Consider the following 226,547-nt stretch of genomic DNA (forward strand, 5'->3'; position numbering starts at 1 on the left):
TGTCAATGGTCAGCAAGGGTTTGCCGCTGCCGTCGTCCGCCCGTGGCGTGACCTGCAGGCTGTCGGCCTTGACGTCGTTGCGTCCGGTGACGATGTTCAGTTGCTGGGCGTGCAACGTGGCGTTGAGCTTGGCGCTGCGGGTGATCAGGTCGAACTGTTCGACATTGCTGGCATTGAGCCCGGCGCCTTCGAGCGCGATGTCGCCGCCATCGACCTGAAAGCGGTCCAGGCGTTCGCCGTCCATGATCGGTTTGCCGGTGGTCAGCGTGGCGCGCGGGGTATTGATGAAGCCGCAACCGTTGCAGGTGATGCCGTGGGGGTTGGCCACGATCACCCGCGCAGCGGAGCCGGCCACTTCGGTGTAGCCCGCCAGGGTGCTGCGGTTGCCCCCGGTCACCTGGTTGAGGATGACCTTGGCCGCCTGGCCCTTGAGGTTGGGGTTGCCCACGATGATGCCGCCCAGCTGGGTGCTCTGGGTCTTGTTGGTGGCATTGTTGAGGATCAGCCCCTGCTTGCCGACGTTGTAGTCGCGAAAGGTGTTGCTCGACAGCCCGCTGCCGTTGGGGCGGGCGATGTTGACGATGGGCACCCCGTTGCCGGCTGCGCCCACGGTGGTGCCGGCCTTGGCCGCCGCATCCACGGTAACCTGCGCGGCGGTGGCGACGATCGGGTTGAGGAACATGACCCCGGCAACGATCAGGGCCAGGTACTGGTTCAACGGGCTGCGGGCGTCCATGTCAAAACTCCGGAAAATCGGTGCCCCTCCATCAGGGCACGTTAATCGGCTGGGGGGCCGGTCAGAAGAACGCGTCCATGCGCACGTAGATCGGGTGTTCACGACGTTCGAGGCTGTCGGGCCGCTGCAACGAGCGGGCAAAACTGACGCTGGCGGCGAAGTACTGCCCGCGCAGGTTCAGTTCCACGGCGTTGCCGCTCAGGCGGCCATGGGTGTCGGGGTTGTTGTGGTCGCCCTTTATCACGCCCACGTCGTAGGCCAGTGCCGCGCCGTACTCCTGCACGAAGGGCTGCAAGGGCGCCCAGCTCACCGGGCGACGCCAGCGCAACTGGTTGCGCCAGTAGCCGCCGCTGTTGCCGGTGAGGGTCTGCTGCTTGAACCCGCGTACCGAGTTGAGCCCGCCCACGCTGATGCGCTGCGGGCTGTAGAGCGGGTCTTCGCTGCGCTGGCCGGTGGTCAGGCTGTCGAAGCTGAAGGCTTCGCCCCACAGGGTGAACGGCTGCAGGTAGCTCAGGGTCAGGCTGTATTTGTTGTAGCGGGCAACCGGTTCGGTGCCGTGCGGGTCGCCCGCGCCCTGGGCGTCGAAGGCGCCGATGCCTTGCTGCCAGCCGGCGTCGAGGTTGAGGAAGGCGGTGCCGATGCGCCGCCCATGGTTCACGCCCAGCTGGCTTTCGCTCAGGCGCGTGCTCGACACGTCGATCAGGCTGTCGTCCAGGTAGTTGTTGGTACGCAGGTGGCTGATGCCGAAGTTGACCGCCGTCTTGCTCAGGGCATCGCGGTGTATCACGCGCTCGACGCGCAGTTGGTGCATCTGGCTGTCGCCATCGAGCTTGAAGGGAAAGCCGCTGGAATCGTCGCGGGTACGGTAGTAGCTCTGGTTATAGCTGTAGGTGAAGGTCCACCAGCCCCATGGCACGCTGTAGTTCAGGTACTGGCTGTCGGAGTGGCGCCAGTGGTCGCTGACCGCGTCCTGATTGGCCCTCAGGCTGAACTGATCGGCCAGGCCCAGTGGGCTGTCCCAGTCCAGGCCCAGGCCCATCTGCTGTTCACCGCTGCTGCGGTCGCCGTCATTGTTGCGCGTGGCCGACACGCGCCAGGGCTTGTCGCGCTGCCCCTGCAGCTGCACCCGGCTGCTGCCCACCTCGTCGCCCGGCACCAGTTCCAGTTGCGCCTGGCGCGAGGGCAGGCGGGTCAGCTGGTCGACCAGTTGTTCCAGTTCGCGCAGGTTCAGTACCTCGCCGGTGGTGCCGGGGAAGGCCATGGCCAGCTCGCGCGGGCTGGCCAGGCTGGAGCTGTCCAGGCTGTCCAGGCGCCCTTCGACGACAGTGATCTGCAGGGTGCCGGAGGACAGGTCCTGCTGGGGCAGGTAGGCGCGGGTTGTGATGTAGCCACGGTTGAGGTAGTGATCGGTGACCACCTTGAGCAGCGCATTGAGCTGGCCGACACCCAGGCACTGGCCTTCGTAGGGTTCGAGCAGACGGCGCTGCTCGCGCTCGCCCAGGTGCTCGGCGCCCTCGAGCACTATGTGACGGATGGTAAAGCAACGGGTGTCTTCAGGTGTGCTGGCTGGCACCTGGGGCGCAGCCCTGCCTGGGAGGCTTTGCAGCTCCTGCAGGCGTTTGCGCTGTTCCTGCAGCAGCCGCTCCTGGCGGTCGCGGATCAGGTCGCGGTCGCCTGGGGTTTGCAGCGGGTCGGCCGAGCCGAAAAACGGCAGCAGCGCCAGGCCGAAAGCCAGGCGACGGAAGAGGTAGAGCATGAGGGTGATCCATCACTCGTTATGCAAAAAGAACGTCTGTTTCCTACAAACGCGGCGCAGGATACTGCAAAAAAGCGTCGAGGTGATGGCTAATTGACGTCATTTTTGTAACGGGTGTAGGAGGTTTCCGGTTGCCGTGCATGGGCTGAACAGCGTCGAATTTGCAGGGCGCAGACGTGCACTCGGTTCTGACCGGTGCGCGTGATGAACATCCTGTTTGTTTGGGGGGCCGCCGGCTTCGCACTTTTCGGGTTTACCGTGGCAGCCAGTAGACTACAGTTTGTCCCGAGGGAATTTTTATCGCAGCTCGCGTTCCAAGCCTGGCAGGGAACCGCCGTCGGTCCGCTGCATACACGAATTCTGTAGGAGCTTGTCCATGTTCACCATGCGTCGTCTGATTATCGTCGCTACTGCTGCTGCCCTGATGACTGGCTGCGCCAGTCAGAACCCCTATGACAACCAGGGCCAGGCGCAAGGCTCCACCGGGATGAGCAAGACCGCCAAGTACGGCGGCCTGGGCGCATTGGCCGGTGCCGTTGCCGGTGCCGCCATCGACCACAACAACCGTGGCAAGGGTGCGTTGATCGGCGCCGCCGCGGTGGGCGCCGCCGCCGCCGGCTACGGCTACTACGCCGACCGCCAGGAAGCGGCACTGCGCGAGAGCATGGCCAACACCGGTGTCGAAGTGCAGCGTCAAGGCGACCAGATCAAGCTGATCATGCCGGGCAACATCACCTTCGCCACCGACTCGGCGAGCATTGCACCAAGCTTCTACGCGCCGCTGAACAACCTGGCCAACTCGTTCAAGCAGTTCAACCAGAACACCATCGAGGTGGTCGGTTTCACCGACAGCACCGGCAGTCGCCAGCACAACATGGACCTGTCGCAGCGTCGTGCACAGGCCGTGAGCACCTACCTGACCTCCCAGGGCGTCGACCCTTCGCGCGTGAGTGCGCGTGGCCTGGGCCCGGACCAGCCGATCGCGAGCAACGCCGATGCCAACGGGCGTGCGCAGAACCGTCGGGTGGAGGTGAACCTCAAGCCGATTCCTGGGCAGCAGTACCAGTAAATCTTTTCGCCAGCAATGCTGGCTCCTACAGGGGGCTCACGCCGTTGTAGGAGCCGGCCTTGCCGGCGAAGGGCTCACTGCTGGCGCATCCGCTCCAGCCGTTCATCCTTCTCTTCCCACAACCGGTTGATCCACTGCTGGAACGCCAGCCTGTAGGCTTCATCCTGGTCGTAGCTGCGTCCCAGGAATTCCTTGGGAATCGCCAGCGCCTCGAACGTCACCTCCACCCGCGCCACTCGCCCGCACAGCAGGTCCCAGAAGCCCGGTGTGCCCTGCGGGTAATGGATCGTCACGTTGATGATCGACTCCAGTTGCTCGCCCATCGCATCCAGCACGAAGGCAATGCCGCCCGCCTTGGGTTTGAGCAGGTGCCGGAACGGCGAACCCTGTTCGGCATGCTTGGCGGGGGTGAAACGCGTGCCTTCGGCAAAGTTGAAGATCGCCGTGGGCTTGCCACGGAACCTGGCGCAGGTACGGCGCGTGGTCTGCAGGTCCTTGCCCTGTTTTTCTGGGTGCTTGGCCAGGTAGGCCTTGCTGTAGCGCTTCATGAACGGAAAGCCCAGCGCCCACCAGGCCAGGCCGATCACCGGCACCCAGATCAGCACCTGCTTGAGGAAGAACTTGAGCGGTCGGATGCGTCGGTTGAGCACGTATTGCAGCACCATGATGTCCACCCAGCTCTGGTGGTTGCTGGTCACCAGGTAGCTGTGCTGGTAGTCCAGCCCGGCCAGCCCCTCGATGTCCCAGCGGGTGCGCCCGACCAGGTTCATCCAGCCCTTGTTGTTGCTGATCCAGGCTTCGTGGATGTGCCGCATCAGTTCGTCGGTGACGCGCTGCGCGGCGGCAAAGGGCAGGCACAGCTTGAACAGGCTGACGATGAACAGCGGTGTGCAGCACAGGATGGTGTTGGCGGCCAGCAGCAGCGAGCCGATGACTCCGCGCACGGGCGCGGGCAGAAAAGCGAGCATGGTCAGTTATCCAGCGAGCGGTTGGCCTGAATCGCGGTCAGGGCAATGGTGTAGACGATGTCGTCGACCTGGGCGCCACGCGGCAGGTCGTTGACCGGCTTGCGCAGGCCCTGCAGCATCGGCCCCAGGCTCACGCAATCGGCGCTGCGCTGCACGGCCTTGTGGGTGGTGTTGCCGGTGTTCAGGTCGGGGAACACGAACACCGTTGCGCGTCCGGCCACCTTGCTGTTGGGCGCCAGCTGGCGGGCGATGTCCTGGTTGGCGGCGGCGTCGTACTGCAACGGCCCATCGATCTGCAGGCCACGCTGGGTTTCCTGGGCCAGCAGGGTGGCCTCGCGCACCTTCTCGACCTCTTCGCCGCTGGCCGAATCGCCACTGGAATAGCTGATCATCGCCACCCGCGGGGTAATGCCGAAGGCTTCGGCCGAATCGGCGCTTTGCAGGGCAATTTCGGCCAGCTCGCCGGCAGTGGGGTGCGGGTTCATCACGCAGTCGCCATACACCAGCACCTGCTCGGGGAACAGCATGAAGAACACCGACGACACCAGGCTGCAGCCGGGGGCGGTCTTGATCAGTTGCAGGGCCGGGCGGATGGTGTTGGCGGTGGAGTGCACCAGGCCCGAGACCAGGCCGTCGACCTCGTCCAGGGCCAGCATCATGGTGCCGATCACCACCGGGTCTTCGAGCTGCTGCTCGGCCATCGGCGCGTTCAGGCTCTTGCTCTTGCGCAGGCTGACCATAGGCTCGACGTAGCGCTCGCGGATCAGGTCCGGGTCCAGAATCTCCAGCCCCTCGGGCAGGCTGATGCCCTGGGCGCGGGCCACTGCCTGTACGTCCTCGGGCCTGGCCAGCAGCACGCAGCGGGCGATGCCGCGGGCCTGGCAGATGGCGGCGGCCTGCACGGTCATCGGCTCGGCGCCTTCGGGCAGCACGATGCGCTTGTTGGCCTGCTGGGCTCGCTGGATCAGCTGGTAGCGGAACACCGCAGGCGACAGGCGCATCTCGCGCGGGGTGCCGCAGCGCTGGTTGAGCCAGTCGGCATCCAGGTGGCTGGCCACGAAGTCGGTGATGATCTCCGCACGCTCGCGGTCGTCCACCGGGATTTCCTTGTTCAACTGGTTCAGCTGGTTGGCGGTGTCGTAGGAGCCGGTACTCACCGACAGCACCGGCAGGCCGGCCAGCAGGGCGCCCTGGCACAGTTCGAGGATACGCGGGTCGGGCTTGCTGTCGCTGGTCAGCAGCAGGCCGGCCAGTGGCACACCGTTGATCGCCGCCAGGCTGACGGCCAGGATGATGTCGTCGCGATCACCCGGGGTCACCACCAGCGTGCCGGGCTTGAGCAGCGGCACGGTGTTGGCCACGGTGCGGGCGCAGATGATGATCTTGTTCATGCGCCGGGTTTCGTAGTCGCCGGCGTTGAGTACCTGGGCACCGAGCAGCTCGGCCACGTCGCGGGTGCGCGGGTCGTTGAGCCCGGCCTGGAACGGGATGCAGCCCAGCAGGCGGAACTCGCCGCTGCGCAGCAGGGGCGAATGCTCCTGCAGGCGGCTGGCGAAGGTGTCCATCGGTTCGTCGCTGCGCACCTTGTTGAGGATCACGCCCAGCACCTTGGGGTCGCGCGGGCCGCCGAACAGCTGGGCCTGCAGCTCGACACGGCCCGACAGCTCGGCCAGCACGTCGTTTTCCGGCGCCGACACCAGGATCACCTCGGCGTCCAGGCTCTTGGCCAGGTGCAGGTTGACCCGTGCCGCGTAGCTGGCATGGCGGGTCGGCACCATGCCCTCGACCACCAGCACGTCCTTGCCGATGCAGGCCTGCTGGTACAGGGTGATGATCTCTTCGAGCAGTTCGTCCAGCTGGCCATCGCCGAGCATGCGTTCCACATGCGCCAGGCTCAGCGGTTGCGGCGGCTTGAGGCCGTGGGTGCGGGCGACCAGTTCGGTGGAGCGTTCCGGGCCGGTGTCGCCGGGGTGGGGCTGGGCGATCGGCTTGAAGAAGCCGACCTTGAGTCCGGCGCGTTCCAGGGTGCGCACCAGGCCCAGGCTGATGGAGGTCAGGCCGACACCAAAGTCGGTCGGCGCGATGAAAAATGTCTGCATGCGAGCTTCTCGAAGTGAGCTGTTGCAAAAGAATCAATTGCCAAGGGTAGCGCTATCGACCCCCTGAGCGCACCAGCCGCAGGCAAATGGCTGGCCGATTCGTTGCTGGCGCAGGTCTGCGTCCAGCACCCAGCCACGCGACTGCCACGGCGGTTCGTGGCGCAGGTGCTGGGTATGCCCGCACGACAGTTCGACCACCCAGTGGCCATGCTCGTCCTGATGAAAACCCAGCACCCGGCTGGGAAAAGCGGCTTCCCGTTTGTCCGGGTTGCGTTCGCTTTCAGGCGATGCGTTGGTTACACTTGTTCGTTCTACATTCTTATGCAAAAGGTCTCGCCCCATGCCGATCGCCGCCAACAAGGCTGTCTCCATCGACTATACCCTGACCAACGACGCTGGTGAGGTCATCGATAGCTCCAACGGCGGCGCGCCGCTGGTTTACCTGCACGGTGCAGGCAACATCATTCCGGGCCTGGAAAAAGCCCTGGAAGGCAAGGATACCGGCGCCGAGCTGGACGTTGCCATCGAGCCGGAAGACGCCTATGGCGAATACCTGGCCGAACTGGTCAGCACCCTGAACCGCAGCATGTTCGAAGGTGTCGACGAGCTGGAAGTGGGCATGCAGTTCCACGCGTCCGCGCCTGATGGCCAGATGCAGATCGTGACCATCCGTGACCTGGACGGCGACGACGTGACCGTCGACGGCAACCACCCACTGGCTGGCCAGCGCCTGAACTTCAAGGTCAAGGTCGTTGCCGTGCGTGATGCCAGCGAAGAAGAAATCGCCCATGGTCACGTGCATGGCGAAGGTGGCCATCAGCACTGATTTCTGCGCTAAGCTCAGAAGGTCGCTAAGGCGCCCGGGCAAGTCTGTCGTGTTCTCCCAGGAGGCAGACGGCTTGGCCGGGCGCTTTTTTAGTGGGCAGCATTTGTTGCGCCAGCCGGGACCGATGCCGGTAACTGGCCGGGAACTGGAAAGGGGAGTACGTCATGAGTGCATTTCACGACCTGAAATTGCAGGCGCTGGATGGCCAGGAGTTGCCATTGGCGCCGTTCAAGGGGCAGGTGGTGCTGGTGGTCAATGTCGCCTCCAAATGTGGCCTGACCCCGCAATATGCGGCGCTGGAGAATCTCTACCAGCATTACAAGGACAAGGGCTTCAGCGTGCTGGGCCTGCCGTGCAACCAGTTTGCCGGGCAGGAGCCGGGCAGCGAGCAGGAGATCGCCCAGTTCTGCAGCCTGAACTACGGGGTGAGTTTCCCGCTGGGCAGCAAGCTGGAGGTCAACGGCCCGGAGCGGCATCAGCTGTACCGCCTGCTGGCCGGTGAAGGCGCCGAGTTCCCGGGGGATATCACCTGGAACTTCGAGAAGTTTCTGGTAGGCAAGGACGGCCGCGTGCTGGCGCGCTTTGCGCCGCGTACTGCGCCGGATGATGCCACGGTGGTGCAGGCTATCGAGAAAGCCTTGGCCTGACGTGCCCCTTCGCCGGCAAGGCCGGCTCCTGCAATGGATGCACCGTCGTATGCAGGAGCCGGCCTTGCCGGCGAAAAATCCACCCCGATCACCGCTATCAATAGTACTGGGGGCAGCGACAATCCCGCCCTATGCTCAGGCGCCATCCCTTTCCCAGGAGCGCCGAATGCCTGCTCAAGCCCTGTTCACCCCCTTCAAGCTGGGCGCCCTCGAGCTGCCGACCCGTGTGGTCATGGCACCGATGACCCGAACCTTCTGCCCCGGCGGTGTGCCTCATGCGCAGGTGGTCGAGTATTACCGCCGCCGCGCCGCTGCCGATGTCGGCCTGATCATCACCGAAGGCACTACCGTCGACCACCCGGCCGCCAACGGTTACCCCAACGTGCCGCGCTTTCATGGTGAAGATGCCCTGGCGGGCTGGAAGAAGGTCGTCGATGCCGTGCACGCCGAAGGCGGCAGGATCGTGCCGCAACTGTGGCACGTGGGCAGCGTGCGCCGCCTGGGTACCGAGCCGGACGCCAGCGTGCCGGGTTACGGCCCCAGCGAAAAACTCAAGGATGGCCAGGTGGTGGTGCACGGCATGAGTCATGCCGACATCCGCGACGTGATCGAGGCGTTCGCCCAGGCTGCCCGCGATGCCAAGGCCATCGGCATGGATGGCGTCGAGATCCACGGCGCACACGGCTACCTGATCGACCAGTTCTTCTGGGCCACGAGCAACCAGCGCAGCGATGAGTACGGCGGCGACCTGGCCGGCCGCTCGCGCTTTGCCATCGAGCTGGTGCAGGCGGTACGCGCCGCCGTAGGCCCGGACTTTCCGATCATCCTGCGCTTCTCGCAATGGAAGCAGCAGGACTACAGCGCCCGCCTGGTCGACAACGCCGAGGCGCTGGGCGAGTTCCTGCGCCCGCTGGCCGACGCCGGCGTGGATATCTTCCACTGCTCCACGCGCCGCTTCTGGGAGCCTGAGTTCGAAGGCTCGGACCTGAACCTGGCTGGCTGGACCCGCCTGCTCACCGGCAAGCCCACCATCACCGTGGGCAGCGTGGGCCTGGATGGGGAGTTTCTGCAGTTCATGGTCGACACCGACAAGGTGGCGCAACCGGCCAGCCTGGAGAAACTGCTGCAGCGCCTGGACGACCAGGAGTTCGACCTGGTGGCCGTAGGGCGTGCCTTGCTGGTGGATGCCCAGTGGGCAGCCAAGGTGCGTGAGGGGCGCGAGCAGGACATCCTGCCGTTCAGCCGCGAGGCGCTGACGAGCCTGGCTTGACCAGCAGCGCCGCATCGACGCGGCGCTGAGACGGTGCCGGAGCCTGTTCGCAGGCGCCGCGCAGGTGCGCCTCGAACTGTTCGACGATGGCCGGCCAGCCCTGGCGGCTGGCATGCTGGCGGGCATTGAGGCGCACCCGGCGCAAGGTCTCGCTGTCTTCCAGCAGCCAGCTGGCGGCATCGATGAAGGCCTCTGCATCCCCCGGCATGGCCAGTGCGCCACTGTGCCCATGACGAATGTGCTGGGCTGCTGCGGCCTCGTCGTAGGCCACCACCCCAAGGCCGGAGGCCAGCGCCTCCAGCACTACGTTGCCGAAGGTTTCGGTCAGGCTCGGGAACAGGAAGATATCCCCCGAGGCGTAGTGTTCGGCCAGGCATTCGCCGCGCTGTACCCCGCAGAACACGGCACCTGGCAACTGCTGCTCGAGTGCGCCGCGCTGCGGGCCGTCCCCCACCACGATCAGGCGCAGGTTGCGCAGGGGGTAGGCCTTGCGCAGGGCGTCCAGGCACTGGCCGAGCAGGCCCAGGTTCTTCTCGGTGGCCAGGCGCCCCACATGCAGCAGGGCGATGTCGTCGGGCCCAAGGCCCCACTGGTCGCGCAAGCTCTGGCGGCGCCGGGCCGGGTTGAACAGGCTGCTGTCGACCCCGCGCGACAGCAGGGTCAGGCGTTCGAAGCCGCGCCGCTGCAGCTCCAGGCGCTGGCTGACGCTGGGCACCAGGGTGCTGTGGCAGCGATGGTGGAAGCCGCGCAGGTAACGGGTGACCAGCCGCGTGAGCAGGCCGAAGCCGTACTGGCCGGAGTACTGCTGGAAGTTGGTGTGAAAGCCGCTGACCACCGCGATGCCCAGGCGCCGCGCCGCCCGCAGTGCACTCAGGCCCAGTGGCCCCTCGGTGGCGATGTACAGCACGTCCGGGCGGTCGCGGCGCCAGCGGCGCAGCAGCTTGTGCATCGACACCTGCCCCCACTGCAGGCCGGGGTAGCCGGGCAGGGGCCAGCCACGGCACAACAGCAGGTCGGCCTGCGCAGGGCCGGCGGCATCGCCGGCCTGGCGCGGGCGCACCAGCTCCACCCGGTGGCCGCGCAGGCGCAGGCCTTCGTGCAGGCGGCCAAGGGTGTTGGCCACGCCATTGATTTCGGGTGGGAAGGTTTCGCTGACAAGGGTTATGTGCAGGGCGGCGGGACTGGTCATGGGAGGATTTTCCGAGGTGCCGATTGCGCCCGGATGACAGCAAAATGACGGATACATGACGCCCGATCATTGGCGCTTTTGCGCTGTGAAAATAAGCTTGGCCAGCGCCTCAAGAATGCCGCATCGCCAGCCGATGAAGTTGCATTCGAATGAGACTTTCGCTCCAGGAGCGGTGATGTTCAACAGCAAACTGAAACAAGAAAATGCCAGGCTGCGCGAAGAGCTGATGACCATGGAGCAGGTCAAGTGCAGCCTGGACAGCGAGATGCTGGTGCTGCAACTGGACCCCCAGGGCCGCATCGAAGCGGTCAACGGCAACTTCGAGAAAGAGATGCGCTACAGCAGCCAGCAGCTGCTGGGCCGCAACATCGAAGAGATCGTGCCGGCGCATGTGAAGCCGCTGGATTTCTACCAGCGCATGAAACAGGCGATCAACCGCGGCGAGCACCTCAACGGCGCGTTTCGCCTGCTGCGCGGCAACGGCGAGGAAGCCTGGCTGCGCTCGATCCTGCAGCCGGTCAAGGGCAGTGACGGGCGCCTGCGCTACTTCACCCTGCACTCCAGCGACCTGACCCGCACCATCGAGACGTCACGCGAGCACGAGAGCCTGATCAAGGCCCTGATGCGCTCCACGGCAGTGATCGAGTTCAACCTCAATGGCGAGGTGCTGGCTGCCAACGACCGCTTCCTCAAGACCATGGGCTATTCCCTGGAGCAGGTGCGCGGCAAGCACCACCGCATGTTCTGCGAGCCGGAAGAGTACAACTCGGCGCATTACCAGCAGTTCTGGGAAAAACTGCGCCGTGGCGAGTTCGTGGCCGAGCGCTTCAAGCGCATCGATGCCCATGGCCGCGTGGTCTGGCTGGAGGCGTCGTACAACCCGATCATCGACGCCCATGACGTGCTGTACAAGGTGGTCAAGTTCGCCACCGTGATCACCGACCAGGTCAACCAGGAAGCGGCGGTGGCCCACGCCGCCGACATCGCCTACACCACGTCCCTGGACACCGACTCCAGTGCACGTCGCGCCACCGAGGTGGTGACTCAGACGGTCGAGGTCATGCGTGGCCTGGAGACGTACATGCAGCAGGCCGCCGACGGCATCGAGGCGCTGGACAAGCAGTCCCAGGTGATCGGTTCGATCATCAAGACCATCAGCGACATTGCCGGGCAGACCAACCTGCTGGCGCTCAATGCGGCCATCGAAGCCGCGCGTGCCGGCGAGCAGGGCCGGGGTTTTGCGGTGGTGGCCGACGAGGTGCGGCAACTGGCCTCGCGCACCAGCACCGCCACCGAGGAAATCGCCCGGGTGGTGCAGCAGAACGCCCAGTTGGCCAAGGCGGCGGTCGACATCATCGACAACAGCAAGCGCCAGGCCGAAGAGGGCCTGTCGCTGGCCGGGCAGACCGGTACGGTGATCGTCGAGATTCAGGACGGGGCGCAGAAGGTGGTGGACGCGGTCGGCCAGTTCTCCAACCAGCTGGCGCCCTGACGGCGCGGTGGCGGCGGCCTTGCACCGTCGCCACCGTCGCCCCGGCAACCGTCAGCCGCGTTCGCGTACCCAGAACAGCGTGGCACCGGCGATGGCGGCAGGCATCATCACGATGTTCACGAACGGGATCAGCAGCACCAGGTACACCGAGCCGCCAAAGCCCAGGCTCTGCCAGCGCTTGGCACGCAGCCAGGCGAGCATGTCCTGCCAGCTCATCTTGTTGTTGTCTGCCGGGTAGTCGATGTACTGGATGGCCATCATCCAGACACCGAACAGCAGCCACAGCGGTGCGGCCACGATGTTGACCACCGGGATCCACGACAGGATGAACAGCGCCAGGGCGCGCGGCACGAAGTAGCCCAGCTTGCGCAGTTCGCGGCTCAGGGTGCGCGGCACCATGGCCGCCAGTTCGCCCCAGCTGAAGGCCGGGAACGGGTCGGTGCCACGTACCACCACCTCGACCTTTTCGGCCAGAAAACCGTTGAACGGTGCCGCGATGATGTTGGCCAGCATGGTGAAGGTGAAGAACACCATCAGCACCACCAGCACCACGAACAGCGGCCACAGCACATAGTTGAGAAAGCTCAGCCAGCCCGGCAGGGTCGGGATCAGCGAGTCCACCCACAGGCTGAACTGGTGACCGGCAAAATAGATCAGGCCCACGAACAGCAGCAGGTTGACCGCCAGCGGCAGCAGTACGAACAGGCGCAGGCCCGGGCTCAGGACCAGTTTCAGGCCCTCGCGCAGGTATTGGGGGCCAGACAGGACAGGGGCTTGCATAAAAGGCTCCGAGCGGTGGTAAACGCGCCGACCTTACCGAGTTTGACGCCTGGGCGAAAGCGCGGCGAAATGCGCGCAACCCCCGGTAACAAAACCCTGTCGATCATTTAATAGGCAAAGCGGCCGGTGCTCGGCAGGTGAATAGAGGTCGTCTATAAGGTGGATTGTCTAAGGATATTTCCTTAATCTCTGCCTCCTCGTTACAGTCGCACCAATTTCACGGTTTCCAGAACCTGCGGCCAAAAGCCTTCCCCAAGTGCTTCGCGGGTTCTTTTTTATTCCAGCCGGTGCCCCCGGCGTCATGTGGCTGGCTCGCCAGCTCGACAGGAGCGTTTCATGTCTGAAGTTCGTCATTCGCGAGTGATCATTCTCGGTTCCGGCCCTGCCGGTTACAGCGCCGCCGTGTACGCGGCCCGTGCCAACCTCAAGCCGCTGCTGATCACCGGCATGCAGGCTGGCGGCCAGCTGACCACCACCACCGAAGTCGACAACTGGCCGGGCGATGCACATGGCCTGACCGGCCCTGCGCTGATGCAGCGCATGCAGGAGCATGCCGAGCGTTTCGAGACCGAAGTGGTATTCGACCACATCAACGCCGTGGACCTGGCCAACAAGCCGTTCACCCTCAAGGGCGACAGCGCCACTTACACCTGCGACGCACTGATCATCGCCACCGGCGCCAGCGCGCGCTACCTGGGCCTGCCGTCGGAAGAGGCGTTCATGGGCAAGGGCGTTTCGGCCTGCGCGACCTGTGACGGGTTCTTCTACCGCAACAAGCCGGTGGCCGTGGTCGGTGGTGGCAACACTGCCGTCGAGGAAGCCCTGTACCTGGCCAACATCGCCAGCAAGGTGACCCTGGTGCACCGCCGCGAGACCTTCCGCGCCGAGAAGATCCTGATCGACAAGCTGCACGCCCGCGTGGCCGAAGGCAAGATCGAGCTCAAGCTCAACGCCACCCTGGACGAAGTGCTGGGCGACAACATGGGTGTGACCGGTGCGCGCCTGAAGAACAACGACGGCAGCTTCGATGAAGTGAAGGTCGACGGCGTGTTCATCGCCATCGGTCACACCCCCAACACCTCGCTGTTCGAAGGCCAGCTGGCGCTCAAGGATGGCTACATGGTGGTCAACGGCGGGCGTGACGGCAATGCCACCGCCACCAGCATCGAGGGCGTATTCGCCGCCGGCGACGTGGCCGACCACGTGTATCGCCAGGCAATCACCTCGGCCGGTGCCGGCTGCATGGCGGCACTGGATGTCGAGCGTTACCTGGACGGCCTGCAGAACGCTTCGTTCTGAGGACTGTTGGGGCTGCTTCGCAGCCCTTCGCGGGTCAAGCCCGCTCCCACAGGGATCACTGCTGTCCTTGTGGGAGCGGGCTTGACCCGCGATGCTTTCAAAGGCTCAGGCGCATCGACAGGTCCACTGCCTTCACATCCTTGGTCATTGCCCCGATCGAGATGTAGTCCACCCCCGTCTCGGCAATTGCGCGCAACGTGCTTTCGCTGATCCCGCCGCTGGCTTCCAGCTTGGCCTTGCCGGCATTGAGGCGCACCGCCTCGCGCATTTCGTCCAGGTTCAGCTCGTCGAGCATGACGATGTCGGCCCCGGCCTCCAGCGCCTGCTGCAGTTCATCCAGGCTCTCCACCTCGATTTCCACCGGTTTGCCCGGCGCAATGCGGCGCGCCGCAGCGATCGCTTCGGCAATCCCGCCGCTGGCGGCAATGTGGTTTTCCTTGATCAGAAACGCGTCGTACAGGCCGATGCGATGATTGTGGCAGCCGCCGCAGGTCACTGCGTACTTCTGCGCCAGGCGCAGGCCCGGCAGGGTCTTGCGCGTATCCAGCAGCTTGACCTGGGTATCGGTCACCAGGTCTGCCAGGTGCCGCGCATGGGTGGCCACCCCCGACAGCAGCTGCAAAAAGTTCAGCGCGCTGCGCTCGCCGGTCAGCAGCGAGCGGGCCGGCCCTTCCAGGTGGAACAGTGCCTGATTGGCCGTGGCCCGGTCGCCGTCCTTGACCTGCCAGTGCACCGCCACCCGCGGGTCGAGCTGACGAAACACCGCGTCCACCCAGGCCGTGCCGCTGATCACGCAGTCGTCGCGGGTAATGATGGTGGCCTTGGCCAGGCGCTCGGCAGGAATCAGCTGGGCGGTGATGTCGCCGTTGCCGACATCCTCGAGCAACGCACGGCGCACGTTGGCTTCGATTTCGGCGGTCAGGTCGGCGAGGCGTAGATTCGGCATGGTGGGCTCCACAAGCTAGGTGGCCGCGATTATAGGGCAGCCCGGGGCGGGCGTGCAGCAATCCGCCTTTGGTCGCAGCAAATGAGCATTTGCGCCCCATGGCGGTCTATCCACAGGCTGGCCGAAACGTACTGCACAGTTCGCTGGCAGGCCGCGCGTTTTTGCCAGATAATGCGCGCCTTGTAATTGGCGTCATGACTTTGACAGCCATTCAATCCACTTCGTAGCCAACCCAGCAAGGAGACCGGGATGCCCAATGACGGGAAGGTGGTGCCGTTCAAGGCGGCCACCGATCAGGCGTCACGCACGCCGTTCGCTCGTCTGCCGGTCATCCTGCTGCAAGTGCGCGACAAGGCAGCGCAGCACCTGCGCCAGGCGCTGCAGGGGCTGTTCGACAACGCCGACGACACGCTCTTCGAAATGGCCGACACGGCCGCCGACAACCATGACCGCAGCCTGTTCTTCGAAGCGATGCGCGACCTTCGCCTCAAGCGCAAGAGCATCGAGCGTGCCTTCCTCGACCTGTTCTATGACGCCTTCATCGATATTGCCGGCAACGACCCGACCGCGCCGTTGGCGCGCCGTGGCTACGACAGGCAGGCGCTGATGGCCGACGATGCGCGTGAGCGGGCCCAGGCCGTGGAGACGATGGTGGCCCGCGTGGCCACGCGTGACGGCTTCGCCCTCGGCCAACTGACCCTGCGCATGAACAGCCTGATCAGCCAGCGCCTGGACGATCGCGCCAACCCGCTGGGGCCGGCGCTGCTGTGCGAGTACTTTCTGCAGGCCGGGCGCAGCCTGGGCGTGGGCATCAAGGTCAAGCTGATACTGCTCAAGCTGTTCGAGCGTTACGTGCTGTGCGACGTCGGCCAGTTGTACGGCGAAGCCAACCAGCTGTTGAGCGCCACCGGGATCCTGCCCGACCTCAAGAGCGCGCCGGGCTGGCGCACCCCGGCGGCCGAACCGGCGCACCCGGCCGGCGATCCGGAGGTCAAGCCAGCCCCGCTGATGGCCGATGCCGGGGCGCAGGCTGCCTTCGCCTCGCTGCAGGTGCTGTTGTCCCCGGTGCGCGGTCGGGTGGCCCCGCGCCTGGAGCCCTATGACCGGGTGCAGCCGATCAGCAGGCAGGATCTGCTGCGCCTGCTCTCGCACCTGCAGCAGTTCGTGCCGGCAGCGGGGGAGGTGCAGGACTTCGACCTGCGCCACCAGCTGGAGCAGCTGCTGACCCGGGCCAGCGTGCAAAGTGGCAAGTACCGCAGGGTCGAGGTGATCGATGAGGATGTGATCAACCTGATCGCCATGCTCTTCGACTTCATCCTCGGCGATCGCAACCTGCCGCATTCGCTGCGCCAGTTGATCGCACGCCTGCAGATCCCGATGCTCAAGGTGGCGCTGCTCGACAAGAGCTTCTTCAGCCGCGCCACCCACCCGGCGCGCCGTCTGCTCGACGAGATTGCCGCAGTGGCGATGGGCTGGGGCGCGCGTGATGACGTGCAGCGCGACGAGCTGTACCTGCGGGTCGAGGCCATCGTGCAGCGCCTGCTCACCGATTTTGCCGACGACCCGCAGATCTTCGCCGAGCTGCTGGCCGAGTTCCTTGCTTTCAGTGCCGATGAGCGCCGCCGTACCGAGTTGCTCGAACAGCGCACCCGCGATGCCGAAGAGGGCCGGGCACGCACCGTGCTGGCGCGCCAGCAGGTTGAAAGCGAACTCAACCTGCGCCTGCTCGGCAAGTGCCTGCCGCAAGGCGTGGTACGGGTGATCGAGCAGGCCTGGAGCCAGGTGCTGCTGCTGGCCTGCCTCAAGCATGGGCGGGGTTCGACCCAGTGGCAGGACGCGCTGGCCAACATGGACCTGTTGCTCTGGAGCGTCGAGTCACACACAGGCGACGACCGTGCACGGCTGCTGGAGCAGGTGCCGGGCCTGCTCAAGGCCCTGCGCGAGGGGTTGACCCGGGTTGCCTACGACCCCTTTGCCACCAGCGAGTTCTTCGCCCAGCTCGAAGCGCTGCACCTGCAGGCTGTGGAAGGGGCAGGGCACCCTGGCCAGGCGCGTATCGAGCGGGTGCTGGTGCGTGATCGCATCGTGCTGCTGGGGCCGGAGTCGGTGGCGGCGGGCGGGCTGTGCTCCAGCCTGCCCGACGACGACCCGGCGCTGCACCAGGTGCGCGACCTGCGCCCGGGGGCCTGGATCGAGCTGCGCGACGAGGATGACGAGCCGGTGCGCGGCAAGCTGATCGCGATCATCGACAGCACCCACACCTATGTGTTCGTCGACCGTACCGGGCGCAAGCTGCGCGAATGGTCGCAGCAGGGGCTTGCCGCGGCGTTGAGCCAGGGCCAGGTACGCCTGCTCGATGCCACCCAGCTGTTCGAACGTGCACTGGGTTCGGTGGTCAGCCAACTGCGCCAGCGTCAACCCTGAGCGCCCGCACTTTTTAACGATACAACCTTCGATTCCTCGGGGCATACTGCGCCAGAGCCCTCATGCTTCAGGATCTTCTATGCAACTTGACCACGCTACTGGCTGGGTCGCTGGCGTCACCCATTGCCCTTCCCCCAACTTCAACGCGCGCCCCGAGGGCGAAGCCATCAGCCTGCTGGTGATCCACAACATCAGCCTGCCGCCCGGGCAGTTCGGCACCGGCAAGGTGCAGGCGTTCTTCCAGAACCGCCTGCCCATCGCCGAGCATGCGTTTTTCGAGCAGATCAAGGACCTGCGTGTATCGGCGCACTTTCTGATCGAGCGTGACGGCAGGGTTACCCAGTTCGTCTCGTGCCTGGACCGGGCCTGGCATGCCGGGGTATCGCGCTTCGAGGGCCGCGAGGGCTGCAACGACTTTTCCGTGGGCATCGAACTCGAAGGCACCGATCAGACGCCGTTCACAGACGCCCAGTACACTGCCCTGCAACACTTGACCCTGCAACTGCAGGCTGCCTGGCCCATCGCGGGGCGAATCCGCGGCCACAGCGACATTGCGCCGGGGCGCAAGACCGACCCGGGGCCGGCGTTCGACTGGGAACGCTATCGCGCCAGCCTGCACGTCAACGAGGACAGATCATGAGTTTTCTGGTGTTACTGCTGGTGCTGTGGGTCGAGAAGTTCTCGGCGCTGCGCCAGCGCCTGCAACGCGACGGCTTTTTTCTCACCGAACTGGCCCGCCTGGAGCGCAGGCCCAAGGCCGACCCCTGGTGGGTGCTGGGCATTCTGGTGCTGTTGCCAGTAGTGGTACTGGCGCTGCTGCTGCACGTGCTCGACCCGGTCGCCTATGGCCTGCTGGCCCTGCCGGTGCACCTGCTGGTGCTGATCTACAGCCTGGGCCGGGGCGATGTGAAGGCGGCGCTGGGGCCGTTTCGCGATGCCTGGCGACGCGGCGATGAACAGGCGGCCGTGCACGTGGCCGAGCGCGACCTGGGGGTGACGGCCGACGACAGCCAGGGCCTGATCCAGAAGGTGCAGGGGCACCTGCTGTGGCAGGCTTACCAGAGCTTCTTTGCGGTGATCTTCTGGTATGTGCTGCTGGGCCCGGCTGCAGCGCTGGCTTACCGGCTGCTGGCGCTGACGGGCGAGCGGGCCGGCAACCCGGCGGTACAGGAACGCGCCCGGCAGTTGCGCCACGCCTTCGACTGGGCGCCGGTGCGGGTACTGGCCGCCAGTTTTGCACTGGTGGGCAACTTTGTGGCGGTCAGCCGCATGATGCTGCACGAACTGCTCAACTGGCACATCGGCGCGCCGCGCCTGGTGGAGCAGGCGGGCACGGCAGCGGCGGAGATTTCCGCCGACGTCGAGGCCGGCCCGCAAGGCCTGACCGGGCTCGACAGCCTGTGGGAACTGCTGCTGCGTGCCGCAGTGCTCTGGTACGCGGGCTTTGCCCTGTGGACCGTGCTCGGCTGACTCACAACGTGTAAACGGGCTGCCGCAACGGCGGCTCGTTCCTACAGGCCGCCGCGACTGGTGGTTAACCTTAAGTTACAAAACTTCCCTTCGATATGCGCTATACAGAGGCTGCTGACGATCGCCAGTGGCCTAGTGCTATTGCGCAGAAAACAATAAGAAATCGAAAGGAGACGACCCTTGAAGCGCCTCTTGTATCCGGCAATCGCATTGATGAACCGGCTGAGCTTCGGCATGAAGTTCAGCCTGATCAGCGTGCTGTTCTTTCTGCCCATGCTGGTCACCAATTTCTATCTGGTGCGCGACGCCTATGCCAAGTTCCACGCCACCCGTGTGGAGCTGCACAGCCTCGGCCTGCTGAGCGAGACTCTGGCCGTGCGCGGTGATCTGGAGAGCCTGGGCAACCTGGTGCAGATCAACGCGGTGCTGGGGCAGTCCGGCAAGGCCGACGACCTGGAGGCGCGCATCGATGCGCTGGAACAGCAGGTGGCAAAGCGCGTGGCCGCGCTGGCCCCGATGACCGAGGACCCGGCCCAGGTGCAGGCCTTCACCGCCCGGCGCGACGAGTTGCTGGCAGGGCTCGAGGCGGCGCGGGCCGACTCCTCGTTGCAGACCCGTGCAGCCCTGTACGACGCCCTGCTGGCGCAGGCGCAACTGCTTGGCAAGCTGGTGGTCAGCCAGTCGGGCCTTGGCCAGGACAGCGATGCCGGCGTGCGCCAGATGGGCGAGCTGCTGACCACGGTCACCGCCCAGGTCACCCAGACCCTGGGTGAAGGCCGGGCAATCGGGGCTTACTCGCTGGGCCAGGGGTTTCTCAACTCATCGGCCAGTACCCGTTTCGAAGAACTGCTCAAAAGCCTCGACAAGCTGTCGGCCGACTACGCCATTCGCCTGCAGGACGCCCTGGGCGACGAGCCGCGGCTGGCCAGCCAGGCCGCCAGCAGCCAGGCGTCGCTCAAGCAGGCCAGCGAGCTGCTCGAAGACCAGGTGGTGATGGCCGATACCCTCGATGCGCCGTGGCCGGCGTTCTACCAGCAGGTCAGCGGCCTGATCGAGCAGACCTACCTGCTCAATGGCGCCACCCTGCAGGTACTCGAACAGCAGTTGCAGGCGCGCCTGGGCGACTACCGCCAGCACATGGTGCTGCTGGTGCTGGCCCTGGCGGCAGTGTTCATGCTGATCGGCTACCTGTATGGCGGCTTCTATGCCTCCACCCGCAGCACCCTGCGTACCCTGGGCAAGGTGATGGACAAGGTGGCCGGGGGCGACATGACGGTGACCTTCCAGGCCCGCAGTCGCGACGAGCTGGGCGAGCTGGGCGAGGTGTTCAACACCACGGTGCGGCGCATCCATGACCTGATCGAGCGGGTCGGGCAGACGGTGGCCGAGGTGGAACACCAGGCCGAGCAGGTGCATGCGGTATCGGCGCGCAGCAACCAGGCGGTGAGCGGCCAGCGCGGGCAGATCGAGCAGGTGGCCACGGCCATGAACCAGATGTCGGCCACTGCCCAGGAAGTGGCGCGCAGCGCTGCGGCAGCCGTGAACAGCGCCCACGGGGTCAACCGCGAGACGGTCAGCGGGCGCGAGCTGGTGGAGTCGCAGCAGGGCAGCATTGCCGGGCTGGCGGCCGAAATCGACCAGTCGGTGGGGGTGATCAACCAGCTGGTCAGCGACAGCCAGCAGATCAGCCAGGTGCTGGAGGTGATCAAGAGCATCGCCGGGCAGACCAACCTGCTGGCGCTCAACGCCGCCATCGAGGCGGCGCGGGCCGGGGAGCAGGGGCGTGGCTTCGCGGTGGTGGCCGACGAGGTACGCACGCTGGCCAAGCGCACGCAGCAGTCGACCGAGGAAATCGACCAGATGATCTCACGCCTGCAGGGCGGGGTGGAGGCGGCGGTGCGGGCGATGGACAGCAGTCACCAGATGGCGGCGGGCACCGTGGGGCAGTCGCAGCAGGTGCAGCAGGCGCTGGTCAACATTCTGGGGGCGATGGGCAGCATCGTGGAGCAGAACCAGCAGATTGCGGCGGCGGTGGAGCAGCAGACGGCGGTGGCGCATGACATCGACCTGAACATCGTGCAGATCAACCGCGCGGCCGAGCACACCACCGAGGGCGCGCACCAGACCGAAGATGCGAGCCGGCAGCTGTCGGCGCAGGTGATGGAGTTGAAGCAGTTGATCGGGGCGTTCAGGGTCTGAGCGAGGGCTGGGCCCTTCGCCGGCAAGGCGCAGGGCCGGTATTACCAGCCAAACAGCTCGCAGGCATTGCGCGTGCTGGCTTCGGCCAGCACCTGGGGCGCAACCCCCATCACCTCAGCCAGTGCCACGGCAATCTGCGGCAGGTGCACAGGGCTGTTGCGCACCCCGGCGTACATCGCCGGGGCCATGTCCGGCGAGTCGGTCTCCAGCACCACGCCGTCCAGCCCCAGGCGCGGCAGCACCTTGCGCAGGCGCAGCGCCTGGGGCCAGGTGGCCGCCCCGCCCAGCCCCAGCCTGAACCCGAGGCGGCGGTACTCGCGGGCCTCCTCGTAGCTGCCGGCAAACGCATGCACGATGCCGCCACGCGCCAGCTTGAAGCGCTTGAGCCGGGCGATCACGTCGGCATGGCTGCGCCGTACATGCAGCAGCGCCGGCAGGTCGAAGTCCACCGCCAGCTGCAACTGGGCCTCGAACAGCGCCTGCTGGCGCTCGCGGTCCAGCTCGGCCACGTAGTAGTCCAGGCCGAACTCGCCCACCGCGCACAGCTGCCGGTCGCCACGCAGGCGGCTCAGCCAGTCGCCCAGCGCCAGCAGGTGTTCCGGGCGATGCTGTTCCAGGTACACCGGGTGCAGGCCGAACGCCGCATACAGCTGCGGATCGCTCTTGACCAGCTCCCATACCCGCTGCCAGTTGTCCTGGTACACCCCCAGCACCACCATGCGCTCGACCCCGGCGCGGCGCGCCTGCCCCAGCACTTCGCTGCGGTCGGCATCGAAGTCGGGGAAGTCCAGGTGGGTGTGGGTGTCTACCAGGCGCATGGTCAGGCCTTGAAGAGGCGTTGCTTGAAGGTGCGCGCCACTGCGTGCACACCCGGCGTGTAGTGCTGCTTCTCCACCGCCTCCAGCGCCAGGCGCAGGGCGGTTTCGGCCATCAGGCCGTGCTGCTGGGCCATGGCGTTGACCGGCAGGGGCAGGAAGTCCAGCAACTGGTTGTCACCGAAGGTGCCCAGGTGCAGGCTGCGCGATGCTGGCGGGCGGGTCTGCAGCACATCGAACACGCCTTGCAGCAGTACATAGGAGGTGGTCACCAGTGCGTCGGGCAGGCGCCCCAGGTCGGCCAGCAGCTCGCTCATCAGGCGGCGCCCGCACTCGCGGCTGAAGGCTTCGCCCTGGTGCTGGCTGGCCCGTCCGTCGAAGCCTTGCAGGGCCTGGTCGAAACCACGTGCGCGAGCGCGGCTGACGCTCAGCTCCGGGCGTGCGCCAATCAGTGCGATATGCGCCGGGGCGCTTTCGAGCAGGCTGCGGGTCAGGTGCAGGCAGGCATGCTCGTCGTCGCTGACCACCGAGCAGAACTGCGCCGGGTCCAGGCTGCGGTCGATGCCGATGATCGGCAGGCCGTTGGCCTGCAGCGTGCGGTAGCTGTCGTCGTCTTCGGGCAGGCAGCTGGCGACGAACAGAGCGTCGCAGCGCCGTGCGCGAAACAGCTGCTGCAACTGGCGCTCGCTGTCGGACTGGTCGTCGCTGCTGGCGATCAGCAACTGGTAGCCCTGGGCCCTTGCGCCTTGTTCCAGTTGCTTGGCGATGCGCGCATAGCTGGGGTTTTCCAGGTCTGGCAGGATGAAGCCAAGGGTGCGCGTGTGACGGCTGCGCAGCCCTGCCGCTTGCGGGTTGGGCGTGAAGCCATGGGCCTCGACCACCGCACGCACACGCTCTACCGTGCTGCTGCTGATGCGTTGCTGTTCGGCCTTGCCATTGATGACATAACTGGCAGTGGTAACGGACACACCGGCCAGACGGGCGATATCGCTGAGTTTCACCGAATTTTCCTTGTTATTACCGGGGTTGGCTGCAGAGCCTGACCGGGTATTGTCGCCGATTGCGAAGCATCGGCGCAGACGACCATTGTCGCAATTGTCCGACAAAATGGGGCTTTCATTGTTCGCAGGTTATCGAGTAACGTGCACGCTATTCTAGGTTAAACGATTCAGCAGGCGATTTTTCTGCCGTGGCCTTCGCCTGCGCCCGGCCCTGCGAAGTGTCGGGTGCTGCTAAATTCACAACAATACCTCGGCGCCGGCCCGGCGCTGCAAAGGAGAGGTTCATGCTCGAGCTCACCATAGAGCAGATTTCCATGGGCCAGTCGGCCGTGGACAAGACCGCCGCGCTGCAGCTGCTGGCCGAGCGCCTGGTGGCCGACGGGCTGGTGGCCGAGGGCTACCTGGCCGGGCTGCAGGCGCGTGAAGCGCAGGGCTCGACCTTTCTCGGCCAGGGCATCGCCATCCCCCACGGTACCCCGCAGACCCGCGAGCTGGTGCATGCCACCGGCGTGCGCCTGTTGCAGTTCCCCGAGGGCGTGGACTGGGGCGACGGGCAGATCGTGTACCTGGCCATCGGCATCGCCGCGCGCTCCGACGAGCACCTGCGCCTGCTGCAATTGCTCACCCGCGCGCTGGGCGAGACCGACCTGGCCCAGGCGCTGCGCCGGGCCGGCAGCGCCGAGGCGTTGCTCAAACTGCTGCAGGGGGCGCCGCAGGAGCTGGCACTGGATGCACAGATGATCGGCTTGGGTGTGCCCGCCGAGGATTTCGAAGAGCTGGTATGGCGTGGCGCCCGCCTGCTGCGCCGCGCCGATTGCGCCGGCAATGGCTTTGCCGCCGTGCTGCAGCAGGTCGAGGCGCTGCCCCTGGGCGATGGCCTGTGGTGGCTGCACAGCGAGCAGACCGTGCGCAAGCCGGGCCTGGCGTTCGTCACCCCGCAGCAGCCGCTGCGCTACCTGGGCCAGCCGCTCAACGGCCTGTTCTGCCTGGCCAGCCTGGGCGCGGCGCACCAGGCCCTGCTCGAACGCCTGTGTACCCTGCTGATCGAAGGTCGGGCGCAGGAGCTGTTTCGCGCTACCAGCAGCCGTGCGGTGCTGGAGGTGCTGGGCGGCGAGCTGCCGGCCGACTGGCCCAGCGTTCGCGTCGGCCTGGCCAATGCCCACGGCCTGCATGCGCGCCCGGCCAAGGAGCTGGCGCAACTTGCCAAGGCCTTCGAGGGCGAGGTGCGCGTGCGCGTGGTCGACAGCGGCGAGGCCGCCGTGTCGGTCAAGAGCCTGAGCAAGTTGTTGAGCCTGGGCGCACGCCGTGGCCAGGTACTGGAGTTCATCGCCGAGCCGAGCGTGGCCGACAGCGCGCTGCCGGCGTTGCTGGCGGCGGTGCAGGCCGGCCTGGGCGAAGCGGTCGAGGCGCTGGCACCGGTGAGCGAGGTAGCGGCGCCCCAGGTGCTCGAGCCGGTGCTGAGCGCGCCGCTGCCGGGCACGCAGGTCCAGGGCGTAGCCGCATCGCCGGGCATCGCCTGCGGCCCGGCGCATGTGCAGGTGCTGCGCCATTTCGACTACCCGCTGCGGGGCGAGTCGCCGGTGATCGAGCGCGACCGCCTGCAACGTGCCCTGGCCGCGGTGGCCAGTGAGCTCGAAGCGCTGATCCGGCGCAGCCCGGCCAAGGCCATCCGCGAGATCTTCGTCACTCACCAGGAAATGCTCAGCGACCCGGGGCTGGGCGATGAAGTCGAGCTGCGCCTGCTCCAGGGCGAAAGCGCCCCAGCGGCCTGGATGACCGTGATCGAGGCCGCAGCGCGGCAGCAGGAGGCCTTGCACGACGCCCTGCTGGCCGAACGCGCCGCCGACCTGCGCGACGTGGGCCGCCGTGTGCTGGCCACCCTGTGCGGGGCCGCCGAGGTGGCGGAGCCGCAACAGCCCTATGTGCTGGTGATGGACGAAGTCGGCCCGTCCGATGTGGCGCGCCTCGATCCGGCGCGGGTGGCCGGGATTCTCACCGCACGCGGTGGCGCCACCGCGCACAGCGCGATCGTGGCGCGGGCATTGGGCATCCCGGCGGTGGTGGGGGCCGGCGCGGCGGTGCTGCTGATCGCCGCCGGCACCGAGCTGTTGCTGGACGGCCAGCGTGGGCGCCTGACCGTGGCCCCGGCGGCGGACGAGCTGCAGCGCGCCCTGGCCGAGCGCGAGCAGCGCGAACAGCGCCTGCAGGCGGCCCGGGCGCGTCGCCTGGAACCTGCCGTGACCCGCGACGGGCATGCCGTGGAAGTGTTCGCCAACATCGGTGAAAGCGCGGGTATCGAACAGGTGATCGACCTGGGCGCGGAAGGCATCGGCCTGCTGCGCACCGAGCTGATCTTCATGGCCCATCCACAGGTGCCCGACGAGGCCACCCAGGAAGCCGAGTACCGCCGTGTGCTCGACGGCCTGCAGGGCCGGCCGCTGGTGGTGCGCACCCTGGATGTGGGCGGCGACAAGCCGTTGCCCTACTGGCCCATCGCCAAGGAGGAAAACCCGTTTCTGGGGGTACGCGGCATTCGCCTGACCCTGCAACGGCCGCAGGTCATGGAAAGCCAGTTGCGCGCCCTGTTGCGCGCGGCGGGCGAGCGACCGCTGCGCATCATGTTCCCGATGGTCGGGCAGGTGGAGGAGTGGCGCCAGGCCCGAGCAATGGTCGAGCGCCTGCGCCAGGAGATACCGGTCGGCGACCTGCAGGTGGGCATCATGATCGAGGTGCCTTCGGCCGCGCTGCTGGCACCGGTGCTGGCGCCGGAGGTGGACTTCTTCAGTGTCGGCACCAACGACCTGACCCAGTACACCCTGGCCATCGACCGCGGCCACCCGAGCCTGTCGGCCCAGGCCGATGGCCTGCACCCGGCGGTGCTGCAGCTTATCGACATCACCGTGCGCGCCGCGCATGCCCACGGCAAGTGGGTGGGCATCTGCGGGGAACTGGCCGCCGACCCTCAGGCGGTGGCGGTGCTGGTGGGGCTGGGCGTGGATGAACTGAGCGTGGCGGCGCGCAGCATTGCCGAGGTCAAGGCGGTGGTGCGCGAACTGAATTTTGAACAGGCCCGGCAACTGGCGCGTGATGCGCTGGTGCAGGGCAGTGCCGCCGATGTGCGCGCACGGGTGGAGATGCATTGATGGCACGGATACTCACACTGACCCTCAACCCGGCGCTGGACCTTACCGTCAGCCTCGCCACCCTGCAGCCCGGCGCGGTCAACCGCAGCCACGCGCAGCACAGCCACGCGGCGGGCAAGGGCCTGAACGTGGCGCAGGTGCTGGCCGACCTGGGGCATTCGGTGACGGTGGGCGGCTTCCTGGGCCAGGACAACCTGCAGCCCTTCGAGGCCCTGATGGCCCGTCGCGGCTTTGCCGATTGCTTCGTGCGGGTGCCCGGCGAAACCCGCAGCAACCTCAAGCTGGTGGAGGGCGATGGCCGGGTCACCGATATCAACGGCGTGGGCCCGCAGGTCGACGAACACGCCCAGGGCGAGCTGCTGGCGCGCCTGCAGCACCTGGCCAGCGGGCATGACGCGGTGGTGGTGGCCGGCAGCCTGCCGCCGGGTGTGAGCCCGCAGTGGCTGCAGATGCTGCTGGCGTGGTTCAAGTCGCTGGGCCTGAAGGTGATCCTGGACAGCAGTGGTGCGGCCTTGATCGCCGGGCTCAAGAGCGCACCGTGGCTGGTCAAGCCCAATACCGACGAACTGGCCGAAGCGCTGGGCCGCCCGCTGCACAGCATTGCCGAGCAGCAGGCCGCTGCCCGCCAGTTGATCGACCAGGGCGTCGAGCATGTGGTGGTGTCCCAGGGCGAGCAGGGGGTGATCTGGTTCCGGCGCGACGGCGCCCTGCAGGCGCTGCCGCCCCAGGTGGTGGTGGCCAGCACGGTGGGCGCGGGCGATTCGTTGCTGGCCGGCATGCTGCACGGCCTGCTCAATGCCGAGCCTGCCGCGCAGACCTTGCGCCGCGCCACCGCGATTGCCGCCCAGGCCGTGACCCAGATCGGCTTCGGCATCGGCGACCGCGTGCAACTGGCGCAGCTCGAAGATGCCGTCCGGGTGCAGATTCCCCACGCTCGACAAGAGGGTGAACAATGAAGATCGCCATCGTCACCGCCTGCCCCAACGGCCAGGTGTCCAGCCTGCTCAGCGCTCGCCTGCTGGATGCGGCCGCGCAGCGCCAGGGCTGGAGCACCAGTGTCGAGGTGCACGACCCCGACCATCCCGAGCGCCAGCTTTCGCCGGCAGTGATCGCCGCCGCCGACTGGGTGCTGGTGATCAGCACCGGCCCGTTAGACCTGCAGCGCTTTGCCGGCAAGCGCCTGTTCCAGAGCACCCCGGCCCAGGCCCTGCAGGATGTGGAGAGCTTTCTGCGCCTGGCCGCCGAACAGGCCCAGGTGCACCACCCCGAAGCCGTGGCGCCTGCGCCGGCCGCAGCGGGGGCGGTGAAGAAGATCGTTGCGGTCACTGCCTGCCCCACCGGGGTGGCGCACACCTTCATGGCCGCCGAAGCCTTGCAGCAGGCGGCGCGGCAACTGGGTTATCAACTGGCCGTCGAAACCCAGGGCTCGGTGGGGGCACGCACCCCGCTGAGCGCCGCGGCCATCGCCGAAGCCGACGTGGTACTGCTGGCCGCCGATATCGAAGTGCCCACCGAGCGCTTCGCCGGCAAGCGCATCTACCGCTGTGGCACCGGCGTGGCCCTCAAGCAGGCCCAGGCCACCTTGAACAAGGCGCTGGCCGAAGGTCGCGAAGAGCGTGCCGCCGGCAGCGCCGGCGCCGCACCTGCACGCAGTGAAAGGGCTGGGGTGTACAAGCACCTGCTGACCGGGGTGTCGTTCATGTTGCCGATGGTGGTGGCAGGCGGGTTGCTGATCGCCCTGGCATACATGTTCGGGCTCGATGCCTACAAGGAGCCGGGCACCCTGGCCGCCGCCCTGCGCCAGATCGGCGAAGACGCCGCATTCAAGCTGATGGTGCCGCTGCTGGCCGGCTACATCGCCTATTCGATTGCCGACCGCCCGGGCCTGGCGCCGGGCATGATCGGCGGGCTGCTCGCCAGTTCGCTGGGCGCCGGCTTCATCGGCGGCATCGTCGCAGGCTTCGTGGCCGGCTACGCGGCCAAGGCGATCAGCCACTGGGTCCGCCTGCCCAGCAGCCTGGAGAGTCTCAAGCCGATCCTGATCATCCCGCTGCTGGCCAGCCTGTTCACCGGCCTGGTGATGATCTACGTGGTGGGCAAGCCGGTGGCCGGCATGCTCGACGGCCTGACGCATTTTCTCGACAGCATGGGCACTGCCAACGCGGTGCTGCTGGGCATACTGCTCGGCGCCATGATGTGCGTGGACCTGGGCGGGCCGGTGAACAAGGCCGCCTATGCCTTCTCGGTGGGCCTGCTGGCCAACCAGAGCATGGCGCCGATGGCTGCGACCATGGCCGCCGGCATGGTGCCGCCGATCGGCCTGGGCATCGCCACCTTCCTGGCGCGACGCAAGTTCGCCCAGAGCGAGCGCGAGGCCGGCAAGGCGGCGCTGGTGCTGGGCATGTGCTTCATTTCGGAGGGGGCGATCCCGTTCGCGGCCAAGGACCCGCTGCGGGTGATCCCCGCCAGCGTGGTCGGCGGCGCACTGGCCGGCGCGCTGTCGATGTATTTCGGTTGCAAGCTGATGTCACCCCACGGCGGGCTGTTCGTGATGCTGATTCCGAACGCGATCAACCACGCCCTGCTGTACCTGCTGGCCATCGCCGCCGGCAGCCTGCTGACCGCTGTGGTGTACGCGGTGCTCAAGCGCAGGGACGTGGCCGAGCTGGCACTGGAGCCGGCCAAGGTCTGATCAGGGGCGTGGGCGCGGGTGCTTCTTACGCAGCGGTTCGAGCAGGTCGGCCAGGCCGTTGTGGTCGACCTCGTGCATCAGCGCCAGCAGCCCGCCCAGTTCGCCCTTGGGAAAGCCCTGGCGGGCGAACCAGTTGAGGTAGTGGCCGGGCAGGTCGGCGATCAGCCGGCCCTGGTACTTGCCATAGGGCATTTCGCGGGTGACCAGCAGTTCGAGTGTCTCGGGAGTCATGGGCTCGGCGCAGCAGTGCAGGAAAGGCCCCGACAATACATGCAATCTGCACGAGACCAAAGGTCCGTTCATGCAAAACGCTGCTTGGGGAAGGTTCAAAATTTTTATAAGTCGTTGATTTTAAAAGATTTAATTTTTACAGAAAAGCTGGCATGAACACTGCTCCTGTACTACGCAACCACCCTCATGCAAAGGAGCACTGTCATGACCAACGTGAACAAAGACGTTATTTCGGTTCTGAACAACCTCATCGAGTACAGCAAGGATGGCGAGAAGGGCTTCAAGACTTCTGCCGAGGATGCCAAGAACCCGGACCTGAAGGCGTTCTTCCTGCAGCGTGAAGGCGAATGCCGTAGCGCCGCCGCAGATCTTCAGCAGCACGTGCGTTCCCTGGGCGGCGACCCGGAAACCACCACCAGCCTCAGCGGTGACATGCACCGCGCCTGGGTCAACCTCAAGTCTTCGCTGACCAGCAACGACGACAAGGCGGTGCTGGAAGAAGTGGAGCGCGGTGAAGACCACGCCCTCAAAGCCTACAAGGATGCCCTGGAAAAACTGGCCAAGCTGAATGTACCGGCAGGTGACCCGGCATATGCCCTGGTCGAGCGCCAGTACCATGGCGTGCAGCGCAACCATGACCAGGTCAAGGTGCTGCGCGACGCGGCCCGCGCACGTTCCTAACCGGCGTACACCTCTACCCGGTTGCGCCCGTTGCGCTTGGCGCAATACAGCGCATCGTCCGCACAGCCCAGCAAGGTCGAAAGATCCTGCTGGGCTTCTGGCGTCTGCAGGCCCACGCCAATGCTGACGGTCACCGGGTGCTGGTCGTCGCCGAACGGCGGCAGTGCCTCGACGCTGCTGCGGATACGTTCGGCCAGGGTCAGCACGCCGTTGAGGTCGGTCTCGGGCACGATGACCAGAAACTCCTCCCCGCCATATCGCGCAGCCAGGTCCGCCGGGCGGCGGATGCTGTGCGCGATCGTCGTCGCCACCTGGCGTAGCGCTTCGTCCCCGCCCTGGTGACCGTGGCGTTCATTGAACGCCTTGAAGTGGTCCACATCCACCATCAGTACCGCCAGCGGCCGCTGGCTGCGCTGGGCACGTGCCCATTCGCGGCGCAGTACCTGGTCGAGCTGACGACGGTTGGCCAGCCCCGTGAGGCTGTCGGTGGCTGCCAGTTCGGCCAGGCCCTGCTCGGCGCTGTGGCGCCTGCGCAATTCGCGCCCCAGCAGCAACGACAGCCAGAGGATGCCGATGCACAACAGGCCGGTAGCGATACTGACCACCAGTGCGGTACGCCGCCACGAGCCATAGACCTCGTCGGTGGACAAGGCCACCACCACCAGCAGCGGCAGGTCGTCCACCCGTGAAAAGGTGTACAGGCGATGCTTGCCGTCCAGGCTCGAACGCGCGGTGAAGCTGCCGTTGCCCTGGGCCATTGCGCGCTTGAAGTTGGGTTGCTCGGACAGGTCGGCGCCGATCAGCGGGTCGCTGGGCAGCGAAGGGTGGCGGGCGAGCATCACGCCGTCGCTGTTGAACAGGTTGACGCTGCTGTCGCGGCCGATGTCCAGGCGCTGGAACAGCTCGCTGAAGTAGGCCAGGCGCAGGGCGCCTGACGCGATACCGGCGAAGGCCCCATCGGCATCGTTGATGCGCCGGCTGAAACTGATGCACCAGTCCAGCTCGCCCAGGCGTGCCTTGAATGGCGGGCTGATGACCAGGCCCAGGCCGGGGTTGTCGCGATGGGCCTGGAACACCCTGCTGTCGGCAAAGTTGGCGCTGCGTGGCACCACGCTGGTGGAGTCGGCCGCCACGTTGCCGTTGCGGTCCAGCCACAGGATGTCGCCGCGTAACGGCACGGTGAAGGCCTGGTTGAACAGCAGTTGCTGGCGCAGCGGCGCGGCCACGCTGGCCAGCTCAGGGCGCTGGATGGCCCAGATCAGTCCGTGCAGCGACAGGTCGTAGAGCTCGACGTTGCGCACGATGTCGGTGTCGATCAACTGCACGATATTACTGGCCGAGCGTGCGGCCGCCTGGCCCACGTTGGCTTTTTCGCGTACCAGCAGGAAGGTCACGATGGTGATGATGGCCAGAACCGCCAGGCAACTGCCCAGGTTAAGGATCAACTCCGGATGAGTCCCGTACAGGGTCGGGCGCTGGGGCGGAAGGCGCGAAGGCATGATGGAGGTGATTCGTACCGCTGTCGTTGAAAGGGCAGGTGCGAGGCGGCGGTATTCTAGGCGGGTGCAGATTGTCGGACAAGCTGTTGCTGGTGCCGATTGATGTACGGCATCTTGGGGCTATTTGCAGGAAAAGAGCCTGCATCCTGCAAGCTCTTTGGCGCATGGCGGTAGGATCAGAAGACGTTGAGCGGGTATTCGACGATCACGCGGTATTCGTCCACATCGTTGTCGACCTGGGCGTAGCCCTGGCTGCCACGGTGCGAGGCCCAGCGCAGCAGCACGCTGAGGTCCTTGAGGGAGCCTTGCTGGAACACGTAGGCCAGGTCCATGTCGCGTTCCCAGTGGCGCGCATTGTCGCCGTCGGCGCTGTACCAGTTGCTGTAGCCGGCGCTGGCCGGGTCGACCTTGCTCAGGTCCAGCTTGCCGCGCGAGTACGACACGGCGGTGGTCAGGCCGGGCATGCCGACGCCGGCGAAGTCATAGGCGTACTTGAGTTTCCACGAACGCTCGCCAGGCCCGTTGAAGTCCGAGTACATCTGCGAGTTGTCCAGGTACACGCTGTCGCCCAGGGTGATGTAGTCGAACGGCGTGTTGCCGTTGACCCGCTGGTACACCGCAGTGACGGTGTGGTTACCCACGCCGAGCGCCAGGTGCAGGCTGTAGGTGTTGTTGTCGATGCTGCCCAGCAGCGCATCGCCGGTGTCCTGGGTGTGGTAGTAGTGCAGGCCGGGGTTGAGGCTGACGCCGTCGGCGAGCTGCCAGGTGTAGTCCAGGTCCAGGTAGTACTGGTTCCACACGTCCTTGAGTTCGGCGGCGTACAGGCTGCTGGTAAAACCTTCGACCGGTGCCCAGGCTGCGCCGGCCCAGTTCAGGTGACGGCTTTCGCGGTCATCTGGCAGGTTGCCGTAGGTAGCGCCGATGCGTTTGTGGCCGCTCTGGTTGTAGAGCTTGGTGAAGCTGGCCTGGCCGCCTTCCAGTTGCAGCCCGTCGATGCTGTTGTTGGTCAGGCTGACGCCGCGGAAGGTCTGCGGCAGCATGCGCGTCTCGCCACCGGCGATCACCGGGTTGGTCAGGAACAGGTCGCCGGCACGCAGTACGGTGTCGAAGGCCTTGAGCTTGATGGCAGCGCCGGCATTGGAGAACGAATCCGGGGCCTTGCCCAGTTCGCCATCGTCCTTGTAGTGGTAGGGCAGGATGCTCGAACCCGCCGTACCGCCACCGCCGTCCAGCTTGAGGCCGAGCATGGCATGGGCATCCAGACCAAAGCCCACGGTGCCCTGGGTGAACCCGGACTCGAACTTGCCGATGAAGCCCTGGCCCCATTCCCGGTTGTCGTGGTTGCCGCGCTGCAGCTGGTTGCGGTTGAGGTAGTAGTTGCGGCTGAGCACGTCGAGGTGCGCACCTTCGACGAAGCCTTCGGCCTCGTCGGCCTGGGCGTGCAGGGGCATCGTTGCAGCCAGCGCAACGAACAGCGGGGTCAAGCGAAACGCGTGGATCACCGGTGTGGACTCCTTGAGGTGAGGGATGCAGCTTTTTATTGTGCGAAGCGGTGTTTTCTTGTGAGGACACATCTCTGGCCGTAGAAGCTTTTGTCCAGGCCAAAAAAAAGCCGCTGATAGCAGCGGCTTTGAAAGACGGCCACGCAGGCGAACACGTCGCCAGCGCAGCAGTCGAGGGAATAGGAGAGAGGCAGAGGCAGCGTATCAGCTGTCTTTGTCGGCACTCGCAGAACCTTTGGACGCGGTCTGCTCCAGGTTTTTGGCGTGGTCCTGCTGCTGGGCGAGGGCTTCGCGGCCTTGCTGCGCGGCAGCGGCGCGGGCGGCGTACTGCGCCACGAAAGCAGGGGACTCCTCGGCCATGGCCAGGGGCGAGAGCAATACGGACGACAGGACGAAAATACTGGCAATACCCATACTGTTGGACATTTGAAGCTACCTTCTTGCATAGCAAGCTATCTATTTGGTGTGGGTACGATAGTCCTCGGTGGGGGGTTGAAACAGAGGGGATTGGGCAATGCACTGTTGCATTTCGGGCAACAGTCGAGCGCAGCGTTTGGCCCATCGCGGGTCAAGCTCGCTCCCACAGGGTGTTCGCTGGCCCTTGTGGGAGCGGGCTGACCCGCGATGGGGGCTTCAGGCCGGCAACAGAATCCCGAAGGTATTGGCCCCCGCCTGGCTGCGCGCAAACACGCTGCCGCCATGCATCAGCGCAATCGCCTTGACGATCGCCAGCCCCAGCCCATGGTTGCCCACGGCGCTGTTGCTGCGCGCGGCATCCACCCGGTAGAAGCGCTCGAACAGGCGAGGCAGGTGCACGGCCTCGATGGCCGGGCCCGGGTTGCTCACGGCAATGCATACCTGCTCGCCCTGACGCTCGATATGCACCTGGATCACCTGCTGGCGGGCCGTGTGCTGCACCGCATTGTTGAGCAGGTTGATCAGCGCCCGGCGCAACTGCGCCTTCTCGATGCGCGCCCGTGCATCGCCGCTGACCTGCACCCGTACCTGGGCGTCCTCGAGGATGTAGTCCAGGTAGTCCAGGGTGGTCGCCACTTCCTCGGCCAGCGAGCTGCTGGTCAGCGCGGTGGCCTTGTTGCCCTGGTCGGCACTGGCCAGGAACAGCATGTCGTTGACGATGCTGCGCAGCCGCTCCAGTTCCTCCAGGTTCGACTGCAGTACCTCGAAGTAATGTTCGGCGCTGCGACCGCGGGTCAGCGCCACCTGGGTCTGGCCGATCAGGTTGGTCAGGGGCGAGCGCAGCTCATGGGCCACGTCGGCATTGAACCCCTCCAGGCGTGAATAGGCCTGCTCGACCCGCTCCAGGGTGGCATTGAAGGTGCCGGCGAACTGTTGCAGCTCTGGCGGCAGGTCGGCCGCATACAGGCGTGCGCTCAGGTGCGGTGGCGCCAGTTGCTGGGCCTCGGCCGAGAGCGCCCGCAGCGGGCGCAGGCCGATGCGCGCGGCCCAGTAGCCCAGGGCCGAGGCCAGCAGCACGCCGATCACCGCCAGGCTGATCAATGCCCCCAGCAGGGTGTGCTGGGTGTGCCAGAAGGTTTCGGTATCGATGCCGAGCAGAAAGCGAAGGGCAGGGCGCCGGTCCAGCGCCGGCAGCTCGCTCACCAGCACCTTGTACGGGTACGGCCGGCCCTCCAGCTGCAGGTCGCGCATGCCCAGCGGGCCGGCGGCAAAGTCGCGTATCGCGGCGTCGGGCTGGCCGTACTCGTAGTGCGCGTCGCCACTCACCACCCAGAAGCGGATACGCCGGTCTTCCTCGCCCAGCAGGTTGAGCTTGTTGGTGATCTTGGCCCAGTGCTCCCGGGTGCCATAGCGGGTCAGCGCCGATTCCAGCACGCTGTAGCGGGCGTCCAGCTCGGCCTCCGGCAGCAGGTCGAGGCTGCGGTCGACCTGTTTGTACAGGGCACCGCCGATCAGCAGGAACACGCCCAGCGCCACCAGGCTGAACAGCAGGCTCAGGCGCAGGGCGATGGAGTTAGTGCGCACGGCTTTCCAGTACATAGCCCATGCCTCGGATGGTGTGCAGCAGCTTGGTCTCGAACGGGCCGTCGAGCTTGGCGCGCAGGCGCTTGATGGCGACCTCCACCACGTTGGCGTCGCTGTCGAAGTTGATGTCCCACACCAGCTCGGCAATCGCGGTCTTGGACAGGATCTCGCCCTGGCGCCGCGCCAGCACGCTGAGCAGCGAGAACTCCTTGGCGGTCAGTTCCAGGCGCTGGCCGGCGCGGCTGGCCTTGCGGCTGATCAGGTCCACCCACAGGTCCGCGACCTGGATCTGCACCGGCTCGTGCCCGCCGCTGCGGCGGGTCAGCGCCTGCAGGCGCGCCACCAGTTCGAGGAACGAGAACGGCTTGCCCAGGTAGTCGTCGGCGCCTTCGCGCAGGCCGCGGATGCGGTCTTCGACGCGCTCGCGGGCGGTGAGCATGATCACCGGGGTCTGCTTGCGTGCACGCAGGGCGCGCAGTACGCCGTAGCCATCCAGGCCCGGCAGCATCACGTCGAGCACGATCACCGAGTAGTCGCCCTCGAGGGCCAGGTGCAGGCCCTCGATGCCGTCCGGGGCGAGGTCCACGGTAAAGCCTTGTTCGGTGAGGCCGCGATGCAGGTAGTCGGCGGTCTTCTGTTCGTCTTCGATAATCAGCACGCGCATGGTCGGCTCTCAGTTCTCGATCGGCCGGGCCGCCGGCAGGTCGTTGCGGCGGCGGTGGAACAGGCGCTCCAGGGCCAAGTATATGACCGGCGTGGTGAACAGTGTCAGCGCCTGGCTGACCAGCAGCCCGCCCACCACCGCGATGCCCAGCGGCTGGCGCAGCTCGGCCCCGGCCCCGGCGCCGAGCATCAGTGGCACCGCGCCCAGCAGGGCGGCCAGGGTGGTCATGATGATCGGACGAAAGCGCGTCAGGCACGCCTCGTGGATCGCCGCCTCTGGCGCAAGCCCGCGCTGGCGCTGGGCCTCCAGGGCAAAGTCGATGAGCAGGATGCCGTTCTTCTTGACGATGCCGATCAGCAGCACCACGCCGATCAGGCCCATGATGGTGAAGTCCTGGCCCATCAGCCACAGCAGCGCCAGTGCGCCAAGGCCCGCCGAGGGCAGGGTGGAGATGATGGTCAGCGGGTGCACGAAGCTCTCGTAGAGCACCCCCAGAATGATGTACACCGCCACCAGCGCGGCCAGGATCAACCACGGCTGGCTCGACAGCGAACTCTGGAAGGCCTGGGCCGCGCCCTGGAAGGTGCCGATGATCGAGGCCGGCATGCCCAGCTCGCGCTGGGTGCGTTCGAGGATGCTCACCGCATCGCCCAGGGCTACCCCCGGTGCCAGGTTGAACGACAGGTTGGCGGCCGGGAACAGCCCGTCGTGGCTGATCGACAGCGGCCCGGTGCTGGGCGCCGCGACCTTGGCCAGCGCCGCCAGCGGCACCATCTCGCCACTGAGGGGCGAGCGCAGGTAGAAGTAGGCCAGGCTCTCGGCCTTGCCACGCTGGCGTGCATCGATTTCCAGGATCACCTTGTACTGGTTGGTCTCGGTCTGGAACTCGCTGATCTGACGCTGGCCGAAGGCGTCGTACAGCGCCTGGTCGACGTCGGCGGTGGTCAGGCCGAAACGCGCGGCGGCCTGGCGGTCGATGTCGATGCGGGTCACGCTGGCGCCCAGCTGCAGGTCGTTGGACAGGTCGCGGAACGCCGGGTTGGCGTGCAGGCGTTCGGTCAGGCGCTGGGTCCACAGGTTGAGCGCCGGGCCGTCGTTGCTCTTGAGCACGTACTGGTACTGGCTGCGGCTGGGCCCGGAGCTGAGGTTGATGTCCTGCCCGGCCCGCAGGTACAGCACCAGGCCCGGCACCTGGGCGGCCTTGGGGCGCAGCCGGTCGATGAACTCGCTGGCCGACACGTCGCGCTGGGCAGGGTCCTTGAGGGCGATCCAGAAGCGCCCGTTGGCGATGGTCTGGTTGCTGCCGGTAACCCCCACCGAGTGCGAGAACGCGCGTACCGCAGGGTCGGCCTCGATGATCTTCGCCAGCGCCTGGTGCTTGCGCACCATGTCCGGGTACGATACGTCGGCCGCGGCCTCGGTGGTGCCGAGGATGAAGCCGGTGTCCTGCACCGGAAAGAAGCCCTTGGGAATGGCCACGTAGCCGCCGATGGCCAGGGCCAGGGTCACGAAGAACAGCCCGAGCATCAGCCTCTGGTGCGCCAGGGCCCTGACCAGCAGACGATCGTAACCGGCCACCAGGCGCTCGCCGAAGGTCGGTGCGGCGTGCTCGGGGTGTTGCGGGCGGCGCATGAACAGCGCGCACAGGGTCGGCGCCAGGGTCAGCGAGACCACCACCGAAATCAGGATGGTGGAGGTGGCGGTGAGGGCGAACTCCTTGAACAGCCGCCCCACCACGCCCCCCATGAACAGCAGCGGAATGAACGCGGCCACCAGCGAGAAGCTGATCGAGACAACGGTGAAGCCGATCTCGCCGGCGCCCTTGAGGGCAGCCGTGCGGCTGTCGTCGCCGGCCTCCAGGTGCCGGTGGATGTTTTCCACCACCACGATGGCATCGTCCACCACAAACCCCACGGCGATGACGATGGCCACCAGGGTCAGGTTGTTCAGGCTGAAGCCGAACAGGTACATCAGCGCGAAGCTGGCCACCAGCGATACCCCCAGCACGCTGGAGACGATCAGCGTGGCCGACCACTGGCGCAGGAACAGCGCCATGACCGCGATCACCAGCAGCACGGCGATCAGCAGGGTGATCTCCACCTCGTGCAGCGAGGCGCGGATGGTCTGGGTGCGGTCGCTGAGCACCGACACCTGCACCGATGCCGGGAGCATTTCTTCCAGGTGCGGCAGCGCCTGCATGACCCGGTCCACGGTGTCGACGATGTTGGCCCCGGGCTGGCGGAACACCACCAGGTTGAGGCCTTCCTGGTCGCCGGACCAGGCTTTGACATAGGCGTTTTCGGCGCCGTTGATGACCGTGGCCACGTCCTTGAGGTGTACCGGGGCGCCGTCGCGGTAGGCGACGATGAGCTGGGCGTATTCATCGGGGTGGAACAGCTGGTCGTTGGTGGCCAGGGTCGACACGCTGCTGTCGCCGTACAGCGCGCCCTTGGCCAGGTTGAGGCTGGTCTGCTGGATGGCCTGGCGCAGGTCGGCCAGGGTCAGGCCGATGGCGGCGAGTTTTTCCGGCTGGGCCTGCACGCGAATCGCCGGGCGCTGCTGGCCGGTGATGTTGACCAGCCCGACCCCGTCGATCTGGCTCAGCTGGCGTGCCAGCAGGGTTTCGGCGTAGTCGCTCAGTTCGTTGGCCGGCATCTGCGCGGAGCTGACGGTCATGATCAGCACCGGGCTGTCGGCCGGGTTGACCTTGCGCCAGGTGGGCAGGCTCGGCATGTCCTGGGGCAGGCGCGAGGAGGCGGTGTTGATCGCGGCCTGGACTTCCTGGGCGGCGGTGTCGATGTTCTTGTCGAGGGTGAACTGCAGGATCAGGCTGGTGGAGCCCAGTGCGCTGCTGGAGGTCATCTGGGTCATGCCGGGGATGGCGCTGAACTGCACCTCCAGCGGTGTGGCCACCGACGAGGCCATGGTCTCGGGGCTGGCGCCGGGCAGCTGCGCGCTGACCTGAATGGTGGGGAAGTCCGCTTCGGGCAGCGGTGCCACCGGCAACTGCGGGAACGCCACCACGCCCAGCAGCACCAGGGCGAAGGTCAGCAGCAGGGTGGCCACCGGGCGGTCGATGCACCACGCACTGATCGAGCTGCGCCCGCTCATGGCTGCACACCGCTGCCGGCAACATCGTCGCCGACGGGCGCGGCGGGCGGGGCTGCCAGCACCTCGACCCGGGCGCCGGGCCTGAGCCGCGACTGCCCGTCGGCCACCAGCGTGTCGTTGACCGCTACGCCGCTGATCACGTTGAGATTGCTGTCCTGGTACAGCACCTTGACCGGCACCACCGCAACCTTGTCGTCCTCGACGCGGTACACGAAGTGCTGGTCGATGCCCCGCTGCACCACGCCGGGGGGCACCACCAGCGCATCGCGCTGGATGCTGGTCTGGATCTTCAGGCTCACCAGTTGCCCCGGCCACAGGCGGGCCTGGGCATTGTCGAACGCGGCCTTGGCGCGCAGGGTGCCGGTGTTGGCGGCGATCTGGTTGTCGATCAGGCTCAGGTGCCCTTCACCCAGCAGCAGGCCGCCGCTGTCGCCGTTGCCTTCGAGGTAGGCACGGATCGGCGCCGGGGGTTCGGCGGCCACCAGCCTCTGCAGGGTCGGCAGCCATTGCTGCGGCACGGCGAACTCCACCGCAATGGGGTCGATCTGGGTCACGCTGAACAGGCCCTGGGCGTCGCTGGTGCGCACCAGGTTGCCTTCGTCGATGTTGCGAATGCCCACCCGTCCGGTGACCGGCGAGCGGATCTGGGTATACGACAACTGCACCTTGGCCGCAGCGATCGCTGCCTGGTTGCCGAGGATGCTTGCCTTGAGCTGGTTGACCAGCGCCTGCTGCTGGTCGAGGGTCTGGCGCGAGATGCCGTTGTCTTCGCTGAGCAGGCGGTAGCGCCTGAGGTCGACCTCGGCCACCTGCTGCTGGGCTTGGCTCTGGCCCAGTTGCGCCTGGGCCTGCTCGAGGCTGGCGCGGATGCTGCGGTCATCCAGGGTGGCCAGCAGGTCGCCGGCCTGCACCGACTGGCCCTCCTTGACCAGGATCCGGGTCAGCACGCCCTCCACCTGGGGGCGGATCTGCACGCTGTGCAGCGACTGCACCGCGCCGATGGCGCTGAGGTAGTGCGGCACATCCTGCTGCTGCACCTGGATCACACTGACCGGGGTGGCCACGGGCATGGCCGGTTGGCTGGCCGTGTGGCGACCGAAAGTCAGGTACAGCGCCAGGCCCAGCAGCAACGCTATCAGGCCGAAAAAAAACACTCGAGAGCTGGAAATTCGCATGCGTGCACGGCGCCAGGGCAGAAAAAGGAGGGCTGTCAGTAGGTTATAGCTGCTACTGGGGGTCAGCAGTGTGACGCCCACCTGTCAGCGCTGTCAGCTGGCAGATGGCCAAGTGCCAATAGTCTGCGCTGGATCAAGGTTTTACTAAATGTTGCCCCGTAGAGTCTCTCGCCCTGCCGCCCCTCCACCTATAAAAACGCGAGCGCTTTCGATGAAGAGCAATCTGCCTGTGACCGGCCGCAATGTAGATTACCCCGGTGACGCGAATATCCTTTCCACCACCGATCTGACCAGCGCCATTACCTATGCCAACGAGGATTTTCTCAAGGTCAGCGGGTTCGAGCGCGACGAGCTGATTGGCCAGTTGCACCATGTGGTACGCCATCCCGACATGCCTTCCCAGGCCTTTGCGCAGATGTGGCAGACCCTCAAGGCCGGCCGCTCGTGGATGGGGCTGGTGAAGAACCGCTGCAAGAATGGCGACCACTACTGGGTCAGCGCATTCGTGTCGCCGGTCACCAGCCAGGGCCAGACGGTGGAGTACCAGTCGGTGCGCACCAAGCCCACCCCGGCGCAGGTGGAGGCCGCCGAACGTTGCTATGCACGCTTGCGCCAGCAGCGCCCGTTGCCCTGGTGGCAACGCCTGCCGCGCCCTGGCCTGGCGTTGCAGCTGGGGCTGGGCACAGGCCTGGTGCTGGCAGTGGTGCTGGGCACCAGCCGCCTGCTGTTGCCGGCGCTGCCGTGGCAGTGGCTGCTGGAGCTGGTGGCCGCCGGTGGGCTCAGTGCGCTGCTGGTGTCGGTGCTGCTGCGCCCACTGGAACAACTACGGGTGCGGGCGCAGTCGATTGCCGACAACCCGTTGAGCCAGCAGTTGTATACCGGCAAGGCGGGCGCCGTGGGGCAGATCGAGTTCGCCCTGCTGATGCTCGAGGCGCAGATCGGGGCGGTGGTGGGGCGCATTGGCGACACCTCGCAGCGCCTGGCCGGCCACACCGCAGAGCTGGCCCAGCACCTGCAGCACAGCCACACCACCACCCTGGGCCAGCAGGGCGAGGCCGATCAGGTGGCGGCGGCAATCAACCAGATGACCACCAGCGTGGCCGAGGTGGCCAGCAATGCCCAGCAGGCTTCGGAGGCCGCCGAGCATGCCGAGGATGCCACCCAGAATGGTCACCAGCTGGTGGACCGCAGCCGCAGCAGCATCCTCGAGCTGGCCAGCGCGCTGAGCGCTGCCACCGAGGTTATCCACACCCTGGAAGGCCACAGCATGGAAATTTCCGGGGTGCTGTCGGTTATCCACAGCATCGCCGAGCAGACCAACCTGCTGGCACTGAACGCGGCCATCGAGGCGGCGCGGGCGGGGGATCAGGGGCGTGGCTTTGCGGTGGTCGCCGATGAGGTGCGCGGCCTGGCCAAGCGCACGGCCGAGTCCACCGGCGAAATCCAGCGCATGATCAGCGCCTTGCAGCGCGGCACCCGCGATGCGGTGCAGGCCATGCACGAGAGCCGCGAGCATGCCGGGCAGAGCGTCGAGCAGGCGCAGCAGGCGGCGGTGGCGCTGGACGGCATCAGCCAGCAGGTCAACCAGATCAGCGAGATGAGCCTGCAGATTGCTGCGGCGGTGGAGCAGCAGAGCCTGGTCAGCGAAGATATCAACCGCAACATCATCAGCATTCGCCAGGCCAGCGAAGAGAGCGTGGTGGCCGGTCAGCACGGGCATGCCAACGCCAGCGACGTGGCCGGCCTGGCCGAAGACCTGCGGCGCCTGGCCGAGGAGTTCTGGCAGCGCCGCTAGGCGCCGCTCAGAAACCGATGAAGCTGTAGTGGCCAGCCGATGTGCTGCACACCCGGGCGCCGGCCTGATGCAGTTGCTCGACCAGTGCCGGGTTTTCCACGTGCAGGGTCCAGGGCGCCAGCGCGGCGTTGCCCGGGGCATGCAGGGCGGCGTGCAGCGCCCCGGTGTCGGGCAGGTAGGCGGTGAAGCCGTTGCCCTTGAGCGCGCTGGTGGTGATGCCCAGTTGCTGGCAGATCTGCACTTTGGCGTGGATATCGTCGCGGTCGGCCTGGCGCGAGCGCTCGATCAGCTCGGCCAGTTGGCGGTCCATCAACTGGCTGCCGTGGATCAGTACCGGGCCGCGTTGCCAGGCTTCGGTCGGGCAGTCCTTGGCGTCGGGGCGCAACGGGATGTGCGGGTTGATTTCCATCGGGTAGATGCGGCACACCAGCGGCCGGCGCTCATAGATGCGGCACAGGTTGTCGGCATCCAGATTGCGGCAGGCGCCGGGGTTGAACGCGGCGAAGGTGATGGCCACGTGTGCCTGGGTACTGCCGCAGGGCACGGCGCAGGCACGGCGGGTGGCGTGCTCGCGCTGGGCGTCGGGCAGGCCCAGGCCGTTGGCCAGAAAGGCTTCCACCAGCACGATGAGCTGGCCGCCATCTGCCACCCAGTGGCGCGCTTCGTCGAGGGTCAGGGGAACGTGGTGGCCATTGCAGCATTTGCCACAGCCGGTGCAGTCGAACTGGAGTGAGGTTGCAGCGCTGGTCACGGTTTGGCGGGGGTCCATTCGGTGATGAAGGCAGTCTTGCGCTGCTTGTCGAACAGGCACAGCTCGCTGCCTTTCTGGTTCTTCATGTGCTTTTGCGGGTAGTGGCCGCTGATCAGCAGGGCACTGTAGCCGACGCGGTCGTCGAACTCGGCCGGCTTGCTGGAGGGCCGGGCATCCTTGAACTGACTGGCGGCGAGGCAGGCCCTGGTCAGGGCTTGTTCGTGGTCGGCCCAGGCCTGGTCGCTGGAGGCATGGGCGCCGAGGCTGAACAGGGCCAGCAGGGCGAAGGTGAGGGCTTTCATGATGGGCGGCTCATGAGGGGAGAGGCCGCTGATTATGCCAGAGCATCGGTTTTTGCAGGAGCAGGAGCGTTTCAGCGTTTGTCCTGGCCCCTTCGCCGGCAAGGGATCACGGCCCCTGTAGGCGCCGGCCTTGCCGGCGAAGGGGGTCGGCTCAGCGCTCGGCGAAAGCCACCGCCCGCGCGGCCACGATCAGGCAATCGGTGAGTTCCGGCGAGGAGAACTTGGTCAGCACCGCGTTCGCCCCTGCCAGCCGGGCTTTCTCGCTGTTCATCGCGCTGTCCAGCGAGGTGTGCAGCAGTACATAGAGGTGCTGGAAGTCAGGCGTTTCGCGCAGCGTGCGGGTGAAGGCGTAGCCGTCCATCTCGGACATCTCGATGTCCGAGACCACTACGTTGATCTCCCGGTCGGTGCCCTGCAGCTCCAGCAGGGTGTCGATGGCATCCTTGGCGCTCTTGGCGGTGTGGCATTCCAGCCCCAGGCCGCGCAGGGTCAGCACCGACTGGTGGAGTGCCACATGGCTGTCATCGACCACCAGTATGTTGGTGGCCTGCAGAACGGCGGCGTCTTCGGGGTTCAGCTCGCTGCTGCTCACTTCACGCGGCGGCGGCGCAATGCCGTGAATGACCTTTTCGATGTCCAGCACCTGCACCAGCGTGCCGTCCACCTGGGTTACCCCGGTGATGAATGCCTTGCTGCTCGACCCGTAGGGCGGCGGCTTGATGTCGGTACTCAGGCAATGCACGATGCGGCTCACCGCCTGCACGTGCAGGCCCTGCTTGGAGCGGCTGATGTCGGTGACGATCAGGCAGCCGCCGTTGGGGTCTTCCAGCGGGCGCTCGCCGATGGCGCGCGACAGGTCGATGACCGACAGCGAGTTGCCCCGCAGGGTGGCCACGCCTTTGACGTGCGGGTGCGATTCCGGGAGCTTGGTCAGGGGCGGGCAAGGGATGATCTCGCTGACCTTGAGCAGGTTGATTGCCATCAGCTTGCCGCTGCGCAGGGTGAACAGCAGCAGCGACAGCGAGTCGGCGCGGGCATTTTGCGAGGCCATAGGCACCTTCAGGGCAAAGAGAATAAGGGATCTGCCGGGTTATCGACCCGAGCACGCCAGGCTTTAATCCGCCACTGCACTTCAGCGTAGCCCCAGTCGGCGGGCCAGGCGGCTGAGGTTGGCGCGGTCCAGGCCCAGCTCGCGCGCGGCACTGGCCCAGTTGTGCTGGTGGCGCTCCAGGCAGGCCTCGATCAGCTGGCGCTGGTACAGGTCCAGGGCCTGGCGCAGGTCGGTGCCGGGCGGTGGTGGCAGTGGCGCCGCCACGCTGGGCGCTGCGCCCGGGCCGGCGCCGGGCAGGTCGAAGTCGCGGGCCTCCAGGGTCAGGATCTTCGGCCGCTCGGGGTGCTGGCCCAGCGCCTTGAGCGACGAGCGGCCGATCAGGTGCTCCAGTTCGCGCACATTGCCCGGCCAGTCGTACGCCAGCAGCGCGGCCTGGGCATCGCTGCTCAGGCGCAGGCTGTTCAGGCCCATGCGCGAGCGGTTCTGCTCCAGGAAGTAGCCGCTGAGCAGCAGCACGTCGCGCCCGCGCTCGCGCAGCGCCGGCACCCGCAGCGGGTACACGCTCAGGCGGTGGTAGAAGTCGGCGCGGTAGCGCCCGGCACGCACTTCCTCGGCCAGGTCGCGGTTGGTGGCGGCAATCAGGCGCACATCCACCTGGTGCTCCTGGTCCGAGCCCAGGCGCTGCAGCTGTCCGCTTTGCAGCACGCGCAGCAGCTTGGCCTGCACGGCCAGCGACAGTTCGCCCACTTCGTCGAGAAACAGTGTGCCGCCGTTGGCCAGCTCGAACTTGCCGCGTCGCTCGCCCACCGCGCCGGTGAAGGCGCCGCGCACATGGCCGAACAGCTCGCTCTCGACCAGGGTGTCGGGCAAGGCGGCACAGTTGAGGCTGATCATCGGCTTGTCGGCACGCGCCGACTGCTGGTGGATGGCCTGGGCCACCAGCTCCTTGCCGACCCCGGTTTCACCGGTGACCAGTACGGTCAGGTCGCTGCCGGCGACCAGGCGGATCTCTTCGAGCAGGTGCTTGTGGGCCTTGCTCTGGCCGATCAGTTCCTGGTGCTGCTGGCCGCTGGCCTGGCGGTAGATCTCGGCGCGCTGGTGTTCGTCTTCGGCCCGCAGGGCCAGGCGTTCGATACGTTGCGCCACGTTGACCGTGGCGGCGGCCAGGCTGGCGAAGGCCTGCAGGGCGTCCAGCTCGACCTGCTGGAAGCGCTCCGGGGCCAGCGCATCGAGGGTGATCAGGCCCCAGGGCCGTTCGTCGACGAACAGCGGGCAGCCCATGCAGTCGTGTACCTCCAGGTGCTGGTGCAGGCCCTCGACCAGGCCGTCGTAGGGGTCGGGCAACTGGCTGTCGCTGGCAAAACGGGTCGGCTCGCTGCGGCTGAGCAGGGCGGCGAAGCGCGGGTGTTCGCTGACCTTGAAGCGCCGGCCCAGGGTGTCCGGGCTCAGGCCGTCCACCGCCAGAGGTACCAGCCATTCGCCATCCAGGCGCAGCAGCGCGGCGGCGTCGCATGGCAACAGGGCGCGCATGGCTTCGAGCAGGCGACGGTAGCGTTCGCGTTCGGGCAGCTCGCGAGACAGGTCGCTGACCAGGGGCAGCAATGCGGTAAGCAGGGATTTTGCGGTCATGATGACTCCTTCGAGTCTTTATGACTCTAGCAGGGCTGTGGTCAATTTGACTCAAAAATATTCAAGCTATTGATTTATATGGTTTTAATAGTTGGCACGAAAGCTGAAACAACCCGGGCAGATTATCCAGAAGCCATAAGGCCCGGGAGTTACCCATGCTCAATGCCCAAGATCGTGCCATCGTCAAAGCCACCGTTCCGCTGCTGGAAAGCGGCGGTGAGGCGCTGACCACGCATTTCTACAAACTGATGCTCAGCGAATACCCCGAGGTGCGTCCGCTGTTCAACCAGGCCAACCAGGCCAGCGGCGACCAGCCGCGGGCGCTGGCCAATGGCGTACTGATGTATGCACGCCATATCGACCAGCTCGAGCAACTGGGCGGCCTGGTGAACCAGATCATCAACAAGCACGTGGCGCTGCAGATCCTGCCCGAGCACTACCCGATCGTCGGCGCCTGCCTGCTGCGTGCCATCGAAGAGGTGCTCGGCAAGGAGGTCGCCACCCCCGAGGTGATCGCGGCCTGGGGCGCGGCCTACCAGCAACTGGCCGATATCCTGATCGGCGCCGAAGAGGGCCTGTACCAGCAGAAGGCTCAGGCGCCGGGTGGCTGGCGCGGTGCGCGGGCGTTCCGGCTGGCGGCGCGGGTGCAGGAGAGCAGCGAGATCGTCTCGTTCCATTTCGCCCCGCTCGATGGCGGCCCGGTCCTCAAGGGCGAGCCCGGCCAGTACCTGGGCCTGAAGGTGCAGATCGATGGCCAGGAGCACCGGCGCAACTATTCATTGTCGGCGCTGGGTGACGGCCGCGAGTACCGCATCAGCGTCAAGCGCGAGGCGGGCGGCAAGGTGTCCAACTACCTGCATGAGCAACTGCAGGTGGGCGATACCCTGGAGCTGTTCCCGCCGGCGGGCGAGTTCACCCTGAGCGCCAGCGACAAGCCGCTGGTGCTGATCAGCGGCGGGGTAGGGATCACCCCGACCCTGGCGATGCTCGACGCGGCCCTGGCCAGCGGTCGCCTGGTGCACTTCATTCATTGCGCGCGCAACGGTGCGGTGCATGCGTTTCGCGACTGGGTGGACGAACGCGCGGCGCGTCATCCGCAGCTCAAGCGCTTCTACTGCTACGCCGAGGATGACGGGGTGAGCCTGCCGGCCGACGCCGTGGGGCTGCTGAGCCAGGATCAACTGGCGCAGTGGCTGCCGGTCGAGCGTGACCTGGACGCGTACTTCCTGGGGCCCAAGGGCTTCATGGCGGCGATCAGGCGTCAGCTCAAGGCCCTGGGGGTGCCGGAGCAGCAGAGCCGCTACGAGTTCTTCGGGCCGGCGGCGGCACTCGAGTAAGGGCCGGGGCCTGTTCGCCGGCAATGCCGGCGCCTGCAGCTAAGCGTATGTGCTGCAGGCGCCGGCTAAGCTGCCGACCTTAATCTTCTTTTAATCGGTTTAACCTTCACTCCCTGTGGTCATGGTCGGCGTGTAGAATTGCGCCCAGGCTTGAGCCACCTATCTAGTGAAGGGAACGGGAATGAACGATCTAACGCAGCGCCTGAATCGGGAACGGCGCTTTCTGGTACTGCTGGGCGCCATCTGCCTGGCGCTGATCGGCGGTGCCCTGTACATGCAGATCGTGCTGGGCGAGGCACCGTGTCCACTGTGCATCCTGCAGCGCTATGCGTTGCTGTTCATCGCCCTGTTCGCCTTCATCGGTGCGGCCATGCCCGGGCGGCGCAGCCTCACGCTGTTCGAGGCCCTGGTGGTGCTGAGCGCCATCGGCGGCATTGCTGCAGCCGGCAACCACGCCTACATTCTGGCCAACCCGGCCGTCAGCTGCGGCATCGACACACTGCAGCCGATCGTCGACGGCCTGCCGCTGGCCTCGGTGCTGCCGCTGGTGTTCCAGGTGGATGGTTTCTGCTCGACGCCGTACCCGCCGGTGCTGGGGCTGTCGCTGGCGCAATGGGCGCTGCTGGCCTTCGTGCTGACCGCCGTGCTGGTGCCGCTGGGCATCTACCGCAACCGTCGCCAGCGTTAGACAAAAGTCCCGTGTCGAGGCAAGTGCGCAGGGCTTGAGAATTTTCCGAAGAAGTCGCCTCCAGGTTGACCTGGATCAAGTCCCAACCCTTGCGGTACGGGCATTTCAGGGCTACAGCCAGGGGTGCGACAAACTGTCGCGAAATTGATTTTTGCTGCGCTATTGTTACGTTTTCTGTAAAGGACTGTTGCTCAATAAGTCATAGTCATGGCCATGTTACGTCACTACAATCGCCCCCAATTTCCGTTCGGCACCGCTTGCGAGTTGCAGGATTAAAGGAGCTCCGGCTCCTTTCGTGACTCTGACGAGCATCGCCTGCGGCGATGCCGGGCTGACCCCCCTCCCGTGATTTTCCGCACCAAATGGAATTGGTCTGTAAACAGGCCTGATTGCCTACGAAGTCAAAACAATAAGCACCGTTGCACACCGGTTCTGCCGAGCAGCCGCAGCTGAATTCCGGCGTGACCGTATTCGATCCCATAAATGCTGACGCTTGGCAGGACGAAGTGTTGGCGACCAAAACACAAATTGCATTGAAGCAAGCTGCTCTAGAGGTCGTGAGATGAGTAAAAAGCGTTACCCCAGACTGTTTGGCATTCTGCCCTTTTTAGGCATGCTTTTACTCAGTGGGTGCAACTGGACCCTGCTCGACCCGAAGGGCCAGGTCGGCATTGAGCAAAGGAACCTGATCCTGATCGCTACCGGCCTGATGTTGCTGGTGGTGATTCCTGTCATTTTCATGACGATCGCGTTCGCGTGGAAGTATCGCGCCTCCAACAAGGCTGCCACCTACACCCCTGACTGGTCGCACTCGACCAAGATCGAAGTGGCCGTATGGTCCATCCCGGTGCTGATCATCATCGCCCTGGGTTATGTCACCTACCTCTCCACCCACAAGCTGGACCCGTACCGTCCACTGGATTCCGACGTGAAGCCGGTGCAGATCGACGTGGTCGCGCTGGACTGGAAATGGCTGTTCATCTACCCGGAACAGGGCATTGCCACGGTCAACAAGATCGTCTTCCCGGCCAACACCCCGGTCAATTTCCGCGTGACCTCCGACGCCGTGATGAACTCGTTCTTCATCCCGGGCCTGGGCGGCCAGATCTACGCGATGGCGGGCATGACCACCAAGCTGCACCTGATTGCCAACCAGAACGCCGAGTTCGACGGGATCTCCGCCAACTACAGCGGTGCCGGCTTCACCGGCATGAAGTTCAAGGCGATCGCCACGTCCCAGGAAGATTTCGAGGCGTGGGTCAACGAGGTCAAGCAGTCGCCGCAACAACTGGACAAGGCCACCTACGAGGCTCTGGCCAAACCTAGCGAAAACAACCCGGTTGCGCTCTACAGCGTGGCCCCGGAAAACATGTTCCAGTCCATCGTCGACAAGTACGAGGGCATGAACCGTGGCAAGCCGGTGGTGCACGAGAAGAAAGAGCACAAAGAAGCGGCCGAAGCGATGGACGTGAGTATGCATTCAGCTGCTGGGGCAGAGGAGTAAAAGATGTTCGGTAAACTTAGTCTGGACGCGATCCCGTATCACGAGCCGATAGTCATGGTGACCCTCGCCATGATCGCGCTCGGCGGTCTCGCGTTGGTTGCTGCAATCACCTATTTCCGCAAGTGGACCTACTTGTGGACCGAGTGGCTGACGTCGGTCGACCACAAGAAGATCGGGGTGATGTACATCATCGTCGCGATGGTCATGCTGCTGCGCGGCTTTGCCGACGCCATCATGATGCGTACCCAGCTGGCCATGGCCACTGGCGGCGCCGAGGGCTATCTGCCTCCTGAACACTATGACCAGATCTTCACCGCTCACGGTGTGATCATGATCATCTTCATGGCGATGCCATTCTTCACCGGCCTGATGAACCTGGCCCTGCCTCTGCAGATCGGTGCACGTGACGTTGCCTTCCCGTTCCTCAACTCCCTGAGCTTCTGGCTGCTGGTGTCCGGCGTTGCGCTGGTCAACATCTCCCTGGGCGTGGGCGAGTTCGCCAAGACCGGCTGGGTGGCCTATCCACCGCTGGCGGGTATCCAGTACAGCCCTGGGGTCGGTGTCGACTACTACATCTGGGCGCTACAGATATCCGGATTGGGGACAACGCTGACCGGTGTCAACTTCCTGGCCACCGTGCTGAAAATGCGCGCCCCTGGCATGAAGCTGATGGACATGCCGATCTTCACCTGGACCTGCACCTGGGCCAACATCCTGATCGTGGCTTCGTTCCCGATCCTGACCGCGACCCTGGCACTGCTGACCGTTGACCGTTATCTGGACTTCCACATTTTCACCAACGAGCTTGGTGGGAACCCGATGATGTACGTCAACCTGTTCTGGGCATGGGGTCACCCTGAGGTGTACATCCTGATCCTGCCGGCGTTCGGCGTGTTCTCGGAAGTCATCTCGACCTTTACCGGCAAGCGCCTGTTCGGCCACAAGTCGATGATCTACGCCTCGGGTGCGATCTCGGTTCTGGGCTTCGGCGTATGGCTGCACCACTTCTTCACCATGGGTTCGGGCGCCAGCGTCAACACCTTCTTCGGTCTGGCGACCATGCTCATTTCGATCCCGACCGGGGTCAAGCTGTTCAACTGGCTGTTCACGATCTACCAGGGCCGTCTGCGCTTCACCGCGCCAGTGCTGTGGACCCTGGGCTTCATGGTGACCTTCTCGATCGGCGGCATGACCGGCGTACTGCTGGCCGTACCTGGTGCTGACTTCGTGCTGCACAACAGCCTGTTCGTGATCGCTCACTTCCACAACGTGATCATCGGTGGTGCGGTGTTCGGCTACATTGCCGGCTTCGCCTTCTGGTTCCCGAAAGCCTTCGGTTTCACCCTGAACGAGAAGTGGGGCAAGGCTGCCTTCTGGTTCTGGATCTCCGGTTTCTACGTGGCCTTCATGCCGCTGTACGCACTGGGCTTCATGGGCATGACCCGTCGTCTGAACCACTCGGACAACCCTGCCTGGGAACCGTACCTGTACGTGGCCGTGGTCGGTGCCGTGCTGATCCTGTTCGGTATCGCCTGCCAGCTGATCCAGCTGTACGTGTCGATCCGCGATCGCAAGGACAACATGGACGTCACTGGCGACCCATGGAATGCGCATACCCTGGAATGGTCGACCTCGTCGCCACCGCCGTTCTACAACTTCGCCACCATGCCGGAAAAAGTCGGCCTGGACGCATGGACCGAAGCCAAGCGCGCCGGTATCGCCTACAAGGCTCCGGCCCAGTACGCACCGATCCACATGCCGAACAACACCGCTACCGGTCTGTACATGGGCGCGCTGTTGACCGTCTTCGGTTTCGCCACCATCTGGCACATCTGGTGGTTGGCCGCGGTCGGCCTGATCGGCACCATCGCTGTCTTCGTTGCTCACGCTGCGCGTGACGACCAGGGCTACATGGTTCCTGCCGAGGAAGTGGCACGTATCGAAGGTGAGCGTCTGAAGCACCTCGGTCTGGCTACCGGCTCGCCAGTCGGTGCGCCTGTCGAATCGTTTGAACGGGTTTAATCAATGTCCAGTCATGTAATCAATGCTGATGCTGCTCATGGTCACGACCATGGGCACGAAGAACACCACGACTCGGGCCAGATGACCGTATTCGGTTTCTGGCTGTACCTGATGACCGACTGCATCCTGTTTGCGTCGATCTTCGCAGCCTACGCGGTGCTGTCCGGCAACTTTGCCGGCGGCCCGTCGGGTCACGACATCTTCGAACTGCCGTATGTACTGGCTGAAACCGCGCTGCTGCTGTTCTCCAGTATCACCTTCGGCTTCGCCATGCTGCAGATGTACAAGGGCAACAAGAACGGTGTACTGGCCTGGCTGGCAGTCACCTTCCTGCTCGGCCTTGGCTTCATCGTCATGGAAGTCAACGAGTTCCACCTGCTGATCAGCGAAGGCTTCGGCCCGCAGCGCAGCGGCTTCCTGTCGGGCTTCTTCGCCCTGGTCGGCACCCACGGTCTGCACGTGACCGGTGGTCTGATCTGGATGGCCGTGATGATGTACCAGATCCAGAAGAAGGGCATCACCGGTTCGGCCAAGACCCGCATGGGTTGCCTGAGCCTGTTCTGGCACTTCCTGGACGTGGTCTGGATCTGCGTATTCACCGTTGTCTATCTGCTGGGGGTTCTGTAAATGGCTAACGCACATAACGAGCACGCCGAGGGCAGCCACGGCAGCGTGAAGTCGTACGCAATCGGCTTCGTGCTGTCGGTGATCCTGACGCTGATCCCGTTCGGTCTGGTGATGTACCCGACCTTGCCCAAAGACATGACCGTACTGATCGTGGTGGCCTTCGCGGTCATCCAGATCGTCGTGCACCTGTACTACTTCCTGCACCTGGACCGTTCGCCAGAGCAGCGTGAGAACGTCAGCGCCTTCCTGTTCACCGGGTTGGTCATTGCACTGTTGGTCGGCCTGTCGCTGTGGATCATGTTCAGCATCCACACCAGCATGATGGCGAAGTGAGGTAAGACGGCATGTCCTTTAAGCACTTTATCCAAATCACCAAACCGGGGATCATTTTCGGTAACGTGCTTTCTGTGGCAGGCGGTTTCTTCCTTGCCGCGCAAGGGCATGTGGACTTCATGCTGTTCCTGGCCACGGTGATCGGCACTTCGCTGGTGGTGGCGTCCGGTTGCGTGTTCAACAACTGCATCGACCGTGACATCGACATCAAGATGGAGCGCACCAAGAACCGTGTGATGGTTCAAGGGCAGGTCTCGCTGAAGATCGCGCTGGCCTACGCCACCCTGCTCGGGGTGGCCGGGCTTGGCCTGCTGTACGTGCAGGCCAATGCCCTGGCAGCGTTGTTCGGCCTGATCGGGTTCATCATCTACGTGGGTTTCTACAGCCTGTACCTGAAGCGCAAATCGGTGCACGGCACCCTGGTAGGCAGCCTGTCCGGTGCCATGCCTCCGGTGATCGGCTACTGCGCCGTGAGCAACAGCTTCGACCTGGCTGCGTTGACCCTGCTGGTGATGTTCAGCCTGTGGCAGATGCCGCATTCCTATGCGATCGCGATCTTCCGCTTCAACGACTACCTGGCGGCCTCGATTCCGGTACTGCCGGTCAAGCGTGGCATCCTGGTGGCCAAGAAACACATCCTCTGGTACATCGTGGCGTTCCTGGCAGCGACCCTGATGCTGACCATCGGTGGTTATGCCGGCATGAGCTACATGGCTGTTGCGGCGGCGATGGGCATGTACTGGTTGTACATGGCCTGGACCGGCTACAAGGCTGTGGATGATCGCCTGTGGGCGCGCAAGCTGTTCGTGTTTTCCATCTTCACCATCACTGCGTTGAGCGTGATGATGTCGTTGGACACCAAGGTGCCGACCGAGCTGCTGCTGACCTACGCGCATTGATCTGATGTGTTGAAAGAGACCCCGGGCCGAAAGGTGCCGGGGTTTTTTTTGCCCTTCAGAAACGGCTTCGCTCCCGCTCTTGCTCTTGCTCTTGCTCTTGCTCTTGCTCTTGCTCTTGCTCTTGCTCTTGCTCTTGCTCTTGCTCTTGCTCTTGCTTTTGCTTTTGCTTTTGATCTTTCCGTCCTTCAGGAGGCCGAATGGAGCCCGCGTGTAGTGGGGTGTAGGGCCATGGATGGCCCGGAAAGTGCCGACGGGCAGGGACGCCCGTGCGGCGCGGCCCCACGGAGCGTGGGTGGAATGAGGGGACCCGTAGCGAAGCGTAGGGCCGGATGCTGGACGGAGCGGTTTTGCTTACTTTTTCCAAGAAAAAAGTAAGCCGCTGTAAGAGCGGAAGGGGCCCTAAATGTCGATATCCATGCTGGATAAGCACATGATTGTCGATTTTCATGTCGGTGTGATTATCCGACATGGATAGCGCTGCGAGCGGCGCCTTCCGCTCTTACAGCGGGTCACTTTTGGCAAACGCCCCAAAAGTAACCAAAAAGGCTGGGCCCTGCATACGGCCCTACGCTTCGCTCCGGGTCCCCTCGCTCCGCACCTGCTCCGGGGGCCGCGCCGCACGGGCGTCCCTGCCCGTCGGCACTTTCCGGGCCATCCATGGCCCTACACCCCACTACGCAGGCGCTCCACTCGGCCTCCTGAAGGGCCAGAAGATCAAAAGCAGATCAAAAGCAGATCAAAAACCAGAGCAAGATCACCAGCCGGAGCAAGGCCTCTGGATCGGTGCGTGCCAACGGCCGGCAATCCCTCCCACCCGGGCACCACTCCCCGCTGAACACGCAACCCCCGGCATTGCTAGCGTGACGGCTCCCCACCCCAAGGAGCACACCGCCATGAGCATTCTGACCGTTTACTTCTGCGGCACCGGATCGCACCGTTTCGATGACCAGAACCCCAATTTCTGGAACGGCGAACTGGTCGCCACCCTTGCTTCCAACGACCAGAGCCGCGAGTTCGCCAACTGGATCGCCATCGACGGCCCGGGCAGCGGCAACCTGCAGGCCGATGACCTGTTCATCGAAAACAAGGAATACGGCCTCACCGGCACCCTGTTCGGCGCCGGCTGGGAGCAGAACGTGGCCCACGCCCTGCAGGTCATCAAGGGCTCCTGCACCTGGCAGCGCGAAAAACTCACCGAGCAGGACTACAACCGCCTGAAGTCAGCCGGCGTGCCGATCGAGGACGTGAAGAAGGAGGGTTCCTGGTTCTGGCGCCAGTACGACTATGGCGACCGCGGCGTGACCCCGCAGCAACTCCAGGAAGGCATCATCCGCATGCACCGCAAGGACGGCCTGATTCCCGATCAGGTCAACATCGTGGGCTGGAGCCGCGGCGGCATCAGTGCCCACATGCTCGCCAACGCCATGGCCGACGACCCGCAACTGGCCCACGTGCCGGTGAACATCTTTGCCATCGACCCCGTGCCCGGGATCAACAACCTGCAGCCACACCGCCTGCACCTGCGCACCAACGTGAAGGAGTACGTGGGTTTCTTTTCTCGCGACGAGCGCTCCAAGGGCTTCGCCTGCGTCATCCCGTCCACCTATCCCGATACCCGTGTCCACATCTTTCCACTGCCAGGACGCCACGCCACGCTGGTGGGCAATGCCTCGGCCGATGGCGCCAGTGCCGGCAACGAGCTACCCGACCCGGGCCTGATCGTGCGCCATTTTGCCGAAACCTGCCTGACCCGCTGGGGCGTGACGCTGCAAAAACGCCTTGAGCTGAGCGAAGGGCAGGTGGCCGACTACCTGGATGCCATGGACCGCGACGATGCCCGCTACAGGGCCATGCGCAAGCACTCCTACACGCTGCTGAGCGAGTCCGAAGGGGAGCATCGGCTGGTCCACCAGGGCGATATGCGCAAGGCTTTCAGCTTCGTGCGCGGGGCTCACATGGCGCCGGAGGAGGGCCTGGATGTGGGGAGCTGGCGCTCGCTGTCGTTCGAGCGTCTGTGCTGACACCCCTGCATCGGTCGCGGCCGCGCTGCGCGGCCCGCGATCGAATCCACTTTACAGGCATTGCCTGCAGGCACTATCTTCTGCCTCGGCCACCGCAGTGGCCAACGTCGCTCGGACGGTTCCGGGCGCTTACGTCCTCGAGGTAACCATGGCTGACCAAGGTTCGCCGCGCCGCTTTGCGCGCATAGATCGTCTCCCCCCCTACGTATTCAACATCACCGCCGAACTCAAGATGGCCGCGCGCCGTCGTGGCGAAGACATCATCGACCTGAGCATGGGCAACCCCGACGGGGCCACGCCGCCGCACATCGTCGAAAAACTGGTACAGGTCGCCCAGCGCGAAGACACCCACGGCTACTCCACCTCGCGCGGTATCCCGCGCCTGCGCCGGGCCATCTCGCACTGGTACAAGGACCGCTACGACGTCGAGATCGACCCCGAGTCCGAAGCCATTGTCACCATCGGCTCCAAGGAGGGCCTGGCCCACCTGATGCTGGCCACCCTGGACCACGGCGATACCGTGCTGGTGCCCAACCCCAGCTACCCGATCCACATCTACGGCGCGGTGATCGCCGGGGCCCAGGTGCGTTCGGTGCCGCTGGTGCCCGGCGTGGACTTCTTCAACGAGCTGGAGCGGGCGATCCGCGAGTCGATCCCCAAGCCCAAGATGATGATCCTGGGGTTCCCCTCCAACCCCACCGCGCAGTGCGTGGAGCTGGACTTCTTCGAGCGGGTGGTGGCACTGGCCAAGCAGTACGACGTGCTGGTGATCCACGACCTGGCCTATGCCGACATCGTCTACGACGGCTGGAAGGCCCCGTCGATCATGCAGGTGCCGGGTGCCAAGGACATCGCCGTGGAGTTCTTCACGCTGTCCAAGAGCTACAACATGGCCGGCTGGCGGATCGGCTTCATGGTCGGCAACCCGGAGCTGGTCAACGCCCTGGCGCGAATCAAGAGCTACCACGACTACGGCACCTTCACCCCGTTGCAGGTGGCGGCGATCGCGGCGCTCGAAGGCGACCAGCAGTGCGTGCGCGACATCGCCGAGCAGTACCGCCAGCGGCGCAACGTGCTGGTCAAGGGGCTGCACGAGACCGGCTGGATGGTCGAGAACCCCAATGCCTCGATGTACGTGTGGGCCAAGATCCCCGAGCAGTACGCGCACCTGGGTTCGCTGGAGTTCGCCAAGAAGCTGCTGGCCGAAGCCAAGGTATGCGTGTCGCCGGGCATCGGCTTTGGCGACTATGGCGATGACCATGTGCGCTTTGCCCTGATCGAGAACCAGGACCGCATTCGCCAGGCGGTGCGCGGCATCCGCCAGATGTTCCGTGCCGATGGCATCGAGGCGCCGAAGGCGGCCAGAGCTTCACGCACGTCGTGATGCACCTCGCCGGCAAGGCCTGCTCCCGTAGGAGCCGGCCTTGCCGGCGAAGGGCGCGACACCGCCTTCCGTCGGCCGCCCATATTTCTTTCACTGCCCCCCTTTTCAACGCCACGCCGAAGCATAGAATGATCGTCGGGTTTCTCCCTCCAACGATACTTCTCCCCCCCTCCCAAATCATGTCCGAAAACAATCCTTGTTTGACTTGCGGTGCCTGCTGCGCGTATTTCCGTGTGTCCTTTTTCTGGGGTGAATGCACCTCGGCCGGGGGTGTCGTGCCTGATGAACTGGTGGTGCAGATCAACCCGACCCGGGTGGCGATGATCGGCACCGACGCCAAGCCGTGTCGCTGCATAGGGCTTGAAGGCGAGATCGGCAAGAGCGTCAGCTGTTCGCTCTATGCCCAGCGCTCCAGCCCCTGCCGCGAGTTCGATGCCGCCTGGGTCAATGGCCAGCCCAACGACGACTGCAACGCGGCGCGGGCCGCCCACGGCCTGCCCCCTCTGGAAGCCAACGAGCCGTTCTGGCCCGCCGAAGACCCGGAGGTGGCCTGACCGTTCGTCGGTTGGCTGACGCTGTAAGTTTGACGAGGCCCTGTATTCACGGGGCCCATTGCCAAAGTATTAACACCATTTGACGTAACGCCTTTGCGCAAGGGCTCCGGGAAAGCGGCTACATATTCCAGCACTGGAATCGTAGTCGCCAAGGTCAGGCATTTCGACGTTAGTGTGTGTAGTTTCCACGGCGTACCCGTCGCACGCATTCAAGGAACGAACTGCCTGATCCACGAAGGAGTCGCCCGTGGACAGACGTGCCGTCGAGCTTGCCCCCACCCGTATTCGCCCCTTGTCGCTGGCCGTGAGCCTGGCCACCGCGGGAATCGCTTTCGGCCTGTTCAGTGCAACGGCCAGTGCCGCCTGTACCCCGCTGATCCCCGGTGCGGGCGCGACGGTCACCTGCACCCCGGGGTTGAACGGCAACGTCAGTTCCTCCGCCAACAACCTTACCCTTAACCTGAGCAATGGCTCGCAGATCAACGCGCCGTTGCTCGGCACGGCAGTCAACCTGAGCGGCAACAACGTCACCCTGAACAACTCGGGCACCATCGACCCCGCATTCCTCGGGATCCTGAGCGGGCTCAGCTCCGGGATCAAGGTCGGCAACTCGGCGGCCAGCACGGTCAGCATCACCAACTTCAGCGGTGGCGTGATCAAGGGCACCACCGGTGTGCTCAGTGCCAGCCTGCTCAACCTCAACGGCCTGGCCCTGAGCGTGCAGAACGGCAACGGTGGCGTTACCACGCTGGTCAACGACGGCACCATCGGTTCATCGAACATTGTCGGCGTCAGCGTGCTGGCCCCAGACGCCCCGGTGGTGGCGGTGTATGGCGGCGGCAGCGTGAACATGACCAACACCGGCACCATCATCGGTCGCGTGGCGTTCCAGGCATCGGGCACTGCCACCGGCAATACCTTCACCAACAGTGGCGCGATCAGTGGCGGCGTGTCGATGGGGGCGAACTCCACCAACCGCTTCAACGCAATCACAGGTTCCAGTGTCAGTAGCGGGGGAGGTGTAGGCGTCGACCTGGGCATCGCCGGCATCAACCTGCTGTATGCGCCTAGCGGCAAGGTCGACGGCGGTGCCGGCGGCAGCAACACCCTTGCCCTGCAGAACGCCATCGGCGGGGGCACCGGTACCGGCGGCACGGGCACGCTTTCGGCCAGCAACTACATCAACTTCAACAACCTGCTCGTGCAGAGCGGCACCTGGACACTCTCCGGCGCGTTGCTCGGGGTCACCAGCACCAGCCTCAACGGCGGCTCGCTGGTGTTCGACGACGCCTCGACCTTCGGCACCGGCACCATCGCGGCCAACGGTGGCGCGCTGGGTGCGGGCGCGGCCAACCTGTCGCTGGCCAACGCCGTCACCCTCGGTGCCGGCGGGCTCGGCATCATCGGCGACAACAACCTGACCCTCACCGGCAACGTCAGCGGTAGCGGCGCCTTGACCAAGACAGGCGCCGGCACCCTGGGCCTGAGCGGGGCCAATACCTATACCGGCGGCACCTTCCTCAATGCTGGCGTACTGTCGCTCGCCAACGCCGCGGCCCTGGGCACCGGCAGCCTGAGCGTTACCGGGGCCGGCAGCCTGCAGGGCTCGGTACCGCTGGTGCTGAGCAACGCCGTGCAGCTGTCGGCAGCGCTGAGCCTGCCCGGCAGCAATGCGCTGACCCTGGGCGGTGTGGTCAGCGGCACCGGTTCGTTGAACAAGACCGGCAGCGGCGACCTGACCCTGGCCGCCAGCAACACCTACAGCGGCGGTACCACGCTGGGCGCCGGCAAGCTGATTCTCGGCAATGCCGCCGCGCTGGGGGGCGGTACATTGACTGCGGCCGCCGGCACCAGCCTGGACACCAGCAGTGCGCTGACCCTGGCCAACGCCATCAGCCTGGGCGGTGCGCTGACCCTCACCGGCAGCAACAACCTGACCCTCGGCGGCGTCATCGGCGGCAACGGCAGCCTGGTCAAGAACGGCACCACCAACCTCAACCTCACGGGCACCAACACCTTCACCGGCGGCCTGCTGCTCAGCGGCGGCAGCCTGACCGTTGGCAACGGTGCGGCGCTGGGTACCGGCGCGCTGACCCTGGGCGCCAATGCCAGCCTGGACGCCAGCAGCGCAGTCAACCTCAACAACGCCGTGGTGCTCGGCGCCAACACGCTGAGCCTGCTGGGCACCAGCGCGACCACCCTGGGGGGCGTGGTCAGCGGTACGGGCGGGCTGATCAAGAGCGGTGCGGCCGACCTCACCCTGGGCGCGGCCAATACCTTCGGCGGCGGGGTGCAGTTGCAGGCCGGCAAGCTGATCGTCGGCAACAATGCGGCGCTGGGTACCGGCACGCTGGCCGTGGCCGATGGCACCACGCTGGACAGCACCACCTCGGTTGCACTGGCCAATGCCATCAGCCTGGGCGGCAACCTGACCCTGGCCGGCAGCAATGTCCTCACGCTCGGCGGCGTGGTGTCGGGCAGCGGCGGGCTGGTCAAGAACGGCGCCGCGTTGCTCACGCTCAACGGCAACAACAGCTTCCAGGGCGGTGTGACGCTCAATGCCGGCGGCCTGATGGTGGGCGCGGCCAACGCCCTGGGCAGCGGCGCCCTGAACACCACGGGCACCGCCAGCCTGGATGCGAGCGTGGCACTCAGCCTGGCCAACGCGGTCAACCTTGGCGCCGACCTGACCGTCGGCGGCACGGCCAATCTTGGCCTGGGCGGCCCGATCAGTGGCACGGGCGGCGTGATCAAGAACGGCGCGGCCGACCTGACCCTTGCCGGCAACAACACCTACGTGGGCAACACCCGGCTCAACGCCGGCAAGCTGGTGCTCGGCAGCAGCACGGCGCTGGGGCAGGGCGCACTGATCGCGGCGGACGGTACCCGCCTTGACGCCGCCCCGGGCGTGACCCTGGGCAACGCCCTCACGCTCAACGGCGCGCTGACCCTCGACGGCAGCAACGACCTGGCCTTGCAAGGCCTGATCAGCGGCAATGGCAGCCTGATCAAGAACGGCACCACCAACCTGACCCTCAGCGGCAACAACACCTTCCTCGGCGGTACCACCCTGAACGCCGGTACCCTGACCCTGGCCAGTGCCGCAGCGCTGGGCACCGGCGCACTGACTGTCGGCGGCGCGGCGAGCCTTGCCAACAGTTCACCGCTGGTACTGGCCAATGCCGTGGTCCTCAATGGCGTGCTGACCCTGCCGGGCACCAGCAACCTGACCCTGAACGGCGTCATCAGCGGCGCCTCGGGCCTGAGCAAGAACGGCGCGGCCAACCTGACGCTGGGCGCTGCCAATACCTTCGGTGGCGGCGTGGCGCTCAATGCCGGCACGCTGATCCTGGGCAACAGCACCGCACTGGGCACCGGTACGCTGGCTGCTGCCGGCAACACCTCGCTGGACGCCACCAAAGCCCTGACGGTGGGCAATGCCGTGACCCTGGCCGGCAACCTCAACCTGCTGGGCAGCAACACCCTCAACCTCGGCGGCGTGATCAGCGGCGCAGGCGGCCTGACCAAGGCCGGCGGTGCCGACCTGACCCTGAGCGGCGCCAACACCTTCAGCGGCGCCACCAACCTGAACGCCGGCAAATTGATCGTCGGCAGCAACACCGCGCTGGGCACCGGCGTGCTGAACGCAGCCGGCAACACCCAACTGGAGGCCAGCACGGCGGTCAGCCTGGCCAACCTGGTCAACCTGGCCGGCAACCTGGGCATCGGCGGGGCCGCGAACCTCACGCTCAACGGCGTGGTGGGCGGCACCGGCAGCCTGACCAAGACGGGCACGGCCACCCTCGGCCTGAACGCGGCCAATACCTATCAAGGCGGTACCAACCTCAATGGCGGCGGCCTCAGCCTGGGCAACAACCAGGCACTGGGCAGCGGCGCACTGAACGTGGGCGGCGCTGCCACGCTCGACAACAGCGTGGCGCTCAACCTGGCCAACCAGGTGAACCTGAACGCCAACCTGAGCGTTGTCGGCAGCAATGACCTGACCCTGGGCGGTGTGATCGCCGGGGCCGGCCAATTGATCAAGAATGGTGCCGCCACCCTGACCCTCAATGGCCTCAACACCTTCACCGGCGGGACCTTGCTCAATGCCGGCGCGCTGGTGCTGGGCAATGCCTCGGCGCTGGGCAATGGCGCACTGAACGTGACCGGTGCGGCCAGCCTCGACAACAGCGCCAGCTTCGCCTTGGCCAACGCGATCAACCTGGGTGCCAACCTGACCCTGGCCGGCAGCAACGACCTGACCCTGGGCGGCGTGATCAGCGGCGCCGCCGGGCTGGTCAAGAACGGGGCGAGCAACCTGACCCTCAATGGCGTCAACACCTTCCAGGGCGGCACCGTGCTCAATGCCGGCGGCCTGACCCTGGGCAATGCCAATGCCCTGGGCACCGGCGCGTTGACCGTGGCCGGCAACGCCAGCCTGGACAACAGCGCCAGCTTCGCACTGGGCAACAACCTGATACTCAATGCCGACCTGAGCCTGGCGGGCAACAACGACCTGAGCCTGGGCGGGGTGATCAGCGGCACCGGTGGCCTGATCAAGAATGGCCTGGCCGACCTGACCCTGAGCGGCAACAACACTTTCAGCGGCGCGGTCAACGTGCTCAACGGCAGCCTCACCACGGTCGGTGCCGGCGCGCTGGGCAATGCCTCGGCGGTGAACGTGGGGCTGGGCGCCAGCCTCAACCTGGGCAACAGCAGCAGCCTTGCCAGCCTCACCGGCAGCGGCAGCGTGAACCTGGGGGCCGGTACCAACCTGAGCGTGGGCGCGGGGGATGCCAGCAGCGTATTCACCGGCGGCCTGGCCGGGGCTGGTGGCCTGATCAAGGTCGGCGGCGGCAGCCTGGAGCTGGCCGGCAACAACGGCCTGCTCACTGGCACCACCCAGGTCAATGGCGGCACCCTGAACGTCACCGGTTCGCTGGGCAGCAACCTGGTGCAGGTCAATACCGGCGCCACCCTCACCAGTACCGGCACTGGCAGCGTGCTGGGCGCGGTGACCATCGCCGATGGCGGCCACCTGGCGGCCAACAGCGGCAGCAGCCTGACCCTGGGCTCGCTGGTGCTCAACGCCAACTCCAACCTGGACGTGGGCCTTGGTTCGCCGGCTACCGGCGGCAATGCGCTGATCAAGGTCAACGGCAACCTGACCCTGGACGGCACCCTCAATGTCAGCGACATCGGCGGCTTTGGCACCGGTATCTACAGCCTGATCAACTACACCGGCCAGCTCACCGACAACGGCCTGGTGATCGGCAGCATTCCCGGCAGCGTGCAGCTGGGCGACCTGCAGGTACAGACCTCGATCGGCAGCCAGGTCAACCTGCTGGTCGGTGGCGCCAATGGCAGCGTGTTGTTCTGGGACGGCACCGGCCTGGTCGGCAACGGCGTGATCCAGGGCGGCAACGGCACCTGGGATGCCCTGAGTACCAACTGGACCACGGTCAACGGCACCGGCAACCGTGACTGGAGCAGCAACTTCGCGGTATTCCAGGGCGCCGCAGGCGACGTGCTGGTCAATGGCGCGCAGTCGATCACCGGCCTGCAGTTCGTCACCGATGGCTACCGCCTGCTCAATGGCGTGACCGGCCAGCTGAACCTGGTCAATGGCAGCAATGGCGCCACTACGGTGCGTGTCGATCCGGGTGTGACCGCCACGGTTGGTGTCGCCCTGGGCGGCAGCGGCCTGCTGAGCAAGGTCGACAGCGGCACGCTGGTGCTCAACGCCAGCAACAGCTACAGCGGCGGCACCGCCCTCAATGGCGGCACCCTGGTGGTAGGCAACAACCTGGCGCTGGGCAGCGGTGCGCTGACTGCTGCCAACGGCACCACGCTGGACAGCAACGCCAGCATCGCCCTGGGCAACAGCGTCAACCTGCTCGGCGGCCTGACGGTGGCCGGCAGCAACGATCTGGCCCTGAACGGCAGCATCAACGGCGCCGGCAACCTGACCAAGAACGGCGCTGCCACGCTCACCCTGGGCGGCGCCAACAGCTACACCGGCGGCACCACCCTGGCCGCTGGCCGGCTGCTGCTGGGCAATGACCTGGCCCTGGGCACAGGCGCGCTGCACGTGACCGCTGCCAGCAGCCTGGCAGGCACCACCACGACCAACCTGGCCAACGCCATCGACCTGGGCGCCAACCTGACCCTCGACGGCCTCAACGCCATGACCCTCAACGGCATCGTCAGCGGCAGCGGTGCCCTGAACAAGACCGGCACGGGCAACCTGACCCTCAATGGTGCCAACACCTACCAGGGCGGCACCAGCGTCGGCGGCGGCACCCTCACCCTGGGCAATGGTGCGGCACTGGGCAGTGGTGCGCTGAACGTCACCGGCGCGTCCAGCCTGGCGACCAGCACCCCGCTGAGCCTGGCCAACGCGATCAACCTGGGCGCCGACCTGACCCTGCCGGGCACCAGCAACCTGGTGCTCAATGGCGTGATCGGCGGCAGCAGCGGGCTGGTCAAGAACGGTTCGGCCAGCCTGACCCTCAATGGCAACAACACCTATCAGGGCAGTACCAGCCTCGCCGGCGGCACCCTGATCGTCGGCAGCAACACCGCACTGGGCACCAGCACGCTCACTGCACAGGCCGGCACGTCACTGGACGCCAGCAGCGCCGTGACCCTGGGCAATGCCATCGGCCTGCTCGGCGGCCTGACGGTGGTCGGCAGCAACGACCTGACCCTTGCCGGCAACCTCACCGGCAGCGGCGGGCTGAGCAAGAATGGTGGCGCGACGCTTACCCTGTCGGGCAGCAACACCCACCTGGGCAACACCTTGCTCAATGGCGGCCGCCTGGTCCTGGGCAGTGACCAGGCGCTGGGCCTGGGTAACCTGGTGGCAGCAGGCGGCACCACGCTGGACAGCAGCCTGGATGTCACCGTGCTCAACGCCGTATCGCTGGCCGGCAACCTGACCGTTGGCGGCACCCACGACATCACCCTGGGCGGCCAGGTCAACGGTGCCGGCAGCCTCACCAAGAATGGCGCGGGCAACCTGACCCTGACCGGTGCCAACGCCTGGCAGGGCGGCACCACCCTGAACGCCGGCACCCTCACCGTGGGCAATGCGCTGGCGCTGGGCAACGGCAGCCTCAGCGTGGGCGGGGCGTCCACCCTGGCCAGCAGCGCTGCGGTGAACCTGGCCAACGCGGTCAACCTGGGCGCCAACCTGACGGTCGCCGGCAACACCGACCTGGGCCTGACGGGCGTGGTCAGCGGCACTGGCGGGCTGATCAAGACCGGTGGCGGCAACCTCGCCCTCACCGGTGCCAACACCTACAGCGGCGGCACCACCCTGAATGCCGGCACCCTCACCGTAGGCAACGCCACCGCACTGGGCAGCGGCGCGCTGACGGTCAGCGGCGCCTCCACCCTGGCCAGCAACACCGCGCTGAACCTGGGCAACGCCATCGGCCTGAATGCCGACCTGACCGTCGCCAACAGCGCCGGCCTGACCCTGGGCGGCGACATCAGCGGTGCGGGCGGCCTGATCAAGACCGGCACCGGGGTGCTGACCCTGGGCGGCAACAATACCTACCAGGGCGGTACCGCGCTCAATGCCGGCGGCTTGCTGCTGACCTCGGCCACGGCGCTGGGCAGTGGCACCCTGACCGCCGCCGGCGCCACCACGCTGGACACCAGCACCGCGCTGACCCTGGACAATGCCCTGGTACTGACCGGCAACCTGACCCTGCTCGGCGCGCAGAACCTGGCCCTGACGGGCGCGATCAGCGGCGCGGGCGGCCTGGTCAAGACCGGCGCCAGCGACCTGACCCTGAGCGGCGCCAACACCTACAGCGGCGACACCCTGCTGGGCGCCGGCCGCTTGATCGTGGGCAGCGACAGCGCACTGGGCGTCGGTACCCTGCGCACCAGCAACAACACCATCCTCGATGCCAGCACGGCGGTGACGCTGGGCAATGCGCTGAACATCGTCGGCAACCTGAACGTCGGCGGCAGCAACGACCTGACCCTGAACGGCGTGATCGACGGCCCCGGCGACCTGACCAAGAACGGCGCTGCGACCCTCGCCCTCAACGGCAGCAACACCTACAGCGGCGAGACCATCCTCACCGCCGGCACCCTGGTGCTGGGCAATAACAATGCGCTGGGCACCGGGGTGCTGTCGGTCACCGGCAACTCGACCCTGAGCAGCGGCAACAGCGCCGTGGTGGTGAACAACGGCATCGGCCTCAATGCCAACCTCACCGTCAACGGCAGCAACGACTTCGGCCTGGGCGGCGTGATCAGCGGCAACGGCCAACTGATCAAGACCGGTAGCGGCAACCTGACCCTGAGCGGCACCAACACCTACTCCGGTGGTACCAGCCTGGGCGGCGGCACCCTGACCGTCACCAATGGCGCTGCGCTGGGCAGCGGCGCACTGAGCGCGACGGGCACCAGCACCCTGGGCAATACCCAGGCTGTCACGCTGCTGAATGCCATCGCGGTCAATGGCGACCTGACCCTGGACACGGCCGCCAACCTGACCCTGGGTGGGGTTATCAGTGGCTCGGGCAACCTGATCAAGAGCGGCGCTCAGGAACTGGTGGTGTTCGGCAACAACACCTTCAGCGGCACACTCGATATCACCCAGGGCATGCTGACCACCTTGAATAGCAACGCCCTGGGCAATGTCGCCAGTGTCAACCTGGTCAGCGGCACCGACCTGAACCTGAACGGCAACACCAGCATCGGTGCACTCACCGGCAGCGGCACCACCAATATCGGCCTGGGCAGCACGCTGAGCCTGGGCAGTACCAACCTGGACAGCGTCTTCGCCGGTGCCCTGGTCGGCAGCGGCGGCTTGAACAAGGTCGGCACCGGCGTGCTGGAACTTGCCGGCATCAGCAACCTGGGCGGCGCCAGCCAGGTCAGCGGCGGTACCTTGAACGTGTCGGGCGCCCTGAACGGGGGGAACCTGACGGTCAATTCCGGCGCGACCCTGACCGGCAGCGGCAGCGTGGGCGGGCTGACCACCATCGTCAACGGCGGCCACCTGGCCGGCACCAGCGGCACCCAGCTCAGCTTCGGCTCGCTGGCGCTGGCGCCAAACGCCAGCATCGACGTCGCACTCGGCTCGCCCGTCACCGGCGGTACCTCGTTGTTCAGTGTTGCCGGCAACCTGACCCTGGGTGGCACGCTCAACATCACCGATGACGGCGGCTTCGGCAATGGTATCTATCGCCTGTTCGATTACGGCTCGCTGACCAACAACGGGTTGGTGCTGGGCAGCCTGCCGGGCAGCGTCACGCCCGGCGAGCTGCAACTGCAAACCGCGATTACCGGCCAGGTCAACGTGCTGGTCAACTCGCCCAACCTGATCGTGCAGTTCTGGGATGGGGCGGGCACTGTCCCCGATGGCGTGGTGCAGGGCGGCAGCGGCACCTGGAACAGCACCACCACCAACTGGACCGACCTCAACGGCACCGTCAACGACGTCTGGCAGGGGCAGTTCGCGGTGTTCCAGGGCGCCGCGGGCGGCGTGGTCACGGTCGAAGGTGGCCAGGCCGTCAATGCCCTGCAGTTCATCACCGACGGCTACCAGCTGGTCGCCGGCAGCGGCGGCGTGCTCGACGCCGTCAACGGCAACAGTGGCAGCTTTGCGGTACGTGTCGACCCGAACGTGACCGCCACCCTGGGCCTGCCGGTCAATGGCAGCGCGACCCTGGCCAAGCTCGACAGCGGCACGCTGGTGCTCAACGGCGCCAACGGCTACACCGGCGGCACGCAGCTCAATGGCGGCACCCTGGTGGTCGGCAATGACGGCGCGCTGGGCAGTGGCACGCTGACTGCGGCCAATGGCACCACCCTGGACAGCAACAAGGCGGTGAGCCTGGCCAACACCATTGGCCTGCTCGGCCAACTGAGCATTGCCGGCAGCAACGCACTCACGCTGGACGGTGATATCAGCGGCAACGGCGGCCTGCTCAAGGCGGGCGGCGCCAGCCTGACGCTCAACGGCGACAACAGCTACACCGGCCCTACCGCCCTGAATGCCGGCACGCTGGTACTGGGCAGTGACACCGCTCTGGGCGTCGGCGCCCTCAACGCGGCCGCGGGCACGCAACTGGACAGCAGCAGCGCGCTGGCGCTGGCCAACACCTTCAACCTGAGCGGCAACCTGACGCTGCTCGGCAGCAACGACCTGACCCTCAATGGCCTGGTCAACGGCGCCGGCAGCCTCACCAAGCAGGGCAGCGGCAGCCTCACGCTCAACGGTGCCAACGGTTTCACGGGCGGTACCGTACTGCAGAGCGGCACGCTGAATGTCGGCAACGCCGGGGCGCTGGGCAGTGGCGCGCTCACCGTCAGTGGCGCCTCCAGCCTGGTCAATGGCAGTGCGCTGTCACTGGCCAATGCCATCGTGCTCAACGCCGGCCTGACCCTGCCGGGCAGCAACAACCTCACCCTGGGCGGTGTCATCAGTGGCACGGGCAGCCTGAACCACACCGGCAGCGGCGGCCTGACCCTCACCGGGGTGAACACCTACAGCGGTGGCACCCAGCTGGGTGCCGGCAACCTGACCCTGGGCAACGGCTCGGCGCTGGGCAGCGGTGCCCTGAGTGTCAGCGGCACCTCCACCCTGACCACCACCAGCGCCATGACCCTGGCCAACGCGGTGGATGTGGGCGGCACGCTCAACGTGGCGGGCACCAACAACCTGACCCTGGCCGGCGTGCTCAGCGGTGCGGGCACCCTGAACAAGAACGGTGCGGCCAACCTCACCCTCAGCGGCAACAACAGCTTCAGCGGCATCCTCAACATTCTCTCCGGCAGCCTCAGCACGGTGGGCAGCGGTGCACTCGGCAACCCGGCCGAGCTCAACCTGGGCAACGGCGCCAGCCTCAACCTGGGCGGCACCACCAACCTGGGCGAGCTCAGCGGCAGCGGCACCGTGAACGTGGGCGCCGGTACCGGCCTGCAAGTGGGCGAGGGCACGTTCGGCGGGGTGCTCAGCGGCACCGGTACGCTGGACAAGACCGGCACCGGCACGCTGACCCTGGGCGGTGGCAATACCCTGAGCGGGGCCACCACCGTCAGCGGCGGCAGCCTCATCGTCAATGGCAGCCTGGCCAGCAGCACCGTCACGGTGAACAGCGGCAGCACCCTGGGCGGCACCGGCAGCCTCGGCGGCGCGCTGACCGTCGCCGACGGCGGGCACCTGTCGCTGCGCAGCGGCGATACCCTGAGCGTCGGCTCGCTGGTACTGGGCGCGGACGCCAACCTGGATGCGGCCCTGGGCGCCCCTGTGGTGGGTACCCCGGCGCTGATCAACGTGGGCGGCAACCTGACCCTGGACGGCAAGCTCAATGTCACCGACCTGGGCGGGTTCGGTGCGGGCGTGTATCGCCTGATCGACTACAGCGGCGCGCTGACCAACAACGGCCTGGCCATCGGCAGCGTGCCCAATGGGGTCATCGCGGGCGATCTGGATGTGCAGACCGCCGTCAACAACCAGGTCAACCTGGTGGTGGGCGGCAGCAACAACAACGTGCTGTTCTGGGACGGCAGCCAGACCGTCGGCAATGGATCGGTCGACGGCGGCGCCGGTGTCTGGAGCGTCGGCGGCACCAACTGGACCGATGCCAACGGAGCGCTCAACCAGGCCTGGAACGGCACCTTCGCGGTGTTCCAGGGCACGGGCGGCGCGGTGACCGTCGATGGTGTGCAGACCGTCAACGGCCTGCAGTTCCTCGACAATGGCTACGTGCTGAGCGGTGACGCGCTGAACCTCACCAACGGTGCCCAGGGCACCGGCAACGTGCGTATCGGCAACGGCGTGAGCGCCACGTTGAACGTGGACATCAACGGCAGCGGCACCCTGGCCAAGCTCGAAGGCGGCACCCTGGTGCTCAACGGCAACAACGGCTATACCGGCGGCACCCAGCTCAACGGCGGCACGTTGGTGGTGGGCAGCAACACCGCCCTGGGCAGCGGTGCGCTGACGGCTGCCGACGGCACCACGCTGGATGCCAACCAGGCCGTGACCCTGGGCAACGCCGTGACGCTCGGCGGTGCGCTGACCATCGCGGGCAGCAATGACCTTGATCTCACCAACCTCGTCAGCGGCAGCGGCAGCCTGGTGAAGAACGGTACGGCCGACCTGACCCTGGCCGGCGCCAACACCTACCAGGGCGGTACGCGCCTCAATGCCGGCAGCCTGACCCTGGGCGACAACGCTGCACTGGGCAGCGGCGCGCTCACGGTGGGTGGCACTGCGCAGCTCGACGGCACGCTTGACCTGCAACTGGGCAACGCCGTCAGCCTGGCCTCGCAACTGACCCTGGGCGGCAGCCACGACCTGGCCCTGAACGGGGTGATCAGCGGCAACGGCAGCCTGGTGAAAAACGGCAATGGCGCACTGCTGCTGAGCGGTGCCAACACCTACAGCGGCGGCAGCACCTTCAACGCCGGCAGCGTGCAGGGCAATACCAGCAGCCTGCAGGGCGCGATCCTCAACAACGCCGCGCTGACCTTCGAACAGGCCAGCAACGGTACCTACACCGGCAACCTCACCGGCAGCGGCACGTTGATCAAGAACGGCAGCGGGCAACTGCTGATGACCGGCAACAGCGGCTTCACCGGCGCCACCACGGTCAACGCCGGCAGCCTGCTGGTCAACGGCAGCCTGGCCAGTGCCACGGTGCAGGTCAACAACGGGGCGACCCTGGGCGGCAGCGGCAACTACGCCGGCACGGTCAACCTGGCCAGCGGTGCGACCCTGGCGGCGGGCAGCGGCGCCACGCCACTCAAGGTCGGCGCGCTCAACCTGGATGCCGGCAGCAATGTCGACCTGGCGCTCGGGCAGGCATCGGCCTCGACCACCGTGGTCAAGGTGGCGGGCGACCTGACCCTTGATGGCACGCTCAACATCAGCAATGCCGGTGGCTTCGGCAGCGGCGTTTACCAGCTGTTCAGCTACGGTGGCAACCTGACCGACAACGGCCTGCTGTTCGGCCTGCTGCCAGGCGGCACCTTGCCAGGCCAACTGACCCTGCAGACGGCCATCGCCCAGCAGATCAACCTGGTGGTGCAGGGCGCCGGTGGTGCACTGCAGTTCTGGAACGGCGGCAAGACCAACGCCGACGGCACCATCGGTGGCGGCAGCGGTACCTGGGGCAACGGCACCAACTGGACCGACGTCAACGGCAACCTGAGCGAAACCTGGGATGCGCAGTTCGGCGTGTTCGGTGGTCAGGCGGGGACCGTCACCGTGGCCGGCAACCAGTCCTTCACCGGCCTGCAGTTCCTCACCGGCGGCTACCAGCTGGTGGCCGGCAGCGGCGGCAGCCTGACACCGGTCAATGCAGCCAATGGCGACCTGGCCGCCGTGCGCGTGAACACCGGCGACAGCACGCAGATCTCGGCGCCGCTGGTGGGCGCGGGCGGTATCGAAAAACTCGACGCAGGCACGCTGATCCTGAGCGGCGCCAACACCTACACCGGCGGCACCAGAATCAGCGGCGGTACGCTGGTGGGCAACACCACCAGCCTGCAAGGCAACATCGTCGACAACGCCAGCCTGGTGTTCCAGCAGGACACCGACGGCCGCTTCAACGGTGTGCTCAGCGGCACCGGCAACACCGTCAAGCAGGGTAGTGGCAGCCTGCTGCTGACCGGCAACCAGCCGTTCAGCGGCAACCTGGCGGTCAACCAGGGCCTGCTGCTGGTGGGCAATGCGGCCAACCCGGGCACGGTGCTCGGGGCCAAGGTCACGGTGGGGGCCGGTGCCGCACTGAGCGGCAACGGCAGCGTGGGCTCGCTGGTCAACAACGGTGTGGTGCAGCCTGACCCGGCCAGTGGGCTCAAGGTCGGCGGCAACTTCACCAACGCCCCGGGCGGCACCCTGCAGGTGGTGGTCGGCAACCCCGCCAGCAGCGGCCTGACCGTGGGCGGCACGGCCAACCTGGGCGGCAGCCTGGTGGTGCTGAACTCGGCACCGGCCTCGGGCAACGCGCAGTACACCGTGGTGACTGCCGGCGGCGGGGTGAACGGCACCTTCACCACCGTGCAGTTGCCGGATACGCCGTTCTACGACACCACCCTCAACTACGGCAGCAACCAGGTCGGCGTCACCATCAGCCGCAACGGCACCAGCCTCGGCGATGTGGCTTCGACCCCCAACCAGCAGGCCGTGGCCGGCGCACTGGGCAGCAGCGGGGCACCGGCGGCGGTACTGGGCGCGGTCATGGCGCAGAACCGTGGTGGCGTTCAGGCGGCGCTGGACAGCCTGTCGGGCGAGATCCATGCCAGTACCGCCAGTGCGCTGATCGAAGACTCGCGCTACGTGCGCGAAGCGGTCAACGACCGCCTGCGCCAGCCAGGCTGCATGCGCGAGGAGGATCCGCGTCGGGCCCTGGCACCGAACGCCAACCAGCTCACCAGCGACGGTTGCCACGACGAGGCCGTGGGCTGGGCGCAGGCACTGGGCACCTGGGGCAAGATGGACGGCAACAGCAACAGCGCCAGCATCGACCGCAACGTGCAGGGCTTCCTGCTCGGGGTGGACCGCAGCCTGAACAGCGACTGGCGCGTGGGCGTGGCCGCCGGCTATACCCGCAGCGACCTGGATGCCAGCGGCCGCCGTTCCGATGCGAGCATCGACAGCTACCACCTGGCCACCTATCTGGGCTACCAGCTCGATGCCTTCTCGGCCCGCGTGGGTGCGGCGTACAGCTGGCACGACATCGAGAGCAAGCGTGACGTCGCCATCGGCAGCTACGACGACCGCCTCAAGGCCAAGTACAAGGCGCGCACCGCGCAGGTGTTCGGCGAGGTGAGCTACGCCATCGAGGCAGGCGGTGTGGCGCTGGAACCGTTCGCGGGCCTGGCCTACGTCAACTACGACAGCGACACTGCACGCGAGAAGGGCGGCGCGGCGCGGCTCAAGGCCAGTGCCGACCAGGACATCACCTTCTCCACCGTGGGCCTGCGGGCGGGCAAGGCGTTCAAGCTGGCCAACGGCAGCACCCTGACCCCGCGTGGCAGCCTGGGCTGGCGGCATGCCTACGGCGACACCAAGCCCGATGCCGACCTGCGCTTCATCGAGGGCGGCGCCGGCTTCACCACCCAGGGCGTGCTGATCGCCCGCGATGCGGCGGTGGTCGAGGCGGGGCTGGACCTGTCGATCGGGCAGGCCGGCAAACTGGGCCTGGGCTATTCGGGGCAGCTGTCCAGCGACACCCGCGACCATGCGGTAACGGTGAGTTTCAGCATGGGGTTCTAGGCGGCGAACGACGATCACGGCGCGTGAAGGCGGTGGCTTGAGCGCAGGTACCTCAAGTACCATCGCCCTCTGATTTGATGAGAGGGAAGTCGCTGATGATCGTCGGTATCGACCTGGGCACGACCCACAGCCTGGTGGCGGTGTGGCGCGATGGCGCCACTGAACTGGTGGCCAACGCACTCGGCCACACGCTCACCCCCAGCGTGGTGGGGCTCGACGACCAGGGCCGGGTGCTGGTCGGGCAGGCGGCGCGCGAGCGCCTGCACACCCATCCGCACCTGACCACCGCATTGTTCAAGCGCTACATGGGCAGCAACCAGCAGGTCACCCTGGGTGGGCGTGCCTACCGCCCCGAAGAACTCTCGGCACTGGTGCTCAAGAGCCTCAAGGAAGATGTCGAGCGTGCCTATGGCGAGCCGGTCACCGAGGCGGTCATCAGCGTGCCGGCCTACTTCAGCGATGCCCAGCGCAAGGCTACCCGCGTGGCCGGCGAACTGGCCGGGCTGCGCGTCGACAAACTGATCAACGAACCCACCGCCGCCGCACTCGCCTACGGCCTGCACCAGCGCGACAAGGAAACCTCGTTTCTGGTCTTCGACCTGGGTGGCGGCACCTTCGACGTGTCGATTCTGGAGCTGTTCGAAGGGGTGATGGAGGTGCGCGCCAGCGCCGGCGACAACTACCTGGGCGGTGAAGACTTCGACCAGTTGCTGCTGGAGCATTTCGTGCAGGCCCAGCAGGGCAACGACTTCCCCGGCGCGACCACGCTGCTGCAGCCGCTGCGCCGCGAGGCCGAGCGTGTACGCCGGCAGCTGGGTCAGGCCCAGCAGGCCGACTTCGTGGTACGCGTGGAGGGCCGCGAATGGCGCCACGTGTACACCCAGGACGCCCTGGCCGACCTGTTCGCACCGCTGCTGGCACGCCTGCGCACCCCCATCGAACGCGCCCTGCGCGATGCGCGCATCCGCGCCTCGGACCTGGACGAAGTGCTGCTGGTGGGCGGTACCACGCGCATGCCGCTGGTGCGCAAGCTGGCGGCCGGGCTGTTCGGGCGCTTCCCTTCGATCAGCCTCAACCCCGATGAAGTGGTGGCCCACGGCGCCGCCGTGCAGGCCGCGCTCAAGGCCCGGGATGCCGCGCTCGAAGAGGTGGTGCTGACCGACGTGTGCTCCTACACCCTGGGCATGGAAACCGTGCGCCAGGTCGGTGACCGCCACGAGAGCGGGCACTACCTGCCGATCATCGAGCGCAACAGCGTGGTGCCGGTGAGCCGGGTGCAGACGGTGTACACCGTCGGCGACCAGCAGGAGCAGGTGCTGGTCAAGGTGTTCCAGGGCGAGAGCCGCCTGGTGCGCGACAACGTGCTGCTGGGCGTGCTGGAGATTCCGGTGCCACGGCGCAAGGCCGGCGAGGTGGCCTTGGACGTGCGCTTCACCTACGACATCAACGGCATTCTCGAAGCCCAGGTGAGCATCCCGCTGACCGGCGAGCAGCATGCCCTGGTGATCGAGAACAACCCCGGCGTACTCAGCCCCGAAGAGGTACGCGAACGCCTGGCGGCGCTGGCCGAGCTCAAGACCCACCCGCGTGACCAGCAACCCAACACCCTGTTGCTGGCGCGCCTGGAGCGCCTGTATCAGGAAAGCCTGGGCGAGGTACGTGAGCTGATCGGGGCCTGGGCCGCGCAGTTCCAGCGCGTGCTGGAAACCCAGGACGAGCGCCAGATCCGCGAGGTGCGCCACGAGCTCGAACAGCGCGTGAATGAACTGGGCCAGGACAGCTGGCGCTGAAGGAGCGGCAATGAGTGACGTGATCGAAGACTGCTGGAGCGTGCTGGCCCTGGCCCCGGGCGCTGATGAACGCAGTATCAGGCGCCAGTATGCGCGCCTGCTCAAGGTGCACCGCCCCGACGAGGACCCCGAGGCCTTCCAGCGCCTGCGCGAGGCCTATGAACAGGCGCTGGCGCGCAGCCGCTGGGCACACGAGGACGATGCAGCGCCGGCGCTGGAGTCGGCCGATGTGCCAGCCCCGCAGGCCGCTGCGGTGCACGTCGACGTCGACCCCGCACCTGCCAGGGAGCAACAGGCCCGCGCGCTGCTCGAAGGGCTGGACCCTGCGCAGCTCGACAACCTGTGGCGCCAGGCCGGTGAACTGGGGTGCGAGGCGGCCTTCGAGCAGCAGTTGCTGCAGCGCAGCCTGGATGACGAAACCCTGCGCCTGCCCATCCTGCACTGGGCGGTGCCGAGGCGTGGCTGGTTCACCCCCTGGCAGGCGGTGCCGATCGGCGCGTACCAGGGCGACGAACTGCTGGGCAGCCTCTGGCAAGCCTGCCACGCGCAGTTGCAGCACTATTTGCAGGCGGGCGACGAACAGGCGTTTTTCGCCAGCCTGCAGCACTGGGGCGGGCAGGCCTGGCTGGAGCCCTTCGACCGCCGCGAGCAGTTCCAGGCCATGCTGCTGGAGCTGCTGCACGATCACCCCGGCAGCAGCACCGCGCTGTTCGAACGCGTGTGCGGCTACTTCAACTGGAGCGACGATGACGGTGGCCCCCGGCCCGCGCACCTGTGGCAGGGCCTGAACGAGCGCTGCCGGCGCGATACCTGGTTCGCCCGCCAGCAGGCCCTGGCCGAGCAGTGGCACTGGCACACCAACCCCGAGGGCAATGCGGCCTACCTGCTGCTGCGCAACCTCGAGTTCAAGCAGCAGGTGGCGCTGGCCCAGGGCTTCAGCGAGGCCGACTGGGAAGCCTGTGAGCACCTGACGCAAACCCTGCTCTACCACTACCCCGAACTGCTCGACCAGGTGCCGCACCGCGACCTGTACTTCTGGCGCAGGCTGGCGCCGCGCCCGCTGCACCCGCGCAGCTACCTGCGGGTGATGAGCTGCATGGTGCTGGTGATCGTGCTGTGGCTGGCGGGGCCGGATTTCTTCGCGCACCCCTCCAATGTACTGATTGCCGCCGTGGTGGGCTCGCTGCTGACGGTGCAACTGTCGGCGGTGTTCATGCGTTTCTGGCTGTGGACCGCGCCGAACCTGCTGGCGCTGGACCTGCGCCTGAGCGAATGGCTGATCCCGCGTCGGTTCAACCCCGATGGCGAGCGTCTGCTGCTGCGCCATGGCGTGCCGCGCCTGCTGCTGGCACTGCCGATCTACCCGATGCTGGTCGGTACCCACCCGTGGACCGGTATCGTCGCGCTGACGGGCTACTTCGCTGTCGGGCTGCTTGGCCTGTTGCCGTATCAGCCACCACAGGAAGGCGGCCCGGCGTGGCGCCAGCCGTGGGTGACGCTGCACCGGCTCTACGAATTCAACCTGGCCCAGGCCGCGGTCCTGCTGGTAACGGTGGGCGTGGTGGCGTGGTGGCAGGTTCACCCACCAGGAGTAATTTCATGAGTTTGCCTGAAGCTTTCGACACCGCGCTGTGCCTGAACGGGCCGCGCCTGCAACTGCGGCCCATGCAGGCCCGCGATGCCGAGCAGTGGCTGGGGATCATGGCCGACCCCGAGGTGATGCGTTACTGGCACCACGGGCCGTGGCAGACCCTGGACGAAGCCGAAGTGGCCTTGCTGGCCGACCGCGCCGCCTACCTGGCCGGGCGCAGCCTCAAGCTGGGTATCTACCCGCAGGGCAGCGACCTGCTGCTGGGCATGTGCCAGTTCTTCAACATCGACGCCGAGTCGCGCCGCGGCGAAATCGGCTACTGCCTGGCCAGCAGCGCCCAGGGCCAGGGCTACATGGGCGAGGCGCTGGAGCTGTTCGTCGAGTACCTTGCCATCGGCCTGAACATGCGCCGCCTCGAGGCCGAGATCGACCCGCGCAACGGTGCCTCGGCACGCACCCTCGAACGCATGGGCTTCGAGCGTGAAGGGCTGCTGCGCGAGCGTTGGTGCATCGCCGGCGAGGTGTCGGATTCGGCGTTGTACGGGCTGCTGCTCGAATCGGCCTGAATGACTTGGACAGCGAGGCAGGCGATGGGCTATCGTCGCGCCCCGCTTCCCACCCGGCTGAATGGACTTACTGGTGCGCTTCGATTTCCGCTTGCTGAGCCTGCTGCTGTACCTCGCCTGCCTGTACCCGGAGGCCTGCGCCTGGGGGCACGATTCGGTGCTGCGCGGCATGCACGCGCTGTCGATGGGCTGGCTGGCCGGCGGCCTGTGGTTCGCCAACCCGCTGCTGCTGGGCGCCTTCGCAACCCACCGCAAAGACCCCAAAACCGCTTACCGCCTGGGCTGGTGCGCACTGCTGCTGGCGGGCTCGGCCCTGGCGCTGGGCTGGACCGACTGGTCGCCGATCCCGCCGGCGCCCCACGGCGGGCCTGACGTGCGCACCGGCTACTACCTGTGGCTGGCCTCGATGCTGGCATTCGTGATCGGCCAGCACCGCTACCGGCGCCAGCCCAGGCTTACCCAGCCAGCGCTGGGCTGGCTGCACTGGGTGCTGGTGGCGGGTATCGTGCTGACCATTCCACTGTCGTTCGTCAAGGCCACCGTCGCGCCGGCGCGACCGGTCTACATGAACCTCGGCGAGCCGCCAGCGGCCTGCGACGACTGCGAACTCGGGGTCAACTAGATGCTGGCACTGTTCAAGCGGCATTACGTGGTACTGAGCCTGGCGCTGTACCTGGGCAGCCTGTTTCTGGATGCCGTGCCGGTCAGCGAGGTGACCATGCGCGGCATGCATGTGCTGACCCTCGGCTGGCTGGGTGGCAGCGCCTGGTGGGCCAACCCGCTGCTGTGCCTGGCACTGATGCTGCGGCGCAACCGGCCGCTGCTGTCGCTGTTGGCGGCGGTCGCGGCACTGGTGCTGGCGGCGCAGTGGCTGCCAGTGATCGGCTGGGGCGACAGCGCGCTGGTGCCGCGCAAGGCCAATGGCCAGGCCAATCTGCTCGGCGCCTACTACCTGTGGTTGCTGGCGTTGGCGGCATACGTGGCCGGCCAGTTTCTCAACCGCCGGCAGGCGCCGGGCGGGCCGGGCCAGGGCTGGCTGGCCTGGGTGCTGGTGGCGGCGATCTATGCCACGGCGGCGTTCTCGTTCAGCGTGGGCAGCGGCGCCAATGTCACGCCCCCGGCCCCGGCAATACCCTCCAATTCCATCTGACCTGCGGACACTCCTGTGAAACGTCATTACCTCACGCTCAGCCTGGTGCTGTACGTGGCCTGCCTGTATTTCAATGCCTACTACACCGACAACGGTGCCCACATGAGTTCGGTATGGTTGCTGGTGTACGGGCTGTGGGGCATCCCGTTCCAGATCTATGGCTGGTTTGCCAACCCGGTCTTCGGCCTGGCGCTGCTGGCCCATCGCTGGTGGCCGCGGGTGGGGTTGGGCCTGTCGGTGCTGGCGCTGTTGCTGGGGCTGTCGTTCCTGGTGGTGAGCACGGTGCCGGACAACACGCCGCAGTCCTATGATTTCGTGCAACTCACCGCGCTGGGCGTGGGGTACTACCTGTGGATCGGCGCCTTCGTACTGATGACCCTGGGGCAGGCGCTGCACTGTCGTGACCGGCGCGAGGTGCGCCAGGTGCCGCGTCTGCGCGTTGTCGACTGGCTGCTGTTGCTGGTGGTGCTGGGGGTGATCCTGTTCAATGCGTTCCCCCAGCACGGCTACGTGTTCGAGCGCACCCACCCCTGGTGAGCCCTCAACGGTTGGCGCGGGTGCCCCATTGCACCACCAGCATGCCGACGATGATCAGCGCCACCCCGGCGATGCGCAGGCCGTTGACCGGGCGCGATGGCAGGCCCATCAGCCCCCACTGGTCGATGATCAGCGACGAGAGTACCTGGCCGGCGATCACGCACACGATGAAGCCGGCCGCGCCCAGGCGCGGGGTGAGGATCAGCGCCGCGGTGATGTAGGCCACCCCGGCCACGCCACCCAGCCACGCCCACCACGGCGCCTGACCGAGGTTGGCCAGTTGCGGCAGCGGTGCGCGCATCAGCAGCAGGGCTGGCAGCACCATCAGCACGCTCACCGCCAGCGAGATCAACGTGGCCCACAGCGGGTGCCCGAGCAGGCGCCCGAGCGCGGCGTTGGCACCGGCCTGGAACGGCACGGCGGCACCGGCCAGCAGGGCGACAAGCAGCGGTATGGCGACAGCGAGGTTGAGGTTCATGGTGGTTTCCTTCTGGCTATGGAGGGCTTGGTACAGTCTTGGTTATCTGTTTCACTGATGGAAATTCGAATTGTGCACAGGGGCTATTCGCCACATGGATGATCTGCGCCGTATCGACCTCAACCTGCTGCTGACCCTGCATGCGCTGCTGGCCGAGCAGCACGTCTCGCGCGCGGCCTTGCGACTGCACCGCAGCCAGCCGGCGGTGAGCCATGCGCTGGCGCAGTTGCGCGAGATCTTCCAGGACCCGCTGCTGGTGCGCCGTGCGGGCCGCCTGCAGCCCACGTTGCGTGCGCTGGAACTGGCGGCGCCGTTGCAGGATGCCCTGCAGCAACTGGATGCGCTGCTGGGCAGCCCCGGCTTCGAGCCGGCGCGGGCGCGGCGCAGCTTTCGCCTGGCGATGTCGGACTATGGCGCGCGGGTGGTGCTGCCGGGCCTGATGCGCTGCCTGCGCGAGACCGCACCGGGCATCGACCTGGTGGTCAGCCAGGGCAGCCGCGAGGCGATGCTCGGCCAGTTGCTCGATGGCGAGGTGGACCTGGCGCTGGGCGTATTCCCCACCCTGGCCGAGCCGTTGCAGGCCGCCACGCTGTTCGAGGAGGGGTTCGTGTGTGTGGCCGACCGCGCCACGCTGCCGGCCCGTGGCGGGCTGACATTGCCCGCCTGGCTGGCGCGCCCCCATGTGCTGGTGGCGATGCGACCCGGGGCCGACAACGAGATCGACCAGGCCCTGGCGGCGCTGGGGCAGCAGCGCCGGGTGGTGCTGGCGTTGCCGCACTGGGCGGCGGCCAGCGACGTGCTGGTGGGTACCGACCTGGTGCTGACCGTGGCGCGGCGCAGCGTGCAGAACATCAAGGCGCTGCGTGGGTTGCGCTGTTTCGAGCCGCCGCTGGCGATTCGCGCGTTCGCCTTTCAGCAGGTGTGGCACGAGCGACGCAAAAAGGAAGCGGCGCACCATTGGTTGCGCGAGCAGGTCATGCGAGCCTGTGCGCCCTAGGCAGTCAGAACAGGAGAGGCAAGCCATGAGTATCAAGCGGATGATGGGGGTTGCGGTGCTGTCGCTGGCGGCAGTTGCGCCGCTGACGCTGGCGCAGGACAAGGCTTCGGAGGCCTACAAGGCCTGCATGGACACCGCGAACACCACGGTGAGCATGAACGAATGCAACAACGCCGAGATCGCCCGCCAGGACAAACGCCTGAACCAGGTCTACAAGAAGGCCATGGCCGCGTTTGGGCCGGTGCAGCAGGGCAAGCTCCGGGATGCGCAGCGGGCGTGGATCAAGTACATCGACAGCAACTGCGATTTCTACTTCACGCAGACCGGCGGCACCATGGACATCCTCAATGGCGGTGGCTGCCGCCTGCGCATGACCTCCGAACGCGCGGATGAGCTGGAGGCATTGCAGGCGCCTTGAACGCCCTTCGCCGGCAATGGCACGCGCTCGATGACAGGCGCGCGCCTTGCTGGCGAAGGCCGCGCCGCAACCCTCAGCGCAGAAACGGCAGCAGGTGCCCGACAAATGCCTCGGGCGCCTCTTCGGTCACAAAGTGCCCGCAGCCCTCGATGATCGCGCCCTGCAACGTGGCGGCGCGCCCCTCCAGGGTTACCCGCGGCGCATCATTGGTTGCCAGTTGCGCCCCGATCGCCAGCACCGGCATGCCCAGTGGCACCTGCCCGCGCTGCTGGTTCTGGCGAATCGTTTCGGGTATCGCGCGGTAGTAGGCAAACCCGCCACGCAAGCCCCCCGGCGCCGAGTACGCCTGCACATAGGTATCCACCGCCACCCGATCCAGGCGCACAGCCCATTTCTCGAACATGAACCTCAGGTACTGCGCTTCGCGCCCGGTAATCAGCGCCTCGGGCAGGTCCTGCAACTGGTTGAACATGAAGTGCCACAGGAAGATGTTCTGCTCCGGCGGCGCGAAGATCGACGGCGCCGGCGCCAGGCCCGGAATCACCGCTTCGCTCAGGCACAGCCGGTTCACCACCCCCGGAAAATCGCTGGCCAGGGCATACCCCACCCACATGCCCACATCGTGGCCCACCACGGCATAGCGTTCGTGCCCCAGTTGCCCCATCAGCGCGTGCAGGCGGGCGGCGCAGGTGCCGGTGTCGTAGCCGTCCAGCGGCTTGTCGGAAAGCCCCATGCCGGGAAGGTCCACGGCAATCGCCTGGTAACCGTTGTCGGCCAGGGCCGCCATGACGTGCCGCCAGGTGTACCAGGTCTGTGGCCAGCCGGGGATCAGCAGTACCGGTGCCCCTTCGCCCTGGGTGACGTAGTGCAGGCGCAGGCCGTGCACATGGGCGTAATGGTGAGTGTGCGTGCTCATCGTTGCAGCTCCCCGACAGGGTTGCCTTCAAGGCCGAGCATCCTGGCGATGACCGCCGGCGCCACCGGGGTACCGGCAAAGTCGTCGAACACCGTGTCGGTGACCTGGATGATGTGCCGGTTGATGAACGCCACGCCTTCACGTGCCCCATCGTGCTGGTTTTTCAGGCAGCACTCCCACTCCAGCGTGGCCCAGCCGCTGTAGTCGTATTCGGCCAGCTTGCTGAAGATGCCCTTGAAGTCGACCTGCCCGTCCCCCAGCGAACGGAAGCGTGCGGCGCGCTTGAGCCAGGGTTGATAACCGCCGAACAGGCCCTGCTTGCCGGTGGGCAGGAACTCGGCGTCCTTGACGTGGAACATGCGGATGTAGTCCCGGTAGTGGTCGATGAACGCCAGGTAGTCGAGTTGCTGCAGGATCAGGTGGCTGGGATCGAACAGCATCTTGCAGCGCGGGTGGTGGCCGACGTGTTCGAGAAACAGCTCGAAGCTTGCGCCGTCGTGCAGGTCTTCGGCGGGGTGAATTTCGAAGCACAGGTTGATGCCCTGTTCGGCGCAGGTATCGAGCACCGGCAGCCAGCGCCTGGCCAACTCGGCGAAGGCTGTTTCAACAAGGCCGTCGGGGCGTTGCGGGAAGGGAAAGACGTACGGCCATGCCAGTGCACCGGAAAAAGTCCCCATGTCGCTCAGGCCCAGGCGCCGCGACGCGATGGCCGCGCAGGTGAGCTGGTGCACCGCCCAGGCACTGCGGGCAGCCGCGTCGCCCTGCAGGTGGGCCGGTGCAAAACTGTCGCACAAGGCGTCGTATGCCGGGTGTACCGCCACCAGCTGGCCAAAGAGATGCGTGGTCAGCTCGCTGATCACCAGCCCGTGTTCGGCCAGCATGGCGGTGATGTCGTCGCAGTAGGCCTGGCTGCTTGCGGCTAGCTCGACATCGAACAGACGCTTGTCCCAGGCCGGTATCTGCAACGCCTTGAAGCCCATGTGCGCGGCCCACCGGGCGATGTTGGGCAGTGAGTCGAACGGTGCCTGTTCGGCACTGAATTGCGCCAGATGCAGGCTGGGGCCTTTCAACGTGATCATGTGGAACTCCTATTGTTTGTTGATCGACAAACAATAAGGATGCAGCCTGCGCGTCGTCAAGTATTCTTTGTCTTTCGACAAACAATTACGGATAATGCCGCCTTCATTCCTGGTTGGAGACTATCGAGATGGCAGGCCGACCACGCCAGTTCGACCGTGAAGCCGCGTTGCGCACCGCCCGGGATGTGTTCTGGGCGCGCGGTTTCGAAGCCACGTCCATGAGCGACCTGGTGGCTGCGCTGGGTATCGCTTCGGCGCGCATCTATGCCGCGTTCGGCTCCAAGGAGCGCTTGTTCAAGGAGGCCATCGAGCTGTATGAGCGCGAAGAGGGCGCATTTTCGACCCAGGCGCTGAGCGAGCAACCCACGGCCTACCAGGCCATCGAGCGGCTGTTGCTCGATGCCGTCGACCTGTACACCCGCCCAGCGGGTCCACTGGGCTGCATGGTGGTGTCGGCAGCCACCAACTGCTCGGCCGACAACGACGCCGTGCGTGAATGGCTGGCCGACCACCGCCGCGAAAAAACCTTGTCGATCATTCAGCGCTTGCAGCAGGCGGCCGAGGCGGGCGAGTTGAAACCCGAGGTAGATGTGCAATCGCTGGGCGATTTTTTTGCCACGCTGCTGCATGGGTTGTCGGTGCAGGCCCGCGACGGGATCGCACGTGAGCGCCTGCTCAAGGCGGTGGCGCCGGCCATGCAGATGCTGGCCCTGGCTACCGGTGGGCATGGACCATCGGCCGCCGATAAAATACCCTGACACCGTCATTTCCCAACCCCGTACCGACCATGATTGCCCACTTCGCGATTTTTCTCTGCACCCTGGTCGCCATGGAAGGTGTCGGTTATCTGGCGCACAGGTACGTGATGCACGGCTGGGGCTGGTTTCTGCATCGCTCGCACCACGAACCGCACCTGGGCACGCTGGAAACCAACGATATCTACCTGCTGATCCTGGCCCTGGCCGCGATCACCCTGATCGTGCTGGGCAATGCCGGCCACGACCCGTTGCAGTGGGTGGGCGCCGGGGTGGCGGGGTTCGGGCTGATCTACGTGTTGGTGCACGACGGCATCGTGCACCGCCACTGGCCCGCCCGCCCCAGGCCGCGCCACCCCTATCTGCGTCGGCTGTACCACGCGCACCTGATGCACCACGCGGTGAAGGGGCGCAGGCACAGCGTGTCGTTCGGCTTCCTCTACGCACCGCCCCTGCATGTGCTCAGGCAGCAGCTGCGCGAGCGCCGTGTCAGGCCGGCTCGCTCAGCGCCGGGGCCTTGCTCGGCGGCTTTATCGAGCCAATGTACACCGCCAGCACCGTCACCAGCGCCCCGGTGATCTGCATGGCCGAACTGGCCTTGTCCAGAAATGCCACGTCGATGAAGTAGGTGATCACCGGCTCCAGCAGCAGGATCAGCCCTGCCAGCCCGAGGCTGATGGCACCAATCGAGCGGTTGACCAGCAACCAGCCGACGAACTGCACCAGCACGCCATAGATCACCAGCATGTAGAAGGTCTGCTGGTCGGCGATGGCCAGACTCTCGCCCCGCAACAGCGCGTACCCCAGCATCACCCCGGCCGCCCACAGGCTCAGGTGCAGCATCTGTGCGATCTTGTCGCCGCCGCCCTGGGGCAGTTGGGTGGTGACTTTCAGGTAGTACACGCACACGGCATAGGCCAGCCCCGACAGCACGCCATAGACCACGCCCTGGATACCCAGCGCGCTGCCCATCTCCGGCAGCAGCAACAGGTACAGGCCGACGAAGGCCAGGCTGATCGAGGCGACGAAATACAGCGACGGTTTCTCTTTGAGCAGGCACAGCCCGAGCAATGTCATGAAGAACACCTGGCAGTTGGTCAGGATCGAGCCGATGCCCGGCCCGACGATGTAGATGCTGTGGTGCCACAGGATCAGGTCGATGGCCAGGAACACGCCGGCCAGGGCGGTGTAGCGTCGAGCCCTGGGGTGGGCCAGGCGAGCAGGTTGCCTTCTCACCCGCAGCAGCAGGTAGAACAGCACCGAGGCGATCAGCATCCGGTAGAAACCCGCGCCCCCGGCGCCGATATGGGCGAAGGCCACCGCCAGCGCCGACAGGCTGAGCATCAGCCCGCCCAGTGTCAGTTCGACGATGGCCCGGTTGCTGGAGAGGGTGACCCCGTTGGATGACTGCATGGTTTTCTCTGGTCTGTTGCGAAGAAGTCGGGCAAATTTATCCACCCGCCTTGCGCGCGTATTGCACAAAACTGGACAGGCCATGGAGCAACAGGACTTCTCGCGCTTCTGGCGCGTCCCCGAAGGAGGCTGTGAATTGCTGGCGGCGCGCTACAGCGCACGGGCCTTCGGCCGCCATTCCCATGAGCGCTACGCGGTGGGGGTGATCGGTGCGGGCGTGGAGAAGCTCTTCTACCGTGGCACCCAGCACCTGGGCACCGCCGGCAGCATCGTCACCCTGACCCCGGGCGAGATGCACGACGGCGTGCCGGGCAGCGCCGAGGGTTGGAGCTACCGCATGCTCTACCTCGACCCGCAGTGGCTCAACCGTGCGGTGTTCGAAGGGCGTTTCGGTGACGGGCATATCCACCTGTTCCAGCAGACGCTGACCCACGACATGGGCTTTGCCCAGGCCTTCCTGCACCAGCATCAGGTTATCGAGCAGTCGTGTTCGAGCCTTGAGCGCGAGAGCGTGCTGCTGCACCTGGTCAGCCAGCTGTTCGAGCGGTGCGGCGGGCCGCAGCCCCGGGCGGTGGCCGACGAACGCGAAGTGGTGCGACGGGTGCGGCAGATGCTCGACGAGCAGTACGCGCAGAACATCGCGCTGAACGACCTGGCGCAGTGGGTGGGGCTCGATCCGCTGTACCTGATACGGGTGTTCAAGAAGAGCGTGGGCGTATCGCCGCACAGCTATCAGATCCAGACGCGGGTGGCGCGGGTGCAGCAGTTGCTGCGCAGTGGCGTGGGCATCGCCGAGGCGTCGCTGCGTTGCGGGTTCTTCGACCAGAGCCACATGACCCGGGCCTTCAAGAAAGTGGTCGGCATCACCCCGGGCTGCTTCCAGCGCGGCTGACTCGTGCAGGAGCCGGCGTGCAGGAGCCGGCCTTGCCGGCGAGGCGCCTGGCCCCGACAATGTGTTCCCGATGGATGCTCCACCAAGGAAGGACTTCACCGTGCACCGTATCGCCACGCTGTTGTGCTTGCTGCTCACCCTGGGCGGCTGTACCGAATACAAATGGGGCCATGACTGGAAGCCCGACCGCCTGGGCGGCTGGCAGGACCACACCGACCCCAAGCTGCGCTACGGCGCGTCGCTGGGCGCCACCTGCAACGCCAGCCCGTTGTGGCTCAAGGTGGTGAATCACGGTCAGTCGACCTACCAGTCGCTGTTGTTCATTCCGTTGTTCCCTGACCGCACAGGCGGCAAGTACCCCCTGTGGATAACCGTCAACCATCCGGCCCTCAAGGCGTGCAGCTCATCGGCACCGAGCCCGCTGCGGGTGAAGATGGGCGATCAGGTGGTACAGGGCCTGCGCTTTCCCGAGCGGGCGCAGGAGGACGGCACCTGCGTGATCGAATTCGATGACGATCGCTACGCGGCCGATGAGATGTCGATCGAGATCGACCCGGCGGTGCTGCCTTGCACGATCGCCCCCGTGACCCTGAAAAAGGACCGCTACTTCTGCATTCGCAACATGCGCTGGGGCGGCTCGCCCAGTTGCCGCGAGTAGGGCACGGCTTGCAAATCCCAGGGCGAGGGATAAGAATGCGAACAATTACCATTAGTGTGCCTCTCGCATGTCCAACCCGCGCCCGTCCGCCCAGCACCCGTTGCACCTGCTGTACGCTGAACACCATCACTGGTTGCGCGGCTGGCTGGCCCGTCGGCTCAATTCCCACGCCGATGCCGCGGACCTCACCCACGACACCTTCCTGCGTACCCTGACTTCGCCGCACCTGGGCCAGCTGGACGAGCCGCGGGCGTTCCTGTGCATGGTCGCCAAGCGGGTGCTGTACACCTTCTGGCGTCGCGGCGAGCTGGAGCGCGCCTACCTTGAAGCGCTGGCCAACCTGCCCGAGCCGGTGGCGCCGTGCGAGGAAACCCTGGCGGTGCTGCGCGAGGCGCTGGAGGCGGTGGATGCCTTGCTGGCCGGGTTGCCGGCCAAGGTGCGCCATGCCTTTCTGCTCAACCGCCTGGAGGGCCTGACCCACCAGCAGATCGCCGACCAGATGCAGGTGTCGCTGAGCAGCGTCGAGCGCTGGGTGCGGCGCGCCGTGACCCATTGCTACCTGGCGCAACTGGGCGCGGGCACGTGAGCGGCCGCAGCCTGGCAGCGCTGACCCCGGCGGTGCGCGAAGCCATCGAATGGAGCGTACGCCTGGGCTCGGGGGCGGCGACGGCAGCCGACCGCGACGCCTTCGAGCAGTGGCAGGCGCTGGACGCAAGCCATCGCCAGGCCTGGCAGGCGGTTACCCAGGCCACCCACACACCCTTGAACCCCTTGCTGGAAGTGCCCGGCAGCGCCAGTGCGGCCACCCGCGCCCTGCGCAGCAGCGGGTTGTCGCTGCAGCGGCGCCGGTTGCTGCGCGGCGGCAGCGCCTTGCTGCTGATGCTGGGCCTGCCGGCGTTGTTGACGGTACAACGGCGCATGCCGCTGGACGCCGTGTTCAGCGACCACTACAGCGGCACCGGCGAGCGCAGGCGCATTCAACTGGCCGACGGCAGCGTGCTGCTGCTCAATGCGCGCACCACCGTGGAGGTGGCGTTCAGTGCCGAAGCCCGGGTGATCCATCTGCGTCACGGCGAGCTGAACATCCAGGTGGCCCGCGACCCGCACCGCCCCCTCGAGGTGGTCACTGCGCAAGGCCGGGTGCGGGCCCTGGGCACGCGCTTCAGTGTCGCCACGCTGGATCAGCGCAGTGCCGTCAGCGTACAGCAGCACAGCGTGCAGGTGCGTAACCGCGCCGGGCAGAGCATCGTGGTGGACAGCGGGCAGACCCTGCGCTTTGCCGACGATGCACTCTCGCCCCTGGGCAATGAGCAAGGCCGCCTGGATGCCTGGATGGAAGGTCGCCTGGAGGTGGACGACGCGTCGCTGGGCAGCGTGATCGATACCTTGCGCCCTTACCGCTACGGCGTGCTGCGGGTTTCCCCGGCGGCGGCGCAACTGCGCGTGTTCGGGGTGTTCCCGCTGGACGACAGCGACCGCGCCCTGCAATCGCTGGCGCAGGTGCTGCCGATCAGTGTCGAGGCGTTCGGGCCGATCACCCTGATCGACCTGCGCTGAAAAAAACATTCCGCCAGGGTGAAGGCTTTTTTCGGCTCGCTGGACATAGCAGGAAACGCCCATTCACTTCCTGCGAGGAAAGCCCTTCACATGCGTCCCCAACTCCTGAGCCCCGCGCGCCTGGCAATGGCTGTCGCGGTTGCCGTTTCTGCCTGCTCCCTCGACCTGAACCGCGCCTGGGCGGACCCAGCCATGCAGCGCTATGCGTTACCGGCGCAACCGCTGGACCAGGCCCTGCGCCAGATCGCCCGGCAAAGCGCCAGCACCCTGGTGGTGGACCCGGCGTTGCTGCGCGGGCGCCAGAGCGCGGCGGTGAACGGGCAACTGAGCGCCGAGGCAGCGGTGCGCCAGGCAGTGGCGGGCAGCGGCCTGCAACTGCGCGTGACCGACAACGGCACCCTGACCCTGGAGAAGGCCGACAGCAGTGATGCGCTGCAACTGGGTGCCACCAGCATCACCGGCAGTACGCTGGGCGAGGTCACGGAAAACACTGGCTCCTACACCACCGCCAGCATGGCCACGGCCACCAAGTTCAAGGCCTCGGCCCGGGAAACCCCGCAGTCGGTGACCGTGGTCACCCGCCAGCGCATGGACGACCAGAACATGCAGACCCTGGACGACATCGCCAGCTACACGCCGGGGCTGACTCTGCGCAAGACCGGCGGCGAGCGCCCGCAGTTCTACTCGCGCGGTGCGGCCATCGACAACATCATGGTCGACGGCCTGCCCATCGCCTACGACAGCGACACCCTGGGCACCGCGACCCTGGCGATGTTCGACCGGGTGGAGGTGGTACGCGGGGCTTCCGGCCTGATGGTGGGCTCGGGCAACCCGTCGGGTACCCTCAACCTGGTGCGCAAGCGCCCCACGCTGGCGCCGCAGATCACCCTCACGGCAGCAGCCGGCAGCTGGGACAACTACCGTACCGAAATCGACGCCAGCAGCAGCCTCAATGATGCCGGTACCGTACGCGGGCGAGTGGTGGGCAGCTACCAGGACAAGAACAGCTTTACCGATGCCTACAGCAACCAGCGCCAGTTGCTGTACGGGATCACCGAATTCGACCTGTCGGACGCCACCACGCTGACCCTGGGCGGCTACTACAACCGCGAGGACAACCCCGGCGCGGACTGGAACGGCAGCCCGACCCATGCCGATGGCAGCTTCCTCGACATTTCCCGCTCGTCGCGCTTCAGCCCCGACTGGACCTACTGGGACAAGACCAACAAGAGCGTGTTCGCCGAGGTGGAACATCGCCTGGACAACGACTGGCGCCTGCGCCTGAGCGCCAGCTGGCTGAAGGCCAACCTGGAGATGCTGGGAAGCAGCTACTACCGGCTCGACCCGACCGCCGACGAGCTGCAACTGAATGTGGGGCGCTACTCCTACGAACATACGCAGAAGAGTATCGATGGTTATGCCAGCGGGCCGTTCAGCCTGTTCGGGCGTACCCATGAACTGGTGGTGGGGGCGAGCTACCGCCGCGACGATACCGACGACGGCCCTGGCGGCGGCCCGGATGCGAGCTTCAACTATGTCGTGGACCCCAACAACTTCCACTACAAGGACGTGCCCCGGCCGGCCATCGACTACAACTGGTCACGCAAGGGCAAGGTGGATCAGTCCAGTGCCTACACCGCCGTGCGTTTCAACCTGCGCGATGACCTGAAGCTGATCCTCGGCTCGCGCCTGGACTGGTATGAGTACCAGCAGCACACCGAGGTCGGGGCCTACGCCTTCGGCGCCGACTACAAGGCCACCCGCGAGGTCACCCCGTATGCGGGGCTGATCTATGACCTGAACGACACCTACTCGGTCTACACCAGCTGGACGCGCATCTTCAAGCCGCAGGAGTACCAGAACAGCAGCGGTGGCCTGCTGGCGCCGGTAACCGGCACCAACTACGAGGCCGGGCTCAAGGCCGAGTACTTCGGTGGTGCGTTGAACGCCAGTTTCGCGCTGTTCCAGCTCGACCAGGAGAACCTGGCCAAGTCGTTGCCGGCAGGTGATTGCCCGACCATGGATGCCTGCTACGAGGCGGCCGGCGAAATTCGTACCCGCGGCCTGGAACTGGAGCTGGGCGGCGAACTGGCGCCGGGTTGGCAGGCGTCGGCCGGCTATACCTATGCGGCGGCCGAGTATGTGAAGGCCACCGGCTCGGCGCAGAAGGGTGACCGCTTCGACAGTGATTCGCCGTACAACCTGTTCAAGCTGGCGACCAGCTACCAGTTGCCGGGCGACCTCGATCAATGGAGCGTGGGCGGGGCCTTTCGCACCCAGAGCCGCACCTATACCAGCTACAGCGTGAAGCAGGGCGGGTACAGCGTGGTCGATCTGATGGCCCAGTACCGCGTGACGCCGGCGGTGACGTTGCAGACCAACCTCAACAACGTGGCGGACAAGCGTTACTACCAGAGCATCAGCAACCCGGCCGGGGCCAACATCTTCGGCGAGCCGCGCAATGTGATGTTCACCGTGAAGTGGTCGTTGTGAAGTCGCTGAAGGCGCGGAACAGGCGGGTGCCCACGTAGCTGCGCAGGTGCGGGTGGCGGCTGCGGTGGTAGCAATCCCAGTAGCTGACCATGCGTGCGCGGGTCAGGCTGAAGTAGGCGGGGTTGTCGTTGAAGAAGCGGCCGTAGGCGCTGGCGTCCAGGGTCGACAGGTTGGCCTCGCACAGCGCCAGCAGCTCGATCACGTATTCGCCGGTGAGCTGGAACACGAACGGGATGACCCACGTCTCTGGTGCCCGAATGATCTGCTGCAGGTAACGCTCGCGCACGTGGCCGTCGGGGTGGCGGGTGAGCAGGCAGGCGTGGATCAGTGACCGGGCTGTATCGGCAGCCGGCAGGTGAAGGCGGTAGGGCAGGGTCAGGGGTTCGCCGTCGAGGGTGACGGCGATGCCCTGGTCACCGTTGGGCAGGTCGAGGTGCCGGGCCAGGTCCTGGACTTCGCGGGCCAGGTGGTGGGGGAAGGCGGCGGTGAGGGTGGTGGGCATGCTTGGCTCCTTGCCGGGTGGTATGCCTGCAGGACTCTTCGCCGGCAATGCCGGCTCCTACGTAGGAGCCGGCATTGCCGGCGAAGGGCGCTGCCCGCTTCAGCGCTGCGTCGCCCAGTACCCCTGCAACGCCCGCGCCGCCGGCTCGATGGCGGCCACGCGCTGGCGATGCAGCACCACATCCAGGTCGGCCGGCAGTTCGAAGTTGTCCTGTGCGGCACAGGTCTCGATCACATCCAGTGCCACCTGCTGCGCCGCCGGCAAGGCCGGCCAGTTGGCCAGGCCTGCACCGCGCAGGTAGCCAAAGCACCACTCTTCGGCCAGCGTCAGCGGCTGGCCGTTGTGCTCGGTCTCCTCGAAGCGTGGCGAGAAACGCTGGGCCAGGTTGTTCGCGTGCAGGGTCACCAGCTCGACGAAGCGCTGGCAGTCTGCAGCGCTTTCCCATTCCGGCTGGCGACCACCGAAGATCCCCGGGAACCATTCGTCGATAGCCACAGGCGCCGGGCCGGACACCAGCGCGGTGAGGTAGCCGTCCAGTTCCGAGGCGTTGAGCACCGAATGGTCATCGCCATACTGCAGCAGGATGTCTTCGATGAACTCGAAGTCGGTGTCGTTGAGCGTCTGCATGAAAAAGGTCCTTCACATAACGGTGGGCGCAGCCAGGCTGCGCGTAAAAGGCGGGAAGGATGGCGCTTTCGCCGGTTTTTATCCAGCGTGCTGATCAGCGCTCAGAAGCGCTCGTCGAGCAGGGCCGGCAAGGTCAGCTCCTTGACGTAGCTGGCCGACGACAGGCTCAGCGCCATGCGCACCACCTGCACCACGTCGTGCACGGGGATCAGCTGGCCTTCGCCGCGTTGTTCGGCCACGTCGCGGGGCGTGCTGAGCGGGTCTTCGGTGTTGAGGTAACCCAGGTTCAGACAGGTCACAGCCAGGCGCTGCTCGCGGTAGCCTTCGCGCAGCGCATCGGCGATGCCACGCAGGGCAAACTTGGAGGCGCCGAAGGCCACCTCGGGGCGCCCGCTCTGGGGCAGGCCGGAGGTGGAACCGGTGAGGATGATGCGCGGGGTGGCGCTGCGCAACAGGGTGGGCAGCAGGCGCTTGATCAGCAGCAGGGTGGCGGTGATGTTGCAACTGACGATGGCCTGTACCTGCGCGTCGCTGTCGCCGAGAAAGTCGTAGGCCGGGTCGAAGGCCAGCTCTTCCCAGATGCCGAGGTTGTAGATCAGCGTGTCGAGGCCGTGCTCTGCCACAGCCTGGGCGATGGCGTGCGCGGCGCTGGCCGGCTCGGCCAGGTTGGCTTCGACCCAGTTCAACTGCACGCCGGCCTTGGCGGCGATGCCGTCGGGGCGTGTGCGCGACACGCCGACCAGCGTGTCGCCCGCCTCGCCGAGGCCTTCGATCAGGGCCTTGCCCAGCCCTTTGCTGGCACCGACTACCAGGGTTTTCATGGGGTGATTTCCTTGTCTGCACGGGGAGAGAGCGCGGATGCAAACAGAGGGCGAGGGGAATGGCAAATGGCCGGATGTATCCAGATGTGAATCTACTTGAGCGCTTAGCCTGTAGCAGCCGGCTGCCGGCGATGGGCTGCGCAGCAGCCGCGAAACTCGCCATAATGCGCCCCCCACCAAGGAGAACGCTGTGAACAACCCCGTACAAGGAAGTCCCGTGACCACCCCTTACATCGCCAGCACCGCCGGCAAGCGCATCGGCCTCGCGCTGCTGGGTCTGCTGCTGTACTTCACCGCGCAGTTCGCCGGCGCCTTTCTGTTCGGCAGTGGCCTGGACTTCACCCTGGCTTTGTTCGGCGCCCACCTGGTGGCGTGTGCAGCCATCGGCGGGCTGTACCTGTTGCTGCGGCGCAACCCGCTGGCCGGGCATGCCTTCAGGGGGGCCAACTTCAGCTACAAGGCCCTCTGGCTCGGCCTGACCAGCGTGGTGGTGGTCTACCTGCTGGCCTACAACTACGCCGCCCTGGTCGACCAGCCCGCCGAGCCGTTCATGCTGCAGTTCATGACCCTGCTCGGTGCCGGTTCGCTGGCCGATCGTGTGCTGCTGACCAGCATGGTCATCGTGCTCGCCCCCCTGGGCGAAGAGCTGGCATTCCGGCATTTTCTGCTCAACCTGTTCCCGTTCCGCAAGCCGCTGTGGGCGGTGGTGGCGATCGTGGTCAGCGCCCTGGCGTTTGCCGCCATCCACCTGCAGTACACCTTCAGGTCGACCGTGGTGCTGTTGTTCATCCTCGCCCTGATGCTGGCCTATGCGCGGATCAGGACCGGCGGCCTGCTGGTGCCCATGGCGATGCATGCCTGCGCCTCGACCCTGGCGCTTGCGATGTACCCGCTGTTCTATCCGTGAGCCCGCACGGTGGCTGGTGACGGTATACTCGCGGCCTGTTCCGTCTATATCCGAGTATCGTCATGGGTCTTTCTCTCTCTGCGGCGCCTGAGCGCCGTCTCGGCGCGCCACTGGTTGCGCTGTCATTGCTGGTGGTCGGCGCCGTCTTCCTGAATGCCAGCGTGGGCATCAAACAGGTGCTGCTGCTGATCGTCGGCGCCGCCCTGGGCCTCACGCTGTACCACGCCGCGTTCGGCTTCACGTCCGCCTGGCGGGTGTTCATCAATGAGCGCCGTGGCGCCGGCCTGCGCGCGCAGATGGTGATGCTGGCTATCGCCGTGCTGCTGTTCTTTCCGGCCCTGGGCGCCGGCACGCTGTTCGGCCAGCCGGTGACCGGGCTGGTGGCGCCGGCCGGGGTGTCGGTGGTGTTCGGTGCGTTCATCTTCGGCATCGGCATGCAGATGGGCGGCGGCTGTGCCTCAGGCACACTGTTCACGGTGGGCGGTGGCAACGCGCGCATGCTGGTGACGCTGCTGTTCTTCATCATCGGTTCGGTAACTGCAACCCACCACGCCGACTGGTGGTTCGCGCTGCCGTCGTTCCCGGCCACCTCCGTGGTGCAGACCTTTGGCGTGGCCCCCGCGCTGGTGCTTAACCTGGTGGTGTTCGGCCTGATCGCCTGGGGCACGGTGGTGCTGGAGAAGCGTCGCCACGGCGCCCTCGAGGCCCCGGCAGGCAGCCAGCATGAGGGCCTGCGTCGCTTCCTGCGTGGCCCGTGGCCGCTGGTGTGGGGCGCGATCGGCCTGGCGCTGCTGAACTACGCGACCCTGGCACTGGCGGGCCGGCCGTGGGGCATCACCTCGGCGTTCGCCCTGTGGGGCGCCAAGACCCTGAGCGGGCTGGGCGTGGACGTGGGCAGCTGGGCGTTCTGGCAGATGCCGGGCAACGCCAAGGCCCTGGCTGCACCGCTGTGGGAGGACGTGACCACGGTGATGGACATCGGCATCGTGCTGGGTGCGTTGCTGGCAGCAGGCCTGGCCGGGCGCTTCGCGCCGAGCCTGAGGATTCCGATGCGCTCGCTGCTGGCCGCGGTGATCGGCGGCCTGCTGCTGGGCTACGGCTCGCGGCTGGCGTATGGCTGCAACATCGGCGCGTACTTCAGCGGCATCGCCTCGGGCAGCGTGCATGGCTGGCTGTGGCTGGTGGCGGCGTATGCCGGCAACGTGGTGGGGGTGCGGATTCGCCCGCTGTTCTTCGTGGCTGAACGCAAGAGCGTGGCAGCCAGCGGCGGCTGAGGCTGGCGGTACTGCATGGGAACCGGCTCGCAGTAGCCGGTTTTTTCATGCCCGCCCTTTACTGCGAATAGGCGCGCGGTGTATGGGGAGCAACTGACCGCTGTCGTACTGTTGCACTGCGAACAGTTGGCCAACACTTTGTTGCCGTGCATCCAGCCATACCGCTTTCTGTTGTGCGTAACTCATTGATTTATATGTGAAATTCAAGTGGCATGGGTTGTGCTATCTCACGGGTGACTCTGTGTACTCATCGAGATAGACCATGACTGCCACCCCTGTTTCTGCCCACTACGACATCCGCCAGCCGGATGCCCACGTCATCCGTGACGATGCCGAAGCCATCGCCATTGCCCATCGGGTTGCCGCGCTGCTGCGCGAAGGCGCGTCCGAGCGCGACCGCAGCCGCCAGGTCCCGGCCGACGTGGTGGATGCGTTCTCCAACAGCGGCCTGTGGGGCATCACCGTACCGAAACAATACGGCGGGGCGCAGGTGTCCTTCGCCACCCTGGCCGAGGTGATCGCGATCATCTCCGCCGCCGACCCTTCGCTGGGGCAGATACCGCAGAACCACTACTGCCTGCTCGAAGACATCCGCCTGCAGGGCAGCGAAGAGCAGAAGCGCTTCTTCTTCGACTTGGTGCTGGCCGGGCACCGCTTTGCCAATGCGCTGTCGGAAACCGGCGGCAAGAACGTCAAGGAGATCCAGACCCGCATCGTGCCCCATGCCGATGGCTACCGCATCGACGGGCGCAAGGGCTACTGCACCGGCTCGTTGTACGCGCACTGGCTGGGGGTGCTGGCGCTGGACGCGCAGGACCGCTCGCAACTGGCCTTCGTGCGCCGCGATACCCCGGGCCTGGTGATCGTCGATGACTGGGACAACATCGGCCAGCGCACCACCTCCAGCGGCACGGTGCTGGCGCAGCAACTGATCGTGCCGGCCTTCAACCTGTTTCCCACCTACCGCTCGTACGAAACCCCGACCCTGGCCGGCCCCTTCGCGCAACTGACCACCGCCGCCATCGACGCCGGCATCGGCCGTGCGGCGCTGGACGACGCCATCACCTTCATCCGCGAGCAGGCCCGCCCGTGGATCGATGCGGGCGTGGAGCAGGCCAGCCAGGACCCGCTGACCATCGTGCAGATCGGCGCGCTGGAGATTCGCCAGGAAGCCGCCGAGGCCCTGCTGGAGCGCGCCGGCAAGGTGCTCGACCGGGCCAGCCTGGCCCCCGACGAGGACTCGGTGGCCCAGGCCTCGGTGGCCGTGGCCAAGGCCAAGGTGCTGACCACCGAAGCGGCGATCGAGGCCAGCAACCGCCTGTTCGAGCTGGGCGGCACGCGCTCCACCCAGGTGCGCCACAACCTCGACCGGCACTGGCGCAACGCCCGCGTGCACACCCTGCACGACCCGGTGCGCTGGAAGTACCACCTGGTGGGCAACTGGGCCTTGAACGGGGCCAAGCCACAGCGTCACGACTGGAACTAGGCCGCCACCATGCCCAAGCAGATACGCCTCAATGCCTTTGCCATGAACACCGTTGGCCACCTGTCGCCGGGCTTGTGGCGCCATCCGCGTGACCAGGCCACGCGCTACACCGACATCCATTACTGGACCGAGCTGGCCAGGACCCTGGAGCGCGGCAAGATCGACGGGTTGTTCATCGCCGATGTGCTGGGCGCCTACGACGTGTACGGCGGCAACGCCGACGAGGCGCTGCGTACGGCTGCGCAGGTGCCCGTCAACGACCCGCTGCAGCTGGTGCCGGCCATGGCCGCCGTCACCGAGCACCTGGGGTTTGGCGTGACCGCCTCGGTGTCGTTCGAGCACCCGTACCCGTTTGCCCGGCGCATGTCCACGCTCGACCACCTGACCCGTGGCCGCGCCGGCTGGAATATCGTCACCTCGTACCTGTCCAGCGGGGCGCGCAACCTTGGCCAGCGCGAACAGCTGTCGCATGACCAGCGCTACGCCCTGGCCGAGGAGTACCTGCAGGTCTGCTACAAGCTGTGGGAGGCCAGCTGGGAAGACGACGCCGTGCGCGCCGACCGCGCCAGCGGGGTGTATGCCGACCCGGCCAAGGTGCACGGCATCGGCCACCAGGGCGAGTTCTTCCAGGTGCCGGGCTTTCACCTGTGCGAGCCCTCGCCCCAGCGCACCCCGGTGCTGTACCAGGCCGGTGCTTCGACGCGCGGCAGGGCGTTTGCGGCGGCCAACGCCGAGTGCGTGTTCGTTGCTGCGCCGAGCAAGACGGTGCTCAAGAACCAGGTGGCGCAGGTGCGCGCTGCGGCGGTGGCGGCCGGCCGCGCACCGGGCGATATCCTGGTGCTGGAGCAGCTTACGGTGATTGTCGCCCCCACTGATGAACAGGCCCTGGCGCGCCTGCGCGAGTACCGCGAGTACGCCAGCGCCAGCGGTGCGCTGACGCTGATGTCGGGCTGGACCGGCATCGACTTCGCCCAGTACCAGAGCGACCAGGTGCTGCGCGAAGTGCAGAGCGATGCGATCCAGTCGGCGGTAGAAGCCTTCACCCGTGCCGACCCCAGCCGCACCTGGACCACCGCCGAAATTGCCGACTATTGCGCCATCGGCGGCGACGGCCCGGTGCTGGTGGGCTCGGCGCAGACGGTGGCCGACCAGTTGCAGGAATGGGTGCAAGAGACCGACGTGGACGGCTTCAACCTGGCCAGCGTGGTGGCCCCGGAAACCTTCGAGGCGGTGGTCGACCTGCTGGTGCCCGAGTTGCAGGCCCGTGGCCTGTTCAAGCGCGATTACGCCCAGGGCACGCTGCGCAACAAGCTGTTCGACGCAGGTGACCGGCTGGGCGCGCCGCACCCGGCCGCCGCGCTGCGCAGGGGCGCTGGGCAATGAGCGAGCTGCTGGCCCATGTCAACTGGCCCGAGGTGGGCCAGGCCTGCCTCGACACCTTGAGCATGCTCGGCGTAGCGCTGGGTTTCACGGTGCTGATGGGGCTGCCGCTGGGGGTGCTGCTGTACCTCACCGGCCAGCGCCAGTTGCTGGCCTCGCCGCTGGTGTACCGCGTGCTGTCGGTGGTGGTGAACGTGCTGCGTTCGATGCCGTTCATCATCCTGCTGATTGTGCTGATCCCGCTCACCCAGGTGGTGGCCGGTACTTCGCTGGGCGTGCCCGGCGCCATACCGCCGCTGGTGATCGGCTGTACGCCGTTCTTTGCGCGGCTGGTGGAAATCGCCCTGCGCGAGGTCGACCGCGGCCTGGTGGAGGCCACCCAGTCGATGGGTGGCAGCACCTGGCAGATCGTGTGGCACACCGTGCTGCCCGAGGCGCGCACCGGCCTGATCGCGGCGGTGACGGTGACCGCCATCGTGCTGGTGGACTACACGGCGATGGCCGGGGTGGTCGGCGGCGGCGGCCTGGGCGACCTGGCGATCCGCTTCGGCTACCAGCGCTTCCAGACCGACGTGATGGTGGTGACCGTGCTGCTGCTGATCGTACTGGTGCAGGTGCTGCAGGTGAGTGGCGACCGCCTGGTGCGGCGCTTCACCCGGCGTTGAATTGTGTTTCCCGTCAGCGGCAGCCGGGTTTCGCTGCCGCCGGCCCACGTATCCCACGGCGGCCAATGTTCTACCTGTTCAGGAGCAAGCCCATGAAGAAGACCCTGGCCGTACTGGCCGCCGTGCTGTCGCTGTCGGCGCACGCCAACGAGAAACTGGTGGTGGGCGCCACCCCGGTGCCGCATGCCGAGATCCTCGAGTTCGTCAAACCGGCGCTGGCGGCCGAAGGCGTGGACCTGGACATCAAGGTGTTCAGCGATTTCATCCAGCCCAACCTGCAACTGGCCGAGAAGAACCTGGACGCCAACTACTACCAGTACCGGCCGTTCCTCGACGAATTCAACGCCACCCGCAAGACCGACCTGGTGCCGGTGGTGGGCGTGCACATCGAGCCTTTCGGTGCGTACTCCACCCGCATCAGGAGCATCGCCGAGCTCAAGGACGGCGCCAGCGTCGCCATCCCCAACGACCCGGTCAACGCCGGGCGTGCCCTGGTGCTGCTGCACGAAGCCGGGCTGCTCACCCTCAAGGACCCGAGCAACACCCTGGCGACCCAGCGCGACATCGCGGCCAACCCAAGGCACCTGAAGATTCGCGAACTCGAAGGCGCGCTGCTGGCCCGTGCGGTGAACCAGGTGGACCTGGCGTTCGTCTTCGCCAACTACGCGCTGGAGGCGGGCATCGATACCAGCAGCGCGCTGATCGTGGAGAAGGGCAAGGACCTTTACGTGGAGTACCTGGTCGCGCGCCCCGACAACATCGATGACCCGCGCATCCAGAAGCTGGCCAAGGCGCTGAACTCGCCACAGGTGCGCGACTTCATCCTGACCCGCTACAAGGGCCAGATAGTGCCCGGCTTCTGAGCCCCGGTGGCCCGCGCTGGCGACAGCGCGGGCCTTGGTCGAATCGCATCCTTCGCAGGGCAGGCCTTGATCCATGGTCAGTTTCAATCAACAGCCGCTGGCAGGCGCCGTGCATATCCGCCTGGTGGGGCTCGGCAAGCAGTACCCGGGGCGCGAGCGCACTGTGCATGCGCTGCGCGACATCAACCTGGAGATACGCCGGGGCGAGGTGTTCGGCATCATCGGGCGCAGCGGCGCGGGCAAGTCGTCGCTGCTGCGTTCGCTCAACCGCCTGGAGCAACCCAGCAACGGCCAGGTGCTGATCGACGGCGAGGACATCGCCGGCTACGACACCGCGCAACTGGCCCGCCAGCGCCAGCGCACCGGCATGATCTTCCAGCACTTCAACCTGATGTCGGTGAAAACCGTCGGCGAGAACATCGGCCTGCCGCTCAAGCTGGCCGGCATTGGCCGCGCCGAGCGCGAGCGGCGGGTGAGCGAGATGCTGCAACTGGTGGGCCTGGAGGACAAGCGCGATGCCTTCCCCGCACAGCTGTCCGGTGGCCAGAAGCAGCGCGTCGGCATCGCCCGGGCGCTGGTGCTGCAGCCCGACCTGCTGCTGTGCGACGAGGCGACCTCGGCGCTGGACCCGCAAAGCACCCAGTCGATTCTGGCGTTGCTACGCGATATCAACCGGCGCCTGAACCTGACCATCGTGCTGATTACCCACGAGATGGAAGTGATCCGCGAGCTGTGCGACCGCGTGGTGGTGCTGGAGGCGGGCGAGGTGGTGGAGCAGGGCGAGGTGTGGCGGGTGTTCGGCTGCCCGTGCCACGAGGTGACCCGCACCCTGCTGCGCACCCTGCACCCTGGCGGCGCCCATGACCTGGCCCCAGCCAGCGCCGGCGACTGGCTGCTCGACCTGCATTACACCGGGGCCCGTGGCCAGGCGCCGGAGCTGAGCGCGATCAGCGCGGCACTGGGTTACCCGACCCACCTGGTGCAGGCCAATATCGAGCGTATCCAGGGGCGTATCCTTGGCCGTCTGCGCGTGCGCGTGGAGGCCCCTGAACAGGTGTGTGCGCAGGTGCTGCAGCAGGCCCGCACAGTGGCCGACAGCGTCGAGCGGGTGGCCGCACGGGCCTGAGCCGACCCGCCTGCACCGGGTAGCCCGGGCCCTGCCCGTTACTGGCTGGCGGCGGGCCTGGCCTGGCCGGCACGCACGTCGAAGGCGCCCCCGGTGAAGGCGCCATCCACCGTCACCTTGCTTTTGCCGGGCAGCAGCGGGAACACCAGTTCGGCGAAGCGGTAGGCTTCCTCCAGGTGCGGGTAGCCCGACAGCACGAAGCGGTCCACGCCCAGGGCGACGTACTCCTGCAGCCGTGCCGCCACCGTGGCCGGGTCGCCGACCAGTGCGGTGCCGGCGCCGCCACGCACCAGGCCGACCCCGGCCCACAGGTTGGGCGAGACTTCCAGCCGGTCGCGGCGCCCGCCGTGCAGCGCGGCCATGCGCCGCTGGCCTTCGGAATCCATGCTGGCGTAGTTGGCCTGTGCGGCGGCGATGGTGGCCTCGTCCAAGTGGCTGATCAGTTCCTCGGCCGCCGCCCAGGCCTGTTCACTGGTTTCACGCACAATCACATGCAGGCGCACGCCAAACTGCACCGTGCGCCCGTGGCGGGCGGCACGGGCGCGCACGTCGGCGATCTTTTCGGCCACCGCGGCGGGTGGCTCGCCCCAGGTCAGGTAGGCGTCCACATGCCTGGCCGCCAGCTCGTGCGCGGCGGCTGACGAGCCACCGAAGTACAGCGGCGGGTAGGGCGTCTGCACCGGCGCGAAGAAGTTCTGCGCGCCCTCCACCCGCAGGTGCTCGCCGTGAAAGTCGACCCGTTCGCCACTGAGCAGTTGACGCCACACGGTGAGGAATTCGTCGGCGGCGTCGTAGCGCTGGTCGTGCGCGAGAAACACGCCATCGGCGGCCAGCTCGGTGGCATCGCCGCCGGGCACCACGTTGAGCAGCAGGCGTCCGCCGCTGGCCTGGTCGAGGGTGGCGGCCTGGCGCGCCGACGCGGTGGGGTTGCCCAGCGAGGTGCGCAGGGCCACCAGCAGCTTGAGGCGGTGGGTCACCGGCACCAGGCTGGCGGCGGTGACCCAGGGGTCGAGGCAGCTACTGCCGGTGGGGATGAGAATGCCGTCATAGCCGAGGTTCTCGGCGGCCACGGCAATCTGGCGCATGTAGGCGTTGGTGGCCGGGCGCCCGCTGGCGGAGTGGCCGAGGTAGCGGGTGTCGCCGGAGGTGGGCAGAAACCAGAAGATATCGAGGCTCATGGTGGGGTGCTCGTTGCAGGAAGAATGGGCCACCGCCCCGGCCGGGACGGCGTGCAACGCAAGGTGGGTGAAGTCGCTGCTTGCTTGGGCAAGTCTGGGTCAGATCGACAGGTTGATGACGCGTGTGGCGTTCGGCTCCGGTGGCGGCTGGCGCTTGTTCACCACGAGTTCGCCGATGCGGATCAGCAGGGCACGGGTGACGTTGCGGCTCAGGCCGAGCAGGCGCGCGGTGTGCACCTGGTTGTAGTGGCAGAAGCGGTAGGCACTGCGCAGCAGCGCCTCCTCGACCTTTTCATGCAGCGCGCCGTGCTCTTCTTCGAACAGCTTCTGAAACGCGCGCTGCAACAGGGCGTTGGCGGATGTGTCCGGGGCGGGTGTGCCCTCGGGCCGCTCGATGCGCAGGTTGGACAGGCGCAGGTCGTCCTGCTGGATCACGCCGTCATGGCAGATCAGCAGGGTGTGGTGGATGACGTTTTCCAGCTCGCGGATGTTGCCCGGCCAGTCGTAGCTGGCCAGCTTGTGCTCGGCCTCGCTGCTCAACTGCACATCGCCATAGCCCAGGCGGGCGCTGTAGCTGGCCATGAAGTGGCGGGTCAGCGGCAGGATATCGCCGGGGCGCTCGCGCAGCGGGTACAGCTGCAGGCTGACCACGTTGAGGCGGTAGAACAGGTCTTCGCGAAAGTGCCCGGCGTTGATCGCCTTTTCCAGCTGCACGTTGGTGGCGGCCAGCACGCGCACGTTGATCGGGATGCTCTTGCGCGACCCCAGGCGCACCACTTCGCGCTCCTGCAGCACACGCAGCAGCTTGACCTGGATGGCCATCGGCAGGTCGCCGATCTCGTCGAGAAACAGCGTGCCGCCGTCGGCTTCCTCGAACCAGCCGGCCTTGGACGCCAGGGCGCCGGTGAAGGCGCCCTTTTCGTGGCCGAACAGTTCGGCCTCGACCAGCGACTCGGAGAACGCCCCGCAGTTGACCGCCACGAACGGCCCGTGGTGGCGCCGGCTGAGGTTGTGGATATGTCGCGCCACCAGCTCCTTGCCCGTACCGGTTTCGCCAATGATCAGCACGCTGGCCTCACTCGGCGCGACCTGCTGCAGGTGGGCGAGCAGCGCCTGCGACCTCGGGTCTTCGAACACCTGTGCGGTGGCCCTGATCGAGGTGGCCAGGGTTGGCGATGGCGGGAGCGTCAACAGGTGCATGGGCAGCCCTCAGGAGTAGAAGGACGGGGCGGGCACCGTCCGGTTCAGGGCCCAGTCACCCAGCTCGTGGACCTTGTAGTCCACCGGGTCGTGCAGGGTCTGGGTGCGCAGGTTGCGCCAGTAGCGATCGAAGCGCAGCGAGGCATGCGTGGCGCGCGCGCCGGTCACTTCGAACAGGCGGTTGCACAGGTCCAGGCCGGTGCGGGTGGCCGCCACCTTAGCCGCGGCGATGGACAGCGCCAGTTGCCCGCGCTCGTCGCTGCTCAGCGTGGGGCCCTTGTGCCAGGCTTCGTCGAGCTGGTTGCAGGCGCGTTCGGCCAGCAGCCGAACGCCTTCCAGGCCCACCCAGAAGTCGCCGTAGTGGCGCAGGATGTACGGGTCTTCGCTGACATGCCGGGCGTTGGACTTGAACCACGGTCGCCCTTCCTTGAGCGTGTATTGGCGTGCTTCTTCCAGCGCACCTTCGGCGATGCCGAGGAAGATGTGCGCAAAGTGCAGTTGCGCGATCAGCGGGCGCAGGCAGGCGAACGGAGTGCTCAGCGGGCCGGGGTCGAGCAGCAGTTCGGATTCCTCGACGCGCACGCGCTCGAAGGTGGCGCTGCCGCTGTCGGTCTGGCGCTGGCCCATGTTGTTCCAGTCGCCATGCAGGGTGATGCCGGTACGTGCCGTGGGGATGGCGGCGATCAGCAACTTGCCGCCGGCGCTTTCATCCACCGCCGAGGCGATCAGCATTTCCGAGTCGCTGGCGCCGGAGCAGAAGCTCTTCTTGCCCGAGAATTCGCGCCAGCCGTCGTACTTCTTGACCACGGTGCGGGTGTCGAGCGGGTTCAGGGCATTGCCCCAGAACCAGTTCTTGCGGGCGGTCTGTTCGAACCAGGGCTGCCACTGGTCGGGGCTGGAGAACAGGCGCACGGTGGCCAGCATCAGGTGCTGGAAGCCGAACACGTGGGCGATGGAGCTGTCGACCCGGGCGAACTCGCGCACGATGTTCAGGGTTTCGCCCCAGCTGGCGCCCATGCCGCCGAACTGCGTGGGAATGCTCAGGGCCAAGAGGCCGCTGTGGCGAATGGCGTCACGCTCGGCCTTGGGTGTGCCGCCGCGCTCGTCGCGTTCGGCGGCGGTCAGTGCGAACTCGGCGGCCAGCGCGCGCGCGGCCTGCAGCGGGCTGAGCAGGGTGGGTTCCGGTTGCTTGGCACTCATGCGGTCTGCGCCTTGGGCAGCACATCGTTGGCGATCATTTCGCCGAACGGCCCGGTCAGGTTGGTGACGCCGCGCCCGGCCAGGCTGGCGTAGGGTTCTGGCAGCAGCGGGAACACCAGCTCGGCGAAGCGGTAGGCTTCCTCCAGGTGCGGGTAGCCGGAGAAGATGAAGCTTTCGATGCCCAGGTCGGCGTATTCCTTGATGCGCGCGGCCACCTGTTGCGGGTCGCCCACCAGCGCGGTGCCGGCGCCGCCCCGTACCAGGCCCACACCGGCCCACAGGTTGGGGGCGATCTCCAGCTGGTCGCGGCGACCGCCGTGCAGGGCAGCCATGCGCCGTTGGCCTTCGGAGTCGAAGCGCGCGAAGGACTGTTGCGCCGCGGCGATGGTGTCGTCGCTGATGTGCGCGATCAGGCGGTCGGCGGCCTGCCAGGCCTCTTCGGCGGTTTCGCGCACGATCACGTGCAGGCGGATGCCGAACCTCACCGTGCGCCCGTGCCTGGCGGCGCGGGCGCGCACATCGGCGATCTTCTCGGCAACGGCGGCGGGCGGCTCGCCCCAGGTGAGGTACACGTCCAGCTGTTCGGCGGCCAGGTCATGGGCGGCGTCGGACGAGCCACCGAAGTACAGCGGCGGGTAGGGCTTTTGTACCGGTGGGTAGAGCGCCTTGGCGTTCTCGACCTTGAAGTGCTTGCCCTCGAAATCCACCGACTCGCCTTGCAGTACGCGGCGCCAGATACGCAGGAACTCGTCGGTGACCTCGTAGCGTTCGCTGTGGCTGAGGTGGATGCCATCGCCGCGGTTCTCGTCGGGGTCGCCGCCGGTGACCACGTTGATCAGCAGGCGCCCGCCGGACAGGCGGTCGAGGGTGGCGGTCATGCGCGCCGACACGGTGGGCGAGATGATGCCGGGGCGTATCGCCACCAGATAGCGCAGGCGTTCGGTCAGCGGCGCCAGGGCCGAGGCGACCACCCAGGAGTCCTCGCACGAGCGGCCGGTGGGGATCAGCACGCCGTGGTAGCCCAGGCCATCGGCGGCCTGGGCGATCTGCTTGAGGTAGTTGAGGGTGACCGGGCGCGCGCCGTCGCTGGTGCCGAGGAAATGACCGTCGCCGTGGGTGGGCAGGAACCAGAACACGTTCATCGTTCGGCCCCGCTGGCGAGCTTGCGCTGGCTGTGGGCGTGGGCGGCGAAGAACGGTGCGGCACGCTCGGCGGCCAGGCTGACACGGGCTTGCAGCACCGGGCTGCTGACCTGGTAGTTCTGCAGGTCGCCTTCGCTGCCATACACGCCGATGGGCAGGGTCAGCGCCTGGAAGAAGCTGAACAGCGGGCGCAGCTGGTGGTCGATCACCAGCGCATGCAGCGGGCTGCCACCGGTGGCGGCCAGCAGCACCGGGGTGTCGATCAGGCTGTCCTGGCCCACCAGGTCGAACAGGTGCTTGAGCAGGCCGGGGTACGAGCCGCGGTAAACCGGCGAGGCAACGATCAGCAGGTCGGCATGCTCGATGGCCTGCAGCTGCTGTTCGACCGTGGCCGGCAGTTCGGCGCGCGACAGGGCGCCGCCTACCGGGCGGGCGATCTCGCTCAGCTCGATGAGCTGGGCGTCGATGTGCAGGTGCTTGCCCAGCTCGGCGACGATCGCCTCGGTCAGTGCCAGGGTGCGTGAGGGGCGATAGGCGCCGCCGGAAACGGCGACGACCTTGAGTGCTGCGGTCATGTGTGCGTCCTGTGGTGTGGCCCTGCGCTCAGAGCGTTACCCAGGCTTGAGCAAGAGCCGTACCACAGTCGCAGGCCCCGTTTTTGCTGGGCCTGGCGCGGTAGTGAGGTGGCAATGGTGTTGGTGCGGGAGGTTTTTGTTGGCTGGCTGTTGCTGGGGCAACAGTTGCTGGGCAGACAGTTGGCTATCTGTGTAGGCCTGGCGCGCTACTGCTTGGGTTGCAGCGAATCGTGTTGCATCAACTTGCCGCGTTGGCGAAGTACTGGCTGGGCGCCGCGCCCAGCACGCGCCGGAACACACTGGTGAACGCACTGGGGCTGCTGTAGCCAAGGTCCGTCGCCACCCGCGTGATCGCCTCGCCATTGCCCAGGCGCACCACCGCCGCCATCAGGCATGCCTGCTGTCGCCATGCCACGAAGCTGATGCCGGTGTGCTGGCGAAACAGCCGGGTGAAGGTGCGCCGGCTCATGCCCACCTGGCGGGCCATGTCATCGATCCCTGTATCCAGCGAGGGCTGTGCCAGCAAGTGCTGGCAGGCCCGGGCGAGCCTGGGTTCGCTGGGCAGCGGTGCATTCAGCGACAGCGCCGGCATGTCGGCAATCTCGTGCAGCAGCAGGTTCATCAGGTAGCCCTCGCGGCTGCCTTCGGCATACAGCGCCGGCACATCCCGGGCGCGCAGCAGCAGTTGGCGCAGCAGCGTCGACACACCGAACACCTGGCAGTGTTCGGGCAGGCCGAGGCGGGTGGCGGCAGGCTGGCGCACATAGGTGTTCAGCATCGTCACCGGGCCGTTCATGCTCATCTCGTGGGGCACGCCTGCGGGCACCCAGATGGCCCGCTGCGGCGGCACCACCCAGTTGCCCTGGCGGGTGAACACCGTGATCACCCCGCAGGCAGCATAGGCGAACTGCCCACGCTGATGGGTATGCAAGGCAAAGTGCTGCCCGTCGTCATAGTCGTTGGCTGTGACCACGGCGTCGCGGGGGGTGTGTTCATAGGGGTCGATGTCGATTTCGCGCATGGCCCGAATTTAATGATCTATGACCTGATAGTGCAAGCGAGCCAGTGTGCTCATTGCGCATAGTGGCGCCCTGACTTTCGGGATAGGTACGCCATGCAAAAGAAACATCTGGCCCTGGCCGTGCTGGTGACGGCGGTGTGGGGGTTCAACTTTCCCATCACCAAGCTCGGCCTGGCCGCAATTGACCCGCTGCTGTTGACGGCGTTGCGATTCACCCTGGCGGCGTTGCCGTGGGTGTTCTTCATCCGGCGCCCGGCGGTCGGCCTGGGCTGGGTGGCCGCGTACGGGTTGATCTTTGGCGTGGCGATGTGGGCGTTGATCAACCTGGGAATCGAGCTGGGCGTGCCGCCGGGCACGGCGGCGTTGCTGGTGCAGTTCAGTGCGTTTTTCACCCTGGGTTGGGGCGTGTTGCTGTTTCGCGAACGCCTTGGCGTGGGGCAGGGCGTCGGGGTGGGGCTGGCAGTGCTGGGGCTGGTGTCCATCATCGATGGCAGGCCAGGCGATGGCTCGGTGGTGGGTTATGGCTTGTTGCTGGTGAGTGCGTTCAGCTGGAGTGTGGGCAATGTCATCATCAAGCGCTCGAAGGTGCGCGAGATGTTTGCCTTTGTGGTGTGGGCGAGCCTGTTCGCACCGCTGCCGCTGGTGCTGCTCACCTGGCTGATGCATGGCAACGCGCCGTTCACCGGGGTGGCTGCGCAGGTGGGGTGGGTGGCGGTGTTTTCGCTGGTGTTCCAGGTGTATGCGGCGACACACTTCTGTTACTGGGGTTGGAACCTGCTGCTGCGTGAGTACCCAGTGTCGAAGGTGGCGCCGTTGTCGTTGCTGATCCCGGTATTCGGGGTGGCAGGGTCGATGGTGCTGCTGGGGCACCGGGTGGATGCGCACGAGGCGGTTTCGATCGGGTTGATTCTGGCGGCGCTGGGGGCGGGGTTCGTGAAGTGGCCTTGGCGGGCGCATTCGACAGCAAGGCTGGCGCCTACAGGGGAGCGCGAGACGGTGTAGGCGCCAGCGTTGCTGGCGAAGGGAGGTGACATGCTCTTGCAGCTGCAATAGCTGGCGGTTTTTTAACCTTGGGAAATGTACCGCTTCAAATCAGGAATTGTCTTGTTCCAGAGGCATGCGCAAGCGCCCATCGTATTCCAGTTGCTCGTTCGAAAGGCGAGCGATTCACCGGCAGTCTGGTAAGCATCCAAACGTGATCTTGCTTGAGTGGCAGATATACGGATGGCCAAGCGGTTGGCCAAAGAGGTTTGACCATGAGCGTTACATTGATTCCATTCGACATGGCGGCACTGCTTGATAGTGATGAAGCCATCAGCGAGTACTTGTCTCAGGTGCTGGCAGAGGGCGACAGCGACGAGCTTTTACGTGCAATAGGGTACGTGGCCAAAGCGCGCGGAATGTCGCTGGTTGCCAAAGAGACTGGATTGGGAAGAGAGAGCCTTTACAAGGCCTTCGCGCCAGGCGCCAAGCCTCGTTTCGATACGGTGCTGAAGGTGATGCATGCGCTGGGAATCGAACTCTGTGCGCGCTCGCATCGAGGGGCTTCGGTGTAGGTTGATTCTGGAATGCTTCAGCGACTTTTTTGTCTGGAAACAACTTCTGAGCTGCCTGTATGGCAGCCCAGAAAAATCACCGTGTCCTCAGTGAATCGGCTCAGAGTGAACGCTGAAGAACTCAGCGGAACACTGCTGCTCGACCTACCGTTTGGGGGAGTAGCAATCCCCAAGCCCTGGTGGCGGGTAGCCCGCGCCAACCGGTGAGGGCACTGATCGCTACTGCACCGGATCACTCACCGGCTTGGCAATGATCGCCTTGAGTTCACTGGTCATCGGGAACTCGAGGTTCAAGCCTTTTGGCGGGATCGGCTGCTCAAACCAGCGCTGGTAGATCCCGTTGATCTCCCCCGAGCTATACAGCTCGCCCAGTGTCGAATTCACCAGTGCGAGGAATTGCGGATCGTCCTTGCGCACCATGCAGCTGTAGATTTCCCGCGACTGCTCCTCCCCAACCACTACCCACTTGTGCGGATCGCGAGCCTTGGCGCGCTCGCCGTAGAGCAACGCATCGTCCATGTAGAACGCCGCTGCCCGACCGGACTGCAACAGCTGGAAGGCTTCGCCGTGGTCCTTGGCGCTGATCACGAACATGTCGATCTTGTTATCGATGTTGTAGCTCTTCAGATAGCGCTCGTTGGTGGTGCCGGCGGTGGTCACCACGTTCTTGCCGCGCAGGTCGGCGAAGCTCTTGATCCCACTGTCGTTGGCGGTCAGCAACTGGCCTTTGACGTAGATGAAGCCGTAGGAAAACGCCACCTGTTTTTGCCGCTCAGCGGTCACGCCGGTCGAGCCACATTCCAGGTCGACCGTGCCGTTCTGCACCAGCGGAATGCGGGTTTGCGAAGTCACCAGGTTGTACTTGACCTTGAGCTGGGGCGCCGCGAGCTTTTGCTGCACGCGCTCGACGATCTTGTTCGCCAGGTCCACCGAGTAACCCATCGGTTGACCCGAGTGATCGCCCACGTAGGAGAAGGGTACCGACGCATCGCGATAACCCAGGGTAATGCTGTTGGTACTGGCAATCTTGCTCAGGGTCGGCCCCAGCGAGGTTTCTTCAGCCTGCACTTGAGTGCCGAGCAATACGCCCAGGGTGCAGCCGAGCAACGTGATTTTTTGCATTGTTATTCTCCGTTGTGGGTGATGGATTGCTTAGCGGCGGGCCGCGATAACGCTGATTTCGACTCGCACCTGCGGGCGGGCCAGCTCGGCCTGCAAGGTCGTGCGACTCGGTGCCTGGCCAGGCGACAACCAGTCCGACCATACGTAGTTCATCGCCGCGAAATCCTCACCAATGTCCTTCAGGTAAATGGTCGCGCTGAGCAGGTGATCCTTGTCGCTGCCCGCCTCGGCCAACAGTGCGTCGATTTTTGCCAGCACCTGGCGAGTCTGGCCAGCGGCGTCGGTGGCATCACCCGGTACTTGGCCGGAGAGAAACACCAGGTCGCCAAAGGTCACGGCAGCGGACAAGCGTGGATTGGTCTGGATGCGGCTGATGGTCATCGGATAGTCCTTCTCTTGGGTAATTTCAGGCAACACGGGGCGCAAAGCCCTGCAGATCAATGGAGGGGCGGCGCTGGCCGATCAGCTCGCTGAGCAACTGCGCACTGCCGCAGGCCAGGGTGAAGCCCAGGGCACCATGGCCGAGGTTGAGCCACAGGTTGCGATACGCCGTTGCGCCCAGCAGCGGCACGCCGCTAGGGGTCGCCGGGCGCATACCGGCCCACTCGATGGCCTGCTCGTAGTCGCCGGCATTGGCGAAGGTGTCACGCGCCTGGCGCTTGATCAGGGCCAGCCGCTTGGGGTCCAGCGCCGGTTCAAAGCCGACGATGTCGACCATGGCCGCTACCCGCAGTTGCTCGCCGATGCGGGCGTAGACGATCTTGCGGTCATAGTCAGTGATGCTCAGGTCCGGGGCCCGGTGGTGGGCGCCGATCGGCACGGTGAGGCTATAGCCCTTGAGCGGGTACAGGGGCAGGTGCACCCCTGGCAACGTCAGCAGTGGGCTGCGATGGCCGGCGGCAATCACCAGATGCTCCACTGGCAGCACTTCATCCCCCAGTTCAATTGCGCTCACCATGCCATTGGCCTGGCGAATACCGGTCACGGCCTGGCCCAGGCGGAACTCGCAACGGCCCGAGGCCCGCAAACGCGCCGCCAGTTGCTGGCAGAAGCCGTGGCAGTCACCGACCTCTTCATCGGGGGTGTAGATCGCGCCAATAAAGGGGGCATCGGCCAGCGCCGGGTCCAGGCGGGCGCAGTCGGCAGACGACAGCACCTGCTGTTGCTGGGGGGCGGCCAGCCTGTGGCGGGCGTGCTCGAAGCTCGCGGTGTTGCGAAAGGTCACCAGCTTGCCATTGCGCCGCCAGTGGAAACCGTCCAGGGCATCGTCTTCGCGCCAGGCCTGCAGGGTGGCCTGGCTGAACAACGCCAGGCGCAGCAGGTGGGCTGCATTGGTGCGGTTGACGGAGGAGCGGCAGGCCCCCAGAAAGGACGCCATCCAGCGCCACTGCGCCGGGTCCAGGCGGGGGCGCAGCTTCAACGGTGAGTCACCGCGCAGCATCCAGCCGATGGCCTGCAATGGCACGCCGGCATCGGCCAGGGGCGCCACGTAGCGATAGGACAACTGGCCGCCATTGGCAAAGCTGGTTTCACTGCCCAGCGAATCCCGCGCCTCGACCAGGGTCACCTCAACGCCATCGCGCACCAGTGCGTAAGCTGTTGCCAGGCCAATGACGCCGCCGCCGATGATGCATACACGCTGAGCCATGTCAGTCCTTAGCCGTGGTTGAGACGAGACCGAGGTTAGAGCCAGGTGACAGGCGCCGAACAATGAATAAAGATGGTCATCCCATAAACAAAGGTTATGGACTCGCCATGCGCCTTCGCCACATCGAGATCTTCCAGGCCATCCGCCAGACCGGTTCGGTCAGCGCTGCCGCGCAGTTACTGCACGTCTCCCAACCCGCCGTGACCAAAGTGCTGCAACACGCTGAGCAGCATCTGGGTTTCCCGTTGTTTCTACGGGTGCGCGGCAAACTCCAGGCCACCCCGGAAGCGCTGGAGCTGGAGCGTGAGGTCGACAAGGTCACCGAAAGCCTGCAAGGGGTGCGACGCCTGGCCCAGAGCCTGCGCCGCGAGCCGGGCCACAGCCTGCGGATCGGCGCGACCCCGGCACTGGCCCTGTCGTTGTTGCCGCCGGCCATTCATGAATGGACGCAACGCTATCCGGAGATCGCCTGCGAGCTGTCCAGTGCCCATAGCCGCGAGCTGGTGCAGAACCTGCTGATGCGCGAAATCGATGTCGCCCTGACCCTGCAACTACCCGATCACCCGGGGCTCAAGGCCCAGGCGCTGGCCAGTGGGGTGTTGGTGGCGTTGGCGCCGGCCGGTTACTGGCCCCAGGAGGAAGAAGGCAAGCCGCTGCCGCTGCAGGCCCTGGCCGACGCGCCGCTGATCGGGCTGTCCAGTGCCGATCCGCTGTCGGCCCGCCTCGACAGCTATCTCGAGGCGGTAGAGCCGCCGCCACGGGTGAGCATCGCGGTGCAAACCTATTCACTGGCCAGGGCGATGGTCGAATCCGGTGCAGGGCTGGCGGTGATCGATCCCTTCACCGCCCTCAGCGCGTCGCCTGGGGCCACCGCCATTCGCCCCCTGGCTCCAGCGTTGCCGATCACCCTGTACGCGGTGACCCGCGCTGCCGAACCGCCACCGCATACACTGGGCGAGCTGCTGACGATCTTCAGCACTCGTGCGCAGGGGCAATTGGATTGTTGGCGCTGAAGCGTTGACTTGCCAGGGAAGGGGATGAAACCCCAGAGACTAAAAAGCCCGCAGTCAGCGGGCTTTATGGGTGTTGCGTAGTCGTCGTTGGACGGCTATGTACATCGAAATAGTAATGGGTTTGGAAGCCATTCGGTAAGAACATCCAAAACAGAGTTGGGCTGTGATAAGCGATGTGTTTTCCACCGCATACGAAAACCGTAATTGCTACATTAGAGCGTGCAGATGTAAAAAACCTTGTCATCATTTCATGGGTAGGTCATAAAGCAGAGGGTTTGTTGCGGATGACTGTTGACAGGTATTCCGAAGGAAAGCACTTGAAGAACTCGCATACAAGTTCCAGTCTTAAATATATTGCATCCCCGCGATGTTGGAATGCTGGCGTTTAACTATTGCTCAAATGGTGATAGTATTTTGCCTTACCAGCAAGACTTGGCTCTCGCGATTCAACTGAATGGATAAGGAAAAGATGGAAAAAATTAAAAGCTTTGTGTTGGCATCGTTGGTTGCCGCTTTTGCGTGCACAGCATCAGCAGAAACCTTTGAACACGTCGAGCTTGATAAAGACAGAAGAAGCGTTGAGTATTCTGGACCTATCAATAAGACAATCAGTGCTATTAAAGAGCGTAAATGGCTAGGACAAACCAAGGCTATGGATGGTGGGGTCGTGTTCACCCCTTATGTGAATCCCCAATTCGGTAAGAACAATACTGAATCCGGGGGTGCCATTATGGTGACTGCTACATTCTATCTCTATGACAAGCCAGTCAAAGAAGCGTTGATGGTTGCACGTCAAAGTCAAATTCCCGGTTTTGTTGAGTTTTATGGCTATGATTCAAGGGAGCTTCAAATGCATATAAGAATGGTTGACGATGACACCTTTCAATCGTTCGCAAGTGATACGCAATATCGCTCTCCTGAAAAGCTGAATACTTACAAGAAAGTCGACAGTTTCAATAAGAGTAATTACAAGAGCGAGTTGAAGTCTGCCTTGGATGATGGCACTGTTTTTTGAAATGTGTAAACGACAATAAAGCACATCAGTGTTTTTGTTGATTTGAGGTCGATGAAGAGAAGATAGACCGCGTTCGTATAATGGTCGATAACTATCAGGCTGCCTTTCAAGGTGGCCTTTTCAATGCCTGCTATACAGTTGCCAAGCATTGTTGAATGCTTGATTTGTTCGGTCTTTTAATTTCGATGACAGTCAAATAATGGCTTAATGCAACGAGATATTGTGTCAATGGTAGATTGAAAATATATGTAGGGTTGGATGGTAGTTGTCAAAAATTAAAAGTTAGGGGTAGACCTTAATCGGCGCTGCTATATAAGATTCTATGTGTGCTCAATTTTCATGCTTGAACACGTTCAACCACAAAAAACGACCTTGCCGGAGACGCGAAGGTTTTTGAATACCCATAAAATGTATTGATTTTTGTGGGTTTGTATGATCTTGACTTCGCGTGATGTGACGCTTTGGGGCCGCATTTTCCGAGGGAAATGGGTTTGAGAAGAACAGATTTTCTGGATAGAAAAAGGGGTAGAAATTTCTTTCTACCCCTTCTCTAAGTCCTTGATTTACAAGGATTTGTATGGTGCCCCGAGGGAGACTCGAACTCCCACTCCTTTCGAAAACGGATTTTGAATCCGCCGCGTCTACCAATTCCGCCATCAGGGCTTGTGGCGGCGAAGTATAGTGAGGCGCCTACCGTTGGTCAATCAGCTTTCATGGTCAATTTTGCCGCTTTCCGCTAAACTTTGCGGCCCTGTCAAACCGATCACCATCATGCGCGTCGCCGATTTCTCCTTTGAGCTTCCAGATTCCCTGATCGCCCGCCATCCACTGGCTGAACGGCGCAGCAGCCGGCTGTTGACCCTCGACGGGCCCACCGGCGCGCTCGCGCATCGCCAGTTCACCGACCTGCTCGAGCACCTGCGCCCGGGCGATCTGATGGTGTTCAACAACACCCGGGTGATCCCGGCCCGACTGTTCGGCCAGAAGGCCTCCGGCGGCAAGCTGGAGATCCTCATCGAGCGCGTGCTCGACAGCCATCGCGTGCTCGCCCACGTGCGCTCTAGCAAGTCGCCCAAGCCAGGCACCCAGCTGCTGATCGACGGCGGCGGCGAAGCCGAGATGGTCGCGCGCCACGACGCGCTGTTCGAGCTGCGCTTCACCGAAGAGGTGCTGCCACTGCTCGACCGCGTCGGGCACATGCCGTTGCCTCCTTATATAGACCGCCCCGACGAAGGCGCCGACCGCGAGCGCTATCAGACGGTCTATGCGCAGCGCTCCGGCGCCGTGGCCGCGCCCACCGCCGGCCTGCACTTCGATGAAGAGCTGATGGGCAAGATCGCCGAAAAGGGCGTGAGCACCGCCTTCGTCACCCTGCACGTGGGCGCCGGCACCTTCCAGCCGGTGCGCGTGGAGCGCATTGAAGATCACCACATGCATAAAGAGTGGCTCGAAGTGGGCCAGGACGTGGTGGACGCCGTGGCCGAATGCCGGGCGCGCGGCGGGCGGGTGATCGCGGTCGGCACCACCAGCGTGCGCTCGCTGGAAAGCGCGGCGCGCGACGGTACGCTCAAGCCGTTCAGCGGCGATACCGACATCTTTATTTTCCCGGGCCGCCCGTTCCACGTGGTCGACGCCCTGGTGACCAACTTCCATTTGCCCGAATCCACGCTGCTGATGCTGGTTTCGGCCTTCGCCGGTTACCCCGAGACCATGGCTGCCTACGCCGCAGCGGTGGAAAACGGCTACCGCTTCTTCAGTTACGGTGATGCCATGTTCATCACCCGCAATCCGGCGCCACGCGGGCCCGAGGATCAAGCATGAGTCGCACCTGTCGTATGTCCTTCGAGTTGCTGGCCACCGACGGCAAGGCCCGTCGCGGCCGCCTGACATTCCCCCGGGGCGTGGTCGAAACCCCGGCCTTCATGCCGGTGGGCACCTATGGCACGGTCAAGGGCATGCTGCCGCGCGACATCGAGGCCATCGGCGCGCAGATGATCCTGGGCAACACCTTCCACCTGTGGCTGCGCCCGGGCACCGAGGTGATCAAGGCCCACGGCGACCTGCACGACTTCATGAAGTGGCAGGGCCCGATCCTCACCGACTCCGGCGGCTTCCAGGTGTTCAGCCTGGGCGCGATGCGCAAGATCAAGGAGGAGGGCGTGACCTTCGCCTCCCCGGTGGACGGCTCCAAGGTGTTCATGGGCCCGGAAGAGTCGATGCAGGTGCAGCGCGACCTGGGCTCGGACGTGGTGATGATTTTCGACGAGTGCACCCCGTACCCGGCCGATGAAGATGTGGCGCGCATCTCCATGGAGCTGTCGCTGCGCTGGGCCCAGCGCTCCAAGAACGCCCACGGCGACAGCACCGCGGCGCTGTTCGGCATCGTGCAGGGCGGCATGCACCGCAACCTGCGCGAGCGTTCGCTCGAGGGCCTGGACAAGATCGGCTTCGACGGCCTGGCCATTGGCGGGCTGTCGGTGGGCGAGCCCAAGCACGAGATGATCAAGGTGCTGGACTACCTGCCGGGCATGATGCCGGCTGACAAACCTCGTTACCTTATGGGGGTAGGCAAGCCGGAAGATCTCGTTGAGGGTGTGCGCCGCGGCGTCGACATGTTCGATTGCGTGATGCCCACGCGCAATGCGCGCAACGGTCATCTGTTTGTCGATACCGGCGTGCTTAAAATCCGTAACGCGTTCCATCGCCATGATGATTCGCCACTGGATCCGACCTGTGACTGCTACACCTGCCAGAACTTCTCCCGCGCTTATCTGCATCACCTGGATAAATGCGGCGAAATGTTGGGCAGCATGTTGAATACCATCCACAACTTGCGTCATTACCAGCGCCTGATGGCTGGTTTGCGCGAGGCTATTCAACAGGGTACATTGGCCGCCTTTGTCGATGCCTTTTACGCCAAGCGCGGGCTGCCTGTGCCGCCCTTGGATTGATGTTCTGTCGAACCTGACACACGTACAACAACTTGCAACTTGGAGTGCTAAATGAGCTTTCTGATTCCTGCCGCTTACGCGGACGCAGCAGCCCCGGCAGCTGCCGCCGGCCCAGCCGGTACCGGCTTCGAGTGGATTTTCCTGGTCGGCTTCCTGGTCATCTTCTACCTGATGATCTGGCGTCCACAGGCCAAGCGCGCCAAAGAGCAGAAGAACCTGCTGAGCAACCTGCAGAAAGGTGACGAAGTTGTCACCAACGGCGGTATTGCCGGCAAGATCGTCAAAGTGGCCGATGACTTCGTGGTGCTGGAAGTGTCCGACACCGTGGAACTGAAGTTCCAGAAGGGTGCTATTGCCGCGACCCTGCCCAAGGGCACGCTCAAAGCGATCTAAGTTTCAGATTTTCTACAATCGACGGGGCGCGCAAGGCGCCCCGCGTCTTGAACGGGCGGCGTGATGCTGAACAAATATCCTCTATGGAAATACGCACTGATCCTGGCGGTACTGGCGATCGGTTTTATTTATTCCGCTCCCAACCTCTACCCTGACGACGCGGCTATTCAGGTCAGTGGTGCCAGCACGGCGCTGCAGGTCAGCCAGGCCGACCTGGACCGTGCCACCAAGGCACTGGCCGACGCCGGTATCGCGGTCAAGGGTGCAAGCCTGGGCGAGAAGGGCAAGGGCGCACTGGTGCGTCTGGCCAAACAGGACGACCAACTGCCTGCCAAGGACGTTGTGCGCAAGGCGCTGGGTGACGACTACGTCGTTGCACTGAACCTGGCTCCGACCACTCCGCAATGGCTGCGCAACCTGGGTGCAAGCCCGATGAAGCTGGGCCTGGACCTGTCCGGTGGTGTGCACTTCCTGCTTGAAGTGGACATGGACAAGGCCATGGCGGCACGTCTGAAGGTGTACGAAGGCGAAGTCAAAAGCCTGCTGCGCAAGGAGCGTGTGCGCTACCGCAGCCTGCCGCAGCAAGATGGCGGCATTCAACTGGGCTTCTCCGATGACCAGTCCCGCGAACAGGCTCGCAGCCTGATCCGCAAGAATTTCAACGATTTCGAGCTGACCACCACCGAGCGTAACGGCCTGTCGGTGCTGCGTCTGGCGATTACCCCGGCCAAGGTCGCGGAAATCCGTGAATACTCGATCAAGCAGAACCTGACCACGGTACGTAACCGCGTCAACGAACTGGGTGTGGCCGAGCCACTGGTTCAGCGCCAGGGTGCCAACCGCATCGTGGTCGAGCTGCCAGGCGTGCAGGACACCGCAGAAGCCAAGCGTATCCTGGGCAAGACCGCGAACCTGGAGTTCCGTCTGGGTGCCGAGCCGGGTGCGTCCAAGGCCACTACCGAGACCTTCGAGTTCCGTGAGGGCGGTCGCCCACCGGCAGCGGTCGAGCGTGGCCTGATCATCACCGGTGACCAGGTCACCGACGCTCAGGCCAGCTTCGACGAGCAGGGTCGCCCGCAGGTGAACATCCGCCTGGATGGCCACGGCGGCGAACTGATGAGCCGCGCCACGCGCAGCAACGTCGGGCGCAGCATGGCGGTGATCTTCATCGAACAGCGTCCGGTTACCCGCTACGTCAAGCAGATGGTCGACGGTGTCGAGAAAGACGTGCCGGTGCAGTCGTTCGTGGAAGAGAAGCGCATCATCAGCCTGGCGACCATCCAGTCGCCACTGGGCAGCCAGTTCCGCATCACCGGCCTGAACGGCCAGGGTGAGTCGTCCGAGCTGGCCCTGCTGCTGCGTGCCGGTGGTCTGGCGGCGCCGATGTACTTCGCCGAAGAACGTACCATTGGCCCGAGCCTGGGTGCCGACAACATCACCAAGGGTATCGATGCATCGCTGTGGGGCATGCTGTTCGTGTCGCTGTTCATCATGGCCATCTACCGTGCCTTCGGCCTGATCGCCACCATCGCCCTGGCGGGCAACATGGTGCTGCTGCTGGCGCTGATGTCGCTGCTGGGGGCTACGCTGACCCTGCCGGGCATTGCCGGTATCGTGCTGACCATGGGTATGGCGGTCGACGCCAACGTACTGATCTTCTCGCGCATACGTGAAGAACTGGCCAATGGCATGTCGGTGCAGCGCGCCATCCACGAAGGCTTCAACCGTGCCTACACCGCGATCGTCGATGCCAACCTGACCACCCTGCTGGTGGGCGGCATCCTGTTCGCCATGGGTACCGGTCCGGTCAAGGGCTTCGCGGTTACCATGTCCCTCGGGATTTTCACCTCGATGTTCACGGCCGTCATGGTCACCCGCGCAATGGTCAACCTGACCTGCGGTGGGCGGGATATCAAGAAGTTGTGGGTATAAGGGGCTGCCATGTTACGTACCATTAACTTCATGGGTGTGCGGAACGTCGCGTTCGGCGTCACCCTGCTGCTGACTGTGCTGGCACTGTTCAGCTGGTTCTACAAAGGGCTCAACTTCGGCCTGGACTTCACTGGCGGTACGCTCATCGAGCTGACCTACGAGCGCCCGGCCAACCTTGGCGAGGTTCGTGAAGAGCTGGTCAGGTCCGGCTTCCACGATGCCGTGGTGCAGAGCTTCGGTGCTACCACCGACCTGCTGGTGCGCATGCCGGGCGACGACCCGATGCTGGGCAACAAGGTGGCCGAGGCGCTGCAGAAGATCAGCACCGACAACCCGGCCACGGTCAAGCGTGTCGAGTTCGTCGGCCCGCAGGTGGGCGAGGAACTGCGTGACCAGGGCGGCCTGGGCATGCTGCTGGCGCTGGGCGGCATCCTGGTCTACCTGGCCTTCCGCTTCCAGTGGAAGTTTGCGGTGGGCGCCATCCTGTCGCTGGTGCACGACGTGATCGTGACCATGGGCATCCTGTCGTTCTTCCAGATCACCTTCGACCTGACGGTGCTGGCGGCGGTGCTGGCGATCATCGGCTACTCGCTCAACGACACCATCGTGGTGTTCGACCGGGTACGGGAAAACTTCCGCGTGATGCGCAAGGCTTCGCTGATCGAGAACATCAACGTCTCGACCACCCAGACCCTGCTGCGTACCGTGGCCACCTCGGTGTCCACCTTGCTGGCGATCGCGGCACTGCTGTTCTTCGGTGGTGACAACCTGTGGGGCTTCTCGCTGGCACTGTTCATCGGTGTAATGGCCGGTACCTACTCGTCGATCTACATCGCCAACGTGGTGCTGATCTGGCTGAACCTGAACAGTGAAGACCTGATCCCGCCGGTGAAAACCGAGGGTGTGGACGAGCGTCCATAAGGCTTTTTGCCACTGTCCTGAGCGGTACAAGAAGGCGCGAGTATTGAACTCGCGCCTTTTTTTATGCTCCAAGGCTGGGAGAAGCGCGGGCGTGTTCCCGCAGGTAAATCAGGAGGTTCACGTGAACAAGTCAATGCTGGTGGGTGCGGTGCTGGGGGCTGTCGGTGTCACTGCCGGAGGTGCCGTGGCTACCTACAGCTTGGTCAAGGGCGGGCCGCAATACGCGCAGGTGACGTCGGTGCAGCCGGTCAAGCAGACCGTCAAGACGCCACGGGAAGTCTGCAAGGATGTCACGGTGACCCGTCAGGCGCCGGTGAAGGATCAACACCAGATCGCCGGTACCGTGCTGGGCGCCGTGGCAGGTGGGTTGCTGGGTAACCAGATCGGCGGCGGCAATGGCAAGAAGATCGCGACCGTGGCCGGTGCCGTCGGTGGTGGCTATGCCGGCAACAAGGTGCAGGAAGGCATGCAGAACCGCGATACCTACACCACCACGCAAACCCGCTGCAACACGGTCAATGACCTGAGCGAGAAGGTGGTGGGGTACGACGTGAAGTATTCGATTGGCGACAAGGCCGGGCAGGTGCGCATGGAGCGCGACCCGGGTTCGCAGATCCCGCTGGACGAGAATGGCAAGCTGGTACTGACGCAGGCACAGCCTGGGCAGTGATGGCCCTTTCGCCGGCAAGGCGGGCTCCTACAAAGCCATGCGCAACCTGTAGGCGCCGGCCTTGCCGGCGAAGAGGCCCGAAAGCCAGCCACAAAAAAGCACCCCGAAGGGTGCTTTTTTATTGCCCGGCTGAAACTCAGCGCTTCAGCGAGGCCGGCAGGTGCGGCTGGATCGCCGTCAACACCGCCTTGAAGCACTTGATGTTGCCGGCAACGATGTGGCCCTTCTCGAGGAAGTCATGACCACCGGTGAAGTCGCTCACCAGGCCGCCCGCTTCCTGGATCAGCAGTGCGCCTGCCGCCATGTCCCACTCGCTCAGGCCCGACTCCCAGAACGCATCGAAGCGGCCGGCGGCCACATAGGCCAGGTCCAGGCTCGCGGCGCCGGCGCGGCGGATGCCGGCGGTCTGGCCGACCAGGGCACGGAACATGCCCAGGTAGTTGTCCAGGCCATCCATCTGGTTGTCACGGAACGGGAAGCCGGTACCCAGCAGGGCGCCGTCCAGGCTGGTGCGACCGCTGACGCGCAGGCGGCGACCATTGAGCTGGGCGCCACGGCCACGGCTGGCGGTGAATTCTTCCTGGCGTACCGGGTCGAGGACCACGGCGTGTTCCAGGCGGCCGCGGTACTTGCACGCGATGCTCACGGCAAAGTGAGGGACGCCACGCAGGAAGTTGGTGGTACCGTCGAGCGGGTCGATGACCCACAGGTAGTCCTTGCCTTCTTCGCCGTTGCCAGCATGCAGGCCGGTTTCTTCACCGTAGATGGAGTGGTTCGGGTACGCCTTGCGCAGGGCGTCGACGATGACTTTTTCCGCCGCGCGGTCGACTTCGGAGACGTAATCCTTGGCGTCTTTCTCATCTACCTTGATGGTATCCAGGCGCTCGATGGAGCGGAAAATCAATTCACTGGCGCTGCGGGCGGCGCGCAGCGCGATATTCAGCATGGGCTGCATGGACGTTTCACCTGGGTCGTTAAAGAAAGCCGAACATTCTAGCAGAAAACTTTGAACGAAGAAGGGCGACATTTGCTTTCATAGCGTAATGCCGGTCGCTTCTGTAAGATTTGCTCCCTTCCTTCCGTGTCTGTGAGCCGTGCCCGTGCTGCCAAGAATTCGTGTCGTCCTGGTCAATACCAGTCACCCCGGCAATATCGGCGGGGCTGCGCGCGCCATGAAGAACATGGGCCTGTCGCGCCTGGTGCTGGTCGAGCCGAACGACTTTCCTTCCCACGAGGCCAGTGCCCGTGCCTCCGGCGCCGATGACGTGCTGGCGGGTGCCGAGGTGGTGGCCACGCTCGAGGATGCGCTGGTGGGCTGCACCCTGGTGGTGGGCACCAGTGCCCGCGACCGGCGCATCCCGTGGCCCCTGCTCGATCCGCGCGAATGCGGCGCCAAGGTCGTCGAGCAGGCAGGCGAGGGTGCCGAGGTGGCGCTGGTGTTCGGCCGTGAACATGCCGGCCTGACCAACGACGAGCTGCAGCGATGTCATTATCACGTGCATATCCCGTCCAACCCGGATTTCAGTTCGCTGAATCTGGCGGCTGCGGTCCAGGTCCTGGCCTATGAAGTGCGCATGGCCTGGCTGGCAGCCGACGGGCAGGCGTCGAAAGTCGAGAAGGTCGAAGTGGCCTCGGTGCGCAGCGCAGAGCTGGCGACCATGGACGAAATGGAGCTGTTCTACCAGCACCTGGAGTCCGCGCTGGTGGACATCGGCTTTCTCGACCCGACCAAGCCCAAGCACCTGATGCCGCGTTTGCGTCGCCTGTACGGGCGCAGCGCGGTGAGTCGATCGGAAATAAGCATTTTGCGCGGCATCCTCACCGAAACCCAGAAAGCGGCCCGGGGCGATGCGCACAAGCGGAAGGATCAGTAAATGTTCGAGCGTCTGCGTGAAGATATCCAAAGCGTTTTCCACCGTGACCCGGCGGCGCGCAATGCCTTTGAAGTGCTGACCTGCTACCCGGGCATGCATGCGATCTGGCTGCACCGCGCGGCGCATGCCCTGTGGGTACGGGACTGGAAGTGGCTGGCGCGGCTGGTGTCCAACTTCGGTCGCTGGATGACCGGCATCGAGATTCACCCCGGTGCAAAGGTAGGCCGGCGCTTCTTCATCGACCACGGCATGGGCATCGTGATCGGCGAAACCGCCGAGATCGGCGATGACGTGACCCTGTACCAGGGCGTGACCCTGGGCGGCACCAGCTGGAACAAGGGCAAGCGCCACCCGACCCTGGAGGACGGCGTGGTGGTGGGGGCCGGCGCCAAGGTGCTGGGCCCGTTCACCGTGGGCGCGGGGGCCAAGATCGGCTCCAATGCGGTGGTCACCAAGGCGGTGCCGGCCGGCGCCACGGCGGTGGGCATCCCGGGGCGTATCATCGTCAAGTCCGACGCCGAGCAGGAGGCCCGGCGCAAGGCCATGGCCGAGAAGATCGGCTTCGACGCCTACGGCGTGAGCGAAGACATGCCCGACCCGGTGGCCCGCGCCATCGGCCAGTTGCTCGACCACCTGCAAGCGGTGGACGGGCGCCTGGAGGACATGTGCGGTGCGCTCAAGAACCTGGGTAGCGACTACTGCGCCAAGGAACTGCCGGCCCTGCGTGACGAAGACTTCGCGGACGTGAAGGCCGACGCCCGCAGCGACGCGTCGACGCATTGACAGAAGGGCGTGCGCTGGCGCGCCCGACTTTGCTACACTCTGCGCCGCCTCTCAGGCGCAATCCCGACTAAAGCAGTAGGTCTTATAGTTGACTTAAATGCTCGGGAATCGCATACTCGCACACATCCCGTAACTCCCGTGGTACCAAATAGCCATGCGACTGACTACAAAAGGCCGATACGCCGTGACTGCCATGCTTGACCTGGCGTTGCACGCGCAAAACGGGCCGGTGTCCCTGGCCGACATTTCCGAGCGCCAAGGCATCTCACTTTCCTATCTGGAGCAGCTGTTTGCCAAGCTGCGTCGCAGCAGTCTGGTCTCCAGTGTGCGCGGTCCAGGCGGCGGCTACCAGCTGTCGCGCGTGATGGAAAGCATCCAGGTAGCCCAGGTGATCGATGCGGTCAACGAATCGGTCGACGCTACACGCTGCCAGGGCCTGGGTGATTGCCACGCTGGCGATACCTGCCTGACCCACCACTTGTGGTGTGATCTCAGCCAGCAGATTCACGAATTTCTGAGCGGTATCAGCCTGGCTGACCTTGTTACTCGCCGTGAGGTGCAAGAAGTCGCCCAGCGTCAGGACCTGCGCCGCATGGCGGGCCGGACACCGCATCTGGACAAGATTGAGACATCCGCCGTCGAATGACCGTTTCGACTGTGCGATGAGCCCGCCTGATAGGAGATATTCAATGAAGTTGCCGATCTACCTCGATTACTCCGCGACCACCCCGGTCGACCCACGTGTCGCCCAGAAGATGAGCGATTGCCTGCTGGTCGACGGGAACTTCGGTAACCCGGCCTCGCGTTCCCACGTCTTTGGCTGGAAAGCCGAAGAAGCGGTCGAGAACGCTCGCCGCCAGGTCGCCGACCTGGTCAACGCCGACCCGCGGGAAATTGTCTGGACCAGTGGTGCCACCGAGTCCGACAACCTGGCAATCAAGGGCGTCGCGCACTTCTACGGCACCAAGGGCAAGCACCTGATCACCTCCAAGATCGAGCACAAGGCCGTTCTGGACAGCACCCGTCAGCTGGAGCGTGAAGGCTTCGAAGTCACCTACATCGAGCCGGGCGCCGATGGCCTGATCACCCCGGCCATGGTCGAGGCAGCCCTGCGTGAAGACACCATCCTGGTGTCGATCATGCACGTGAACAACGAAATCGGCACCATCAACGACATCGCCGCCATCGGCGAACTGACCCGCTCGCGTGGCGTCATGTTCCACGTCGATGCCGCACAGTCCACCGGCAAGGTCGAGATCGACCTGCAGAAGCTGAAGGTCGACCTGATGTCGTTCTCGGCGCACAAGACCTACGGCCCCAAAGGCATCGGCGCGCTGTACGTCAGCCGCAAGCCGCGCGTGCGTCTTGAAGCCACCATGCACGGCGGCGGTCACGAGCGCGGCATGCGTTCGGGCACCCTGGCTACCCACCAGATCGTCGGCATGGGCGAAGCCTTCGCCATCGCCAAGGAGCTGATGGCCAGCGAGAACCTGCGCATCAAGGCCCTGAGCGACCGCTTCTACAAGCAGGTCGAGAACCTTGAAGAGCTGTACATCAACGGCAGCATGACCGCGCGTATTCCGCACAACCTGAACCTGAGCTTCAACTACGTCGAAGGCGAGTCGCTGATCATGGCCCTCAAGGACCTGGCAGTGTCTTCGGGTTCGGCGTGCACCTCGGCATCGCTCGAGCCGTCCTACGTGCTGCGCGCCCTGGGCCGCAACGACGAACTGGCGCACAGCTCGATCCGCTTCACCTTCGGTCGCTTCACCACCGAAGAAGAAATCGACTACGCCGCGCAGAAGGTCTGCGAGGCCGTGACCAAGCTGCGCGAATTGTCGCCGCTGTGGGATATGTACAAAGACGGCGTCGACATCTCCAAGATCGAGTGGGCTGCGCACTAAGTAGTCGCCAGCAAGAGCGGCTCTCTGATGAGGAAGGAATAGCACCATGGCTTACAGTGAAAAGGTCATCGACCACTACGAAAACCCACGCAACGTCGGCAAGATGAATGCCGAGGACCCGGATGTCGGTACCGGCATGGTCGGCGCGCCTGCGTGCGGCGACGTGATGCGCCTGCAGATCAAGGTCAACGAGCAGGGCGTCATCGAAGATGCCAAGTTCAAGACCTACGGCTGTGGTTCGGCCATCGCTTCCAGCTCCCTCGCTACCGAGTGGATGAAGGGCAAGACCCTGGACGAAGCCGAAACCATCAAGAACACCCAGCTGGCCGAAGAACTGGCGTTGCCGCCGGTGAAGATCCACTGCTCGGTACTCGCCGAGGACGCCATCAAGGCGGCCGTGCGCGATTACAAGCAGAAGAAAGGTTTGCTCTAAGTTCGCCTGTTGCAGGTAAGGAGTCTCGATGGCTATCAGCATGACAGAAGCCGCCGCCAACCACGTGCGGCGCTCCCTCGAAGGACGCGGCAAGGGTGACGGCATTCGCCTGGGCGTTCGCACCACCGGCTGCTCGGGCCTGGCCTACGTGCTGGAGTTCGTCGACGCGCCGGACAGCGAGGACCAGGTGTTCGAAAGTCACGGCGTCAAGGTGATCATCGACCCGAAAAGCCTGGTGTACCTGGACGGAACCGAACTGGATTTCGTCAAGGAAGGGTTGAACGAAGGCTTCAAGTTCAACAATCCCAACGTGCGCGGTGAGTGTGGCTGCGGCGAAAGCTTCAACGTCTGAGGCTGCGCGTGGGTACTCCTTGTCATTTCGCCCTGTTTGACCTGCAGCCGGGCTTTCGCCTGGACCTCGACAAGCTGGCCGCACGCTATCGCGAGCTGGCCCGCGAGGTTCACCCGGACCGCTTCGCCGATGCCCCCGAGCGTGAACAGCGCCTGGCGCTGGAGCGCTCGGCCGGCCTCAACGATGCCTACCAGACCCTCAGGAGTGCGCCCAAGCGGGCGCGCTACCTGTTGGCGATGGGGGGCCACGAAGTGCCGCAGGAAGTCACTGTCCACGACCCCGAGTTCCTCTTCCAGCAGATGCAATGGCGAGAAGAGCTCGAAGACCTGCAGGACAGTGCCGACCTCGATGGCGTGGCCGCGTTCAAGCGCCGCCTGAAGGTCGCCCAGGAAGCACTCAACGAGGACTTCGCCGCCTGCTGGGAGGATGCTGCGCAGCGTGAACAGGCCGAGCGCCTGATGCGCCGCATGCAGTTCCTCGACAAGCTCGCCTATGAAGTGCGCCAGCTGGAAGAGCGCCTCGACGATTAACCCGGTGGCGCCGCTGGCGACACCCCTGGTATCAGATAAGCATGGCCCTACTGCAGATCGCCGAACCCGGTCAGACGCCACAGCCCCATCAGCGCCGCCTGGCCGTGGGCATTGACCTTGGCACCACCAATTCGCTGGTCGCTGCATTGCGCAGCGGCATTTCCGAACCGCTGCCAGACGCCGAGGGCCGGGTCATCCTGCCGTCGGCGGTGCGCTATCACGCCAACCATGTCGACGTGGGCTACAGTGCCCGTGACGCGGCCTCCAGCGACCCGCTGAACACCGTGCTGTCGGTCAAGCGCCTGATGGGGCGCGGCCTGGCCGACGTCAAGCAACTGGGCGAGCAACTGCCCTACCGCTTTGTCGGCGGCGAGTCGCACATGCCGTTCATCGACACGGTGCAAGGCCCGAAAAGCCCGGTGGAAGTCTCGGCCGACATTCTCAAGGTGCTGCGCCAGCGCGCCGAAGCCACCCTGGGTGGCGAGCTGGTCGGCGCGGTGATCACCGTGCCGGCGTACTTCGACGACGCTCAGCGCCAGGCCACCAAGGACGCTGCGCGCCTGGCCGGGCTGAACGTGCTGCGCCTGCTCAACGAACCGACCGCTGCGGCTGTGGCCTATGGCCTGGACCAGAACGCCGAAGGCGTGGTGGCCATCTATGACCTGGGCGGCGGCACCTTCGACATTTCCATCCTGCGCCTGACCGGCGGTGTGTTCGAAGTGATGGCCACCGGCGGCGACAGCGCCCTGGGCGGCGATGACTTCGACCATGCGGTGGCCGGCTGGATCATCGAGCAGGCGGGCCTGTCTGCCGACCTCGACCCCGGCACCCAGCGTCAACTGCTGCAAGCTGCCTGTGCGGCCAAGGAAGCGTTGACCAACAGCGATGTCGTGTCCGTGAGCCATGGTACCTGGCAGGGCGAGCTGACCCGTGCCGGCTTCGACGCGCTGATCGAACCGATGGTGGCGCGCAGCCTCAAGGCCTGTCGCCGCGCCGTGCGCGACAGTGGCATCGAGCTGGATGAAGTCGAAGCCGTGGTCATGGTCGGTGGTTCCACTCGCGTGCCGCGTGTGCGCGAGGCGGTGGGCGCGCTGTTCGGGCGTACCCCGCTGACCGAGATCGACCCCGATCAGGTGGTGGCCATCGGCGCCGCGATCCAGGCCGATACCCTGGCCGGCAACAAGCGCGACGGCGGCGAACTGCTGCTGCTCGACGTGATTCCGCTGTCCCTGGGGCTGGAAACCATGGGCGGGTTGATGGAGAAGGTGATCCCGCGCAACACCACCATCCCGGTTGCCCGTGCCCAGGAATTCACCACGTACAAGGACGGCCAGTCGGCCATGATGATCCACGTGCTGCAGGGTGAGCGTGAGCTGATCAGCGACTGCCGCTCCCTGGCGCGCTTCGAACTGCGCGGCATTCCGGCCATGGTGGCCGGTGCGGCGAAGATTCGCGTCACCTTCCAGGTCGACGCCGACGGCCTGCTCAGCGTTTCGGCGCGCGAGCTGGGCTCGGGTGTGGAATCGAGCATTCAGGTCAAGCCGTCCTACGGCCTGACCGACGGCGAGATCACTCGCATGCTCAAGGACTCCTTCGAACATGCCGGCTACGACAAGGTGGCGCGCCAGCTGCGCGAGCACCAGGTCGACGCCGAGCGTCTGCTCGAAGCGGTGCAGGGCGCGCTGGACGCCGATGGCGAGCGCCTGCTGGACGCCGAAGAGCGCCTGGCGATCGAACAACAGATGCAAGACTTGCGTGATTTGATGAACGGTACCGATGGCGCCGCCATCGAGCAGCAGACCAAGCGTCTGTCGCAAGTGACCGATGCCTTTGCCGCCCGTCGCCTTGATTCGACGGTAAAAGCCGCTTTGGCCGGGCGCAACCTGAATGAGATCGAGGAGTAACTGATGCCGCAGGTGATTTTTCTGCCCCACGAGAAGTTCTGTCCGGACGGAATGGTGGTGGAGGCCGAAACCGGTAAGTCCATCCTTGAAGTGGCCCATGACAACCACATCGAGATCGAAAGCGCCTGCGGCGGCGTCTGCGCCTGCACCACGTGCCACTGCGTGATCCGCGAGGGTTTCAACTCGCTGAACGAGGCCGACGAGCTGGAAGAGGACTACCTCGACCGCGCCTGGGGCCTGGAGCCCACGTCGCGCCTGACCTGCCAGGCCAAGGTCGGCACCGAGGACGTGACCGTCGAGATCCCGAAATACTCGCTCAACCACGCCGCCGAAGCGCCGCACTGACCGTTGGAGTCATCATGAGCCTGAAATGGGTTGATGTACTTGAAATTGCAATTCAGCTTGCCGAAAGCAAGCCGCAAGTCGATCCTCGCTACGTGAATTTCGTCGAACTGAGCCGCTGGGTGCAGGCCCTGCCCGACTTCAGCGACGATCCGAACCGTGGCGGAGAGAAGGTGCTTGAAGCCATTCAGGCCGCCTGGATCGAAGAAGCCGACTGAGCGCACTCGGCAGGTTAGGCAATCCCCCGGAACCCGCGTATAATTCGCGGGTTTAATTTTTCGCTTCACTTACTGTTTCTGGAGTTACACCATGGCTGTTCAACGTACTTTCTCCATCATCAAGCCTGACGCCGTTGCCAAGAACGTGATCGGCGAGATCACCACCCGTTTCGAAAAAGCCGGCCTGCGCGTCGTTGCCTCGAAACTCAAGCAACTGTCCAAAGCCGAAGCCGAAGGCTTCTACGCCGAGCACAAAGAGCGCGGCTTCTTCGGTGACCTGGTTGCCTTCATGATCTCCGGCCCGGTCGTTGTACAGGTTCTGGAAGGCGAAAACGCCATCGCTCTGAACCGTGAGCTGATGGGCGCCACCAACCCTAAAGAAGCTGCTGCCGGTACCATCCGTGCCGACTTCGCCGAGTCGATCGACGCCAACGCCGTTCACGGTTCGGACTCCGAAGCCGCTGCTGCTCGCGAAATCTCGTACTTCTTCGCAGCTACCGAGGTAACCGCTCGCTAAGCGACAGCTTACGAGTGAGGGTGAATCCATGACGACATCGACTGGTAAAACTAACCTGTTGGGCCTGACCCAGCCGGAAATGGAAAAATTCTTCGAGTCCATCGGGGAGAAGCGTTTCCGTGCCGGCCAGGTAATGAAATGGATTCACCACTTTGGCGTCGATGATTTCGACGCCATGACGAATGTCGGCAAGGCCCTGCGCGAGAAGCTCAAGGCCGTTGCCGAGATTCGCGGCCCCGAAGTGGTCAGCGAGGACATATCCAGCGACGGCACCCGCAAGTGGGTGGTGCGCGTGGCGTCCGGCAGCTGCGTCGAGACCGTGTACATCCCCCAGGGCAAGCGTGGCACCCTGTGTGTCTCGTCCCAGGCCGGTTGCGCCCTGGACTGCAGTTTCTGCTCCACCGGCAAGCAAGGATTCAACAGCAACCTCACCGCCGCCGAAGTGATCGGCCAGGTGTGGATTGCCAACAAGTCGTTCGGCAGCATTCCCGCCACCATCGACCGCGCCATCACCAACGTGGTGATGATGGGCATGGGTGAGCCGCTGCTCAACTTCGACAACGTGGTCGCCGCCATGCACCTGATGATGGACGACCTGGGCTACGGCATTTCCAAGCGCCGTGTGACCCTGTCCACCTCCGGCGTGGTGCCGATGATCGACCAGCTGGCCAAGCACATCGACGTGTCCCTGGCGCTGTCGCTGCACGCACCCAACGACGCCCTGCGCAACGAGCTGGTACCGATCAACAAGAAGTACCCGCTCAAGATGCTGCTCGAGTCGTGCATGCGCTACATGGCCGAACTCGGCGAGAAGCGTGTGCTGACCATCGAGTACACCCTGCTCAAGGACGTCAACGACAAGCTCGAGCACGCGGTCGAGATGGTCGAGCTGCTCAAGAACATCCCGTGCAAGATCAACCTGATTCCGTTCAACCCGTTCCCGCACTCCGGCTACGAGCGTCCGAGCAACAACGCGATCCGCCGCTTCCAGGACCACCTGCACCAGGCCGGCTACAACGTTACCGTGCGCACCACCCGTGGCGAGGACATCGACGCGGCCTGTGGTCAGCTGGTGGGGCAGGTGATGGACCGCACGCGCCGCAGTGAGCGCTATATCGCGGTACGGCAGCTCAATGCCGACGCCGATATGCCGCAAACCGGCGCGGCGGGCAACTGAGGCCGACATGGGCCTGCGCGCCGCGCTGCCAACCCTGTTGCTGACGCTGCTTGCCGGCTGCGTCGGCAGCGGCAGTTCCGACCCGCTGCAAAGCGGCAAGGGGCGCGAAGAGGCACGCCAGGCCTATGTGCAACTGGGCCTGGGTTATTTGCAACAAGGTTTGACCGAACGCGCCAAGGTGCCGCTGAAAAAGGCCCTTGAACTGGACGCTCGCGACCCGGCAGCCAATGCCGCGCTGGCCCTGGTGTTCCAGCGCGAGGACGAGCCGGCGCTGGCCGAGGGGTATTACCGCAAGGCCCTGGCTGCCAACCCCGACGACCCCCGTATTCGCAACAATTTCGGCAGTTTCCTGTATGCACAGGGGCGCTATGCCCAGGCGCAGCAGATGTTTCGCCAAGCGGCGGCCGATACCCTGTATCCTGAACGCTCCCGGGTTTTCGAGAACCTTGGCCTGACCGCCATCAAGCTGGGTCAGCGCGAGCAGGCGCGTGAACACCTGCAAAAGGCTTTACGGCTCAACCAGCAGCAACCGCGCGCGTTGCTCGAAATGGCTGAGTTGTCTTACGAAGACAGGCATTATGTGCCGGCGCGCGACTACTACGATCGTTTCAGCCAGCTGAGCGATCACGGCCCCCGCAGCCTGCTGCTGGGTTCGCGCCTGGCAACTGTATTCGAAGAACCTGACAAGGCCGCCGAACTGGGCGTGCAATTACAACGACTTTATCCCGGTACGCCGGAATATCAGCAATACCTGTCGGAGCAATGATGAAAGCGGCGCATCCCGAAGTAGCAGCAGCGACTCGCCAGAATCCCGGTGAGACCTTGCGTCAGGCCCGTGAAAGCAAGGGCTTGTCGCAGGCCGAAGTGGCCCGCAAGCTCAACCTGACCGTGAGTTCCCTGAACAATCTTGAAACCGGCGCGTTCGACAAGCTGCCAGGGCATACCTTCGCCCGCGGCTATATCCGTGCCTACGCCAAGCTGTTCGAGATGGACCAGGCCGAACTGGTGCTGGCCTTCGACCAGGCCACCGGCAGCAATTCCCAGGGCAGCGACGTGCATGCGCTGGGGCGTATCGAAGAGCCGGTACGCCTGTCGCACAACATCCTGCGCATCGTCAGCCTGTTGCTGCTGATCCTGGTGATCGGCGGTGGCTTCTTCTGGTGGCAGGACCAGACCAGCCTGCGCGGCAAGGACCTGGCCAGCCTGGCCATGGAACACGTCGAGGTCGAGAGCGCCGACGGTACCACCCAGATCCACCCGCTGGACGAGCCTGAAGACCAGGCCGTGGCCCAAAGCCAGGAAGCGCCGGCTGCCAGCGCACCGGCCGAGCAGGCCCAGCCTGCCACCGACGAGGCTGCCGCACAGGCCCCGGCCGCCAGCAACCCGGCGCCAGCTGCGCCTGCCGCACCCGTAGCCCCGGCTCCCGTAGCGCCGGCCCCTGCGGCCAGCGCCCCGGCTGTGGCTGCCGCCCCTGCGCCTGCCAACCCCGCCACCCCCGCTGCGCCAGCGGCTGCACCGGCTGCCGGCAGCGCCTCGTTGCACATGCAGTTCGTTGCCGATTGCTGGACTTCGGTCACCGACGGCAACGGCAAGGTGCTGGTCAATGCCACCAAGCGCAAGGGCGAGACCCTCGAGCTCACCGGCAAGCCGCCGTTCGCGGTACGCCTGGGCTTTGCCCGTGGCGCACAGATCAGTTTCAACGGCCAGCCCGTCGACGTGGCGCCGTTCACCAGTGGCGAGACTGCTCGCCTGAAGTTGGGACAATAAGTCATGCACGGCGAATCTCCGATCAAACGTCGCGAATCGCGCAAAATCTGGGTAGGTAATGTGCCTGTCGGCGGCGATGCACCCATCGCCGTCCAGAGCATGACCAACACCGACACCAACGACGTCGATGCCACCGTCGCACAGATCACCCGCCTGGTGGATGCCGGCGTCGACATCGTGCGCGTCTCGGTACCGGACATGGACGCGGCCGAAGCCTTCGGCCGCATCAAGCAGCGGGTCAGCGTGCCGCTGGTGGCCGATATCCACTTCGACTACCGCATCGCCTTGCGCGTGGCCGAGCTGGGTGTGGACTGCCTGCGCATCAACCCCGGCAACATCGGCCGTGAAGACCGCGTGCGCGCGGTGGTGGATGCCGCGCGTGATCGCGGCATCCCTATCCGTATCGGCGTCAACGCCGGCTCCCTGGAAAAGGACCTGCAGAAGAAGTACGGCGAGCCCACCCCGGCGGCCCTGGTCGAGTCGGCCATGCGTCACGTGGAGCACCTCGATCGCCTGGACTTCCAGGACTTCAAGGTCAGCGTGAAGGCCTCCGACGTGTTCATGGCCGTCGAGGCCTATCGCCTGCTGGCCAAGCAGATCGTGCAGCCGCTGCACCTGGGCATCACCGAAGCCGGCGGCCTGCGCTCGGGCACGGTGAAATCGGCCGTGGGCCTCGGTATGCTGCTTGCCGAAGGGATTGGCGATACTATCCGCATCTCGCTTGCCGCCGACCCGGTCGAGGAAGTGAAGGTCGGCTACGACATCCTCAAGTCGCTGCACCTGCGTTCGCGTGGCATCAACTTCATCGCCTGCCCGAGCTGCTCGCGGCAGAACTTCGATGTGGTCAAGACCATGAACGAGCTAGAAGGGCGCCTCGAAGACCTGCTGGTACCGCTGGACGTGGCGGTGATCGGCTGTGTGGTCAACGGCCCCGGCGAAGCCAAGGAAGCCCACGTGGGGCTCACCGGCGGCACGCCGAACCTGATCTACATCGATGGCAAGCCGGCGCAGAAGCTGACCAATGACAACCTGGTGGATGAGCTGGAAAAACTCATCCGCCAGAAAGCGGCCGAGAAGGCCGAGGCCGACGCGGCAGTGATTGCCCGCGGTTGACCGACACCGATTTCGTTAAGGATTTACCGTGAGCAAATCGCTGCAAGCCATTCGTGGCATGAACGACATCCTGCCCGAGCAGACCCCGCTGTGGCGCTATTTCGAGAGCACCGTGGCCGGCCTGCTGGACACCTACGGCTATCGCCAGATCCGCACCCCGATCGTCGAGCCGACCGAGCTGTTCAAGCGCTCCATCGGTGAAGTGACCGACATCGTCGAAAAAGAGATGTACACCTTCGCCGACCGCAACGGCGACTCCCTGACCCTGCGCCCCGAAGGCACCGCCGCCTGTGTGCGCGCCGTGCTCGAACACGGCATCAGCGGTGGTGGCCAGGTGCAGAAGCTCTGGTACATCGGCCAGATGTTCCGCCACGAGCGCCCGCAGAAGGGCCGCTATCGCCAGTTCCACCAGATCGGCCTGGAGGTGTTCAACCTCGATGGCCCGGACATCGACGCCGAGCTGATCGTGCTCACCTGGCGCCTGTGGGGCCTGCTGGGCATCCGCGATGCGGTCAAGCTCGAACTCAACAGCCTGGGTACCAGCGAAGCCCGCGGCCGTTACCGTGACGCGCTGGTCGAGTTCCTCTCGGCGCGCCTGGAGCAACTGGACGAAGACAGCCAACGTCGCCTCAAGACCAACCCGCTGCGCATCCTCGACAGCAAGGACGCCAACACCCAGGCGGCGCTGGTGGGTGCACCGAAGCTCGAAGACTACCTGGACGAAGAATCGCGCGTGCACTTCGAGGGCCTCAAGGCTCGTCTGGACGCCGCCGGCATTCCGTTCGTGATCAACACCAAGCTGGTGCGTGGCCTGGACTACTACAGCAAGACCGTGTTCGAGTGGGTCACCGACAAGCTCGGGTCCCAGGGCACCGTATGTGCCGGTGGCCGCTACGACGGCCTGGTCGAGCAGATGGGCGGCAAGCCGACCCCGGGCGTGGGTTTTGCCATGGGCATCGAGCGTCTGCTGCTGCTGATCGAGACCCTGGGCCAGGTGCCCGAGTCGATTTCGCGTCAGATCGACGTCTACCTGTGCGCCTTTGGCGAACAGGCCGAACTCGCCGGGCTGGCCCTGAGCGAGCGTCTGCGTGACCGCCTGCCGGGCTTGCGCCTGCAGGTCAATGCCGGTGGCGGCAGCTTCAAGAGCCAGTTCAAGAAGGCCGACAAGAGCAACGCTCTGTATGCCTTGATCCTGGGGGACGACGAACTGGCGCAACAAGTGGTAGGTTTCAAACCCCTGCGTGGTCAGGGCGAACAACAAAACATTGCCTGGGATGCTCTGGCCGAGCACCTGGAAGCTTCCCTCGCGCAGGCGTGAAGCGGGTCAACAGCCGATTTGGTGAAAAGGAGTATTGGGGTGTCGAGTAGCGATGATGAACAACTGGCCGCATTCAAGGATTGGTGGCAGCGCAACGGCAAACCACTGCTGACCGGTGGCCTGTTGGCGCTGGTGGTAGTGTTGGGCTGGCAGACCTGGCAGAAGTACCAGGGCAACCAGTCCCAAGGTGCTTCGAACCTTTATCAGGCCCTGCTTGAAACCACCCTGACGCCGACCGGCCAGCCGGACATGGCCCAGGTCGCGGACCTGTCGGGCAAGCTCAAGAGCGAGTTCGGCGGCACGGCCTACGCGCAGTACGCCAGCCTGTTCGTGGCCAAGGTCGCGGTCGAGAGCGGCAAGCTCGACGACGCCGCCAGCGAACTGAAAAGCGTGCTCGACAAGCCGGCCGACGCCACCCTGGGCGAAATTGCCCGTCAGCGCCTGGCCCGTGTACTGGCCGCGCAGAACAAGGTCGATGACGCCCTGAAGCTGCTCGATGGCGATGCCGACAAGGCCTTCCTGGCCAGCCGTGAAGAACTCAAGGGCGACCTGCTGGTACAGCTGGGTCGCGCCGATGATGCTCACGCCGCGTATCAGAAGGCCAAGGCCGCGCTGTCGGATGACGCCGCGATCGGTGGCCTGCAACTCAAGCTCGACGACCTTGCCAAAGGGGATGCGTGACGTGATCGGTTGGAAACATGCAGCAGTGCTGGCCGTGGCCCTTCTGGCCGTTGGTTGCAGCAGCAACAGCAAAAAGGAACTGCCGCCGGCCGAGCTGACCAAGTTCACCGAAGAGGTGGTACTGAAGAAGCAGTGGAGCCGTTCGATCGGTGACGGCCAGGGCGAGAGCTTCAACATGCTCGTCCCGGCCATCGAGAACGACCGCATCTACGCCGCCGATGTGACCGGCGTGGTGATGGCGCTGGACCGCATGAACGGCGACGTGATCTGGAAGAAAGACCTCGACATGCCGGTATCCGGTGCGGTGGGTGTCGGCTACGGCCTGGTCATGCTCGGCACCCTCAAGGGTGAAGTGATCGCCATGGATGCCAGCACCGGCGAAGAAAAGTGGCGTGCGCGGGTCACCAGTGAAGTACTGGCGCCCCCGGCGACCAACGGTGACGTGGTGGTGGTGCAGACCCAGGACGATCGCGTGATCGGCCTGGATGCCAGCACCGGCGACCGCCGCTGGATCTACGAAAGCACCCCGGCTGTACTGACCCTGCGCGGTACCGGTGCGCCGATCGTGACCAACCGCCTGGCCGTGGCCGGCCTCTCGACCGGCAAGGTCGTGGCGCTGGACACCCAGAACGGCGTGCCGGTCTGGGAGCAACGCGTTGCCGTTCCGCAAGGGCGTTCCGAGCTGGACCGCGTGGTGGATATCGACGGCGGCCTGCTGCTGTCGGGCGGTGTGCTGTACGTGGCCAGCTACCAGGGGCGCGTCGCCGGCCTCGAGCTGGAAAGCGGTCGCGTGCTGTGGCAGCGCGATGCCTCCAGCTACGCCGGTGTGGCCCAGGGCTTTGGCAACGTCTACGTGAGCCTGGCGTCCGGTACGGTCGAAGGCATCGACGAGCGTTCTTCGTCGGCGCTGTGGAGCAACGACTCGCTGGCCCGTCGCCAGCTGTCGGCACCGGAAGTGTTCTCCAGCTACGTGGCCGTGGGTGACCTGGAAGGTTACCTGCACCTGCTGAGCCAGGTGGACGGCCGCTTCGTGGGTCGCGAGCGCATCGACAGCGATGGCCTGCGTGCACGCCCGCTGGTGGTAGGTGACATGATTTATGTGTTTGGCAACAGCGGCAAACTCGAGGCGCTGACCATTCGCTGAGTCTATGCTTGAGGCCTGCGGGCCTCGGGCTGCGGCGCCTTCGGGGCGCCGCCCGAACTCCGGCCGCTGCACTGCAGCGGCCTTTGTATTTTTTGAATTCAAGCAGTGGAGAGCCGCATGGTTCCCGTAATCGCCCTGGTGGGCCGACCGAACGTCGGCAAATCTACAATGTTCAACCGCCTGACCAGGACCCGCGATGCCATCGTTGGCGACCTGTCTGGCCTGACCCGTGACCGTCAATATGGCGAGGCGCGCTGGCAAGGGCGCTCCTACATCCTGGTCGACACCGGTGGTATCTCCGGTGACGAACATGGCATGGACGAAAAAATGGCCGAGCAGTCGCTGCTGGCCATCGAAGAAGCCGATGTGGTGCTGTTCCTGGTCGATGCCCGTGCCGGTCTGACCGCTGCCGACCAGATGATTTCCGAGCACCTGCGCAAGCGCAACAAGCGCTCGTTCCTGGTGGCCAACAAGATCGACAACATCGACCCGAACACCGCCATTGCCGAGTTCGCACCGTTGGGTATGGGCAACGCCATCGGCGTGGCCGGCGCCCAGGGCCGTGGCGTGAACAACCTGCTCGAGGCTGTGCTCAGCGACTTCCCGCGGGACAAGGAAGAAGAAGAGATCGACATGAACGTCGCCGAGGGCGAGGAAGCCGTGCGCATTCCTGGCCCCAGCGAGAAGGATGGCATCAAGATCGCCATCATCGGTCGCCCCAACGTCGGCAAGTCGACCCTGGTCAACCGCATGCTCGGTGAAGACCGTGTGATCGTGTACGACCAGCCCGGCACCACCCGCGACAGCATCTACATTCCCTTCGAGCGCAATGACGAGAAGTACACGCTGATCGACACCGCCGGTGTGCGCAAGCGCGGCAAGATCCACGAGGAAGTCGAAAAGTTCTCGGTGGTCAAGACCCTGCAGGCGATCAAGGACGCCAACGTGGTGATCTTCGTCATGGATGCCCGCGAAGGCGTGGTGGACCACGACCTGAACCTGCTGGGCTTCGCCCTGGAAGCCGGTCGCGCCATCGTGATCGCGCTCAACAAGTGGGATGGCATGCAGCCGGGCGAGCGTGACTACGTGAAGACCGAGCTGGAACGACGGCTGTTCTTCGTCGACTTCGCCGACATTCACTTCATTTCGGCACTGCACGGCACTGGCGTGGGCAACCTGTACCAGTCGGTGCAGAACTCGTTCAAGTCGGCGGTCACCCGCTGGCCGACCAGCCGCCTGACCCAGATCCTCGAAGACGCGGTCAGCGAGCACCAGCCGCCGATGGTCAACAGCCGTCGCATCAAGCTGCGCTATGCCCACCTGGGGGGTGCCAACCCGCCGATCATCGTGATCCACGGCAACCAGGTGGAGAAGGTGCCCAAGTCCTACTCGCGCTACCTGGAAAACACCTACCGCCGTGTGCTCAAGCTGGTCGGTACGCCGATTCGCATCGAGTACAAGGGTGGCGAGAACCCGTACGAAGGCAACAAGAACACCCTGACCGACCGCCAGGTCAACAAGAAGCGCCGCCTGATGTCGCACCACAAGAAGTCGGCCAAGAAGCGCAAGGACAAGCGCTGATGGTGCGGGAGCCGGCCTTGCCGGCGAAACGGGCAGCGCGGATCAACTGAACCGCGCTTACCCTTTCGCCAGCAACGCTGGCTCCTACAACCTGGCGGTCCAATCCGCTATGCTCGGAGCCTGACCGCGCAGGAAAGAGGGCTCCATGATCAGCAGCAAGTTGCCGAACGTCGGCACCACCATCTTTACCACCATGTCCCAGCTCGCCGTGCAAACCGGCGCCCTGAACCTGTCCCAGGGCTTTCCCGATTTCAACGGCCCGCAAGCGCTGCTGGACGCGGTAGGGCGGCACATCAGTGCCGGCCACAACCAGTATTCCCCCATGACCGGCCTGCCGGCCCTGCGTCAGCAGGTAGCGGCCAAGGTCGCTCGCCAGTATGGCGTGACGGTCGATGCCGACCACGAGGTGACCATCACCCCCGGCGCCACGGCCGCGATCTTCTGCGCCATCCACGCGGTGATCCGCCCCGGCGACGAAGTCATCGTCTTCGACCCCTGCTACGACAGCTACGAACCCGCCGTGGAACTGGCCGGTGGCCGTTGCGTGCACGTGCAACTGGGCGCCGACAGCTTTGCCATCGACTGGCAGAAACTCAGCGATGCGCTGAGCCCGCGTACCCGCATGATCGTCATCAACTCGCCGCACAACCCCAGCGGCGCGCTGATTACCCGTGCCGAGCTGGACCAGCTGGCGGCGCTGATCGCCGACCGTGACATCTTTGTGCTCAGCGACGAGGTGTACGAGCACCTGGTGTACGACGGCGCGCGCCACGCCAGCGTGCTGGCCCACGAGGCCCTGTACGCGCGGGCCTTCGTGGTCAGTTCGTTCGGCAAGACCTACCACGTGACCGGCTGGAAGACCGGCTATGTGATCGCGCCGCCAGCCCTGAGTGCCGAGTTGCGCAAGGTGCATCAGTACGTCAACTTCTGCGGCGTGACGCCGCTGCAGTGGGCGCTGGCCGATTTCATGGCCGAGCACCCGGAACATGTCGAAGAGCTGCCGGCGTTCTACCAGGCCAAGCGCGACCTGTTCTGTGGCCTGCTGCAAGGCTCTCGCTTCCAGTTCAAGCCGGTGGCCGGTACGTATTTCCAGCTGGTGGACTATTCGGCGATTCGCCCGGACCTCGACGACGTGCAGATGTCGGTATGGCTGACCCGCGAACACGGCGTGGCGACCATTCCGGTGTCGGTGTTCTACCAGCAACCCATTCCCGAGCAGCGCCTGGTGCGCCTGTGTTTCGCCAAACGCGAGGAGACGCTGCGTCAGGCAGCGGAAAAACTATGCGCGATCTGAGTACATTGCCCAACCTGACCGTGGCGCTGGTGCAGACCAGCCTGGCCTGGCAGGACCGCATGGCCAACTACGAGCATTTCGAGGTGCTGCTGGAGCAGGCCCGCGGCGCGGACCTGATCATCCTGCCGGAGATGTTCACCACCGGTTTTTCGATGGACTCCGAAAGCCTGGCCGAGCCGGAAAACGGCCCCACCTACAAATGGCTCAAGAGCCAGGCCAGGAAGCTCGATGCCGTGGTGACCGGCAGCGTGATCATCCAGGCCGAGGACGGCAGCCACCGCAACCGCCTGCTGTGGGCGCGCCCGGACGGCGAGATCCTGTTCTACGACAAGCGCCACCTGTTCCGCATGGCCGGCGAGCACAAGCACTACACCCCCGGCGAGCGCCAGGTGCAGTTCGAGCTCAAGGGGTGGCGGGTGCGCCCGCTGATCTGCTACGACCTGCGCTTCCCGGTGTGGAGCCGCGATGCACAGGACACCGACCTGCTGCTGTACACCGCCAACTGGCCGGCGGCACGGCGCCTGCACTGGAACCGCCTGCTGCCGGCACGGGGCATCGAGAACCTGTGCTACGTGGCGGCGGTGAACCGCGTGGGCACCGATGGCAAGGGCTTTGGTTACAGCGGCGACAGCCAGGTGCTGGACTTCCAGGGCGAGAGCCTGCTCAGTGCCGGCGAGGCCGACGGCGTGTTCACCGTGGTGCTGAGTGCGGCGGACCTGGCTGCGTACCGCACGCGGTTTCCGGCCAACCTGGATGCCGATACCTTCGACCTGCACTGACCCCTTCGCCGGCAAGGCCGGCGCCTACGGGCATCCACCAGCCCCGTAGGCGCCGGCCTTGCCAGCGAAGAGTGACGCTCAATACACATCCCGCCGGTACCGCCCCAGCTCGATCAACTGCTCAAGCTCTTCAGCCCCCAGCACCTCGGCCAGCACCGCATCCACACCCGCCGCCATGCCTTCAAGGCTGCCGCAGATATAGATCGACGCTCCCTCCGCCAGCCATCGGCGCAGCTCATCAGCCTGTTCGCGCAGCCGATCCTGCACATACACCTTCTGCGCCTGGTCCCGCGAGAACGCCAGGTCCAGCCGCGCCAGTTCACCACTCGCCAGCCAGCCCTGCAGTTCCTCCTCGCACAGGAAGTCATGCGCCCGGTTACGTTCGCCAAACAGCAGCCAGTTGCGTTGCTCGCCGTCCACGATTCGCGCCCTCAGCAGGCTGCGCAACCCGGCCAGCCCGGTACCGTTGCCGATCAGGATCATCGGTGCCGGAGCCGTCGGCAGATGGAAACCGCTGTTGCGGCGCAACCGCACGCTCACGCTCGCGCCCAGCGCCAGGTGTTCGGTCAACCAGCCCGAGCCCAGGCCCAGCGTTCCGTCCGGATGACGCTCCTGGCGCACGATCAGCTCCAGCACACCGTCACTGGCAATCGAGGCGATGGAGTATTCGCGCGCTGCCACCGGGATCAACGCATCCACCAGCGCCTGCGCGTGCAGGCCGATCAGGTGGCCGCGGCTGGCCGGCAACAGCCGCCCGCCCAGTGCATGGTCCAGGCGCTCCTCCAGGCCGTCCACACGCACAAGCGTGTGAGGCTCAAGGCCAAGCCCGTCGAGCAACGCCTTGACCGTCGAACCGGCATTGCGCGGCAGTACATCGACCAGGTCCCCGGCATCCCAGCGCTCTGGCTGCGACGGTTGCAGACCGAGCAAGTACACCGGTGCGCCCTGGCTGCCGGGGTTGAGCAGCTCGCGCCGGGTCAAGGTCCAGGCGCTGAACTGCGGCGGCTGCCAGGCAGACAGCGGCGCTGCGCCGGTCAATGCCGCCAATTGCTGCTGCCATTGCTGCAAGGCAGCAGGATCTGCACTGTCGACTTCCACGGCAGAGAAACTGGCGGTGGCACCGCGAGCCTCCAGCCAGTGCTGCAAGCTGCGCGCAAACCCGCAGAAATGCGGGTACTGGCGGTCTCCCAGTGCGAGCAGGGCGTAGTTCAGGTTACCCAGCGTCCACGGCTGGCCAAGCACCTTGCGCTCGAAGCCGCGGGCGCTGTCCGGCGCCTCGCCGTCGCCAAAGGTGCTGACCACGAACAGCGCGCGTTGCGCCTGCTGCAGATCGGTTTCGGTCAGCGTCGCCAGGGGCTGCACGCGCACCGCCAGGCCCGCCGCCTGCAGTTGCCCGGCGCTCTGCCAGGCCAGTTGTTCGGCGAAGCCGCTCTGGCTGGCAAACCCCACCAGCCATCCGTTGCCTGTGTCGCCGGCCGGGTTCAGGCCCTTGCGGGCCTCGCGTACCTGGCGCTTCTTGCGCCTGCGGTCCAGGTACAGCAGCCAGCCGGTGATGAAGAACAGCGGCATGCTCAGGCTGGCGAGGGTCACCAGGATGCGCCCGGTGAGCCCGAAGTAGCTGCCCACATGCAGGGCATACACGCTGGCCAGCAGCTGCGCCTTGAACGACTTGTCGGCGTAGCGATCGTGCTGGAGTACCACGCCGGTGGCCGGGTCCAGGCTCAGGGTGTTGAGCGCGCGCTCGTGCTCGGCGTTGTCGAGCAGGTAGAACAGGGTGGCGGGCTGGCCGCCGGCCGGTGGCAGGCGCAGGTTGTAGGTGCGAAGGCCCGGGCCGGCCGCTGCCTGCAGGCTGGTCCAGATGGCGTCGTAGTCCACCACCAGCGGCGCCGCATCCTTGCCGGGTGCGGGCGGGCGGCCACGGCCTTCGCCGCGCTTGCGCTGTTCGCCAGCGGCCGGTGCATCGCCCAGCAACCGGTTCAGCCCCTCGCGGTACCACTCGTAGGACCAGAACAACCCGGTCAGGGCAAACAGCAGGTAGAACAGCAGGCACCAGGTACCGGCCACCGCGTGCAGGTCCCAGTTGAAGGCACGACCTTTCTTCGCCCAGTCCAGGGTCAGCCAGGTTCGCCAGTTCAGCGCCTGACGCGGCCAGCGCAGGTACAGCCCCGACAGGCAGAAGAAGATCAGCATCAGGGTACAGGCGCCGGTGATCTGCCGGCCGGTGTCGCCCATGGCGAGGAAGCGGTGCAACTGCAGCATCAGGTCGAAGAACCCCTGGCCACTGACCGGGGGCTGCAGCTTGCCGGTGTAGGGGTCGGCATAGCGCAGGGTGCCGCGGCGCTCGCCCGGCGGTGGGGTGAAGAAGATGCGCGCAGCTTCGTCGCTGCGCACGTTCACCCACAGCATCGACACCTTGTCGCCCTGTTCGGCCTCGACGCGGCGCACCAGTTCGGCCGGCGGCAGCACGCCTTCGTCGCGCACCTGCACCTTGAGCACCTGTGGGTTGAACAGGCGCAGCAATTCGTCCTGGAACGACCAGGTTGCCCCGGTCACTCCCATCAGCGCCAGCACCAGCCCGGCGGTGATGCCGAAGAACCAGTGCAGTTGAAACAGGCTTTTCTTCACCACATCGACCACCTTGTGTTGCGGGTTGCGTGAATGCGCCGCGCATTATGCCTTGATACACAAAGGCCCCGATCACCGAAGTGAACGGGGCCGGGCCTGCCAGCTGCCGTCAGAAGTGGAAGCTGGTGGTCAGCAGCGCCGTGCGACCGGCCGCCTGGTTGGCGTAGTGCGCCGCGTAGGCCTTGTCGTAGTAGACCTCGTTGGTGAGGTTCTGCACGTTCAGCTGCAGGTCGACGTTCTTGGTCAGCTTGTAGCTGGCCATGGCGTCGTAGCGCCAGTACGAATCGACCATCACGCTGTTGGTCACGTTGCCGAACACGTCGTCGACGTAGAAGGCACCACCGCCGAGGGTGAGTTTTGGCGTGACGTTGTAGGTGGTCCACAGGGTCAGGCTGTTGTTCGGCGTGTTGGGCATCTGGTTGCCGTCGTTGTAGCCGTCCACCAGCACACCGCCGACCGACTGCGCGCCACCGTCGACCAGCTTGGCGTCCATGTAGGTGTAGCCGGCGAACACCTGCCAGTCATTGGTCAGCTTGCCGGTGGCGGTCAGCTCCAGGCCATCGACGCGGCTCTTGCCGGCGTTCTGGTAGGTGTTGGCATCGACCAGTACGCGGGCGTTTTCCTTCTCGGTGCGGAAGATCGCGGCGGTCAGGTTCAGACGCTGATCGAGAAGGTCCCACTTGGTGCCGATTTCGTAGTTGGTGGTCTCTTCGGCCTTCAGGTCGCTGGTGGTGGTCGGCGTCAGCAGCGGGTTGCCGTCGCTGCCTTCACCCAGCGAAGCGCCGGCCGGGGTGGCCGAGGTCGCATACGAGATGTACACGCTGCCGTTGTCGGTCGGCTTCCAGGTCAGGCCCAGCTGGCCGGTCACGAACTCGCTGGTGTCTTCGGTCTTGAAGCTGGTCGCACCGCCCGCCACCTTGGTCTTGGCCTTGGTGTCGAAGTGGTCGTAGCGCAGGCCCATGGTCAACAGCCAGGCCGGGTTCAGTTCCAGGGTATCGGTCAGGTAGATGGCGCGGGTGCTGCTGGTGGTGTCGGCGCCGGCATCGGTACGGGTCACGTCGCCGCCCCAGGCCTCGTTCGGGTTGGGATTGGGGAACGAGGTGCACACACCCGGGATCTGGCCGGTGGCCGAAGAGCAGTTGCCGGAACGGAAGCCGGTGATGTCGTAGCCTTCCTTGGTGGAGGCCTCGCGGCTCAGCTCGATACCGGTGGAGAAGGTGTTCTTGAACCCGCCGATGTACACCTCGCCGAACAGGTCGGTCTGGTTGGTGGTGATGCGGGTGTTGGCCACGCGGTTGTTCGGGCGGCGCCAGACTTCACCGTTGAGGATGTTGCCCTTGCTGTCGTCGGGCTGGCTGTAGATGAAGTCTTGCAGGGTGTTGCCGTGGCGCAGGGTGTTCTTGAGGGTCAGCGCATCGTTCAGGTCGTGCTCGACGGCGATGGTCGCGATATCGGCACGGGTCTTGTAGAAGTCGCGATCGACCAGGCCGTAGTAGTTGCTGCTGCGGCCGCCATCGTCAGGCTTGTCCGGGTTGGCCGAGGTGCGCCCGGCGGTGCTTCCCGAGCGCAGGCCGTAGGGGATGCCCGAATCCGGCAGGTCGTCGCTCTCCACGTGGTAGTAGTCCAGGCTCACGCGGGTCGGGGTACCCAGGCCGAAAACCAGGGACGGGGCCACGCCCCAGCGGTCGTAGTTGACCTCGTCGCGACCGGCCACGTTGCTTTCGTGGCTCATCAGGTTCAGGCGAAACGCTGCGGTGTCGAGGAACTGGTAGTTGCCATCGAAGGTGTAGCGCTTGGTCTGGTCCGAGCCCCAGGTGAAGGCACCGTCGGTGCTGTTGCCCAGGTGGGCCTTCTTGGTCACCAGGTTGATGGTGCCACCGGCTGCACCGCGCCCGCCGATGGTCGAGTTGGGGCCCTTGGCCACTTCAACCGATTCGATGGCGAAGATCTCGCGGGTCTGCGAGCCCACGTCACGCACGCCGTCCAGGTACATCGAGCCTTGCGAGTCGAAGCCGCGAATGAACGGGCGATCGCCCGACGGGTTGCCGCCTTCGCCGGCGCCCATGGTGATGCCCGGCACGGTACGCAGGGCATCCTGCAGGGTCAGGGCGTTGGTGTCCTTGATGACCTGTTGCGGCACCACGGTCACGCTGCGCGGGATGTCCACCAGCGGCGCCGTGTACTTCTGCGATGAGGACTTCTCGACCTTGTAGTCGGTACTGGCAGTATCGGCCTGGCCATTGATGCTGGTCGCATCCAGCGCGATCGAGCCGCTTGTGGCCGGGGCTGCGTCGGCCGCATAGGCCAGGTGGCCGGCGGACGTGGCGCTCAACGCGACCCCGATGGCAGAAGCAAGCAGGCGTGGTGAACTGACAGCGGTAGGCACGTAATGGCGCGACATCGGAAGGTCCCCAAGGTGTGAAGGCGCCGAAATATAATGTAAACAAATATGAGTAACAATTGAGATCAATTGCTATTCGTACTGAATTTACATTCTTTACACCTTTGTGTGGCGGTTTATGCCTGCTGAAACGTCCCGCCCCTCGCAAGGGGCTTGTACTGGTTCAATAAGAATCAATACCATTGACGCCCTTTAGCCGACCCCTGGTGCCTGCGCCATGCTTTTACACATTCCCGGCCTGTTCACCCGCGAAGAAGTGCAGCGTATTCGCCAGGCGCTGGAGCAGGCCGATTGGGCCGACGGCAAGATCACCGCGGGCTACCAGTCGGCCAAGGCCAAGCACAACCTGCAGTTGCCCGAGGCGCACCCGCTGGCCAAGGAAATCGGCAGCGCGATGATCGAGCGCCTGTGGAGCAACCCGCGCTTCATGTCGGCGGCGCTGCCGTTCAAGGTGTTCCCGCCGCTGGTCAACTGCTACCGCGAAGGGGGCAGCTTCGGCTTTCACATCGACAACGCCATTCGCCAGCCGCGCGGCAGCCATGAGCGGGTACGTACCGACCTGTCGTCGACGCTGTTCTTCAGCGACCCCGACGAATACGACGGTGGCGAGCTGGAGATCCAGGACACCTATGGCCTGCAGCAGGTCAAACTGGCGGCAGGCGACATGGTGCTGTACCCCGGCACCAGCCTGCACAAGGTCAACCCGGTAACCCGTGGGGCGCGCTATGCGGCGTTTTTCTGGACCCAGAGCATGGTGCGCGAGGACAGCCAGCGGGCCTTGCTGTTCGAGATGGACAACGCCATCCAGCAGCTCACGGTGGATGTGCCCGACCACCCGTCGCTGATTCAGCTCACCGGCACCTACCACAACCTGCTGCGCCGCTGGGCAGAGGTCTGAGCCGTGACCTTCAGCCTGCGTCGCGAAGAACAGGTCGATATCGACCAGTTGCATCAACTCATCGAACACAGTCCGGGCAAGGCGGCCCAGGCCCTGCTGGCGGCTGCCGCGCAGAACGTTGTCGAGGCACAGTTGCTGCTGGGGCAGATCCTGCTCGACGGGCGTGGCATCGAGCAGGACCCGGCACTGGCGCGGACCTGGTTCGGCATTGCCGCCCGCCAGGGCAGTGCGATGGGGCACAACATGCTCGGGCGCTGCCTGGAGCATGGGTGGGGAGGGCAGGCCGACCTGGCGGCGGCGGCCGGTCACTACCGTGCGGCCGCTGCCGCAGGGCTGGACTGGGGGCAGTACAACCTGGCCAACCTGCTGGCCACGGGGCGGGGTGTGGGCCAGGACCATGCTGCGGCCCTGCACCTGTATCAGCAGGCCGCCCACGCCGGCCACGCCAAGTCGATGAACCTGCTGGGACGTTACCTGGAGCAGGGGCTGGCCTGCGCGGCCGACCGGCACGCCGCCATGCACTGGTATCGTCTTTCTGCCGAGGCCGGCGATTTTCGCGGGCAGTTCAGCCATGCGGCGATCCTCGCCGAGCAAGGCCACATGGAGCAGTCGCTGGTGTGGCTGCAAAAGGCCCTGGAGCAGGGTAACGGCAACTTCCTGCGTGCTGCAGTGGCCAGCCTGGAGCAGGCCGAGCAGCCGCAGATCCAGGCGATGGCGGGGGCCTATCGGCAGCGTCTGGAGCAGGTGTCGCGGCAGGCCACGGAAAGCCTTCACTCTCGGGTTTAGCCTGCCGCCTTTCTATGCTCGATCACTCCCATGCTTCTCAAGGAAGATCGACCATGAACAGCAACCACCGTCTTGCCAGTCACCCGGGCCTTGCCTGCGCAGGGGGTCGCCATGAGTGACACCTGGAATTTCTCATTCATCGCCAGCCTCTACTCGGTGACGCCGGGCCACAAGGGCCGTATCGGTATCAGCCTGGTCGAAGGCGGCATCGACAACGATGGCTGGTTGCAGGTGATGACCGACACCCGGCTCATCAAGCCGGTCAATTTTCGTTTCGACTACGTCTCCCACACCGACCGGCGCATTACCTACAACATCTCCAGCTCTTCGGATACCGGGTTCTATCGGGGCGCGGCGGTGGGCAAGAACTTCAATCACTATGTGGGCCTGTTCCCGGGGGGTACCAGCGAGCCCTGGCTGGTCAAGCCCTTGGGGGAGTGGGGCGACCATGACGTGCTGCGACTGAAGCTCTATGACACCTACGAGTGCAGCATCGGCAACTACCGTCACTCCGACGGCATGGATTACCTGAATGTGATCAGCGGGGAGAACCTCGAGTTCGAGGCACATGTACTGCGTGTGCTGAGCTGACCGCGTGGGCCCATGAAAAAAGGCGACGGTAGCAACCGTCGCCTTTCGTGTGCAGCTGACCCGTGGTTACAGGTAGTACGCCTTCAGCGGCGGGAAGCCGTTGAACTCCACCGCGCTGTAGCTGGTGGTGTAGGCGCCGGTCGACAGCCAGTACAGGCGGTCACCGATGGCCAGGTTCAGCGGCAGGCCGTACTTGTAGTGTTCGTACATGATGTCGGCGCTGTCGCAGGTCGGGCCGGCGATCACCACCTCTTCCATCTCGCCTTTCTTCTCGGTCCAGATCGGGAACTTGATCGACTCGTCCATGGTTTCGATCAGGCCGGAGAATTTGCCCACGTCGGTGTATACCCAGCGCTCCACGGCGGTACGCGACTTGCGCGCCACCAGCACCACTTCGCTGACCAGGATGCCGGCGTTGGCAATCAGCGAGCGGCCAGGCTCCAGGATGATTTCCGGCAGGTCGTCGCCGAAGTCTTCCTTGAGAAAGCGAATGATCTCTTCGGCGTAGGTTTCCAGGCTGTTGGTACGGGTGATGTAGTTGGCCGGAAAGCCGCCACCCATGTTGATCAGCTTGAGCACGATGCCGTCTTCTTCCTTCAGGCGCTCGAAGATCACCTTGACCTTGGCGATGGCCGCATCCCACACGCTGATGTCGCGCTGCTGCGAACCCACGTGGAAGGAGATGCCGTAAGGCACCAGGCCCAGGTCGCGGGCCAGGATCAGCAGGTCCATGGCCATGTCGGTCTGGCAGCCGAACTTGCGCGACAGCGGCCAGTCGGCGGTGGTGGAGCCTTCGGTAAGGATGCGTACATACACTTTCGAGCCCGGTGCGGCCTTGGCGATATTGCGCAGGTCGGCTTCGGAGTCGGTGGCGTACAGGCGCACGCCCTTCTCGTAGAAGTAGCGGATGTCCTTGGATTTCTTGATGGTGTTGCCGTAGCTGATGCGCTCCGGGCCGATGCCGCGGGCCATCACCTTGTCCAGCTCGTAGATCGAGGCGATGTCGAAGTTCGAGCCCTTGTCCTTGAGCAGGTCGATGATTTCGACCGCAGGGTTGGCCTTGACCGCGTAGTACACCTTGGCGAATTCGAAACCGGCGCGCAGGTCGTCATAGGCCTTGCTGATCATGGCCGTGTCGATGAGCACGAACGGGGTTTCTTGCTTGTCGGCGAACGCCTTCATTTTGTTGAAGGTATCGCGTGCGAAGTAGTCTTCGACCTGGATCGACATGCTGGGGGACTCCATGGGCAAACTGAATGAATAAGTGGCTGCAACTGAGCGCCCTCCGTATCCCCACTTTGGTTCGCCTACTTCCCAAGGCATGTCGCCGAAAGCAAAAAGGTCAACCGGGTCGCAGAAGCTGCGCAGCGGGTGACCTTGCTGTCTCGTCGTCAGTACTTGAGCCGGATGGATCGTTTCCAGCATGGACGCTCGGCGCGAACTTTAGGACCTGAAGGATTCAAGATCAACAAAAAATCTCGCGTTTTTTCGCTACGCTGACGCACGTTGCAGACACCCCTCGTTTTAACCGACCCGGATGACAGGCAGATGTTCCCGAAGTTTTGCGAAGCGTTAAAAATACCCGCACGTTCGCAGCTTTTGCAGGCCAACTCAGCTAAAACAACGATGGCGTCAACTTCGGCGACGATGGCCCCAAAAGGTTGGGCAAGCGCACGCAAACAGCTTGAACGGGCAGGGCACGGGCACCGTTCACAGCGGGGCGTGTGTGCATATTTTTAGCCGCTCGCATGGGCGCTGTTGCAGGGCAATCGCCCGGCGGTGATTGCCGGGTTTAATAAGAAACATTACTATTCGCAACCTCCCTCCCGCCTAGCGACGACCCCCGCACCGTGTCTCGACACAAAGGCTTCCTCGACCACTACCATGAGCTGATCGGCACCTGGACGCGCAAGCTGCGCAGTCGTCAGCAGGCCGAGGACCTCGCGCACGATGCCTTTGTGCGGGTGCTGGAAAACCCCGCCCTGCCAGTCGAGCAGCCGCGCGCCTATCTGCACCAGACGGCACGCAACATTGCCGTGGACGGCTACCGGCGCGAAGACCGGCGCCAGGCCCTGGAGCAGGAAGGGCTGGACCTCTCGCCCACCCCGGGCGATGACCCCGAGGCCTATGTGCATGCACTGGAGCTGGCCGACAGCGTGGAACGCGCCCTGGCCGAGCTGCCGCTCAACTGCCGCAAAGTGTTCATCTGGCAGAAGCTCGAAGGCCTGACCCAGGCCGAGATCGCCGAGCGCATGGGCTTGACCAAGAACATGGTCGAAAAGTATATGATCCGCACGCTCCGGCATCTGCGTGAGCACCTGGATGTGTCAACGAGATGAGTCAGGCAAATGTTTTCATGAATCAGGGCACATGCCCCTGCGGCGATGACGCCGTGCGCGACCAGGCCGCCGAATGGTTCGCCCGTGGCCGCGATGCGCCCCTGACGCCCCAGCAGCAGGCGCAACTGCATGCCTGGCTGGCGCAGCACCCCCAGCACAAATATGAATACGACCTGCTCGGGCGCCTGTGGGGCGCGGCCGACCTGCTGCCGCGCGAGCGCCTGCAGGCCTTGTGTGCGCCCGACCCGGTACGCCAGCTGCCGCGTCGACGCCTGTTGCGCCAGGCCCTGGCAGCCAGTGTGGTGGCGGTCGCGGCAGGGCTTGGCTGGTTCGGCTGGCAGCAGCACCAGCTCAATTACCAGGGCCAGATGCAGACCGGCCTGGGCGAGCGTCGCCAGCTCGACCTGCCCGATGGCTCGCGCCTGGAGCTCAACGGCCGCACGCGGGTGCAGGTGAGTTTCAGTGCCGGGCAGCGGGACATTCGTCTGGAGCAGGGCGAGGTGATGTTCAGCGTTGCCCATGATACGGCCCGCCCCTTCGTGGTCAGCACCGGCCATGGCAAGGTCACGGTCACCGGTACGCGCTTCGATGTGCGCCGCGACAGCGAGCAGACCCGCGTGGCGGTCGAGCAGGGTTCGGTGCGCGTGCAGGGCGACGGCCAGGCGCAGGCGCTGCTGAGCGCCGGCCTCGGCTCGCACATCGATGCCCATGGCGCGGTGGCAGCGCCCTATACGGTGGACGCCGCCGCGTTGACCGCCTGGCGCGGCGGCAAACTGGTGTTCAACGATGTGCCGCTGGGCGAGGTGGTGCGCGAGGTGTCGCGCTACCGCGAACACCCGCTGCGCGTGGCCCCCGGCAAAACGGCGGCGCTGCGCCTCAGCAGCAGCTTCAGCACCGATGACACCGACGCCCTGCTGCGCGCCTTGCCCAGCATCCTGCCGGTGGCCATCAAGGCCCATGCCGATGGCTCGCAAGAAATAATCGCAAAATAGATTCAGGTTTTTTTCCCGTTGTTCGTCTTCCTGCCCAACTGCAACTGCCAAGCATTTTCATTCGCAGGCGGTGGCCGATTTTCTGACCCTCAGGACTTCTCGACGACGTGAACAACAACAAGGTTTCCAAACGCTGGCTGCCGCTGGCACTGGCATTGGCCGTCAGCGGCGGCATCGCCAACAGCTACGCCGATTCGGCCCCCACCAGCATCCAGATCCAGGCCCAGCCGCTGGCCGCGGCACTGGGCCAGCTGGGCCGGCAGACATCGCTGCAACTGTTTTTCAGCCCCGACCTGGTGGCCGGCAAGCAGGCCCCGGCGGTGTCCGGCAACCTGGCCCCCGAACAGGCGCTGCAGGCCCTGCTGCAGGGCAGCGGGCTGACCTACGAGATTTCCCAGGGCACCGTGGTGCTGCACGCGGCGCAGCCAGTGAGCACGGCGCCCGGCACCCTGGAGCTGGCGCCTACCGACATCAGCATGGTCGGCGACTGGCTGGGCGACGCCCAGGAAAGCGTGGTACAGAACCACCCCGGTGCGCGCACCGTGGTACGCCGTGAAGCCATGGTCGAGCAGGGCGCGCTAAGCGTGCGCGACGTGCTGCGCGGGGTGCCGGGTGTGCAGGTGCAGGACTCCAACGGCACCGGCGGCAGCGACATCGCGCTGAACGTCGGCGTGCGCGGGCTCACCTCGCGCCTGTCGCCGCGTTCCACGGTGCTGATCGACGGCATTCCCGCCGCATTCGCCCCGTATGGGCAGCCGCAGTTGTCGATGGCGCCGATTTCCTCGGGCAACCTGGACAGCATCGACGTGGTGCGCGGCGCGGGCTCGGTGCGCTATGGGCCGCAGAACGTCGGCGGGGTGATCAACTTCGTCACCCGAGCCATCCCCGAGAAGGCCACCGGCGAGTTGGGCACCACGATCCAGACCTCGCGTCATGGCGGCTGGAAGCACATCGAGTCGGCCTTCCTTGGCGGCACCGCCGACAATGGCCTGGGTGCGGCGTTGCTGTACTCCGGGGTCAAAGGCAATGGCTACCGCAGCAGCAACAACAGCAACGACATCGACGACGTGCTGTTCAAGACCCACTGGGCGTTGACCGACCGTGACGAGCTGTCGCTGAACTTCCATTACTACGATGGCAAGGCCGACATGCCCGGCGGCCTGACCCAGGCCCAGTTCGACAAGAACCCCTACCAGTCCGACCGCGACCACGACAACTTCACCGGTCGGCGCAAGGATGTCTCGCTCAAGTACCTGCGCCAGATCGACGACGTGACCCAGTTCGAGGTGCAGACCTACTACACCGACAGCTTCCGTGGCAGCAGCATTGCCGCGCGCGACCAGCAGACGCTGTCGTCGTACCCGCGCAGCTACCACACCTTTGCCGTCGAGCCGCGCCTGTCGCGGGTGTTCGTCACCGGCCCGGCCACCCAGGAGGTCAGCGTCGGTTATCGCTACCTCAAGGAAGCCATGCACGAGCAGGCCACGCGCCTGGCGCTGATCGACAACGTGCCCACCGTGACCCCGGAATCCGACGGCCACGTGTACCAGGACCGTACCGGCGGCACCGAGGCCAGCGCCTACTACATCGACAACAAGATCGACGTGGGCAACTGGACCATCACCCCGGGCGTGCGTTTCGAGCACATCAACACCGACTGGAACGATCGCCCGGTCATGGGCCTGGGCAACAAGCCGGTGGTGGCCAAGAGCCGCAGCGTGACCAGCAACGAACCGCTGCCGGCATTGAGTGTGATGTATCACCTGTCCGATGCGTGGAAGCTGTTCGCCAACTACGAGACCTCGTTCGGCAGCCTGCAGTACTTCCAGCTGGGCCAGGGCGGGCAGGGCGACCAGACTGCCAACGGCCTGCAGGCCGAGAAGGCCAAGACCTACGAGATCGGCACGCGCTATGACAACGGCAACTGGGGCGGCGAGCTGACCGCGTTCTACATCGACTTCGATGACGAGCTGCAGTACATCAGCAACGACGTGGGCTGGACCAACCTGGGCGCGACCAAGCACCAGGGCATCGAGGCCTCGATGCACTACGACCTGGCAGGGCTGGACCCGCGTCTGCAGGGCTTGAGTGCGAACGCCGGCTTCACCTACACCCGCGCCACCTATGAAGGGGCGATCCCGGGCTTCGAAGGGCGCGACCTGCCGTTCTACTCACGCCAGATCGCCAATGCCGGGCTGCGTTACCAGGTGGACCGCTGGACCTGGAATGTGGACGCCTATGCGCAATCCAAACAGCGTGCTCCGGGTACCGGCATGACCAGCAAAGGTGCCTTCACCGGCGACTACATCACCGAACCGACGGCTGATGGGCAGTATGGCGACATTCCGGGGTATGTGACCTGGAGTGCGCGGGGCGGGTATGACTTTGGTGCCCAGCTGTCGAACCTGAAGCTGGCGGCGGGGGTGAAGAACATCTTCGACAAGCAGTTCTTCACCCGTTCCAGCGACAACAATTCGGGGATCTACCTGGGCGAGCCGCGCACGTTCTATGTGCAGGCCAGTGTAGGGTTCTGACAACGCCTTCGCTACGCCGATCGCACAGGCCATGGCCTGCCGGACCGGCGTTGCCAGCCTTGTCTGTTCGGCAGTAGATCGCGGTGGAGCTATTCAGGCCACCGTTTCGGCCGGCGACACGATGCAGGTCTTCATGCCCCGCGAACGCCCCGAGCTCAGGTACGCGGCAATCGATTCCTGGGTGACCTCGCCCAGGAACACGTTCTCGGCGTCCAGCACCGGCAACCACGAACGGTTGAACTCGTACATGCGCGACAGCAGGATGCGCAGGTGCTCGTCGTGCGCGGCGGTGGCGTTGAACGTGCGCAGGAAGTCCGCGCAGGTGCCCTGCTGACGGTGCAGGTCGCGCCGGCGCACATAGCCCATCGCCTTGTTCTGGCCATCGGTGACCACCACGTAGCGACGGTCATGTTCGTCCATCAGCTCCAGCGCATCGGCCACCGACGTCTCGGGGCTCACCGATGGCGCGTTGTCCGCCGCATCCTCGGCACGCACCAGCAGCAGGCGCTTGAGGGTGCTGTCCTGGCCCACGAAGTTGCTCACGAAGTCATCTGCCGGGTGCGCCAGCAAGGTGTCGGGGTGGTCGATCTGGATCAGCTTGCCGGCGCGGAAGATGGCGATCTTGTCGCCCAGCTTGATCGCCTCGTCGATGTCGTGGCTGACCATGATCACGGTCTTGTTCAATGCACGCTGCATTTCGAAGAATTCGTTCTGGATCATCTCGCGGTTGATCGGGTCGACCGCACCGAACGGCTCGTCCATCAGCAGCAGCGGCGCATCCGCCGCCAGCGCGCGGATCACGCCGATACGCTGCTGCTGGCCACCGGACAGTTCACGCGGGTAGCGGTGCAGGTACTGCTTGGGCTCGAGCTTGATCATGCTCATCAGCTCGCGGGCCCGCTCGTGGCACTTGTGCTTGTCCCAACCGAGCAGGCGCGGCACCACGGTGATGTTCTCCTCGATGGTCATGTTGGGGAACAGGCCGATCTGCTGGATCACATAGCCGATGGTGCGACGCAGCGTCACCGCGTCCAGGTCGGTGGTGTCTTCGCCATTGATCAGCACCTTGCCCGAGGTGGGCGCGATCAGGCGGTTGATCATCTTGAGGGTGGTGCTCTTGCCGCACCCGGACGGGCCGAGGAACACGCAGATCTCGCCTTCGTTGACCGTCAGGCTTACCGAGTCGACGGCCTTTACGTCCTTGCCGTTGCTGTGGAAGGTCTTGCACAGGTTCTGAAGTTCGATCATTTGAGCAGTTCTTTTGGAGTCAGCGAGCGTTGCAGGGCTTGCAGCAGCAGGTCGGCGAAGATGGCCAGCAGGCTCACCAGCACGGCGCCGACCAGCAGCATCGACATGTCGCTGCGGCTGATGGAGGTCAGGATAAGTACGCCAAGGCCACCGGCACCGATGGTCGCGGCAATGGTCATCACGCCGATGTTCATCACCACGGCGGTGCGTACACCGGCCAGAATCACCGGCACCGCAATCGGCAGCTCGACCATGCGCAGGCGCTGGCCGAAGGTCATGCCGATGCCGCGGGCGGCTTCGCGTATGCCGGGCTCGACGTTGGTCAGTGCCAGGTAGGTGTTGCGCAGGATCGGCAGCAGTGAATACAGAAACACCGCGGTGATCGCCGGCAACGGGCCCAGGCCCTGGCCGAACTTGGAATAGAACGGCAGCAGCAGGCCGAACAGGGCGATCGACGGCACGGTCAGCAGCACCGTGGCGCTGGCCTGCAGAGGCCCGGCAAGCACAGGAAAGCGGGTCATCAGGATGCCCAGCGGTACGCCGATCAGAATGGCCAGGGTGACCGCGATGCCGACCAGGGTGATGTGCTCCCAGGTCAGTTGCAGCACCTGGGCCCAGTCCAGGTGGGCGAAGGTATCAAGCAGACTCATGGTTGCTCCTCGGCAGGTGGATGCTGGCGCAGGTAGGCGGCGGCGACTTTGCTCGGGCTCTGGTGCTCGACGTCCACCTTGGCATTGAGCTGGCGCATGGTCTCGTCATCCAGTTGCTCGGCCAGCGGCTTGAGCAGGCCGGCCAGTTGCGGATGGGCGTCGAGTACGGCCTGGCGCACCACCGGGGCGGCGGTGTAGTCGGGGAAGTAGTGCAGGTCGTCGTCCAGCAGCTTGAGGTCGAAGGCGCTCAGGCGCCCGTCGGTGGTGTACACCAGCCCGCTGAACACCTGGCCGTTGCGCAGCGCGGTGTACACCAGCCCGGCATCCATCTGGCGGATGTCGCGGCGGGTGAACTGCAGGTCGTAGGTCTGGGTCAGGCCCACCAGGCCGTCGGGGCGGTTGGCGAACTCGGTGTCCAGCGCCAGTACATGGCTGCGGTCGGGCTCGTCGCGCAGCACCTGATTGAGCTGGCTGATGCTGTTGACCTGCGGGTACTGCTCGGCGATGTTGCGCGGCAGCGCCAGGGCATAGGTGTTGCTGAACTTCGAGGGTGCCAGCCACACCAGGCCCTTCTTCGCGTCCAACTGCTTGACCCGGGCGTAGGTGGCCTCGGCGCTGTCCATGCGTTCGTCGATATGGTTGTAGGACACCAGCGACACGCCGGTGTATTCCCACACCATGTCCAGTTGGCCGCTTTCCTGCGCGCTGCGCGCCAGGGTGCTGCCCAGGCCGCCGGTGATGCGCACGTCGAAGCCGTGGCTGCGCAGGTACTGCGCGGTGATTTCGGCCAGCACCGTCTGTTCGGTGAACACCCGCGCGCCGAGGCGGATCAGGGGTTTGTCGGCGGCCTGGGCGAATCCTGCGAACAGCAGGGCCGCGCCCAGCAACAAGGCGATTCTTTTCATGGGGGTTCCTTCGCTTAGTTGGCCAGGCCGCGTTCGAGCCAGCGGCGACTGCATTGGCTGACCAGCGCATCGAGCAGCAGGGCGAGCAAGGCCGTGGTGGCGGCGCCCAGCAACAGTTGCGGCTGGTTGTTAAGGGCGATGCCGGGGAAGATCAGGCTGCCCAGGCTGTTGGCGCCGATCAGGAACGACAGCGGCGCGGTACCCACGTTGATTGCCAGTGCCACTCGAACGCCGCCGACGATGATCGGTACCGCATTGGGCAGCTCGACACGCCACAGCGTCTGGCGCGGGGTCATGCCGATGCCGGTGGCGGCTTCCTTGAGCGAGGCGGGGACGTTTTTCAGGCCTTCGTAGGTGTTGCGCACGATGGGCAGCAGGGAGGCGAGGAACAGCGCGAAGATTGCCGGGCCTGCGCCGATGCCCAGAAAGCTCAGGGCGATGGCCAGAACGGCCAGGGGGGGAACGGTGTTGCCAATGTTGAAGATCTGCATGAAGCGTTCGGCGCGGTCGACCCGGTGCGGTCGACTCAAGGCAATGCCGGCGGGGATACCCACGGCCAGCGCCGCCACCATCGAGCACGCCACCAGCATCAGGTGCGCTTGCAGGTAGAACCACAGATCGGCGCGGTAGTGCGCGATCGTATCGATGCCGATCCAGTGGATCAGCAGGGCCAGGATGACGAGCGCGGCGGCCCATCCCATCAGCCCCTTGCCATAGCGTTTAGCCACAGGCGGACTCCTTTTTTTGTCGGCGGGCACACTCCCGTGGCGGCTGCCGGTCCAGGCAGCAGGCAGTGTGATCGCGATAAGCAGCGGGTCGCTCCGGTAGAGCGGAACACGCCATGAGCGCAGCCTCGTCAGGCGCATGTTGCCGATGAAACCCACCCTGACGAACGGTTGAAAACCGTATACGTAACATCTCGTAACAGGGCAGTGGACGTCTCCGCAGTCGCAAAGGTTCCCATCGGAAGCGGCATTTGGCCAGCGCAGATCGACCCAGTGGTTCAGTTAGGGGGTGAGTTTGGGCTATAATCGCCGCCCTTTTTTGAATCTCCAGTCAGGCGATTTCCCATGACCAACCAGGCCGCCGAAGTCGCGAAACGCCGCACCTTCGCCATTATTTCCCACCCCGATGCGGGTAAGACCACCATCACCGAGAAGCTGCTGCTGATGGGCAAGGCGATTGCCGTCGCCGGTACGGTGAAATCGCGAAAGTCCGACCGCCATGCCACCTCCGACTGGATGGAAATGGAAAAGCAGCGCGGCATCTCCATCACCACCTCGGTGATGCAGTTCCCGTATCGCGACCATATGGTCAACCTGCTCGATACCCCCGGCCACGAAGACTTCTCCGAAGACACCTACCGCACCCTGACCGCAGTGGACTCGGCGCTGATGGTGCTCGACGGCGGCAAGGGCGTAGAGCCACGTACCATCGCCCTGATGGACGTGTGCCGTCTGCGTGACACGCCCATCGTCAGCTTCATCAACAAACTCGACCGCGATATCCGCGACCCGATCGAGCTGCTCGACGAGATCGAGGCGGTTCTCAAGATCAAGGCCGCGCCGATCACCTGGCCGATCGGCTGCTACCGCGACTTCAAGGGCGTGTACCACCTGGCCGGTGACTACATCATCGTGTACACCCCGGGCCACGGCCACGAGCGTACCGAGGTGAAGATCATCGAGAAGCTCGACTCGGACGAAGCCCGCGCCCACCTGGGTGACGAGTACGAGCGCTTCATCGAGCAACTGGAACTGGTGCAGGGCGCCTGCCATGAGTTCGACCAGGACGAGTTCATCAACGGCCAGCTGACCCCGGTGTTCTTCGGTACCGCGCTGGGCAACTTCGGTGTCGACCATGTGCTCGACGCGGTGGTCGACTGGGCGCCACGTCCGCTGCCACGTGTGGCCCATGAGCGCACCGTGGAGCCGACCGAAGAGAAGTTCAGCGGCTTCGTGTTCAAGATCCAGGCGAACATGGACCCCAAGCACCGCGACCGCATCGCGTTCATGCGCATCTGCTCGGGCAAGTACGAGAAGGGCATGAAGATGCGCCACGTGCGCACCGGCAAGGACCTGCGCATCGGCGACGCCCTGACGTTCTTCTCGTCCGAGCGCGAGCAGCTCGAAGAGGCGTTCGCCGGCGACATCATCGGCCTGCACAACCACGGCACCATCCAGATCGGCGACACCTTCACCGAGGGCGAGAGCCTGGGCTTCACCGGTATCCCGCACTTCGCCCCTGAGCTGTTCCGCCGCGTGCGCCTGAAGGACCCGCTCAAGTCCAAGCAGCTGCGCCAGGGCCTGCAGCAACTGGCCGAAGAGGGCGCCACCCAGGTGTTCTTCCCCGAGCGCAGCAACGACATCATCCTCGGCGCCGTGGGTGTGCTGCAGTTCGACGTGGTCGCCAGCCGCCTGAAGGAAGAGTACAAGGTCGAGTGCGGCTACGAGCCGATCACCGTGTGGTCGGCGCGCTGGATCAGCTGCGACGACAAGAAGAAACTCGAGGAATTCAGCAACAAGGCCGTGGAAAACCTGGCCATCGACGGTGGCGGTCACCTGACCTACCTGGCGCCGACCCGGGTCAACCTGGCGCTGATGGAAGAACGCTGGCCGGACGTGAAATTCCGCGCCACCCGCGAACACCACTGAGTTTTCGCACACCCCACGCCCGCGCAGCCCCCTGGCTGCGCGGGCGTTTTCGTTTCAGCCCCCCGCCGCCGGTGGGCGATGGCTTGCCTGGCCCAGGCGGTAGACCAGCAGGGTCAGCGAGTCGGCGTTCTTGAGCATGATTCGCGAGCGCACCACCGCATCGTCCAGAAAGCGCTGGCGCGCGACCGCCAGGTCACGGGTGTCGGCGATCTTGAGGATCAGGCTCAGGCCCTTGTTGTCGTCACGGGTGATGTCGCGTCGGGTACCGTCGCGTGAGCGCACCACGAACAGGCGCCGGGCCGGTGAACGGTGAGAGAACGCCTCGTCGTGCTGGCGCCTGAGCCAATCCTGCTGCTCGCCGGGCATGAGCAGGTCGGCAAACGCCAGCGAGGCATCCAGGTAGCGCATGTCGCGTGTGTCATAGGCGATATGCGAGAACTCGTGCAGCAGGCAGTTGGCACGCGCAATGGCATCGGCTTCCTGCCAGGACAGCTCGGGCCTGAGCTGGAGCCTGCCCAGGTAGCTGACGTCGAAATAGGCGTCCAGCAGAAACAGTTGCCGGAGCGGGTCATGGGGCGAGGTGAAGGCGATGCCGGTGTAGTTGCCGATATTGCTGGCCAGGATGTAGCGCCTGGACGTGGCGACCGAATAGTCCTGCGAGGTCATCAGTTCGAAGAGTTTTTCCACCGGTTCGCGTACGCGCTGCAGCAGGGCTTCGTCGGGTTCGACGCCGAAGAAATCGCTGAGGATCGTGCGGGTCTGTGCCGGCATGCGTTGCACCGGGCTGGCCTGCTGCAGGTTGTCCAGGCAGATGCCCAGGTAGTCGAGCGCCGTGCGGTGAGCCTGGCGCAGCATGCGCGCGCGGGCCGGCATGAGTCGCTGGATCTGGCGCATGCCCACGGCCCGGATGACGATATCGTTGCCGGCCATCACCTGACGCGAGGCCCACCCGCCCAGCCTGCCGATGATGCCACCACTTAGCACGGGTATGGCCTGCTGCGGGTCGATCTGCCAGCGGCCGTTGCCTTCGCTGAGCAGGCGTGGCCCTGGTTCGTCGATGTCCGGCGCACTCAGGTGCCAGCGCTGGTCCAGCTGGCGAACGCCGTACACCTTGCCCTCCAGGCAGGCGAACTGCGTCTGGCCATCGACGTCGGTATAGATCTGCTCGCGGCTGGCCAGGCCATCGAGGGACTGCTGCGGCACTTCGTAGGCGGACAGCCGCTGGTGCGACGCCTGCCCCAGGCGCCGCCAGAATTCGCCTTCGTCGGCCGGCAGCGCGCCAGGGCCCTGTTCGCGCACGCCATGCCCGGCCAGCAGGCCCTGCACCAGGGTGCAGGTCAGTTCCGACAAGGCCTGCGCCCAGTCGCCCGAGGGGCGCTCGGCCAATTGCAGCAGCGACAGTTCGCCCTGCCACGCGGCCAGCAGCAGGCCGATGCGGCCGGGGATGAACAGGGTCAGTTGGCTCCAGAGCAGCCCGAGTACCTCTTTCAGGGTGGCCCAGCGGGCTTCGGCGGTACTCACCAGTTGCGTATGGGCCATGCCCTGCAGCAACGCTGCATTGGTCTCGAACAGGTACTGCAGGGCGTTGCCATGCACCGGGCGCCAGGCCAGGGTCACCGGCTGCTGGGCATACAGGGGCAGCTCGAAATCGAATTCGGCGCTGTAGGGCAGGTGGGCCTCGGTGAACCCACCGTGGTCGTAGCGCGGGCGCATCGTGTCGGGCATGCAGGCCAGTATCCGGGCCTGCAGGGCCGGCACGCTGCGAAGCTGCTGCAGCAGGTCGGCCGAACTGCTGAAGGCCTGGAACAGACCGCCGGCCTGGTACGGCGTGTACATCACCACAGGGCCGGGCGCGGGGCTGGCGTACATGAACAGGTACACCCCGGGCACGGTATCGGGGGGCAGGCCGCTGTCGGCGATCAGTTCCAGGGGCACCAGTTGTGCGGCGGGGGCTGGCAGCTGGTCACGAGCGGTGGCGTCGGGCTGCTCGACGACGGCGCGGATGCACTCGACGTCGGCTGCGCCCAGTTGCCCCTGGAGCCGGGCGCGCCACGCCGCCTCCAGCAGTTGCCCCGGCAATTGCCGGCAGAACAGCCGCAGGCGCCTGGGGTAGCTCGCATGGTCGCGGTCCAGTTGCTCGGCCAGCAGCTGGCGATAGCCTTGACCCAGGTCCAGTTCGCGCACCAGCGCCCGCAGGTAGGCGGCATCGATGCGCGCAGGCACTGTCATGTCGCCCTCGAGCGTGATTGCGGTGATGGCGTGGTCCCAGTCGCGGTAATGGTTGAGCGCGTAGTCGACCAGCGTCTGGCGATGCTGGATGCTGGCGGCCGCTTCGCCTGTGGGGACCTCACCGGTGGGCGGCAACGCGGTGACCCAGCGCGTGGTGGTGATCAACAGCTGGTCGGCAGGGTAGCGGCCGGCCGCGAAGTCCTGGTCCAGGCGGGCCTGAACCCGTTGGCGGGCATAGTCGGTCACCGCCGGGATGTCGAACAGGTAGTCCTGTGGTGACGGGCTTTGCAGCAGGTTGCGCCCCAGAACCTGCAGGTAGCCGTACTGTTCGGTGGGGGCGGCCTGCGCCAGCCAGTCAGGCAGATGGGCACGCAGGCGCCGGGCACTGGCCAGGCGCTGCAGACGCTGCAGGTAGCGCAGCGTGCCAGGCGTGTCGAGCGTGCTGCGCAGCAGGTCGGGCAGGTGCGCGGCAGGCAGGCCGCGCCGGGTGAGCCGGTCGAAGGCGCGCCGCGTTGCGGCCACGTCGTGTTCGGCCTGCCAGCTCTGCAGGTGGTGCGCAGGCGCGCCTGCCAGCGCCAGCCATTGAAAGCGTTGCGCGGCGGGGTAGCGCGCTGCGACGGCCTGCTCCAGCGCAAGGCGCGAGGTGAATGCGGCAAAGCCCTGGTCGAGGGTCCACAGCAGCCACAGATCGGGCTGTGCCTCGAGCGGCTGGCGGGTCAGCAGCAGGGCCTCGCTGCTGGGCGCCTGGTCCAGGGCCAGTTGCCAGGCCCAGGCCGGCGCTGCCGGCGAGGGCGCCGGAAACAGGGCGGCGTGAATCAGCGCGCGTGCCGGGGCTGGCAGCAGGCTGTCGTGGTCGAGCAGGCGGTATTCGAGGGTCAGGGCCAGTTGCCACAGGTGCTTGAGGTACGTGCGTCGCTGCGCTTGATACTGCGTCAGGGCGCTCGCCAGTTGGCTGGCGGTGGCATCGGCGACCTGTGCGACAGCCTGTCGGGCCAGCGCCAGGTCGAGCGCAGGCAAGGCCACAGGCTGTTCGGCCACCACCGGGCCGCTGACCAGCCAGCGTTCATCCAGCGAGGTACCGATACCGCCGAGCCGCTGCCACACCAGTTCGGCCAGGCTAAGCCAGGTGCGCCCGGCGCCGGGCTGGCCCAGGCGTACCTGGGTCACTGGCGGGCCCTTGTCCAGCACTGCGGCAAGGGCCTGGTCGAGCCCTGCCGCAGTCACCGTCTCCAGGCCTGGTACCTCTTTGAACAGTGCCTGCGCGTGGCCGGTCAGTGCGCTCACCAGCCGGTTCAGTTCCTCCAGGCCAGCGCCGGCTGCCTGTGCCGACGCTTGCAGCCGGGCCAGGGTGGCCGGGCCGTCGTGGGCGTGGGGCGAGGTGCCCAGGCGCGCGAGTTCGCCGGCCAGTCGACTGTCGAGGTCCAGCGCCTGGCGGCATGCCTGATAACCGTCCTGGCCGCTGTCAGGGCGCAGTTGTGTTTCGATGTCCTGTTGCTGGGCGCTCAGCACCTGGCCAACCCAACTGTCCAGTGCAGGGGCGGCCAGCGGTTGCAGGTGCAGGGCGCTGATGCGCAAGGCGCCCAGTTGGCTCTGCCGCGATGGGCTGACCACCGGGCGCCAGCTGTCGCGCAACCGGGGGTCTGTCAGCGACGATAACAACGCCCGCTTGCTGGCATGGCGCTCCAGCCCGCGTGCAGCACACCAGGTGAACACCGGGCCGGCACGGGTGCCGAACGTGAGCACGCCCTCCAGCAGTTGGCTGTGGCCTTGCGCGGTGGTGACGTTGAGGCTGAACGCCTGCAGGGGCGAGAGGGCCTCGGTGTCCAGCCATTGCAGCAGCGCTGCGTGGTCGGTTTCGGCAAGGGCGCCGGCCCAGGCCTGGCGCGTGATCGCCTCGCGCACGCGCGCGCCCATCAGGCGGGCCAGTTGCCGGGCCGGCGTTTCGCTGCCGGCCTTGGCGGTATGCCAGTACCGGTGCAGTTGCCGTTGGCAGTCGCGTGCCGCCGCCAGGCGCTGCGGCGCCGCTGCAGCGGTAGCGGTGGTGGTGGCCAGGGCCTGCTCCCATAACGAGTCGGCTGGCGGCTGGCCCAGTACCTGCTGCTGCAGCTCGCCCAGCGCCTGGCCCTGGCGAGCGGCGATGACCAGCATCAGGTACTCGAACACCTCGTCCTCCAGCCGTTCGACCTGAACATCCACGATGCCGCCCTGGCCTGCCAGCAGGCGATCCCTGGGGGCGATGTAGTGCAGCAGTACGTGCGGGTGGCCGCTGCTCAGCAGTTCAACAAGGTGGTGCTTGAGCTGGGTACGGTCTTCGAAGCGCAGCAGCCCCAGCAACGGGTGGTAGAAAAAAACACGGGGGTGCGTGCTGCGGCTCAGCAGCAGGCTGGCGGTCAGTTCGCTGGCGTGGGCGCTGGCGGTGATCGCGCTCAGGCGGTCGATTCGCGGCGCGTCGGGCCCTGGCGCCTGCAGCCAGCCTTGCAGCCAGCGATGCTCCTCATCATCGAGGCTGTCTCGGGCCTGTGCCAGGTGATCGGCAAAGCGCTGGCGCAGCGCAACGCGGTGAAAGTACGGCAGGGTCTTCAAGGGCATGGTGTGTGCTCGGCAGTGGGTGGGCGCCGGGCAACAGGCGGGCTGCGCTGTTGCCCCGGCAAGGGCTTCAGGCTGCCGGGGCACACAGGCCGAGGGTGGTATCTATTGCAGGGTGGCTCAGTTGCCGGCCTTGATGCTGGTCCAGATGCGGGTGCGCAGGCGGTCGATCTTGGCCGGCATGGCCTGCAGGGCGAACAGCTTGCCGAGCATGGCATCGGTCGGGTAGATCATGCTGTTGGCCTTGAGCGCCGGGTCCACCAGGCGGTCGGCTGCCTGGTTGCCGTTGGCGTACTGCACATGGTTGCTGATGTCGGCCATCACCTCGGGTTGCAACAGGTAGTTCATGTAGGCATAGCCGGCCTTTTCGTCCGGGGCATCGGCGGGCATGGCGACCATGTCGAACCACATCGGCGCGCCTTCCCTGGGGATCTCATAGCCCACCTTCACCCCGTTTCTGGCTTCTTCTGCACGGTTTCTGGCCTGCAGCACGTCGCCGGAGAAGCCCACCACCACGCAGATATCGCCGTTGGCCAGGTCGCCGGTGTACTTGGAGGAGTGGAAGTAGCTGATGTACGGGCGCACCTTCATCAGCAGGGCCTTGGCCTTCTCGTAGTCGGCCGGGTCCTGGCTGTGGTGCGGCAGGCCCAGGTAGTTGAGCGCGATCGGCAGCAGTTCGGGGCCGTTGTCGAGGATCGCCACGCCGCAGCTCTTGAGCTTGCTGATGTTCTCGGGCTTGAAGATCAGGTCCCAGGAGTCCACCGGGGCATTCTCGCCCAGCGCCGCCTTGACCTTGTCGATGTTGTAGCCGATGCCGGTGCTGCCCCACAGGTAGGGGAAGCCGTAGCGGTTGCCCGGGTCGTTGACTTCCAGCGCCTTGAGCAGCACCGGGTTGAGGTTCTTCCAGTTGGGCAACTGGCGCTTGTCCAGCGCCTTTAGCGCCTTGCCCTGGATCTGCCGGGCCATGAAGTGGTTGGAGGGGAACACCACGTCGTAGCCCGAATTGCCGGTCATCAGCTTGCCGTCGAGGGTCTCGTTGCTGTCGAACACGTCATAGGTGGGCACGATGCCGCTGGCGGCCTGGAAGTTCTTCAGGGTGTCGGGGGCGATGTAGCTGGACCAGTTGTAGATTTTTACCGAGTCGGCCGCCTGGGCGATGGAGGCGGCCAGCAACAGCGGGGCGAAGAGCAATGGGCGCATGTCCGGATTCCTTGCTTGGTCTGTTTTTGTCGAAGGAGGCAGGCGATCAAAGGATCAGAAAATCAATACGTAGGTCTTGCGCACGGTCTCGTGGATATCCCAGATACCGGTGCTGTTGGCCGGCAACATCAGTGCGTCGCCGGCTTCTATGGTCAGCGGCTCGCCGCCATCGGGGGTGAAGGTGCAGCGGCCCTTGATGAAGTGGCAGAACTCCTGCTGCTCGATCTGGCGCCGCCAGCGGCCCGGGGTACATTCCCAGATGCCGGTTTCGACGCCGTCGTTGCGCTCCACGCAGGTCACCGAGGTGACCGCCACCGGCTCGCCCAGGGGCACGGCCACCGGGTTTGACTGTTCGAGAGCGACGCTATGGGTGTGCTTGAACTGGGTAATGCGCATGCCGGTGGTCCTGTGCAGGGGGAAGTCAGTGCATCAGGCTTTCCATGAAGTCCGCCACACCGCTGGCCAGGCGCCGGCGCCAGGGGGCGCTGGCCGGGTTGGCAAGGGTCTGGTCTTCGTGGACGAAGCTCTTGATGATCGCGTTGTAGCCGAGCCAGCGGCACGGCTCGGGCTCCCAGCGCGCCAGGCTGTTCAGGCGCGCCGCGGGGTGTACCCAGGGCTGGGCGGTGAGTGCGTTGCGTTGGCCCAGGATCAGCGCCGCCACGGTGCGCCCGCCCAGGTTGCTGGCGCCCACGCCTTCGCCGCCATAGCCGCCGGCCAGGGCGATTCCCTGATCGGCATCGCACAGCATGTGCGGGCGAAAGCGCCGCGCCATGCCCAGGTTGCCGCCCCAGGCGTGGGTGATGTCGACGTTCTTGAGCTGCGGAAACAGCTCGCCGAACAGGTAGCGGCGCAGGCCGATTTCGCTGTCGCTGAGGGTGAAGTCTTCGCGCAGGCGCCCGGCGAAGCGATAGCCGCCGCGGGCGCCGAACACCAGGCGGTTGTCGGCACTGCGCTGGCCGTAGGTGACCTGGCGGCTGTTTTCGCTGAAGGCCTGACCGGCGTTCAGGCCGATCTGCTCCCACACCTGCTCAGGCAGCGGCTCGGTGGCCACCAGCAGGCTCTGTACCGGCAACTGATAGCGACCCAGCGGCGGCAGCCCGACGGCATAGCCTTCCACCGCCGGCACCACCCACTGGCAGCGCAACTGTGCCTGGGCGGTGCGTACCTGCCCCTTGTGCCAGTCGATGACCGGGCTGTTCTCGTAGAGCTTCACCCCCAGACGCTCGACGGCCCGGGCCAGGCCGCGCACCAGTTTGGCCGGGTGCACGGTGGCCACGTTCGGCGTGTAGATCGCCCCATAGGGCTTGGCGATGCGCAGCTGCGCGGCCAGCTCGACCGGGCTCAGCCAGCGATACTCGGCCTCGTTCAGGCCCTGCCGGTAGAGCTTTTGCAGGTAACTGCGCAGGCTCGCTTCCTGCTCGGGGTAGCGCGCCGCGCAATAAAGGGCGCCGCCCTTGCGGTAGTCGCAGTGGATGCCTTCGCGCTCGAGTACCGTTTCCACTTCGTCAGGGATGCCGTGCAGCAGGTCATAGGCGTCGCGGCGCTGTTCGGGGGAGCAATCGGCCAGCAGGCGGTCTTCGCCCAGCAGGTTGCCCATCAGCCAGCCGCCGTTACGCCCCGAGGCGCCGAAGCCTGCGATGTTGGCCTCGACGATGGCGATGTTCAGGTGCGGTGCCTGGCGCTTGAGGTAGTAGGCGCTCCACAGGCCCGTGTAGCCGGCGCCGATGATGCATACATCCACGTCCAGGTCCTGGCGCAACGCCGGGCGCGCGATCAGCGGCTCGTCAAGCTGGTCCATCCAAAGGCTGATACTGCGCCATGCCTGCATTGTGTTCGGCTCCACATCCGTAACGGTGTGGGCCGATGCTAGGGCTGGGCGGGCGGATTGTCTTGCGTGCGTGTCCGCAGAGAAATCTGTTGCACGTAGGCCTTGGGCGACAGGCCGGTGTGCTGGCGAAAGCACTTGTAGAACGCCGACAGTGAATTGAAGCCGGCGGCGAAGGCCAGGTCATCGACCTTGGGCGCCGGGCCTGCGCGTTCCAGTTCAGCCAGCAGATGCTGCAGGCGGGCCTGGTTGACGTAGCGGTAGAAGCTCTGGCCCAGCACCTGGTTGAGCAGGTAGGAGATCTGGTTGCGGCTGTAGCCGCACTCGCGGGCGACCTGTTGCAGGTCCAGTTGCGGGTCCAGATAGGGCTGGCGACGGGTGAAGTAGTGCTGCAGGTCCTGGGCCATGAAGCTCAGCTGGCGCGGTGACAGGCCCAGGCGGCTGGTGGCCGGGCGCAGGCTGGGGTGGCCGGTGTGGCGTGAAGGCTCGCGCACCAGCGAGGCGTATTCGTTGACCTGCCAGATCAGGCCGTCGCGCACGGTGATGGCCTCGCTGGCACGAAACGCGGTGATGCCGTCGCCGCCGCGCAGCGTTACCTGGTACTGGATGAAGGCGGTGCAGCCGTCGGTGCGGATGCGGTCGCTGTGCACGATGTCCTCGCCGTCCTGGCGCGGCATGCTGGCGGCCACGTATTCGCGCAGCTCGGCCAGGTGCAGTACGCGGTTCTGGAAGAAGTCGTTGTACTGGATGTCGGGGTGATAGAGCGCCATCACGCCGTCGAGGTCGCGGTGTTTCCAGCACAGGTGGTAGCGCAGCACGGTGGCGGCGGTTTCGGCGGTGTGTTCGGGGCCGTCGGGGATCGGGTGTGCGGCCATGGGGCTGGCTCATTGGAGGTAGGAAAGCAGAATACCTGCAGGGCCCTATCGCGGGTCAAGCCCGCTCCCACAAGGACAGCAGTGATCCGTGTGGGAGCGGGCTCGACCCGCGATTGCTGGCGCAGCGGTTCTAGAGAAACTGCTCCGCATAGTGGCATGCCACCTGCCGTGTACCCACCGGCCGGAACGCCGGCTCTTCACTGGCACAGCGCTCGGTGGCATACGGGCAACGCTTGTGGAACGCGCACCCCGGCGGTGGGTTCAGCGGGTTGGGCAACTCGCCCACGATCCTGATCTTTGGCTTGAGCGGGTCGGGGTGAATGGTCGGGGTCGCCGACAGCAGGGCCTGGGTGTAAGGGTGCAAAGGCCTGGCATAGATATCCTCCTTGGGCCCCATTTCCGCCGGGCGCCCCAGGTACATCACCAGTACCTGGTCGGCCACATGCCGCACCACCGCCAGGTTATGCGAGATGAACACGTAGGCGGTGTTGAACTCCTTCTGCAGGTCCATGAACAGGTTCAGCACCTGCGCCTGGATCGACACGTCCAGCGCCGAGGTCGGCTCGTCCGCCACCAGCACCTTGGGTTGCAGCATCATGGCCCGCGCCAGGGCGATGCGCTGGCGCTGGCCACCGGAGAACATGTGCGGGTAGCGCTGGTAGTGCTCGGGCCGCAGGCCCACCTGCTGCATCATCGCCTGCACCTTTTCGCGGCGTTCGGCCCTGGACAGCCGGGTGTTGATCAGCAGCGGCTCGGCCAGTTGGTCACCGACCTTCTGGCGCGGGTTGAGCGAAGCATAGGGGCTCTGGAACACCATCTGCACATCGCGGCGCAGTTGCCGGCGCTGCTGCTTGCTGGCACCGGCCACCTCCTGCCCGGCGATCTGCAACGAGCCCGACGACGGTTCCTCGATCAGGGTCAGGGCGCGGGCCAGGGTCGACTTGCCGCAGCCGGATTCGCCGACCACGGCCAGGGTCTTGCCGGCCTCCAGTTCGAACGACACCCCATTGAGGGCGCGTACCAGGGCATGGCCCTTGAACAGGCCCAGGGACACTTCGTAATGACGGGTGAGGTCACGGGCGGTCAGTACGACGCTCATCACGCCACCTCCTGGTTGAGCGGGTAGAAGCAGCGGGCCAGGCTGTGGGCCTTGGGGTCCAGGCTCGGACGCTGCTGGCGGCAGTGGTCCTGCACGTAGGGGCAGCGCGGCGACAGCAGGCAGCCGTGGGGCCGGTCGTAGCGTCCGGGCACGATGCCGGGCAGGGTCGCCAGGCGCTCGGCGCCTTCGCTGTGCTCGGGGATCGCTGCCAGCAGGGCTTCGCTGTAGGGGTGCGCAGGCACCTCGAACAGCTCGGGCACCTGGCCGACTTCCACTGCCTGGCCGGCATACATCACGCACACGCGGCGGGCGGTTTCGGCCACCACGGCAAGGTCGTGGGTAATCAGGATCAGCGCCATGTCCTGCTCTTTCTGCAGGTTGAGCAGCAGCTCCATGATCTGCGCCTGAATGGTCACGTCCAGGGCCGTGGTGGGCTCGTCGGCGATCAGCAGCTTGGGTTCGCCGGCAATCGCCATGGCGATTGCCACGCGCTGGCTCATGCCGCCGGAGAGTTGATGGGGGTAGGCATCCAGGCGGCTTTCCGGGGCCGGGATCTCGACCTTCTTCAGCAGCTCCAGCGCACGCTGGCGCGCCGCCTTGCCGCGCAGCCCCAGGTGCTGGCGCAGCACCTCCTCGATCTGGAAACCCACGGTGTAGCTGGGGTTGAGTGCGGTCATGGGGTCCTGGAAGACCATCGCCATGTCCTTGCCGACCACCTTGCGCCGCTGCCGGCCGCTCAGGGTGAGCATGTCGCTGCCGTTGAAGGTCAAGGCGTCGGCGGTGATGCGCCCGGGGGCGTCGATCAGGCCCATCAGCGCCATCATGGTCACCGACTTGCCCGAGCCGGACTCGCCCACAATCGCCAGCACCTCGCCCTTTTCCACGCTCAGGTCGAGGCCGTCGACCACCGGTACCGCCGAGGCGTCGCCGAAGCGCACGCTCAGGTTCTTGATGTGTAGAAGTGACATGGGCTTCTCCTCAGGCGGCATTCTTGAGTTTCGGGTCCAGCGCATCGCGCAGCCCGTCGCCCATCAGGTTGATTGCCAGCACGCTGAGCAGGATGGTCAGGCCCGGCAGGCTGACCACCCACCAGGCGCGTTCGATGTAGTCGCGGGCCGAGGCCAGCATGGTGCCCCACTCCGGGGTCGGCGGTTGCACGCCCAGGCCCAGGAAGCCCAGCGCGGCGGCATCGAGAATCGCCGAACTGAAACTCAGGGTGGCCTGCACGATCAGCGGCGCCATGCAGTTGGGCAGCACGGTCACGAACATCAGGCGCGGCAGGCGTGCCCCGGCCAGGCGTGCGGCGGTGACGTAGTCGCGGTTCAGCTCGCCCATTACCGCGGCGCGGGTCAGGCGCACGTAGGCCGGCAGCGAGACGATGGCGATGGCGATCACGGTGTTGATCAGGCCAGGGCCCAGGATCGCCACGATGGCCACCGCCAGCAGCAGCGAGGGAAGCGCCAGCATCACGTCCATCAGGCGCATGATGGACGGGCCAAGCAGGCGCGGGAAAAACCCGGCCAGCAGGCCCAGCAGCACGCCGGGGATCAGCGAGATCAGTACAGACGACAGGCCGATCAGCAGCGACAGGCGCGAACCCTGGATCAGCCGCGAGAGCAGGTCGCGGCCCAGCTCGTCGGTACCCAGCAGAAACTGCCACTGGCCGCCTTCGAGCCATACCGGCGGGGTCAGCAGGAAGTCGCGGTACTGCTCGCTGGGGTTGTGCGGCGCCACCCACGGGGCGAATAGCGCGCAGAACACGATCAGGCACATGAACAGCAGGCCGGCCACCGCGCCCTTGTTGCGCGAGAAGGCGTGCCAGAATTCCTTGTAGGGGGAGGGGTAGAGCAGGCTCTGGTCGAGCGGCGCGGCGTCGACGGCAGCGGTTTTTGCAAGCGGATTGGTCATGAGCGAAGGCCTCAGCGCTGATGTCGGATGCGTGGGTTGGCCAGGCCGTAGAGGATGTCCACGACGAAGTTGACCAGGATCACCAGGCAGGCAATCAACAGGATGCCGTTCTGTACCACGGGGTAGTCACGGGCGCCGATGGCTTCGATCAGCCATTTGCCGATGCCCGGCCAGGAAAAGATGGTTTCGGTAAGCACCGCGCCACCGAGCAACGTGCCGACCTGCAGGCCGACCACCGTAAGCACCGGGATCAGCGCGTTGCGCAGGCCGTGCACGAACACCACCCGTGCCGGCGACAGGCCCTTGGCCCGTGCGGTGCGGATGTAGTCCTCGCGCAGCACTTCGAGCATCGAGGAGCGGGTCATGCGTGCGATCACCGCCAGCGGGATGGTGCCGAGCACGATGGCCGGCAGGATCAGGTGCATCAACGCGTCCTTGAACGCGCCTTCCTCGTCGCTGAGCAGGGTGTCGATGAGCATGAAGCCGGTGGTCGGCTCGATGTCGTAGAGCAGGTCGATGCGCCCGGACACCGGCGTCCAGCCCAACCCGACCGAGAAGAACATGATCAGGATCAGGCCCCACCAGAAGATCGGCATCGAGTAGCCGGCCAGTGAGATGCCCATGACCCCGTGATCGAACAGCGAGCCGCGCTTGAGCGCGGCGATCACCCCGGCCAGCAGCCCGACGATGCCGGCGAACAGCAGCGCGGCCATGGCCAGTTCGAGGGTGGCGGGGAACAGCGCGAGAAACTCGTGCCACACGCTTTCGCGGGTACGCAGCGACTCGCCCAGGTCGCCCTGGGCCAGCTTGCCGACGTAGTCCAGGTACTGCTGCGCCAGCGGCTTGTTCAGGCCGAGCCGTTCCATGGCCTGGGCGTGCATCTCGGGGTCGACCCTGCGTTCGCCCATCATCACCTCCACCGGGTCACCGGGGATCAGGCGTATGAGCGCGAACGTGAGCAGGGTGATGCCGAAGAACGACGGGATCAACAGGCCCAGACGCCGTGCAATAAAACTAAACATCGTGTGGTGTACCTCATCAGCCTAAGGCATGCCTGCGAGCGCCCGGGGGCGGGCGCTGCAAGCGTTATCGTTCTACTTCACCCGCGTGGTGGCGAAGTTGTTGTTGGTCATCGGGTTGATGACGTAGCCCTCGACGTTCTCGCGCAGGGCGGTGAACACCTTCGGGTGGGCCATGTTGATCCACGGTTTGGCCTCATCGTACACCGCCAGTGCCTGGACATAGAGTGCGGCGCGTTGATCGGGGTCGGCGGTTTCGCGGGCGTGGTCGATCAGCACCTGGAATCGCGGGTTGCACCAGCGTGCGTAGTTTTCCCCATTCTTCGCTGCGGCGCAGCTGAGCAGCGGGGTCAGGAAGTTGTCCGGGTCGCCGTTGTCGCCCGCCCAGCCGGCCGACACCATGTCGGCTTCGCCGGCCTTGGCGCGGCGCAGCATCTCGGCCCATTCCATCACGCGGATGTCGACCTTCAGGCCGACCTGGGCGAGGTCGGCCTGAAGCATCTCGGCGCTCAGGCGCGGGTTGGGGTTGGTGGGCCCGCCGCCGTTGCGGGTGAACAGGGTGAGCACGGCGCCTTCGGGTACGCCGGCCTCCTTGAGCAGCGCGCGGGCCTGGTCCAGGTCGCGGGGCGGGTTGCGGTTCTGGCTGTTGTAGCCCATCAGGGTCGGCGGGTAGGGGTTCACCGCCAGCAGGGCGTTGCCCTTGCCGAACAGTTGCTCGACATGGTGTTCGCGGTCGAAGGCCAGGTTGATGGCGCGCCGTACGCGCACGTCGCTCAGGTACCTGTGCTCGGTGTTGAGCGATATGTAGCCGGTGGTCAGGGCCTCCATTTCGGCCACCTTCAGGCGCGCGTCGGCCTTGATGCCGGGTATGTCGTCGGGCTTGGGGTACAGCGCCACCTGGCACTCGTTGGCGCGCAGCTTCTGCAGGCGCACGTTGTTGTCGGGGGTGATGGCGAAGATCAGTGCATCGCTCGGCGGCTTGCCGCGAAAGTAGTCCGGGTTGGGTCTGTAGCGCACCTGCGCGTCCTTGTTGTAGCGCTGGAAGATGAACGGGCCGGTGCCGACCGGCTTGCTGTTGAGTTCGGCGGTGGTGCCGGCCTTGAGCAACTGGTCGGCGTATTCGGCGGAATAGATCGAGGTGAAGGCCATGGCCAGGTCGCGCAGAAACGGCGCCTCGGGGCGGGTCAGGTGAAACGCCACGGTGTGCGGGTCGAGCTTTTCCACCGATTTGAGCAGGTGCTGGAAACCCATGCTCTCGAAATAGGGGAAGCCGATGCTGGTCTTGTCGTGCCAGGGGTGGGCGGGGTCGAGCTGGCGCTGGAAGCTCCACAGCACGTCGTCGGCGTTCAGGTCGCGGGTGGGGGTGAAGTAGTCGGTGGTGTGGAACCTGACCCCGCTGCGCAGGTGAAAGGTGTAGGTCAGGCCGTCGGGGCTGACCTCCCAGCGTTCGGCCAGGGCCGGCTGCACCTCGGTGGTGCCGGGCTTGAAGTCCACCAGGCGGTTGAACAGGGTTTCTGCGGCGGCATCGGCGGTGACGGCCGTGGTGTACTGCACGATGTCGAAGCCCTCGGGGCTGGCCTCGGTGCACACCACCAGCGGCTTGGCCATCAGCGGGGCTGCGGCGCTCAACAGGATGGCTGCAAGGGCAGCCTGTAGGGTTGACTGTTTCATGACACTTCCCTGCATTCGATTAAACCAGCGTAGCCATCGCGGCCGATTCGGCGAATCGGCCGCGACCTGCCGCCCTAGAGGATGTTGAACGGAATGGTTGTGACCACGCGCACCTCGTTCAGGCTCCCGTCACCCTGCAATTTGCTGGCGCGGTGGGTGGTGTAGGTGGCGCGCACGGTGGTGTCCTTGAACGCGCCGCCTTGTACGGCATAGCTGGTGCCGATGCCCCATTCGTCGTGGTGCTCGCCGTCGAGGTTCTTCACGTCGTAGCCACCGCCCTTGTAATGGGTGCCGTCGATGCCCCAGCCGCGGGCGTTGTACAGGTTGAACTTGAGGCCGGGCACGCCGAAGGGGGCCATGTTCAGCACGTAGCCGATCTGCAGTGATTTCTCGTTGGGGCCGTTGAAATCCGACAGCAGCGAGTTGGCCAGGAAGATCGCGTTGGTGTCGTGCAGGTAGTCGAAGTACTCGTTGCCGTTGACCTGCTGGTAGGCGACCGACACGGTGTGCGCCTGGTGGGTCAGGGCCAGCGACAGGCTGAAGGTGTCGTTGTCGATGGCGCCCAGCTTGCTCTGACCGGCGTCGCGGGTCTTGTAGTAGTTGAGCCCGGTGTTCAGGCCCAGCACCGCGTTGTCGCCCAGCAGGTGGTTGGCGCCGAAGTAGTACTGGTTCCACAGGTCCTCGACCTTGGACACGTAGAGGCTGGTGCTCAGGCTCTGCAGCGGCTGGTAGTTGACCCCGGCCATGCTGACCCGGTCGGTGAACTGGCGGGAATCGCCATACTCGGAGCGAAACTTGCTCTGGCCCTGCTCGGTACGCATCGACACGCGGTCGAAGGTGCCCAGGTCGAGGCTCAGGTTGTCGAACTCGGCGCTGTGCAGGCTCACGCCCTGGAAGCTGGAGGGCAGTGCGCGGTTGCCGATGTAGGCGATCACCGGGGTGTCGATGGACTGGCGGCCGGCGGTGAGGGTGGTGTTGGACACCCGGGCCTTGAGGTTGGCCAGGCCGACCTTGCTCCACTGGTCGAGCACCTCGCCGTCGCCGTGGGTGAGGGTGCGGTTGTTCGGCCCGGCCACGCTGGCGCGACCGCGCTGCAGGGCCACCGCGTTGTACAGCGCCACTTCGGTGCTCAGGCCCACGGTGCCCTCGGTGAAGCCGGAGGTGTAGTTGAGGAGGGTGCCCTGGACCCAGTTGTCGCGGCTGCTGGTGGGGTGGCGGCTGCCGTCGCGCTTGCTGTAGGACCACAGTGGCCCGCGGGTGGCGTGCTCGTGGGCGTACCAGTTGCGGGTCGAGCCGGACAGGCGCTGGCCGTCGATAAAGCCGCTGGCCTGGGCCTGGTCGGAGGTGGTGCGCAGGGTAAGCGCAACGAAATCCTGGCTGACGGGTTCGGCCTGGGCCAGCGCGCTCAGGCCGCCAAGGGCCAGGCAAAGTGCTGCGTGTCGGGTAGGTCTCAAGGTGATGCTCCTTTGCATGTTTTTATTAGCCGCCGGGCCTCGTGAGCCCGGCGGGTGCGGCGGTGAACCTTGGGAGGGGGCGGGCAGAGGTCAGTCGACGCTGACGCCCGAAAAACTGTTGCGCCCGAACGGGCTGACCTTGAAGTCCTGTACCCGGACGCTCAGCGGTTGATGCACGGTGGAGTGGGCGACCGGGGTGATCGGCACCTGCTGCTTCATGCGCTGCTGGGCCTGCTGGTACAGCGCGGTGCGCGCGGCGGGGTCGGTGATGCGCTTGGCCTGCTGCACCAGGGCGTCGTATTCGGGGTCGCACCACATCGACACGTTGTTGCTGCCGATGGCACCGCAGCTGTAGAGGGTGCCCATCCAGTTGTCGGGGTCGCCGTTGTCACCAGTCCAGCCCAGCAGCATCACGTCGTGCTCGCCGTTCTTGGTGCGCTTGATGTACTCGCCCCATTCGTAGCTGACGATCTTCACGTCCAGGCCGACCTTGCCCCAGTCGGCCTGGAGCATCTCGGCCATCAGCTTGGCGTTGGGGTTGTAGGGGCGTTGCACCGGCATGGCCCACAGGGTGATAGGCGTGCCGGGCTTGACCCCGGCGGCCGCCAGCAGGGCGCGGGCCTTGTCGGGGTCGTAGCCGGCATCGCGGATGCTCGGGTCGTAGGACCACTGGGTGGGCGGCATGAAGTTCACGGCCAGTTGGCCGGCATCCTGGTACACCGCCTTGACGATGGCCGCCTTGTTCACCGCCATGTCCATGGCCTGGCGCACCTGCAGTTGGTCGAACGGCGGGTGCTGCACGTTGTAGGCGATGTAGCCCAGGTTGAAGCCGGGCTGGTCGAGCATGTTGATCTTCGGGTCGGCGGCCAGGGCCTTGAGGTCGGCGGGGCGCGGGTTGACGGTGACCTGGCATTCCCCCTTGCGCAGCTTCTGCACCCGCACCGAGGCGTCGGTGTTGATCGAGAAGATCAGCTGGTCGAGCCTGACCTGCTGCGGGTCCCAGTAGTCGGGGTTGGCCCGGTAGCGGATCTGCGCATCCTTCTGGTAGCGCTGGAACACGAAGGGGCCGGTGCCGATCGGCTTCTGGTCGAAGTCGCTGAGGCGCCCGCTGGCCATCAGCTGGGTGGCGTATTCGGCCGAGACGATCGAGGCAAAGCCCATGGCCAGGTTCTGGATGAAGGCGGCGTCGACGCTGTTGAGGGTGAAGACCACCGTGTAGGGGTCGCGCTTTTCGACCCGGGCGATGTTCTTGTCCAGGTCCATGCTGACGAAGTAGGGGAACTCGGCCGGGTAGGCCACGCGAAACGGGTGCTGCGGGTCGAGCATGCGCTGGAAGGTGAGCAGCACGTCGTCGGCGTTGAAGTCGCGGGTGGGGGTGAAGTCCTTGTTGGCGTGGAACTTCACGCCCTGGCGCAGGCGGAAGGTATAGGTCAGGCCGTCATCGGAAACGTCCCAGCCGGTCGCCAGCGAGGGGATGACGCGGGTGGCGCCGCGTTCGAATTCCACCAGGCCGTTGTACAGCGGCTCGGCGGCGTCGTTTTCGATGGAGGTGGTGTACTGGGCGATATCGAAGCCGCCCGGGCTGCCCTCGGAGCAGAACACCAGGTTGCCCTTGGCCAGGGCTGTCGGGCCATAGGCCAGTGCCCCCAGGCCCAGCAGTGCGGCGAAAACCGGAGAAATACGCATGCGGTCCCATTCCTTTGTTGTTGTACGAGGCGTGGGGGGCGCGGCGACAGCAGGGTGCCAGCACCACCACGCGCTCCACGGTAGGGACGCAGGCGGCGGGCGTGCAGGTAAGGAAGTGGGTGTGAGGCGTGGGAAAAATCTTGGTGTGGTGTCGTAATTTTCAAGCAGGTATCAGTGCCCCGCGTGCACCGATGAGCTCGGCGCCCGCAGGGACAGGCTAAACATCGCGTTGGGTGTCTATTGGCTGACGCTTACGCCGTAGAAGGCATTCAGGCCGAAGGGGCTGATCTTGAAGTCCTGCACGGTCTTGCGCATCGGCTGGTACACCGTGGAATGGGCGATCGGGGTGATCGGCACCTGCGCCTTGATGATGTGCTGCGCCTGCTTGTACAGCTCGGTGCGTCGGGCCTGGTCGGGGGTGGCCTTGGCCTGCTTGATCAGCGCGTCGTAGGCGGGGTCGCACCATTTGGAGAAGTTGTTGCCGTTCACCGCGTCGCAGCCGTAGAGGGTGCCCAGCCAGTTGTCCGGGTCGCCGTTGTCGCCGCTCCAGCCGATCAGCATGGCGCCGTTCTCACCGGCCTTGGCGCGCTTCATGTATTCGCCCCACTCGTAGCTGACGATGCTGGCCTTGATGCCGATCTTCGCCCAGTCGGCCTGGATCATCTCGGCCATGAGCCGGGCGTTGGGGTTGTAGGGGCGTTGCACCGGCATGGCCCACAGGGTGATCTCGGTGCCCTCCCTGACCCCGGCCTCCTGCACCAGCGCCTTGGCTTTGGCCGGGTCGTAGGGCACGTCCTTGATGGTGTCGTCGTAGCTCCACTGGGTGGGCGGCATGGCATTGACTGCCAGCTGCCCCGCGCCCTGGTACACCGCGTCGATGATCTGCTGCTTGTTCACCGCCATGTCCAGGGCCTGGCGCACCTTGAGCTGGGCCATGGGGTTGGGCGCGGTGGTGCCCTTGATCGGGTCGGTCACGTTGTAGGCGATGTAGCCCAGGTTGAAGCCGGCCTGGTGCGGCAGGTTCAGGTTGGGGTCCGCTTCCAGCGACTTGAGGTCGGCCGGGCGCGGGAACAGGGTGATCTGGCATTCGTTCTTCTTGAGCTTCTGCATGCGCACCGACGGGTCGGTGGTGATGGCGAAGATCAGGTTGTCGATCTTCACGTCCTGCGGTTGCCAGTAGGTCTTGTTGCCCTTGAAGCGGATCTGCGCGTCTTTCTGGTACTTGGCGAACACGAAGGGGCCGGTGCCGATCGGCTTCTGGTTGATGTCGGCAGGCTTGCCCTGCTTGAGCAGTTGCTCGGCGTATTCGGCGGACTGGATCGAGGCGAAGCTCATGGCCATGTTCTGGATGAACGCGGCGTCCACGCTGGCCAGGGTGAACCTGACCGTGTGTTCGTCGAGCTTTTCGAGCTTGACGATGTTCTTGTCCATGCCCATGTCGGTGAAGTAGGGGAACTCGGTGGGGTAGGCCTTGCGAAACGGCAGGTTCCTGTCGAGCATGCGGTTGAAGGTGAACAGCACGTCATCGGCGTTGAAGGGGCGGCTGGGCTTGAAGTAGTCGGTGCTGTGGAACTGCACGCCTTCGCGCAGGTGGAAGGTGTAGCTCAGGCCGTTGTCGCTGATGTCCCAGCGTGTGGCAAGCCCGGGGATCACCGCCGTACCGCCGCGTTCGAACTGGCTGAGGCGGTTGAAGATGGTCTCGGCCGAGGCGTCGAAGTCGGTACTGGTGGTGTACTGGCCTGGGTCGAAGCCCGCCGGGCTGCCCTCGGAGCAGAACACCAGGTTGCTGGCCGCATGGGCCAGCGGTGCGCCGGCCAGCAGGCCTGCGCCGAGCAGGTAGGGAAGGACCGCGTGTTTGAGCATTGTTGGCCTCATCGATGTCATTGGTGCGCCGGGCGGCCAGTGGGGCCGCTCGGCGGGCAGGGAGGCTGGCCTGTTGACCAGCGCGACCCTCAAACCATAGCTGACAGCGATGCAGGCGTTGCCCGCGGGTGAATCAGGGCATCAGCACTTCGATGGTGCCGTCGGCGCTGAGGCTGACCTGGCTGGTACCGGCTTCGATTTCCGGGCTTGGCGCGGCTTCGGCGTCCATGCTGGCCTTCATCATCATGGCGCCGCGGGCGTAGGGGTGCGGGTAGCCGCTGCTGTTGAGGTTCAGGTTGACCACCTTGTAGCCCTTGCCGCCGAGGGCTTCGGTGGTCAGCTGGGCGCGGGCCTTGAAGGCGTCGATGGCATCCTTGAGCAGGGCGTCTTCGCTGCTCTTGCGGGTGGCCGGGGCGATGGCGAAATCCATCCCGCCCATCTTCAGGTCCTGCAGCAGCTCGCCGGTGAGCTTGGACAGCGCCGGGAAGTTCGCGCTTTCCAGGCGCAGCTCGGCACGTTCGCGCCAGCCGGTGATCTTCTGGTTCTTGTTGTCGTAGATCGGGTAGCTGTTGCGGCTGTCCTGGCTGAGCTTGACGTCCTTGACCGCACGGGCCTTTTCCAGCGCCTTGTTCATGCTGGTGGTGATCTCGTTGGCCAGCTTGGCCGGGTCGGAGTTCTGCGCCTCGGTATACAGGGTCACGACCATCAGGTCGCGGGCGACTTCCTTGCTGGCTTCGGCGCGCAGTGAAACCTGGTTGTAGCGAGGCTCGTCGGCCAGTGCCGCAAAGCTGGCAAACAGGCCGGTCGCGAGGACGAGGGTGGTACTGGCGCGAGACACAGTGTGCATGGGCAACTCCTTGGAATTGAGGCGTGGCGGCGGTCGATCCCGACCACGCAGACCCCATCAGACTCGCACAAACCGACGAGGTTCAAAAAGCCATCATCGATGCCGGTGTGCCTGTGGCGCTTTGCCGCATTGCTGCAGCGCGGGGTGCAGCTTGGGTATACTCGCCACGATTCACCTGGAGCACTCATCAGGAGAGCTCATGCTCGCCCCCGTACTCATGCTGTCTGCCACACGTCAGAACCTCTGGCGCCTGACCTTCATCCGCACCCTGGTGCTGGCCGCCCAGGCCGGTTCGGTGGCGGTCGCCTACTGGACCGAACTGCTGCCACTGCCGTGGCTGGCGCTGAGCATCACCCTGGGGTTCTCCATGGTGCTGTGCGTGCTCACGGCCATCCGGCTGCGCACCTCGCTGCCGGTCACCGAGCTGGAGTATGCGGTGCAGCTGGCCTGCGACCTGCTGATCCACAGTGCGCTGCTGTATTTTTCCGGGGGCTCGACCAACCCCTTCGTGTCCTATTACCTGGTGCCCCTGGCGATTGCCGCGGTGACGCTGCCATGGCTGTATTCGCTGATTCTGTCGGGCATTGCGCTGGTGGCCTACACCCTGCTGCTGGTGCAGTACTTCCCGCTCGAAACCTTCCCCATGGCCCGCGAGAAGATGCAGATCTACGGCATGTGGCTGAGTTTTGCCCTGGCCGCCGGGGTGATCACCTTCTTTGCCGCCAAGATGGCCGAAGAGCTGCGTCGCCAGCAGCAGTTCCAGGCCCAGCGCCGCGAGGAAGGCCTGCGCGACCAGCAACTGCTGGCCGTGGCCACCCAGGCCGCCGGTGCCGCCCATGAGCTGGGTACGCCGCTGGCGACCATGAGCGTGCTGATCAACGAGATGCGCCAGGACCACACCGACCCGCTGCTGCAGGAAGACCTGGAGACGCTGCAGGAGCAGGTCAAGCAGTGCAAGCACACCTTGCAGAACCTGGTGCGCGCCGCCGAGGCCAACCGGCGCATGGCGGTGCAGGAGCAGGAGGCGAGCTTCTGGCTGGACGAGGCGCTCAACCGCTGGCACCTGATGCGCCCCGAGGCCAGCTATCGCTTCCAGCGCCTGGGCCAGGGTACGGTGCCGCGCCTGGCGCCGCCGCCGGACCTGACCCAGGCCCTGCTGAACCTGTTGAACAATGCAGCCGATGCCTGCCCCAATGACCTGGAGGTGTACCTGGACTGGGACGCCGAGGACATCGTGATCAGCATTCGCGACCATGGCCCCGGCGTGCCGGTGGCGATCGCCGAGCAGATCGGCAAACCCTTCTTTACCACCAAGGGCAAGGGCTTCGGCCTGGGCCTGTTCTTGAGCAAGGCCAGCGTGACCCGTGCTGGCGGCTCTGTAAAACTCTATAGTCATGAGGAAGGCGGTACGCTCACCGAGCTGCGCCTGCCGCGTGACGCGCGAGGAGACGTGTGATGAGTGATGAAATTCAGGCTGAAGGCGAAGAGCTGCCGCACCTGCTGCTGGTGGATGACGACGCCACGTTTACCCGGGTGATGGCCCGGGCCATGAGCCGGCGCGGGTTTCGCGTGAGCACGGCGGGTTCTGCCGAAGAGGGCCTGCAGATTGCCCAGCAGGACGTGCCGGACTACGCCACGCTGGACCTGAAGATGGAGGGCGACTCCGGGCTGGTGCTGCTGCCCAAGCTGCTGGAACTGGACCCGGAGATGCGCGTGGTGATCCTCACCGGCTATTCGAGCATTGCCACCGCGGTGGAGGCGATCAAGCGCGGCGCCTGCAATTACCTGTGCAAGCCGGCCGATGCCGACGACGTGCTGGCGGCGCTGGCGTCCGAGCACGCCGACCTGGACACGCTGGTACCGGAAAACCCGATGTCGGTGGACCGCCTGCAGTGGGAGCACATCCAGCGTGTGCTGACCGAGCATGAGGGCAATATCTCGGCCACGGCGCGGGCGCTGGGCATGCACCGGCGTACCCTGCAGCGCAAATTGCAGAAGCGCCCGGTTCGGCGCTGAACCTCAGGGCCTCTTCGCCGGCAAGGCCGGCGAAGAGGCTGCATGGCAGCCCCAAGGTTGACGTATGATTAGCTCCCTAACGACGCCGACGGGACCACCTGCATGCTCGCCCTTTTTCTCCAGACCCTGAACATCACCGCGCCGGTGTTCGCGATGATGTTCATGGGCGTGCTGCTGCGCCGCATCAACGCCATCAACGACAGCTTCATCCAGACCGCCTCGGCCCTGGTGTTCAACGTGAGCATGCCGGCGCTGCTGTTTCTGGGCATCTACCACGCCGATCTCGAGGCGGCGGTCCAACCCTCGCTGCTGCTGTACTTCACCGTCGCCACCCTGGGCAGTTTCGGCCTGGCCTGGCTGATCGCGATCTGGCGCTGCCCCCGTGAAGATCGCGGCATCTACGCCCAGGGCGGCTTTCGCGGCAACAATGCGGTCATCGGCCTGGCGCTGGCCGGGAGCATGTACGGCGATCATGGCATCTCCATCGGCGCGGTGCTGGCCGGGCTGGTGATCCTGCTCTACAACTCGCTGTCGGCCGTGGTGCTGGCGGTGTACAGCCCGACCATCAAGTCCGACCCCTGGAGCATCCTCAAGAGCATCCTGCGCAACCCGCTGATCATCAGTGTGCTGGTGGCCGGCGTGCTGGCGTATGCCAAGGTGGGGCTGCCCAACTGGCTGCTGACCTCCGGTGACTACCTGGCGCAGATGACCCTGCCGCTGGCGCTGATCTGCATCGGCGGCACGCTGTCGATGGCCTCGTTGCACGCCAGCGGGCGCATGGCGCTGAGTGCCAGCCTGGTGAAGATGGTGTGGCTGCCGCTGCTGGCCACCTTCGGCGCCTGGCTATGCGGCTTTCGCGGCGCGGAGCTGGGGGTGCTGTTCCTGTACATCGCCAGCCCCACCGCCGCGTCCAGCTACGTGATGGCGCGCGCGGCCAACGGCAATCACCAGCTGGCCGCCTCGATCATCGTGATTACCACGCTGATGGCCGCAGTTACGACGAATATCGGCATATTTATCTTGCAGTGGGGCGGCTGGATCTAGATCCTGTCGCCCACACTCAAAATAACGGCCTCCCTGCCTGAGGACACTTCATGCAAGACCAGATCACGCCCGAGCGTTTGCATCGCGGCCTGAAGAACCGTCACATCCAGTTGATCGCGCTGGGCGGCGCCATCGGCACCGGGTTGTTCCTGGGCATCGCCCAGACCATCCAGATGGCAGGCCCTGCCGTGCTGCTGGGCTACGCCATCGCCGGCCTGATGGCCTTTTTCATCATGCGCCAGCTGGGTGAGATGGTGGTCGAGGAACCGGTGGCGGGCAGCTTCAGCCACTTTGCGCACCGCTACTGGAACGAGTTCGCCGGCTTCGTCTCGGGCTGGAACTACTGGGTGGTCTATGTGCTGGTGGGCATGGCCGAGCTGACGGCGGTGGGTATCTACGTGCAGTACTGGTGGCCGGACTTCCCCACCTGGGCCACTGCAGCGATCTTCTTCGTGGCGATCAACCTGATCAACCTCACCCAGGTCAAGGTGTACGGCGAGCTGGAGTTCTGGTTCGCGCTGGTCAAGGTGATCGCCATCGTCAGCATGATCGGCTTCGGCGCCTGGCTACTGGCCAGCGGCAGCGGCGGGCCGGATGCCAGCGTGGCCAACCTGTGGCAGTACGGCGGGTTCTTCCCCAATGGCATCACCGGGCTGGTGATGGCGATGGCGGTGATCATGTTCTCCTTCGGCGGGCTGGAGCTGGTCGGCATCACCGCGGCCGAGGCGGACAACCCGCGCTACAGCATTCCACGCGCGACCAACCAGGTGGTGTACCGCATCCTGATCTTCTACATCGGCGCACTGGCAGTGCTGCTGTCGCTGTACCCCTGGCAGAAGGTGGTGCAGGGCGGCAGCCCGTTCGTGATGATCTTCCACAACCTGGACAGCAACCTGGTGGCCACCATTCTCAACGTGGTGGTGCTGACTGCCGCGCTGTCGGTGTACAACAGCTGCGTGTACTGCAACAGCCGCATGCTGTTCGGCCTGGCCAGCCAGGGTGATGCGCCGCGGGCATTGCTCAAGATCAACCGTCGTGGCGTGCCGCTGGCGGCGCTGGGCGTATCGGCGGTGGCCACCGGCCTGTGCGTGCTGATCAACTACCTGATGCCGGGCGAAGCCTTCGGCCTGCTGATGGCGCTGGCGGTGTCGGCACTGGTGATCAACTGGGCGAGCATCAGCATCACCCACCTGAAGTTTCGCAAGGCCAAGATCGCTGCCGGCGAGTCGACCTTCTACAAGAGCTGGGGGCACCCGGTCACCAACTACCTGTGCCTGGCGTTCATCGTGCTGATTCTGGTGGTGATGTACCTGACCCCGCCGATCCGCATCTCGGTACTGCTGATTCCGGCCTGGATCGCCACCCTGGGCGTGGCGTTCTGGCTCAAGAAGAAGGGGCAGAAGGCCGCCGCCGTCGCCGGCTGACGGCCCTGCGGGGTGATCGGTCAGCCCTGCTGGTAGCTGTCGATCACTTCCTGGGCGGCGCGAAACGCATCGATCGCCGCCGGTACGCCGGCGTACACGGCGCAATGCAGCAACGCCTCGCGAATCTCTTCCACCGTACAGCCGTTGTTCAGGGCGCCACGCACGTGGCCCTTGAGCTCCTGCGGGCACTTGAGCGCGGTCAGCGCCGCCAGGGTGATCAGGCTGCGGGTTTTCAGCGGCAGGCCTTCGCGGCTCCACACGCTGCCCCAGGCGTGCTCGTTGACGAACGCCTGCAGCGGCTCGGTGAACTCGGTGGCATTGCCCAGTGCACGGTCCACGAATGCATCGCCCATGACCTGGCGGCGAACCTGTTCGCCGGTTTTGTTGCTCTCGCCCATGTTGTTTTCCTTAGTGTTGGCGGCGCCAGGCGCGCACGGTGGTGTACATCAGCACCACCGCCAGCGTCGGCAGGACATAAAGCAGCATCAGCTGCTCCAGACGGTTGGCCAGCGGCATGCCGGTGGTGAAGGCCACCACGTGCAGACCATAGGCCAGGTAAAGACACAGGAACACCAGACCTTCGGCGCGGGTGACGCGGTAGCCGGAATAGAACACCGGCAGGGTCAGCACGGCCACGCCGAGCATCACCGGCAGGTCGAAGGCCAGCGCGTTGGGCGAGATCGACAGCGGCACCGGGGCCACCAGCGCGGTCAGCCCGAGCACCGCCAGCAGGTTGAACAGGTTGCTGCCGATCACGTTGCCCACGGCGATTTCACGCTCGCCGCGCAAGGCGGCGATCAGCGAGGTGGCCAGCTCCGGCAGCGAGGTGCATACCGCCACCACGGTCAGGCCGATCACCCGCTCCGACAGGCCCAGGTCGACGGCCACTTCCACTGCTGCCTCCAGCAACAGGTGCCCGGCCAGGCTCAGCAGGCCCAGGCCGGTGAGCATCAGTGCCAGGGTGCCGAACCAGAAGCCGACGCCACGCTGCGGCCGCGGGCCGGGGGCGGGGTAGGTGCGTGCGTGGTGGCGTGACTGGTGCCACAGGATGGCCAGGTAGGCAACCAGCCCGAGCAGCAGCAGGGCGCCTTCGAGGCGGCCGATGCGTTCGTCCAGGGCCAGCAGGTACACCAGCAGGCTGGCGCCGATCATCAGCGGGATGTCCAGGCGTACCAGTTGCCGCGAAACGCGCAGGGGGATGATCAGAGCGGCCAGGCCCAGGGTGACCAGCACGTTGAAGATGTTGCTGCCGATCACGCTGCCCACCGCCACGTCGGGTGCGCCGGTGTAGGCCGCCTGCAGGCTCACGGTCAGTTGCGGGGCGCTGCTGCCGAAGGCCACCAGGCTCAGGCCGATGATCAGCGGACGCACCTGCAGGCTGGCGGCCAGGCGCAGGGCGGCGCGCACCAGCAGTTCGGCGCCGGTGATCAGCAGCAGCAGGCCCAGGGCCAGTTGCAGCAGGCTGAAGGTGGGTAAAGCGGCCAGGTCGAAAATGGTCGTGCTCCGAAGCAGGGTCAGTTGCTGAGACTTTGTACCCGTACCCGCGCGGTTCCGCTACGGAGCATGCCCAGTTGGTCGGCGGCGGCGCGTGACAGGTCGATGAGTCGACCCCGGGTATGCGGGCCGCGGTCGTTGATGCGTACCACGACGCGGCGGTCGTTGGCGAGGTTGGTGACCTGCACGCGGGTGCCGAAGGGCAGGCTGCGATGGGCGGCGGTCAGGCCGTGCTGGTCGAAGGGTTCGCCACTGGCGGTGCGTTTGCCGTGATGGCGGGAACCGTAATAGGAGGCAGTGCCGGTCTGGTCGTAACCGCGGGGGTCGAGGGTGTGGCTGGCACAGCCGGCGAGCAGGGTGAAAAGCGCGAGCAGTGCGCTGAGGGGACGCCACATGTATCCGGTTACTCCGTGGTGTGGCCTTCGCCGGCAACGCCGGCTCCTGCAGGGATTGGTGCGTCCTTGTAGGAGCCGGCGTTGCCGGCGAATGCAGGCGACGCGGTTCAGCCTTCGAGCTTGCTCTTGAGCAATTGGTTCACCTGTTGCGGGTTGGCCTTGCCCTTGGACGCCTTCATCGCCTGGCCGACGAAGAAGCCGAACATCTTGCCGCGCTTGGCCTCGTCCGCCGCGCGGTACTGCTCGACCTGCTCGGCGTTGGCCGCCAGCACTTCGTCCAGCACCTTCTCGATCGCGCCGGTGTCGGTCACCTGTTTCAGGCCTTCTGCCTCGATGATCTGGTCGGCATCGCCTTCACCGGCGGCCATCTTCTCGAACACCACCTTGGCGATCTTGCCGCTGATGGTGTTGTCCAGAATGCGCTGCAGCATGCCGCCCAGTTGCGCGGCGCTGACCGGCGCCTGGTCGATCTCCAGGCCCAGCTTGTTCAGCAGGCTGCCCAGCTCGACCATGACCCAGTTGGCCGCCAGCTTGGCATCGCCACACACACCGACCACCTGCTCGAAGTAGTCGGCCTGCTCGCGGCTGGAGGCCAGCACGTTGGCGTCGTAGGCCGACAGGCCGAACTGGCTCTGGAAGCGCTCGCGCTTCTGCGGCGGCAGTTCGGGCAGGGTGGCGCGGATGGCGTCGAGGAACGCCGGTTCGATGACCACCGGCAGCAGGTCCGGGTCGGGGAAGTAACGGTAGTCGTTGGCCTCCTCCTTGCTGCGCATGGAGCGGGTCTCGTCCTTGTTCGGGTCGTACAGGCGGGTTTCCTGGATCACCCGGCCGCCATCCTCGATCAGTTCGATCTGGCGCTGCACCTCGGTGTTGATCGCCTTCTCGATGAAGCGGAACGAGTTGACGTTCTTGATCTCGCAGCGGGTGCCGAACTCGACCTGGCCCTTGGGCCGGATCGACACGTTGCAGTCGCAGCGCAGCGAGCCCTCGGCCATGTTGCCGTCGCAGATGCCCAGGTAGCGCACCAGTGCGTGGATCGCCTTGACGTAGGCCACGGCTTCCTTGGCGCTGCGCATTTCCGGCTCGGAGACGATTTCCAGCAGCGGCGTGCCGGCGCGGTTCAGGTCGATGCCGGTGGCGCCGCTGAAGTCTTCGTGCAGGCTCTTGCCGGCGTCTTCCTCCAGGTGTGCGCGGGTGATGCCGATGCGCTTGACGGTGCCGTCTTCAAGGGCGATGTCCAGGTAGCCCTTGCCGACGATCGGCAGCTCCATCTGGCTGATCTGGTAGCCCTTGGGCAGGTCGGGGTAGAAGTAGTTCTTGCGCGCGAACACGTTGTGCTCGCCGATTTCGGCGTCGATCGCCAGGCCGAACATGCAGGCCATGCGCACGGCTTCTTCGTTGAGCACCGGCAGTACGCCGGGCATGCCCAGGTCGATCAGGCTGGCCTGGGTGTTCGGCTCGGAGCCGAACGTGGTGGCGCTGCCGGAGAAAATCTTCGACTGGGTGGCGAGCTGGGTATGAATTTCCAGCCCGATCACAACTTCCCATTGCATGTGTCTGTCCCTCAGAAGCCGGTAGGTGCGCGGGTGTGCCAATCAGTCACTTGCTGATAGCGGTGCGCGACGTTGAGCAGGCGGCCTTCCTGGAAATACGGGGCCAGCAGTTGCACGCCGACCGGCAGGCCGTCGACAAAACCGGCCGGCATCGACAGGCCTGGCAGGCCGGCGAGGTTGGCGGTGATGGTGTAGACGTCTTCCAGGTAGGCGGCGACCGGGTCGCTGTTCTTGGCGCCAAGCTTCCAGGCCGGGTTGGGCGTGGTCGGGCCGAGAATCACGTCGACCTCTTCGAAGGCGGCCATGAAGTCGTTCTTGATCAGGCGGCGGATCTTCTGCGCCTGCAGGTAGTAGGCATCGTAGTAGCCGGCCGACAGCGCGTAGGCGCCGACCATGATGCGCCGCTGCACCTCGGGGCCGAAGCCTTCACCGCGTGAACGCTTGTACAGGTCGGTGAGGTCCTTGGGGTCTTCGCAGCGGTAGCCGAAGCGCACGCCGTCGAAACGCGAGAGGTTGGACGAGGCTTCGGCCGGGGCGATGACGTAGTACGCAGGGATCGCGTGCTGCATGTTCGGCAGGCTGATCTGCTTGACCACCGCGCCGAGCTTTTCCAGCTCCTTGACGCTGGCCTGGATCAGGTCGGCGATGCGCGGGTCCAGGCCGGCACCGAAGTATTCCTTCGGCAGGCCGATGCGCAGGCCCTGCAGCGAGGCGTTGAGCGGGGCGCTGTAGTCGGGCACCGGCTCGTCGATGCTGGTGGAGTCCTTGGCGTCGAAACCGGCCATGGCCTGCAGCAGCAGCGCGCAGTCTTCGGCGGTACGCGCCAGCGGGCCACCCTGGTCGAGGCTGGAGGCGTAGGCAATCATGCCCCAGCGCGACACGCGACCGTAGGTCGGCTTGAGGCCGGTGAGGTTGGTCAGCGCCGCCGGCTGGCGGATCGAACCGCCGGTGTCGGTGCCGGTGGTGGCCGGCAGCAGGCGCGCGGCCACGGCGGCGGCCGAACCGCCGGACGAACCGCCCGGCACGTGTTCGAGGTTCCACGGGTTCTTCACCGCGCCGTAGTGGCTGGATTCGTTGGCCGAACCCATGGCGAACTCGTCCATGTTGGTCTTGCCCAGGGTGACCATGCCGGCCTCGGCCAGCTTGCTGACCACGGTGGCGTCATACGGCGAGACGAAGTTGTCGAGCATCTTCGAGCCGCAGCTGGTGCGCACGCCCTGGGTGCAGAACAGGTCCTTGTGGGCGATGGGGGCGCCCAGCAGGGCGCCGGTTTCACCGCCAGCACGGCGGGCGTCGGCGGCACGCGCCTGGTCCAGGGCCAGGTCTTCGGTGACGCTGATGAAACTGTTGATTTGCGGGTCGAGCTGCTGGATGCGCGCCAGCAGCGTGCGGGTCAGCTCTTCGGCAGAAAAGGCTTTGTCGGCGAGTCCGCGGGCGATCTCGGCCAGGGTCAGTTGATGCATGGCAGGCTCTATTCCCTTACTCGATGACTTTAGGAACCAGGTACAGGCCGCTTTCGGTCGCCGGGGCGATGGCCTGGTAGCTGTCTCTCTGGTTACTTTCTGTTACCACGTCGGCACGCAGGCGCTGACGGGCTTCAAGGGGGTGGGCCAATGGCTCGATGCCAGTGGTGTCGACCGCTTGCATCTGGTCGACCAAACCCAGAATACTGTTCAAGGCATCGGTAGTGCGCGGAAGATCGGCTTCATTGAGGCCCAGGCGGGCCAGGTGAGCGATCTTTTCCACGTCGCAGCGTTCAAGCGCCATGGGGATCTCCAGGGGAAAACAAAAAACGGAATTGGTCCGCGAATGAGGAACATGCTGGCAGATTTACGGTCATAAGGCCGCGATTGTGTGCTGGCTTGCTCGGAAAAACTGCCAATTTAACATATTGGCGCCTTGCCCAAAATCCCCGCCGTTGTTAGAGTTTGCCGCACTTTTTTACCCACGCGTTGCCTAGGGTCACTTTCCCATGTTCAAGAAACTGCGTGGCATGTTTTCCAGCGATCTTTCCATCGACCTGGGCACTGCCAACACCCTTATTTACGTGCGTGAGCGCGGTATCGTCCTGAATGAGCCTTCGGTTGTGGCCATTCGTACTCACGGCAACCAGAAAAGTGTCGTCGCTGTCGGCACCGAGGCCAAGCGCATGCTCGGCCGTACGCCCGGCAACATCGCTGCCATTCGTCCGATGAAGGACGGCGTGATCGCCGATTTCAGCGTCTGCGAAAAGATGCTGCAGTACTTCATCAACAAGGTTCACGAAAACAGTTTTCTGCAGCCCAGCCCTCGCGTGCTGATCTGCGTTCCGTGCAAGTCGACCCAGGTAGAGCGCCGCGCCATTCGCGAGTCGGCCCTCGGTGCCGGTGCCCGTGAAGTGTTCCTGATCGAAGAGCCGATGGCCGCCGCCATCGGTGCCGGCCTGCCGGTCGAGGAAGCCCGTGGTTCGATGGTCGTCGATATTGGTGGTGGTACCACCGAAATCGCACTGATCTCCCTCAATGGTGTGGTGTACGCCGAATCCGTGCGTGTGGGTGGCGACCGTTTCGACGAGGCCATCGTCACCTACGTGCGCCGCAACTACGGCAGCCTGATCGGCGAGTCCACCGCCGAGCGTATCAAGCAGGAAATCGGTACTGCCTACCCGGGCGGCGAAGTGCGTGAAGTCGACGTACGCGGCCGCAACCTGGCCGAAGGCGTGCCACGTGCCTTCACCCTGAACTCCAACGAAGTGCTCGAAGCCCTTCAGGAATCGCTGGCGACCATCGTGCAGGCGGTCAAGAGCGCCCTGGAGCAATCGCCACCGGAGCTGGCTTCGGACATCGCCGAGCGCGGCCTGGTGCTGACCGGTGGTGGTGCGCTACTGCGCGACCTGGACAAGCTGCTGGCCCAGGAAACCGGCCTGCCGGTGATCGTCGCCGAAGACCCGCTGACCTGTGTCGCCCGTGGCGGCGGTCGCGCGCTGGAGATGATGGACAAACACACCATGGACCTGCTCTCCAGCGAGTGATTTGCTGACCGCCCACCCCGTCCCCCGGTTTACAGGTAGCGCCCACAGTGCTACCTGTATGTGCTGGTGGCGCGTGTGGGCGTCGTTTCCATCCATCCTGCAAGCAGGCCGGTGCGTTGCCGTATGAATGACCCCCTGAATCTTCGAGGAGCGGCCTATTAAACCGCTTTTCGCCAAAGGCCCTTCGCTGGGCGTGCACCTGCTTGTGCTGGTTGTGCTGTCTATCGCCCTGATGGTGGTGGACGCCCGCTTTACCTTGCTCAAGCCGCTGCGCAGCCAGATGGCGCTGGTGCTGATGCCTTCCTATACCATCAGCGACTTCCCGCAACGCATGTGGCAGGGCGTGGCCAGCCAGTTCGGCAGCCGCACCGAGCTGATCGCCGAGAACGAGAAACTCAAGACCGAAGCCTTGCTGCTGCAAGGTCGCCTGCAGAAGCTGGCGGCCCTGACCGAGCAGAACGTGCGCCTGCGCGAGTTGCTCAACTCCTCGGCACTGGTCAACGAGAAGGTCGAGGTGGCCGAGCTGATCGGCGTCGACCCCAACCCATTTACCCACCGCATCCTGATCAACAAGGGCGAACGCGACGGCGTGGTGCTGGGCCAGCCGGTGCTCGACGCCCGTGGCCTGATGGGCCAGGTGGTCGAGCTGATGCCGTACACCTCGCGGGTGCTGCTGCTCACCGACACCACCCACAGCATTCCGGTGCAGGTCAACCGCAACGGCCTGCGCGCGATTGCCAGCGGCACCGGCAATCCCGAACGCCTGGAACTGCGCCACGTGGCCGATACCGCCGACATCAAGGAAGGCGACCTGCTGGTCAGTTCCGGCCTGGGCCAGCGCTTCCCGGCCGGCTACCCGGTGGCCACGGTGCGCGAGGTGATCCACGACTCCGGGCAGCCGTTCGCCATCGTGCGGGCGGTGCCGACCGCGGCGCTCAACCGCAGCCGCTACATGCTGCTGGTGTTTTCCGACAGCCGTACCCCCGAACAGCGCGCCGCCGATGCCGCGCAGGCTCAGGAAGCGGCTGATCGCCAGGCGCAGAGCCCGATCGATGGCAGCATGCCGGCTGCCGCGCCGGGCACACCTGCCACACCCGCTGCGCCGGGCACGCCTGCGCCAACCCCTGCACCTGCTCCTGCCGCCGCGCCCGCTGCCCCTGCAGCCGCCCCGGCCACTTCTCGGGAGAGACACTGATGAGCAGTACCCGTAGCCGCAACGGTTGGGTGGTCTGGTTGACCTTCCTGATCGGCCTGCTGCTGAGCGTGTGGCCCACGCTGCCGTTCATGGAGATTTTCCGTCCGCTGTGGCTGGCCCTGCTGCTGGCCTTCTGGACGCTGCACCTGCCGCACAAGGTCGGCATGACCACCGCATTCGTGCTGGGGCTTGCCGAGGACGTGCTGTACGGCACGCTGCTGGGGCAGAACGCCCTGGTGCTGGTGCTTATCACCTTCCTGGTGCTGTCGCTGCAGCAGCGCCTGCGCATGTTCCCCATGTGGCAGCAGAGCCTGGTGATTCTGGTGATCTTCGGCCTGGCCCAGCTGGTTCAGCTGTGGCTCAGCGCCCTGACCGGCAACCGCCAGCCGACCCTGGCGCTGGTGTGGCCGGCGGTGATCAGTGCGCTGCTGTGGCCCTGGATCAGCTTCGCCTTGCGCGGCCTGCGCCGACGCCTGAGTATCAACTGATTCGCGTTGCCCACCGACGCTGACACGGAGACGTCACATGACCCCGCTGTACCTGGCCTCTGGTTCGCCACGCCGACGTGAGCTGCTCTCCCAGATCGGCGTGCCGTTCACCCCGGTGGCCGCCAGCATCGATGAAACCCCTCTGGATGCCGAACCGGCTGACGCCTATGTCGAGCGCCTGGCGCGCGAGAAGGCGGCTGCCGGCCTGGCGGTGTTGCGCGCCAGCGGCGTGGAAGGGCACCTGGCGGTACTGGGCGCCGACACTGCGGTGGTGCTCGACGGGCAGATCCTCGGCAAGCCGCAGGGGCAGGCCGACGCCCTGGCCATGCTGGCCGCATTGTCCGGACGCGAGCACGACGTGCTGACGGCAGTGGCGGTGACCGATGGCGAGCGCTGCCTGAGCGTGAACGTTGCCAGCCGCGTCAGCCTGCGCCCCATCAGCCCCGAACAGGCCCTGGCCTACTGGGCCAGCGGCGAGCCGCAGGACAAGGCCGGCAGCTATGCGATTCAGGGCCTGGCGGCAATTTTCGTCAAGGCGCTGCAGGGCAGCTACTCGGCGGTGGTCGGCTTGCCGTTGAGCGAAACCGCCGAGCTGCTGGAGCAATTTGCCATTCCCTGCTGGCAAGGCCTGCCGCCCCGTTGAGCGAGGAACTGCCCGTACCCCTTTAATTGCTCGCCAGCGACCGCCGGGCAATCCATCATTAGCTGAAGACCTTTGACGAGAGCCTGCCATGAGTGAAGAGATTCTGATCAATATCACGCCGATGGAATCACGCGTGGCGGTGGTGGAGAACGGTGTTCTTCAAGAGGTGCACGTCGAGCGCACCCAGCGGCGGGGCATCGTCGGCAACATCTACAAGGGCAAGGTGGTGCGGGTGCTGCCCGGCATGCAGGCGGCGTTCGTCGACATCGGCCTGGAGCGCGCGGCGTTCATCCACGCCTCGGAAATCTCCCAGCGCGAAGGCGCCAGTGTCGAGACCATCAGTGCCCTGGTGCACGAAGGCCAGAGCCTGGTGGTGCAGGTGACCAAGGACCCGATCGGCTCCAAGGGCGCACGCCTGACTACCCAGCTCTCGATCCCGTCGCGCTATCTGGTGTACATGCCGCGTACCAGCCATGTGGGCATCTCGCTGAAGATCGAGGACGAAGGCGAACGCGAGCGGCTCAAGCAGGTGGTCACCGACTGCATCGCCCAGGAAAACATCCAGGACGCCGGCGGGTTCATCCTGCGCACCGCGGCCGAGGGCGCCGGCGCCGACGAGATCGTCATGGACATCCGCTACCTGCGTCGCTTGTGGGACCAGATCGGCGCCCAGATCAAGACCGTTGGCGCACCCACCGAAATCTACGAAGACCTGGGCCTGGCCCTGCGTACCCTGCGCGACCTGGTCAACCCCAAGATCGAGAAGATCCGCATCGATTCGCGGGAAACCTTCCAGAAGACCACGCAGTTCGTCGCCGAGCTGATGCCGGAAATCGCCGACCGTCTGGAGCATTACCCGGGGGAGCGGCCGATCTTCGACCTGTATGGCGTCGAGGACGAGATCCAGCGTGCGCTGGAGCGCAAGGTGCCGCTCAAGTCCGGTGGCTACCTGGTGGTTGACCCGGCCGAGGCTATGACCACCATCGACGTCAACACCGGGGCCTTCGTCGGCCACCGCAACCTCGAAGAGACCATCTTCAAGACCAACCTGGAGGCTGCCACGGCGATTGCCCGCCAACTGCGCCTGCGCAACATCGGCGGCATCATCATCATCGACTTCATCGACATGGAAGACGAAGAGCACCAGCGCCAGGTACTGCGTACCCTGGAAAAACAGCTGGAACGTGATCACGCCAAGACCAACATCATCGGCATCACCGAGCTGGGGCTGGTGCAGATGACCCGCAAGCGCACCCGCGAAAGCCTTGAACAGGTGCTGTGCGAACCATGCGCCAGTTGCCAGGGCCGCGGCAAGCTGAAGACCCCTGAGACCATCTGTTACGAAATTTTCCGCGAGATCCTGCGCGAGGCCCGCGCCTACCAGGCCGAAGGCTACCGGGTGCTGGCCAACCAGAAGGTGGTGGACCGCCTGCTCGACGAGGAATCGGGCAACGTGGCGGAGCTGGAGGCATTCATCGGGCGAACCATCCGCTTCCAGGTGGAGTCCATGTATTCCCAGGAACAATACGATGTGGTGCTGCTCTGACTCGCGTTGAAACCTACCCTGCGCTGGAAAACTGCGCGTACCGGGCCATAGTTAACGGACCACACGGGGAGCCCTTGCCATGGAGCGTCTGATCCGCGTTCTGGGCATCTTGACCCGTTGGGGGCTTGGCCTGTGCGCCTTGCTTGCCGTGCTGGTGGCGTTGTACGTCAGCCTTGGCCGCGAGCTGGTGCCACTGGTTGCCGAGTACCGCGCCGAGGTGGAGCAGAAGGCCGAGGCCGCACTGGGCATGCCGGTGCATATCGGTGCCCTGGAAGGCCGCTGGAGCGGTCTTGCGCCGGTGTTGCGCGTGCGCGACGTGCAGCTGGGCGAAGGCGCCGGCGCCTTGCGCCTGGACGAGGTCAAGGTGGTGCCCGACCTGTGGGCCAGCCTGATGCAGCGCCAGGTCCGCCTGGCCCAGGTCGAACTGGGCGGCCTGCAACTGAACCTGCACGAAGATGAAAACGGTCACTGGAGCCTCAAGGGGCTGCCGGTGCAGGACGATCAGCCACTGGATGTACAGCAGTTGCTCGAACGCAGCCAGGTGGTGGCGAAGGTGTCGGTGCTCGACAGCCAGGTGACCCTGGAGCCGTTCGCGCATGAGCCGATGACCCTGACCTATGTGAGCCTCGGGCTGCAGACCGGCAGCGTGCGCCAGCGCCTGGATGCGCGTCTGACCCTGCCCGACGGCCAGCCGATGAGCCTGAGCCTGCGCAGCCGCGTGCGCGCCGACCAGTGGCGCGACGGTGCGGTGGATGCCTACCTCAGCCTGCCACAGAGCGACTGGGCCAAATGGGTGCCGGCGCGGCTGCTGGGCCCGTACACGGCCAGCGAACTGCGTGCCGGTGGCGAGGCCTGGGTAGGGTGGGGCAAAGGCCAGTTGCAGACCGCGACGCTGCGCCTCAACGCGCCCCAGCTCAAGGGTGCGCATGCCGGTCGCAAGGCGGTAAAGGTCGAGAACCTGGCGCTCAATGCCTGGTTCAGGCGTAGCGACAAGGGCTTTGACGTGGTGCTCGATTCCCTGGCCATGAGCCTGGGCGACACCCGCTGGGAATCCCGCGTTCAACTCAGGCAGAGCGCCGCCACCGAGCCGGCCGATGAAGTGTGGGCAATCCAGGCCGACCGCCTCGATTTGACCCCGCTGACCCCGCTGATTCAGGCGCTCGCGCCGCTGCCGGAGGCGGGCATGGCCGTGGTCGAGGGCCTCAAGGTCACCGGCGGCCTGCGCAATGTGCGCCTGGACGTGCGGCCCAGGGCCGAAGGCGATCAGCGCCTGAGCTTTGCAGCCAACCTGGACCGCGTCGGCTTCAATGCCTACCACGGCGCCCCCGCTGCCGGGAATGTCAGCGGCAGCATCAGCGGCGACCTGGGCCAGGGCGAGCTGCGCCTGGACACCGACAAGTTCATGCTGCACCTGACGCCGATCTTCGCCGACCCCTGGCATTACCTGAAGGCCAATGCACGCCTGACCTGGCGACTGGACTCCGAGGGTTTCACCCTGGTTGCGCCGTACCTGAAGGTGCTGGGTGACGAGGGCAGGATTGCCGGCGACTTCCTGATCCGGCTGCTGTTCGACGATGCACGCGAAGACTACATGGACCTGCGTGTGGGCCTGGTCGACGGCGATGGCCGCTACACCGCCAAGTACCTGCCCGAAGTGCTCAGCCCTGCGCTGGACCACTGGTTGCGCACCGCAATCCTCAAGGGCGCGGTGGATGAAGGCTACTTCCAGTACCAGGGCTCGCTGCACCACGGCGCGACCCCCGAGTCGCGCAGCATCAGCCTGTTCTTCAAGGTGCATGACGCCGAGCTGGACTTCCAGCCCGGCTGGCCCCACGTGAGCAAGGTCGATGGCGACGTGTTCATCGAGGACACCGGTGTGCGGGTCAAGGCGCGCAGCGGCCAGTTGCTCGGCACCCGGGTGCGCAATGTGGACGTGAACATTCCCCATGTGAACGAAGGCGAGCATACCCACCTGTACCTGGACGGAGAGTTCGACGGGCGCCTGGCCGACGGGGTGAAGATCCTGCAGGACGCGCCGATCGGTACCGGCCCGACCTTCGCCGGCTGGGAAGGCGAGGGCCCGCTGCAGGGCAAGCTCAAGCTCGATATCCCCCTGGAGCACGGCCAGCAGCCCAAGGTGCTGGTGGATTTCAGCACCGAACAGGCGCGCCTGAAGCTGAGTGAACCGCCGCTGGAGCTGAGCCAGTTGAACGGCACTTTCCGCTTCGACTTCGACAAGGGGCTCAGCGGCCAGAACATCACCGCGCGCGCCTTCGACAAGCCCATCAGCGCACAGATCTTTGCCGAGGGGCAGCCTGGGCAACTGCAGACCCGTATCGCCGCCAAGGGCCAGATCGCCTTGAAGGCGCTGACCGACTGGCTGAAATTCACCCAGCCCTTGCCAGCCTCCGGAGAAATCCCCTACCAGTTGCAGGTCAGTGTCGGCAGCCGCGAAAACCAGCTGAGCATCGACTCTACCCTCAAGGGCCTGAAAGTGGACCTGCCGGCGCCGTTCGGCAAGGCGGTCAGCGAAACCCGGGCCACGCAGTTCAAGATGAACCTGCAAGGGCCGCAACAGCGCTTCGATGTGGCCTACGCCGACGTCGCCAGGCTGGCCTATGCCGCGCCTGCCGGCAAGCTCGGCCAGGGGCGCGGTGAGCTGCTGCTGGGCAACGGCACGGCGCAACTGCCGGCCGGTCAGGGCCTGCGGGTGCGTGGCCGGCTCGCCCAGCTGGACATTGAGCCCTGGCAGAAGCAGTTCGAGCAGATGGCCGGTGACGATCCGGGCGGCAATGCCCGGCAGGTGCTCAACAGCGTGGACGTGAGCATCGGCCAGCTCAAGGGCTTTGGCCAGACCCTCAACCAGGCAGTGGTACGCCTGGACCGCGGGAGCAACTTCTGGAGCCTGCGCCTGGACAGCAAGGAGGTCATCGGCACGGCTCGCCTGCCCGATGCCAAGGGCGCCCCGATCGTGATCAACCTGCCGACCCTCCACCTGCCGCCGTCCGACCCGGCCGACGCCAGCGCAGTGGACGGACCGGACCCGCTGGCCGATGTCGACCCGCGCAAGATCCCGGCGATCGACCTGAGCATCGGCAGGCTGTTCCTTGGCGATGATCTGCTCGGCAGCGTCGCGCTGAAAACCCGTCCCACCTCCAAGGGTGTGGCCCTGAACGACCTGGACCTGAACCTCAAGGGCCTGGCGATCGATGGCACCGCTACCTGGGAAGGCACGCCGGGGCGCAGCGACAGCTGGTACAAGGGGCGCCTGGAAGGCAAGAACCTGGCCGATGTGCTGACCGCCTGGGGCTTCGCGCCGACGGTGACCAGCCGCGACTTCCGCCTGGACGTGGACGGACGCTGGCAGGGGTCGCCGGCCTGGGTCAGCCTCAAGCACTTCTCCGGCAACCTCGATGCCTTGCTGCGCAAGGGGCAGTTCGTCGAAGTGGAAGGCGGGGCGCAGGCCTTGCGCGTGTTCGGCCTGCTCAATTTCAACTCGATCGGCCGACGCCTGCGCCTGGACTTCTCCGACCTGCTCGACAAGGGCCTGAGCTACGACCGGGTCAAGGGCCTGCTGGTGGCAAGCGAGGGCGTGTATGTGACGCGCGAGCCGATCACCCTGACCGGCCCGTCCAGCAACCTCGAGCTCGATGGCACCCTGGACATGGTTCGGGACCGGGTCGATGCGACCTTGCAGGTGACCTTGCCGGTGACCAACAACCTGCCCCTGGCGGCGCTGATCGTGGGCGCGCCAGCGGTGGGCGGGGCGCTGTTCCTGGTGGACCGGCTGCTGGGGGATCGGGTGGCGCGCTATGCCAGTGTGCATTACCGCGTCGAGGGCCCGTGGAAAGAGCCTAAGATTAGCTTTATCAAACCTTTCGAGAAGTCGCGCTAGAACATGGACATGACGTCAGCGGTTATTCAGATGGTCAGCCAGGACGATGTGCCGGGCAACCTGGCGCGGGCCCGTGCCCTGCTGGAGCGGGCTGCCGAAGGGGGCGCGCGGCTGGCGGTGCTGCCGGAAAACTTCGCCGCCATGGGCCGGCGCGACAGCGCCGCCATCGGCCGGGCCGAGGCGCTGGGGGAGGGGCCGATCCTGCCATGGTTGAAACAGGCGGCCCGCGACCTCAGGTTATGGATTGTAGCGGGCACCTTGCCGCTGCCGCCGCTCGACCGGCCCGAGGCCAAAGCCCATGCCTGCTCCCTGCTGGTCGACGAGCACGGCGAGCAGGTGGCCCGCTACGACAAATTGCATCTGTTCGATGTGGATGTGGCCGACAACCGTGGGCGCTACCGCGAGTCGGACGATTATGCCCACGGCGCGCGGGTGGTGGTGGCCGATACCCCGGTGGGGCGCCTGGGCCTGAGCGTGTGCTACGACCTGCGCTTTCCCGAGCTGTACAGCGCGCTGCGTGCGGCCGGAGCCGAACTGATCAGTGCACCGGCAGCCTTTACTGCAGTAACCGGTGCGGCCCATTGGGACGTGCTGATTCGCGCCAGGGCCATAGAAACACAGTGTTACGTATTGGCGGCCGCCCAGGGCGGCACGCACCCGGGGCCACGGGAAACCCATGGCCATGCCGCCATCGTCGACCCCTGGGGGCGTATCGTTGCCCAGCAGGCCAGCGGTGAAGCGGTGCTGCTGGCGCCCCGCGACAGTAGCGAACAGGCGTCCATTCGGGCGCGGATGCCGGTGGCCTCGCACCGGCGCTTTTTTTCGCAGGACGCATTGCGGCCTGCGCACACCTCGGAGTGACTATGAGCGAGTTGTTATCCACTGTCAGCGATCACCTGCTGGCGCCGGGCGGCCTGACCCTCGACAGCCTGCAATCGGTGCTGGGCGAGTTGGCCGGGCCGGGAATCGACGCCGCCGACCTGTACTTCCAGGGCCAGATTTCAGAGTCCTGGGCGCTTGAAGACGGCATCGTCAAGGAAGGCAGCTTCAACCTCGACCAGGGGGTCGGGGTACGCGCCCAGTCTGGTGAAAAGACCGGCTTTGCCTACAGCAACGCGATCAACCTCGAAGCCCTGACTTCCGCTGCACGCGCCGCGCGCTCCATTTCCCGCGCCGGTCAGAATGGCAGCGTGCAGGCCTTCAAGAGCCAGGACGTGACCGCGCTGTATGCGCCGGGCAACCCGCTGGATGTGCTCAGCCGCGCCGAGAAGGTCGAGCTGCTCAAGCGTGTCGACGTGGCCACGCGTGCCCTGGACCCGCGTATCCAGCAGGTCAGCGTGAGCATGGCCGGGGTGTGGGAGCGCATTCTGGTGGCCGCTGCCGATGGCAGCCTGGCGGCCGACGTGCGGCCGCTGGTGCGCTTCAACGTCAGTGTGATCGTCGAGCAGAATGGCCGTCGCGAACGTGGCGGGCATGGCGGCGGCGGGCGCACCGACTACCGCTACTTCACCGACGAGCGGGTGATGGGTTTTGCCCGCGAGGCGCTGCGCCAGGCACTGGTCAATCTCGAGGCCATTCCGGCACCGGCCGGCACCTTGCCGGTGGTGATGGGCGCCGGGTGGTCCGGTGTGCTGCTGCACGAGGCGGTCGGGCATGGCCTGGAGGGCGATTTCAACCGCAAGGGCAGCTCGGCCTACAGTGGCCACCTGGGCGAGAAGGTCGCGTCCAGCCTGTGCACCATCGTCGACGACGGCACCCTCGAAGGGCGCCGCGGTTCGTTGAGCGTGGATGACGAAGGCACCCCGACCGAATGCACCACACTGATCGAGAACGGCATTCTCAAGGGCTACATGCAGGACAAGCTCAATGCCCGCCTGATGGGCATGGCAGTCACCGGCAACGGGCGGCGCGAGTCGTATGCGCACCTGCCGATGCCACGCATGACCAACACCTACATGCGCGCCGGCGAAAGCGACCCGGCGGAGATCATCGCCTCGGTCAAGCGTGGCATCTACTGCGCCAACCTCGGCGGTGGCCAGGTGGACATCACCAGCGGCAAGTTCGTGTTCTCCACCAGCGAGGCTTACCTGATCGAAGACGGCAAGATCACCGCGCCGGTCAAGGGTGCGACGCTGATCGGCAACGGCCCCGAGGCCATGAGCCGGGTGTCGATGGTCGGCAACGACCTGTCGCTGGACAGTGGTGTGGGTACCTGTGGCAAGGATGGGCAGTCGGTGCCGGTGGGCGTTGGCCAGCCGACCCTGAAGATCGATGCGATCACCGTGGGTGGCACGGGCGCATGAGCATGAAACCGGGCGGGCAGGGTGCCTGCCCGGTGGCGAGAATCAGCGCAGGCCGCGCTGGATTTCGTCGAGGTCGCGGATGTACTTGAAGATCTTGCGGCTGGCGGTGGGCGCCTTGTTGCGCGCCAGCTCGTGCTGGGCCTGGCGGATCAGCGAGCGCAGCTGCTGGCGATCGGCGTCCGGGTATTCCTGGACGAACTTCTCCAGTACGTCGTCGGTGCCGCCGATCAGCCGGTCGCGCCAGCGTTCGAGGTTGTGGAAGCGTTCGTTGTACTGGCGTGAAGAGGCGTCGAGCTGGTCGAGCAGCGCGAGGATCGCGTCGATGTCCTGGTCGCGCATCAGCTTGCCGATGAACGACTTGTGACGGCGCTTGGCTTCGTTTGCGGTGTGCCGCTTGTGCTCTTCCAGGGCCGCGCGCAGTTCGTCGGTCAAGGGCAGTTTGGCCAGGATATCGGGCTTGAGCGTGGTAAGGCGCTCGCCCATATCAACCAGCGCCTGCATCTCGCGCTTGATTTGGGTTTTGCTTTTTTCGCCGTCGAAGGCGGTGTCGTAAGAATCAACCATGGGGGCAGTCCGCTGAGAATCGCCGCCATGATAACCAGTCGGGGGCCGCTTGTCCGGTCCGGTCGTAGATTGACCCGAGCCGAACGCAGAATTTGAGTGGAGAAAACCATGAGTGCAGTCCAGAGCGTAGGTCCGCAGGCCCTGCCGGCGTTGCAGGAACAGGTCGAACAGATCATCGCCGAAGCCCGGCGCCAGGGCGCCAGCGCCTGCGAAGTGGCCGTATCGCTGGAGCAGGGGTTGTCGACCTCGGTGCGCCAGCGCGAGGTGGAGACGGTGGAGTTCAACCGCGACCAGGGCTTCGGCATCACCCTGTATGTGGGCCAGCGCAAGGGCTCGGCAAGCACCTCGGCCAGTGGCAGCGATGCCATCCGCGAAACCGTGGCGGCGGCCCTGGCCATCGCCAAGCACACCTCCGAGGACGAATGCTCGGGCCTGGCCGACCCGGCCCTGATGGCCCGTGACCTGCAGGACTTCGACCTCTATCATGCCTGGGACATCACCCCCGAGCAGGCCATCGAAAAGGCCCTGGCCTGCGAAGCCGCGGCGTTCGACACCGATGCCCGCATCAAGAACGCCGATGGCACCACACTCAGCACCCACCAGGGATGCCGGGTGTACGGCAACAGCCACGGCTTCATCGGTGGCTACGCCTCCACCCGCCACAGCCTGAGCTGCGTGATGATCGCCGAAGGTGACGGGCAGATGCAGCGTGACTACTGGTATGACGTGAACCGCCAGGGCGAGCTGCTGGCCGATCCGCAGAGTATCGGGCGTCGCGCTGCGCAGCGTGCGGCGGCGCGCCTGGGCGCACGTCCGGTGCCGACCTGCGAGGTACCGGTGCTGTTCTCGGCGGAGCTGGCCGGCGGGTTGTTCGGCAGTTTCCTGTCGGCGATTTCCGGCGGCAACCTGTACCGCAAGTCGTCGTTTCTGGAAGGCTGCATGGGCCAGCGCCTGTTCCCCAGCTGGCTGACTCTGGACGAGCGGCCGCACCTGCAGCGTGCCCTGGGCAGTGCCTCGTTCGATGGGGACGGCCTGGCGACCTATGCCAAGCCGTTCGTCGAAAATGGCGAGCTGGTGTCGTATGTGCTGAGCACCTATTCCGGACGCAAGCTGGGGCTGCCAAGCACCGCCAACGCCGGTGGCGTGCACAACCTGTTCGTGACGCATGGGGTCGAAGATCAGGCTGCATTGCTGCGCCGCATGGGGCGCGGGTTGCTGGTGACCGAGCTGATGGGGCATGGCTTGAACATGGTGACCGGTGACTATTCGCGCGGCGCAGCGGGGTACTGGGTGGAGAACGGCGAGATCCAGTTTGCGGTTCAGGAAGTCACGATTGCCGGCAACATGAAGGACATGTTCCAGCAGATTGTCGCTATCGGCAACGATCTTGAAACCCGTAGCAATATTCACACAGGCTCGGTGCTGATCGAGCGCATGACGGTCGCCGGCAGCTGACACCGCCGGCCTGTGCGCGGTCCCCGTAGGAGCCGGCGTTGCCGGCGGAGGGGCCACCTCAGGTTACACATCGAAGCCCGGCCCCGTGCCGGGCTTTTTGCTTTTCGCCTTTGGTCGCACTTGAACTGATTCTGATTATCACTTAATAATGACTATCATTATCTAGGCGATGATGTTCATGAGACCTGTCCTTCACGAATTGCCCTACCTCGAAAACTGGCGCTGGCTGAGCCGGCGAATTCGCTGTGCCCTCGAGCCCGACGAGCCGCGCCTGATCGAACACTACCTGGCCGAAGGTCGCTACCTGGTCTGCTGCACCGAGACCTCGGCCTGGACCGTCGCCTTGACTTCCTTCCGCCTGCTGCTCGACACCGCGTGCGACCGCATGCTGCCGTGGCATTGGCGTTGCTTGTGCCTGGACCAGGCCTGGAAGCCGCTGCTGCAGCTGCGCAAGCTCGACGGCGGCGAGCACGGCCAGCGCTGGCAGCCCTTCGCCCTGCAACTGGCGAACTGCACGCTGCTGCCTTCGATTTCTTTCGCTGAACTGATGCAAGGACTTGATGATGAGTAATACCCGTATCGAGCGTGACAGCATGGGTGAGCTGCAGGTGCCGGCCGAGGCCCTGTATGGCGCCCAGACCCAGCGCGCGGTGAACAACTTCCCGATCAGCCAGCAGCGCATGCCGACCCAGTTCATCCGGGCCCTGCTGCTGGCCAAGGCCGCCGCCGCCAAGGCCAACGTCGAGCTGGAGCAGATCAGCCAGGCACAGGGCGCTGCCATCGTCACCGCCGTGGAACAGTTGCTGGCTGGCGATTTCATGCAGCACTTCCCGGTCGACGTGTACCAGACCGGCTCCGGCACCAGCTCCAACATGAATGCCAACGAGGTGATCGCGACCCTGGCCAGCCGTGTGCTGGGCGACACGGTAAACCCCAATGACCATGTCAACTGCGGCCAGAGCAGCAACGACATCATCCCCACCACCATCCACGTGAGCGCCGCGCTGGCCCTGCACGAACAACTGCTGCCGGCGCTCAGGCACCTGGTGCAGGTGATCGAGCACAAGGCCGAGCAGGTGCACCCGTTCATCAAGACCGGTCGCACCCACCTGATGGACGCCATGCCCGTGCGCATGAGCCAGGTGCTGGGCGGCTGGGCGGCACAGGTCAAGGCGGGCATCGGTCACCTGAACGACACCCTGCCAAGCCTGCAGGCCCTGGCCCAGGGCGGCACTGCGGTGGGCACCGGGATCAACGCCCACCCCGCGTTCGCCGCGCGCTTCAGCCAGCAACTGAGCGGCCTGACCGGGGTGCAGTTCGTGCCGGGGGAAAACCTGTTTGCCCTGATCGGCTCGCAAGACACCGCCGTGGCTGTTTCCGGCCAGCTCAAGGCCACCGCCGTGGCCCTGATGAAGATCGCCAACGACCTGCGCTGGATGAACTCCGGCCCGCTTGCCGGGCTGGGCGAGATCGAGCTTGAAGGGCTGCAGCCCGGCTCCTCGATCATGCCGGGCAAGGTCAACCCGGTGATTCCGGAAGCCACCGCCATGGTGGCCGCGCAGGTCATCGGCAACGATGCGGCCATCGCCGTGGCGGGCCAGTCGGGCAACTTCGAACTGAACGTGATGCTGCCGATAATTGCGCAGAACCTGCTGGGCAGCATCGAGCTGATGGCCAATGTGAGCCGTCTGCTGGCCGACAAGGCCATCGCCACCTTCAAGGTCAACGAACCCAAGCTCAAGGAAGCCCTGGCGCGCAACCCGATCCTGGTGACCGCGCTGAACCCGATCATCGGCTACCAGAAGGCTGCCGAAATCGCCAAGACCGCCTACAAGCAGGGGCGCCCGATCATCGAGGTTGCGCTGGAACACACCGACCTGCCGCGCAGCCAGCTGGAAGTCCTGCTCGACCCTGAAAAACTCACGGCCGGCGGTATCTGACACCGCCCACCGCTTCGGAGGTTTCTGTCATGCAGCATTGGAAACGCACCACTGAAATAGCCAACCGCCTGTTCCAACAGGGCGATCTGGTGGATGCCCGCGAGTTGTACTTGCAGGCCCTGGCCTTGGCCCAGGTGTTGTTCGAGCGCTGGCAGGACGCCGACGAGGCGGTGGCCGCCTGTGTGATTTCGCACCACAACCTGGCCGACCTGCATTTGCGCCTCAAGCAGCCGCAGGAGAGCGCCGAGTACCTGTGCGCCATCCACCAGCGCCTGTTGCAGGCCAGCCAGGATCAGCGCCTTTCGCCGTTGCTGCGCGATGCGGCGCTGCGCCAGAGCAGCAAGACCTACACCGAACTGCTCAATTTCATCAGCGAGTATGGCCAGTACCCCCGTACCGAACGCCTGCTCTACCGCCAGGGGGCGCAGCCGGCACTGTTTGCCGGCCAGGAACAACTACAGCCCCCAGCCCTTCATTATGGAACCCACTGATATGCCGCATACCTTGCCTGCATTGCCGTACGCCTACGATGCGCTGGAACCGCACATCGACACCCAGACCATGCAGATTCACCACAGCAAGCACCACCAGACCTACATCAACAACCTCAATGCCGCCATCGAGGGCACCGAATACGCCGAGTGGCCGATCGAGCAGCTGGTCGCCAGCGTCAAGAGCCTGCCGCAGAATCTGCAGGCCGCAGTGATCAACCAGGGCGGCGGGCATGCCAACCACAGTCTGTTCTGGACGGTGATGGCGCCCGGCGGCGGCGGTCAGCCCCACGGCGCGGTGGGCGAGGCGATCGATGACCAGCTGGGCGGTTTCGAGGCATTCAAGGATGCGTTCACCAAGGCTGCGCTGACCCGCTTCGGCAGTGGCTGGGCGTGGCTGAGCGTAACGCCGCAGAAAACCCTGGTGGTAGAGAGCAGCGGCAACCAGGACAGCCCGCTGATGAATGGCAATACGCCCATTCTTGGCCTGGACGTGTGGGAGCATGCCTACTACCTGCTGTACCAGAACCGTCGCCCCGAATACATCGGCGCCTTCTACAACGTGATCAACTGGTCCGAAGTAGAGCGTCGCTACGTTGCTGCCCTGGTGTGAGTCCTAGCGGCATGCGCTCGGAGGTGATGGCCATTGGCGGTGTGCGCCTGTTCAGGTTGGCGCTGGGCACACTGCTGCTGTTGGTGGGGACGGCGTTGCTGCTGGTACAGGGCTTCGCCTGGCTGGACCTGGAACCGCGGATGTTGCGTGCGCTTGAGGGCGGGGCCATGTGTGCGCTGGGCACCGCCCTGGGCGCAGTGCCGGTGTTGGTGATTCGCAGCATGCCGGTGGCCGTGGCCGATACCCTGATGGGGTTCGGCGCAGGCGTGATGCTGGCCGCCACGGCGTTCTCGTTGATCATCCCGGGGTTGGACGCCGCACAGGCGGTCGGCTTCGGCAAATGGGGGGCAGGTGGCCTGATCAGCTTCGGCCTGCTGTTCGGTGCGTTCTGCATCTACCTGGTGGACCGCAGGGTCTCGGGCGCAACACCGGACGACCTGGTCGCCGTGCCCGGCAGGCCGGTGATTCCGGCGCGCATCTGGGTGTTCGTGATTGCCATCATTGCCCACAACATCCCCGAAGGCATGGCCATCGGGGTGTCGGCCGGTGGCGGCATGCCGGATGCCGACAGCCTGGCCATGGGTATCGCCCTGCAGGATGTGCCAGAGGGGCTGGTGATCGCGCTGGTGCTGGCTGGAGCGGGGATGGGCCGTTTCAAGGCGTTTCTGATCGGCGCGGCATCCGGGCTGGTGGAGCCACTGGCGGCGGTGCTGTGCGCGTGGGTGGTGAGCGTCGCCGAACTGATGCTGCCGCTGGGCCTGGCTTTCGCTGCCGGGGCCATGTTGCTGGTGGTGACCCAGGAGATCATTCCCGAGTCACGCAGCAACGGCAATCATCGCCTGGCCAGCCTGGGGCTGTGCATCGGGTTCTGCCTGATGATGGTGATGGATACCGCGTTGTCCTGAAGCGAGAAGGCGAGGTTACTCGCCTTCGTCGAAATAGTTGTTGATCAGTTCGACCAGGCCTTGCAGCGCTTCGGCTTCCTGTTCGCCTTCGGTCTTGAGGTGGATGCTCGTGCCCTTGCCGGCGGCGAGCATCATCACGGCCATGATGCTCTTGCCATCGACCATCGACTCCGGGGTACGGCCTACACGCACCGAACACGGGTACTTGCCCGCCACGCCAACGAACTTGGCCGCTGCCCGGGCGTGTAGCCCCAGCTTGTTGATAATCTCGATTTCAATTGCGGGCATCGCGGGCGGGATCCTGAGGGCTAGAGGTCGCGGTGGCGAACCTGGACGTTCTTCAATGTTTGTTGCAGCACCTGGCCCAGGCGTTCGGTGATGTACACCGAGCGATGATGACCGCCGGTACAGCCGATGGCGATGGTGACATAGGCCCGGTTGCTGGCGGCGAACCGTGGCAGCCACTTGAGCAGGTACGACGAAATGTCCTGGAACATCTCCTCGACGTCCGGTTGCGCGGCCAGGTAGTCGATGACCGGTTGCTCCAACCCCGAATGATCCCGCAGCTCGGGCTTCCAATAGGGGTTGGGCAGGCAGCGCACATCGAACACCAGGTCGGCGTCGACCGGCATGCCACGCTTGAAGCCGAACGACTCCACCAGAAACGCCGTGCCCGGCTCGGGCTGGTTGAGCAGACGCAGCTTGATCGAGTCGCGCAGCTGGTACAGGTTGAGGTTGGTGGTGTCGATCTTGAGGTCGGCCAGGTCGGCGATCGGCCCCAGTAGGTCGCTCTCTACCCGGATGGCTTCGGCCAGGGAGCGTTGCGTATTGGTCAGCGGGTGGCGTCGGCGCGTCTCCGAGAAGCGCTTGAGCAGGGTTTCTTCGTCGGCGTCCAGGTACACCACATCGCAATGGATGTGCTTGCTGCGGGCATCCTCCAGCAGCTCGGGGAAGCGGCTCAGGTGGCTGGGCAGGTTGCGCGCGTCGATGGAAACGGCCACCAGCGGCTGCAGCAGCTCGGTATTGATCAGTGCGTTTTCGGCCAGTTGCGGCAACAGCCCGGCAGGCAGGTTGTCGATGCAGTAGTAGCCGTTGTCCTCAAGTACCGCGAGCGCGGTGCTCTTGCCGGAGCCGGAGCGACCGCTGACGATGATCAAGCGCATGTTCAGTGCCCGTTTTGCACGTCCAGTACGACCTGGTACAGGGATTGGCTATCGGTGGCCGCGCGCAGTTTGTCGCGCACGTCCTTGCGGTCGAGCATGCTGGCGATCTGGCGCAGCAGCTCAAGGTGCGCATCGGTGGCGGCTTCCGGGACCAGCAGTAGAAACAGCAGGTCGACGGGGGCGCCATCGATGGCGTCGAAGTCGATGGGAGCGTCCAGGTGCAGCAGGGCGCTTACCGGTTTTTCACAACCTTTCAAGCGGCAGTGCGGGATGGCGATACCATTGCCGAAGCCGGTCGAACCCAGTTTTTCACGGGCGATCAGGCTCTCGAACACGGTTTGGGTGTCCAGCTCGGGTACTTCCTTGCCGATCAGATTGGCAATCTGTTCGAGCGCACGCTTTTTACTGCCGCCCGGCACGTTCACGAGGGAACGGCCGGGGGTCAGGATATCTTCTAGTCGGATCATGGGTGGCGGGGATCAGCGGGCCGCTGCACCTTGCAGGAGGCTTTGCTGTTTTTCCTTGTGTTTTTTCAGTTGGCGGTCGAGCTTGTCGGTAAGGGCGTCGATCGCTGCATACATGTCTTGATGTTCGGCGTTGGCAACCACTTCGCCGCCCGGGATCTGCAAGGTAGCCTCAATTTTCTGCTGAAGCTTTTCGACCTTCATGATCACCGTCACGTTGGTGATCTTGTCGAAGTGACCCTCCAGTCGTTTCAGCTTCTGCTCGACATACTCGCGCAGTGGCGGAGTGACTTCTACATGCTGTCCACTGATATTGACTTGCATACAGCTTCTCCTTTTGTTGCCGGTGCATAAGAGGCAGGTGTTGCGCCTGCCACTGAATTGCGGTGGCACATCTCAGGGGATGTCACATCAATCGCTTGCGTTCGCTCGACGGTGCAATGCCAAGGGACTCGCGGTACTTGGCGACGGTGCGACGGGCTACCTGGATGCCTTGTGCCTCCAGTAAACCAGCGATCTTGCTGTCACTCAATGGCTTTTTCTGATTTTCAGCCGCGACCAGTTTCTTGATGATCGCGCGGATCGCCGTGGACGAGCATTCGCCGCCCTCGGAGGTGCTCACGTGGCTCGAGAAAAAGTATTTCAGTTCGTAGATGCCGCGCGGGGTGTGCATGTACTTCTGCGTGGTCACCCGCGAAATGGTCGACTCGTGCATGCCCACCGCCTCGGCGATATCGTGCAGTACCAGCGGTTTCATCGCTTCGTCGCCGTGGTCGAGAAAGCCGCGCTGGTGCTCGACGATCTGCGTGGCCACCTTCATCAGCGTCTCGTTGCGGCTCTGCAGGCTCTTGATGAACCAGCGCGCCTCCTGCAACTGGTTGCGCATGAAGGTGTTGTCGGCGCTGGTGTCGGCGCGACGCACGAAACCGGCGTATTGCGGGTTGACCCGCAGGCGCGGCACGGCTTCCTGGTTCAGCTCGACCAGCCAGCGGTCGGAATCCTTGCGCACGATGACATCGGGCACCACGTATTCGGCTTCGCTGGACTCGATCTGCGAGCCGGGGCGCGGGTTGAGGCTCTGTACCAGTTCGATGACCTGGCGCAGTTCGTCTTCCTTGAGCTTCATGCGACGCATCAGCTGGCTGTAGTCGCGGCTGCCGAGCAGGTCGATGTAGTCGCTGACCAGGCGCTGCGCCTCGGCCATCCACGGCGTACGCGGCGGCAGCTGGCGCAGTTGCAGCAGCAGGCATTCGCTGAGGTTGCGGGCACCGATGCCGGCGGGCTCGAACTGCTGGATACGGTGCAGCACGGCCTCGACTTCGTCGAGTTCGATGTCCAGTTCCGGGTCGAACGACTCGCACACCTCTTCGAGGGTTTCCTCGAGATAGCCCTGGTTGTTGATGCAGTCGATCAGCGTCACGGCAATCAGCCGGTCGGTGTCGGACATCGGTGCCAGGTTGAGCTGCCACAGCAGGTGGCTCTGCAGGCTCTCGCCGGCAGAGGTGCGGGTGGTGAAGTCCCACTCGTCATCGTCATTGCTGGGCAGGCTGCTGGCGCTGGTCTGGTAGATGTCTTCCCAGGCCGTGTCGACCGGCAGTTCGTTGGGGATGCGCTCGTTCCATTCGCCTTCTTCGAGGTTGTCCACCGTGGGGGCGGACTCCTGGAAGCTGCTCTCCTGAGGTTCGGCAACCGGCTTGGTCTCGGCGTTGTCGGCCATCGGGTCGCTGTTGTCGAAATCCTCGCCTTCTTCCTGGCGTTCGAGCATCGGGTTGGACTCCAGCGCCTCCTGGATTTCCTGTTGCAGGTCCAGGGTGGAGAGCTGGAGCAGTCGGATAGCCTGTTGCAACTGAGGAGTCATCGTCAGTTGCTGGCCCATTCTTAGGACGAGCGATGGTTTCATGGCTGGGGCTTAACACCTTATTCGCCGGCGCACAGGCGCCATCTACTACAAGGGCGCGAGAGGCGCCAACTTTAAGCAAATTATATGCCTGAAATCAAAGCGTTTGCCTAGAGCGCTGGAACAATTAACCCCGGGTGGAGCCATTTGCCAGCGCCCAGGCAGCGCCATGTTCAGCCATGTGCCGCAGCTTACAGGCGGAACTCGTGGCCGAGGTACACCTCTTTCACCAGGTCGTTGGCCAGGATGGTCTGTGCATCGCCTTCGGCGATCAACTGGCCATCGTTGACGATGTAGGCGGTTTCGCAGATATCCAGGGTTTCACGGACGTTGTGGTCGGTGATCAGCACGCCGATGCCCTTGGCCTTCAGGTGGTGGATGATCTGCTTGATGTCGCCCACGGAGATCGGGTCGACACCGGCGAAAGGTTCGTCGAGCAGGATGAACTTGGGCGCGGTGGCCAGTGCCCGGGCAATCTCCACCCTGCGCCGCTCACCACCGGACAGGCTCATGCCCAGGTTGTCGCGGATGTGGCTGATGTGAAATTCCTGCAGCAGGCTTTCAAGCTCCTTGCGGCGACCATCGCGGTCGAGCTCCTTGCGGGTCTCGAGGATCGCCATGATGTTGTCGGCCACCGACAGCTTGCGAAAGATCGAGGCTTCCTGCGGCAGGTAGCCGATGCCGGCACGTGCGCGACCATGCATGGGCTGGTGGCTGACGTCCAGGTCGTCGATCAGCACGCGGCCCTGGTCGGCCTGTACCAGGCCGACGATCATGTAGAAGCAGGTGGTCTTGCCGGCGCCGTTGGGGCCGAGCAGGCCGACGATCTGGCCGCTGTCGATGGACAGGCTGACATCACGCACGACTTGCCGGCTTTTGTAGGCCTTGGCCAGGTGCTGGGCTTTGAGGGTTGCCATCTACTCGGCCTTCTTCTTCGGCTGGATCACCATGTCGATGCGCGGACGCGACTCGGTGACTTTGCCACCGCGACCAGCGGTAGCGATCTGCTTCACCGTGTCGTAGACGATTTTCTCGCCTTCGGTGGTGTTGCCTTCATTGATGACCTTGGCGCGGTCGATCAGCACGATGCGGTTCTGTGGCGCATTGTACTGAATGGTCTTGCCGTAGCCCTGCATCTTGTCCGGCTTGGCTGCGCTCTGCTGCTGCTCGAAGTAGGCCAGGTTGCCCACCGAGGTCACGACGTCGATATCGCCGGAGGCAGTGCGGGTGATGGTCACGGTGTTGCCTTTGATCATCATCGAGCCCTGGGTGATGATCACGTCACCGGTATAGGTGGCAACGCCTTTCTTGTCATCCAGTTGAGCCTGGTCAGCCTGGATACGGATAGGCTGATCACGGTCGTTCGGCAGGGCCCAGGCGCTCGCGCTTCCCAGTGCTGCGCTCAGGCTGAGCAAAAAGGGGAGGGTTTTAACGAGCCTCATACTGTCCTCTTACGTTGGACAGCAGGTTCATCCTGCCGTCTTTCAGATACGCTTTCATTCCCTTGCCCGTAGTTGTGCCACCGGCGCCGTCGATTCTAACGGCTTGCTCGGTCTGCGCATATTGCTTCTGCGGGAAGACTGTCATGCGGGTGGTGGTAATAATGGTTTCGCGGTTCTGGTCGTCGGTGCGGGCAACCCGCACGTTGTCGATCAGTTCCACTTCGGTGCCGTCCGGGTTGACCTCGCCGCGGGTGCTCTGCACGTGCCACGGGTAGGCGGTACCGCGGTACATGTTGAGGTCCGGCGTGGTCAGCAGCGTCACTTCGCTGGCCTTGAGGTGTTCGACCTTGTCGGCGGTCATCTCGTACTGCAGCTTGCCATCGGGCAGAAACTGCACGCTGTGGGCGTTGATGGCGTAGTAGTCGATGGCACTTTCGTCGACCTGCGCTGCGGGCTCGTCGAGGAACGTCTCGGGGCTGATGTTCCAGTAGCCGACCGCTGCAAACAAGGCAGCGATCACACTGAACAGCGCGATATTGCGGATCTTTTTACTGAACATGGATCGCTCTACAGGTAGTTGGCATTCGCCGCGTCCAGGTTGCCCTGGGCTTGCAGGATCAGTTCGCAGAACTCGCGGGCTGCGCCTTCGCCACCGCGCGCAAGGGTCACGCCATGGGCGTGCTGGCGCACGAACGGAGCGGCACTGGCTACGGCCATGCCCAGGCCGACCCGGCGAATCACCGGCAGGTCTGGCAGGTCGTCGCCCAGGTAGGCAACCTGTTCATAGCTTAGGCCCAGTTGACCAAGAAGGTCGTCGAGCACCACCAGTTTATCTTCCCGGCCCTGGTACAGGTGCGGGATGCCGAGGTTTTTCGCACGACGTTCGACCACCGGCGTCTTGCGCCCGCTGATGATCGCGGTGGTCACGCCCGAGTTCATGAGCATCTTGATGCCCTGGCCGTCGAGGGTGTTGAAGGTCTTGAATTCGCTGCCGTCCTCGAGAAAGTACAGGCGACCGTCGGTCAGCACGCCGTCCACATCGAATACCGCCAGCTTGATGGCCTTGCCGCGTTGCAGCAGATCGTCGTTCATTTACATCACTCCGGCGCGCAGCAGGTCGTGCATGTTCAGGGCGCCGACCGGCTGGTCGAGCGTGTCCACCACCACCAGCGCGCTGATCTTGTGGTCTTCCATGATCTTCAGGGCCTCGGCCGCGAGCATCTCGGCGCGGGCGGTCTTGCCGTGTACGGTCATCACTTCGTCGATCAGCGTGGTGTGCACGTCGATGTTGCGATCCAGGCTGCGGCGCAGGTCGCCGTCGGTGAACACCCCGGCCAGGCGGCCGTCGCTTTCGCGCACCACGGTCATGCCCAAACCTTTGCGAGACATTTCAAGCAGGGCGTCCTTGAGCAGCGTGCCGCGCTGAACCTGAGGCAGCTCGTCACCGCCGTGCATCACGTTCTCGACCTTGAGCAGCAGGCGTCGGCCCAAGGCACCGCCCGGGTGCGAGAAGGCGAAGTCTTCGGCAGTGAAGCCGCGTGCCTCGAGCAGGGCGATGGCCAGGGCGTCGCCGAGTACCAGCGCGGCGGTGGTGGAGGACGTCGGGGCCAGGTTCAGCGGGCAGGCCTCCTGGCCCACGCGGGCGTCCAGGTTGACCTCGGCGGCCTTGGCCAGCGGCGAGTCGGGGTTGCCGGTGAGGCTGATGAGCTTGATGCCCAGGCGCTTGATCAGCGGCAGCAGGGTCACGATTTCGTTGGTGGTGCCCGAGTTGGACAGTGCCAGGATGATGTCGTCCCGGGTGATCATGCCCATGTCGCCGTGGCTGGCCTCGGCGGGGTGAACGAAGAACGACGTGGTGCCGGTGCTGGCCAGGGTGGCGGCAATCTTGTTGCCGATGTGCCCGGATTTGCCCATGCCCACCACCACGACCCGGCCCTTGCTGGCCAGGATCAGCTCGCAGGCCTTGACGAAATCGGCGTCGATATGGGCCAGCAGGCCCTCTACCGCTTCGATCTCGAGACGGATGGTGCGCTGTGCGGATTGGATCAGGTCGGTGGATTGGCTCATGTCGTAGATCGGATTGCCTGATGAAAAGGCGGGGATTATAGCGGTAATGCGCCAAAGCCTCACCTGTGATTGCAAGGATGCTCTGCCAGAAACCTTAAGTGAGCCTTAACTTGAGCTGAACAGCCTCGGTGATGGCCTTGGGGTGGCTCTATCAGCGGTGCTATAGTTCGCCGCCTGTTCGGCCCGCTCGGGGCGTGCGTGTCTCCATGAAGGAGGTTGGCGTCTGAGTGAAAAGGCTGCATCGCAAGGAGTTTAGATGAGCGTTGATAACGCCTACGCGGTCGAATTGAAGGGCGTGACCTTCAAGCGCGGCGCGCGCAGCATCTTCAATAATGTCGACATACGCATTCCCCGCGGCAAGGTTACCGGCATCATGGGGCCTTCCGGGTGCGGCAAGACCACGCTGCTGCGTCTGATGGGCGCGCAACTGCGCCCTGCCAGCGGCGAGGTGTGGGTGGCCGGGCAAAACCTGCCGACCCTGTCGCGCAGCGACCTGTTCGACGCGCGCAAGCACATGGGCGTGCTGTTCCAGAGCGGTGCACTGTTCACCGACCTCGACGTGTTCGAGAACGTCGCCTTCCCGCTGCGGGTGCATACCCAGCTGCCCGAGGAAATGATTCGCGACATCGTGCTGATGAAGCTGCAGGCCGTGGGCTTGCGCGGCGCCATCGAACTGATGCCCGACGAACTGTCCGGCGGCATGAAGCGCCGTGTGGCGCTGGCCCGGGCGATTGCCCTGGACCCGCAGATCCTCATGTACGACGAACCTTTTGTCGGCCAGGACCCGATCGCCATGGGCGTGCTGGTACGCCTGATCCGCCTGCTCAACGATGCGCTGGGCATCACCAGCATCGTGGTTTCGCACGATCTTGCAGAAACCGCGAGCATTGCCGACTACCTGTATGTGGTGGGGGACGGCCAGGTACTGGGCCAGGGTACGCCGCAGGAGCTGATGGAGTCGGACAACCCGCGTATCCGCCAATTTATGAAAGGCGATCCGGATGGCCCGGTGCCCTTTCATTTTCCTGCGCCTGATTACCGCGCCGATCTGTTGGGGAAGCGTTGATGCGCAGAAAGTCATTGCTCGAACGTATTCGTCTGTTTGGTCGCTCCGCGATCGACGTAGTGGCCGTGCTGGGGCGCTCCTGCCTGTTCCTGCTGCATGCCCTGGTGGGGCGCGGCGGGATTGGCGGCGGGTTCCAGTTGCTGGTCAAGCAGCTGTACTCGGTCGGCGTGATGTCGCTGGCCATCATCGTCGTGTCCGGCGTGTTCATCGGCATGGTGCTGGCCCTGCAGGGCTTCAGCATCCTCACCAAGTACGGTTCGGAACAGGCGGTGGGGCAGATGGTTGCCCTGACCCTGCTGCGTGAACTGGGCCCGGTGGTGACCGCGCTGCTGTTCGCCGGGCGGGCCGGGTCGGCGCTGACGGCCGAAATCGGCAACATGAAATCCACCGAGCAGCTGTCGAGCCTGGAGATGATCGGCGTCGACCCGCTCAAGTACATCGTTGCACCGCGCCTGTGGGCCGGCTTCATCTCGCTGCCGCTGCTGGCGATGATCTTCAGCGTGGTCGGCATCTGGGGCGGGTCCTGGGTGGCGGTGGACTGGCTGGGAGTCTATGAAGGTTCCTTCTGGTCGAACATGCAGAACAGCGTTTCGTTCGTCGACGATGTACTCAACGGGGTGCTCAAGAGCCTCGTGTTTGCCTTCGTCGTCACCTGGATTGCCGTATTCCAAGGCTATGACTGTGAGCCCACTTCAGAGGGGATCAGCCGTGCCACTACCAAGACCGTGGTCTATGCCTCGCTGGCAGTCCTGGGTCTGGACTTTATTCTGACCGCCTTGATGTTTGGAGATTTCTGATGCAAAACCGCACCCTGGAAATCGGTGTCGGCCTGTTCCTCCTGGCCGGGATCCTGGCACTGCTTCTGCTGGCCCTGCGCGTCAGCGGCCTGTCCGCCAGCCCGAGCAGCGATACCTATAAACTTTACGCCTACTTCGACAATATCGCCGGTTTGACTGTCAGAGCTAAAGTGACCATGGCCGGTGTAACCATCGGCAAGGTCACGGCCATCGATCTGGACCGCGATACCTATACCGGTCGGGTGACGTTGCAGCTGGAAAAACGCGTCGACAACCTGCCGACCGATTCCACCGCCTCGATCCTGACCGCCGGGTTGCTCGGCGAGAAGTACATCGGCATCAGCGTGGGCGGTGAGGAAGCGGTGCTCAAGGAAGGTGGAACCATCCATGACACCCAGTCGGCGCTGGTACTGGAAGATCTGATTGGCAAGTTTTTGCTCAATACCGTTGGCAAAGAAGCTAAATAAGGAGTTTCCATGATTTCCATCCTGCGACGCGGCCTGTTGGTATTGTTGGCGAGCCTGCCGTTGATGGCCGTTGCGGCCACGCAATCGCCCAAAGAAGTGATCCAGACCACCACCACGCAACTGCTGTCCGACCTCAAGGCGAACAAGGAGCAGTACAAGGCCAACCCCAGCGCGTTCTACGATGCGCTCAACGCCAACCTGGGACCGGTGGTGGATGCCGATGGCATCTCCCGCAGCATCATGACGGTCAAGTACTCGCGCAAGGCTACCCCGGCCCAGATGCAGCGCTTCCAGGAAAACTTCAAGCGCAGCCTGATGCAGTTCTATGGCAACGCCCTGCTGGAATACAACAACCAGGGCATCACCGTAGGCGCCGAGAAGAAGGACGGCGACGACCGTGCCAGCGTCGACATGACGGTCAAGGGCAACAACGGCGCCGTCTACCCGGTTTCCTACACCCTGACCAAGCTCAATGGCGAGTGGAAGGTGCGTAACGTCATCGTCAACGGCATCAACATCGGCAAGCTGTTCCGTGACCAGTTCGCCGACGCCATGCAGCGCAACGGCAACGACCTGGACAAGACCATCGACGGCTGGGCCGGCGAAGTGGCCAAGGCCAAGGAAACCACCGAGCAAGCGGCCGAGAAGCAGGCCCAATGAGTGCGGCAGTCACCCTTGCCGCCCCCGGCGTGCTGAGCCTGTCCGGTGTGCTGGATTACCGCACCGGCCCGGTGCTGCGCAAGCAGGGCAGGGCCCTGATTGCTGCCAGTCGCGAATCTTCGCTGGTGCTGGACTGTTCGGCGGTGGAGCTTTCCAGCAGCGTGGGTCTGTCCCTGCTGCTGGCCTTCACCCGTGACGGGCAGGCGGCGGGCAAGACCATCGAGGTGCGCGGCATGCCCCATGGCATGCACGAAATCGCTCAGGTGTACGGGCTCGGCGAGCTGCTGGCCGGTCAATAAATACGGGTGCGCGACGGGCCCCTCTGTCAGAGTCCTCGTTTACGGGGTTCGCAGGCGAGGGGCTTTTTTGTATGATGGCCGACCCGCGCGCACAGGGCGCCGATTGAGGTTGAGCATGCAGGCCGTAGAAGTTAAGAACTTCCTTGAAGAAAAGTTGCCGGGAACCCGGGTCGAAGTTGAAGGCGAAGGCTGCAACTTCCAGCTGAACGTAATCAGTGACGAATTGGCGGCCCTGAGCCCGGTCAAACGTCAGCAGCAGATCTATGCTCACCTGAACCCGTGGATCACCGATGGCAGCATCCATGCGGTAACCATGAAATTTTTCAGCAGCGCAGCCTGGGCTGAGCGCACCTGAGCCAACTTGGCGGCGAGATTCCAATGGACAAACTGATTATCACTGGCGGCGTTCGTCTCGATGGCGAAATCCGCATTTCCGGCGCAAAGAACGCAGCGCTGCCGATTCTGGCGGCCACCCTGCTGTGCGACGGCCCGGTCACCGTCGGCAACCTGCCGCACCTGCACGACATCACCACCATGATCGAGCTGTTCGGTCGCATGGGCATCGAGCCTGTGATCGACGAGAAGCTCGCGGTGGAGATCGACCCACGCACCATCAAGACCCTGGTCGCGCCGTATGAGCTGGTGAAGACCATGCGCGCCTCGATCCTGGTGCTGGGCCCGATGGTCGCCCGTTTCGGCGAGGCCGAAGTGGCCCTGCCTGGCGGTTGCGCCATTGGCTCGCGCCCGGTCGACCTGCACATCCGCGGCCTCGAGGCGATGGGCGCGAAGATCGAAGTCGAAGGCGGCTACATCAAGGCCAAGGCGCCTGAAGGCGGCCTGCGCGGTGCGCACTTCTTCTTCGACACCGTCAGCGTGACCGGTACCGAGAACATCATGATGGCCGCTGCCCTGGCCAAGGGCCGCAGCGTGCTGCAGAACGCCGCACGCGAGCCGGAAGTGGTCGACCTGGCCAACTTCCTCAACGCCATGGGCGCCAAGGTGCAGGGTGCCGGTACCGACACCATCACCATCGACGGCGTCGAGCGCCTGGGTTCGGCGGTATACCGCGTGATGCCCGACCGTATCGAGACCGGCACCTACCTGGTAGCCGCTGCCGTGACCGGCGGTCGCGTCAAGGTCAAGGATACCGATCCGACCATCCTCGAGGCGGTACTGGAGAAGCTCAAGGAAGCCGGTGCCGAAATCACCACCGGTGAAGACTGGATCGAGCTGGACATGCACGGCAAGCGGCCGAAAGCCGTGAACCTGCGCACCGCCCCGTACCCGGCGTTCCCTACCGACATGCAGGCTCAGTTCATCTCCCTCAACGCCATTGCCGAAGGCACCGGCGCGGTGATCGAGACGATCTTCGAAAACCGCTTCATGCACGTGTACGAGATGCACCGCATGGGCGCGCAGATCCAGGTCGAAGGCAACACTGCCATCGTCACCGGCACCAAGACCCTCAAGGGTGCTCCGGTCATGGCCACCGACCTGCGGGCTTCGGCCAGCCTGGTCATTTCGGCGCTGGTCGCCGAGGGCGACACCCTGATCGATCGCATCTACCACATAGACCGTGGCTACGAGTGCATCGAAGAGAAACTGCAGATGCTGGGCGCGAAGATCCGTCGCGTACCGGGCTAGCCCTGCACTCGGCGCAGGGACGCGCCACAAGAATCGATTGCCGTCGGGCGCCTGCACGGGTCCGGCGGCTAAAGCCGCTTAAGGATTGACGTTTCCCATGTTGACCATCGCGCTGTCCAAGGGCCGCATTCTCGACGACACCCTGCCATTGCTGGCAGAGGCGGGCATCGTGCCTACCGAGAATCCGGACAAAAGCCGCAAGCTGATCATCCCGACCACCCAGGACGATGTGCGCCTGCTGATCGTGCGTGCCACCGACGTGCCGACCTACGTCGAGCATGGCGCCGCCGACCTGGGCGTGGCCGGCAAGGACGTGCTGATGGAGTACGGCGGCCAGGGCCTGTACGAGCCGCTGGACCTGCAGATTGCCCAATGCAAGCTGATGACCGCCGGTGCCATCGGCGCTGCCGAACCCAAGGGGCGCCTGCGCGTGGCCACCAAGTTCGTCAACGTCGCCAAGCGCTACTACGCCGAGCAGGGCCGTCAGGTCGACATCATCAAGCTGTACGGCTCGATGGAGCTGGCACCGCTGATCAACCTGGCCGACAAGATCATCGACGTGGTCGACACCGGCAACACCCTGCGTGCCAACGGCCTGGAACCCCAGGAACTGATCGCCACCATCAGCTCCCGGCTGGTGGTCAACAAGGCCTCGATGAAGATGCAGCACGCACGCATCCAGAGCCTGATCGACGCCTTGCGTCTGGCCGTGGAATCGCGACACCGCGGCTGACCCCTGCGCGCGACCTTCGCTGTCGCGCCCGTCTATCCGCGTCATAGCCAATTTTCTCGGGTGCCCGCGCGGATGGACTGGTAGCTTAGGGCGCCTGAGCATCCGCCATTTACCGAGGCCTTAGCCATGACCACGTCCACTGCAATTCGCCGACTCAACGCTGCTGACCCGGATTTCGCCCGACATCTGGATCATCTGCTGAGCTGGGAAAGCGTGTCTGACGATGCGGTCAACCAGCGGGTGCTGGACATCATCAAGGCCGTGCGCGAGCGCGGCGACGCGGCGCTGGTGGAATTCACCCAGCGTTTCGACGGCGTCCAGGCCACCTCCATCGATGACCTGATCCTGGGGCGCGAGCGCCTGGAGCTGGCCCTGAGCCGCATTACCCCGGCGCAGCGCGAGGCGCTGGAAACCGCCGCCCGCCGGGTGCGCAGCTACCACGAAAGGCAGAAGCAGGACTCCTGGACCTACACCGAGGCCGACGGCACCGTGCTGGGCCAGAAGGTCACGCCGCTGGACCGCGCCGGGCTGTACGTACCGGGTGGCAAGGCGTCGTACCCCTCGTCGGTACTGATGAACGCGATTCCAGCCAAGGTTGCCGGGGTGTCCGAAGTGGTCATGGTGGTACCCACCCCGCGTGGTGAAATCAACGAGCTGGTGCTGGCTGCGGCGTGCATCGCCGGGGTCGACCGGGTGTTCACCATCGGTGGCGCCCAGGCGGTTGCCGCACTGGCCTACGGCACCGAGAGCGTGCCGCAGGTAGACAAGGTGGTCGGCCCGGGCAACATCTACGTGGCCACCGCCAAGCGCCATGTGTTCGGCCAGGTGGGCATCGACATGATTGCCGGCCCGTCGGAGATCCTCGTGGTGTGCGACGGCCAGACCGACCCGGACTGGATCGCCATGGACCTGTTCTCCCAGGCCGAGCATGACGAAGACGCCCAGGCGATTCTGGTCAGCCCCGATGCCGAGTTCCTCGACCGCGTGGCCGCAAGCATCGACAAGCTGCTGCCGGGCATGGACCGCGCCGAGATCATCCAGACCTCCATCAATGGCCGTGGCGCACTGATCCACGTGCGCGACATGCAGCAGGCCATCGAGGTGGCCAACCGCATCGCCCCCGAGCACCTGGAGTTGTCGGTGGCCGACCCGCAGGCCTGGTTGCCGCAGATCCGCCATGCCGGTGCGATCTTCATGGGCCGCCACACCAGCGAAGCGCTGGGCGACTACTGCGCTGGCCCCAACCACGTGCTGCCTACCTCCGGCACCGCACGGTTCTCCTCGCCGCTGGGGGTGTACGACTTCCAGAAGCGTTCCTCGATCATCTTCTGTTCCGAGCAGGGCGCTTCGGACCTGGGTCGCACCGCGTCGGTGCTGGCCCGTGGCGAATCCCTGAGCGCGCACGCACGCAGCGCCGAATACCGCATCCTTGGCGATCACACCCCTGTCGATAAAGAGGGCAACTGAGCATGAGCAAATTCTGGAGCCCCTTCGTCAAGGACCTGGTGCCTTACGTGCCGGGCGAGCAGCCCAAGCTGAGCAAGCTGGTCAAGCTCAACACCAACGAAAACCCCTATGGCCCTTCGCCAAAGGCGCTGGAGGCCATGCGCGGCGAGCTCAACGACAACCTGCGCCTGTACCCGGACCCCAATGGCGACCGGCTCAAGCAGGCGGTGGCCAGCTACTACGGCGTGCAGGCCAGCCAGGTATTCCTGGGCAACGGTTCGGACGAAGTGCTCGCGCACATTTTCCACGGCCTGTTCCAGCACGATGCGCCGCTGCTGTTCCCCGACATCAGCTACAGCTTCTACCCGGTGTACTGCGGCCTGTACGGCATCCCGTATGAGGCGGTAGCGCTGGACGAGCAGTTCCAGATTCGTGTCGAGGATTACCAGCGCGCCAACGGCGGCATCATCTTCCCCAACCCGAACGCACCCACTGGCTGCCTGCTGGCGCTGGAGGCAGTCGAGCAGATGCTGCAGGCCAACCCGGATTCGGTGGTGGTGGTCGACGAAGCCTACATCGACTTCGGCGGCCAGACCGCCATCAGCCTGGTGGACCGCTACCCGAACCTGCTGGTGACCCAGACCTTGTCCAAGTCGCGTTCCCTGGCCGGCCTGCGGGTCGGGCTGGCGGTCGGCCACCCGGACCTGATCGAGGCGCTGGAGCGCATCAAGAACAGCTTCAACTCCTATCCGCTGGATCGCCTGGCCATCGTCGGCGCGGCGGCGGCGTTCGAGGACCAGGCGTATTTCGAACAGACCTGCCGTCAGGTGATCGACAGCCGGGAGCAGTTGGTGGCGCAGTTGACCGACCGCGGTTTCCAGGTGCTGCCGTCGGCGGCCAACTTCATCTTTGCCCGTCACCCCGAGCAGGATGCCGCTGCGCTGGCGGCCAAGTTGCGCGAGCAGGGCGTGATCGTGCGCCACTTCAAGCAGCAGCGCATCGCGCAGTTCCTGCGTATCAGCATCGGTACGCCCGAGCAGAACCAGGCGCTGCTTGACGCCTTGAACTGATAGCGCCTTGTCTTTCGCCAGCTAGGCGGGCTCCTGCGGGAGCCGGCCTAGCTGGCGATTGCATCGACGTGGCCCGACAGGCTATTCTCCGTTCCTCAGATTCGTCCGATGATTGGATGTAAGCACGTCAATGACTCAACTCATCAAACGCTCCCTTGTCGAGCAGGCCGTCGAACAACTGCGCCAGCGCGTCGCCGATGGCGCCTGGGCCGTCGGCCAGCGCCTGCCCACCGAGCCCGAACTGGCCCTGGAACTGGGCATCAGCCGCAATACCGTGCGTGAAGCGATGCGCGTGCTCGCCTTCAGCGGCCTGGTCGAAGTGCGCCAGGGCGACGGTACCTACCTGCGCGCCAATGTCGACCCGCTGGCCACCGTGCAGGTGCTGTCGCGTTGCAGCCTCGAGCAGGCCCGCGAAACCCGGCACATCCTCGAAGCCGAGGCCATCGGGCTGGCGGCGCTGCGCCGCACCGACGACGACCTCAAGGGGCTGCATGAAGCCCTGCAGCACAGCGCCGAGCACTTTCACGACGACCTCGACAGCTACGTGGCCTGCGACCTGGTGTTTCACCAGCGCCTGGTGGACGCCGCACACAACCCGGCATTGAGCGAGCTGTACCGCTACTTCTCCGCCGTGGTGGCGTGCGCCGTGCACCACAACATGCGCGAATCGCGTTGCCAGGGCGTGTTCGACCTGCACCGCGACATCCTGCAGGCGGTCGAGCAACGCGACCCGGAACGGGCCAAGGCCCTGAGCAGAACCCTTATCAATGAAGCCTGACGCAGAGACAGCCATGCCCAAACCCAACCCGCCGCTCGAAGAACTCCTGATCGACGCCGAAGCCGACGACGCCCAGCTGCAACCGCCCGCCGTGCTGCAGCGCCCGTGGCTGTTGCTGCTGGGGCTGGTACTGGTGGCACTGAACCTGCGCCCGGCGCTGTCGAGCATGGCGCCGTTGCTCGGGCAGGTGTCCGACAGCCTGGGGCTGAGTGCTTCGCAGGCCGGCCTGCTGACCACGCTGCCGGTACTGTGCCTGGGCCTGTTCGCGCCGCTGGCACCGATCCTGGCGCGTCGCTTCGGCAGCGAGCGGGTGGTGCTGGGCATTCTGCTCACGCTGGCGTGCGGCATCTTGCTGCGCAGCTCGCTGGGCAGTGTGGGGCTGTTTGCCGGCAGCATCCTGGCCGGGGCCAGCATCGGCGTGATTGGCGTGCTGCTGCCGGGCATCGTCAAGCGCGACTTCCCCAAGCATGCCGGCGCCCTGACCGGCGTGTACACCATGGCCCTGTGCCTGGGCGCGGCCCTGGCGGCCGGCGCCACCGTGCCGTTGAGCCAGCACTTCGACGACAGCTGGGCGCTGGGCCTGGGTGTCTGGCTGATTCCGGCGGTGGTGGCGGCGCTGTTCTGGCTGCCCCAGGCGCGCCACGGGCATGGCAAGCATGCGGTGGCTTATCGGGTGAGGGGGCTGCTGCGCGATCCGCTGGCCTGGCAGGTGACCCTGTACATGGGCCTGCAGTCGTCGCTGGCGTACATCGTGTTCGGCTGGCTGCCCTCGATTCTGATCGGCCGTGGCCTGAGCCCGACCGAGGCCGGGCTGGTGCTGTCCGGTTCGGTGATCGTGCAACTGGCCAGTGCCCTGACCGCGCCGTGGCTGGCCACCCGTGGCAAGGACCAGCGCCTGGCCATCGTGCTGGTGATGCTGCTGACCCTGGCCGGCCTGTTCGGCTGCCTGTATGCCCCGTTAGGCGGGCTGTGGGGCTGGGCGGTGGTACTGGGCATCGGGCAGGGCGGCACCTTTGCCCTGGCGCTGACCCTGATCGTGTTGCGGTCGAAGGACTCGCATGTGGCGGCCAACCTGTCGAGCATGGCCCAGGGCATCGGCTATACCCTGGCCTCGATGGGGCCGTTCGCGGTGGGCCTGGTGCATGACGTGACCGGTGGCTGGGACGCGGTGGGCTGGATCTTCGCGGTGCTGGGCGTGGGTGCGATCGGTTTCGGGCTCAAGGCCGGGCGGTCGTTGCAGGTGGGTGTGGTCAGCGAACGGGTCTGACTTCGCGCGGCTGCCATCGCGGGTCTGCACTGCACCTGTGGGAGCGGGCCTGACCCGCGATGGGGCACATCATTCGCACCGTAGATACCCGTAGCTTTCAGCCATCACTCGGCCTATCGTTCACGTCCGTTCCCCTGTAATGGACCGCGCCCATGAGCGACGCCAACATCGCGCTGATCACACGTTTCTACCAGGCCTTCCAGCGCCTCGACGCCGAGGCCATGGTCGCCTGCTACAGCCCCGAGGTGGTGTTCAGCGACCCGGCCTTCGGTACCCTGCGTGGCAAGGACGCCGCCGACATGTGGCGCATGCTCGCCAGTCGCGCCAAGGATTTCTCCCTGACCTTCGACAGCGTGCGCGCCGACGAGCGCAGCGCCACTGCGCACTGGGTGGCCACCTACCTGTTCAGCCAGACCGGTCGCGTGGTGGTCAACGACATTCAGGCACGTTTCGTGATCCGCGACGGGTTGATCGTCGAGCATCACGATCATTTCGACCTGTGGCGCTGGGCCCGCCAGGCGCTGGGTACCAAGGGCCTGCTGCTGGGCTGGACACCGCTGGTACAGGGCAAGATTCGCCAACAGGCGGCAAAAGGCCTGCGCGCATTTCAGGCCGGGCGTTGACGGGGTAAGCTGTCGCCTTCACCCCTGTACGCAGATGCCCGTGACCGAAACCCCCACCTCTCGCAAACCCTGGTATGTCTATCTGGTACGCACCGCCAACGGTTCGTTGTACTGCGGCATCAGTGACAACCCCGAGCGCCGTTTCAATGCGCATCAGAGCGGCCGCGGTGCGCGTTACTTCAGCACCAGCCCGGCAGTGGCGCTGGTGTATGTGGAAGCCTGGCCGGACAAGGCCGAGGCGCTGCGCCAGGAACGCCTGGTGAAGAAGCTGCGCAAGTCGGCCAAGGAGGCACTGGTGGCCTCCTGGACGGGGCTCAGTCCTTGCGACGCTTGAGCTGATCGGTGAGCTGGGTGGGCAGGCCCTTGATGATCAGGGTGCCGGCCTCTTCGTCGTACTCGATCTTCGAGCCCAGCAGGTGTGCCTCGAAGCTGATCGACAGGCCCTCGGCGCGGCCGGTGAAGCGGCGGAACTGGTTCAGGGTGCGCTTGTCGGCCGGGATCTCCGGCGACAGGCCGTAGTCCTTGTTGCGGATATGGTCATAGAAGGCCCGTGGGCGGTCCTCGTCGATCAGTTCCGACAGCTCGCTCAGGGTCACCGGCTCGCCTGCCTTGGTCTGGCTGGTGGCGTACTCGACCAGGGTCTGGGTCTTTTCGCGGGCGGCTTCCTCGGGCAGGTCCTCGCTCTCGACGAAGTCGCTGAAGGCCTTGAGCAGGGTGCGGGTCTCTCCCGGGCCGTCGACGCCTTCCTGGCAGCCGATGAAGTCGCGGAAGTACTCCGAGACCTTCTTGCCGTTCTTGCCCTTGATGAACGAGATGTACTGCTTGGACTGCTTGTTGTTCTGCCACTCGGAGATGTTGATGCGAGCAGCCAGGTGCAGCTGGCCCAGGTCCAGGTGGCGCGAGGGGGTCACGTCCAGGTCGGCGTTCACCGCCACACCTTCGCTATGGTGCAGCAGGGCAATGGCCAGGTAGTCGGTCATGCCTTGCTGGTAGTGGGCGAACAGTACGTGGCCACCGGTGGACAGGTTCGACTCTTCCATCAGCTTCTGCAGGTGCTCGACGGCCACGCGGCTGAAGGCGGTGAAGGTCTTGCCTTCATCCAGGTATTCCTTCAGCCAGCCGCTGAACGGATGGGCGCCGGACTCGGCGTGGAACAGGCCCCAGGCTTTGCCCTGTTTGGCGTTGTAGCTGTCGTTGAGGTCGGCCAGCAGGTTCTCGATGGCGGTCGACTCGGCCAGTTCCGAGTCGCGTGCGTGCAGCACGGCAGGGCTGCCATCGGGTTTCTTGTCGATCAGGTGGACGATGCAATGACGGATCGGCATGGGATTCTCGGCTGAAAATAGGGCGCGACATACGGCGCTGCAAAGCGGCCAAGTGTAACCCAGCCGGGGGCTTGAGCAGGGTATGGATGTGTGTCGACGCAAGGGTTGTTCATTTTTTGTGCGATTTTTTGCGAAATTTGCTGCAAACCCCCGAAAAACCAGAACATTTGGCCTGTGGGAGGCGGATATTTATCGCTTCGTGTGGTAGTTTTGCCCGGTCTTGCGCACCGCGTGTGGCGCATTGCTGGCAGACCGCTGATGTCACGTCGAACCAAACGCATTTTTGTGTATCTACATACGCGATTGGCAATGGATATACCCCGGACCGCCGAAGACTCGCGGGTCTGGGCCGATGGCTGACGCTGCACTCTGCAAACCAACTGAATTTGATAGGGAAGGAACACCACCATGGCATTGACCAAAGACCAACTGATCGCCGATATCGCCGAAGCTATCGACGCGCCGAAAACCACCGCGCGTAACGCTCTGGAGCAACTGGGCCAGATCGTTGCTGATCAACTGGAAAATGGCAGCGAAATCACCCTGCCGGGTATCGGCAAGCTGAAGATCACCGAGCGTCCTGCCCGTACCGGTCGTAACCCTTCGACTGGCGCTGCCATCGAAATCGCTGCCAAGAAAGTCGTCAAGTTCGTTCCAGCCAAAGTGCTGACCGACGCTGTAAACAAGTAATTGTAAACAGCTTCTGAAAACCGCGTCCGGTGCGAGCCAGGCGCGGTTTTTTTGTGGGTGCTGCGCATGCCCCTAGGGGGCGGGTTTCGTCCAGCGCAGCTGGCGCCACGCTGCGCGCGCCTGAGGTGTCTGGAAGGTCCAGGCCACCAGGCGGCTCTGCTTCTGCCCCTGGCCCATCTCCAGCACGCGGTGTTCTACTGCGCCGGCCTTGTTCAGGGCCGCCTCGATACCCGGCAGGTTCGATGCCTTCGACACCAGGCTGCTGAACCACAGCACCTGCTGGCCCAGGGCCACGCTTTCATTCACCAGCTGGCTGACAAAGCGGATTTCACCGCCTTCGCACCACAGCTCGTTGTTCTGCCCGCCAAAGTTCAGTACCGGCAGCTTGCGCTTGGGGTCGGTCTTGCCCAGCGCCCGCCATTTGCGCTGGCTGCCACGGGTGGCTTCGTCACGCGAGGCGTGGAAGGGCGGGTTGCACAGGGTGACGTCGAAGCGTTCGTCGCTCTTTAGCAGGCCGGCGAGGATCTGCCGAGCATTGCCCTGCTGGCGCAGGCTGATGACCTTGCCCAGGCCGTTGGCCTGCACGATGGCCTTGGCGGCGCCCAGGGCCACCGGGTCGATGTCCGAGCCCAGGAAGCGCCAGCGGTAGTCGACGTGACCCAGCAGCGGATAGATGCAGTTGGCCCCGACCCCCACATCCAGTGCCTGGATCATCGCCCCCCGCGGAATCTCGCCACCGTTGTCGGTGGCCAGCAGGTCGGCCAGGCCATGCAGGTAGTCGGCGCGGCCGGGTATGGGCGGGCACAGGTAGTCGGCCGGGATGTCCCAGTGCTGGATGCCGTACTGGGCCTTGAGCAGGGCGCGGTTGAACACGCGCACTGCCTCGGGGTCGGCGAAATCGATGCTCGGCTTGCCGTGGGGGTTGGTGATCATGAAGCGGCCCAGCTCCGGGCTGCTCTTGATCAGTTGCGGGAAGTCGTAGCGACCCTGGTGGCGGTTGCGCGGGTGCAGGGTGGGTTTGTTGGGTGTGGTCATGAAAGTCCCATAAAAAACGCCGGCAAGACGGGCCCCCTGTAGGAGCCGGCCTTGCCGGCGATGCAAGGCGCAGCCTTGCCAGTGCAGGTAGCAGGGCAGTGTCGCCTGCTTCGCCGGCAAGGCCGGCTCCTACAGTCAGTGAGTATTACAAGGCGGCAATCCGCGCATGCTGCTCGGTGAAGTTGGCCAGGGCCTGTTCGGCCTCGGCCAGCTTGGCGCGCTCCTTGTCGATCACCGCAGGCGGCGCCTTATCGACGAACGCCGGGTTGGACAGCTTGCCGCCCACCCGCTGCACTTCGCCTTGCAGGCGCTGGATTTCCTTGTTCAGACGCGCCAGCTCGGCATCCTTGTCGATCAGCCCGGCCATCGGCACCAGCACCTGCAGGTCGCCGACCAGGGCGGTGGCGCTCAGCGGCGCCTCGTCCTGCTCGCCCAGCACGGTGAAGGATTCGATCTTGGCCAGCTTCTTGAGCAGTGCCTCGTTTTCCTGCAGGCGACGCACGTCTTCGGCACTGGCGTTCTTGAGGAACAGCTGCAATGGCTTGCCCGGGCCGATGTTCATTTCGCCACGGATGTTGCGCACGCCCAGCATCAGTTCCTTGAGCCACTCGATATCGCCTTCGGCGGCTTCATCGATGCGGCTTTCGTTGGCCACCGGCCACGGCTGCAGCATGATGGTCTTGCCTTCGATACCGGCCAGCGGCGCCAGGCGCTGCCAGATTTCCTCGGTGATGAACGGCATGAACGGGTGCGCCAGGCGCAGCGCCACTTCCAGCACGCGGACCAGGGTGCGGCGGGTGCCGCGCTGGCGTTCGACCGGTGCGTTCTCGTCCCACAGTACCGGTTTGGACAGCTCCAGGTACCAGTCGCAGTACTGGTTCCAGATGAACTCGTACAGCGCCTGGGCGGCCAGGTCGAAGCGGAACTGGTCCAGCTGGCGGGTCACTTCGGCTTCGGTGCGCTGCAGCTGCGAGATGATCCAGCGGTCGGCCAGCGACAGCTCGTAGGCCTCGCCGTTCTGGCCGCAGTCCTCGCCCTTGTCCAGTACGTAGCGCGCGGCGTTCCAGATCTTGTTGCAGAAGTTGCGATAGCCTTCGACGCGGCCCATGTCGAACTTGATGTCGCGACCGGTGGACGCCAGCGAGCAGAAGGTGAAGCGCAGGGCATCGGTGCCGTAGCTGGCGATGCCTTCGGGGAACTCGGCCTTGGTCTGCTTGGCGATCTTGTCGGCCAGCTTGGGCTGCATCAGGCCGCTGGTGCGTTTCTCCAGCAGCGCGTCCAGGGTGATGCCGTCGACGATGTCCAGCGGGTCGAGCACGTTGCCCTTGGACTTGGACATCTTCTGGCCCTGGCCATCACGAACCAGACCATGCACGTACACGGTCTTGAACGGCACTTGCGGGGTACCGTCCTCGTTCTTCACCAGATGCATGGTCAACATGATCATCCGGGCAACCCAGAAGAAGATGATGTCGAAACCGGTCACCAGCACGTCGGTGGAGTGGAAGGTCTTGAGGAATTCGGTCTGCTGCGGCCAGCCCAGGGTGGAGAAAGTCCACAGGCCCGAGCTGAACCAGGTGTCGAGCACGTCGTTGTCCTGGTTCAGGACCACGTCGTCGCCCAGCTGGTGCTTGGCGCGCACTTCTTCTTCGCTGCGCCCCACATAGACCTTGCCCGACACGTCGTACCAGGCCGGAATGCGGTGGCCCCACCACAGCTGGCGGCTGATGC

At 65.3% G+C, this 226,547-nt stretch carries 199 protein-coding genes and 1 tRNA gene (2 of these 200 running past the window's edge); 119 read left to right on the forward strand and 81 right to left on the reverse strand.

Features of this window, described 5'->3' with window-relative positions; genetic code table 11:
- On the reverse strand, positions 1-736 hold the 5' portion of the coding sequence (locus N0B28_RS04310; protein ID WP_275730535.1) for a DUF637 domain-containing protein. The gene continues 10,163 nt to the left of window position 1, outside the view; the window shows 736 of its 10,899 coding nt (coding positions 1-736); it begins with the start codon at positions 734-736; the stop codon falls past the left edge of the window.
- A 61-nt stretch (positions 737-797) separates the two neighbouring features.
- The gene (locus N0B28_RS04315) at positions 798-2,492 is read right to left on the reverse strand and encodes a ShlB/FhaC/HecB family hemolysin secretion/activation protein (RefSeq protein ID WP_275730538.1); all 1,695 of its coding nucleotides are present in this window, start codon (positions 2,490-2,492) and stop codon (positions 798-800) included.
- Between the two features lie 376 nt (positions 2,493-2,868).
- Here N0B28_RS04315 and N0B28_RS04320 point away from each other — a divergent pair, with 376 nt between their 5' ends.
- Positions 2,869-3,561 (forward strand): OmpA family protein, encoded by a 693-nt coding sequence (locus N0B28_RS04320; protein ID WP_043864368.1) that lies wholly within the window; start codon positions 2,869-2,871, stop codon positions 3,559-3,561.
- 74 nt (positions 3,562-3,635) lie between these two features.
- Here the strand turns inward: N0B28_RS04320 and N0B28_RS04325 are convergent, their stop codons facing one another.
- Genes N0B28_RS04325 through N0B28_RS04335 form a run of 3 tightly spaced genes read right to left on the reverse strand, consistent with a single transcriptional unit; the run spans position 3,636 to position 6,970 of the window.
- Entirely contained in the window at positions 3,636-4,529 is an 894-nt protein-coding gene (locus tag N0B28_RS04325; protein WP_054916274.1) for an acyltransferase, read from the reverse strand.
- A gap of 2 nt (positions 4,530-4,531) precedes the next feature.
- Positions 4,532-6,628, reverse strand: a complete 2,097-nt coding sequence (gene pta, locus N0B28_RS04330) for a phosphate acetyltransferase (protein ID WP_043864370.1) — start codon at positions 6,626-6,628, stop codon at positions 4,532-4,534.
- A gap of 33 nt (positions 6,629-6,661) precedes the next feature.
- Complete coding sequence (locus N0B28_RS04335) at positions 6,662-6,970, reverse strand: DUF3565 domain-containing protein (RefSeq protein WP_043864371.1); 309 nt, start codon at positions 6,968-6,970, stop codon at positions 6,662-6,664.
- Here N0B28_RS04335 and N0B28_RS04340 point away from each other — a divergent pair.
- From N0B28_RS04340 to N0B28_RS04350, 3 genes are all read left to right on the forward strand, one after another.
- Positions 6,969-7,454, forward strand: coding sequence for a peptidylprolyl isomerase (locus N0B28_RS04340; RefSeq protein WP_043864372.1), 486 nt, complete (start codon positions 6,969-6,971; stop codon positions 7,452-7,454). The genes N0B28_RS04335 and N0B28_RS04340 overlap by 2 nt on opposite strands.
- A 164-nt stretch (positions 7,455-7,618) precedes the next feature.
- Entirely contained in the window at positions 7,619-8,101 is a 483-nt protein-coding gene (locus N0B28_RS04345; RefSeq protein WP_043864373.1) for a glutathione peroxidase, read from the forward strand.
- 166 nt (positions 8,102-8,267) lie between these two features.
- Complete coding sequence (locus N0B28_RS04350; RefSeq protein ID WP_275730545.1) at positions 8,268-9,371, forward strand: NADH:flavin oxidoreductase; 1,104 nt, start codon at positions 8,268-8,270, stop codon at positions 9,369-9,371.
- On the opposite strand, the gene N0B28_RS04355 is transcribed toward N0B28_RS04350, so the two are convergent.
- On the reverse strand, positions 9,340-10,560 hold the full coding sequence (locus N0B28_RS04355; RefSeq protein WP_043864375.1) for a glycosyltransferase family 1 protein: 1,221 nt from the start codon (positions 10,558-10,560) through the stop codon (positions 9,340-9,342). The two genes, N0B28_RS04350 and N0B28_RS04355, sit on opposite strands and share 32 nt — an antisense overlap.
- A 175-nt stretch (positions 10,561-10,735) precedes the next feature.
- Between N0B28_RS04355 and N0B28_RS04360 the strand changes: the two genes are divergently transcribed.
- A complete protein-coding gene (locus tag N0B28_RS04360; protein ID WP_043864376.1) occupies positions 10,736-12,052 on the forward strand; it encodes a PAS domain-containing methyl-accepting chemotaxis protein in 1,317 nt (438 codons plus the stop codon).
- A gap of 51 nt (positions 12,053-12,103) precedes the next feature.
- On the opposite strand, the gene cysZ is transcribed toward N0B28_RS04360, so the two are convergent.
- Positions 12,104-12,832, reverse strand: coding sequence for a sulfate transporter CysZ (gene cysZ, locus N0B28_RS04365; protein ID WP_054916276.1), 729 nt, complete (start codon positions 12,830-12,832; stop codon positions 12,104-12,106).
- A gap of 336 nt (positions 12,833-13,168) precedes the next feature.
- Between cysZ and trxB the strand changes: the two genes are divergently transcribed.
- Positions 13,169-14,131 carry a thioredoxin-disulfide reductase gene (gene trxB, locus N0B28_RS04370; protein ID WP_043864378.1) on the forward strand — a complete coding sequence of 321 codons (963 nt, stop codon included), beginning with the start codon at positions 13,169-13,171 and terminating at the stop codon, positions 14,129-14,131.
- A 97-nt stretch (positions 14,132-14,228) separates the two neighbouring features.
- Here the strand turns inward: trxB and nadC are convergent, their stop codons facing one another.
- Positions 14,229-15,077 (reverse strand): carboxylating nicotinate-nucleotide diphosphorylase, encoded by an 849-nt coding sequence (nadC, locus tag N0B28_RS04375; RefSeq protein ID WP_043864379.1) that lies wholly within the window; start codon positions 15,075-15,077, stop codon positions 14,229-14,231.
- Between the two features lie 249 nt (positions 15,078-15,326).
- Between nadC and N0B28_RS04380 the strand changes: the two genes are divergently transcribed.
- From N0B28_RS04380 to N0B28_RS04395, 4 genes are all read left to right on the forward strand, one after another.
- The gene (locus N0B28_RS04380; RefSeq protein WP_275730551.1) at positions 15,327-17,501 is read left to right on the forward strand and encodes a DUF1631 domain-containing protein; all 2,175 of its coding nucleotides are present in this window, start codon (positions 15,327-15,329) and stop codon (positions 17,499-17,501) included.
- Positions 17,502-17,580: 79 nt separating this feature from the next.
- On the forward strand, positions 17,581-18,141 hold the full coding sequence (gene ampD, locus N0B28_RS04385; RefSeq protein ID WP_043864381.1) for a 1,6-anhydro-N-acetylmuramyl-L-alanine amidase AmpD: 561 nt from the start codon (positions 17,581-17,583) through the stop codon (positions 18,139-18,141).
- The gene (gene ampE / locus N0B28_RS04390) at positions 18,138-18,971 is read left to right on the forward strand and encodes a regulatory signaling modulator protein AmpE (RefSeq protein WP_275730554.1); all 834 of its coding nucleotides are present in this window, start codon (positions 18,138-18,140) and stop codon (positions 18,969-18,971) included. Before ampD ends, ampE begins: the two co-directional genes overlap by 4 nt.
- A 180-nt stretch (positions 18,972-19,151) precedes the next feature.
- Complete coding sequence (locus N0B28_RS04395) at positions 19,152-21,170, forward strand: methyl-accepting chemotaxis protein (RefSeq protein WP_275730556.1); 2,019 nt, start codon at positions 19,152-19,154, stop codon at positions 21,168-21,170.
- 41 nt (positions 21,171-21,211) lie between these two features.
- Here N0B28_RS04395 and N0B28_RS04400 read toward each other — a convergent pair whose 3' ends face one another.
- On the reverse strand, positions 21,212-21,988 hold the full coding sequence (locus N0B28_RS04400) for a TatD family hydrolase (RefSeq protein WP_054916281.1): 777 nt from the start codon (positions 21,986-21,988) through the stop codon (positions 21,212-21,214).
- 2 nt (positions 21,989-21,990) lie between these two features.
- Entirely contained in the window at positions 21,991-22,986 is a 996-nt protein-coding gene (cra, locus tag N0B28_RS04405) for a catabolite repressor/activator (protein WP_275730560.1), read from the reverse strand.
- Between the two features lie 284 nt (positions 22,987-23,270).
- On the opposite strand from cra, the gene ptsP reads away from it, so the two are divergent.
- From ptsP to N0B28_RS04420, 3 genes are read left to right on the forward strand one after another with little or no spacing between them, the layout of a single operon-like run.
- Positions 23,271-26,129, forward strand: coding sequence for a phosphoenolpyruvate--protein phosphotransferase (ptsP, locus tag N0B28_RS04410; RefSeq protein ID WP_100632995.1), 2,859 nt, complete (start codon positions 23,271-23,273; stop codon positions 26,127-26,129).
- Positions 26,129-27,085, forward strand: a complete 957-nt coding sequence (gene pfkB / locus N0B28_RS04415) for a 1-phosphofructokinase (RefSeq protein ID WP_104572937.1) — start codon at positions 26,129-26,131, stop codon at positions 27,083-27,085. The genes ptsP and pfkB overlap by 1 nt, the downstream gene beginning before the upstream one ends.
- A complete protein-coding gene (locus tag N0B28_RS04420; protein WP_275730565.1) occupies positions 27,082-28,821 on the forward strand; it encodes a PTS fructose-like transporter subunit IIB in 1,740 nt (579 codons plus the stop codon). The genes pfkB and N0B28_RS04420 overlap by 4 nt, the downstream gene beginning before the upstream one ends.
- On the opposite strand, the gene N0B28_RS04425 is transcribed toward N0B28_RS04420, so the two are convergent.
- Positions 28,822-29,052 carry a DUF3820 family protein gene (locus N0B28_RS04425; RefSeq protein ID WP_043864478.1) on the reverse strand — a complete coding sequence of 77 codons (231 nt, stop codon included), beginning with the start codon at positions 29,050-29,052 and terminating at the stop codon, positions 28,822-28,824.
- A gap of 204 nt (positions 29,053-29,256) precedes the next feature.
- On the opposite strand from N0B28_RS04425, the gene N0B28_RS04430 reads away from it, so the two are divergent.
- Positions 29,257-29,733: a PA2169 family four-helix-bundle protein gene (locus N0B28_RS04430; RefSeq protein WP_078479907.1), complete on the forward strand. Its 477-nt coding sequence runs from the start codon at positions 29,257-29,259 to the stop codon at positions 29,731-29,733.
- Here N0B28_RS04430 and N0B28_RS04435 read toward each other — a convergent pair.
- From N0B28_RS04435 to N0B28_RS04465, 7 genes are all read right to left on the reverse strand, one after another.
- The gene (locus N0B28_RS04435; protein ID WP_054916286.1) at positions 29,730-31,232 is read right to left on the reverse strand and encodes a sensor domain-containing diguanylate cyclase; all 1,503 of its coding nucleotides are present in this window, start codon (positions 31,230-31,232) and stop codon (positions 29,730-29,732) included. The two genes, N0B28_RS04430 and N0B28_RS04435, sit on opposite strands and share 4 nt — an antisense overlap.
- 176 nt (positions 31,233-31,408) lie before the next feature.
- On the reverse strand, positions 31,409-32,683 hold the full coding sequence (locus N0B28_RS04440) for an OprD family porin (protein ID WP_231390716.1): 1,275 nt from the start codon (positions 32,681-32,683) through the stop codon (positions 31,409-31,411).
- Positions 32,684-32,938: 255 nt separating this feature from the next.
- Positions 32,939-33,160 (reverse strand): hypothetical protein, encoded by a 222-nt coding sequence (locus N0B28_RS04445; RefSeq protein WP_043864392.1) that lies wholly within the window; start codon positions 33,158-33,160, stop codon positions 32,939-32,941.
- Positions 33,161-33,367: 207 nt separating this feature from the next.
- On the reverse strand, positions 33,368-34,750 hold the full coding sequence (locus tag N0B28_RS04450) for a heavy metal sensor histidine kinase (protein WP_043864393.1): 1,383 nt from the start codon (positions 34,748-34,750) through the stop codon (positions 33,368-33,370).
- Complete coding sequence (locus tag N0B28_RS04455) at positions 34,725-35,399, reverse strand: heavy metal response regulator transcription factor (RefSeq protein WP_043864394.1); 675 nt, start codon at positions 35,397-35,399, stop codon at positions 34,725-34,727. The genes N0B28_RS04450 and N0B28_RS04455 overlap by 26 nt, the downstream gene beginning before the upstream one ends.
- 9 nt (positions 35,400-35,408) lie before the next feature.
- Complete coding sequence (locus N0B28_RS04460; RefSeq protein ID WP_043864395.1) at positions 35,409-38,510, reverse strand: multidrug efflux RND transporter permease subunit; 3,102 nt, start codon at positions 38,508-38,510, stop codon at positions 35,409-35,411.
- The gene (locus N0B28_RS04465; protein WP_123752900.1) at positions 38,507-39,685 is read right to left on the reverse strand and encodes an efflux RND transporter periplasmic adaptor subunit; all 1,179 of its coding nucleotides are present in this window, start codon (positions 39,683-39,685) and stop codon (positions 38,507-38,509) included. Before N0B28_RS04465 ends, N0B28_RS04460 begins: the two co-directional genes overlap by 4 nt.
- A 211-nt stretch (positions 39,686-39,896) precedes the next feature.
- On the opposite strand from N0B28_RS04465, the gene N0B28_RS04470 reads away from it, so the two are divergent.
- A complete protein-coding gene (locus tag N0B28_RS04470) occupies positions 39,897-41,480 on the forward strand; it encodes a PAS domain-containing methyl-accepting chemotaxis protein (protein WP_043864397.1) in 1,584 nt (527 codons plus the stop codon).
- 7 nt (positions 41,481-41,487) lie between these two features.
- Here the strand turns inward: N0B28_RS04470 and N0B28_RS04475 are convergent, their stop codons facing one another.
- The 4 genes from N0B28_RS04475 to norR form a co-directional block, all read right to left on the reverse strand.
- Positions 41,488-42,249 carry a YkgJ family cysteine cluster protein gene (locus N0B28_RS04475; protein WP_078479911.1) on the reverse strand — a complete coding sequence of 254 codons (762 nt, stop codon included), beginning with the start codon at positions 42,247-42,249 and terminating at the stop codon, positions 41,488-41,490.
- Positions 42,228-42,533: a hypothetical protein gene (locus tag N0B28_RS04480; RefSeq protein ID WP_123752901.1), complete on the reverse strand. Its 306-nt coding sequence runs from the start codon at positions 42,531-42,533 to the stop codon at positions 42,228-42,230. The genes N0B28_RS04475 and N0B28_RS04480 overlap by 22 nt, the downstream gene beginning before the upstream one ends.
- Before the next feature lie 151 nt (positions 42,534-42,684).
- Positions 42,685-43,584 carry a chemotaxis protein gene (locus tag N0B28_RS04485; protein ID WP_043864400.1) on the reverse strand — a complete coding sequence of 300 codons (900 nt, stop codon included), beginning with the start codon at positions 43,582-43,584 and terminating at the stop codon, positions 42,685-42,687.
- Positions 43,585-43,665: 81 nt separating this feature from the next.
- Positions 43,666-45,213 carry a nitric oxide reductase transcriptional regulator NorR gene (norR, locus tag N0B28_RS04490; RefSeq protein ID WP_043864401.1) on the reverse strand — a complete coding sequence of 516 codons (1,548 nt, stop codon included), beginning with the start codon at positions 45,211-45,213 and terminating at the stop codon, positions 43,666-43,668.
- A gap of 155 nt (positions 45,214-45,368) precedes the next feature.
- On the opposite strand from norR, the gene hmpA reads away from it, so the two are divergent.
- The 17 genes from hmpA to N0B28_RS04575 all read left to right on the forward strand — a co-directional run bounded on the left by hmpA (position 45,369) and on the right by N0B28_RS04575 (position 77,472).
- Positions 45,369-46,550: an NO-inducible flavohemoprotein gene (hmpA, locus tag N0B28_RS04495; protein WP_116052856.1), complete on the forward strand. Its 1,182-nt coding sequence runs from the start codon at positions 45,369-45,371 to the stop codon at positions 46,548-46,550.
- A 181-nt stretch (positions 46,551-46,731) separates the two neighbouring features.
- Positions 46,732-47,238 (forward strand): disulfide bond formation protein B, encoded by a 507-nt coding sequence (locus N0B28_RS04500; protein WP_043864403.1) that lies wholly within the window; start codon positions 46,732-46,734, stop codon positions 47,236-47,238.
- Between the two features lie 562 nt (positions 47,239-47,800).
- Positions 47,801-48,742 (forward strand): ubiquinol oxidase subunit II, encoded by a 942-nt coding sequence (cyoA, locus tag N0B28_RS04505; protein ID WP_043864404.1) that lies wholly within the window; start codon positions 47,801-47,803, stop codon positions 48,740-48,742.
- Positions 48,743-48,745: 3 nt separating this feature from the next.
- Positions 48,746-50,764: a cytochrome o ubiquinol oxidase subunit I gene (cyoB, locus tag N0B28_RS04510; RefSeq protein ID WP_043864405.1), complete on the forward strand. Its 2,019-nt coding sequence runs from the start codon at positions 48,746-48,748 to the stop codon at positions 50,762-50,764.
- 3 nt (positions 50,765-50,767) lie between these two features.
- Complete coding sequence (gene cyoC, locus N0B28_RS04515) at positions 50,768-51,391, forward strand: cytochrome o ubiquinol oxidase subunit III (protein ID WP_043864406.1); 624 nt, start codon at positions 50,768-50,770, stop codon at positions 51,389-51,391.
- Positions 51,392-51,724 carry a cytochrome o ubiquinol oxidase subunit IV gene (cyoD, locus tag N0B28_RS04520; protein WP_043864407.1) on the forward strand — a complete coding sequence of 111 codons (333 nt, stop codon included), beginning with the start codon at positions 51,392-51,394 and terminating at the stop codon, positions 51,722-51,724. It abuts the gene before it with no gap.
- Between the two features lie 11 nt (positions 51,725-51,735).
- Complete coding sequence (gene cyoE / locus N0B28_RS04525; protein ID WP_043864408.1) at positions 51,736-52,623, forward strand: heme o synthase; 888 nt, start codon at positions 51,736-51,738, stop codon at positions 52,621-52,623.
- An 893-nt stretch (positions 52,624-53,516) separates the two neighbouring features.
- On the forward strand, positions 53,517-54,644 hold the full coding sequence (locus tag N0B28_RS04530) for a hypothetical protein (protein ID WP_058541385.1): 1,128 nt from the start codon (positions 53,517-53,519) through the stop codon (positions 54,642-54,644).
- A 148-nt stretch (positions 54,645-54,792) separates the two neighbouring features.
- A complete protein-coding gene (alaC, locus tag N0B28_RS04535; RefSeq protein ID WP_275730586.1) occupies positions 54,793-56,028 on the forward strand; it encodes an alanine transaminase in 1,236 nt (411 codons plus the stop codon).
- A 179-nt stretch (positions 56,029-56,207) separates the two neighbouring features.
- Positions 56,208-56,582: a YkgJ family cysteine cluster protein gene (locus N0B28_RS04540; protein ID WP_043864412.1), complete on the forward strand. Its 375-nt coding sequence runs from the start codon at positions 56,208-56,210 to the stop codon at positions 56,580-56,582.
- Between the two features lie 247 nt (positions 56,583-56,829).
- On the forward strand, positions 56,830-71,838 hold the full coding sequence (locus N0B28_RS04545; RefSeq protein ID WP_275730590.1) for an autotransporter-associated beta strand repeat-containing protein: 15,009 nt from the start codon (positions 56,830-56,832) through the stop codon (positions 71,836-71,838).
- A 95-nt stretch (positions 71,839-71,933) separates the two neighbouring features.
- On the forward strand, positions 71,934-73,628 hold the full coding sequence (locus N0B28_RS04550) for a molecular chaperone HscC (RefSeq protein WP_043864413.1): 1,695 nt from the start codon (positions 71,934-71,936) through the stop codon (positions 73,626-73,628).
- A gap of 10 nt (positions 73,629-73,638) precedes the next feature.
- Positions 73,639-75,231, forward strand: coding sequence for a J domain-containing protein (locus N0B28_RS04555; RefSeq protein WP_058541386.1), 1,593 nt, complete (start codon positions 73,639-73,641; stop codon positions 75,229-75,231).
- On the forward strand, positions 75,228-75,785 hold the full coding sequence (locus N0B28_RS04560; RefSeq protein WP_043864414.1) for a GNAT family protein: 558 nt from the start codon (positions 75,228-75,230) through the stop codon (positions 75,783-75,785). The genes N0B28_RS04555 and N0B28_RS04560 overlap by 4 nt, the downstream gene beginning before the upstream one ends.
- Before the next feature lie 73 nt (positions 75,786-75,858).
- The gene (locus tag N0B28_RS04565; RefSeq protein ID WP_054916297.1) at positions 75,859-76,407 is read left to right on the forward strand and encodes a hypothetical protein; all 549 of its coding nucleotides are present in this window, start codon (positions 75,859-75,861) and stop codon (positions 76,405-76,407) included.
- Positions 76,408-76,935 carry a hypothetical protein gene (locus N0B28_RS04570; RefSeq protein WP_078479916.1) on the forward strand — a complete coding sequence of 176 codons (528 nt, stop codon included), beginning with the start codon at positions 76,408-76,410 and terminating at the stop codon, positions 76,933-76,935.
- 15 nt (positions 76,936-76,950) lie between these two features.
- Positions 76,951-77,472 (forward strand): hypothetical protein, encoded by a 522-nt coding sequence (locus tag N0B28_RS04575; protein ID WP_043864417.1) that lies wholly within the window; start codon positions 76,951-76,953, stop codon positions 77,470-77,472.
- 4 nt (positions 77,473-77,476) lie between these two features.
- Here the strand turns inward: N0B28_RS04575 and N0B28_RS04580 are convergent, their stop codons facing one another.
- Complete coding sequence (locus tag N0B28_RS04580; RefSeq protein ID WP_054916300.1) at positions 77,477-77,950, reverse strand: DMT family transporter; 474 nt, start codon at positions 77,948-77,950, stop codon at positions 77,477-77,479.
- A gap of 94 nt (positions 77,951-78,044) precedes the next feature.
- On the opposite strand from N0B28_RS04580, the gene N0B28_RS04585 reads away from it, so the two are divergent.
- Complete coding sequence (locus N0B28_RS04585) at positions 78,045-78,947, forward strand: LysR family transcriptional regulator (RefSeq protein ID WP_100633007.1); 903 nt, start codon at positions 78,045-78,047, stop codon at positions 78,945-78,947.
- Positions 78,948-78,972: 25 nt separating this feature from the next.
- Positions 78,973-79,365, forward strand: coding sequence for a lysozyme inhibitor LprI family protein (locus N0B28_RS04590; RefSeq protein ID WP_275730596.1), 393 nt, complete (start codon positions 78,973-78,975; stop codon positions 79,363-79,365).
- A gap of 73 nt (positions 79,366-79,438) precedes the next feature.
- Here the strand turns inward: N0B28_RS04590 and N0B28_RS04595 are convergent, their stop codons facing one another.
- Together N0B28_RS04595 and N0B28_RS04600 are read right to left on the reverse strand one after the other, a co-directional pair.
- A complete protein-coding gene (locus tag N0B28_RS04595; protein ID WP_116052872.1) occupies positions 79,439-80,281 on the reverse strand; it encodes an alpha/beta hydrolase in 843 nt (280 codons plus the stop codon).
- Complete coding sequence (locus N0B28_RS04600) at positions 80,278-81,360, reverse strand: sugar phosphate isomerase/epimerase (protein ID WP_229589524.1); 1,083 nt, start codon at positions 81,358-81,360, stop codon at positions 80,278-80,280. Before N0B28_RS04600 ends, N0B28_RS04595 begins: the two co-directional genes overlap by 4 nt.
- Positions 81,361-81,488: 128 nt before the next feature.
- Here N0B28_RS04600 and N0B28_RS04605 point away from each other — a divergent pair, with 128 nt between their 5' ends.
- The gene (locus N0B28_RS04605) at positions 81,489-82,118 is read left to right on the forward strand and encodes a TetR/AcrR family transcriptional regulator (RefSeq protein ID WP_229589525.1); all 630 of its coding nucleotides are present in this window, start codon (positions 81,489-81,491) and stop codon (positions 82,116-82,118) included.
- A gap of 29 nt (positions 82,119-82,147) precedes the next feature.
- A complete protein-coding gene (locus N0B28_RS04610; RefSeq protein WP_054916305.1) occupies positions 82,148-82,693 on the forward strand; it encodes a sterol desaturase family protein in 546 nt (181 codons plus the stop codon).
- Here N0B28_RS04610 and N0B28_RS04615 read toward each other — a convergent pair.
- Positions 82,605-83,528, reverse strand: a complete 924-nt coding sequence (locus N0B28_RS04615) for a DMT family transporter (RefSeq protein WP_054916306.1) — start codon at positions 83,526-83,528, stop codon at positions 82,605-82,607. The genes N0B28_RS04610 and N0B28_RS04615 overlap by 89 nt on opposite strands.
- Positions 83,529-83,610: 82 nt before the next feature.
- Between N0B28_RS04615 and N0B28_RS04620 the strand changes: the two genes are divergently transcribed.
- The 5 genes from N0B28_RS04620 (at position 83,611) to N0B28_RS04640 (ending at position 89,128) form a co-directional block, all read left to right on the forward strand.
- Positions 83,611-84,420 (forward strand): AraC family transcriptional regulator, encoded by an 810-nt coding sequence (locus N0B28_RS04620; protein ID WP_275730600.1) that lies wholly within the window; start codon positions 83,611-83,613, stop codon positions 84,418-84,420.
- 70 nt (positions 84,421-84,490) lie between these two features.
- A complete protein-coding gene (locus tag N0B28_RS04625) occupies positions 84,491-85,078 on the forward strand; it encodes a hypothetical protein (RefSeq protein ID WP_275730602.1) in 588 nt (195 codons plus the stop codon).
- Positions 85,079-85,145: 67 nt separating this feature from the next.
- Positions 85,146-85,664 (forward strand): sigma-70 family RNA polymerase sigma factor, encoded by a 519-nt coding sequence (locus tag N0B28_RS04630; RefSeq protein WP_043864428.1) that lies wholly within the window; start codon positions 85,146-85,148, stop codon positions 85,662-85,664.
- Positions 85,661-86,635 (forward strand): FecR domain-containing protein, encoded by a 975-nt coding sequence (locus tag N0B28_RS04635; protein ID WP_275730605.1) that lies wholly within the window; start codon positions 85,661-85,663, stop codon positions 86,633-86,635. The genes N0B28_RS04630 and N0B28_RS04635 overlap by 4 nt, the downstream gene beginning before the upstream one ends.
- Before the next feature lie 90 nt (positions 86,636-86,725).
- Positions 86,726-89,128, forward strand: coding sequence for a TonB-dependent receptor (locus N0B28_RS04640; protein WP_275730607.1), 2,403 nt, complete (start codon positions 86,726-86,728; stop codon positions 89,126-89,128).
- On the opposite strand, the gene N0B28_RS04645 is transcribed toward N0B28_RS04640, so the two are convergent.
- From N0B28_RS04645 to N0B28_RS04655, 3 genes are all read right to left on the reverse strand, one after another.
- The gene (locus tag N0B28_RS04645; RefSeq protein WP_100633011.1) at positions 89,106-89,630 is read right to left on the reverse strand and encodes a hypothetical protein; all 525 of its coding nucleotides are present in this window, start codon (positions 89,628-89,630) and stop codon (positions 89,106-89,108) included. The genes N0B28_RS04640 and N0B28_RS04645 overlap by 23 nt on opposite strands.
- 99 nt (positions 89,631-89,729) lie before the next feature.
- Positions 89,730-90,257, reverse strand: coding sequence for a UPF0149 family protein (locus N0B28_RS04650; protein ID WP_088515299.1), 528 nt, complete (start codon positions 90,255-90,257; stop codon positions 89,730-89,732).
- Positions 90,258-90,358: 101 nt separating this feature from the next.
- On the reverse strand, positions 90,359-91,078 hold the full coding sequence (locus N0B28_RS04655) for an SDR family oxidoreductase (RefSeq protein WP_043864432.1): 720 nt from the start codon (positions 91,076-91,078) through the stop codon (positions 90,359-90,361).
- Positions 91,079-91,295: 217 nt separating this feature from the next.
- Here N0B28_RS04655 and N0B28_RS04660 point away from each other — a divergent pair, with 217 nt between their 5' ends.
- From N0B28_RS04660 to N0B28_RS04690, 7 genes are all read left to right on the forward strand, one after another.
- The gene (locus tag N0B28_RS04660; RefSeq protein ID WP_052504326.1) at positions 91,296-91,985 is read left to right on the forward strand and encodes a type II CAAX endopeptidase family protein; all 690 of its coding nucleotides are present in this window, start codon (positions 91,296-91,298) and stop codon (positions 91,983-91,985) included.
- Positions 91,986-92,047: 62 nt separating this feature from the next.
- Entirely contained in the window at positions 92,048-93,259 is a 1,212-nt protein-coding gene (locus tag N0B28_RS04665; RefSeq protein ID WP_054916313.1) for a YeeE/YedE family protein, read from the forward strand.
- Positions 93,260-93,521: 262 nt separating this feature from the next.
- A complete protein-coding gene (locus tag N0B28_RS04670; RefSeq protein WP_054916314.1) occupies positions 93,522-94,745 on the forward strand; it encodes an SfnB family sulfur acquisition oxidoreductase in 1,224 nt (407 codons plus the stop codon).
- Positions 94,746-94,754: 9 nt separating this feature from the next.
- Complete coding sequence (locus N0B28_RS04675; RefSeq protein ID WP_058541399.1) at positions 94,755-96,128, forward strand: LLM class flavin-dependent oxidoreductase; 1,374 nt, start codon at positions 94,755-94,757, stop codon at positions 96,126-96,128.
- Positions 96,125-96,790 (forward strand): methionine ABC transporter permease, encoded by a 666-nt coding sequence (locus N0B28_RS04680; RefSeq protein ID WP_054916316.1) that lies wholly within the window; start codon positions 96,125-96,127, stop codon positions 96,788-96,790. The genes N0B28_RS04675 and N0B28_RS04680 overlap by 4 nt, the downstream gene beginning before the upstream one ends.
- Before the next feature lie 92 nt (positions 96,791-96,882).
- The gene (locus N0B28_RS04685) at positions 96,883-97,653 is read left to right on the forward strand and encodes a MetQ/NlpA family ABC transporter substrate-binding protein (RefSeq protein WP_043864437.1); all 771 of its coding nucleotides are present in this window, start codon (positions 96,883-96,885) and stop codon (positions 97,651-97,653) included.
- 73 nt (positions 97,654-97,726) lie between these two features.
- The gene (locus tag N0B28_RS04690; protein ID WP_058541401.1) at positions 97,727-98,779 is read left to right on the forward strand and encodes a methionine ABC transporter ATP-binding protein; all 1,053 of its coding nucleotides are present in this window, start codon (positions 97,727-97,729) and stop codon (positions 98,777-98,779) included.
- A 38-nt stretch (positions 98,780-98,817) separates the two neighbouring features.
- Here N0B28_RS04690 and ssuD (N0B28_RS04695) read toward each other — a convergent pair whose 3' ends face one another.
- The 6 genes from ssuD (N0B28_RS04695) to N0B28_RS04720 form a co-directional block, all read right to left on the reverse strand.
- The gene (gene ssuD, locus N0B28_RS04695) at positions 98,818-99,957 is read right to left on the reverse strand and encodes an FMNH2-dependent alkanesulfonate monooxygenase (protein ID WP_043864439.1); all 1,140 of its coding nucleotides are present in this window, start codon (positions 99,955-99,957) and stop codon (positions 98,818-98,820) included.
- A 99-nt stretch (positions 99,958-100,056) separates the two neighbouring features.
- Entirely contained in the window at positions 100,057-101,157 is a 1,101-nt protein-coding gene (locus N0B28_RS04700; protein WP_043864440.1) for a sigma-54 dependent transcriptional regulator, read from the reverse strand.
- A 9-nt stretch (positions 101,158-101,166) separates the two neighbouring features.
- On the reverse strand, positions 101,167-102,357 hold the full coding sequence (locus N0B28_RS04705; RefSeq protein WP_058541402.1) for an acyl-CoA dehydrogenase family protein: 1,191 nt from the start codon (positions 102,355-102,357) through the stop codon (positions 101,167-101,169).
- The gene (ssuD, locus tag N0B28_RS04710; protein WP_275730624.1) at positions 102,354-103,499 is read right to left on the reverse strand and encodes an FMNH2-dependent alkanesulfonate monooxygenase; all 1,146 of its coding nucleotides are present in this window, start codon (positions 103,497-103,499) and stop codon (positions 102,354-102,356) included. Before ssuD (N0B28_RS04710) ends, N0B28_RS04705 begins: the two co-directional genes overlap by 4 nt.
- Positions 103,496-104,074, reverse strand: coding sequence for an FMN reductase (msuE, locus tag N0B28_RS04715; RefSeq protein ID WP_043864443.1), 579 nt, complete (start codon positions 104,072-104,074; stop codon positions 103,496-103,498). The genes ssuD (N0B28_RS04710) and msuE overlap by 4 nt, the downstream gene beginning before the upstream one ends.
- A 238-nt stretch (positions 104,075-104,312) precedes the next feature.
- Positions 104,313-105,095, reverse strand: coding sequence for a helix-turn-helix transcriptional regulator (locus tag N0B28_RS04720; protein ID WP_258661876.1), 783 nt, complete (start codon positions 105,093-105,095; stop codon positions 104,313-104,315).
- A gap of 93 nt (positions 105,096-105,188) precedes the next feature.
- On the opposite strand from N0B28_RS04720, the gene N0B28_RS04725 reads away from it, so the two are divergent.
- Both N0B28_RS04725 and N0B28_RS04730 read left to right on the forward strand, forming a co-directional pair.
- A complete protein-coding gene (locus N0B28_RS04725) occupies positions 105,189-106,097 on the forward strand; it encodes an EamA family transporter (protein ID WP_275730631.1) in 909 nt (302 codons plus the stop codon).
- 254 nt (positions 106,098-106,351) lie between these two features.
- On the forward strand, positions 106,352-106,651 hold the full coding sequence (locus N0B28_RS04730) for an addiction module antidote protein (RefSeq protein ID WP_043864447.1): 300 nt from the start codon (positions 106,352-106,354) through the stop codon (positions 106,649-106,651).
- A 219-nt stretch (positions 106,652-106,870) separates the two neighbouring features.
- Here the strand turns inward: N0B28_RS04730 and N0B28_RS04735 are convergent, their stop codons facing one another.
- From N0B28_RS04735 to N0B28_RS04745, 3 genes are read right to left on the reverse strand one after another with little or no spacing between them, the layout of a single operon-like run.
- Positions 106,871-107,773, reverse strand: coding sequence for a transporter substrate-binding domain-containing protein (locus N0B28_RS04735; protein ID WP_043864448.1), 903 nt, complete (start codon positions 107,771-107,773; stop codon positions 106,871-106,873).
- Between the two features lie 30 nt (positions 107,774-107,803).
- A complete protein-coding gene (locus N0B28_RS04740; protein ID WP_043864449.1) occupies positions 107,804-108,154 on the reverse strand; it encodes a RidA family protein in 351 nt (116 codons plus the stop codon).
- 25 nt (positions 108,155-108,179) lie between these two features.
- Positions 108,180-109,421: a D-amino acid dehydrogenase gene (locus N0B28_RS04745; RefSeq protein ID WP_275730635.1), complete on the reverse strand. Its 1,242-nt coding sequence runs from the start codon at positions 109,419-109,421 to the stop codon at positions 108,180-108,182.
- A gap of 107 nt (positions 109,422-109,528) precedes the next feature.
- Here N0B28_RS04745 and N0B28_RS04750 point away from each other — a divergent pair, with 107 nt between their 5' ends.
- Entirely contained in the window at positions 109,529-110,434 is a 906-nt protein-coding gene (locus N0B28_RS04750) for a LysR substrate-binding domain-containing protein (RefSeq protein WP_275730638.1), read from the forward strand.
- Between the two features lie 454 nt (positions 110,435-110,888).
- The gene (locus N0B28_RS04755; RefSeq protein ID WP_143516664.1) at positions 110,889-111,449 is read left to right on the forward strand and encodes a hypothetical protein; all 561 of its coding nucleotides are present in this window, start codon (positions 110,889-110,891) and stop codon (positions 111,447-111,449) included.
- A 578-nt stretch (positions 111,450-112,027) separates the two neighbouring features.
- On the opposite strand, the gene N0B28_RS04760 is transcribed toward N0B28_RS04755, so the two are convergent.
- Positions 112,028-112,112: transfer RNA gene (locus N0B28_RS04760), tRNA-Leu, on the reverse strand.
- A 108-nt stretch (positions 112,113-112,220) separates the two neighbouring features.
- Between N0B28_RS04760 and queA the strand changes: the two genes are divergently transcribed.
- The 6 genes from queA to N0B28_RS04790 all read left to right on the forward strand — a co-directional run bounded on the left by queA (position 112,221) and on the right by N0B28_RS04790 (position 118,316).
- Complete coding sequence (gene queA / locus N0B28_RS04765; protein ID WP_043864453.1) at positions 112,221-113,270, forward strand: tRNA preQ1(34) S-adenosylmethionine ribosyltransferase-isomerase QueA; 1,050 nt, start codon at positions 112,221-112,223, stop codon at positions 113,268-113,270.
- Positions 113,271-113,284: 14 nt separating this feature from the next.
- A complete protein-coding gene (gene tgt / locus N0B28_RS04770) occupies positions 113,285-114,400 on the forward strand; it encodes a tRNA guanosine(34) transglycosylase Tgt (protein ID WP_162484886.1) in 1,116 nt (371 codons plus the stop codon).
- Between the two features lie 51 nt (positions 114,401-114,451).
- Complete coding sequence (gene yajC, locus N0B28_RS04775) at positions 114,452-114,793, forward strand: preprotein translocase subunit YajC (RefSeq protein ID WP_043864455.1); 342 nt, start codon at positions 114,452-114,454, stop codon at positions 114,791-114,793.
- A 63-nt stretch (positions 114,794-114,856) separates the two neighbouring features.
- The gene (gene secD, locus N0B28_RS04780; RefSeq protein ID WP_054916607.1) at positions 114,857-116,725 is read left to right on the forward strand and encodes a protein translocase subunit SecD; all 1,869 of its coding nucleotides are present in this window, start codon (positions 114,857-114,859) and stop codon (positions 116,723-116,725) included.
- A 9-nt stretch (positions 116,726-116,734) separates the two neighbouring features.
- Positions 116,735-117,646: a protein translocase subunit SecF gene (secF, locus tag N0B28_RS04785; RefSeq protein WP_043864457.1), complete on the forward strand. Its 912-nt coding sequence runs from the start codon at positions 116,735-116,737 to the stop codon at positions 117,644-117,646.
- Between the two features lie 121 nt (positions 117,647-117,767).
- The gene (locus tag N0B28_RS04790; RefSeq protein ID WP_043864458.1) at positions 117,768-118,316 is read left to right on the forward strand and encodes a glycine zipper 2TM domain-containing protein; all 549 of its coding nucleotides are present in this window, start codon (positions 117,768-117,770) and stop codon (positions 118,314-118,316) included.
- 136 nt (positions 118,317-118,452) lie between these two features.
- On the opposite strand, the gene suhB is transcribed toward N0B28_RS04790, so the two are convergent.
- Positions 118,453-119,271: an inositol-phosphate phosphatase gene (gene suhB / locus N0B28_RS04795; RefSeq protein ID WP_043864459.1), complete on the reverse strand. Its 819-nt coding sequence runs from the start codon at positions 119,269-119,271 to the stop codon at positions 118,453-118,455.
- A 145-nt stretch (positions 119,272-119,416) separates the two neighbouring features.
- Here suhB and trmJ point away from each other — a divergent pair, with 145 nt between their 5' ends.
- From trmJ to N0B28_RS04900, 21 genes are all read left to right on the forward strand, one after another.
- Positions 119,417-120,190, forward strand: a complete 774-nt coding sequence (trmJ, locus tag N0B28_RS04800; RefSeq protein ID WP_043864460.1) for a tRNA (cytosine(32)/uridine(32)-2'-O)-methyltransferase TrmJ — start codon at positions 119,417-119,419, stop codon at positions 120,188-120,190.
- Complete coding sequence (gene cysE, locus N0B28_RS04805) at positions 120,191-120,973, forward strand: serine O-acetyltransferase (RefSeq protein WP_054916605.1); 783 nt, start codon at positions 120,191-120,193, stop codon at positions 120,971-120,973.
- Positions 120,974-121,127: 154 nt separating this feature from the next.
- Positions 121,128-121,619 carry a Fe-S cluster assembly transcriptional regulator IscR gene (gene iscR / locus N0B28_RS04810; protein ID WP_043864462.1) on the forward strand — a complete coding sequence of 164 codons (492 nt, stop codon included), beginning with the start codon at positions 121,128-121,130 and terminating at the stop codon, positions 121,617-121,619.
- Between the two features lie 43 nt (positions 121,620-121,662).
- Positions 121,663-122,877: an IscS subfamily cysteine desulfurase gene (locus N0B28_RS04815; RefSeq protein ID WP_043864463.1), complete on the forward strand. Its 1,215-nt coding sequence runs from the start codon at positions 121,663-121,665 to the stop codon at positions 122,875-122,877.
- Positions 122,878-122,923: 46 nt separating this feature from the next.
- Complete coding sequence (iscU, locus tag N0B28_RS04820) at positions 122,924-123,310, forward strand: Fe-S cluster assembly scaffold IscU (RefSeq protein WP_002552476.1); 387 nt, start codon at positions 122,924-122,926, stop codon at positions 123,308-123,310.
- 28 nt (positions 123,311-123,338) lie between these two features.
- Entirely contained in the window at positions 123,339-123,662 is a 324-nt protein-coding gene (gene iscA, locus N0B28_RS04825; RefSeq protein ID WP_043864464.1) for an iron-sulfur cluster assembly protein IscA, read from the forward strand.
- Positions 123,663-123,670: 8 nt separating this feature from the next.
- Positions 123,671-124,192, forward strand: a complete 522-nt coding sequence (gene hscB / locus N0B28_RS04830) for a co-chaperone HscB (protein WP_043864465.1) — start codon at positions 123,671-123,673, stop codon at positions 124,190-124,192.
- A gap of 41 nt (positions 124,193-124,233) precedes the next feature.
- A complete protein-coding gene (gene hscA, locus N0B28_RS04835) occupies positions 124,234-126,096 on the forward strand; it encodes a Fe-S protein assembly chaperone HscA (RefSeq protein ID WP_236176998.1) in 1,863 nt (620 codons plus the stop codon).
- A gap of 3 nt (positions 126,097-126,099) precedes the next feature.
- Positions 126,100-126,441 carry an ISC system 2Fe-2S type ferredoxin gene (gene fdx / locus N0B28_RS04840; protein WP_043864467.1) on the forward strand — a complete coding sequence of 114 codons (342 nt, stop codon included), beginning with the start codon at positions 126,100-126,102 and terminating at the stop codon, positions 126,439-126,441.
- A 14-nt stretch (positions 126,442-126,455) separates the two neighbouring features.
- On the forward strand, positions 126,456-126,656 hold the full coding sequence (gene iscX, locus N0B28_RS04845) for a Fe-S cluster assembly protein IscX (RefSeq protein ID WP_054916604.1): 201 nt from the start codon (positions 126,456-126,458) through the stop codon (positions 126,654-126,656).
- Between the two features lie 91 nt (positions 126,657-126,747).
- Positions 126,748-127,173: a nucleoside-diphosphate kinase gene (ndk, locus tag N0B28_RS04850; RefSeq protein WP_043864469.1), complete on the forward strand. Its 426-nt coding sequence runs from the start codon at positions 126,748-126,750 to the stop codon at positions 127,171-127,173.
- A 28-nt stretch (positions 127,174-127,201) separates the two neighbouring features.
- Positions 127,202-128,350: a 23S rRNA (adenine(2503)-C(2))-methyltransferase RlmN gene (rlmN, locus tag N0B28_RS04855; RefSeq protein WP_054916603.1), complete on the forward strand. Its 1,149-nt coding sequence runs from the start codon at positions 127,202-127,204 to the stop codon at positions 128,348-128,350.
- Between the two features lie 7 nt (positions 128,351-128,357).
- The gene (gene pilW / locus N0B28_RS04860; protein ID WP_043864471.1) at positions 128,358-129,116 is read left to right on the forward strand and encodes a type IV pilus biogenesis/stability protein PilW; all 759 of its coding nucleotides are present in this window, start codon (positions 128,358-128,360) and stop codon (positions 129,114-129,116) included.
- Complete coding sequence (locus N0B28_RS04865) at positions 129,116-130,117, forward strand: RodZ domain-containing protein (protein WP_275730656.1); 1,002 nt, start codon at positions 129,116-129,118, stop codon at positions 130,115-130,117. Before pilW ends, N0B28_RS04865 begins: the two co-directional genes overlap by 1 nt.
- Positions 130,118-130,120: 3 nt before the next feature.
- Complete coding sequence (ispG, locus tag N0B28_RS04870) at positions 130,121-131,230, forward strand: flavodoxin-dependent (E)-4-hydroxy-3-methylbut-2-enyl-diphosphate synthase (protein WP_043862521.1); 1,110 nt, start codon at positions 130,121-130,123, stop codon at positions 131,228-131,230.
- Positions 131,231-131,258: 28 nt separating this feature from the next.
- Positions 131,259-132,548: a histidine--tRNA ligase gene (gene hisS / locus N0B28_RS04875; RefSeq protein WP_054916601.1), complete on the forward strand. Its 1,290-nt coding sequence runs from the start codon at positions 131,259-131,261 to the stop codon at positions 132,546-132,548.
- Between the two features lie 39 nt (positions 132,549-132,587).
- Entirely contained in the window at positions 132,588-133,229 is a 642-nt protein-coding gene (locus N0B28_RS04880) for a tetratricopeptide repeat protein (protein WP_043862519.1), read from the forward strand.
- Positions 133,222-134,373: an outer membrane protein assembly factor BamB gene (gene bamB, locus N0B28_RS04885; protein WP_275730661.1), complete on the forward strand. Its 1,152-nt coding sequence runs from the start codon at positions 133,222-133,224 to the stop codon at positions 134,371-134,373. Before N0B28_RS04880 ends, bamB begins: the two co-directional genes overlap by 8 nt.
- A gap of 117 nt (positions 134,374-134,490) precedes the next feature.
- Positions 134,491-135,954, forward strand: a complete 1,464-nt coding sequence (gene der / locus N0B28_RS04890) for a ribosome biogenesis GTPase Der (RefSeq protein ID WP_043862517.1) — start codon at positions 134,491-134,493, stop codon at positions 135,952-135,954.
- 145 nt (positions 135,955-136,099) lie between these two features.
- Positions 136,100-137,248 carry a pyridoxal phosphate-dependent aminotransferase gene (locus tag N0B28_RS04895; protein WP_275730665.1) on the forward strand — a complete coding sequence of 383 codons (1,149 nt, stop codon included), beginning with the start codon at positions 136,100-136,102 and terminating at the stop codon, positions 137,246-137,248.
- A complete protein-coding gene (locus N0B28_RS04900) occupies positions 137,236-138,027 on the forward strand; it encodes an amidohydrolase (RefSeq protein ID WP_043862515.1) in 792 nt (263 codons plus the stop codon). The genes N0B28_RS04895 and N0B28_RS04900 overlap by 13 nt, the downstream gene beginning before the upstream one ends.
- 78 nt (positions 138,028-138,105) lie before the next feature.
- On the opposite strand, the gene N0B28_RS04905 is transcribed toward N0B28_RS04900, so the two are convergent.
- Both N0B28_RS04905 and N0B28_RS04910 read right to left on the reverse strand, forming a co-directional pair.
- Positions 138,106-140,655, reverse strand: coding sequence for a sulfite reductase flavoprotein subunit alpha (locus N0B28_RS04905; protein ID WP_275730669.1), 2,550 nt, complete (start codon positions 140,653-140,655; stop codon positions 138,106-138,108).
- A gap of 106 nt (positions 140,656-140,761) precedes the next feature.
- Entirely contained in the window at positions 140,762-143,053 is a 2,292-nt protein-coding gene (locus N0B28_RS04910; RefSeq protein WP_275730671.1) for a TonB-dependent siderophore receptor, read from the reverse strand.
- A gap of 217 nt (positions 143,054-143,270) precedes the next feature.
- Here N0B28_RS04910 and N0B28_RS04915 point away from each other — a divergent pair, with 217 nt between their 5' ends.
- From N0B28_RS04915 to N0B28_RS04925, 3 genes are all read left to right on the forward strand, one after another.
- Positions 143,271-143,951 (forward strand): Fe2+-dependent dioxygenase, encoded by a 681-nt coding sequence (locus N0B28_RS04915; protein ID WP_043862512.1) that lies wholly within the window; start codon positions 143,271-143,273, stop codon positions 143,949-143,951.
- 3 nt (positions 143,952-143,954) lie between these two features.
- Positions 143,955-144,737: a tetratricopeptide repeat protein gene (locus N0B28_RS04920; protein ID WP_054916404.1), complete on the forward strand. Its 783-nt coding sequence runs from the start codon at positions 143,955-143,957 to the stop codon at positions 144,735-144,737.
- A gap of 111 nt (positions 144,738-144,848) precedes the next feature.
- Positions 144,849-145,328 carry a hypothetical protein gene (locus tag N0B28_RS04925; protein ID WP_043862510.1) on the forward strand — a complete coding sequence of 160 codons (480 nt, stop codon included), beginning with the start codon at positions 144,849-144,851 and terminating at the stop codon, positions 145,326-145,328.
- A 66-nt stretch (positions 145,329-145,394) separates the two neighbouring features.
- Here the strand turns inward: N0B28_RS04925 and N0B28_RS04930 are convergent, their stop codons facing one another.
- The gene (locus N0B28_RS04930) at positions 145,395-146,558 is read right to left on the reverse strand and encodes a type III PLP-dependent enzyme (protein ID WP_043862509.1); all 1,164 of its coding nucleotides are present in this window, start codon (positions 146,556-146,558) and stop codon (positions 145,395-145,397) included.
- 620 nt (positions 146,559-147,178) lie between these two features.
- Here N0B28_RS04930 and N0B28_RS04935 point away from each other — a divergent pair.
- From N0B28_RS04935 to N0B28_RS04945, 3 genes are all read left to right on the forward strand, one after another.
- Positions 147,179-147,667: a sigma-70 family RNA polymerase sigma factor gene (locus N0B28_RS04935; RefSeq protein ID WP_043862508.1), complete on the forward strand. Its 489-nt coding sequence runs from the start codon at positions 147,179-147,181 to the stop codon at positions 147,665-147,667.
- 17 nt (positions 147,668-147,684) lie between these two features.
- Complete coding sequence (locus N0B28_RS04940) at positions 147,685-148,659, forward strand: FecR family protein (protein ID WP_196932733.1); 975 nt, start codon at positions 147,685-147,687, stop codon at positions 148,657-148,659.
- Positions 148,660-148,766: 107 nt separating this feature from the next.
- Positions 148,767-151,193 (forward strand): TonB-dependent receptor, encoded by a 2,427-nt coding sequence (locus tag N0B28_RS04945; protein WP_043862506.1) that lies wholly within the window; start codon positions 148,767-148,769, stop codon positions 151,191-151,193.
- A 93-nt stretch (positions 151,194-151,286) separates the two neighbouring features.
- On the opposite strand, the gene N0B28_RS04950 is transcribed toward N0B28_RS04945, so the two are convergent.
- From N0B28_RS04950 to N0B28_RS04965, 4 genes are read right to left on the reverse strand one after another with little or no spacing between them, the layout of a single operon-like run.
- Complete coding sequence (locus N0B28_RS04950; protein WP_275730676.1) at positions 151,287-152,441, reverse strand: ABC transporter ATP-binding protein; 1,155 nt, start codon at positions 152,439-152,441, stop codon at positions 151,287-151,289.
- Entirely contained in the window at positions 152,438-153,091 is a 654-nt protein-coding gene (locus N0B28_RS04955; RefSeq protein WP_275730678.1) for an ABC transporter permease, read from the reverse strand. The genes N0B28_RS04950 and N0B28_RS04955 overlap by 4 nt, the downstream gene beginning before the upstream one ends.
- Entirely contained in the window at positions 153,088-153,996 is a 909-nt protein-coding gene (locus tag N0B28_RS04960) for a glycine betaine ABC transporter substrate-binding protein (protein ID WP_088515319.1), read from the reverse strand. The genes N0B28_RS04955 and N0B28_RS04960 overlap by 4 nt, the downstream gene beginning before the upstream one ends.
- Before the next feature lie 14 nt (positions 153,997-154,010).
- Positions 154,011-154,724, reverse strand: coding sequence for an ABC transporter permease (locus N0B28_RS04965; RefSeq protein ID WP_054916398.1), 714 nt, complete (start codon positions 154,722-154,724; stop codon positions 154,011-154,013).
- A gap of 342 nt (positions 154,725-155,066) precedes the next feature.
- Here N0B28_RS04965 and N0B28_RS04970 point away from each other — a divergent pair, with 342 nt between their 5' ends.
- On the forward strand, positions 155,067-156,650 hold the full coding sequence (locus N0B28_RS04970) for a peptide chain release factor 3 (RefSeq protein WP_043862501.1): 1,584 nt from the start codon (positions 155,067-155,069) through the stop codon (positions 156,648-156,650).
- Between the two features lie 54 nt (positions 156,651-156,704).
- On the opposite strand, the gene N0B28_RS04975 is transcribed toward N0B28_RS04970, so the two are convergent.
- From N0B28_RS04975 to N0B28_RS05040, 14 genes are all read right to left on the reverse strand, one after another.
- Positions 156,705-161,468 (reverse strand): DUF6543 domain-containing protein, encoded by a 4,764-nt coding sequence (locus N0B28_RS04975; protein ID WP_275730683.1) that lies wholly within the window; start codon positions 161,466-161,468, stop codon positions 156,705-156,707.
- A gap of 117 nt (positions 161,469-161,585) precedes the next feature.
- On the reverse strand, positions 161,586-162,665 hold the full coding sequence (locus N0B28_RS04980; RefSeq protein ID WP_054916396.1) for a polyamine ABC transporter substrate-binding protein: 1,080 nt from the start codon (positions 162,663-162,665) through the stop codon (positions 161,586-161,588).
- A 54-nt stretch (positions 162,666-162,719) separates the two neighbouring features.
- Positions 162,720-163,061 carry a cupin domain-containing protein gene (locus tag N0B28_RS04985; RefSeq protein WP_043862498.1) on the reverse strand — a complete coding sequence of 114 codons (342 nt, stop codon included), beginning with the start codon at positions 163,059-163,061 and terminating at the stop codon, positions 162,720-162,722.
- Positions 163,062-163,086: 25 nt separating this feature from the next.
- Positions 163,087-164,493: an FAD-dependent oxidoreductase gene (locus N0B28_RS04990; protein ID WP_116052926.1), complete on the reverse strand. Its 1,407-nt coding sequence runs from the start codon at positions 164,491-164,493 to the stop codon at positions 163,087-163,089.
- Positions 164,494-164,531: 38 nt separating this feature from the next.
- Positions 164,532-165,365 (reverse strand): nuclear transport factor 2 family protein, encoded by an 834-nt coding sequence (locus tag N0B28_RS04995; RefSeq protein ID WP_043862496.1) that lies wholly within the window; start codon positions 165,363-165,365, stop codon positions 164,532-164,534.
- 130 nt (positions 165,366-165,495) lie between these two features.
- On the reverse strand, positions 165,496-166,464 hold the full coding sequence (locus N0B28_RS05000; protein WP_043862495.1) for a peptide ABC transporter ATP-binding protein: 969 nt from the start codon (positions 166,462-166,464) through the stop codon (positions 165,496-165,498).
- A complete protein-coding gene (locus tag N0B28_RS05005) occupies positions 166,464-167,432 on the reverse strand; it encodes an oligopeptide/dipeptide ABC transporter ATP-binding protein (RefSeq protein WP_043862494.1) in 969 nt (322 codons plus the stop codon). Before N0B28_RS05005 ends, N0B28_RS05000 begins: the two co-directional genes overlap by 1 nt.
- 10 nt (positions 167,433-167,442) lie before the next feature.
- A complete protein-coding gene (locus N0B28_RS05010) occupies positions 167,443-168,372 on the reverse strand; it encodes an ABC transporter permease subunit (protein ID WP_078479966.1) in 930 nt (309 codons plus the stop codon).
- A gap of 11 nt (positions 168,373-168,383) precedes the next feature.
- Positions 168,384-169,394 (reverse strand): ABC transporter permease subunit, encoded by a 1,011-nt coding sequence (locus N0B28_RS05015; RefSeq protein ID WP_043862492.1) that lies wholly within the window; start codon positions 169,392-169,394, stop codon positions 168,384-168,386.
- A gap of 72 nt (positions 169,395-169,466) precedes the next feature.
- On the reverse strand, positions 169,467-171,062 hold the full coding sequence (locus N0B28_RS05020) for an ABC transporter substrate-binding protein (RefSeq protein ID WP_258661963.1): 1,596 nt from the start codon (positions 171,060-171,062) through the stop codon (positions 169,467-169,469).
- Between the two features lie 74 nt (positions 171,063-171,136).
- The gene (locus N0B28_RS05025; RefSeq protein ID WP_275730696.1) at positions 171,137-172,516 is read right to left on the reverse strand and encodes an OprD family porin; all 1,380 of its coding nucleotides are present in this window, start codon (positions 172,514-172,516) and stop codon (positions 171,137-171,139) included.
- 90 nt (positions 172,517-172,606) lie between these two features.
- Positions 172,607-174,202 carry an ABC transporter substrate-binding protein gene (locus N0B28_RS05030; protein ID WP_043862489.1) on the reverse strand — a complete coding sequence of 532 codons (1,596 nt, stop codon included), beginning with the start codon at positions 174,200-174,202 and terminating at the stop codon, positions 172,607-172,609.
- 237 nt (positions 174,203-174,439) lie between these two features.
- Positions 174,440-176,065, reverse strand: coding sequence for an ABC transporter substrate-binding protein (locus N0B28_RS05035; RefSeq protein ID WP_275730700.1), 1,626 nt, complete (start codon positions 176,063-176,065; stop codon positions 174,440-174,442).
- Between the two features lie 133 nt (positions 176,066-176,198).
- On the reverse strand, positions 176,199-176,912 hold the full coding sequence (locus tag N0B28_RS05040) for an SIMPL domain-containing protein (protein WP_078479968.1): 714 nt from the start codon (positions 176,910-176,912) through the stop codon (positions 176,199-176,201).
- Positions 176,913-177,111: 199 nt separating this feature from the next.
- Here N0B28_RS05040 and N0B28_RS05045 point away from each other — a divergent pair, with 199 nt between their 5' ends.
- From N0B28_RS05045 to N0B28_RS05060, 4 genes are all read left to right on the forward strand, one after another.
- Positions 177,112-178,368, forward strand: coding sequence for an ATP-binding protein (locus N0B28_RS05045; RefSeq protein ID WP_054916388.1), 1,257 nt, complete (start codon positions 177,112-177,114; stop codon positions 178,366-178,368).
- Positions 178,368-178,928 carry a response regulator transcription factor gene (locus tag N0B28_RS05050; RefSeq protein ID WP_043862485.1) on the forward strand — a complete coding sequence of 187 codons (561 nt, stop codon included), beginning with the start codon at positions 178,368-178,370 and terminating at the stop codon, positions 178,926-178,928. Before N0B28_RS05045 ends, N0B28_RS05050 begins: the two co-directional genes overlap by 1 nt.
- A 102-nt stretch (positions 178,929-179,030) precedes the next feature.
- The gene (locus N0B28_RS05055) at positions 179,031-179,972 is read left to right on the forward strand and encodes an AEC family transporter (protein WP_054916387.1); all 942 of its coding nucleotides are present in this window, start codon (positions 179,031-179,033) and stop codon (positions 179,970-179,972) included.
- 50 nt (positions 179,973-180,022) lie between these two features.
- Complete coding sequence (locus tag N0B28_RS05060; protein WP_043862483.1) at positions 180,023-181,396, forward strand: amino acid permease; 1,374 nt, start codon at positions 180,023-180,025, stop codon at positions 181,394-181,396.
- 20 nt (positions 181,397-181,416) lie between these two features.
- Here the strand turns inward: N0B28_RS05060 and N0B28_RS05065 are convergent, their stop codons facing one another.
- From N0B28_RS05065 to gatC, 6 genes are all read right to left on the reverse strand, one after another.
- The gene (locus N0B28_RS05065; protein WP_043862482.1) at positions 181,417-181,794 is read right to left on the reverse strand and encodes a carboxymuconolactone decarboxylase family protein; all 378 of its coding nucleotides are present in this window, start codon (positions 181,792-181,794) and stop codon (positions 181,417-181,419) included.
- Between the two features lie 10 nt (positions 181,795-181,804).
- Positions 181,805-182,848, reverse strand: a complete 1,044-nt coding sequence (locus N0B28_RS05070; RefSeq protein ID WP_043862481.1) for a calcium/sodium antiporter — start codon at positions 182,846-182,848, stop codon at positions 181,805-181,807.
- Positions 182,849-182,910: 62 nt separating this feature from the next.
- Positions 182,911-183,285: a septal ring lytic transglycosylase RlpA family protein gene (locus N0B28_RS05075; protein ID WP_043862480.1), complete on the reverse strand. Its 375-nt coding sequence runs from the start codon at positions 183,283-183,285 to the stop codon at positions 182,911-182,913.
- A 107-nt stretch (positions 183,286-183,392) separates the two neighbouring features.
- On the reverse strand, positions 183,393-184,838 hold the full coding sequence (gatB, locus tag N0B28_RS05080) for an Asp-tRNA(Asn)/Glu-tRNA(Gln) amidotransferase subunit GatB (RefSeq protein ID WP_054916385.1): 1,446 nt from the start codon (positions 184,836-184,838) through the stop codon (positions 183,393-183,395).
- 11 nt (positions 184,839-184,849) lie between these two features.
- Entirely contained in the window at positions 184,850-186,301 is a 1,452-nt protein-coding gene (gatA, locus tag N0B28_RS05085; protein ID WP_043862478.1) for an Asp-tRNA(Asn)/Glu-tRNA(Gln) amidotransferase subunit GatA, read from the reverse strand.
- Positions 186,302-186,317: 16 nt separating this feature from the next.
- Positions 186,318-186,605 (reverse strand): Asp-tRNA(Asn)/Glu-tRNA(Gln) amidotransferase subunit GatC, encoded by a 288-nt coding sequence (gene gatC, locus N0B28_RS05090; RefSeq protein WP_043862477.1) that lies wholly within the window; start codon positions 186,603-186,605, stop codon positions 186,318-186,320.
- A gap of 205 nt (positions 186,606-186,810) precedes the next feature.
- On the opposite strand from gatC, the gene mreB reads away from it, so the two are divergent.
- The 8 genes from mreB to tldD all read left to right on the forward strand — a co-directional run bounded on the left by mreB (position 186,811) and on the right by tldD (position 197,918).
- Positions 186,811-187,848, forward strand: coding sequence for a rod shape-determining protein MreB (gene mreB / locus N0B28_RS05095; RefSeq protein WP_008371426.1), 1,038 nt, complete (start codon positions 186,811-186,813; stop codon positions 187,846-187,848).
- 205 nt (positions 187,849-188,053) lie between these two features.
- Positions 188,054-189,043, forward strand: a complete 990-nt coding sequence (gene mreC / locus N0B28_RS05100; protein ID WP_235593716.1) for a rod shape-determining protein MreC — start codon at positions 188,054-188,056, stop codon at positions 189,041-189,043.
- Complete coding sequence (mreD, locus tag N0B28_RS05105) at positions 189,043-189,531, forward strand: rod shape-determining protein MreD (protein WP_043862475.1); 489 nt, start codon at positions 189,043-189,045, stop codon at positions 189,529-189,531. The genes mreC and mreD overlap by 1 nt, the downstream gene beginning before the upstream one ends.
- 37 nt (positions 189,532-189,568) lie before the next feature.
- The gene (locus tag N0B28_RS05110) at positions 189,569-190,174 is read left to right on the forward strand and encodes a Maf family protein (protein WP_043862474.1); all 606 of its coding nucleotides are present in this window, start codon (positions 189,569-189,571) and stop codon (positions 190,172-190,174) included.
- Positions 190,175-190,262: 88 nt separating this feature from the next.
- A complete protein-coding gene (gene rng, locus N0B28_RS05115) occupies positions 190,263-191,720 on the forward strand; it encodes a ribonuclease G (protein ID WP_043862473.1) in 1,458 nt (485 codons plus the stop codon).
- 79 nt (positions 191,721-191,799) lie between these two features.
- Positions 191,800-195,615, forward strand: a complete 3,816-nt coding sequence (locus tag N0B28_RS05120; RefSeq protein WP_275730714.1) for a YhdP family protein — start codon at positions 191,800-191,802, stop codon at positions 195,613-195,615.
- 9 nt (positions 195,616-195,624) lie between these two features.
- Entirely contained in the window at positions 195,625-196,476 is an 852-nt protein-coding gene (locus N0B28_RS05125) for a carbon-nitrogen hydrolase family protein (protein ID WP_054916383.1), read from the forward strand.
- 2 nt (positions 196,477-196,478) lie between these two features.
- Positions 196,479-197,918, forward strand: coding sequence for a metalloprotease TldD (gene tldD, locus N0B28_RS05130; protein ID WP_043862470.1), 1,440 nt, complete (start codon positions 196,479-196,481; stop codon positions 197,916-197,918).
- A 42-nt stretch (positions 197,919-197,960) separates the two neighbouring features.
- On the opposite strand, the gene yjgA is transcribed toward tldD, so the two are convergent.
- Positions 197,961-198,482, reverse strand: a complete 522-nt coding sequence (yjgA, locus tag N0B28_RS05135) for a ribosome biogenesis factor YjgA (protein WP_043862469.1) — start codon at positions 198,480-198,482, stop codon at positions 197,961-197,963.
- A gap of 108 nt (positions 198,483-198,590) precedes the next feature.
- Between yjgA and pmbA the strand changes: the two genes are divergently transcribed.
- The 6 genes from pmbA (at position 198,591) to N0B28_RS05165 (ending at position 203,886) form a co-directional block, all read left to right on the forward strand.
- Positions 198,591-199,937: a metalloprotease PmbA gene (pmbA, locus tag N0B28_RS05140; protein WP_043862468.1), complete on the forward strand. Its 1,347-nt coding sequence runs from the start codon at positions 198,591-198,593 to the stop codon at positions 199,935-199,937.
- A gap of 169 nt (positions 199,938-200,106) precedes the next feature.
- Positions 200,107-200,508, forward strand: coding sequence for a hypothetical protein (locus N0B28_RS05145; RefSeq protein WP_043862467.1), 402 nt, complete (start codon positions 200,107-200,109; stop codon positions 200,506-200,508).
- The gene (locus tag N0B28_RS05150; RefSeq protein WP_043862466.1) at positions 200,501-201,877 is read left to right on the forward strand and encodes a class II fumarate hydratase; all 1,377 of its coding nucleotides are present in this window, start codon (positions 200,501-200,503) and stop codon (positions 201,875-201,877) included. The genes N0B28_RS05145 and N0B28_RS05150 overlap by 8 nt, the downstream gene beginning before the upstream one ends.
- 29 nt (positions 201,878-201,906) lie before the next feature.
- Positions 201,907-202,368 (forward strand): hypothetical protein, encoded by a 462-nt coding sequence (locus N0B28_RS05155; RefSeq protein ID WP_043862465.1) that lies wholly within the window; start codon positions 201,907-201,909, stop codon positions 202,366-202,368.
- 1 nt (position 202,369) lies between these two features.
- On the forward strand, positions 202,370-202,981 hold the full coding sequence (locus tag N0B28_RS05160) for a superoxide dismutase (RefSeq protein ID WP_043862464.1): 612 nt from the start codon (positions 202,370-202,372) through the stop codon (positions 202,979-202,981).
- An 11-nt stretch (positions 202,982-202,992) separates the two neighbouring features.
- A complete protein-coding gene (locus tag N0B28_RS05165) occupies positions 202,993-203,886 on the forward strand; it encodes a ZIP family metal transporter (protein ID WP_058541430.1) in 894 nt (297 codons plus the stop codon).
- A 15-nt stretch (positions 203,887-203,901) separates the two neighbouring features.
- Here N0B28_RS05165 and N0B28_RS05170 read toward each other — a convergent pair whose 3' ends face one another.
- The 10 genes from N0B28_RS05170 to N0B28_RS05215 form a co-directional block, all read right to left on the reverse strand.
- Positions 203,902-204,174: an HPr family phosphocarrier protein gene (locus N0B28_RS05170; protein ID WP_043862462.1), complete on the reverse strand. Its 273-nt coding sequence runs from the start codon at positions 204,172-204,174 to the stop codon at positions 203,902-203,904.
- A gap of 20 nt (positions 204,175-204,194) precedes the next feature.
- Entirely contained in the window at positions 204,195-205,049 is an 855-nt protein-coding gene (rapZ, locus tag N0B28_RS05175; protein WP_043862461.1) for an RNase adapter RapZ, read from the reverse strand.
- Between the two features lie 2 nt (positions 205,050-205,051).
- On the reverse strand, positions 205,052-205,516 hold the full coding sequence (gene ptsN, locus N0B28_RS05180) for a PTS IIA-like nitrogen regulatory protein PtsN (RefSeq protein ID WP_043862460.1): 465 nt from the start codon (positions 205,514-205,516) through the stop codon (positions 205,052-205,054).
- A gap of 12 nt (positions 205,517-205,528) precedes the next feature.
- Positions 205,529-205,837, reverse strand: coding sequence for a ribosome-associated translation inhibitor RaiA (raiA, locus tag N0B28_RS05185; RefSeq protein ID WP_043862459.1), 309 nt, complete (start codon positions 205,835-205,837; stop codon positions 205,529-205,531).
- Positions 205,838-205,919: 82 nt separating this feature from the next.
- Entirely contained in the window at positions 205,920-207,413 is a 1,494-nt protein-coding gene (locus N0B28_RS05190; protein WP_043862458.1) for an RNA polymerase factor sigma-54, read from the reverse strand.
- 188 nt (positions 207,414-207,601) lie between these two features.
- The gene (gene lptB, locus N0B28_RS05195; protein WP_043862457.1) at positions 207,602-208,327 is read right to left on the reverse strand and encodes an LPS export ABC transporter ATP-binding protein; all 726 of its coding nucleotides are present in this window, start codon (positions 208,325-208,327) and stop codon (positions 207,602-207,604) included.
- Positions 208,328-208,852 carry a lipopolysaccharide transport periplasmic protein LptA gene (gene lptA, locus N0B28_RS05200; protein WP_054916380.1) on the reverse strand — a complete coding sequence of 175 codons (525 nt, stop codon included), beginning with the start codon at positions 208,850-208,852 and terminating at the stop codon, positions 208,328-208,330.
- Positions 208,839-209,411, reverse strand: coding sequence for an LPS export ABC transporter periplasmic protein LptC (gene lptC / locus N0B28_RS05205; protein WP_043862455.1), 573 nt, complete (start codon positions 209,409-209,411; stop codon positions 208,839-208,841). Before lptC ends, lptA begins: the two co-directional genes overlap by 14 nt.
- 8 nt (positions 209,412-209,419) lie before the next feature.
- Positions 209,420-209,944, reverse strand: a complete 525-nt coding sequence (locus N0B28_RS05210; protein ID WP_043862454.1) for an HAD family hydrolase — start codon at positions 209,942-209,944, stop codon at positions 209,420-209,422.
- On the reverse strand, positions 209,945-210,919 hold the full coding sequence (locus N0B28_RS05215) for a KpsF/GutQ family sugar-phosphate isomerase (protein ID WP_043862453.1): 975 nt from the start codon (positions 210,917-210,919) through the stop codon (positions 209,945-209,947).
- 256 nt (positions 210,920-211,175) lie between these two features.
- On the opposite strand from N0B28_RS05215, the gene N0B28_RS05220 reads away from it, so the two are divergent.
- From N0B28_RS05220 to N0B28_RS05285, 14 genes are all read left to right on the forward strand, one after another.
- Positions 211,176-211,985: an ATP-binding cassette domain-containing protein gene (locus tag N0B28_RS05220; protein WP_043862452.1), complete on the forward strand. Its 810-nt coding sequence runs from the start codon at positions 211,176-211,178 to the stop codon at positions 211,983-211,985.
- On the forward strand, positions 211,985-212,782 hold the full coding sequence (mlaE, locus tag N0B28_RS05225; protein ID WP_043862451.1) for a lipid asymmetry maintenance ABC transporter permease subunit MlaE: 798 nt from the start codon (positions 211,985-211,987) through the stop codon (positions 212,780-212,782). The genes N0B28_RS05220 and mlaE overlap by 1 nt, the downstream gene beginning before the upstream one ends.
- Positions 212,782-213,249 carry an outer membrane lipid asymmetry maintenance protein MlaD gene (gene mlaD, locus N0B28_RS05230; protein WP_043862450.1) on the forward strand — a complete coding sequence of 156 codons (468 nt, stop codon included), beginning with the start codon at positions 212,782-212,784 and terminating at the stop codon, positions 213,247-213,249. Before mlaE ends, mlaD begins: the two co-directional genes overlap by 1 nt.
- Positions 213,250-213,258: 9 nt before the next feature.
- Positions 213,259-213,909 carry an ABC transporter substrate-binding protein gene (locus N0B28_RS05235; protein ID WP_043862449.1) on the forward strand — a complete coding sequence of 217 codons (651 nt, stop codon included), beginning with the start codon at positions 213,259-213,261 and terminating at the stop codon, positions 213,907-213,909.
- On the forward strand, positions 213,906-214,208 hold the full coding sequence (locus N0B28_RS05240; RefSeq protein ID WP_043862448.1) for an STAS domain-containing protein: 303 nt from the start codon (positions 213,906-213,908) through the stop codon (positions 214,206-214,208). The genes N0B28_RS05235 and N0B28_RS05240 overlap by 4 nt, the downstream gene beginning before the upstream one ends.
- 115 nt (positions 214,209-214,323) lie before the next feature.
- Positions 214,324-214,563, forward strand: coding sequence for a BolA family protein (locus N0B28_RS05245; RefSeq protein ID WP_010223373.1), 240 nt, complete (start codon positions 214,324-214,326; stop codon positions 214,561-214,563).
- Positions 214,564-214,586: 23 nt separating this feature from the next.
- Complete coding sequence (gene murA / locus N0B28_RS05250) at positions 214,587-215,852, forward strand: UDP-N-acetylglucosamine 1-carboxyvinyltransferase (RefSeq protein ID WP_043862447.1); 1,266 nt, start codon at positions 214,587-214,589, stop codon at positions 215,850-215,852.
- A 97-nt stretch (positions 215,853-215,949) separates the two neighbouring features.
- Positions 215,950-216,585 carry an ATP phosphoribosyltransferase gene (hisG, locus tag N0B28_RS05255; protein WP_043862446.1) on the forward strand — a complete coding sequence of 212 codons (636 nt, stop codon included), beginning with the start codon at positions 215,950-215,952 and terminating at the stop codon, positions 216,583-216,585.
- Between the two features lie 126 nt (positions 216,586-216,711).
- Complete coding sequence (hisD, locus tag N0B28_RS05260; protein ID WP_043862445.1) at positions 216,712-218,052, forward strand: histidinol dehydrogenase; 1,341 nt, start codon at positions 216,712-216,714, stop codon at positions 218,050-218,052.
- 2 nt (positions 218,053-218,054) lie between these two features.
- Positions 218,055-219,101 (forward strand): histidinol-phosphate transaminase, encoded by a 1,047-nt coding sequence (gene hisC, locus N0B28_RS05265; RefSeq protein WP_043862444.1) that lies wholly within the window; start codon positions 218,055-218,057, stop codon positions 219,099-219,101.
- A 130-nt stretch (positions 219,102-219,231) separates the two neighbouring features.
- On the forward strand, positions 219,232-219,879 hold the full coding sequence (locus tag N0B28_RS05270; protein WP_043862443.1) for a FadR/GntR family transcriptional regulator: 648 nt from the start codon (positions 219,232-219,234) through the stop codon (positions 219,877-219,879).
- A gap of 13 nt (positions 219,880-219,892) precedes the next feature.
- Positions 219,893-221,146: an MFS transporter gene (locus tag N0B28_RS05275; RefSeq protein ID WP_229589546.1), complete on the forward strand. Its 1,254-nt coding sequence runs from the start codon at positions 219,893-219,895 to the stop codon at positions 221,144-221,146.
- A 152-nt stretch (positions 221,147-221,298) separates the two neighbouring features.
- Positions 221,299-221,769 carry a nuclear transport factor 2 family protein gene (locus tag N0B28_RS05280; RefSeq protein WP_043862441.1) on the forward strand — a complete coding sequence of 157 codons (471 nt, stop codon included), beginning with the start codon at positions 221,299-221,301 and terminating at the stop codon, positions 221,767-221,769.
- A gap of 40 nt (positions 221,770-221,809) precedes the next feature.
- Entirely contained in the window at positions 221,810-222,103 is a 294-nt protein-coding gene (locus N0B28_RS05285) for a GIY-YIG nuclease family protein (protein ID WP_229589547.1), read from the forward strand.
- On the opposite strand, the gene yejK is transcribed toward N0B28_RS05285, so the two are convergent.
- A complete protein-coding gene (yejK, locus tag N0B28_RS05290; RefSeq protein ID WP_043862439.1) occupies positions 222,084-223,091 on the reverse strand; it encodes a nucleoid-associated protein YejK in 1,008 nt (335 codons plus the stop codon). The genes N0B28_RS05285 and yejK overlap by 20 nt on opposite strands.
- Positions 223,092-223,499: 408 nt before the next feature.
- Here yejK and N0B28_RS05295 point away from each other — a divergent pair, with 408 nt between their 5' ends.
- Positions 223,500-223,781 (forward strand): HU family DNA-binding protein, encoded by a 282-nt coding sequence (locus N0B28_RS05295; protein ID WP_009398256.1) that lies wholly within the window; start codon positions 223,500-223,502, stop codon positions 223,779-223,781.
- Positions 223,782-223,853: 72 nt separating this feature from the next.
- On the opposite strand, the gene rlmF is transcribed toward N0B28_RS05295, so the two are convergent.
- Both rlmF and N0B28_RS05305 read right to left on the reverse strand, forming a co-directional pair.
- Positions 223,854-224,816, reverse strand: a complete 963-nt coding sequence (rlmF, locus tag N0B28_RS05300) for a 23S rRNA (adenine(1618)-N(6))-methyltransferase RlmF (protein ID WP_275730741.1) — start codon at positions 224,814-224,816, stop codon at positions 223,854-223,856.
- 145 nt (positions 224,817-224,961) lie between these two features.
- Positions 224,962-226,547: the 3' portion of a valine--tRNA ligase gene (locus N0B28_RS05305; RefSeq protein ID WP_043862437.1), read on the reverse strand. Its footprint extends 1,261 nt past the window's final position; only the last 1,586 of its 2,847 coding nucleotides appear in the window; its start codon lies off the right edge, out of view; the stop codon is at positions 224,962-224,964.

The organism is Pseudomonas sp. SD17-1 (genome assembly GCF_029201585.1).
Lineage (GTDB): Bacteria > Pseudomonadota > Gammaproteobacteria > Pseudomonadales > Pseudomonadaceae > Aquipseudomonas > Aquipseudomonas palmensis.

What these genes read in the sequence shown, in the direction of transcription:
- N0B28_RS04315 (WP_275730538.1), bottom strand. Translation starts at nt 2,492, where the DNA reads ATGCTCTACCTCTTCCGTCGCCTGGCTTTCGGCCTGGCGCTGCTGCCG.
- N0B28_RS04320 (WP_043864368.1), top strand. Translation starts at nt 2,869, where the DNA reads ATGTTCACCATGCGTCGTCTGATTATCGTCGCTACTGCTGCTGCCCTG.
- N0B28_RS04325 (WP_054916274.1), bottom strand. Translation starts at nt 4,529, where the DNA reads ATGCTCGCTTTTCTGCCCGCGCCCGTGCGCGGAGTCATCGGCTCGCTG.
- pta (WP_043864370.1), bottom strand. Translation starts at nt 6,628, where the DNA reads ATGCAGACATTTTTCATCGCGCCGACCGACTTTGGTGTCGGCCTGACC.
- N0B28_RS04340 (WP_043864372.1), top strand. Translation starts at nt 6,969, where the DNA reads ATGCCGATCGCCGCCAACAAGGCTGTCTCCATCGACTATACCCTGACC.
- N0B28_RS04335 (WP_043864371.1), bottom strand. Translation starts at nt 6,970, where the DNA reads ATGGGGCGAGACCTTTTGCATAAGAATGTAGAACGAACAAGTGTAACC.
- N0B28_RS04345 (WP_043864373.1), top strand. Translation starts at nt 7,619, where the DNA reads ATGAGTGCATTTCACGACCTGAAATTGCAGGCGCTGGATGGCCAGGAG.
- N0B28_RS04350 (WP_275730545.1), top strand. Translation starts at nt 8,268, where the DNA reads ATGCCTGCTCAAGCCCTGTTCACCCCCTTCAAGCTGGGCGCCCTCGAG.
- N0B28_RS04355 (WP_043864375.1), bottom strand. Translation starts at nt 10,560, where the DNA reads ATGACCAGTCCCGCCGCCCTGCACATAACCCTTGTCAGCGAAACCTTC.
- N0B28_RS04360 (WP_043864376.1), top strand. Translation starts at nt 10,736, where the DNA reads ATGTTCAACAGCAAACTGAAACAAGAAAATGCCAGGCTGCGCGAAGAG.
- cysZ (WP_054916276.1), bottom strand. Translation starts at nt 12,832, where the DNA reads ATGCAAGCCCCTGTCCTGTCTGGCCCCCAATACCTGCGCGAGGGCCTG.
- trxB (WP_043864378.1), top strand. Translation starts at nt 13,169, where the DNA reads ATGTCTGAAGTTCGTCATTCGCGAGTGATCATTCTCGGTTCCGGCCCT.
- nadC (WP_043864379.1), bottom strand. Translation starts at nt 15,077, where the DNA reads ATGCCGAATCTACGCCTCGCCGACCTGACCGCCGAAATCGAAGCCAAC.
- N0B28_RS04380 (WP_275730551.1), top strand. Translation starts at nt 15,327, where the DNA reads ATGCCCAATGACGGGAAGGTGGTGCCGTTCAAGGCGGCCACCGATCAG.
- ampD (WP_043864381.1), top strand. Translation starts at nt 17,581, where the DNA reads ATGCAACTTGACCACGCTACTGGCTGGGTCGCTGGCGTCACCCATTGC.
- ampE (WP_275730554.1), top strand. Translation starts at nt 18,138, where the DNA reads ATGAGTTTTCTGGTGTTACTGCTGGTGCTGTGGGTCGAGAAGTTCTCG.
- N0B28_RS04400 (WP_054916281.1), bottom strand. Translation starts at nt 21,988, where the DNA reads ATGCGCCTGGTAGACACCCACACCCACCTGGACTTCCCCGACTTCGAT.
- ptsP (WP_100632995.1), top strand. Translation starts at nt 23,271, where the DNA reads ATGCTCGAGCTCACCATAGAGCAGATTTCCATGGGCCAGTCGGCCGTG.
- pfkB (WP_104572937.1), top strand. Translation starts at nt 26,129, where the DNA reads ATGGCACGGATACTCACACTGACCCTCAACCCGGCGCTGGACCTTACC.
- N0B28_RS04420 (WP_275730565.1), top strand. Translation starts at nt 27,082, where the DNA reads ATGAAGATCGCCATCGTCACCGCCTGCCCCAACGGCCAGGTGTCCAGC.
- N0B28_RS04425 (WP_043864478.1), bottom strand. Translation starts at nt 29,052, where the DNA reads ATGACTCCCGAGACACTCGAACTGCTGGTCACCCGCGAAATGCCCTAT.
- N0B28_RS04430 (WP_078479907.1), top strand. Translation starts at nt 29,257, where the DNA reads ATGACCAACGTGAACAAAGACGTTATTTCGGTTCTGAACAACCTCATC.
- N0B28_RS04435 (WP_054916286.1), bottom strand. Translation starts at nt 31,232, where the DNA reads ATGCCTTCGCGCCTTCCGCCCCAGCGCCCGACCCTGTACGGGACTCAT.
- N0B28_RS04440 (WP_231390716.1), bottom strand. Translation starts at nt 32,683, where the DNA reads ATGCCCCTGCACGCCCAGGCCGACGAGGCCGAAGGCTTCGTCGAAGGT.
- N0B28_RS04445 (WP_043864392.1), bottom strand. Translation starts at nt 33,160, where the DNA reads ATGTCCAACAGTATGGGTATTGCCAGTATTTTCGTCCTGTCGTCCGTA.
- N0B28_RS04450 (WP_043864393.1), bottom strand. Translation starts at nt 34,750, where the DNA reads ATGTACTGGAAAGCCGTGCGCACTAACTCCATCGCCCTGCGCCTGAGC.
- N0B28_RS04455 (WP_043864394.1), bottom strand. Translation starts at nt 35,399, where the DNA reads ATGCGCGTGCTGATTATCGAAGACGAACAGAAGACCGCCGACTACCTG.
- N0B28_RS04460 (WP_043864395.1), bottom strand. Translation starts at nt 38,510, where the DNA reads ATGAGCGGGCGCAGCTCGATCAGTGCGTGGTGCATCGACCGCCCGGTG.
- N0B28_RS04465 (WP_123752900.1), bottom strand. Translation starts at nt 39,685, where the DNA reads ATGCGAATTTCCAGCTCTCGAGTGTTTTTTTTCGGCCTGATAGCGTTG.
- N0B28_RS04470 (WP_043864397.1), top strand. Translation starts at nt 39,897, where the DNA reads ATGAAGAGCAATCTGCCTGTGACCGGCCGCAATGTAGATTACCCCGGT.
- N0B28_RS04475 (WP_078479911.1), bottom strand. Translation starts at nt 42,249, where the DNA reads ATGGACCCCCGCCAAACCGTGACCAGCGCTGCAACCTCACTCCAGTTC.
- N0B28_RS04480 (WP_123752901.1), bottom strand. Translation starts at nt 42,533, where the DNA reads ATGAAAGCCCTCACCTTCGCCCTGCTGGCCCTGTTCAGCCTCGGCGCC.
- N0B28_RS04485 (WP_043864400.1), bottom strand. Translation starts at nt 43,584, where the DNA reads ATGGCCTCGCAAAATGCCCGCGCCGACTCGCTGTCGCTGCTGCTGTTC.
- norR (WP_043864401.1), bottom strand. Translation starts at nt 45,213, where the DNA reads ATGACCGCAAAATCCCTGCTTACCGCATTGCTGCCCCTGGTCAGCGAC.
- hmpA (WP_116052856.1), top strand. Translation starts at nt 45,369, where the DNA reads ATGCTCAATGCCCAAGATCGTGCCATCGTCAAAGCCACCGTTCCGCTG.
- N0B28_RS04500 (WP_043864403.1), top strand. Translation starts at nt 46,732, where the DNA reads ATGAACGATCTAACGCAGCGCCTGAATCGGGAACGGCGCTTTCTGGTA.
- cyoA (WP_043864404.1), top strand. Translation starts at nt 47,801, where the DNA reads ATGAGTAAAAAGCGTTACCCCAGACTGTTTGGCATTCTGCCCTTTTTA.
- cyoB (WP_043864405.1), top strand. Translation starts at nt 48,746, where the DNA reads ATGTTCGGTAAACTTAGTCTGGACGCGATCCCGTATCACGAGCCGATA.
- cyoC (WP_043864406.1), top strand. Translation starts at nt 50,768, where the DNA reads ATGTCCAGTCATGTAATCAATGCTGATGCTGCTCATGGTCACGACCAT.
- cyoD (WP_043864407.1), top strand. Translation starts at nt 51,392, where the DNA reads ATGGCTAACGCACATAACGAGCACGCCGAGGGCAGCCACGGCAGCGTG.
- cyoE (WP_043864408.1), top strand. Translation starts at nt 51,736, where the DNA reads ATGTCCTTTAAGCACTTTATCCAAATCACCAAACCGGGGATCATTTTC.
- N0B28_RS04530 (WP_058541385.1), top strand. Translation starts at nt 53,517, where the DNA reads ATGAGCATTCTGACCGTTTACTTCTGCGGCACCGGATCGCACCGTTTC.
- alaC (WP_275730586.1), top strand. Translation starts at nt 54,793, where the DNA reads ATGGCTGACCAAGGTTCGCCGCGCCGCTTTGCGCGCATAGATCGTCTC.
- N0B28_RS04540 (WP_043864412.1), top strand. Translation starts at nt 56,208, where the DNA reads ATGTCCGAAAACAATCCTTGTTTGACTTGCGGTGCCTGCTGCGCGTAT.
- N0B28_RS04550 (WP_043864413.1), top strand. Translation starts at nt 71,934, where the DNA reads ATGATCGTCGGTATCGACCTGGGCACGACCCACAGCCTGGTGGCGGTG.
- N0B28_RS04555 (WP_058541386.1), top strand. Translation starts at nt 73,639, where the DNA reads ATGAGTGACGTGATCGAAGACTGCTGGAGCGTGCTGGCCCTGGCCCCG.
- N0B28_RS04560 (WP_043864414.1), top strand. Translation starts at nt 75,228, where the DNA reads ATGAGTTTGCCTGAAGCTTTCGACACCGCGCTGTGCCTGAACGGGCCG.
- N0B28_RS04570 (WP_078479916.1), top strand. Translation starts at nt 76,408, where the DNA reads ATGCTGGCACTGTTCAAGCGGCATTACGTGGTACTGAGCCTGGCGCTG.
- N0B28_RS04580 (WP_054916300.1), bottom strand. Translation starts at nt 77,950, where the DNA reads ATGAACCTCAACCTCGCTGTCGCCATACCGCTGCTTGTCGCCCTGCTG.
- N0B28_RS04585 (WP_100633007.1), top strand. Translation starts at nt 78,045, where the DNA reads ATGGATGATCTGCGCCGTATCGACCTCAACCTGCTGCTGACCCTGCAT.
- N0B28_RS04590 (WP_275730596.1), top strand. Translation starts at nt 78,973, where the DNA reads ATGAGTATCAAGCGGATGATGGGGGTTGCGGTGCTGTCGCTGGCGGCA.
- N0B28_RS04595 (WP_116052872.1), bottom strand. Translation starts at nt 80,281, where the DNA reads ATGAGCACGCACACTCACCATTACGCCCATGTGCACGGCCTGCGCCTG.
- N0B28_RS04600 (WP_229589524.1), bottom strand. Translation starts at nt 81,360, where the DNA reads ATGATCACGTTGAAAGGCCCCAGCCTGCATCTGGCGCAATTCAGTGCC.
- N0B28_RS04605 (WP_229589525.1), top strand. Translation starts at nt 81,489, where the DNA reads ATGGCAGGCCGACCACGCCAGTTCGACCGTGAAGCCGCGTTGCGCACC.
- N0B28_RS04610 (WP_054916305.1), top strand. Translation starts at nt 82,148, where the DNA reads ATGATTGCCCACTTCGCGATTTTTCTCTGCACCCTGGTCGCCATGGAA.
- N0B28_RS04615 (WP_054916306.1), bottom strand. Translation starts at nt 83,528, where the DNA reads ATGCAGTCATCCAACGGGGTCACCCTCTCCAGCAACCGGGCCATCGTC.
- N0B28_RS04620 (WP_275730600.1), top strand. Translation starts at nt 83,611, where the DNA reads ATGGAGCAACAGGACTTCTCGCGCTTCTGGCGCGTCCCCGAAGGAGGC.
- N0B28_RS04625 (WP_275730602.1), top strand. Translation starts at nt 84,491, where the DNA reads ATGGATGCTCCACCAAGGAAGGACTTCACCGTGCACCGTATCGCCACG.
- N0B28_RS04630 (WP_043864428.1), top strand. Translation starts at nt 85,146, where the DNA reads ATGTCCAACCCGCGCCCGTCCGCCCAGCACCCGTTGCACCTGCTGTAC.
- N0B28_RS04640 (WP_275730607.1), top strand. Translation starts at nt 86,726, where the DNA reads ATGCGTCCCCAACTCCTGAGCCCCGCGCGCCTGGCAATGGCTGTCGCG.
- N0B28_RS04645 (WP_100633011.1), bottom strand. Translation starts at nt 89,630, where the DNA reads ATGCCCACCACCCTCACCGCCGCCTTCCCCCACCACCTGGCCCGCGAA.
- N0B28_RS04650 (WP_088515299.1), bottom strand. Translation starts at nt 90,257, where the DNA reads ATGCAGACGCTCAACGACACCGACTTCGAGTTCATCGAAGACATCCTG.
- N0B28_RS04655 (WP_043864432.1), bottom strand. Translation starts at nt 91,078, where the DNA reads ATGAAAACCCTGGTAGTCGGTGCCAGCAAAGGGCTGGGCAAGGCCCTG.
- N0B28_RS04665 (WP_054916313.1), top strand. Translation starts at nt 92,048, where the DNA reads ATGGGTCTTTCTCTCTCTGCGGCGCCTGAGCGCCGTCTCGGCGCGCCA.
- N0B28_RS04670 (WP_054916314.1), top strand. Translation starts at nt 93,522, where the DNA reads ATGACTGCCACCCCTGTTTCTGCCCACTACGACATCCGCCAGCCGGAT.
- N0B28_RS04675 (WP_058541399.1), top strand. Translation starts at nt 94,755, where the DNA reads ATGCCCAAGCAGATACGCCTCAATGCCTTTGCCATGAACACCGTTGGC.
- N0B28_RS04680 (WP_054916316.1), top strand. Translation starts at nt 96,125, where the DNA reads ATGAGCGAGCTGCTGGCCCATGTCAACTGGCCCGAGGTGGGCCAGGCC.
- N0B28_RS04685 (WP_043864437.1), top strand. Translation starts at nt 96,883, where the DNA reads ATGAAGAAGACCCTGGCCGTACTGGCCGCCGTGCTGTCGCTGTCGGCG.
- N0B28_RS04690 (WP_058541401.1), top strand. Translation starts at nt 97,727, where the DNA reads ATGGTCAGTTTCAATCAACAGCCGCTGGCAGGCGCCGTGCATATCCGC.
- ssuD (WP_043864439.1), bottom strand. Translation starts at nt 99,957, where the DNA reads ATGAGCCTCGATATCTTCTGGTTTCTGCCCACCTCCGGCGACACCCGC.
- N0B28_RS04700 (WP_043864440.1), bottom strand. Translation starts at nt 101,157, where the DNA reads ATGCACCTGTTGACGCTCCCGCCATCGCCAACCCTGGCCACCTCGATC.
- N0B28_RS04705 (WP_058541402.1), bottom strand. Translation starts at nt 102,357, where the DNA reads ATGAGTGCCAAGCAACCGGAACCCACCCTGCTCAGCCCGCTGCAGGCC.
- ssuD (WP_275730624.1), bottom strand. Translation starts at nt 103,499, where the DNA reads ATGAACGTGTTCTGGTTCCTGCCCACCCACGGCGACGGTCATTTCCTC.
- msuE (WP_043864443.1), bottom strand. Translation starts at nt 104,074, where the DNA reads ATGACCGCAGCACTCAAGGTCGTCGCCGTTTCCGGCGGCGCCTATCGC.
- N0B28_RS04720 (WP_258661876.1), bottom strand. Translation starts at nt 105,095, where the DNA reads ATGCGCGAAATCGACATCGACCCCTATGAACACACCCCCCGCGACGCC.
- N0B28_RS04725 (WP_275730631.1), top strand. Translation starts at nt 105,189, where the DNA reads ATGCAAAAGAAACATCTGGCCCTGGCCGTGCTGGTGACGGCGGTGTGG.
- N0B28_RS04730 (WP_043864447.1), top strand. Translation starts at nt 106,352, where the DNA reads ATGAGCGTTACATTGATTCCATTCGACATGGCGGCACTGCTTGATAGT.
- N0B28_RS04735 (WP_043864448.1), bottom strand. Translation starts at nt 107,773, where the DNA reads ATGCAAAAAATCACGTTGCTCGGCTGCACCCTGGGCGTATTGCTCGGC.
- N0B28_RS04740 (WP_043864449.1), bottom strand. Translation starts at nt 108,154, where the DNA reads ATGACCATCAGCCGCATCCAGACCAATCCACGCTTGTCCGCTGCCGTG.
- N0B28_RS04745 (WP_275730635.1), bottom strand. Translation starts at nt 109,421, where the DNA reads ATGGCTCAGCGTGTATGCATCATCGGCGGCGGCGTCATTGGCCTGGCA.
- N0B28_RS04750 (WP_275730638.1), top strand. Translation starts at nt 109,529, where the DNA reads ATGCGCCTTCGCCACATCGAGATCTTCCAGGCCATCCGCCAGACCGGT.
- N0B28_RS04755 (WP_143516664.1), top strand. Translation starts at nt 110,889, where the DNA reads ATGGATAAGGAAAAGATGGAAAAAATTAAAAGCTTTGTGTTGGCATCG.
- queA (WP_043864453.1), top strand. Translation starts at nt 112,221, where the DNA reads ATGCGCGTCGCCGATTTCTCCTTTGAGCTTCCAGATTCCCTGATCGCC.
- tgt (WP_162484886.1), top strand. Translation starts at nt 113,285, where the DNA reads ATGTCCTTCGAGTTGCTGGCCACCGACGGCAAGGCCCGTCGCGGCCGC.
- yajC (WP_043864455.1), top strand. Translation starts at nt 114,452, where the DNA reads ATGAGCTTTCTGATTCCTGCCGCTTACGCGGACGCAGCAGCCCCGGCA.
- secD (WP_054916607.1), top strand. Translation starts at nt 114,857, where the DNA reads ATGCTGAACAAATATCCTCTATGGAAATACGCACTGATCCTGGCGGTA.
- secF (WP_043864457.1), top strand. Translation starts at nt 116,735, where the DNA reads ATGTTACGTACCATTAACTTCATGGGTGTGCGGAACGTCGCGTTCGGC.
- suhB (WP_043864459.1), bottom strand. Translation starts at nt 119,271, where the DNA reads ATGCAGCCCATGCTGAATATCGCGCTGCGCGCCGCCCGCAGCGCCAGT.
- cysE (WP_054916605.1), top strand. Translation starts at nt 120,191, where the DNA reads ATGTTCGAGCGTCTGCGTGAAGATATCCAAAGCGTTTTCCACCGTGAC.
- iscR (WP_043864462.1), top strand. Translation starts at nt 121,128, where the DNA reads ATGCGACTGACTACAAAAGGCCGATACGCCGTGACTGCCATGCTTGAC.
- N0B28_RS04815 (WP_043864463.1), top strand. Translation starts at nt 121,663, where the DNA reads ATGAAGTTGCCGATCTACCTCGATTACTCCGCGACCACCCCGGTCGAC.
- iscU (WP_002552476.1), top strand. Translation starts at nt 122,924, where the DNA reads ATGGCTTACAGTGAAAAGGTCATCGACCACTACGAAAACCCACGCAAC.
- iscA (WP_043864464.1), top strand. Translation starts at nt 123,339, where the DNA reads ATGGCTATCAGCATGACAGAAGCCGCCGCCAACCACGTGCGGCGCTCC.
- hscA (WP_236176998.1), top strand. Translation starts at nt 124,234, where the DNA reads ATGGCCCTACTGCAGATCGCCGAACCCGGTCAGACGCCACAGCCCCAT.
- fdx (WP_043864467.1), top strand. Translation starts at nt 126,100, where the DNA reads ATGCCGCAGGTGATTTTTCTGCCCCACGAGAAGTTCTGTCCGGACGGA.
- iscX (WP_054916604.1), top strand. Translation starts at nt 126,456, where the DNA reads ATGAGCCTGAAATGGGTTGATGTACTTGAAATTGCAATTCAGCTTGCC.
- ndk (WP_043864469.1), top strand. Translation starts at nt 126,748, where the DNA reads ATGGCTGTTCAACGTACTTTCTCCATCATCAAGCCTGACGCCGTTGCC.
- rlmN (WP_054916603.1), top strand. Translation starts at nt 127,202, where the DNA reads ATGACGACATCGACTGGTAAAACTAACCTGTTGGGCCTGACCCAGCCG.
- pilW (WP_043864471.1), top strand. Translation starts at nt 128,358, where the DNA reads ATGGGCCTGCGCGCCGCGCTGCCAACCCTGTTGCTGACGCTGCTTGCC.
- N0B28_RS04865 (WP_275730656.1), top strand. Translation starts at nt 129,116, where the DNA reads ATGAAAGCGGCGCATCCCGAAGTAGCAGCAGCGACTCGCCAGAATCCC.
- ispG (WP_043862521.1), top strand. Translation starts at nt 130,121, where the DNA reads ATGCACGGCGAATCTCCGATCAAACGTCGCGAATCGCGCAAAATCTGG.
- bamB (WP_275730661.1), top strand. Translation starts at nt 133,222, where the DNA reads ATGCGTGACGTGATCGGTTGGAAACATGCAGCAGTGCTGGCCGTGGCC.
- der (WP_043862517.1), top strand. Translation starts at nt 134,491, where the DNA reads ATGGTTCCCGTAATCGCCCTGGTGGGCCGACCGAACGTCGGCAAATCT.
- N0B28_RS04895 (WP_275730665.1), top strand. Translation starts at nt 136,100, where the DNA reads ATGATCAGCAGCAAGTTGCCGAACGTCGGCACCACCATCTTTACCACC.
- N0B28_RS04900 (WP_043862515.1), top strand. Translation starts at nt 137,236, where the DNA reads ATGCGCGATCTGAGTACATTGCCCAACCTGACCGTGGCGCTGGTGCAG.
- N0B28_RS04910 (WP_275730671.1), bottom strand. Translation starts at nt 143,053, where the DNA reads ATGTCGCGCCATTACGTGCCTACCGCTGTCAGTTCACCACGCCTGCTT.
- N0B28_RS04915 (WP_043862512.1), top strand. Translation starts at nt 143,271, where the DNA reads ATGCTTTTACACATTCCCGGCCTGTTCACCCGCGAAGAAGTGCAGCGT.
- N0B28_RS04925 (WP_043862510.1), top strand. Translation starts at nt 144,849, where the DNA reads ATGAGTGACACCTGGAATTTCTCATTCATCGCCAGCCTCTACTCGGTG.
- N0B28_RS04930 (WP_043862509.1), bottom strand. Translation starts at nt 146,558, where the DNA reads ATGTCGATCCAGGTCGAAGACTACTTCGCACGCGATACCTTCAACAAA.
- N0B28_RS04940 (WP_196932733.1), top strand. Translation starts at nt 147,685, where the DNA reads ATGAATCAGGGCACATGCCCCTGCGGCGATGACGCCGTGCGCGACCAG.
- N0B28_RS04950 (WP_275730676.1), bottom strand. Translation starts at nt 152,441, where the DNA reads ATGATCGAACTTCAGAACCTGTGCAAGACCTTCCACAGCAACGGCAAG.
- N0B28_RS04955 (WP_275730678.1), bottom strand. Translation starts at nt 153,091, where the DNA reads ATGAGTCTGCTTGATACCTTCGCCCACCTGGACTGGGCCCAGGTGCTG.
- N0B28_RS04960 (WP_088515319.1), bottom strand. Translation starts at nt 153,996, where the DNA reads ATGAAAAGAATCGCCTTGTTGCTGGGCGCGGCCCTGCTGTTCGCAGGA.
- N0B28_RS04970 (WP_043862501.1), top strand. Translation starts at nt 155,067, where the DNA reads ATGACCAACCAGGCCGCCGAAGTCGCGAAACGCCGCACCTTCGCCATT.
- N0B28_RS04975 (WP_275730683.1), bottom strand. Translation starts at nt 161,468, where the DNA reads ATGCCCTTGAAGACCCTGCCGTACTTTCACCGCGTTGCGCTGCGCCAG.
- N0B28_RS04980 (WP_054916396.1), bottom strand. Translation starts at nt 162,665, where the DNA reads ATGCGCCCATTGCTCTTCGCCCCGCTGTTGCTGGCCGCCTCCATCGCC.
- N0B28_RS04985 (WP_043862498.1), bottom strand. Translation starts at nt 163,061, where the DNA reads ATGCGCATTACCCAGTTCAAGCACACCCATAGCGTCGCTCTCGAACAG.
- N0B28_RS04990 (WP_116052926.1), bottom strand. Translation starts at nt 164,493, where the DNA reads ATGCAGGCATGGCGCAGTATCAGCCTTTGGATGGACCAGCTTGACGAG.
- N0B28_RS04995 (WP_043862496.1), bottom strand. Translation starts at nt 165,365, where the DNA reads ATGGCCGCACACCCGATCCCCGACGGCCCCGAACACACCGCCGAAACC.
- N0B28_RS05000 (WP_043862495.1), bottom strand. Translation starts at nt 166,464, where the DNA reads ATGAGCGTCGTACTGACCGCCCGTGACCTCACCCGTCATTACGAAGTG.
- N0B28_RS05005 (WP_043862494.1), bottom strand. Translation starts at nt 167,432, where the DNA reads ATGTCACTTCTACACATCAAGAACCTGAGCGTGCGCTTCGGCGACGCC.
- N0B28_RS05010 (WP_078479966.1), bottom strand. Translation starts at nt 168,372, where the DNA reads ATGACCAATCCGCTTGCAAAAACCGCTGCCGTCGACGCCGCGCCGCTC.
- N0B28_RS05015 (WP_043862492.1), bottom strand. Translation starts at nt 169,394, where the DNA reads ATGTTTAGTTTTATTGCACGGCGTCTGGGCCTGTTGATCCCGTCGTTC.
- N0B28_RS05020 (WP_258661963.1), bottom strand. Translation starts at nt 171,062, where the DNA reads ATGAAACAGTCAACCCTACAGGCTGCCCTTGCAGCCATCCTGTTGAGC.
- N0B28_RS05030 (WP_043862489.1), bottom strand. Translation starts at nt 174,202, where the DNA reads ATGCGTATTTCTCCGGTTTTCGCCGCACTGCTGGGCCTGGGGGCACTG.
- N0B28_RS05035 (WP_275730700.1), bottom strand. Translation starts at nt 176,065, where the DNA reads ATGCTCAAACACGCGGTCCTTCCCTACCTGCTCGGCGCAGGCCTGCTG.
- N0B28_RS05040 (WP_078479968.1), bottom strand. Translation starts at nt 176,912, where the DNA reads ATGCACACTGTGTCTCGCGCCAGTACCACCCTCGTCCTCGCGACCGGC.
- N0B28_RS05045 (WP_054916388.1), top strand. Translation starts at nt 177,112, where the DNA reads ATGCTCGCCCCCGTACTCATGCTGTCTGCCACACGTCAGAACCTCTGG.
- N0B28_RS05050 (WP_043862485.1), top strand. Translation starts at nt 178,368, where the DNA reads ATGAGTGATGAAATTCAGGCTGAAGGCGAAGAGCTGCCGCACCTGCTG.
- N0B28_RS05055 (WP_054916387.1), top strand. Translation starts at nt 179,031, where the DNA reads ATGCTCGCCCTTTTTCTCCAGACCCTGAACATCACCGCGCCGGTGTTC.
- N0B28_RS05060 (WP_043862483.1), top strand. Translation starts at nt 180,023, where the DNA reads ATGCAAGACCAGATCACGCCCGAGCGTTTGCATCGCGGCCTGAAGAAC.
- N0B28_RS05065 (WP_043862482.1), bottom strand. Translation starts at nt 181,794, where the DNA reads ATGGGCGAGAGCAACAAAACCGGCGAACAGGTTCGCCGCCAGGTCATG.
- N0B28_RS05075 (WP_043862480.1), bottom strand. Translation starts at nt 183,285, where the DNA reads ATGTGGCGTCCCCTCAGCGCACTGCTCGCGCTTTTCACCCTGCTCGCC.
- gatB (WP_054916385.1), bottom strand. Translation starts at nt 184,838, where the DNA reads ATGCAATGGGAAGTTGTGATCGGGCTGGAAATTCATACCCAGCTCGCC.
- gatA (WP_043862478.1), bottom strand. Translation starts at nt 186,301, where the DNA reads ATGCATCAACTGACCCTGGCCGAGATCGCCCGCGGACTCGCCGACAAA.
- gatC (WP_043862477.1), bottom strand. Translation starts at nt 186,605, where the DNA reads ATGGCGCTTGAACGCTGCGACGTGGAAAAGATCGCTCACCTGGCCCGC.
- mreB (WP_008371426.1), top strand. Translation starts at nt 186,811, where the DNA reads ATGTTCAAGAAACTGCGTGGCATGTTTTCCAGCGATCTTTCCATCGAC.
- mreD (WP_043862475.1), top strand. Translation starts at nt 189,043, where the DNA reads ATGAGCAGTACCCGTAGCCGCAACGGTTGGGTGGTCTGGTTGACCTTC.
- N0B28_RS05110 (WP_043862474.1), top strand. Translation starts at nt 189,569, where the DNA reads ATGACCCCGCTGTACCTGGCCTCTGGTTCGCCACGCCGACGTGAGCTG.
- rng (WP_043862473.1), top strand. Translation starts at nt 190,263, where the DNA reads ATGAGTGAAGAGATTCTGATCAATATCACGCCGATGGAATCACGCGTG.
- N0B28_RS05120 (WP_275730714.1), top strand. Translation starts at nt 191,800, where the DNA reads ATGGAGCGTCTGATCCGCGTTCTGGGCATCTTGACCCGTTGGGGGCTT.
- N0B28_RS05125 (WP_054916383.1), top strand. Translation starts at nt 195,625, where the DNA reads ATGACGTCAGCGGTTATTCAGATGGTCAGCCAGGACGATGTGCCGGGC.
- tldD (WP_043862470.1), top strand. Translation starts at nt 196,479, where the DNA reads ATGAGCGAGTTGTTATCCACTGTCAGCGATCACCTGCTGGCGCCGGGC.
- yjgA (WP_043862469.1), bottom strand. Translation starts at nt 198,482, where the DNA reads ATGGTTGATTCTTACGACACCGCCTTCGACGGCGAAAAAAGCAAAACC.
- pmbA (WP_043862468.1), top strand. Translation starts at nt 198,591, where the DNA reads ATGAGTGCAGTCCAGAGCGTAGGTCCGCAGGCCCTGCCGGCGTTGCAG.
- N0B28_RS05145 (WP_043862467.1), top strand. Translation starts at nt 200,107, where the DNA reads ATGATGTTCATGAGACCTGTCCTTCACGAATTGCCCTACCTCGAAAAC.
- N0B28_RS05150 (WP_043862466.1), top strand. Translation starts at nt 200,501, where the DNA reads ATGAGTAATACCCGTATCGAGCGTGACAGCATGGGTGAGCTGCAGGTG.
- N0B28_RS05155 (WP_043862465.1), top strand. Translation starts at nt 201,907, where the DNA reads ATGCAGCATTGGAAACGCACCACTGAAATAGCCAACCGCCTGTTCCAA.
- N0B28_RS05160 (WP_043862464.1), top strand. Translation starts at nt 202,370, where the DNA reads ATGCCGCATACCTTGCCTGCATTGCCGTACGCCTACGATGCGCTGGAA.
- N0B28_RS05165 (WP_058541430.1), top strand. Translation starts at nt 202,993, where the DNA reads ATGCGCTCGGAGGTGATGGCCATTGGCGGTGTGCGCCTGTTCAGGTTG.
- N0B28_RS05170 (WP_043862462.1), bottom strand. Translation starts at nt 204,174, where the DNA reads ATGCCCGCAATTGAAATCGAGATTATCAACAAGCTGGGGCTACACGCC.
- rapZ (WP_043862461.1), bottom strand. Translation starts at nt 205,049, where the DNA reads ATGCGCTTGATCATCGTCAGCGGTCGCTCCGGCTCCGGCAAGAGCACC.
- ptsN (WP_043862460.1), bottom strand. Translation starts at nt 205,516, where the DNA reads ATGATCCGACTAGAAGATATCCTGACCCCCGGCCGTTCCCTCGTGAAC.
- raiA (WP_043862459.1), bottom strand. Translation starts at nt 205,837, where the DNA reads ATGCAAGTCAATATCAGTGGACAGCATGTAGAAGTCACTCCGCCACTG.
- N0B28_RS05190 (WP_043862458.1), bottom strand. Translation starts at nt 207,413, where the DNA reads ATGAAACCATCGCTCGTCCTAAGAATGGGCCAGCAACTGACGATGACT.
- lptB (WP_043862457.1), bottom strand. Translation starts at nt 208,327, where the DNA reads ATGGCAACCCTCAAAGCCCAGCACCTGGCCAAGGCCTACAAAAGCCGG.
- lptA (WP_054916380.1), bottom strand. Translation starts at nt 208,852, where the DNA reads ATGAGGCTCGTTAAAACCCTCCCCTTTTTGCTCAGCCTGAGCGCAGCA.
- lptC (WP_043862455.1), bottom strand. Translation starts at nt 209,411, where the DNA reads ATGTTCAGTAAAAAGATCCGCAATATCGCGCTGTTCAGTGTGATCGCT.
- N0B28_RS05210 (WP_043862454.1), bottom strand. Translation starts at nt 209,944, where the DNA reads ATGAACGACGATCTGCTGCAACGCGGCAAGGCCATCAAGCTGGCGGTA.
- N0B28_RS05215 (WP_043862453.1), bottom strand. Translation starts at nt 210,919, where the DNA reads ATGAGCCAATCCACCGACCTGATCCAATCCGCACAGCGCACCATCCGT.
- N0B28_RS05220 (WP_043862452.1), top strand. Translation starts at nt 211,176, where the DNA reads ATGAGCGTTGATAACGCCTACGCGGTCGAATTGAAGGGCGTGACCTTC.
- mlaE (WP_043862451.1), top strand. Translation starts at nt 211,985, where the DNA reads ATGCGCAGAAAGTCATTGCTCGAACGTATTCGTCTGTTTGGTCGCTCC.
- mlaD (WP_043862450.1), top strand. Translation starts at nt 212,782, where the DNA reads ATGCAAAACCGCACCCTGGAAATCGGTGTCGGCCTGTTCCTCCTGGCC.
- N0B28_RS05235 (WP_043862449.1), top strand. Translation starts at nt 213,259, where the DNA reads ATGATTTCCATCCTGCGACGCGGCCTGTTGGTATTGTTGGCGAGCCTG.
- N0B28_RS05240 (WP_043862448.1), top strand. Translation starts at nt 213,906, where the DNA reads ATGAGTGCGGCAGTCACCCTTGCCGCCCCCGGCGTGCTGAGCCTGTCC.
- N0B28_RS05245 (WP_010223373.1), top strand. Translation starts at nt 214,324, where the DNA reads ATGCAGGCCGTAGAAGTTAAGAACTTCCTTGAAGAAAAGTTGCCGGGA.
- murA (WP_043862447.1), top strand. Translation starts at nt 214,587, where the DNA reads ATGGACAAACTGATTATCACTGGCGGCGTTCGTCTCGATGGCGAAATC.
- hisG (WP_043862446.1), top strand. Translation starts at nt 215,950, where the DNA reads ATGTTGACCATCGCGCTGTCCAAGGGCCGCATTCTCGACGACACCCTG.
- hisD (WP_043862445.1), top strand. Translation starts at nt 216,712, where the DNA reads ATGACCACGTCCACTGCAATTCGCCGACTCAACGCTGCTGACCCGGAT.
- hisC (WP_043862444.1), top strand. Translation starts at nt 218,055, where the DNA reads ATGAGCAAATTCTGGAGCCCCTTCGTCAAGGACCTGGTGCCTTACGTG.
- N0B28_RS05270 (WP_043862443.1), top strand. Translation starts at nt 219,232, where the DNA reads ATGACTCAACTCATCAAACGCTCCCTTGTCGAGCAGGCCGTCGAACAA.
- N0B28_RS05275 (WP_229589546.1), top strand. Translation starts at nt 219,893, where the DNA reads ATGCCCAAACCCAACCCGCCGCTCGAAGAACTCCTGATCGACGCCGAA.
- N0B28_RS05280 (WP_043862441.1), top strand. Translation starts at nt 221,299, where the DNA reads ATGAGCGACGCCAACATCGCGCTGATCACACGTTTCTACCAGGCCTTC.
- yejK (WP_043862439.1), bottom strand. Translation starts at nt 223,091, where the DNA reads ATGCCGATCCGTCATTGCATCGTCCACCTGATCGACAAGAAACCCGAT.
- N0B28_RS05295 (WP_009398256.1), top strand. Translation starts at nt 223,500, where the DNA reads ATGGCATTGACCAAAGACCAACTGATCGCCGATATCGCCGAAGCTATC.
- rlmF (WP_275730741.1), bottom strand. Translation starts at nt 224,816, where the DNA reads ATGACCACACCCAACAAACCCACCCTGCACCCGCGCAACCGCCACCAG.